Here is a 224,202-nt window from a genome sequence, read left to right on the forward strand (position 1 = left end):
CATCCAGCAATGCCGATGCCACCTGGGAGGCGCTGCTATTGGCGCATTTGGAGAAATACCGACGCTATCCGGCGGCAGCGAGAGCCCGCCGCGAGGAAGGCGTCTCTTTCGTCACTTTCCGCATGAACCGTGCCGGAAAGGTGTTGTCCGCATCGCTCGGGCGTTCGTCGGGGTCGATATTCCTGGACCGGGCCGCAATGGAAACGATCAGGCGCGCCCAACCGCTTCCCGCCATTCCAGCGGGCAAGCCCGACGAAATGGAACTGTCCGTCCCGGTCGAGTTCTTCCTGCAATGACGGCGATCGGCCTTGTCATATGTCGTCCCGGACTTGATCCGGGACCGCTGGCCTTGCCCCGCCTTGCTCGCGGCGTGGCGCCTCAAGAATTGCCAGCGGTCCCGGATCAAGTCCGGGACGACGGCATTCCTTCCGTCAGATCGGGAAATGACCCGGTTGCGTTTCGACGGTGATCCACCGGGTTTCGGTGAAGCTGTCGATGCCCTGCCTGCCGCCGAAGCGGCCATAACCCGACGCGCCCACGCCGCCGAACGGCATCTGCGCCTCGTCGTGCACGGTGGGGCCGTTCACATGGCAGATGCCCGACCGGATCTGCCGCGCCACGCCCAGCCCGCGCGCCGTATCGCGCGTGAAGACGGCGGCGGAGAGGCCGTATTCGCTGTCGTTGGCGATCTCCACGGCATGTGCCTCGTCGCGCGCGCGGATCAGGGCTACGACGGGGCCGAAGCTCTCGTCGCGATAGAGCTTCATGTCGGATGTCACGCCGGCCACGACGGTGGCGGGCATCAGCACGCTCTCGCCCTTGCCGCCGGCAAGCAGTTGCCCGCCCTTGGCCACGGCATCCTCGATCAACGCATTGACATGGTCCACGGTCTTGCGGTCGACGACCGCGCCCAGCGGGGTCTTGCCCTCGCGCGGGTCGCCGGTCGCCATGGAGCCGACCTTGGCGGCGAACTTGTCGGCAAAGGTATCGGCCACCGCTTCCACCACGATGACCCGCTCGGTGGACATGCAGATCTGACCCTGGTTCATGAACGCGCCGAAGGCAGCCGCTTTCACGGCCTCGTCCAGGTCGGCGTCCTCCAGCACCACGAAGGGCGCCTTGCCGCCCAGTTCGAGCAGGCAGGGCTTGAGCAGGCCCGCCGCGCGGGTGGCGATTATCCTGCCCACCGCCGTGGATCCGGTGAAGTTGATGCGCTTCACTTGCGGTGCGTCGATCAACGCGCCGACCACTTCGGCGGCATCGGCCGGTGCGTTGGTGACCACGTTGACGACGCCTTCGGGGAAGCCGGCCTCGGCGAAAGCCTCGATGATGAGAGCATGGGTGCGCGGGCACTGCTCGCTGGCCTTGAGGATCACGGCATTGCCGCAAGCCAGCGGCACGGCGATCGCACGCACGCCCAGGATGATCGGCGCATTCCACGGCGCAATGCCCAGGATCACGCCCACCGGCTCACGGATCGCCATCGAGAGGCAGCCCGGCTTGTCCGAGGGGATGACCTCACCGGCGATCTGGGTGGTCAGCGAAGCCGCCTCGCGCACGATGCCTGCCGCCAGTGTGAGGTTGAACATCGCCCAGCCGGCCGTGGCGCCGATCTCGCCCATCATGGCATCGACGAATTCATCCTTGCGCGCCTCCAGGGCATCCGCCGCCCGCAGCAGCACGGCGCGGCGGGCGTTCGGTCCCTGCGCGGCCCAGGCCGGTTGCGCGGCACCGGCCAGAGCGGCGATGGCGGGCATCTGCCCCGCCGTCATGGCATCGGCGCTGGAAGCGACATCGCCGGTCAGCGGATTGATGCGCTCGAACTTCATGACGTGGATCTCCCAAATGGTTTAGCTATTTTCTATAGCATTATTTTTGAAGTGGCAAGCGGCACTGGAAGCTGGACGCTCGTTTCGGGTCGCTACGGCCGACATAGTAGGCCGCCTGGGGATAGGGACATAGCGGCCGCTGCGCCACGATCGCCCCGTTCTCGCGCTTGACCGAAAGGATCGCGCCCGGAGCCTTTCCGCCGTCCAGCCAGCGCTCCAGCGCGGAGAGCATGTCATGCTCCGGCGCGCGGTCCAGCCCTTCGCCGCCGGTGGCACCGAACAGGTCGGGGCCGCTGCCACCGACGCAGTGGTCCATGCCGGGCACCATGTAGAGCCGCAGGAAGTCCGATGCGTGGCCGCCCATCCGCGCCTGGACCGCGTCGAAATAGGCCGTGGTCGATTGCGCCAGCACCAGTGGATCGGCCCAGCCCTGATACATCAGCAACTTACCGCCACGCGCGCGGAAGGCGGAAAGATCGGAATCGTCCGCATGGAGGTTCATGACCCGGTCGATCGCGGGAAGATCGTCCGCGATGCGGAAGTTCCGGGCATCCCAGTCGGGATCGCGGTGCACCCCGTCTCCGAACAAGGAGACGGCCAGATAGGGCGGCCCCGGCGTGAACGGTTCCGGCAGCGGCGTCGCGCTGACGGGCACGCCGGGGAGGATGCCGGAATCGATCCGCTTGCCGTTCTCGTCATGAAGGGGGCCGTAGACCCTCCGGGCCAGGGAAACCTGTTCCTGGCCGAGGCATCGTCCCGAACCGGCGCTCGCCACGCCCTGCCGGCAAAGCAGTTCGCCCACGTCGAAGCGGCAGGCGGCGGGGTTGGCGACGAGCCCGTCCCGCACGCCGTCATCGCCATCGCACCTGGAAACGCCGCTGCGGGCGACCAGCGTCCAGTCTGCGGCAGACATCAGCCCGGCATGGCGGCGATGCTGGATCATCTCCCACATGCGCCGGGCGCTCATCTCGGGCGTGTTGACGCCCGGGGCCCCCGCGAGGATGCCGTCATAATCCCCCGGATAGCGCTGGGCCTCCGTCATCGCCTGACGGCCGCCGCCGGAGCAACCGGAGAAGATCGCCCGGTGCACCGGCTTGCCGTAGAAACCGGCGATCACCGCCTTGGCCTTCATCGCCAGCAGGTGATTGGCCCGCTCGGCATAGTTTATGGCACGCTGCGGATCGCCCAGCAGCCAGTGCCGGTCGCTCGCCTTGTGGCCGGTATCGGTGCTGGCGGAAGCGTAGCCACGCGACACGCCGCGTGCGAGTTCGCGATAGTTGAGGCTGCCCGCCTGCCCGCCGACGCCGCCGGTCAGAAGATGCCCGTTCCATACGCCCCGGAGCGGCAGCCACAGCTCGAAGCCGATCTCCTTCTCGATCACGCCTTCGATGCGGCAGAAGCCTGCTTCGACTTTCGGCGCGCGGGCGTCCGGAGAGGCGAAGCCGCTGCCTGCCGCTACGGACGTGGCCGTGACGATCCGCACATCGGGCACGGCGATCCGCGCCACATGGTCGCAGGCACCGCCAGCCCCCAGCGTCGCGGCGGCGAGCAGTGCCAGCAGCGCCATGTCAGCGTCCCGGGATCACGGGCAACGCGACGGAAGAGAGACGCGCCTTGTCGAAATAGACCGTGATGCGCGGCGGCGCGGCGATGTCGCGCGCGCGCTCGCGGTGGTCGGATCCGGTGACGGTGATCTGCATCCGGTGGCCCTTCCGGAACACCCAGGAAGTAGGCATCATGTCGAAGTGCAGGCGCACCGCCTCTCCCGCTTTCAGCGGCTGTGCGTCTTCCTTGTAAGCGCGGTGCCACGGTACCCCGGCGGGCATTGCCCAGGGAGCCTGCGTCTCCTTGCGCAGCAAAGCTTTCAGCCGCCCTTCCGTCACCACCTGCACCGTCCCGTCAGGCGCCACGTCCTCCAGATAGGCGAAGACATTGGCGTCGGGCTGGTCGGCCGAAATCCACAGGTCGGCGATGGCGTTGCCGGTCACTTCGGTGTCGGCGGGCAGGACCGCGCCGGTCATGCTGGCGCCGTTGCCCGCGACATGGCAGGGCTGCACTTGCGATCCGGAACCGGCGTCGGCGCACTTCACCGCGTAATCGGCGGTAAACGTCACCGGCTTGCCGTGGCCTACGGCGGCGTTGAGCTTCGCCCCGTCGAGAAACAGGGTGCGCATCCGCGTCTGCTTGAGCGGCCAGTCCACGGTAGACCGCCACTCGGTGCCGGGAGCCGCGTTGACGGTGAAGTAATGGATCGGCGCATCCTTCTCCACCCCGGTGTCGATGCCCTTGAGATAACGGTCGTAAAACCGGTGCATTTCCTCAAGCAGCGCGAAGTCGTCGCTGTTGCAGTGCTTCCACGGCCCGATGATCACTCGCGATCCCGGTATGTTGGCATGGGCTATGAAGGCCTGGTCGCGCAATTCGTCGTTCCAGCCGCCCTGGATGTAGAGCGGAACCCCGCCGAGGCGGATCTGGTCGGCATAGCTGGACGCACTGCCCTCCGCCCAGAAGCGGCTGGCGACCAGCGACGACCAGCTGTCGCGATAGGGAAGCTGCTTCCACATCTCGAACAGCGGCGTGGAAAGCTGGTGTTCCTCGGCCGCCTCGCGCAGGACGGCCTTGTTCTCGTCCCCGTCCACCGGCGAGACTTTCATGTCATCCTCGATCGTGCGCGTCGGCCCGGTGCCCCATTGCGCGAAAATCCCGCCGCGCCGGAAGGCATCGAACTTGTTCCAGGAAAAGCAGCCCGCGAACACCGCTTTCAGCGCCGGAGGACGCATCGTCATCACATGCATCGCCGCATCGCCGGTGTTGGAGCAGCCATAGACGCCCACCTTGCCGTCCGACCACGGCTGGGACGCCAGCCACTGCGTCATGTCGAAGGCATCCTGCGCCTCGTTGCGATCGTGGTAGCCACGCCGGACGCCGGTGGACTGCCCGTTGCCGCGCCGCGCCACCTGCACCACGACATAGCCATGGCGCGTCAGTTCCTGAACCCGCCGAAAGTCGCTTATCCTCCCGCCCGCGCCATCGGCGGTCTGCTGCGAGATCGACAGGGTGTGGTGCCAGATCACCGGGAACCGGCCCTCCACCGGCTTGCCGCCCTGTGCGGGACGGTCGACGCGGATCGCCAGTTTCACCCCGTCGCGCATCTCGACGTAGCGGGAAGATGAGACCATCCCGTCGTAAACGGCGGCGGGCTGGTAATGGCCGAAGCTGCCTTGCGCGGTTTGCGCATGGGCCGTCCCGCAAAGCAGCGACGCGGCGAACAGAGCGGCGGAAAGCGACTTCATCATGTCAGGGAAACCCTCAAGCGTTGTGAGCGCGTGATCGAAACGAAAAGCCCTGCGATCACTTCGCCGCGAACTGAGCCTCGGCATCGCGCCGGGCCTTTGCTTTCAGCATCGCCGCGTCTTCCGACAGCAGCCAGCGCTGCGCGACCATGGCGTCGACTTGCGCATCGTAGCGTTTCGCAAAGGCGTGAACGGTGCCGTAGCGCCCCTTGAGCGTGGCGGCGTCCAGGTTGGTGCGCACGAAGATCGGGCGCCCTTTCGCTGGGGTGCAGGCAGGAAGATCGGTGCCCTTGTACGGGCCATAGGACGCCAGCGGCACCTTGAATTCGGCGACCGGCAGGCCGCCCACGGGGTTGCCCGTGGCATCGCGGCGGATGTTGCCTCCCTCCCATGCCAGAGGCTGTGCATGGGGCGGGGCCACGCCCTTTTCGGTCCACTGCCGCAGGTTCTCCACCGCCGCGCGGGCAAGCGCCCCATGCGGCACATCGCTGATCGGCAAGGAACAAGTGTTGAGCGCCTCTTCGCCCTTCGCTCCGCCCACGGGATAGCCTTTCGCCGCGAGCTGGACGAAGTTCGGCCGCTTTTCGCGCGGCGGATTCCCGTCGATCATGCTGGCGCCGTGAACCACCGCGCCAAGCTGGTAGAGGCGATGGGCGCCCACTTCGGCATCGCTGTCGGGCAGTTGCGGTCCGGGCCCGGTGCCGACTTCGAATTCGGTCATGAACTCGATCACCGGCACGTCGATCGGCTTCAGGCTGCGGCGCGGATCGTCGTTGCGGGTGACGGCTTCCTCGCTGTTGAGCGGAATGTAGCCGCCGCCGTTCCAGCGCGAGGAAATGCCGATCAGATAGCCGTCGAACACCGGCTTGCCATTGGGCAGGCGCGCGCGGTCATGGAAGCCCTCGTTGATGAAAGTGCGCTGCACGCTGCCGGTGAAGGACCAGCCGCCCACCAGCATGCGCCGCACGTCCAGGCCCCGCAGCGGGTTCTCCGCGCGATCGCTGCGCAGGAGAGCGCCGATGTCCGCCATGAGCTGATAGCGGATGCCGTCCTCCTTCGGCCACTGGATGGCGCCATAGCGTTGCGGCTCGAACCACTGGAGCACCTGGCTCTGCGCGGTGGGCACCGGCCCTTTCGCGGAAATCGCGCGCGAAGGCGCGTCGTCTCCAAGCCCCACGGCCACATAGACGTCGCCATGCGCCATCATGTAGCCGGACATCGCAACCCAGTGCGAGGTTCCCCCCTGCGAGGGATGGATCGGCTCGAAGTGCACGACACCGCTGAACTTCGCCGCGTCCTTCGGCCGCCGCACGACGATGCGGGTGCCATAGGATACGTCCTTGGCCAGCACCGCCAGCGCGCCCGAGGGGTCTCGTTTGAAGGCATCGGCGGTGCCGTGGAGGAAGTATTCCTGCTCCACGTAGCCTTGCGCGGCGAGGTCCACCACCGGCAGCGCTCCGGGCACCCAGGCGGTGTTGTAGACCTGGCTATCGGCCGTGACCGGGATCGGCCCGTCCACCTTGTCCACCCCCGCCAGCGCGGCGACCGGAGCGGTCAGCGCCCCCAGGGCGACGATGCAAGCGAGGGCTCGCATCAGAACGTCTTGCTCAGCGAAACGGAGATCATGCGGCCGACCGCATTGGTGGTCTGCGGATCGAAGCCGCCGCCGCCGCCGTTGGATGTCGGCGCCAGATCCACGAAGGGCGGGTCGCGATCGAACAGGTTCTGCACGTCCAGTCCGATCCGGACACCCTCGGTTCCCGGAATGCCGGTACCCTCCAGGTCGTAGGCCAGGCGCAGGTCCACGGTGGTGTAGGACTTGATGCGCTCGACGGGGGTGACATAAGTGTTGTTGTAGCCGTTCTGCCAGGCCACCACGATGCTGCCGTCGAACCCGCCCTTCGACCAGCCGGCGATGCCGCGCGCGCGCCACTTCAGCGGATAGTCGATGTTGTTGGCCTGGTCGATCACCGGGCTGTCGGGCGTGATGCCCACCTTGTAGGTGAAGAAGTGGGTACCCCGCAGCGAGAAGCGGAAATCGCCCGCATTGTCGGTCCGGATCGGCACGGCCAGGCCGAAGTCCAGACCGCGCGTGATGGTGGTGCCGAGGTTGCTGGGGCGGCCGTCCACGAATACGTTCGCGGCCAGGGCGTTCGCCGGCGTGCCGCCGTTCACCGTCAGGCCCGATGCGACCAGTTCGGCGATACGGGCCTGGGCAGCGGGGCCACGGGTGATGATCGAGCTATAGAGATCCTCCTGCCGCAGCACGTTCAGGTTGGACAGGTAGCCGTTGATCTGGCCCTTATAGACGATGTCGAAGTAGTTCAGGCTAAGCTGCGCGCCCGGCAGGAACGCGGGCGAATACTCGCCGCCGAACGACCAGGTGCGCGCGGTTTCCGGCTTGAGGTCAAGATTGCCGCCGGATAGCGCCACCCCCTGCACCGTCGTTCCCACGGTGGGATCGTAGTAGTTCTGGATATAGAGCTGCGATCCGCCCGCGCTGACGAGCTGCGTCAGCAGCGGCGCGCGGAACGATTCCCCGTAGCTGCCGTGTAGCTTCAGGTCTGCCACCGGTTCCCAGTTGATGCCGATCTTCGGGTTCTTGGTGGTGCCCACGTCGCTATACTTGTCGATACGACCGGCCACGTCGAGTTGCAGGCTGTGGAAGCCGGGAATGGCGTTGCCTGGACCGAAGATCGGCACCAGCACTTCGGCGTAGGCCGACTTGACGTTGCGCGACAGGCTGATGTCCGTGCCGGTCTGCGCTTCCCGGCGCCCGCGCAGCTGCCCGGTCCGCAGGTTCAGCTTGTAGTATTCCAGGCCGACCGCCAGCTTCACATCACCGCCGGGCAGCGTGAACAGGGTGCCGTCCAGCTTGGCTTCGGCCGCCTTCATGCGGCTTATGCCTTGCGTGGTGCTGACGTTGTTCATGATCGCCGCAACCACGCCGGGATCGTTTGCCGAAGTGCCGAAGGGGTTGAAGGCAGTCGCCGGGTTGCTGCTGGCCAGGGCTGCGGCGAGCGAGGCTGAATCGGTCTGGCTACCTTGTGAAAACACCCGGTCCTTGTTCCAGCCATAGCTGCCGTAGACGTCGAGCTGCCAGTCGCCGAACAGGTCGGCGGTGATGCCGGCCGTTCCCTGGATGGTCTTGGAGGTGATGTCCGACGTCGAGTAGGGGCCGTAGTCGTTGACGAAGGAATACTGCACCGTCTCGACGGCCGGATTGGTGCCCGCAGGTGCCACGAAAAAGGCATTGCTGCGCGGGACATTGAGGTTCTGGGCAGCCACCTGCCCCCGGCGCAAGGCATCGCGGCGGGAAGCATAGACATCCGCGTAGAAGCGGATGCCGTCGGTGATGTCCTGGTCGAGGTTGATCGTGCCCGCGTTGATCTCTTGCTGCGGCACGAGGTCGATCGCCTTGAGGTTGTCGCACTTGTTGACGGTGCCGGCCACCAGATTGCCCGGCGTCGCACCGCCCGCCGGGATCGCGTAGCTGCGCCCGCCGGTGACGATGTTGCCGGGCGCGCACTGCGTCACGCGATAGTCCGCGCCTCCCCGCGATGTCAGGTCGGCGCCATAGAAGTCGCGATCCTGGCCGCTCAGGTTGCTGCGGTAGGTGTGCTGGAACGAGGCGGTGACCTGGCCGGTCGACCACTTGTGCCCGGCGATCATCCCGATCTGGCTTTCGAGGTAGTTGTCGGCAACGCCATGCTGCACCTCGATCTGGGCGCCTTCGTAATTGCGCCGCAGGATCAGGTTGGCGACGCCGGCCACCGCGTCCGAGCCGTAGACCGCCGAGGCACCGTCCGCGATGACCTCCACGCGTTCCAGTGCCAGGGTGGGGATCGTCGAAGGATCGATGGTGGCGCCGGTCGTACCTTGCGGCACCGCGCGGCGACCGTTGATGAGCGTCAGCGTGGCGTAGGGGCCGATGCCGCGCAAGTTGATCGAGTTGCCGTAGACCACGTTGCCCGCACCGCCCGCGCCGCTGCGGCTGGTATCGGAAACGCCGTAGTTGGTGATCTGGGGAGTTTCCTGAAGCACCTTAATGGTGGTGGTCGCCGCCGACTGTTCGATTTCCGCGCGGCCCACGGCGACGAGCGGCGAGCCGACCGGCGCGGCACCGCGAATGCTGGTGCCGGTGACGATGATCTCCTGGACCGTCGGGGAGCTGCCGTCATCGACCTGCTCCTGCGGCGCGGCGGCCTGCCCCGCTTCGGAGGCGGCCTCCTGGGCCCAGGCAGGCGATGCTGCCAGCGCGAAAGCGGCCATGGCAAGACGGGAAACGGGGTGACGCAAGGCAAGGCGCGACATCTATTGACCTCCCAACCCGGTCGTACCGGGCATTTATCGTTTCGGCGATGGCGCCGGCGCGAAGGGAGCAACAGCAGGGAGTGCCCGACAAAGGGACACGACACGACCTCTCCAATCGTCGCAGCGGCGTTTCTCGCCGTCCGCAGGCGCTCTGGCGCCATCGACAACGCAATGATGCGACTCAATCGTGGAGATTGTCAACTATCTTTTGGGACGACGGTATTGTTTTTTATTATAGCGAAATTCCGGGCTCGTCGTAGGCCAGGTACATCCTGTCCAGCAACTCGCGGAGAAGCGCCAGTTCCGCCTTGGTCAGCTGATGCAGGACGGCATCTTCCGTTTCCGCCAGGATGCCGAACAGCTCGTCCAGATAGGCCTTGCCCGCTTCCGTCACGAACAGGGCGTGGCGGCGCCGGTCTGTGGGCGAACGCTCCCGCACCGCAAGCTCGCGCTTCTCCAGCTCGTCGACGATCTGGACGGTGATCGATTTGTCGAGACCCACGGCCTTGGACAGTTCGTTCTGGGAAATGCCGGGATTAGCCGCCACGATCGAAAGCGAGGAGAACAGGCCCGAGCGCATGTTTCGGTCCGCCGTGGCCGCCGCGAAGTCACGGGAGAGCTGGTTCTGGATGCGTCGCAGCCGGAACCCGATGAATTCGTCCAGCCTGCCGAGCTTGATGCCCGTTTCCGCCGTTTCCGCCTGTTCCCGCTTACTGCCGCCGCGCACCAACGTTCCGTCCCTGTTTCAATTTCGTTTAGTGTAGTTGACAGATAGTTGAATTTATCTACCATCACACCCATCACGTTATTAGACGGTTGAACCGCAAGGCTGTCAATAAGGCCGCCTTCAGGAGAGGAAGATGCAGAACGACCTGGATGCAGGCGACGAATCGCCCCCGCCTCCCGAGAAGCAAAGCGGCGCAACGCGCATTGCCTATCTCGTGGGCGGCACCGGCCTGTTCGTAGCCATGGCCACGGACGCCATCGCGGTACTCGGCCGCCACACTGGATTTACCCTGCTGGGCTCTATCGAAGTGGTTCAGACCTGCATCGTCCTCATCGCCTCATCGGCCATGATCTTCGCGACGCTGACGGGATCGCACGCCGCCGTCCACATCCTGACGGAACGGCTCAGCCCGCCTGCCGTCCAGCGCCTGGCCCGTATCGCCGCCGCGCTGTCGGCGGTCCTGTTCCTGATCCTGGCGACGGGATGCCTCTGGCTGGTGGCGGACATGTGGAACGGCCACGAAAGGACCGAATTGCTGCATATTCCCATCAAGCCGCTGCGCCTGCTCCAGATCCTCGCCCTGGCCTTCGTCGCGCTTCTTTTCCTGCGCAACGCACTTCGCAGGAGCGGACGATGACCCCTGAACTGATCGGACTTCTCGGAATCGCTGCACTGCTGGCGCTGCTGGCCGCCGGCGTTCCCATCGGCGTCGGTCTCGCGGGCGTCGGGCTGCTCGGGCTCGCCGTGCTGATCTCGCCCGAAGCGGCGGTGATCAAGGGCGGCGTCGTCGCCTTCGAGACGGTGATGAAATACGAACTGGGCGTGCTGCCGCTGTTCCTGCTGATGGCGCACTTGTGCTTCGCGGCAGGCGCCAGCCGGGACTTCTTCGACGTTGCCGCACGCTTCGTAGGCCATCGCAAGGGCGGCCTGGCGCTGGCCTCGATCGCCGGATGCGCAGGCTTCGGCGCGATCAGCGGCTCCAGCCTCGCCACCGTCGCCACCGTGGGCGCGGCAGCCCTGCCGGAGATGCGCCGCGCCAACTACCAGCCCGGCTTCGCGGCCGGCGCTCTGGCGGCCGGCGGGACGCTCGGCTCGCTCGTGCCGCCTTCCGGTGCATTGATCGTCTTCGGCATCATCGCCGAACAGTCGATCGGCAAGCTTTTCGCCGCCTCGATCATTCCGGGACTGACCCAGGCCCTGTTCTACATGATCGCCATCATTATCCTGTGCCATCTCAATCCCCTGCTCGGGCCCAAGTCCGAGCGCGTGGGTTGGCGCGACCGTCTGCTCGGCATCGGCCGCATCGTGGACGTGATCGCCCTCGTCGTGTTCGTCATCGGCGGGCTGATGATCGGCTGGTTCACGCCCACCGAGGCCGCATCCGTCGGCGTGGTTGCGGCGCTTGGCCTCTGCGCGCTGCGCGGCGCCTTCAACCGGGAGGCCATCGGCGGCGCCGTGGCGTCCACCCTGCGCACCTCGGGGATGATCTACGTCGTCATCATCGGCGCCATCCTCTTCGCCACGTTCATCAGCACGACCGGCATCGCCGACGTCATGTCCGCCTGGGTGCGCGACATGCACGCCAGCCCGGTCCTGGCGATCATCGCCATGGCCCTGCTACTGCTCCTGCTCGGCTCATTCCTGGACGGCCTGGCACTGATGCTGCTGACCACGCCGATCTTCCTGCCGATCGCGCAGGAGCTGGGCTACAGCGCCATCTGGTTCGGCATCTTCCTGACCCGCACGATGGAGATCGGCTTCGTCCATCCGCCGCTCGGGCTGAACGTCTACGTCATCCAGGGCATCGCCAAGGACATCCCGCTTTCCGCGATCTTCAGGGGCATCATCCCGTTCCTGCTCGCGGACTTCCTCCACCTCGCCCTGATCATCGCGGTGCCCGCGCTGACCCTGTGGCTGCCCAGCGTGACGGGAGGCTGATCCGATGCGCCTGAAGTTCCTGCTAGCAGCGGCTGTCCTTGCCCTCTCGGGCTGTGGCCCAGCGCCCACCGTGGCCGAACACACACTGACTTACGCCAGCCCCTATCCGCCGAGCCATCCCTTCAGCCGCGCCGACCAGGAGTGGATGGCCGGGGTGGAGAAAGCCAGCAAGGGCCGCCTCGCGTTCAGGCCCTATTGGTCCGGTGCGCTGCTTTCCAACGACATGAGCATGGAGGAGATCCGCCACGGCGTGGCCGATATCGGCCTTATTACGCCGATCTACGCCAAGGGCGGTGCGCACTTGCTACGGGTCCAGTCCGGGTTCTACGGCGGCGTGCGCGACATCGGCGAACAGATTGCCGTCTACGACTGTCTGGCCAGCCGGTTCCCCGGCTTCGGCAAGGAACTGGAGGGGCTCCACGTCCTGGCGGTGCAAGGCGGCAACTTCCCCGGCGTGCTGACCCGAACCCGCCCGATCCGCCACCTCGAAGACTTCCGCGGCCTGCGGCTGCGCGCCCAGAGCGATGCCGTGGACGTGCTGAAGGAACTCGGCGCCGATCCCGTCAACATGCCGATGAGCGAGGTCTACTCCGCCTTGGCCAAGGGCGTGATCGACGGCGTGGTCGCCCCCGCCGACACCATCAAGAGCCTGCACTTCTCGGAAGTAGCCAAGCACTTCACCGCGATCCGCTTCAGCCGCGGCGCCTATCCCGCGCGCGCCATATCGGAAAAGGCCTGGCGCCGCCTGACGCCCGACCTCCAGCGCCTGCTGATCGCATCGCGAAAGGACTGGGAAGTCGCGCTGAACCGCGAACTCCTCAAGGCCGAGGCGGACGGCATCGCGTTCGGCAAGACCGACGGCGTGGACTTCGCTCCGCTTCCCGCCGCCGAGCAGGCCCGCTTCGACCGCCTCTACAATGCCGATGCCTTCGGCCAGGCCCAGCGCCTCTCGCAGGTCGGCATCGACGGCGTGCCCGTGTTCCGGGCCGCCCAGCAACTCATCACCACCGGCACCGCCCACCAGTGCGCGCCGACGGAGGACCGCCCATGACCACTACCGAACGTCCGCTCGAGGGCCTGCGCGTCATCGACCTCACCCGCGCCCTGGCCGGCCCTTATGCCACGCTCCTGCTGGCGGGCCTGGGCGCCGAAGTCATCAAGATCGAGGACCCGCGCGGCGGCGACCTCGCCCGCGAGAACAGCCCTTACGTCGGGCGCGACGGCATCGGCGTGGAACGCCGTCACGAGGACGACGTCTCCGTGTCCCACCTCACCCGTGCACGCGGCAAGTACGGCGTGGCGCTCGATTTCAAGAAGCCCGGCGCGCAGGACGTGTTCCGCGACCTGGTGCGTTCCGCCGACATCGTCGTCGAGAACTTCACCGCAGGTACCGCCGATCGCCTGGGCATCGGCTACGAAGTCGCCCGCGCCGAGAACCCCGGCGTGATCTACTGCTCGCTCAGCGGATTCGGCGCCACGGCGGCGGACGGCAAGGCGATGGACATCATCATCCAGGCGCTTTCGGGTGCGATGTTTGCCAGCGGCGGACATAACGAGCCGCCCGTGCGCATCGGCATCCCCATCGCCGACATGCTGGCGCCGGTCTTTTCGGTGATCGGCATCCTCTCCGCGCTGGAGCAGCGCCACCGCACCGGCATCGGCCAGCATATCGACGTATCCATGCTGGGCGCGCTCACCAGCTTCGTGGCGATCGAGAACTGGTCCGCCATGGCGGCGGCAGGCATGCAGGCGCGCACCGGCCTCACCGTCCAGCGCCTTTCGCCGTTCGGCGTGTTCGAATGCGCAGACGGCTACGTGGCCGTCGTCGCGGTTCACGAGAAGCTGGCGCAGGGGCTGTTCCGCGCCATGGGCGAGTCTGAGCTTTCGCAGGACCCCCGCTTCACCAACCGGGATTCGCGCGTCGCCAACGCGGCCGTGCTGGAAGCGCGGATCAATGCCTGGTCGCGAACCTTGCCGACCGCCGAAGTCGTCGCCCTGCTCGAAGCGGAAGGCGTACCCGTCGCGCCGGTGCGCCATCCCGAAGACGCTCTCGTCGATCCCCGCGTGGTCGCGCGCGCCGAGACGATGGAAGTCCATCACCCCAACTACGACACCCATATCGACTTGCGCACCGCCGGCATTCCGATCGTCTTTTCCGGAGCCCGCACCGGCTTCGACGATGTGCTGCCGGTGCGCGTCGGCGAACATGCGGAAACGATCCTGGGCGGGCACCTGGGCTATTCGGCCGAGAAGATCGCCCAGCTTCGCTCCGCCGGAGTGATCTGAGATGTCGGCCCGCACCGCTCTCGACGCGATCGCCGCCGCCTATGCCGACCCCGAGGGCGTGGCGGACCGGCTGCGCGGCGAAGGCCACCGCGTGCTCCGCGTGATCGGCAGCGACGCGCCCTTCCCGCTGCTGCGCGCGGCCGGCTTCGCGCCGGTCCGCATGGCGCCGCGCGCGGCGGTGCAAACGCCCCGCGCCGATGCCTTGCTGGGACCCTCGACCGGCCGGCAGCGCGCGCATCTCCTCGTGGAATTGCTGCTCGATCCGGCGATGACGGACCCGGTGCTGTTCACCCGCGCCGACGCCGAGCAGGCGCAAGTCTTCTCGGCCTTGCGCGAACATGCGCGTCTCCAGCGGCTGGCGCCCGACGAAGCACGCTCGGGTGAACAGGCATGCGGCAAGGCAACGCTGCTGGACCTCCTGCACATCGACCGCCCTTCCAGTCGCCGCTACAACGACGCCCGGCTGGCTCAAGTGAAGGGATGGCTGGAGGACGCCGGCGGCCAGCGTTTCTCCGACGCGGACCTTGCCCGCGAGGCCGATGCGGCCGACGAAATCAACGCCCTGCTGCGCGAACTGGACGCGCTGCGACCACGCCTTTCAGGCACGCGGATGCTGCAGGCCCTGGGCGCCGCCGCGATCCTTCCGCCGGAGGAACTGGCGCCACTGCTGCGCGCCGTGATCGAAGATGCGGCTTCGCTGCCCGAAGCGACCGGCAGGCCGGTGCTCGTGGTTGGCTCCCCGCACGAGACCGACCGGCATTATGCCGCGATCGAAGCCGAGGGTTTGCGGATCGTAGGCGAGGTCCACGATTGGGGCATTGCTCGCGCCTTGTCTCCCACTCCCCGATCGATGGCGGAATGGGCCGATCCCGCACATGCCGTGCCCGCAGCGGCGGCAGACGGCTCCGCGCTGGCTCAGGAAGCATCGAAGGCCGTGGCGCAGCGTGGAGCGGAGCTAGTTGTGCACCTTACGCTCGATGAAGACGAGGCCGCGCCCTGGACGCTCGCCCCGCTCCATCGCGCGCTGGCGGACATAGACATAAACGCTTTCAAGAGCCCCCTGCACGATACCCAGACCCTGACGAGCGCCCTGCGCGGCGAAGATGCGCCCCGCCCGCCGCGTTCCGTCCCGGACGCAAGCAAGGCGGACGGCGCACCCCGCGCCCGCAGCCGCAAGGTCTTGCAGGCTTCGGCCTCGTCCGGCGACTACCAGCGCGAATGGTTCGCCTCCGTGCAGCGGCAGGTCAGCGACGGGGCGCCCTTCGCGATGGTCAATGCCAATGCCCCGCAGGAGATCCTGCGCGCGCTCGACGTGCCCTTCGTGGTCAACCAGTGGTGGGCGTCGATCGTCGCCGCCAAGCAGCAGAGCGGGCGCTATCGCGGGCTGCTGCGGGAGCGGCACTATCCCGTCGATGCCGAAGCCTATAGCGCGCAGGGCCTTGCCGCCGCGCTCGATCATGATCCGGAGCAGGCCCCCTGGGGCGGATTGCCGCGCCCGGATTTCGTGCATGCCATCGCGTCGAGCGACGCCACGCCGGGCATCTTCGAGGCCTGGGCTCATGAGAGCGGCGCCGCGCCCTATCTCTACGAGCGCACCGTGGATCCGCGCTGGGAGATCGAAACCCGCTGGTGGGACGCGCTTCCCGAGCGCTGGGACCAGGTGCTGGAACCCGAGCGGCTGGACCTGCTCGTCACCGAGCTGCGCGAAGTCATTGCCACAATCGAAGCGGCGACCGGCCGCACGTTCGATGAGAGCCGTTTCATCGAGGTCATGAACCTCGTCAACGAACAGGAAGACTATTACCGCAAGACCCGCGACCTGATTGCCCGCACCGTTCCGGCGCCGATCGGACTGGTGGACTCGATGCCGGCGACGATGGTTCCGCAGTGGCATCGCGGCACCGAATGGGCGCGCGATGCCGCCAGATCGCTCTATGAAGAAGTCGCCGCGCGCGCCGAGGCCGGGCTGGGTGTGGTCGAGAACGAAAGGGTCCGCCTCATGTGGGTCGGGCGCGGGCTCTGGAGCAACACCGCCTTCTACCAGAAGTGGGAGGACAGCCACGGAGCCGTCTTCGTCTGGTCGATGTATCTGGCGCTGGCGGCGGACGGCTATATCCGCAGGTTCGACGCCGAGGGCAAGGAGGGCCGCGAGCCCTTGCGCGCGCTCGCCGCCCGGTTCCTGACGATGGGCGACGAATTGCGCATGCCCAGCTGGGCGGCGCCCTGGCACGTCCATGAGGCGCAGACCCACCGCGTGGACGGTGCCGTGGCGCTGAGCGACGCCGACCCCTTTGTGCTGCGCGCGCTCAGCGCCGCCGGTATTCCGGTGCTGGAACTGGGCGTGGACAACTACGCACTCGATCGGGCCGATGGCGCGGAACTGGAAGCGCGTATCGCCGCCTTCATCGAAGGGCCTTGCGCGCGCATGGCCCAGGCCCGCCGGGAGTGTGCGGCATGACGGCCCTCGACGGTCTCACGGTGCTCGACTTCTCGCGCTTCCTGCCGGGCACCTATTTCGGCTGGCTGGCGGGCGACATGGGCGCCGACGTGATCCGCATCGAGCATCCCCGCGAACTGGCCAAGGCCCGGGCGATGTTCGGCTCCGCCTCCGACGAGAGCGCCGAAGTGCTGCGCCGCGCGCGGCCGACTTATACCCGCAACAAGCGCTCGCTGCTGCTCAATCCCGGCCACCCCCAGGCCGCGCCGGTCATGCACGCACTGGTGGCGCGCGCAGACGTGCTGCTGGAAGACTACCGCCCCGGCGTGATGGCGGCGATGGGCCTCGGCTACGAAGCCCTGGCGGCGATCAACCCGCGCCTGATCTATTGCTCGGTCTCCTTCGCCGGACAGACCGGGCCGCTGGCGGGCCGGGCCGGACACGATCCCGCCGCCCTCGCCGTGGCCGGAGCGCTCTCCCGCCTCAACGGCACGCCCGAGCCGACCCTGCCGGGCGCGCAAGTGGCGGACGTGCTGGCCGGTGCCCATGCATCGATCGCCGTGCTCGCCGCGCTCCAGGCGCGCCATGCCAGCGGCCGGGGGCAGCACGTGGACGTCGCCATGACCGATGCCGCCATGCCGCTGCTGATGGTCGCGCTGGGCCGGGCCGAAGAACCGGACCGGATTGGCTTTCCAGACGGCGCCTGGCATCCCAAAGGCGGAGTTTGGCGCTGCGCGGATGGCGAATGGCTTTGCACCACCGACATGGAACCGCGTTACTGGGCCCGCTTCTGCGAGGTTGTCGGACGGCCGGACTATGCCGCGCGCCAGTTCGACACCGCCGCACATCCCGCCATGCGCGACGATCTGGCCACTCTGTTCGCCGCGCAGCCGCGCGCCTATTGGCTCGGCCTGTTCGAAGCCGCCGATACCCAGGCCATGCCCGTCCTCACGCCCGGCGAGGCGCTGCGCCACCCCCATGCCGAAGCACGCGACATGCATGTGCGCCTGCCGACGAGTGCGGGTACGGTGGAGCAGATCGGGACGCCCTTCCGCCTTTCCGATAACCCGCCGGTGCCGCCGCGCCCCGCCCCCCTGCCCGGCGCCGACAATGCGGCAATTCTGACCGAACTCGGTTTCGACGTCGCCGTGCTGGACGCGGCGGGGGTGTTTTCCAGCCAGCAGGGAGGCGACCGATGAACGCACTCGACGGGATCCGGGTCGTCGATCTTACCCATGCCATTTCCGGCCCCACCTGCACCAATGCCCTCGTCCAGATGGGCGCGGACGTGGTGAAGGTGGAGCCGCCTCATGTGGGCGACGGCTTCCGCCACTATACCGAACATGCCGGGGAACCCCTGCTGAGCGTACCCTTCGCCTCGATCAACGCGGGCAAGCGCTCGATCGCACTGGACCTCAAGACCGAAGGCGCGCGCAATGCCTTCTGGAAGCTGATCGAGCAGGCCGACTTTCTGGTGGAGAACTACCGCCCCGGCGTCCTTTCCCGGCTGGGTTTCCCGATCGAGGACCTGCGCCGTCGCAATCCCCGCCTTATCGTCATCTCGATCACCGGCTTTGGCCAGAGCGGTCCGCTGGCGCAATGGGGCGCCTACGATCACATCGCCCAGGCCATCTCCGGTATCGCCGCCCTGGGCGCGGTGGAAGGGGAGCCCCGCAAGATCGGCCTGCCGATCATCGACAGCTTCACCGGCTATATCGCGGTGATCGCCGCCCTGGCGGCGCTGCGCCGCCGCGATGCATCCGGCGAGGGCGAGCACGTCGACGTCGCCATGCTCGACGCCGCACTAAAACTCGCCAACCAGACCGTCTCGGTCCACAGCTATACCGGCCGCACGCCGGGCGGCACCGGCAACAAGGGTTTCCGCATGGTGCCGACGTCCGAATTCTATCCGACCGGCGAAGGCTGGATCGCGCTCGGCGCCAACAACCAGGCGCAAGTGGAAGCTATGCTGCGGGTGCTGGGCGAGGAGGCCATGCTGGCCGACCCGCGCATGGCCGACCACGCCGCGCGGGTGGCGAACTACGACTTCGTGAGGGGCTGGCTGGAAGAGACGCTTTCCCGCTGGAGCGCGGAAGACTTGGAGACGCGCCTAACCGCCGCGAAAGTACCCGCCGCGATGATCCGGGAGGTAGGCCAGATCGTCGAGCACCCACATATGGCGCAGCGCGGCTCCATCCAGGCGGTCGACCTTCCCGGCCATGACCGCCCTCTCGCGACGATGGGCCCCGGCTTCCCGGTCGACACCGCCGAACGCCACCGCGTTCCTGTGCTCGGCATCGATGGTGAGGCGATCCTGTCCGAACTCGGTTATGACTCCCGGCAGATCGAGGATTTGCGCAACGAAGGCGCCTTTGCATGAGCGACCCGATCGACATCCTGTTCCTGGGCGACATCATCCTCGACGTGCCCGATCCCGATCACTGGCTCTCCGGCATTGCCGAGGTGACCCGCGCCGCCGATCTGGTCGTCGGTCACCTCGAAGTACCCCACACCCTGCGCGGCGAGGAACTGGAAGGCGACGTGCCCGCCCCCGGCGCCGAGCCCGCGCATCTTGCCGCCCTCGCGCGCGCCAACATCGGCATGGTGTCGATGGCCGGAAACCACATCGCGGATTGCGGCGCGATCGGCATCGCCGACACCAACGCCGAACTCGACCGGCTTGGCATCGCCCATGCCGGGGCCGACGCCGACCTTTCGCTCGCCCGCAGGCCCGCCGTGGTCGAGCGAGCAGGCAAACGGATCGCGCTGCTCAGCTACAATTGCGTGGGCCCGGAAATCAGCTGGGCCACCGACAGTTGCGCCGGCAGCGCCTATGTCCAGGTGGCAGCGGCCGATGGCGGACCTTCACGCCCCCAGGCCGATCTGATCGCCGCCGACCCCGCCTCGGTGGCGCGGATGCAGGCGGACATCGCGGCAGCAAGGCGCGATGCCGATGTGCTGGTGGTCGCGCTGCACAAGGGCATCACGCACCGCCCGGCCGAACTGGCGCCTTACGAACGCCCCCTTGCCCATGCCGCGATCGAGGCCGGCGCGGACGTCGTGGTCGGCCATCACGCCCATATCGCGCGCGGAATCGAGTTTCATAAGGGGCGCCCGATCTTCCACGGACTCGGCAACGGCTGCGTCGTCACCCATGCCCTGACGCCCGCGCAGGACCATCCCGCGCGCGCCGAATGGGCTGAGCGGCGCAAGACGATGTTCGGATTCGAGCCCGACCCCGCCTACCCCCTCGCGCCGTTCCATCCGGAGGCTGTGAACGGACTGATCGGGCGATACCGCGTTCATGCCGATGGAAGCGTGGAGAGCGGCTTCCTGCCCATCTGGTTCGCTCCGCCCGGCCGCCCGATCGTTCCGGAACCGGCGCAGGCTGCCGTTATCGGTGACTACATAGACCGCATCGGCGTGATCGCCGGCCTGCCCGTGCTCTCGCGTGAAAGATGCGGCCCCTGGTTCCGGATCGAGTCGAACTGACGTTTCTTTTCCGCGCTTGACAGATTGGATCCAATTCATGATTATTGGATCCAATAATTGAGCGCTGATGCGCCGTGACGGAAAGGATGCGACATGACACTCCCCGCAACACCTGCGCCCTGGCCGCGCGACGCCTGGTACGTCGCCTGCACGCCGGAAGAAATCGACGGCAAGCCGCTCGGCCGCAAGATCTGCGGTGAAGCGATGGTCTTCTTTCGCGGCCCTGACGGCAAGCCTGCCGCCCTGGAGGATTTCTGCCCCCATCGCGGTGCGCCGCTCTCCCTCGGCTTCGTGCGCGAAGGCAAGCTGGTCTGCGGCTATCACGGACTGGCGATGGGCTGTTCCGGCCGCGCCGAGGACATGCCCGGACAGCGCGTGAAGGGCTTTCCGCCCTCGCGCGCCTTCCCGGTGATCGAGCGCTATGGCTTCGTCTGGGTCTGGCCGGGCGACGCGGAACGCGCCACGCCCGATGCGCTGCACCACCTGGAATGGGCGGAGAGCGATAAATGGGCCTATGGCGGCGGGCGCTTCCACATCGCCTGCGACTATCGCCTGATGATCGACAACCTCATGGACCTCACCCACGAGACTTATGTCCATGCCAGCAGCATCGGCCAGAAGGAGATCGACGAAGCGCCGGTGAAGACCCGCGCGGACGATCACGAGGTGGTCACCAGCCGTTTCATGGAGAAGGTATCCGCCCCGCCCTTCTGGCAAATGGCCCTGCGCAGCGCGAAGCTTCCAGAAGAGGCGACGGTCGATCGCTGGCAGATCTGCCGCTTCTCCCTGCCCAGCCATGTCATGATCGAGGTTGGCGTCGCTCTCGAAGGCCAGGGCGGCTACGACGCGGCGGACGCGGTCAAGGCGTCGAGCATCGTCGTCGATTTCATCACGCCGGAGACGGAAACCTCGCACCATTACTTCTGGGGCATGGCGCGTCGCTTCGCGGTGGACGACGCGGGAGTGACGGACAGCATTCGTGAAGGGCAGCACCGGATCTTCTCGGAAGACCTTGAAATGCTGGAGCGGCAGCAGGAAAACCTCCTGCGCCATCCCGACCGCCGCCTGCTAAAGCTGAACATCGACGCCGGCGGCGTCCGCTCGCGAATGATGATCGATCGTGCCATCGCCGCCGAAACCGAAACCGTGATGGAAGCAGCGGAATAGTGGCCGGGCAAGCAAGATGAAGCCGGGCCAGCATGTCCTCGTCTCCCTGCGCCGGATGATCGCATCGGGCGAATTGGGAGACGGCGAAAGGATCGCCGAGATCGCCACGGCCGAGGCTCTCGGGGTATCACGCATGCCGGTGCGCACGGCGCTGCGCGTGCTCGAACACGAAGGCCTCGTGGTGCGGCTGGGCGCCAGGGGATATGCGGCGCGGGCGCCCTCCTCCACCCAGATCGACGGCGCGATCGACGTTCGCGGCGTGCTGGAAGGGCTGGCCGCGCGCACATTGGCCGCGCGGCCTCTCTCCGCTGCCGACGACATCGCCTTCGCGCATTGCCTGGAACGCGGCGATGCGATCTTCGCGAAAGGCCATCTGGTCAACGACGACCTGGAGGCCTTTCACGACTACAACATGCAGTTCCACGAACTGCTGATCTGCGGGAGCGGCAATCCGGCTATCGAGGTGGCCCTGGCGCGTAACAACCATCTGCCTTTCGCCTCTGCGGCGGCCCTCGCACTCGACTGGCAGGATGCCGAGGGCGAGTACCGCCACCTGCTGGCAGCGCATGAGCAGCATCGCGCGGTCGTGGCGGCGATACGATCCGGACAAGCGGAAGAAGCGGAGCGGATCATGCGGGTGCACGCCCGTGCTGCGGTGGGTTCGTCGTCCATCTTCAAGCGGGCCATGCTTTAACAGCCGCGCACAGCGGATTGACCCTGGCGGAACTCGCGCGCCGCCCTGCCGATACCTCTCCCCTGCGCGTTGACAAGGAATTGCCGGCGCCGAACCCTCTGCCCGAGCCGGAAAACCGGTTCGCGGCTTACACAAAACAGGGCTCACGCAGGGGCCGGGGGCGGAGGACACGATGAACAAGCAGCGTCTGGCGGCGGGAATTGCCGTGGCGGTACTCGGCCATATGATCGGCGTCGGCCCCGCGATCGCGCAATCGGCCCAGTCGGAGGGCGAACCGGAAGCCGGTGCCGCGAAGGCGGGATCCGGCGAGATCATCGTTACCGCCCGCAAACGCAGCGAGCGACTGCTCGACGTGCCGGTGGCCGTATCCGCCCTGTCGCAGGAACAGCTCCAGCGCTACGCCACGGTGACGCTGACCTCGATCAGCCAGCAGGTGCCGCAACTGGTCATCGCGGAATCGCAGAACCAGGTGGGCGGCTCGATCAACTTGCGCGGCATCGGCGCGGGCATCTCCAACCCCTCCACGGAAACCGCCGTAACCCTGAACATCGACGGCATTCCGATCAGCTACGGCAACGCCATCCGGCTGGGCCAGATCGATCTTGCCCGCGTCGAGGTGCTCAAGGGCCCGCAGGCACTGTTCTACGGCAAGAACAGCCCCGGCGGCATCGTGTCGCTGGTGTCCCAGGATCCGGGCAAGGCGTTCGAGGCCAAGCTGCGCACCGGCTACGAATTCGCCGCCGACCAGCGCTTCGTCGAGGGATCGGTTTCGGCGCCGCTCACCGAAACCGTGGGCGCGCGCGTGGTCGGCTACTATTCCAAGGAGGACGGCTGGTTCCGCAACGTCGCCGTGCCGATCCCGGGCGTGACAGCGGGCCCGGCGGCGGACAGCTACAATGCGGAAGACGTGTTCGTGCGCGGCACGCTCACCTTCGATTCGCCCGGCGGAGCGACGCGGGCCAAGGCCAAGGTCGCCTACGCACGCCGCACCCGCGACGGGGTGGGGCCTACCGGCGGCTCGCAGATCGTGTTCTGCCCGGGCGGCGTCAGCCGGCTCTCGGGGCCGATCGACTGCAAGCTGAACCGGGACTTCTATAGCGTGATCCTGTCTCCCCGCATGACGGCGCTGGACCCGACCCTGCGCGACGGCGTGCCCTTCGTGGAATCCACCCAGTTCGTCGCCTCGCTTTCGGTGGACCAGGATCTGACGGACGAACTGACGGTCTCCTCCGTCACCGGCTATTACCGGCTGGGCGAAAAATCGGTCGATCCCTTCACGTTTTCCAACGTCCCCTACTTCGGCGCATCGAACGATATCGTGGCGGACGGGGTGAGCCAGGAAGTGCGGGTGGCAACCGATTTCGACGGTCCGTTCAACCTTCTGTTCGGCGGGTTCTTCCAGGACGCACACTTCAAGATCCGGCAGGCCTTCGGCGTGGACTTCGGCGGTGCGACGACGCCGTTCCTGGTCGGCTCGACCTATTACGACGTCCACACCAGCGCCTATTCGCTGTTCGGCCAGGGGCGCTACCGCCTGACCGACGCGCTGGAATTCGCGGCTGGCGGGCGCTATTCCTGGGAGGACAAGTCGCTGACCGGCACCTCCTTCGCCAGCCCGATAGACGTGCTCAATCCCCGGCGCACTTACGAGGACTTCTCACCCGAGGTCACCCTGACATGGCGCCCGAGCACCGACCTCACGCTCTACGGCGCCTATCGCGAGGGCTTTACCTCGGGCGGCTTCAACACGGTGCCCACGGCACTGCGCTCGCAAGCGAACCAGGCCTTGCCGCGCGTGGACCTGTCCTACGGCCAGATGACCGCGAAAGGCGGAGAGGCCGGGATCAAGGGCTACCTCGCCGGGCGGCAGATCCTGTTCGACCTGGTAGGCTACATCTACAAGTATTCCGGGCTCCAGCTTTCCCGCTACGACAACGCCTCGTTCACCCAGTTGACGCAGAACGCCGGCGGCGCGCGCATCAAGGGCGTTGAGGCCAGCGTCACCGTGCAGCCGGACGCCCTGCCGGGCTTGTCGCTGAACGCGGCGGCGGCCTACAACCACTCACGCTATACCGACTTCATCGGGGGGTGCTATGCCGGGCAATCGGTTGCGGCCGGATGCAACCTCAACCCCCGCAACCCGGCGCTTCCCGCCTCCACATACGGCACTTCCGCCAACCCCTACCAGGATCAGGACCAGACCGGCCAACGACTGTTCCGCGCGCCCGAATTCTCCCTGACGGCAGGCGCGGCCTACGACCACCGCTTCTCCGACCGGCTGGGCGCCACCGCCTCCGTGGATACCAGCTATTCCAGCAGCTACATCACCCAGACAGAGGCCAATCCGCTGAACCGGCAGGGGGCCTACTGGCTCCTCAACGGCACCGTCACGCTGAACGGGGGCGAGGACAAGCCCTGGGAGCTTGCCCTTATCGGCCGCAACCTGACCAACAAGCTCTATGTCGTGGCCGGATCGGTGGTGGGCGCAACCGCCAGCGGCACCGGCACGGGCAACACCGTGCAAGGCGACGTTCTGGGCAACGCCAGCCCGCCGCGCTCGGTAACCCTGCAACTCACCCTCAAGAGCAGCCTGCTGCAAGGGCGATAAACGTCGCGCCGAGGCTAGCACTACTTTGGCAGAAGTTCGCTGGGGTGTCTGATGAGGCTACATCCGCAGTGAGGGCATTGCTGCGGCGGTGAACGAGACAGGCGGTCAAGGATGGCCTGGCGCACTGCCGGCAAGGTGGGTTGTGGAGGCGGACCAAGGGCTCTTTTTTTTCCGGCCCGCCTGAGCGAGCCTTCGGGACTGCAGGAAGGCGTAGGCCATCATCGACATCAAGGCATGGCGGTGAAGTCCGGTCCAGGATCGCCCTTCGAAGTGATCCAACCCCAGTTCCTCCTTGAGTTGCTGATGCGCTTGTTCGCAGATCCAGCGCGCCTTGATCGCGCCGGCGAGAGCCTTGATCGGAGTGTCGCCGGGTAGATTGGAGAGATAGTATTTTCGCTCGCCATTCGAGCGATGCTCACCCACCAGCCAGGCTTCTTCGCCTGGCATGTGCTGGGCCCCGGCAGAGCCGATCCGCTGAGGCGCACCATCAGCAATGCGCACGCGCATGGCCGCAAAGCGGGCCGTCAGCCGTCCTTTGGTTCCCTTGCGCCAACTGACCTGCCGCCACTTCGCGCTTTCGAGCATCGCGTGCGCGGCCATGGATTTGACGTCCGGCACATGCCGCACCCGAGGACGACCGCGGCCTGCGACCGGGAAGATCAGTTGCACGTTGGCCGGATAAACCTTCTGGTGCCTGGGGATGCCGACAGCCCAGCGGAGGCCGCGTGTACTCAGCGCCTGCCGGAACGGAGCTGACAGCCCGTAACCGGCATCAGCCAGCACACAGCCGAAGCGCACGCCGGCAGCGATGATGCGATCGATCTCCTCGATCGCGATCTCGGGCTTGGTGCGATATTGCTGCAAAGGAGTAGGCACACCCGACTTGTCCATGCGAGCGGTATCGCTTGTCCAGCTTTCCGGCAGGAACAGCCGCAAGCTCAGCATGAGCGGAACTTCGCTCGAAGCCAGCGTCACCGACACCAGCGTCTGACAGTTGGCATTCTTGCCGAGCGCCGTGGCATACTGCGGCGCGACGCCAACCGAGGCCTTGCCCTTCTTGGGCAAGGCAGTGTCGTCGATGATCACCCAGGATCTATCGCCACCAACCAATTCATCCGCCTGGCTCCATAAGGTCGCTTCCAGCGGGGCGCTGTCCCACAGACCGGCCCCGATGAAATGATGAAGCCGATCATAAGGGATCGCATCCGAGCGGGCTGCCATGGGTTGGATGCTTTTGCGATCACCAGGTCCGATCAGACCAGCAATATAGGCTGGGCACATGCGACGCCGCGTCTTGTTACCCAAGGCTTCCAGATAAGGCGCAAGCCAACGCTCAAGATCCGCCTGCCAGTCCTCGTCCATCGCCAGCCTCCGTCAAAGCTGGCTCCCCATGAATCACGCAGTCAGCGACATGGGAATCCCAAAAATCACACTTCTGCCAAAGTAGTGCTAGGCCGTAAACTCATAAATGGCACCATCGAGGTTTGAGGCAAAATGGCTCAGCGCCAGAAGGCAGGGCGCAGGAATATGTCAATATTTCAAGTCCTGCCGACGCAGCGATGGGCCATTTTGCCTCAAATCCGAAGGACGTCCAAATGGCTTCCATCTCGAACCGAAACGACCTTGGACGGGCAACCAGCCCGCCCGGCGGTCGCTTCGGCCCGAGTTGTTCGCCATTTGGACGCCTCGATGGTGCCATTTATGAGTTTTACGGCCTAGCGCACGCCCGCGTAACTGCGGCGCAGTTCGCGCGGGGACGTGTCGAACTGCGTCCGCACGAAGCGTGACATGGCGGACTGCTCCGAAAAGCCCAGTTTCTCGACGATGTGCGCGAAAGGCATGTCGGTGCAGCGCAAGTAGTAGAGCAGCAGGTCGCGGCGGACTTCGTCCTTGATCGCCTGGAAACTGCTCCGCTCCTCCCGCAAGCGCCGGTGTAGCGACCGGGGATGAAGCTCGAGGACCCGGGCCACGTCCTGGACCGCGCTTTTCCCCGTCCACAACAGCGGCATCATCACGCCGCGAACCTGCGTTTGGAAAGTGGGTCGTTTCGTGCCGTACTCCCTCTGCACGAATGCCATCATATCGCGCAGACCATTCGCATCGGAAGCGGCTTCGGGATCGACCAGCGGCACGGCCAGATCGGACGCGGCGAAGGCGAGCCCGTCCTCGTTGCAGCAAAATCGCACCTCGCATCCGAAATACCGCCGGTACGCGGCCCTGCCGGATACCGCCTCGTGCCGGAAATGGACACGCCGCGCGCCGACCCGTCCTCCGGTCAGCGCCCTGGCCACGAGATGCCCCGCCAGCAGCGCATGTTCGATCGATTGCCCTCGGCTGGACAGGCCTTCCGCCAGCACTTCGTGGCCGATGAACACGGCTTCACCGGACAGGCTCTGCCCCGTCCACAGGCGCACCGCCAGACTATGGGCGGCGGTATGCGTGGCGGCATGATCCAGGGACTCGCCGAAGGTGCGGCTGCTGCGCATGACCCTGCCGAGCGGCCCGAACAGATCGATGCCGGCCTGCCTTTCGGCCAGCCGCATTCCGAAGTCCGTCACGTTCAACACCGAGGCAGCCTGTTCCAGCACGCCGATCCACTGGCTGCACGTCACGGCCCCTTCCCTGTCGCAGCTCTCGCAGTCGAGGCCGTGGGCGGCAAGGATGTCCGCCGGTTCACCGCCGAGATCGCGCACGAACTCCGGGAAGCGCCGCAGTATCCGCGCCTGGATCACCTCGGATTCGGGCCGGGCCGTGTTCCGGGTAGGGGTGCCCGTTGCATCGGGCGCGCGGACGGGACTGGACATGAGGCGGCAACTCCGAACGGAAGCCACCTTCTCACGCCCTTGGCCGGGATTGAACCGCCACGGGACCGAAACGCCATGAAACGGCCGCAAAACGCTGGCGCGATGGCGGTAGCAGGGGCGCGGAGCGGTCAGGGCCCGTTCCACGTCGTAGCGCCCGCCGCCCAGAGCGGAGCGCCCCGGCTTTCGCGCAGGGAGGGGATCGTGCGGCCGTCCTTGTCGGTCAGCCCATATTCGGCGGCCAGTTCGGCGTTGATGAAAGTCCCGCCGGAGCGGGAGGCCACGTCCGGATCCATGGCCAGGGCAGCGATGACCCGGCCCGGGAACTCGGGTGAGGACCCCGCAGCGCTGGCCAGTTGACCGGCCATGCCCGGAACCGATTTGAGGTTCTCCGTCGCCCGTTCGGTATGGGTGAAACCCTGCCATAGCGACAGCGCGGAAACGCCGGTGCCGCGCAGTTCATGCCCCATGTCGCGCATCATCCGATCGGTCGCGGTCTTGGTCGTCCCGAACACAACGTCGTAGGTATATGTCACGCCCACATAGCCAGAGAGGGCCGCGATCAGTCCGGAGCCTTGCGGCACCATGATCCGCGCGGCATGCCAGGCTGCGATGAACGCGGCCCGCAGGCCCGTGTCCCAGATCTGCCATTGGTCCAGCGGCTTGTTCCAAAACCCGTCGCGCCGGGTCATGGCTTCGGGAATGGCCATGGCATTGTTGACCAGAAGATCGAGCCGCCCCTCGTCTCGGCGGACACGTTCGAACAAGGCCGCGATCTGCGCATCGTCGGCCAGGTCGAGCGGCACGGCCACTCCGCACCCACCCCGCGCCTCCACTTCGGCAACGGTGTCCGCCAGCGTGCCGGGCAGGCTGTGCTGCTCGGCGGCGACGGTCCTGCCGGTGACGTAGACGGTGGCGCCCCGTTCCGCCAGCGCGCAGGCGACCCCTTTGCCGATGCCGCGCGTGGCGCCGGTTACCACGGCGACCTTCCCGGCAAGGCCCTGCAAAGCCGACGCCATACGCTCAGACCTTGCCGGGATTGTGCGGTACGCGCCGATTGACGAGCGGGCGGCGATAGGCGGGGTCGTCCGGGCTGCGGCTGGAAACGCCATTGGCCGCGATGTCCGGCACTTCGGCAAACGGCACGGGCAAAGGCGGCGGCATGCAGGCCCACTCGATCACATTGGTGCGCAGCGCGATCCGCCAGTGTCCTTCGCGCCGTTCCAGGCGATCGATGTAGCGGCCGCCCGCCATCCAGACGCTCTCGTTACGGTTGCGCCCGATGAACTGGTAGTAGGTTTCCGCATGCGCCATGTCCCCATCGAGGTCGATGGTGGTCTGGAGCAGGGCATGATGCGTGAGTTTCTGTCCCGCCTCGTGCAGCGGCACGGCCCAGTCCCAGCAATCCGCCGCGCTGCCGACGAAGGGGCCTGCGGCCATCTCGGCATCGTCCCAGAACGCGGAAAGATAGGTGTCCCGGTCGAAGCGATCCATCCCGCGCGAGAAGCGCGCGAGCACTTCGTGGATGTCCTGCTTGTCGAGCATGGCGTCGAGCCGGCGTTGACGATCGCCCAATCCTTCACTTGCCACGGTAATCGACCTCCGAAATCGGCTTCCAGATGGGTGAGCCGCGCGTGGCGCGGGCGGACTGGATCACTTGCCCATCCACATCGGTCAGCCCGTATTCCTGCGCGAGTTCGGCGGTGACGAATTCGCCGCCGGATCGCTTCATCACCTGCGGATCGGCGGCAAGCGCGGCGATCACCCGCCCCGGATGCTCGACACTGCTACCGTGCATCTGCGTGATCGACGCCGTCATCCTGTCGCCCATTTTTGCAAGGTTGTCCTTGGCTTTCTCCGTCAGGGTCAGCCCCTGCCACAGGGTCAGCGAGGCGACGCCGTGAGGCTCCAGTTCGATCGCCATATCGCGCGCCATACGGTCAACCGCCGACTTGGATGTGCCGAACACCACGCTGTAGGTATACGTCACCGCCGCAAAGCCGGAGATCGCGACGATCAGGCCCGACCCCTGCGGAACCATGATCGCGGCGGCATGCCACGCGGCGACGTAGTTGGATTTGACGCCGACGTCCCACATCTCCAGATTCGACAGCGGTTTTTCCCAGAACCCCTTGGGTTCGAGGAGATCGTCCGACAGCGTGAAGGCATTGTTGACGAGGATATCGAGCCGTCCCGCCTCCTTCGCGATCCGCGCGAACAGCGCTGCAACGGCCGCGTCGTTGCCATGGTCGCAGGCGACCGCGATGCCCCGCCCGCCGCTATCCCGGCCACGCGCGTCGCACTCGGCGGCGGTGCCGCCCACGGTGCCGGGAAGGTAATAGTCGCCTTCCTGCACGGTACGGCCGGTCACGTAGACCGTGGCGCCCTGCTCCGCCAGCACCAGTGCGATCCCCTTGCCGATCCCCCGGCTTGCCCCGGTCACGAGCGCGACCTTGCCCGCCAGCGGCGCGGTCATGCGCCGCCTCCGGCGAACCAGGCCTCGCTGAAATCGCCCTTCGCTCTGCCCGAAAAGTGCTCGGCCGAGAAGGCATAGCCCATGACGCCCTTCGACCAATCGGCCGCCGCGCCCCAGTCCTGCTCCCAGTCGTAGAGCATCACCCTGTCCGCGATGCGCCATTCGTCGCCGCGACGCTCGAAGCGATCGAGGTACCGCCCGCCGATGCAGGTGTCGCGGTCCCCCGCGCCCATGTCGATGCGGTGGTAGGAGAACACATGCGTTTCGACGCGCGCCGAGGCGCCGTCTAGCACGATCGTCGACTGACCGAGGAGATGCTGCGTGTCCTTGATGGCATCGGCGCCGGGCACGACCCAGGCGAGATAGGTCGCGAAATCGCCCGAATGAACGCCATAGTCGAACCGTGCTTCCGGCCACCAGCAGGAGCGGATCAGATCGGCGCTACGCCTGTCCTCGCCGCGCGCCAGCCGCGCTATGCAATCGCGTATAGCCTCGCGATCGAGGAGTTGCTGGTTTTCGAAGCTCATTCCTCTTCCCCGTTCCGCCTTGCGGTATGCGGCCTATGTCTCCTGACTAGCTCGCGGCGCCGGCGGTTTCTTGACCGATCGCGACACGATGGCCGATCTCGCGAAAAAACGCCTTTGCTCGCCGTGGCGCTACTCTACCTGGGAGGCGCAGCCTTGAAAGCGGTCCCGGATCAAGTCCGGGACGACCCATGTCTTCTTCGCTTCGGTTATCGGAACTTGGCGCCCAGTTCGATGCCGTAGGTGACGGGCGCGTTCCAGACCGAGCCGGTGCCCAGCGTATTGAACAGAACCTGGGTGCGGTAGCGCTTGCCGGTCACATTGTCGCCGAACAACGCCACGGTGTAGCGGTCCGACGGATCGGTCCACTCCGCGCGCAGGGCAAGCACTTCGTAGCCGTTCTGCCGGAACTGCTGCTCCGGATCGAAGAAGAAGCTGGAGGTGTAGTAGAAATTGCCCGACAGCTTGAGACTTCCCCCGGCCAGATCGAGATCGTAGCTCGCGCCGATATTCCCGGTGAACTCGGGCGCACGCTGCATCTTGAAGCCCGAAGCGTCGGTAGTCGTCTGCGTCAGCGCGCCAGGTCCGCTGCCGCCGAGCGCGAGCGGGATGCAGGCCATCGGGTTGGACAGGTCAGCCACCGCCGGGTCGCAGTAGCTGTAATAGGGAGCGTTGGGGAAGGACTTGTAACGCGCATGGGTCCAGGCCGCCCCGCCTTGGATCGAGAAGGCGCTGCTGACCCGGTAGCGCAACTGCGCCTCGATCCCGTAGATTTCCGAGGAAGCGGCATTGCGGATCTGCGCCGCGCCGTTCTGGAAGCTGGAAACCTGGAGGTTCTTGTAGTCGTAGTAGAACCCGGCCAGATCCGCCGAGAACACGCGGTCGTCGTACTTGAAGCCCAGTTCGAAGGCGTTGATTTTCTCCGGCTTGACCGGCTGCTGCGAATAGCCGCCGACGTTGAGGATGCCGGCCTTGTAGCCCCGCGTGAACGATGCGTAGACGCTCGATTCCTCGCTGGGCTTGAAGCGAATGACGGCGCGCGGCGTGAAGCTGTCGTTCTTCAGCTTCTGCACCGGAATCTGCACGCCGGCAGGCCCCGAGTAGGGCACCGGCTCGCCATTCGGGCCGATGTAGGAAGTGGTCGTCTGGTTGGTGACGAAATAGGCATCGCCCACGGTATCATGGCTGTATCGGCCGCCCAGGGTCAGGAACAGCCTGTCATTCACCGCATAAGTGGCATCGAGGAAAGCGGCGTAGGATTCCGTGGTAGTGCTCGATCCGCCGAACTGTCCGTAAGGCGATCCGCCGAAGCTGGCGCCGATATCCCAGGTGTCGCGGATCTGGAAGTAGTTCAGGCCCGCCGTCCATTGCAGCGGCGATCCGGGCTTGGAACTGAGGAGGAACTCCTGGCTCCAGGTCTCGTCATTGACGCCGACGTAGATGTTGAACATCGGGATCGCCGTGGCGTCCAGATCGCCGTAATAGGGGGAAAGATCCTTGCGGTACTGGGTGTAGGACGTGAAATCCGCCACACCGAGATCCGCCTTGAGCGTCGCCTGGAGCGCGTCGGAGTTCGAGCGGAAGCTGACCGGCGTATTGAGCCGGATATCGCCCGGCTTCGTGGCGTAAGTCGACGAGGGCGCATAGAAGTAGACCAGCGGCAGGCCCTTGGAACTGGAGGTTCCGTAGATGGCCTGCCCGGCGGCCGAAACCTTGTCGAAGAAACCCGCTTCGCCGGTCTTGTCGACATAGGCATTCACCAGCTGCGGCGTGGGATCGTCCGTCTCGGCATGGATCCAGCGCAGCAGCAGCGAGACGTCGTCGGTCAGGTCCGCCTTCATTCCCACGCGGATCGACCAGTTCTCATACTGGCCGATTTCGTCATCGTCGTTCGAAAGGTCGGTGAAGTAGCCGTCGCCGCGACGGTACTGGCCTTCCACGTCGATGGCGACGCGCTCGCTGATGCCGAATGTGCCGTAGGCCTGTGCCCTCACGGCATTGAAGCGGCCGTAGCTGACCTTGGCCTCCCCGCTGGTATCGGTGCTGGGATCGGCGGTGGTGACGATGATGGCGCCGCCGGTGGTGTTCCGCCCGAACAGCGTACCCTGCGGCCCCTTCAGCACCTGGATGTTGCGCACGTTCAGCAGGTCGAAGTCGGACATGTAGGTGTTGGCCTGGAAGAAGCCGTCCACGTAGATGCCGACGTTGGGTCCGCCGCCCGAAGTCGTGATGGCGGTGCCCACCCCTCGGATCGTCGGCTGCACCGCCGGTCCCTGGCTGTCGAAGCGCAGGCCCGGCGTGACCCTGGCCGTGTCCGAAAGCTTCTGCACGTTCGCCGAGGCAAGCTGGTCCGCCCCGAGTGAGGTGACGCTGATCGGCACGTCGCGCGAGGCCTCTTCACGGCGCTGGGCCGTCACCACGATTTCGTCCGAGGCTCTTGCCGACTGTTGCGGCGCACTTTCCTGGGCCAGGGCGGCACCGGGCAGCGCGCAGCTTGCCGCGGTGATTGCCAGTAGCGATGTCGCCTGCGCGCGCGTCCAGCCGGTCATTCGATCTTCCCCCATCTCGTGCAGGGGTCACGATCGCATTCGCGCCCCGTCTTGGGCGCACAGGATGCCGCACGACGGCCGAAGAAACTTGACCGATCGCGACATTCGCCCGTCGATGGGGAGAGTTCGCCCGCGCGATGTTCGCGATCGCGGCGAAACGAAGCGGCGGCCCTCCTCCCGGAGAACCGCCGCCCGAAGATCAGAAGCGGAAGCCGACGCCCGCGCCGATCACGCGCGGATCGTTGACGAAGGCCGTCAGGTTGTTGAAGTCGATCGCGCCGATGACGTTCGACTCGTTGGTGATGTTGCGGCCGAACACGAAGACGTCCACCGCATCCGAGGGCGAACGCCAGCCGATGCGCGCGCCGCCTTCGAAGTTGGTGCCGACGTGGAATTCGGTGGCATCATAGAGGAACAGGTTGAAGTCCTTCTGCGCCACCCAGTCGGTCTGGGCGTAGAGCTTGCTGCCGCTCGCCAGCTCGTACGTGTACGAGGCGTTGAAGTTGAACAGCCAGCGCGGAGCCTGCGGGAAGGGGTTGCCGTTGATCGAGGCGCGGCGCGTGGTGCCCACGTTCACGATCGGATCGCGCACGGTGCAAGCCGCGCCGCAGAAGGCGACCAGCAGATCCGGATCGTCGATCTTGGTGAAGTTGTAGGAAACGCCGCCGTTGAACTGAAGACCGCGCACGGGGATGGCAGTGGCCTCGAACTCGACGCCGCGTCCCTTGCCGCGCTTGGCGTTGATCAGCTGGTTGAAGTTGCCCTGGCCGCCGATCGCGGTGAACTGCGGATCCTTGATGTCGTAGATGTAGCCGGTCAGGTCCACGCGGAAGCGGTTGTCCGGCGTTGCCGCCTTGATGCCCGCTTCATACGAGGTGATCGTTTCCGAATCCGCCGTCGTCAGGATGTTCGAGGTGGCGATGCGGCCCTGGATCGAGGGACCGCGATAGCCGTGGGCGATGCGGCCGAACAGGCTGACCTGCGGGCTGATTTTATAGAGCGCGCTGACGTCCCAGCTCGGCTGCTCGTCGCTGACCGAGCGCGAATCCGCGAAAGGCGCGCCCAGCGTGCGGGCGGCGTCGAGGTCGCGCTTGTCCTGGGTCCAGCGCGCGCCACCGGTGAGACGCAGGCTGTCGGTCACGTCGTAGTGGACCTGGCCGAAGACCGACCAGCTGTCGCTCTTCTGGCGCAGCTCGGAAATCACGGTGGGGGTGATGCCGCCAGTGCCGTTCCACGAGGCCGAGATCAGCTCGAACTTCTCGCGCCAGTAGAACGCGCCGACCTGCCAGCCGAAGCGGGTATCGCCGTTGCTGGCAAGGCGGACTTCGTAGGTCTGCTGGTCGAGATCGCTGGAGAGCGTGCCGGTTTCCGAATTGAACGGAATGAAGCCGCTGCCTGCCGTGGTGCCGAGCACGCCGCCGTCGATGTCGCCGCGGCCCGAGCTGCTGCCCTGATAGGCGGAGACGATCGCGGTCAGCGTCGCGCCGCCGAGGTCGTAGTCGACATGCAGCGCTTCGGACGTGGTGTCCTGCGCCTGCGGGTTGTTGCGGCCGCCGTCGTAGTAGACGGTGTCGCGGTCGTAGCGGTCGTTCAGCTTGTTGGAGCCGGTGGTCAGCACGTTGGCGCGGTTGAGCGTGCCGGTGCCGCGATAGGAACGCGCCTGGAGGGTGAGCAGCACCGAGAGGCGGTCGTCCGGCTTCCACAGGGCGTGGATACGTCCGGCGATGTCGTCGAAGCCCCCCAGATCCTTGCCGCGCTTGGTGAAGGAGGCGTCATAGGCGTTGTTCACCCAGTCCTCGCGGTGGTTGGCGAGGCCGGCGACGCGGAGCGACAGCGTGTTGGAAACCGGGATGGTCGCGCCCACTTCGGCGCGGATCGTGCCGAGTTCGCCCACGGTGAACTGGGCCTGGCCCTCTGCCTGGTCGCCGGGGCGGCGGGTGTCCATCTTGACGACACCGGCGGGCGTGTTGCGGCCGAACAGGGTGCCTTGCGGGCCCTTGAGCACTTCCACGCTTTCGAGATCGAAGATCGGGAAGCCCTTGAGGTAGACGTTCTCCAGCACCACGTCGTCGAGCACGACCGAAACCGGCTGCGAGGCGTTGAAGTCGAAGTCCACGTTGCCGAGGCCGCGAATGTAGAGGCGCGGGGCGTAGCGGCCGTTGGAGCTTTCGACATAGAGGCTGGGGGTGCGACCGGCCAGCGAGAGGATGTCGGCGCCGCCTTCGGCAATCGCGCTGATCTTGTCGCCGCTGAGCACCGAGACGGCGATCGGCACGTCGCGGATGTTCTCGGGACGACGCTGGGCGGTGACGACGATGTCGGCGGAAGCGCCAAAGGCGTCCGTACCGGCATCCTGGGCCAGGGCAGGCGTGGCGCCGGCCAGAAGCGCCGGCACGCTGGCCAGCCAATAGGTTTTCATCTTCATCGTTGCACCCCTTGCGCGCTGCCGGTGCATGAGAAACCGCCCTGCCCGTCGTGGAGCAGGACGGCGATCAGCGTCGCACCGGTGTCCTTCGAATGGGGCGCCCTTAGCGACGGTTTGTGACATTTCCGATAAATTTCTTTCGCCGTTCCACAAGAAATCGTAATCGCTACGCGTGCTTACTGAAATCATGACATTTTTGCGACATTTCGGCACCGTGACCGTGGCCACTACAGTCCTGGCCGTGTCTGCGGCAGCCGGGGCATCCCCCTCGACCGCCGATACCACCGCCTTCGACATCGTGCCGCTGGGCGTGGAGGGCGGCGTGGTCGAAGGCTCGACCTCGGCCTGGTTCATCGCGCGACATGGCCACGAGCAGGGCCTTGCCTGCGATGCCGGCACGCTGGTCCCCGGCATTCGCGCGGCGATCGCCAAGGGAGGCTTCCCGGCAGGCACGCGCCCCTCCGACGTCTTGCACCGCCGCATCGGCGCCTACCTCATCACCCATCCCCATCTCGACCACGTCGCGGGGCTGGTGATGGTGTCGCCGGACGACCGGGCCAAGCCGATATTCGCGCTGCCCGAGGTCAACGCGGCGCTGGCGGCCGACTACTTCAACTGGAGCGCATGGCCCAACATGGGCGATCGCGGCAAGCCGCCCTTGCTGGCGCGCTATCGATACCGCGATCTTGCTCCTAGTGCCGAGGGCGTTCCGGTCGAGGATACGGGCCTGGCTGTCACCGCCTTTCCGCTATCGCACGGCGGCACGCTGTCCACTGCATTTCTGGTGCGCGCCGGGGAGGACGCCATGCTTTGCATGGGGGATACCGGTCCGGACGCCGTCGAGCATTCGACGCGTCTGGATAGCCTCTGGCAGGCCGTGGCGCCGCTGGTGCGGGCAGGCCGCCTGCGAGCGATCATCGTCGAGACATCCTATCCCGACCCGCGCAGGGACGAGGATCTGTTCGGCCACCTGACGCCGCGCTGGCTGCACCGGGAACTGGGCCGGCTGGCCGAACTGGCAGGCGGGGCGGGCAAGCTGACGGACCTGCCGGTGGTGATCGGGCATATCAAGCCGTCGGTAGACGGCGGCCCGGAGACGGTCGCCACGATCGCGCGCCAACTGTCGGAAGGCGAAGGTCCGCCGGTCCGCTACGTCATCGCCGAACAGGGCCTGCGGCTGGAGTTCTGACGCGCAGCCACGGTCATTTCTGATCCCTCAGATACGCGATGATGTCCGCGCGGGTGAGCGGATCGGGAACGCCCTGGAACTGCATGGTCGTGCCCGGCACGAGCCGGGCGGGATCGGCGATCCAGGCATCCAGCGTGGCCGCGTCCCACTTGCCCGCGGCGGACGTCAATGCCGCGGTGTAGCCGAAGCGGGAACGGTTGGTGGCGAAGGGCTTGTCGAACACGCCGTGGAGATTGGGCCCGCCACGATCCGACGCGCCCTGGATCACGCTGTGACAGGCGGCACACTGCCTGAACTTGCGAGCCCCCACATCCGCGTCCGCCACCTTCATGAGCGCGGCAAGAGAGGGATCGGCCCCCGCTGCACGCAGGCGCTCTTCGCGGCGATCGTCACCGCAGCCCGCCAGCGCGGCCGCGAGAACGGGGAGAATTACCAGTCTTGCCCTGAAAGTCACAATGCCAACTCGTATTCCTGGCGCGTGTTCAGGTTGTGAACCCGATCCACGCGGCGTCCGTCCCAGTGCATCTTGTAATGATCGCCCTGGACCGGAATGGAAACGGCATCCGGCCAGAACATGGCCACGCACCGGCCGCCCGGCGATCGCACGGAGTTGTAGAAAATGCCGTCCGCTCCCTTGGCGCGTTCCTCGGCGCCGCGTTGCTGGGGATATGTCCAGCTATCAGGATCGTGCACGAGCGCGTCACCGGTCAGGTCCACCAGTTCGCGATCGAGCGCCCCCACCAGCATGCGGAACTGGGAGTGCCAGCCGGGATCGGTGGACGATGCCGCCATGGCCCTGCCGTGGTGGAATGCAACCTCGCGTATCGCCACTTCCTCTTCGTTGCCGGCGCTGTAGACGCCGTAAGTCCCGTTGCTGAAGCGGCCCGGACGATCGGTGCTGCAATGGACGAAAGGCGCCATGACCAGCGACGCGCCCGTACCCGAAACGCGGCGTTCCACCGGCACCAGGTCCAGCCGCCCGATATGTTCGCGAACACGGGGGTTGGTCTTGGATTCAAGCGAAACAAGCGCCTCCCAGTCGCGCGGATCGGCGATATCCTCGAACAGGTCTATGGGGGGGAAAATGGAACGGATCAGCCGAAAGGCGCGCCGCCAACGGACTCTCACCACCCGCCGCGCTCGGCGTCGAGATAGCGGCGAATGCGTTCGAGCGCGAAGATGCTTCCGCCCTTCATCACGTCCAGCGGGGAAGATCCGCCGAAGACCATGTTCGGCTGCTTGATCCACGCATAGCCAAGCTCGCGGTCGGAAAAGAGATAGCGCAAGCCCTTGTGAATGCCCAGGAGAAGCGAAATCCTGGTCGCCAGATCCCGATCCACCTTGGCGATGCTGCCGCTCTTCCAACGCGTCCAGGTGCTGCGGCTGATACCGCCCAGCAGGTCGCAAGCCGCCTCGTCGCCCAGTTGCCAGTGTTCGAACAGGTTGACGATCGCGCGGGCACCGGCGGCGGCCTCTTCAGCAGTGATCGACGGGACGGCGGGTTCGGCCGGGGTCTGAGGAACCTGTACGAGCATGCAATTCTCCAATTGACGCAATATGTGATCTTATGCGCCGTTTGGCAAGTCGCCCTCGCCTGCATAAGCGCATTGATCGACGCCAAGCCACATCATATCTGCGGCGGATTCCGTGACTTTTTGAGGTTCGCAGGCCGCAAGCTTCTGCACCGGTTAGAAAAACTTTATTGTCAACTAAATTGGTGGAGATTAGCCCTACGGCCCTTCGATTAGTCCGACAAAAAGGGTCACTTCGCCATGTATCGGCTCACCGGCGCCTTGGCGCTTCTCCTCACCAGCACTTCGGTAATCGCGCAGGAGGCAGTGCAGCAGCCCCGTACCGGACCGACGGAATCGCAGGAGCCCGCCAGCGAACGCTCCGACATAATCGTCACCGGCATCCGCAGGAGCCTGGCTGACTCGCTCGCCGCCAAGCGGGATTCCGCTCAGGTCGTGGATGCCATCTCGGCCGAGGACGTAGGCAAGTTCCCGGATAAGAACATCGGCGAAGCGCTCCAGCGCGTGACCGGCGTGCAGATCACCCGCAGCGGCGGCGAGGGGCAGGCGATCACCATTCGCGGCGCCGATGCCTCGCTCAATCGCGTGGAGATCAACGGCCAGTCGGCGCTCTCCACCTCGATCGCGGCGGCAGCCGGCAATGGCAGCAATCGCGCCGTGGATTTCCGCGATCTTCCCGCCGAATTCGTCTCGCGCCTCGAAGTGCTGAAGTCCGCCACGCCGGACATGACCGAGGGCGGCCTTGGCGGCACGGTGCGCATCATCACCCGCCGCCCCTTCGATGCCAAGGACGGCTATCTCGCCGGCTCGGCGCAAGGCATCTACAACGAACTGGCCGACAAGGTGGACCCGAAGTTCGCGGTAATCGGCTCCAAACTCTTCGCGCATGACACGATCGGCGTGCTGGTATCGGGCACTTACGAGAACCGCACGATCCGCTACGATCAGGCCCGCACCACCGGCTGGCGGCAGGTCGAAACCCGGCAGCCCGCCACCCCCGCCGCCCAGAACTGCCTGTCCGGCCGCAATCAGGCGCGCTGCGTAGACCTGGACAACAGCGGCTTCGGCGACTTCTATCCCGACATTCCACGCTACATAACGGCCACCGAGCCGACCAAGCGCTATGCCGTGAACGGCATTCTGGAATGGCGCCCCAACGACGATTTCCGTGCCTATGTCGAAGGTACCTATACCCGCAGCGACACCATCTCCGACGATCAGTACCTTCAGCTCAGCACCACGCAATCGGTGGCGAACGGCGGCATCGATCCCACCGGCGTCGTCATCCGCGACGAGACGGCGCAGACGGTAACCTTCGTCAACGGGTCCAATGCGGGCACCGGGCCGAGCGTCAATTACCGCAGCGTGATCGGCAGCCTCAACCGCCGCACCTTCAACGGTATCCTCGGCGGCGAATGGACGACCGGCCAGTTCAAGTTCTCCGCACGCGGCACTTATGCCGCCTCGCGCGTGCTGAACGACGAAGTGGACGTGACCGCCTCGGTATCCGGCAAGGATGCCCTGCCGTGGATCACGATCGACTACAACAATCCGCAGAACGCCCCAAACATCATCCTGCCGATCGACACCACGACCACGCAGGGCATCAACACGCTGTCGGTTGAGGCCCGCCCGCGCCTCAACAAGCAGCGCGAGACCGGCGCCAAGTTCGACGCCGAATTCCGTCCGGACGAGCGCGGTTTCCTGACATCGCTGAAGAGCGGCATCGAACTGAACCAGCTCGTCTCCAGCAGTCGCTTCCAGAACGCGGTCTACACGCTCAACGGCATCACCGGCCAGACGACGCTGACCCGCTCCGGCGTGACCGGCACCCAGGTGCTGGGCACCACCACCCCGGCCGCGCAACTGGCGAACATCCGGGATCTGCTGAACACTTACGGCGGCATGGGAGACGGCAGCTTCTTCAAGACCGGCGACCTGGGCTTTTCCGGCATCGACCGCTGGTGGAACCTAGGCGACGATCTGGCCAATGCGATCGGCGTGCCCGACCCCTATACCAGCATCTCGCCGCTCGACACCTACAAGGTCACCGAAAAGACGATCGCCGGTTACTTCCAGGGCGCGTTCAACGTGGACCTCGGCTTCGATCTTTCCGGCGTGGTCGGTGCGCGTCTGGTACACACGCGCACCGTCTCCAGCGGCAGCCAGAGCACCGACGGCGTGATCACCCCGGCGCGCTACACCGGTGAATACACGGTGCTGCTGCCCTCGCTGAACCTGCGCGCCGAAGTGATCCCGCGCAAGCTGGTGGTTCGCGCCACCGCCTCTGACGTGCTGGCGCGCCCGGCACCCTCGCAGATGGCCCCGAACGTGCGGCTGGACTCGGTGGCGCTCACCGGATCGCGCGGCAACCCCGGCCTCAAGCCCTATCGCGCCTGGCAGTACGATCTCGGGTTCGAATACTATCTCTCGCGCACCGACTACGTTTCGGTCACGGCGTTCCGCAAGGACATCAAGTCGTTCATCGACACGCAGAGCCAGGAAGAGGAGATCGACGGGCAGGTCTATACGATCAGGCTGCCTGTCAACGGCACCCAGCACGTGACCATCCAGGGCGTGGAGGCCGGTGTGCAACTGGGGCTGGACTTCCTGCCCGGCCCGCTGAGCAACCTGGGCGTTACCGCCAACTACACCTTCAACAGCGACAGCGGCTACGAAGGCAAGGACTACTTCACCAGCGCCTCGCTGCCCTTCCCCGGCGTATCGCGCAACAGCTACAACGCCTCGGTGTTCTACGACGACGGCCGTTTCGCCATTCGCGGATCGTACAACTGGCGCAGCCGCTACCTGATCAACGCGGTGGATCGCGGCAACAACCCCTCGTTCGGCGAGTCCTTCGGCCAGTTCGACGCTTCCGCCAGCTACGTGATCAATCCCCATGTCTCGGTATTTTTGGAAGGCGTGAATCTCACGGATTCCACCCGCATCGAAAACGCCAACAGCGTCTATCGCCGCAACGTGATCGAGACTTACGGGCGCCGCCTCTACTTCGGCGTCCGGGCAAAACTGTGAGCACGCCGAGGTTCTCTCGCCGGGCAGCGGTCGCGGGGCTGGCGGGAGCATGTCTCCTGCCGGCCCCGGCCTTCGCTCGCGGCGGGGCGCGGCTGTTCGCGGACGACTTTCGCCACGGCCTGAACCGATGGCGGATCGAGGCGGAGGCGCCGGCACGGGTCACGGCCCTCGGCGGCGTGCTCGACCTGGAGGCGCCGGCCGGGCTCACGCTATGGTTCCTGCCGCTGCTCGAAGGCCGGATCGCCATCGAATACGAGGCCCAGGCCGTCTCCGCCGGTGGAGCGCATGACCGCGTAAGCGACCTCAACTGCTTCTGGATGGCACAGGATCCGGCCCTCACTTCCGGAGATGCGCTCGCTCGCACCCGGTCGGGCAAGTTCGAAGACTACGATGATCTCGAGACGTATTATGTCGGCCTGGGCGGCAACGGCAACGCAACCACCCGGTTCCGCCGCTATGTCGGCAAGCCCGGCGTAAGGCCCTTGTTGCCGGAGAACGACCGGCGAGGAGCAGAGGACATGCTAGCGCCCAATCGCTGGCAACGCATCCGCCTCACCGCCGATGGCGGCCGGATCGGCTTCTTCCGCGACGGCAGGCAGCTTTTCGCCTTCGACGATCCCCGGCCGCTGACGAAGGGTCATTTCGCCTTGCGTACCACCGCCAGCCACTTGCGGCTGCGCCGTTTCACCGTGTCCCGCCTCGCCTGAATTCCGGAGTTTCCATGCCCTGCTCACGTCGCACCCTGCTGCGCGCCGGTCTTCTTGGCGGCGCGGCGCTTTCTCTGCCGGGCCGCGCCCTGGCCGCGCGACCGCGCGCCATCGCGGCGGACCTGCATTGGCTGGACGGCGCAGCGCCCGGCTGGGACGGTGGGCAGAGCTTCGGCGTACCCTGGCCGCGCGGCACAGTGCGCCACGTCGAGCGGCTCTGCGCGCAAGCCGGCCAAGGCGCGGCGCTGCCGGTGCAGAGCTGGCCCCTGGCCTACTGGCCGGACGGCTCGATCAAATGGAGCGGCCATGCGCTTCCCGGTGAAACGGGGACCAGCAGCGTGACGATCGCCGCCGGGCGCCCCGCCGTGCCGGTGGAGAAAGTCACCGTCCAAACCCGCGCCGACGCCATCGAGGTGACCGTCGGCCCGACGCGCTGGCGCGTGCCGCGTCACGGCAGTGCCGTCATCGCCTCCGCCGAGCGCGACGGCCGCCTGCTGCTGCGCGACGTCCAGCTTCTGGCCCGCGCGCAGGACGCCGCCTCCGGCGAGGAAGCGGACACGCTCTCGCAGCATCATTACACCAGCCGCGTGGACAGGGTGACGGTAGAGCAGTCCGGCCCGGTCCGCGCCGTGCTCAAGGTGGAGGGTGTCCATGCCGGGGAGGCGCGCGCCTGGCTGCCTTTCAGCCTGCGGCTCTATTTCACCAGCGGCAGCGCGGCGGTGCGGATCGTGCACAGCTTCGTCTGGGACGGCAACGCCGAGCGCGACTTCCTTTCGGGACTCGGCGTGCAGGCGCGCGTGCCAATGCGCGGGGCGCTGCACGACCGCCATGTCCGTCTCGCCACCGAAACGGGACTCTTCGCCGAAGCGGTGCGCCCGCTGACCGGCCTGCGCCGCGATCCGGGCGAAGACTTCCGCCGGGCCCAGATAGAGGGTCGCGCTACCCCGGATACGGCCACGCTCCCCGAGAAATTCGCAGGGCTGCTCGACAGCATCCCCGCCTGGGGCGACTTCCGGCTGTTCCAGGGCACGTCCGAAGGTTTCGTGCTGACCAAGCGCACCCACAAGGGCCGTGCACCGATCCAGTCGCTCGAAGGGCATCGAGCGCGGGGCCTGGCCTATGTCGGCTCGCCCCAGGGCGGCGCGGCGATCGGCATGGCCGACTTCTGGAAGCGCCACCCGGTCCAGCTCGACATTGCCGAAGCGACCGGCGACGAAGCGGCGTTGACGGCCTGGCTCTGGGCGCCCGATGCCCCCGCGATGGACATGCGCTCCTACCGCGACTCGCTGGGCATGACCGACTATGTCGCGCAAAATCGCGGACTGGACGTGACTTACGAGGACTACGAACCGGGCTGGGATTCCGCGCAGGGGATTGCCCGCACCAACGAGCTGTGGCTTTGGGCCCTGCCCGCCACGCCCGACCGCGCGACGCTGGATGCCTATGCCGCCCATGTCGCCCGTCCGCCCCGGCTCCAGGCGACCCCCGCCACGATCCGCGCCGCCGGGGTGTTCGGAGACTGGGCACTTCCCGCCGCCACCGGGCCTGCCGCGCTGGCCGTGGAACGCCGGAACGACCTGCTGCTCGGCCATTATCGCGACGAGATCGAGCGGCGACACTGGTACGGGTTCTGGAATCATGGCGACGTCATGCACAGCTACGATGCCGACCGGCACCAGTGGCGCTACGACATCGGCGGCTATGCCTGGGACAACAGCGAACTCTCGACCGACCTCTGGCTCTGGTACAGCTACTTGCGCACGGGCCGCGCCGATCTGTTCCGCATGGCGGAGGCGATGACGCGTCATACCGGCGAGGTCGACGTCTACCATGCCGGACCCTGGGCCGGGCTCGGCACGCGGCACGGTGTCCAGCACTGGAGCGACAGCTCGAAGCAGCCGCGCGTCTCCAATGCCGCCTATCGCCGGATCTACTACTACCTCACCGGCGACGAGCGCGTGGGCGACCTGATGCGGGCTCTCGTCCATTCCGACCGCGCGCTCCAGACCGTGGACATCGGCCGCAAGGTGGCCGATCGCGCGCCGGAATCGCTCCCACCCGGCGGGATCGCCGCCGTAACGAAGCCGCAGGGTCTGCCGGAAGGCGTAATCCAGCTTCAGTTCGGCACGAGCTGGGGCAGCCTGGTCGCCGCCTGGTTCACCGAATGGGAGCGCACCGGCGAGCGCCGCTGGCGCGACCGCATCGTCGCCGGCATGGACAGCATCGCCGCCCTGCCGCGCCAGTGGTGGGCGGGCGGCGCCAACTTCGATCTCGCAAGCGGCCGCTTCGTCTCGGGCGGCGACCAGATCAGCGTCAGCCATCTCAACGCGGTGTTCGGCGTGGTGGAGATCATGGCCGAACTGCTCCCTCTGCTGGACGTTCCGCATTATCGCGCGGCATGGCTCGATTACTGCGCCTGGTACAATGCGCCCGCGAAGGATTGGGAGGAGCGCTTCGGTGAGCCTCCCCGAGGGCACAACCTGCGCCAGGCCCACTCACGCCTGACGGCCTATGCCGCTCACGCAAGCCGCGATCCGGCTCTTGCCCGGCGGGCCTGGGCCGAATTCCACGACGGCGATCTGCCGGACGATCTCGTCGCGGAGGAACTGCCCGGAGGCATCGTCGAGATACCCGGCCTATCCACCAACAGCGCCGCGCAATGGGGCCTTGCGGCCATCCAGAACCTGGCCCTGCTCCCCCCGCCATGAGGCGGAGGGGGCAGTCCGCCGTTCAGGGAAGGAGCCCTGACACCTCCCGGCGTTTGCCGTCATAGGCAGCATAGCCGGCACTCAGCGGCTTGCCTTCGGCGTCGGGCGTGAAGACGATGGCGGAGGGACGCTCCCCCGATAGCGGCCCGAAGGTCACTTTCAGCTTCATCTCGCCCGGCTTCGGCCCCGCAAGCCGGACATCGGCTTCGTACGTGGAATGGCCGCCCATCTCGATCCGGGTGCTCTCCCGCCCATCGTAGCGGTTGATCCCGTCGTCGCTGAAGGCAACGTAGGTCTTCGTGATGAGCGGACCGGCGCGGCTGTAGTCGATGTGACCCGAAGCGCGGCCGTAGACCTTGACCTCGATCGCCTTCGACTGTTCCGCAAGGCGGGGCACGATCGCCATGTTCGACGCGTCGCCGGCCTTGTTCACTGGCGTCGGGCGGGCCTTCACCACGGGTCCGGGCCGATAGTCAGGCATGTGCACGATGCGGATGCGCTTTTCGGCACTGCCCCTGCGGTTCTCGATCCACATCGCCTTCTGGCTGCCGGGATGCCAGGAGATCGGAGAATTGAAGACCCAGCCGTCTTCGGTCCCGAGGTTGGTGCCCAGATAGCCATCCTGCTGCTGCGAAGCGGCGATGTCGATCAGCACCGGGCCGACATTGCCTTCGCGTACGGTGCGCACGCCGGTCACCGCGTAAGTGTAGGCGAACATGCTCAACCCCATGTTGAGGCTGGCCGGATAAGGCCGTGGCAGCAGTCCGAGCACGGCGGGATCGGTCCGCGGTGAGAACCGCGTGGTCATCGTGACGCCAAGGCGTTCGTCCGGCGAGAAGATCGTGGTTTCGGTATATCCTGGCGTGTCGGTAACCGCCCGGACCGCGCCGGTGGCGAGATCCTGCGTGACTGAGTCCGGCAAGTCGCGGCCGACGGCTCCCACCAGCGACAGGGCCGTTCCGCCATGCACGAACTGCTTCACCTCGCCGCCGCGCACCGGCAGCGGGATTACGCCGTCCGCGTGCCGGGGATCCTTGGCGAAGGGCTCCAGGTTGCTGACGATGCGCGGGGCGACGATCCGATACCCATCCGCCTCGCGGCGCAATTCGCCCGTGAAAAGGGCGGCGGAGAAGTTCGAGAACAGCGTCGTCCAGGCCACATGCCGGTTGTCCGGTGCGATGACCATCTCGGACCAGCGATGCGCGATGTGCTCGCCGCCCGCGACTTCCGGCGGATAGGCGACCGGGACCAGCTTTGCGCGTCCGCATGTTTCCAGCACAGCCTCGCACTCGAGCACGAAGTCGCCCAGGAACACCCGGCGATCGTCCGCGAATACCATGTAGCGGATGCCGTTGTCCTTGGGGCGATCGGGGATGCGGCCCGCGAACAGCGGCCGAAGATCGCTGCCGTCATCCTTCATCGTGACCAGGACGAGATCGCGGGGGTCGCCATTGCTGCTGGACTGGTAGGCGACCAGCACCCTGCCCGAAGGCGTATAGGTGGCGGATGCAAGCTGCTCTCCCTTCGCGAAGGGCAGCGTGGCAACTTCCACCCGGCCGACCAAAGGCGTCGGAGCGGCCAAGGCGCCACCGCCCAGAAGCGATGCGGCGCCGACAAGAAGCGCCTTTGCGGCAAGCATGTTCATGTTCCTCTCCACGGCAAGGTTCTCTTCGATCATTCCGGGGCGACGGTGGCCGCCAATCCCGGCTGGACCTTGCGGCCACCGGATGCCCGGTCCTTGATGGCCTCGAAGTCGGCTTCGTACTTCTTGCGCATCGTGCCGCAGAGACGATCCCAGATCGTGGTGTATCCGCCGTAGTTCCCGTTGAAATAGCGATGGTGCTGGTCGTGGAAGGTCGCGGTGATGAACCACTTGGTCGCCCAGGTCCGGTTCCACCAGCGCGGCAGGAACTCGTAGCCGGTGTGGACGTAGAGGCCCATGATGATGCTCGTCGGCGCCAGCAGCACCATCGTGGCGTCGTGGATCGTGAAGATCGTCACGAACAGGGGGACGAAGCCGCCGTTGATCAGCGATTCCAGCGGGCTGACCGAAAGCGTGGTCAGCATGTTTGGCGAGGTGGAACGATGATGGATCTTGTGAACCCAGGTATAGAACGGCTCCTTGTGCATCCAGCGATGGAGCCAATAGAAGTAGGTGTCGAAGAGGAAGAAATAGAGCGCATATTCAAGCGCAATCACCCACCATGCCACCGGCCCGATGTGAAAGGCGATGTAACCGTGCGATTGAAGCCAGCCGTTCAGCGGCCCCAGCAGGAAGGCGGTGACCGTCAGGTTGAAGACCGCGAAGAGGATCTCGTTCCTGAAAATCGTCCACTTGAAGCCGCGCGGCTGGATCTTGCGGGCCTTGAAGAAGCCGGTGGCGATGCCCGCCCCGATACTGGCCGCCACAAAGCCCATCAACCACAGGTCCAGGAGGCGCTCGCCGCTCATGATGCTTTCGAACATGTCCGCCCCTCAGTTCAGCACGAGCGCGAAGGCGATTGCGTAGACGAACACAACGAGCGTGCCCGAATAGAGAACAGGTCGATTGACGGCCATCTTATGCTCCTCGAACGCCGACAGCCGGCGCGGGAACGAGCAATGTCAAGCCGCCGTTCGCCGGCAACCGCCATTGCGTTACTTGGCCTTGCCTCTTGCCAACGCCTCGGTTTTGCGTCCTTTTGCCGGTTCACGGTTCGTGAACGGGAAGGGAAGACAGCGTGAACTGGGCGCGGAGAGGCTTGCTCGAACTGTGGGCGATGGTGATGCTGGCGGCCGTCGTGGGTTTTCTCGGGCCTTTCGGCACCTATCTCGAAGCCGATTTCCCGACGCGGGTGTGGAACTGGTTTGCTCACCTGATGGGCGCTTACGTTCTGGTGAGGCCCACCATATGGTTCCTGGCAGTGCTGGCCGACGCGACGGCCATACCCCGCGGCGCCCTGATCTGCTGGGGCGTGCTGCTAGCCAGCTTCCCGCTTGCGCTGGTGTGGGAATGGGGAGCGAGCATGTTCTTCCAGGCGCTTGGCGGATTTGCGGGGCTTCTTCCCTTTGCCATACTCAGCGCGGCGGCCATTCTGGCTGTGGTCGTCGCTGCCAAGCGGATCGATGGAGAGCTGGCCAACCGGAAACACGCGCCGGTTCGGCCGACGGTATCGGAAGATCGCGCTCCTTCTCCCGCGCCGGAAATCGCCGGCGTGCCGCCGGTCGAGGATCGCGAAGAGGTACGCCCCAGACTGCTCGCGCGCCTGGGGCCAGCCTTCGAAGGCCCGATCCTCGCGCTGCAAAGCGAGGACCACTACGTTCGCGTCCACGGGGTGCGCGGCAGCGAACTGCTGCTGATGCGACTGCGCGATGCCATCCCGGAAATGGCCGACTGCCCCGGATACCAGGTTCACCGGGGGTGGTGGGTCGCAGAAAGCGCGGTTTCCGGGATGGAAACCAATGGCCGCAACCGCACCATCGTCCTGATCAACGGAGAGAAAGCACCCGTTGCCCGCGATTCCGTCGCCGCGCTGGAGCGGGCAGGCTTTCTCCCGCCCGCCCGCTAGTTGTTACAGCGAGTTGCGGCGCGCGATCGCGCCGAGGACGTTCGCGCTTGGCTTGGGCGTCCGCGCGAAGGTCTTTCGGTCCACGCTGCACAGGCCGAAGCGGGGCTTGTATCCGAAGATCCACTCGTAGTTGTCCAGCAGCGACCAGTGCATATAGCCGAGCACCGGCACGCCTTCGTCCATCGCCTGCTTCAGACCTTCCAGCGCAGCCGGGATGAAGCGCGCGCGCAAGCTGTCGTCGTCGGTGCCGACGCCGTGTTCGGAGACGAGCACCGGAACCTTCGTCGCCCCGTGGACATAGCGTACCGCACCCGCGAGCGAAGGCGCCCAGACTTCGGTGCCGGACCAGTTGCGATCGCTGCCTTCGGGCGCGGGCAGACGGCCCTTGTCGTTCCAGACGGCGCGTTCGTAGTTCTGCACGCCGATGAAGTCGTCTCCCTTGGCGATCTCCAGCCAATCACCGTAGAGTTCGGCACGCACTTTGTCGCGCATCGAGGCTTTTCCCGAAGCCTGGTCATCCAGCACCGAGAGGGTGAAGCCCACCGGCAGGTCGGAGCGTACCGCCTTGATCGCGGCGCGACCCGCCTTGTGCCCCGCCATCTGCCCTTTGACGATGACGTCCACGTCCTCCTTTCCGGCGACATTGGCGCAGAGGAAGCGCTCCACGCCCAGCCGCTTGGTGGCGGCGGCAAGGGTCTGGCGTTGCATGTCCCAGACCGGCGGGGGCAGGATGTTCTTGAGGATGAGCAGGATGTTCGGCTCGTTCAGCGTCATGGCCATGGCGATGTCCGCGCCGATGGCACGGGCCACCTTGTCGCAATAGCGGCCGAAGAGTTGAGCGGATTCCGGGTTGCTCCAGCCGCCCTGCGCGCTGAACCAGCGCGGTGCGGTGAAGTGGTTGAACGTGACGAGCGGCGCAAGACCGCGCGCGTGGCAGCCTTCGACGATGCGCTTGTAGTGATCGAGCATGGCCTGCGAAAACAGGCCCTTCTCCGGCTCGATCCGCGCCCACTCCACGCCGAAGCGATAGGATGTGAGCCCCAGCGACTTCACGATGTCGAGGTCCGTCGCCCAGAGTTCCAGGCTGTTGACCGCATCGCCCGAAGGCTCCGCAAAGATCGTCGGCTGCTGGTTTTCCACGAACCAGAGGTCGGAGGCGATGTTGTTGCCTTCGATCTGGTGCGGCGCGGTGGCCGCGCCCCAAAGGAAGCCTTTGGGGAAGTTCGGCGCGGGCCGCTTGGTCGCGGCGCGGGCCATGACGGGGGCCGCGGCGGCCACGACACCGGCGGCAAGCAGGCTTCGGCGGTCGAGATTGGCAATTCTGGTCATCGGTAGAGCCCCTCAGGAATGATCGGCGAAGAAGGAAAGAAGTTCGTCGGACAGGCGCCGGTCCGACGTGCCCAGGTGCATGGCCATGGAATAGTGATTGTGCCCCGAGGCGTAGTGCGCGCGCGGCAGGTGGCCATGGCGGCCGAGCCGGGCTTGCAGCAGGCTGGCCCACTCCGCCTGGAAGCGCGGCGGATCGAATTCGGCGCAAGCGACCAGCAGCGGCAGTCCCGTCGCCATGACCGCGCCCAGCGGCATGCGCAGGTCGTAGCAGTCCTGCGGGCCGTAATAGAGCATGTCCCGCTCATCCAGCGGCGTGAAGCCATAGAGCCCGGAAAGCAGCGCAGCGCCGCGAACCAGCCCGGCGTGATCCTCGCGTGCCTTGAGAAAAGCCGATACGTGGACCGCGCCCGCCGAAGTGCCCAGCAGGAAGATCCGCTCCGGATCGCCGCCATGCTGCGCCACGTTCGCGCGCAGCCATTCGATGGCAAGGCCCACGTCCTCCGCGCCCGAGGGCCACATATGCGTGGGCGCTAGGCGGTAGTTCATCACGGCGCCGACCATGTCGTTCGCGGCCGCCCAGCGCCCGACATGAGCATTGGCCCAACCGCTCTCGCCGCCCCCTGTATGTCCACCTTTGTCGCCCACCAGGAAACCGCCGCCGTGGACGAACAGGACCACCGGTCGCTGCTCTCCGCCCTCGCCGTAGAGATCCAGGCGGTTGCGCGGATCGGGGCCATAGGCGCAGTCGACGGCGATCGGCGCGACCCGGTCGGCCAACTCCCGCTGCTCGGCATCGAACAGGGACCGGCAGGCGGCGACGATATCGGGGCCGAGCCTCGTGCCCATCGCGGCGATGGCACCTACCGTTTCAGGTGCGGTCATGCCATTTCCTTCCCTTGGTGCGCGAACAGGCGAGTAAGCGCGAACGTGGTGCCGCCCACGCCCAAACCCGTTCCATAAACCAGCTTCGCGATCAGCGCGACGAGCCAGTCGATCTCACGCCACGGCCCCAGCAGGCAGAATGCGGCCAAGGCGGCGGCGCTCGCCAGCCCTGCCAGCACCACGGCAAGAACCGTGCGCACGACGAAGATAGGGCCTGTTCGCCCCCCTGCCTTGCGCAGGCTTGCCGAAACCACCAGCAGCGGCACCAGCGAGGACATCAGGGCGATCGCCGCGGCCTGCGGGAAGAAGTCGATCGCAAAATTGTCAGGCGCGGCGAAGTGCAGCGGGCGGCTGGCCAACCCGAAGACGGCGAAGAAGAACCCTGCGCTCAGGACCAGATTGATGACGCCGCTGGTGATCTGTTCACGTCGCAGCCGGGCGGCAATGTTCATGGCTTGCACCCCACGTCGAAGCTCTGGAGATCGCGCGCAAGATCGACCGGGCCGCCATAGCGCGTGGCGATCCCCGCACGAATGGAAGGCTCGTAATGCGGCAAGGGGCCGGGCGGGACGGCGAAGTGCGTCAACACCACACGCCCCACACCGGCCTGTGCCGCGATCTCGCCGACGGCTTCGGGCTTCAGGTGATGGGTCGAGAGGTGCCGCTCCATGCCGGAGAGCATCTCGGGCGAAGCGTCCTTGCGGCGCGTGCGGATTTCTCCGAGCAGGGCGTCGAGGGCGATGATCTCGGTGACGAACATGTCGCTGCCCCTGGCCAGCGCGGTCACGGCGGTGCTGGGGCCGGTATCGCCGGTATAAGTCACGCTTCGGCTACCGAGTGCGAAGCGATAGCTAAAGGACGTGTTGTTCGGATCGGATTTGCCGTCATGGTCGAAGTGGCTGTTGGCGGCAACCTTGACGCTCGCCCCCTGCCCGAGGTCGAGCACCTGCCCGTCCGCAAGTTCGATGACGCGCACCGAATCCTCAGGACGCGGCGGCGGGGTGCCGAGGCCGAAGCCGATGCTTCCCGGCGTCGCCAGCGAGGCGACGATACCTTCCACCACCGCCCGCGTGCCCACCGGGCCGTAGACGGTCAGGGCGCCGGGGAACTGGTTCATCCAGCGCAATCCGATCACGGCGGCGAGCCCGCCGGTATGATCGAGATGGTTGTGGCTGATGAACACCGTGTCGATCGCGCCCAGGTCCAGTCCGATCCGCGCGAGTTGGACGACGGTGCCGTCACCCGTATCGACGAGTATCCGGCGCTCCCCGATCGTCAGGAGATTGGCCGGTTCCGACCGTTCTGCCGTGGGCACCGGGCCACCCGCAGTGCCCAGCGTCGTCCAGCGCAGCGCCGGGCAGTTCGGAGCGGCGATGGCGGAATGGGAGGATATTGCCATGGCCGAAAGCGCCAGCGCCGCGATTGCGCGTGTAACTTGCATCATCACCCCTGCTTCAGTGCCTCTGACGGGCGGTTGAAGAATGCGGCCGGAACCTTGTTTACGGCTCCGGCCGGATCCGATCAGAACTTCGTTTCGGCCTGGATGCCGAAGGTGCGGCGGCCTTCGCGCGTCAGCCAGTTCACATAGGCGCCGGAGTCCGCGAAAGGCAGGTGAATGACGGAGGCGTGGAAGCGCTGGTCGAGCAGGTTGCGCACGAAGCCGCCGATCCGCCAGTTGCCGTCGGGATGGCCGATCCCCATGCTGAGGCCGATCGTGCCGTAGCCGTCCTGATAGGCATAGGCATTGGCGACGGCATACTGCACCCGGCTGCGGTAGTAGATATTGGCCGAGGTATCGAACTGGAGATTGTCATTGATCGGCAGCTTCACGTCCGCGCCCAGCGTGGCGCTGTACTTTGGCGCGCCGGAGAGCGGCTCACCCTTGGCCTGGACCAGGCTGGTGACGCCGTCCGCCGCCAGGAAGCAGGAATATCCGGCCTTCACGTCCTCCGGGCAGGCGGTGACATAGTCGGTGAACTTGGTGTCGGAATAAGTGAACCCGCCGCTGAACGAGAGCACCGGCGAAACGCGCCAGGAGGCGTCGATCTCGAAGCCCTTGGCGGTGAAGCCACCGGCGTTCTCGGTGACGAATTCCACGCCGTTGAACACCGAAGTCTGGAGGTTCTTGTACTTGTCGTAGAAGAGGTTGGCGTTGAAGGTCACGGCCTTGTCGAACAGCTGCGACTTGATGCCCACGGTGATGTCGCGGACGGTCTGCGGCTTCACGTTGGTGCGGGTGCCGGTGAGGCCGGTGAAGGTCACCGTCGGGCCCAGGTAACCGCGCGCGATGGTGCCGAACAGCATGACGTCAGGCGTGATCTTGAACTCGGCGCCGCCACGGCCGGACCACGAACCCTTCTTGGTGCTGCCGGTCTGGAGCGCCGTGGGCGTATATGGCGTGACGAAGCCGGAACCATCGGCGGCAGGCGTGGCGGGCGCGAAGTTGGGATCGATGATCGAGAAATACGATGCCTTCACCCAGTCGTACTGATAGCGCAGGCCGCCGATCAGGCTGAACTGGTCGGAGACGTGGAACTTGCCGTCGAAGAAGCCGGCCAGCGAGTCCGAACGGGTCTGCGTGTTGCCCTGCCCGCCCGAGATGTTGACGATGAAGCTCTGGAACGGATTGGCCGGGCGAAGCTGCGCGCGGTTGAAGTCATTGTCGTCACCCACCTTGCGGCGTGAGGCATAGACGCCCGAGGTGAATTCGAGCTGGCTGCCGCTGGGCGAGCTGATGCGCAGTTCCTGCGAGAGGAACGACTGGTCCGTGCCGGTCTGCTGGGCAGTGAATACCGGAACGCTGGAGCCGTCGATGGCGAAGACCTGCGGCCCTTCGTCGAGACGGCGGTATGCCGTGATCGAGGTCAGGTTATAGTCGCCCAGCGCGTAGTTGATCTCAAGCGAGGCGCCGTAGTTCTGCTCCGACGAGTAACCGGCGTAGTCTTCCACCGACTTGGTGTTGTCGAAGCCCGCCGTAACGCCGAGCGCGGTCAGGTTGTCGAACCGCGCGGCCATGAGCGGGTTGGCGAAGCTGGGCAGGCGATTGAGCGTCCAGAGCTGGCCGGGGCCCTTGCGGCTGATCTTCGAATAGTCGCCGATCAGGTAGATCGAAAGGTCGTCGCTGGGCTCGAAGAAGAACTTGGCACGGCCGCCGTAGCTTTCCTCGCCGCCCCAGGTCTCGTCGCGGTAGACGTTCTTGAGGAAGCCGTCGTTGCGGCGATAGAAGCCGAACACCGCCAGCGCCGAATTCTGCGAAACCGGCACGTTGACGCTGGCATTGGCGTTGACTTCGTTCAACTGCGCATAGCTCAGGAAGGCCTTGCCGAAGAAGCGAGAGGCGTCCGGCTTCTTCGTGGTGATGTTGATCACGCCGGAAGAGGCGTTCTTGCCGAACTGCGTACCCTGCGGGCCTTTGAGAACTTCGACCCGCTCCAGATCGCCCAGGCTGTTGATCGGGTTGCCGAAGGGAATGACCACGTTATCGACCACGGTGCCGACGTTCTGCTCCGAAGAACTGGAGAAGCCGCCCGCCGAACCGACACCGCGCAGACGGAAGCCGGAATCGTTGGGCGAAGAACCGAACTGCACGCCCGAGAACTGGTACTGGATATCGGTCAGCTTCTGGAAGCCGCTTTCCGTAAGCTGGTCTCCGGTGATGGCGGAAACCGCGATCGGCACGTCCTGGAGACGCTCGGCCCGGCGCGAGGCGGTGACGATGATATCGGTTCCCGAAACCGACTGCGTTTCAGGCGCTGGCGACGGCGCGGCCTCCTGGGCCATGGCAGGCGCGCTGAAAGCGCCGAGGGCTATGCCGGAAAGCAGAGTGAACTTGCTGATGGTGTTCATGTTGATCTCTCCCCTAGTTGATTGTCGTTGCCGTTTGTTATGGCTGGTTATTGCGACCCGTCAGGCTTCGTCGATGACGGGGTTGGAAAGGGTGCCGATCACGCCGACCGAGACTTCCACCGTATCCCCGGCCTTCAGGTAGAGCGGCGGCTTGCGCTTGTCGCCGACGCCGCCGGGGGTGCCGCTGGCGATCACGTCGCCGGGCTTTAGGTCGGTGAAGGTGGAGCAGTAGGCGATCACCGTGGGAATATCCCAGATCATGTCCGACACCGGCTGGTCCTGCACCAGTTCGCCGTTCACGCGGGTCTGCACGCGCTGCGAGGCGAGGTCTTCGACGTCCGAAACGGGGACCATCGACGGCCCGAAGCCGCCGGTGCCGGGCCAGGTCTTGCCGGGGGTGAACTGGATGTTGTGGCGCTGCCAGTCGCGGATCGACCCATCGTTGAACGGCGCGAAACCGGCGACGTGCTCCCATGCGTTCTCAGGCGCGATGCGGCGACCGGGCTTGCCGATCACGACGGCGAGTTCGCCCTCGTAGTCGAAACGCTCGCTTTCGGGCGGGCGGACCATGGGCGCGCCGTCGGCGATCAGGCTGTCGGCCCAGCGGGTGAAGATCGCCGGGTGCTCCTTCTGCTCGCGGCCGGTCTCGGCAACGTGGGTGGCATAGTTGAGGCCGACGCAGAGGATCTTTTCCGGATTCGGCACCACCGGCAGCAGCGTGACGGCATCGCGCGCGAACTCGCCCGTCGAGGGCAGCGCGGCGAGGTCGCCCGCCAGCATGTCCTTCAGCCATGCGTCCGCGCCGGTTGCGCCGAGATCGATCACCTTGTCCTCTTCCAGGCGGCCGAAGCTCCTGGTGCCATCGGGACGTTCGAAGCTGATGTAACGGTTCATGCGTAGTCTCCCCTGCCCCCGCGTCTCGCGCGGCGGCGGTCAAATGGTCAGAGCGGCGCGGCTTCCCAGTCGCGGCGGAAGCGGAAGCGTTCCTCGGCGCGGCGCAAGCCTTCGAAATCCTTGTCGGACATGCCCCACTGGTCGATGCGGCCCGCGGGCCAGGTCCAATCGTCCGGCGCGCCGACCTTGTAGTCGTCCGGCACTTTCTCCACGGCGGTCGAGAACTCGATCACCGGGCCGAACGGGGCGATGAAATAGGCGTAGACGTTGGCGCCGGGGCCGTGGCGACCGGGGCCCCAGGCAGGCACCAGCGCATGGTCGCGCAACCGGCCGATGCCGCGCATCACCGCGTCCATGTCCTCCATCTCGAAGGCGACGTGGTTGAGCGAGGCGAAACCGGCGCGGGCGAAGGCGGTGGAGTGGTGGCTGTCGTTGCAGCGCACGAAGACCATGCCCTTTGTCCGGTCGGACACGCGGAAGCCCAGCACATCTTCCACGGCATTACCGCAGGCTTCGGCATCGGCCGCATTGAAGACGACATGGGTGAGCTTCACCGGCAAGTCGCGCCCGACGATCGGTTCGACTTCGGCGGCATCCACCAGGAAGCGCAGGATCGTGCCCTCGGGTAGTTCGACCAGCACGCCGTGCCCGCCGCCCAGGTCGTCGCTCCGGGTCGGGCTGGCGGTCCAGCCTGCGGTAGCGACGCGGGCTTTCAGCGTTTCCAGTTCTCCGGCCGTGCAGACGAAGGTGGTCGAGCGGACGAATTCGTCGTCCGACTTCTCGAAGGCGACGAGGTAGGGGAACGTGCCGGAGCCGCGCAGGTAGTGCGTTTCCCCTTCGACGCCAGCGTCGGCCATGCCCCAGATTTCGGTCATGAACGCGGCGGCGGCGGCCGGATCGGGCAGCGCCAGTTCGATGCTGCGCAGTTTCATGGCTCTTGCTCCTGAAGAAGTCCCGCCGCGCGGATACCCGCTCGGGCGCAGTCGGCGTCGCACTCGCCGGTGTCACCGCTGACGCCGACGGCGCCGATCAGAGTGCCCGCGGCATCGCGGATCACCACCCCACCCGGTGAGAACGCGATGCGTCCGCCGACGGCAGCGGCGACGCTTTGAAAGAACACGGGGTTGCCCTTGGCCCGCTCGGCCAGGACGGCGCTATCCGCGTCCATACCCACGGCGCCCTCGGCCTTGGCCCTGGCGATGTCGAAGCGATAGAGGCTGGCGCCGTCCTCGCGCGCGAAGGCGACCGGATGCGCGCCCGCGTCAAGCACGATCACTGCCAGCCTCTTGGCATCGCGGGCGCGCGCTTCGGCGAGAGTGCCGATGATTATGGTCTGGGCCTGAGCCAGAGTGAGAGTCATGCGGCAAGCTCCTGATGGCTGAAAAGCTGGGCCGCGCGGGCCGCAAGCAAATCCTCGGCGCTGTGACTGGCGGTGCCGAAAACGTAGTGGTCGGGGCGAACCAGCACGGCATCGACGCCATGGTCGTCCAGCCATGCGGTGATCGCGCCATCGTCCGGCAGGGTGTCTGCGCCGATCCGGGGCACGCCTTCGGTGCTGCCCGGAACGGCGTCGTCGCGAACGAACAGGCGCCAGCCGCCGCCGGTCAGGTCGTCCAGCTTGCGGCCATCGGCCAGCACCGGCTGCACGAAGCGAACGCCCGCGCCGGAAGTGCCGGACAAGACCACGCCCTCGACGATTGCCGGGATCAGATCATGCGCGGTTTCGCCGGACTTCTGGCGCGCTTCCTCACGGATGCGGGCATCGCGTGCAGCGGCTTCGGCAGGATCCAGTTCGCAGATATAGCGACCTGCGGCCACGGCGGCGCCGATCACCGCGCGGACATGCGGGTCGCGCTCGGATTGGTAGGTGTCGAGCACCGCAGCATCGGCGCCGTGGTTGGCCACCGCGTCCATCTTCCACGCCAGATTGGCGACATCGCGCAACCCATGGCACATGCCCTGCCCGAAGAACGGCGGCGTCTGGTGCGCGGCGTCTCCCGCCAAAAACACGTTGCCGACCTGCCACTGGTGGGCGACGAGACCGTGAAAGCGATAAGTCGCGGCGCGCACGATCCTGTGCGGTACCTCCGCCATCCACGCGCCGACCAGTTCGGCCACCTTCTCGGGCGCCGACATCGCGACATCGTCCTCTCCGGGAAGCAGCATGAACTCCCACCGGCGATGATCGCGGCGGCCGGGGACCACGGTGGCGGGCCGCGAGGGATCGCACATCATGACCGACAGGCGCTGGAGATCGGCGCCTTCGGGCACGCCGGAGAGCGGCGGGAACGCGACCGGTCCCTCGACTTCGGCATCGACTACCAGCCAGGGCTCCTCGAAATCGAGATCGTCCAGTTCGACGCCGAGCGCCTTGCGGACGCCGCTGCGCGCGCCGTCGCAGGCGATGACCCAGCGGGCCCGCGCGGTGCGGGGTTCGTCCCGATCGAGATAATCGACCGTCACGCCGTCCGCGTCCTGCGTCAGCCCGGTGAAGCTGGCGCCCCGTTTCAGCGCGACGTTCGGCATCGCGGCAAAACCCTCACGCAAGTGCGCTTCCAGTTCGGGCTGGTAGAAGAAGTAGTCGTTCGCCCAGCCGAACGGACGCGGCTTGCCCACGGTGCCCATGTAGCGGATCACGCCATGGTCGGCGCCGACATGCAGGTGGCCGTCGGTGGCGATCATGTCGCCCTCCACCCGATCGATCACCCCGGCGGACTGGAACAGGCGCATCATCTCATGATCGAGATGGACCGCGCGCGGCAGCGGATAGTGTTCCAGTTCCCGTTCGAGAACCAGCACCTTGAGCCCTTTCAGGCCGAGAAGGTTCGCGGCCAGCGCGCCCACCGGGCCGCAGCCTACGACAACCACGTCGCACGACATCGTTTTAGCCCCTAAAAAACCTGATCATTAACTCGGTTCGATTTCGGCCGGCGCCTTGTAGAGCGCGCCGCCCTTCATGATCATCTTCAGCCGATCCTTGTCCTGAAGGATCGCAACGTCCGCCGTGGGATCGCCGTCGACCAGCAGGAGGTCGGCCAACCAGCCTTCCTTCACCAGCCCGACTTCCAGCCCCATCAGCTCACCACCGTATTGGGTGGCCGAGCGCAGTGCCTCTGCGGGGGTGAAGCCGTAGTGCTGAACGAAATGCTCCAGATCGCGGGCGTTGCGCCCGTGCGGATTGAACGGAAAGCCGTAGTCCCCGCCGGTCAGGATGCGCACGCCGCGCGCCTTCAGTTCGGGCACCAGCTTGCCTTCCAGCCCCATGCGGACATTGGCGCTGGCCTTCATGTGCGTCATGTCGATATGCGGCGGCGGACTGGCCTCGATCGCGGCGATCGATACCCCGGGGCCGGGCGCGTAGAAGAACTTGTCCCTGTCTGCCGCCATGCGCTCCACCGTCGCGTCGTCGGCGAAGGAACAGTGGTAGAGGATGCGCGCTCCGGCATCGAGGGCAAGGCCGATAGCTTCCGGCGAATAGGTATGCGCGGCGATCCACATCCCCGCCTCGCGCGTGGCTTCGCCGGCCGCGAGCATTTCCTCGCGGGTATAAAGCACGTCCATCGCGGAATTCGGCTTCAGCGCATCCTCGCCGGAAACCACCAGCTTGATCGACTGGACGCCCTCGTCCCTGCAATAGGACACGAACTGGCGCATCGCATCCGGCCCGCGACCGTTGAACACATCGCCGGTATCGACGCCTTCGTCGCCTTCCGGGCTGCGTTCCAGCGTGGAGGGCACCATGCGCGGCCCCGGCGTCTCGTCCGACGCAATGGCCTGGGCGAGTTCCGGCTCGATCATGTCGCCCAGCGCGCCGGCCGAGTAGATCGAGGTGAAACCATGGTCCAGCAGCACCCGCGCATTGCGCCAGGCGGCAATTTTCAGTTCTTCGGGAGGGAGGATGAACTGGTGGTAGATCTTCTCTACCGACGAGCCCCAGGTCAGGTGGGTATGCGCGTCCACGAGGCCGGGCATCAATGTCATGCCACGCCCTTCGATCACCACATCCGCATTCTCGCCGTCCAGCGCGTCTCCGCCGAAGGCGACGCGCACGATGCGCTCTCCCTCCACCAGGACCGCTCCGGCTTGCCGGGGGGAACCGCTACCATCGAAAATGGAAACCTGACGGATCAGGGTCCGCATCGCTCTCTCTCCCGCGCTCTATTGTTCGGCTTGAGTGCGATTTAACGCAGAACGGCATCATTCGTAAAATAATGATTATTGGATTTGCCATAGCCTCAACCTATGGACGTTCGACTATGAAGCCTTGCGATGGAAGGGGTTCCTGCGTCACATTGTCGCGATGACCGATGCCGCCTTGCCCACCACACCCCCGCCAGCCTCGGCCGGATCGAAACATGCGCGCGCGCTCCGCTCCGCGCAGGCGCTTCAGGAAGCGATGTTGACGCTTCTGCAGAACAAGCCGTTCGATCAGATCACCGTTCGCGACATCTGTGCGGAGGCGAAAGTGCATTACGCCACTTTCTTCCGGCATCATCAGACCAAGGAAGCCTTGCTGAACGCGATCGCCAAGGATGAAATCGCGCACCTCAACCGCTTGACCTTGTCCATTCGCCATGCCGAGGACTACGAGAGCGGCTTCCGGGCCCTCTGCCAATACGTCGAAGACCACCGGCGGCTCTGGTCGATCCTTCTCAACGGTGGCGCCGGCGGAGCCATGCGCGAGGAATGGTTGCGCATTTCCATGATCGTGGCGCAGTCCGAAACGCCGCTCAACGAATGGCTTCCGCGAGACCTCGGCACGATCTGCGCGGCAACGCTCATTGCGGAAACGCTGGCCTGGTGGGTTGGGCAGCCGGAAGGTGCCTATAGCGTATCGGAGGTCGCCAGGATCCTGTTCCGCCTGATTTCGACGTCGATCATGGCGCCTGATTGAGATTGCTCATTCCAAAAAAAGGGGTTGCAGGCGCCAGGCACCTGCAACCCTCCAGGTTCGGAGTTCTTCGGAGAACGCCCTAGCGCGAACCGATCGCCACGCGGAACGTCACGCCGAATTCGCGCGGAGCGGTGGCCGTCACACCGGCGTAGCGGCTGTTGTAGACGGTAGACCCGATACCCGCGACGCTGAAGGTCGGCGGCGCCAGGAACACATCGGTAACCGACGTGAACTGGGCTACATCGTCCTGGCTGAGCAGCTTGGTCGTCTCGAAGAGGTTCTTGGCGTAAAGCGTGACTTCCCACGCGCCCGATGCCGAGCGCAGGCCACCGTAGAGATTGAAGAGGCCATAGGCGCCCACGTCGTCGAACCGATTGTTGGGATCGGTCTTGGACTTGCCCCGCCAGCTGAACAGCCCGCGCAAGTAGGCATCCATGTCGTTTCCGACCGGCTGGTTGTATTCGGCCCGCAGGACGCCGGTCCACTTGGGCTGGAATGTCGCGCTCTGGCCGCCGCCGGGACACACGGCCAGACGTTCGTCGCCATAGGCCTGCTCCATCTGCCCAAGCGTGGGGGTGACGGTATCTGGGATGCCGTCCGAACCGACCGCTCCGGTCTGGTTGTTCAAGGCATCGGTACAGGCCAGCGACGCATTGCCGATAGTGCTCTTCGCGTAGTTCACGGTCGCGCCGAAGCTCAGGCGGGGGGTCGGATTGAAGGCAAGCTCGGCCTCCACACCGTTTACCTTGACCGGCACGGCGCTCACGAAATTGAAGCTGCCAACGGTGGGCGCACCGGCCGAGTTGATGTTGATATAGGTAATGCCGGCACCGCCCGCACGGTAGGGATAGTTCTTGAATTTCTGGTGATAGGCGGTGAGATTGAAGGTCAGCTTGTGATCGAACCAGTCCGACTTCACGCCGATTTCGTATGACTTCGAACTTTCGGAAGGCAGCGCGATATGGGCGACTTCGTTCGGCGTATAGGGGGCATTCGTGAAGTTGCCGACCGCGACGACGGGCGGACGCCAGGAACTACCGGTGGCCGCATAGACCATGAGCCCCGGCGTGAAGCGATGCTTGATGCTGGCGCTGTAGATTGTGGTATTTTCCTTGACGTCCGACTGCGTGCCGTTCTGCCGCCGGCACGACCCGGCCTGGTACATGTCCGGCGTGCAGCCGATGAACAGGCCGTCGCGGAAGTCCGTGAAGTGGATGCGCCGCAAACCTCCCGACAGTTCCGTCGCCTCGCCAAGATGCAGCGTCAGGTTTCCGAAGAACGATTCCTCCTTGGGCGTGCCCTTGGGAAGATAGATCGGCGTGTCGGTCACGCTGGGGGTGGCGATCGGGATCCCCAGCCCCGCCAACCGCAACTGGGTGATGCTGCTGTCGTTCAGGATCGTGCGGGACGGAACCGCATACTGGAAATAGCCGACGACATAGTCGAACAGACCGGCAATGCGGTCCTGGTTCTGCAGTCGAACCTCATGGCTGGACGTGGTTCCGCGCGTATCGGCTTCCTGTCCGATCGCCAGGTCGGGGAAGAAGTTGGCGAGATCGCGTACGCCGAAGCTGTGATACTTCTGCGAGGTGCGCGACCCGACATAGACGAGGCGCTGCCCCAGGACATCCGCTTCGACATTCCAGTTGTAGAACTGAAACTTCTGCGAGACGGTGCTCGGCCTTGACTGCACCGACAGGTAGTCGTCCAGCCCGATCTCCCCGTAATCCGGCGCATTCGCCGAAGGCGTATAGGCGGGATTGTAGTCGCTTACGGAACGAACCTGGTCATACCGCAGGGCCTTGCTCTGCATGCCTTCGTAAAGGAAGCCGAAGCGCAGCCATTGCGCCGGTTCGAAGCGAACCGTCGCGCGGATCGCATTGGTCTCGCTGCGCGGTTTCACATCGCTGTTGATGCTCGTCACGCGGTTGAGCCGGTCGAACTTGTGCAGTCCGGCCACCCGGATGCCCAGCACATCCTCCACGATCGGAATGTTCAGCACGCCGTTGAGGTTCGAGGCAGAACCCGATCCTAACGTACCCGTTATGTAGCCTCCGGGCTGGACGAGGTCGGGGAGCCTTGTGGTCGCGGTGATCGAGCCGGACGGCGTCGAGCGGCCGCGCAGCGTCCCTTGCGGCCCGCGCAGCACTTCGATCTGACCGACATCGTACATGGTCTGGAATACGAAGTTGGAAGGTACCGGGGCGTCGTTGCGATAATACTGGATCGTGCCGTTCTCGGCGCTGACGTTGACATCGTGGTTGACGCCGCGGATCGACGATGACGTTCCGATCCCATTCGCGTTGGGCGTCAGTTGCAGGCCCGGTACGACTGAACCGATCTCGGTAAAGTTGCGAATGTTGAGCTTGTCGATCGTATCCGCCGTCACCGCATTGACGACCAGCGGCACGTCCTGAAGGCTTTCGTCACGACGACGCGCCTGGACGATGATCTCATTGGCGATCGATGCCTCTGTGCCGGCGGCGACCACCGGCGCCGCTTGCTCGGCCTGTTGAGCGTAAGCCGGTACCGACATGGCCGTCATACTGACCCCGGCAAGCACAAGACCCCTCTTCATGCGCATCGATTCCCCTTCCCATGACTATTTTTTACACGCTTTTAATGCGACACTGTATCGCATTGGTCAAGCCGATCCAGCATCGATCGGCCTGACCCTTCGCCCCGGCGAATTCTTTATCTGGTTGGAGATCCGGCACCGCCTCGCCCTGCGAACAGTGCCGGTCGTCGGGCTTAACTACACGCCTTTACTGGGCAGGCAGGCCCGCCAGATCGCTGTCGACAGCGTCGAGCGCCTCGTTGGTGAACTGCCCGGGGGCAAACTTCTGGATCGCCCGCAAGGTCATCGATTTCGCCATGCCGATGCGCTTGTCCGTGGTGATGCCGGGGAAGTGCCTGTCGAGCACTTCCTTCGCCGCCGCGTCCTTCAGGAGCACGGCCAGCTTCGTTACTGCGGTCGAATAGCCAGCTGAGGGCGCAGCGGCCGGCGACGAAGGCGGCACGGGCGCTTCGCTCTTCTGGATGACGGAAGGCCCGATGGAGGCAAGATCCACGCCTTCCGCCGGAGTCAGCTTGAGGTGGAGTTCGGCAAGCCCCCGGATGATGAAGCTCGGCTCGAAGACGAGCTTGCGGGCGCCGCGCGGTCCGTGGACGGCGGGATCGAGGTCGATGTCAGAGGTATACTTGAGCAGCTTTTCCAGGATCACCCGCACTTCCACGCGGGCCAGCGGTGCCCCCGCGCAGGTGTGGGCGCTGCGACCGAAAGCGACATGTTCCCGGATCTTCGGACGATCGAGCTTGAAGGCCTTGGGATCTTCCCAGCGCCGGGGGTCGCGATTGGCCGCCGCGATCGCCAGCATGATCTTCGTCCCGGCCTTGATCTCCAGATCGCCGATCCGGGTATCCTTGCGCGCCAGGCGTGCGGTCTGCTTGGTCGAGCCTTCGAGACGCAGGACTTCCTCGATCAAGGCCGGGATCAGCGACGGATCGGCGCGGAGGCGATCCTGCAACCCAGGCTGGTCGACGATGTAGCGCATCGCATTGCCCAGCAGTTTCGCGCTGGTATCCTGGCCCGCGCCGAACATGAACATGCCGAGTTTGACGATCGCCATCTCGTCGGGAAGCGTGCCGTCCGGGTAGCGCGCATTGGCCAGTTCCGAGAGGATGTCCTGCGTCGGGTTGGCGCGCCGATCCGCGACATATTGCGCGAAGTAGCCGCCCATGATCATGAAGGGGTGGTCTTCGGCGTCGAGGTCGAGTTCGCCATCGAGGTTGCCGGGCGGCGGAGCGTCCTGGATGATGTCCATGAACTTCTGGCGATCCTCCGCCGGAATGCCCAGGAGATCGGCGATGACCAGGGTCACGAACGGCGTCGCGATCTTGCCGACAAGTTCGACCTTGCCGTTGGCGACGGCTTCGCGCGCGAGTTCGTCCGAATAGGCCTGGATGAACTCCTCGTTCGCCTTGAGCCGTGACGGCGTGAAGAGGCGGTTGACCAGCGAACGAAGCTGGAGGTGGGTGTTGTCGTCCAGATTGACGAGCAGATCGCCGCCGTGGAATTCATCGCGATGGGCTTCGATCTCGGCCGTGATATCGCCGCCCTGCGCTGCGAACGGCAGCGGGGCGGAGGCACCCTGAAGACCGATGATGGCCGAGAAATCGTCTGAGTTACGCATGATTTCAAGGGTTTCCTCGAAACCCATGACCATCAGATAGTCCTTGCCCTTGGGCTGATAGATCGCGCCCTTTTCGCGCACGGCCTCGAAGTAGGCATAAGGATCCACCAGGATCTCGTGGTCGGTGAAGTAATCCCGATCCGCCAGTTCAGTCATTGTTCCTGCTCCTGTTCCTTGCTGCCCCGGCTTCCCGCAGGGGCTTGGTATCTCTCAATCTTCGGGCGCGATCCTGACGCGCAGCCCGTCGAGCGCATCGGTGACCTGCAACTGGCAGGAGAGGCGCGACCGGCCGTCCCGATGGTTGGACGAATCCAGCAGATCGTTCTCGTCGTCGCTCATCGCACCGAGATCGAGCGCGCCCTGTCCCTCCTCGACATGGACATGACAGGTGGCGCAGGAGCAGCAGCCTCCGCACAGCGCCAGCAGTTCATCGAAACCCGCGTCCCTTATGACTTCCATGACGGTCTGACCGGGCCTGGCCTCAACGGCCGTTTCCTCTCCGGACGCGCCCACAACGATAATCGATGCCATCTTCCAGGCCCTCTCCTGCACATGGTTCAGCTCTTGCCGCGGCTCGGCATCGGCGTGTCGGCCGGCATTGCCGGTCGCGAGAAGCCGACTCCAACTTTACGCGATACACTGTCGCATACTTGCTGACGGAGCGGTGCGTCAAGGCTCAAGCATGAACCTGATCGTGGAGACGCTATCTTCGCCGGCTAGCGGTTCCGCGCCCCCTGGGAGCTCAAATCCGTTGGACAGAGCCTGCTTTGCCGCCCCAAGCTGCTAGAGCGCGGCAGATCGCCGGGAGAAAGTGGACGACCAAAATCGAGCATTGGATTGACAGGTCTGAAAGCAATATTTAAGCGCCAGTGCGTCGCACAAAGATGCGATCTGGGAGAAAGCGCATGAGTGCCTGCGCAAGCGGCAGCCATGTCGCCCGAGGCATGCGAGGCAGGCATCACGATGAAGGAAGCGACGTTCCGGCTCGATGGCAGTTCCGTGAAACGGGCGTTGCTGCTGTCGGCTGCCCTATGCGCCGTGCCTGCACTGGGTGAGGATGCCGCCCCGGCCAGGCGGGAGGCTCCCAAGCCGGAAATCTCGGACAATCTGGAAGAGGCTTTCAGCGATCCGTCCATGGATGCCAGGCCGCGCGTCTGGTGGCATTGGATCGACGGCAATATAACCGAAGACGGCCTGCTCAAGGATCTCGCCTGGATGAAGCAGGTCGGGATCGGCGGGGCGCAGACTTTCGACGTCAACCTGCAAAGCCCCCAGATCGTCGACCAGCGGCTGGTCTACATGACCCCGGCATGGAAATCGGCCTTCAGGTCTGCGGCCAGGGAAGCGGACCGGCTGGGAATAGAGCTGGCCATCGCTTCATCGCCGGGATGGTCGGAAACCGGCGGCCCCTGGGTCCCCCCCGCAGACGGCATGAAGAAACTGGTCTGGAGCGAAGCCACGATCGAGGGCGGCAGTGCCTCCCTGCACAGGCTCCCATCGCCGCCGTCCGTAACCGGCCCGTTTCAATCGATCGCCGCGAAGTCCGGCACCAATTCCACGATCAACGAGAAGGCGCCGCCGGTTCCATCGCCGTTCTACCGGGACGTCGCGGTGCTGGCCTTTCCCGCTGCCGAAAGCGGCAAGCCCGCGCCGGCATCCTACGTCGACGGCACCGGCCAGACCATCGCGGGCGAGCCGCTCACGGATGGAAACCTGGAATCCGCCGTGGAGCTTCCCAAGGCCGCAAAGGGCATGACCGTCCTGCAAATGGACTATGCCCGCCCGCGCACCATGCGTTCGCTGAGCCTGTTCGTGCCCGATGGCGCGGGCAAGTTCATCGGCGCCAATCTCAAGGCAAGGCTGGAAGCGGAAACCCGCCATGGCGAGTGGACATCCATATCCGAAATCCCGCTGGCACGGGTACCCACGACAGTGGCCTTCCAGCCGGTTACGGCCAGCAGGTTCCGTATCGCATTTCAGGAAGCGAGCAGCCTTCCGAACATCGCGCCCCCGCCGCCCGGCGTCGATCTCTCCGCGCTCGCAGCAGGGTTTTCCGGAGGAAAGCCCGCAAAGACCATCCGCATCGGCGAACTGGCCCTTTCCGAGGTCGATCGCGTCAACCGCGCCGAGGCCAAGGCGGGCTTCGACATCGTTCCCGATTACTACGCCCTCGACAAGGGGCTCGCGGATGTAACGGGTACGCCTCCCAGCAGGATCCTGGACCTGACCGGGCGCCTTCGCGCCGACGGGACGCTCGACTGGTCCGCGCCGAAAGGGCGATGGCACGTCATCCGCTTCGGCTATTCGCTTGTCGGCACGATGAACCACCCCGCCCCGCTGGAAGCGACCGGGCTCGAAGTGGACAAGTACGACGGTGCCGCGGTGCGGCGCTACATGGATCACTATCTCGCCACCTATCGGGAGGCGGTCGGCCAGGAACTGACGGGGGCGAGAGGTATCCGCGCCATCCTGACCGACAGCATAGAGGTGGGCGCCGCGAACTGGACGCCGGGCATGATCGAACGGTTCACCCGCCTGCGCGGATACGACCCACTTCCCTGGTTGCCCGCCCTCACCGGCAGGATCGTAGGATCGCGCAGCCAGAGCGAACGCTTCCTCTACGACTTTCGCCGGACCCTGGCAGACCTGCTCGCCAGCGACCATTACGGCACGATCGCAAAGGCGGCCCATGACAACGGCCTCATCGTCTATGGCGAGGCGCTGGAAGATCATCGCCCGCAACTCGGCGACGACATGGCCATGCGCAAATCGGCCGATGTTCCGATGGCCGCCATGTGGTCGTTTCCGCGCGCCAGCGGACCCAAGCGGACTTATCTCGCCGACATGAAGGGGGCTGCCTCGGTCGCGCACATCTATGGCCGAAAGTTCGTTGCGGCAGAGTCGCTGACGTCGATGCTCTCGCCCTGGTCCTACGGTCCGGCAGAACTCAAGCGCATGATCGACCTGGAGTTCGCGAGCGGCATCAATCGCCCGGTGATCCATACCTCGGTCCACGTCCCGGTAGACGATCGCAAGCCGGGGCTGCGAATGTCGATCTTCGGGCAGGACTTCAATCGCAACGAAGCCTGGGGCGCGCTCGCGCGTCCGTGGATGGACTATATCGCCCGCAACGCGTTGCTCTTGCAGCAGGGCCGGAACCTTGCCGACATCGCCTATTTCCATGGCGAGGAAGCACCGCTGACGGCGCTGTTCGGAGACGAGGTGGTATCCGGCATTCCCGCCGGCCATGCCTTCGACTTCGTGAACGCCGATGCGCTTCTGGAAGCAATGGACACGGACGGCGCGGATATCGTCAGCTCCGGCGGCGCGCGCTACCGGGTGCTCTTCCTGGGCGGCTCATCCAACCGCATGAGCCTTGCCGTGCTGGAGAAGATCGCCAGCCTGGTGGAGCGGGGCGCCACGGTCATCGGTCGACGTCCAGGCGACGAGCCCGGCATTGCGGCGAACCCCGGACGCTACACTAAGCTGCTGGACCTGCTCTGGCCGGGATCGTCCGGCACGGGCGTGGGGCCTGCTCGCGTCGGAAAGGGGCGCGTCATCGCCACGGACGATCTGGCATCGGCATTGATGCAGATCGACCTGTCCCCCGACCTCAGCTTCACCGGCGCGCAGGCAGACAGCGACCTGCCCTTCGTCCATCGCAAATTGCCCGATGGAGACCTCTACTTCATCTCGAACCAGAAGGACCGCGCCGAGACGATCGAGGCAAGCTTCCGGGTCTCCGGCAAGGTACCGGAACTCTGGCACGCGGAGACAGGCCGGTCCGAACCGGTCGGTTATGAAATGCGCGGCGGCAGGACTCATGTCGCACTTACGCTGGCGCCGGACGAATCCGTCCACGTTGTCTTCCGGAAAGACACCACCGAGACGCATGGCAATATCGCCCCCGTCCAGCTTGTCGAGCAAGCCGTTCTGGCAGGTCCGTGGGACGTCGCGTTCGAGCCGGGTCGCGGGGCGCCGGCCACGACGCGCCTGCCCCGGCTTGCCCCCCTCAATGACAATCCCGACCCGGCAATTCGCTATTTCTCGGGGCTGGCAACCTACACCAGGCATATCGACGTCCCGCGCGGCTGGAAGAAGGGTTCGCCGCTCTACCTGGACCTTGGCGAGGCCCGCGAGATAGCGGAAGTCAGCATCAACGGGCAGCTTGCCGGCTATGCCTGGCACCGCCCCTATCTCGTCGATATCGGCGCGGTGGCGAAGCCGGGCAGGAACCGGCTGCAAATCCGCGTCGCCAATCTCTGGGTGAACCGCCTGATCGGTGACGCGCAAGCCGGCGATACTGCCGGGACGCCGAAAGTGTCTTGGACGGCCACACCCACCTATCGAAAGGACGCGCCCTTGCGTCCGTCCGGGCTGATCGGCCCTGTCCGTCTGCTGCGTCCGTCTGCTGCTTACACGGCGGACCGGTGAATGGCCAGAACAGTCCGCAGACGGATGCAAGGTATTCGGGAGAGCAAGAGATGAGCGATTTCAAACGGGCCGCTGCGGCAATCCTCTGCGCGGCGATGGCGGGAAGCATACTCGGAGCCGCGCCGGTGGCGGCCGCGCCTGCCGAAACCAACGCCAGGCCTGACTCCGCGCGCGCGACGATGGACCTTTCGCAAGGCTGGCGGTTCCGCTTCGGCAACGAAGGCCAGACAGTAACCGAAGCCGCTTTCGACGACAGCGCCTGGGACAAAGTCTCCGTCCCCCACAGCTGGAACCATATCGGCGCCTACGCGCTGAGCCGCGGCGATGAGACCGACAACCGGCAGGGCGTGGGCTGGTATCGCCTCTGGGTCCAGGCCCCGAAGTCGCGCACCGGGGACAGGCAGTATCTGGACTTCGCGGCGGTCGGAAAGATTGCGGAAGTGTGGGTCAATGGCCGTCATGTCGGCACGCACAAGGGCGCGTTCTCCCGCTTCCGGCTCGACGTGACCGATGCCTGGAGGCCGGGCGAGCGCAATCTCGTGGTGGTCAGCGCGGACAATTCCAAGCCCGAGCCGGGCAGCAGCACGTCCGAGGTCATTCCGCTTTCGGGCGACTTCTTCGTGCATGGCGGCATCTACCGCGAGGTATCGCTGCTCCAACTGCCCGCGACATCGATCGACCCGCTCGATTTCGGCGGCCCCGGCGTCTACGCGCGGGCTACCGAAATCACCGACCGACAGGCGAGCGTCGAAGTGCTGACCCGGCTGCGCAATTCCGGAGCCGCGCGGGACCGCCTGTCGCTGTCCACCGAGATCCGAGACGCCAAAGGCAAAGTCGTTGCCCGTGCCACCCAGCCGGTATCCCTGGCATCCGGCACCGGCGAAGCCAGAGTCCGTCTCGATATCGCACGCCCGCACCGCTGGGACGGACGAACCGATCCCTACCTCTATTCGGTGACGGCCACCCTTGCAGACGGAAAGACGATCCTCGACCGCGTCTCGCAGCCGCTAGGACTGCGCACCTTCCGCTTCGATGCCGATGCCGGCTTCTCGCTCAACGGTCGCCACGTCAAACTGCGCGGGGTATCGCGCCATCAGGATGCGCTTGGTTCGGGCTGGGCGCTCACGGCGGCGCAACATGCGCAGGACATGGCCCTGATCGAGGAACTCGGCGCGAACACGATCCGGCAGGCGCACTACCAGCACGCCGACCTATGGTCCGATCTGGCCGATAGGGCCGGGATGGTGGTCTGGGCGGAGCTGCCTTACGTCACCGCGCCCAGTCTTTCCGGGGGACAGGGCTCGCCCAGCCTCTGGGCCAATGCCGAACAGCAGCTTCGCGAGCAGATCCGCCAGAGCTACAACCACCCCGCCATCCTGATGTGGTCGGTGGGCAATGAAGTGGATTCCGCCAAGGGGTTCGGCGTCAAAGGCAATCCGCCCAAGCCGCTCGCCCTGCTCCAGCATCTCAATGCCATCGCCAAGCAGGAAGACCCCGATAGGCCGACCACCTTTGCCGACTGCTGCGAAGGCCTCAGCCTGGTGCAGACCGCCGGAGAGAAGCTGGCCGGAACCACCGACCTGATCGGCTACAATCGCTATTACGGCTGGTACTATCCCAATCCGCTGGAGGCGCGGAAGGATCTGGGCGATACGCTCGACACGTTCCACAAGGCACATCCCGCCCTGCCGTTGTCCCTGACCGAATATGGCGCGGGCGGGGCGATCAGCCAGCATAGCGACGACGTGCTGAACGGTTTCGTCAACTTTGTCGGCCGCCCGCATCCGGAGGAATATCAGGCCTGGGTGCACGAGCAGGTCTGGCCCTCGATCAATAGCCGCAACTTCATCTTCGCAAGCTGGGTCTGGGCCATGTTCGACTTCTCCAGCGACCTGCGGGACGAAGGCGATGCCGTGGACCTCAATGACAAGGGCCTGGTCACGGCAGACCGCAAGGAGCGCAAGGACGCCTTCTGGTTCTACAAGATCGCCTGGGCCGACAAGCCCGCCATACGTTTCGCCGGCACCCGTTATGTCGATCGCGCCTATCCGGTGATGGACGTGAAGGCCTACACTACCGCGCCTTCCGCCACGCTCACGATGAACGGCAAGGTCATCGGCGAGGCGCCTTGCCCGCAGTTCGTCTGCGAGTGGAAGAACGTGGCGCTGCGCCCCGGTGCCAATGCCGCGACGGTTTCGGCCGATGTGGCCGGGCAGACCATTCGCGACGGAACCTCGTGGAACGGGCCGGATCCGGATCGCACGGGCCTGCGCATCAATGCCGGCAGCCTTGCCGGGCTGGAACTCGGCGCGCGGCATTTCGGATCGGATACTTTCGTGAAGGGCGGCAAGCCGGTGGTGCTCAACCTCGTCGGCTTCGGCGGGCGCTCTATGGCCCCGATCCGCAAGGTGGAGGCTGCCGATCCGGCGCTGTTCGACTATTGGCGCGACGGCACGGCCTATGCCTACGACATCCCGCTGCCGAACGGCCGCTGGACCGTGACGCTGCGCCTGTTCGAGCCGCGAAAGACGCCTTCGCCCGACCAGGCCCTGACCGTCACTGCCAACGGCCAGGTCGCGATCTCCGGCATCAACCTGCTGAAGGCAGCGGGCGCACCGCTCAAGGAAGTGGTCCGCAGCTTCCCGATCACCGTGACGGACGGACGGCTCAAGCTCGATTTCACCAGCGTTTCCGGCAACGCCGCGCTGGCGGCCATCGAAATCGCACACTGACAGACCCGCGCATCGGGCAATTCCCGGGAGAAAACCATGTTCGATCGACGCACGTTCCTTGCATCGGGCGCTGCCGCAGCGGCCCTTTCCTCCGGTAGCCTGCGCGCTGCTGCCGTTACGGCGGAAACGGTTCGGGTCGACACCCGCGCCGTCATGGGCGCCCTTCCCCATGTCTGGGAGGAATCCGTCGGCTCGGACCGTGCCGCGATCACCATGCGCGAGGAATGGCGACAGGACATGCGGATCGGCCTGGCCGAGGCGGGCTTCAAGCGGGCGCGCTTCCACGGCATCTTCAACGACGAACTTGGCGTGTTCGGCAAGAGCATCCTGGAAATGCGCCGCAATGGCGGACCGAACTGGCTCAACGTCCACCGCGTCTATGACGGCCTGATCGACATCGGCGTCGATCCCTATGTCGAGCTGAGCTTCATGCCGGGCAGGCTGGCTTCCGGCAAGACGCAGTTCGGGTTCTACGGCGGCAACATCACCCCGCCCACCTCCGATGCCGAATTCGCGTCCTTTATCAAGTCGTTCACCGCCGCCATGGTCGATCGCTACGGTATCGACCGCGTCCGCACGTGGCCTTTCGAAGTCTGGAACGAGCCCAATCTCTCGTTCTTCTGGACGGCGGACAAGCAGCGCTACTTCGACATGTACAAGGCCGCCGCCGTCGCCATCAAGTCGGTCGACCCGCGCATCCAGGTCGGCGGCCCGGCGACTTCGAAGACGGCGTGGATCGGCGATTTCGCGCAATGGTGCGCGGCGAACAACGCCCCGGTCGATTTCTTCGCCACCCACGTCTACGCCGGCGACGACCAGAACGACGTCTTCGGCAAGGATGCGCCCCGTCGCAACGTCAACGACGTGATTCCCGACGCCCTGGCTAATGCGCGGCGGACCATCGATTCAGGTCCGCATGCCGGCAAGCCGATGTGGCTGTCCGAATGGTCGTCGGACAGTCCGGCGATGATCGCGCATGTCATTGCGCAGGGCATGGCGCATTGCGCGGGCATGTCGCAATGGACGCTCAGCGGCATGTACGAGGAGCTGGGCGTGGACGACTACATGCTCAAGGAGGGCTCGATGGGCTGGAGCATGATGATCGACGGTATCGCGAAGCCTTCGTTCAACGCCTATCGGCTGCTGCACCGCCTCGGCACCGAGCGGCTGGCCGCGCAAGGCTCCGCGCTGGCGTCGCGCGACAAGGCAGGGCGTATCTCCGTGCTCGTGTGGAACCTTGCGGAAGTGGATCAGCCCGGCGGCATTCCGGGCATGACCGCCGAGCGCAAGATACGCGGCGCATCCAAGCGCATCACGCTGGCGCTGGACGGGATCAAGGGCCGCAGGACTGCGGAGGTGCGCTATGTCGACTGGGAGCGCGGCTCACCGATGCCGGCCTGGCGCGCAATAGGATCGCCGCAATATCCGTCTCGCGCACAGGTGGCGCAATTGCGCAAGGCTTCGCTTCCCGTGGTCGAGCGGCGGCGCCTCGAAAGCGACGGCACGCTGACGCTTGACCTCCCACCCGAAGGTCTGGCGCTGGTCGAACTGATCTGACCTCGGTCAGGGAAAAGGGCAAAGGCGTGGACATCATCGGCGCGAAAGCCTCCAGCCCGCATGGCTTCGCGGCCGATGAAACGCGGCTCTACAGGCGCGTGGCCCGCGCCATGATCGACGACCTGCAATCCGGCACCTACACCGTCGGGGATCGCATGCCTGCAGAGCGCGATATCGCGGCCCGGCTGGGCGTCAGCCGCCCGGTCGTGCGCGAAGCGATGCTCGCAATGGAAGTGCTCGGCCTGGTGGAAGCCCGCCTGGGATCGGGAACGTTCGTGAACCGGCTGCCCGGCGACCGGGAGGAACCTCCGTTCACGGTCAGTCCGTTCGAACTGGTGGAGGCGCGGCTACTGTTCGAAGGGGAGGCCGTAGCCCTCGCGGCCCAGCACATCAGCGATGACGAGGTTCTGCGGCTGGAAAGTCTGGTATCCGCCATGCAGCATGAGAATGCGAAGGAAGACGGCGAAGAGAACGCCGACATGGCGTTCCACATGACGATCGCGCGGGCAAGCCGGAACGCCGCCGTGGAGCGGACCATCGAGCAACTCTGGCTGCTGCGCTCGACCTCGCCGGAGTGCCGCCTGCTTCTGGAAAAGGCGCGGACCGCGAACGTGCGCCCGGTGGTCGAGGAACATGCGGCCATAGTCGCCGCGCTGAAAATGCGCGATCCGGCCGCTGCAAGGGTCGCCATGCACGCGCACCTGGGCGCCGTGCTTCAACACCTGCTGTTCGCATTGGAGGAAGAGGCCGTGGCTGCGGCGCGCCAGTCGGTCGAGGCCACCCGGCAACGCTTCCAGCGTCCTTAGGCAGGCAACGCGCCGAGGGCGTAGACCTAACGGTCCACGCCCCCTCATGGATCGGGCGTCGATCAGGCGGCGATGCCGCCATCGAGAAGCAGGGTGCTGCCCGTCATGAACATCGACAGGTCCGAGGCGCAGAACAGGATCGCGCGGGCGATGTCATCGGCCACGCCGACCCGGCCCAACCGGCTCGCGCCGATGCCGGGAATCGGGCAATTCCTGATCGTCTCCTCGTCCCATTCCGCGATGAACATCGTCTTTTCCGTGAGCGAGAATCCCGGCGCCACGCCCAGGACGCGAATGCCGTGGCCGCCCAGTTCGATGGCAAGCTGCTTCGTCAGCCCGACGACGCCATGCTTGGACGAGCAATAGGCCGCCTGCCCTTCGGAAATGCCCATGACGCCGGCGAGCGACGCGACGTTGACGATAACCCCGCCCTGATTCGCGGCGATCATGCGACGTGCCGCCTCCCGCGCCCCGACGAACGCTCCCCGAAGATTGATCGCCAGGACGTTGTCGAACTCTTCCTCGTCCAGATCGAGCAGCGGGGTGAACGAGGGGATGCCCGCGTTGTTCACCCAGATGTCCAGCTTGCCGAACCTGCTCTCGGCAAGGTCCGCCACCGCGATGATCGAACCGGCGTCCCCGGCATCGAGCCGTGTGGCAGAGACATCGGCGGAATAGAGTTCGGCAAGCTCCCGGGCGGTCGTGGCTGCGGCCTCTTCGTCGATATCGGCCACGATCACGGCGGCGCCTGCTTCGGCCAGGCGCCTGGCGGTGGCCTTGCCAAGGCCCCAGGCCGCCCCGGTGACGACCGCGCTCCTGCCCGCAAGGGAAATAAGCTCGCTTATGGAGCGGCTGGAGACGTCCGGAACTGGCATTTTCACTCTCCCATATCGGTCGCGCGATCCGAATCACGCAGCTGCCCCCTTGCCTATCCGGACGCTGGACACGGCGCAAGTTATGCGCCACGTTATCGCACAAATGGCAGGCCCGGGCAAAGCGACGGGCCGAGACAAATGGGAGAGTGCAAATGGTTGCCAATCGCGTGGTCGTGGTCACGGGCGGCGCTTCGGGCATCGGCCTGGGCGTGTGCCAATTGTTCGCCCGCAAGGGACATCCGGTTGCGATGCTGGACATTCAGGACGAGGCGCTGGAACGGGAAAGCACCGCGCTGCGATCGGAGGGCGCGCGAATACTGGCGCGCCGGGTCGACGTTTCCGACCGGGACGACGTGGAGGCCGCCTACGCGGCGATCCGGGCCGAACTGGGGCCTATCGCCATCGTCGTCGCCAATGCGGGTATTTCCGAGGGAATCCGCTTCCTCGACGTCACCCTGCCGGTCTGGCAGCGCATGATCGACATCAACCTGAGCGGCGTCTTCCATACCGTCCAGGCCGCCTTGCCGGACATGGTCGCGGCGAAATGGGGGCGCGTGATCACGATCTCCTCTCAAGCGGCGCAATCGGGCGCCGCCGATCGCGCGCACTATGCGGCGGCCAAAGGCGGCGTGATCGGCCTGACCCGCTCGCTTGCCCGCGAGTTCGCGGCGGAGGGGATCACCGTAAACACGATCCCGCCCTCGGTCGTGGCCACGCCCATGGCCGATCAGGGGATAGCGGCCGGCACGTTCCCGCCACTCGAAGTGATCGCCCAGCACATCCCGATCCCGCGTGCCGGCACGCCCGAAGATATCGCCGCCGCCTGCGCGTACCTCGCATCGGATGGCGCCAGCTACGTCACCGGCCAGGTGCTGGGCGTAAACGGCGGCATGTTCATAGGCTGATCGCCGCATATGGGAGCAGGAACAATGACGAAGCCATCAGGCGCGGAGAAACTGCGCATCGTGCAATGGGCGACCGGAACCGTGGGAGCGACGGCCATGCGTGCCGTGATTTCGCATCCCGACCTGGAACTGGTGGGGGTCAAGGTCTATTCCCCCGCGAAAGTCGGCAAGGACGCGGGCGAACTCTGCGGATCGTCGCCGACCGGCATCCGGGCCGTGACGGACCTCCAGGAAATCCTGGCCCTGAAGCCGGACTGCGTGCTCTATATGCCGGAACAGACCGACTACGACGATGTCTGCGCGTTGCTGGAAAACGGCATCAATGTCTCCTCTACCCGCGCCGAGTTCTTCCACCCCGGAAGCATGGACCCGCAGATCCGCGCCAGGATCGAGGCTGCCTGCGCCACGGGCGGCAGTTCGCTCCACAGTTCGGGCAGCAGCCCCGGCTTCATCACCGAAGCGCTGCCGCTGGTGCTGCTTTCGCTGACGAGGCGGCTCGATCTTCTGACGATCGACGAGTTCGCCAACTGCATCGATGGCTGTTCGGAAGAGATGCTGCTGGGCATCATGGGCTTTGGCGACAGCCCCGAGCGTTTCGCCGAACGCCCCTTCTACGAGCGGGACGAGGTCTTCAATCATTCGCTTCGCGCGCTTGCGCAGGCGGTCGGCATCGAGATCGAACGGTTCGAAGTGTCCAGCGAAGTCGCGCTGGCGGCCGAGCCGGTGAAGCTTCACGAAACGGTGATCCCGGCCGGAACGGTGGCGGGGCAGAGAATGGTAACGACCGGCTACCGCAACGGCGAGCCGGTCATGCGCTTTCGCTGCAACTGGTTCGTCAGCGAGAGTCTGGAGCCGGCCTGGGATCTTCGTGCCGATGGCTGGCGCGTGACCGTGGAAGGCGACACGCCGCTGGACATCAGCATCGGCTTTCCGATCCCCGCTGCCGAGCGACAGGCCACGCTCCCGAACCTCACCGCGCATCGACCGGTCAACGTGGTTCAAGCGCTATGCGCGGCTGCTCCGGGGATATGCACCACGGCGGATCTGCCCCTGAGCATTTCACGCCTGGGATGACCGGCACAGGCCGTCGCCGCTCCACCTCCTCGAGCCTCGCAACGAACAAAAAAAGCCGGCCACGAGGGCCGGCTGGGATAGGTTTTGGGAGAGGATGCCTGAAAGGCAAGGGCGATATGGTTCGACCGCGCCGCTTATGCAATTGTGGATTTTGCAACCACAATTGCCTTTTCGGTGCCGATTCCCATGCGCCCGGCGCAATCAGGACTGGAGAGCAACGATTTCCAGCCGCAGCGAAGGTGCGCCCCCAGCGATGGCCAGCAGACGATCGATGTTCGGGTGTGCTCCCGGACGCTGCCGCGCATCCGCCGTATGCTCTGCGAACACCAGAAGACCATGCTCTGCCGCGTCCCGGTCGAGTACGCCGAAGCTCTGTCTAAGGTACTGGTAGACGGCCAGCGAGCCCTGCTTGCCGGGCTGGTTCTCGATGCTGTCGATCACCGAGCCGTCCGCGTCGATCAGGTGAAGGCGTTCGATGCCGTCGATGGAGGGCAGTTGCTGGAGGTTGTCCCTGAACGTCGGCTGCGGCAGAATCTTGGCGAGCATGTCTCGAAATCCCGTGTGAATGACGGGGCGCCGCGTACCATCTGCAACCGTGCAGGCAAGGCCAAACGGGCTTTGAACGCTCAGTGGCGCAGTTTCCCCGCCCATTCCCGCATGTCCGCCGCAAAGCGCGCCAGTTCGCCTTCGTCCTCGAAAACGGAATGCCCGGCCGCATAAGCCTTCGACGTTCGCCGGTCCGGCCCGATCCCGGCATGGTCCAGCGCGAACTGTCCCGCCGCGACCGGCGTGGTGATGTCGTAATAGCCGCCCACCGTCATCAGCTTCATGCCGGGCTTGTCGGCCATGGCCTTGGCCAGGAACGGCGCGAAGCGGACGGTGCGGTAGACTTCGCCGCGCCCCCAGTCCCACTTGAAGTTGATGCCGAGATTAAGCGTGCGGTAGGGGCTGGGCAAGGCATAGCCCAGGTCCTTGCCGATGTAGTCCGCGATGAGATGGCCGGTCTCGGCGCCCAGCGTCATCGAGGGATCGTCGAACGGCGGATGCATGTTCGATTCCTTGATCGCTCGGGTCGCGCGGCCATCGAGTTGCCCGGTCCGCAGGCCCTTGCCCGACAGCAGGCCGAGCATGAAGGCCTGCCGGTCGAGTTGCAGCCCGTCCTTCTCCAGTTCCGCCGCCGGAAGGCCGATCAATTCGCTCATGCGCGCCGCGACAGTGGCCCGCTCGGCCGGGGACAGCGAAGCGCCGGCAATCAGCGCGCGGGCGTAGTCGTTCTCGGCAAAGGCGCGCGCTTCGGCAAAGTGCTGCTCGACGGATTTGCCCTTGCGGTCGATGGCCTGGTGATACCAGGCGACGGCGGCCAGCGTCGGCAGCAGCGAGACATCCGAGATAACCGGCCCGTCGCTGTCGCCCAGCGAAAGCGAAAACAGCGCCACCCCGTCCGGCAAGGGCAGCTTCGCCTTGCTTTCAGCATCGAGCATGGCGGCGGCCCGCGCCGTGCCATAGCTTTCGCCCACCAGCGCGAAAGGCGCATCGGCGCGATCGTTCGCCAGGCGCCAGCGCTGGACGACCTGCGCCACCGCCGCCGCGTCTCCGGAAACGGAGAACAGGCCGGATGCGTCGGCGCCCTTGACCGGCATCGACGCCCCCGTTCCCGGAGGATCGATGAACACCAGATCCGCAATGTCGAGCAGGCTGTGGGGGTTGTTCTCCAGCCTTGCGGCATCGCCCTTGCCGACGATGCGGCGCGGGCCGAAGGCGTTCATGTGCAGCGGCGAGGAAGAGGCGCCCGGCCCGCCGTTGAAGAAGAACAGCACGGGGCGCTTAGCCCCTTTCGCACCGCCTGCCCCAAGGCGCGCGACATAGGCGTAAGTGACGACCACCGCCGCCGTCTGCCCCTTGGCATTGGCCACCGGGGTCTCGGTGACGATTGCATCGTAGGCCAGCTTCGTGCCGCCGAAAGTGCCCGCGTGGCGCGTCAGCACGACCTTTTCGCTGGCCGCCGCGCGCTCCACCATCGGCTCCATGGCCTTGAGGAACACGGGCGGCATCGGCAGGCTCTCGTCCTGCGCCAGGAGCGGCGGCGAGGACAGGAGCGCGGCAAGAGCGAGCAGGCTGGAACGCGCGAAAACGGTCTTCTTGGCGGACATTGCGTCTGGTTCCGATCAGGAGGAAGTTGGGCTCAGGATAAAGTCGGGAGGGCGCCGATCAGGCGCTCGATATCGTCCATCGCGTTGAACCACGAAGGGCAGATGCGGAAGCGGTTACGGCTGAGCGTGATCGCCACGCCGGCCCGGTTCAGCGGTTCGGACAGTCTTTTGTGCGCATCCGGAAGAACGCAAGTCAGCAACGGACTGCGAGAATCCGGCGGCGTCACCACGTCGTAGCCCTTCGTGCGCAAGCCCTCGTGCAGGCGGCGCAGCATCGGCTGACGATGCGCCATGATATTGTCGACGCCGAGTTCGAGCAACTTCGCCAGCGACCAGTCGAGTTGCGCCATCACCGCATGGGAATGGGTGCCCATGGCGAACATCCCCTCCGCATCGGCACGCGGCGTCATGTCCGCGATCGTTGATCCGGGTTCGTCGTAGGGATAGACGTGGGGCTTGAAGCCTTCGACCTGATAATAGCCGAAACGCTTGCGCTTGAGGCGCGCCAGCCGATCCGGACGGACATAGAGGAAGCCCAGTCCGAAATCCCCCATGAGCCACTTGTAGCTGGCCGTTGCGGCGAAATCGACGCCGCTGGCCCGGACGTCGATCGGCACGGTGCCCGCCGCATGGATGATGTCGGCATAGACCAGCGCCCCGCGCGCATGGGCGATCTCGCAGATACGCTTCAGGTCATGCTCGAAACCGTTGTAGGTGGAGACCAGCGAGAGGCTGACCAGGCGCGTGTCCGGGCCGATCGCCTTTTCGTAGGCGTCGGGATCGATGCGCCCGTCCGTCGGGCGGATCCAGCGCACGTCCACGCCCTGCTTGCCGAGTTGGTCGTAGAGCCAGAAAGAGCCGAAGAAATGCAGCGTATCGGTGACGACGCTGCCCTTCGCGGCAGGCAGGTCGAGCGCGTCGACGATCGACTGTTCGCCGGCCGTGGTGCTTTGGACGAAGGCAAGGTCTTCCGGCGCCGCATTGATGAGCCGGGCGAAAGCGGCCTTGATGCGCACTTCGGTATCGTGGCTGGACCAGTCGCGCATTTCCGCCCGCGACTGGTAATAGGCATCGACTGCCGCCTTGGCGGGCAGCGGCACCGGATGCATCGTACCGGAATCGAGGTAGACCTTGGCCATCGGCGCGAAATCACCCGCCCGCGCCAGCGATGCGCTCGCAGCCGGGGAAGCGGCGAGCGCCTCTCCCGCGATGGCCGGAGCCAGCGGCAGAAGGGCCGATCCGCGCAGCAGGGTGCGACGGGAGAGGGCAGGCTTCAGGGGCGAATCATGTCGCTGGTTCATTTACGCATCCTAGGCAAAGGCTTGCGCATAAGAATTGCGCATTTTCAGCTTGAGCGGCTCTACGATGAAGTCCAGCAACGAACCCCTCATGCGCTTACGGCTGCTTCGCGCATAAACTTGCCTCCACAACTCGGCTAGGGTCGTGGAACCGCAGACCCAGGAAAGACCGTCCATGCCCTCGAAGTTTACGCGCCTGCTTGGAGCCGCGCTGACTCTCGCCGCGCTCGCTGCTTGCCCGCAGGCTCAGGCAGAAGCCCCGCAAGGGCTCTGCACTCCGGGCGAAGCCGCCGCCTCTGCCCGGCTGGGCGAACTGGACTACGCCGCCTGCGCCGGTACGCTGCCGATCAGCGACGACAAGGGCGCCAGGCAGGCCGATCTTTTCTACACGGCCTACCTCACCCATGCGGGGCATTCCGGAACGCGGCCCATCGCCTTCGTCTGGAACGGCGGTCCGGGCGCGGACTCCCGCCTGCTCCAGTTCCGCGCTCTCGGTCCGAGGACACTGCACGGCGGCCAACTGGCGGACAACGCCAACTCTGTGCTGCCCGCCGCCGATCTGGTGTTTCTAGACCCCGCCGGAACCGGCTTCAGCCGCGCGGCGACAGATGCGGCGGCAAAGAAGCTCTATTCCACGACCGGCGATCTTGCCGCGACGGCGAGCTTCATCCGAAACTTCCTGAAGAGCCGTGGGCGGGAAGCTTCTCCCGTCTATCTGGTCGGCGAGAGCTTCGGAACCTGGCGCGCGGCGGGCGTGGCGGAAGCCTTGATCGATGCCGGGCAACCGGTGGCGGGCATCGTGCTCGTCTCGGGCGGAATCCCGATGGGCGAGGAGCGCGACCGCGCCCTTGCCCGTGCGCTGACCCTGCCCAATCGCACGGCGACGGCGCTTGCGCTCGGCAAGCTAGACCCCACCCTCTCAGCTAACCCAGAAAAGGCCCTCACCGAAGCCGAGGCATGGGCCCGCAAGGTGTGGTATCCCGCCCTCTCCCACCCGGAGGCTCTCGACGACAGGGCCCGCTCCCATGCGGTGACCGGGCTTGCTCGTTACACCGGCCTTGCACCTGCCGCGATCGATGCGAAAACGCTCTGGGTCTCCCCCCGCGACTTCCGCACCAAACTGCTGGCTTCCGAGGGCAAGACGCTCGGCATCTTCGACATGCGCCGCACCGCTCCTCCGGCAGACGAGAAGGCCGGTGACGCCGCGATCCTGGACTTCTACCGCTCCACGCTGCGCTATCGCGAGGGCCAGTACGCGGGGATCGAGATCCCGGAACTGCCCGTGGGCAACGACTGGCAATACGACCAGTCACCGATCACCCCGGAATCGCTGGCCCGTGCCATGGCCGGCGAAGGGCCGCCCAGCGCCTCGCAGCCCTGGGTCATGCGCGCCATGGACAAGGCGCCGACGATGCGGGTGATGGTGGCCACCGGGCTCTACGATTCCCTCAACGGCTGCGCCGCGATGCGTCAGGCTGCGGCCGACTTTTCGAAGGCACTCTCGCAGCGGATCACCACGCACTGCTACCGAGGCGGACACATGATGTATGAGGAACCCGCCGAAGCCGTGCAATTCGCCAGAGACCTTTCCATCTTCTTCGGCAATTCGCCAACCCGGAAGCGATGAGGCTAAAAATTCCACCATTTGCCGGAACCGTGAAATTTCAATTCAAACGCGTCCGATGACGCCCGTCACAACGCAACCCTCTTCCAGCCCGTCTGCGCTACCTTCTCCGCAGGGATTGAAAACGTAGACAGAACATGAGGGGTAGTTCGATGATCCAGTCACGCATCGAGAGGGCCGGCCTGGCGGCTCTCATGGTTTCCACGGCTGCCGCCGCGCTGCTGGCCACGCCGGCCCTGGCGCAGGACAGCGCACCCGCCGCCGATGACAGCGCCGCCGCAGCGGACATCGTGGTAACCGGATCGCGCATTCGCCGCGACGCTTCGGACGAAACCGCGCCGCTCAATGTCGTGGACAGCCAGACGATCGCGGATCGCGGCTATATCAGCGCCTCGGAAGCGCTGAACCAGCTCACTTCGAACAGCCCCATGCTCAACCAGGCGGACGGCAGCGGCGAAGGCAGCGGCTCCGGCCAGCAGTTCCCCAACCTCTTCGGTCTCGGCGCCGGGCGCACGCTGACCCTGCTCAACGGCCGCCGCATGGTGACCAGCTCCTCGGGCCTGGGCGATGCGCAAGTCGATGCCAACATCATCCCGCTCGGACTGCTGGACCGGGTGGAAGTGGTTCAGGGCGGCGGCGCGGCGGTCTACGGCTCGGACGCGATCGCCGGCGTCGTCAACTATGTGCTCAAGGAAAGCTTCGAAGGCCTCGAACTCGACGGCCAGAACGGCATTTCTTCGCGCGGCGACTATCACACCTACAGCCTGCGCGGCACGGCGGGCAAGAACTTCGCGGACGGCCGGGGCAATGTCGCCATCGACCTGAACTATGCCAAGTCGCCCACGCTGATGTTCGCCGCGCGCCCGCTGTCGGCGCTCGGCCGCCTGACCGTCAGCAATCCCGACGACACCGGGCCGAACGACGGCATCCCCTCGGTGAAGGAACTTTTCGACGCGCACTTTTGGGAGTTCAACTCCAACGGCGTCCTGTTCAACTCGCCCGCGCCTTTCACGCGCTTCCTCACCCAATCGAACGGCACGCCGCTCCAGTTCGATCCCAGCGGCAACGTCGTGTCCTACGATCCCGGCACCCAGGTCGGCATTCCCTTCTCCAGCGGCGGCCAGGGCTTCGCCTATCGCGACCTTGCCGGCCTGCGCACCGGGCTTGAGCGCTTCACCGGCAACCTGATCGCGCATTACGACCTGACCGACGCGATTACCCTGCGGACCGAGCTGCTCTATGCCCATACCGAAGGCACCGAGATTCCGCAGGGCCAGAGCCGCACGATCCTGAACTACGGCACTTATGCGGGGCCGGTGATCTTCACGATCGACAACCCCTACCTCACCGACCAGGCCAAGGCCGCGCTTTCCGCCGCGCGCCCCGCCTTTGCCGCCGGTGCGCCGCTGTTCCTGTCGAAGTACTTCAACGACCTGACGCCGGACAATCTTCAGCGCTACAAGACGGACACCTACCGCGCGCTCCTCGGCGTCGACGGCGATTTCTCGGCGGGCAGCCGCAACTTCTACTGGTCGGTTTCGGGCAGCTATGCCCGCGTCGAAGGCTCGCAGCGCCGCTGGGAAGTGGACAACGCCAAGTACGCGAACGCCATCGATGCCGTGCTTTCCGGCAACCAGATCGTCTGCGGCATCAATGCCGACGCCGATGCCGCTAATAACGACCCTTCCTGCGCGCCGATCAATCCCTTCGGCAACGGCAATGTCTCCAGCGCCGCGCAAAAGTATGTCAGCGTCCGCGCGGGCCTCGACTATCGCAACGAGCAGACCGACTTCCTGGCCACGATCGGCGGCGACGTGGTTCGCCTGCCCGGCGGCACCGTCAAGTTCAGCCTCGCCTACGAACACCGCGACGAGCAGGTGTCCTACTCCCCGCTGGCCGCCAACCGCGAAGGTCTGTTCGGCGGCGGCACGCTGGAAGTGGCGCAATCCGCCGGTTACAACACCGACGAACTCTCCGGCGAACTCCTGATCCCGCTGATCGACAGCGCCATGAACGTGCCGATCGTGCGGATGCTGGAAGCCAGCGCGGCAGGCCGCCTGGTCGACAACTCGATCGCCGGAAAGGAGCAGGTCTGGGATCTCGGCCTGCGCTGGCAGCCGGTGGACGGCGTGACCTTGCGCGCCAGCCGCAGCCGCAACTTCCGTGCGCCGACACTGGCGATGCTGTTCGCCCCGACGACGACCTCGCTCGGTTCGGTGGGCTACGACCCATGCGATGCCGACCGCATCAACAGCGGCGCCAACCCCTCGGTCCGCTACGCCAACTGCCTGGCAGCCTTCACCGCGAACGCGAACTACGGCGTCGAAGCGGACGGCACCAATGCCGGGCTCAGCCCCGCCGAACGCCTCGCCCGCTTCCAGGACCCGGCCGAAAACTTCGAGCGCGCCACCATCACCACGGGCGGCAACCCGAACCTGCGCAACGAGATCTCGGATACCTTCACTTACGGCATCGTGCTCCAGCCGAAGTTCATTCCCGGCCTGACGATCAGCGCAGACCGCATCGAGATCGACCTCAAGGACGGCCTCTCGGCCTTCACCACCGAGGACTTCACCGCCACCTGCTACGACAATACCAACCCCGATCCGGCGGTCTGCAATGCCTTCTCGCGCATCGCCTCCTCGGACGGCGTGAGCCCGGGCGGCACGATCCTGGCGGGCACGACGACCACCTTCAACGCCGGTGTCGTCAAGTATCGCGGCGAAGTCTACGCCATCGACTACAGCTTCGAGCCGGGCCGCATCGGCGCGTTCCACCTGGGCGTGAACGCCACGCACAACACGCTGCTGACCACCTCGGTCACCGGCGAGAACTACATCCGCACCGACAACACTTACGAGAAGCCCACCTGGGAAGGCCGCTTCAACCTGGACTGGACCAAGGGCCCGGTGCGGGTGAGCTACCAGGCCTACTACCTCGACAAGACCCGTGCCGCCTATGACGCCACGATCGAAACCAACCCCAACCCGATGCTGGACAGCAACCTGACGCACTCGATCTCGGCCCAGGTCGAAGCGGGCGCGATCACCTTCCGCGCCGGCATCGACAACTTCACCGACGAAGCACCTTCCTACCCGCAGATCGCCTATGGCGACATCCTCGGCCGCCGATTCTGGATCGGCGCCAAGCTGAAGATGTGACGGGGTACGGCGGCGCCGGGGAACATTCCCTTCCCGGCGCCGCCGCCACCCACCGCACTCGGCACAATCCGGCAGATACGAGACAATGGCTTCCCGCCCAGACGACCAGACTTCGAAGTCCTATGCCCAATGGGTAAGGCGCTCGATCCTCCGGAACAGCAATTCCCGCAGCCTCCTCGTCAGCCTGTTCGAAAGCTCGGTGCCCGAGCCGCAGGACCTGCTTCGCGAGGTGCTCATGGAAGGCTTCGCGGACGGGGTGACGTCCCGCTACGCCAGCACTTTCGTTAAGGGCAACCCGTACCTCGTCGCCGCGCTGGCCCGTAACTACGGCGTGCGCGAGGAGCAGGTGCTCACCACCACCGGCGCCACCGGCGCACTTTCGCTGATCTACCGCGCGCTGCTATCGCCGGGAGACCGCGTGCTGGTGGAGAATCCCAGCTTCGAACTGTTCGCCAGCCTGGCGCAGGCCAGCGGTGTCGGCGTGGACACTTTCGAACGCCCTGCCCCGCGCTTCACCATCGATCCCGTGGAGGTGGAAGCGAGCCTCCGCCCCGAGACGCGGATGATCGTGATCTCCAACCTCCACAACCCGTCCGGCATGGCGGTGGACGATGCCACGATCGTCGCCCTGGGCGAGATCGCCGACCGGCACGACCTGATCGTCGTCGTCGACGAGGTCTATGCGCCCTACGCCGGGAACCGCCTTCGCCCGGCGGCGTCGCTGGGCGCCTCCAGACGCCTCGTTTCGGTCAACAGCCTGACCAAGATCTTCGGCCTGAGCACCTTGCGCTGCGGCTGGATCGTCGGAGATGAAAGCGTGGTCACGCCGGTCCGCGAACTGGCACAGGAGGTGGATTTCGCGATCTCCAACCTTGCCCATGCGGTGTCCGCGCTGATCGTCGAGAACCCCGCGCGTTTTCAGGACAACACCTTCTCCGTGCTCACCAAGGCGCGGCCGATCATCGAATCCTATCATGCCTACTGGCTTGCCGAAGGACTGGTCGAAGGCGATCTGCCGGACAGCGGCTGCATCGCCTTTCCCCGTCTGGTCGGAATCGGGGATAGCGAGCGTTTCTCCGGCTGGCTTTCCGATCGCTGCGGCGTACTGGTGGCGCCGGGGGAATATTTCGGCGCACCCGGTCATGTCCGCCTCGGCTTCGCGATGGAGCCGTCGCGCCTCGATTACGGCCTCCAGGCCCTGACCGACGGCCTCCTTACCTATCGGGAAACCTCATGAATTTCACGCCGCTGCAGCCCTTCGGTCGCAAACAGAAGTCCTCGCTGCGCCTACGGGTGCTGACGGGGATCGCGCTTGTCGCGGCGTCAACCGGGCCCCTTCAGACACGTGCGGGCGAACCGCCGGCAGGACGGGTGCTCATCGATGTGCGGGTATCGAAACCCGATCCCGCACATCCTGTCCGCGCCGAGCTGGGACTTGTCCCTGTCTCGGCCGGCGCGGACAGTTCCCCGGCCAGTGCCGGCTATCTTTCCTATACCCGCAAGAACGCCGCACCGGACCGGCCGGTGATCTTCGCCTTCAACGGCGGCCCCGGCGCCTCGGCCGCCTACCTGCACATGGGCCTGCTCGGCCCCGTGCTTGCCCATGTGCCGCAGGATCCTGCCGATAACAGCGGCACCAGCACCGCCATGTCCGGCCCGCGCCGGATCTACGATCTTGCCGACGTGGTCTTCATCGACCCGCCAGGCACCGGCTTTTCCCAGCGCCCGACAGGCCCCGCCGCCGCGCCCTACAGCACCGTCGAAGGCGATGCGAACGCGGCCGCCAATCTCGTCCACCAATGGCTCGCCGCCCACAAGCGACTTGCCGCGCCCGTCTACATCCTGGGCGAGAGCTACGGCACGATCCGCGCCGTCGCCATGCTCGATGCGCTGGAGAAGCAGGGCCTGGCCGCGAACGTGCGTGGAGTCGTCCTGCTCGGGCAGGCGCTCAACATGATCGAGACCTCGCAGCGGCCGGACAACGTGGTGACTTACGCGGTCTCGCTGCCGACGCTGGCGGCCATCGCCTGCTATCACGGCATGGTGAAGGCGCCCTGCACCGCCGAAAGCGTGACCGAGGAAGCCGCACGCTTCGCCCGCGAAGACTATCTTCCCGCCCTCTATCGCGGCCGCGACCTGTCCCAGCCGGAACGCGCGCGTCTCGCCGCGCGCCTTGCGGAACTCACCGGCATTCCCGCCGCATTCTACCTCGCCAACGACCTGCGCATCTCCAAGGAGCGGTTCCGCGTCGAACTGCTCCGAGAAAAGGGCAAGGTCATGGGCCGCTACGACGCCCGCTACCTGGCCGACCGCCCCGCGAACGTCATCACCATGATGCCCGGCGATCCCTCCTCCTCGATCTCCGACGCGTTCGGCAAGGCGATGACCGACTATCTGGCGACCACACTCAAGGCTCCGGGTGCCGACGCCTACAAGGTGATCGCGCGCTTCGAAGGCGGCTGGAGTTACGGCAGCGAAGACTCGCCCTTTGCCGACTGGCCGTTCATGGCAACCGTAGAGCGTCACGCAGCCGCCAACGCCTGCCTGCGCCTCTTCGTCGGCACGGGAATCTACGATACGACCACGACCATCGGCGCTGCCGACTACCTGTTCGCGCAGTCCAGCCTCCCGCGTGACCGCTACCGCAACGCGCGCTATGTGGGCGGCCATGTCTTCTATTCCGACGACGGCAGCCGCACGCGGTTCCAGTCGGATCTCGTCGACTTCATCAAGGCGGATAGCTGCCGGGGGGCACGCAAGTGAGCGATACGGAACAGGCCCTGCGCAAGGGCATCGGCCTCTGGGGCGTCGTTTCGCTCGGCTTGGGCACGGCCGTGGGCGTTTCGATATTCTCGGCGGTATCGCCCGCCACCGCATTGGCCGGGCCGGGAATGCTGCTCTCGGTCGTGATCGCGGCGCTGCCGATGTATCTCATTGCCGTGAGCTACGCCTACCTCGGCTCGGCGGATCCGGTGTCGGGCGCCAGCTTCGTGTGGCCGTCGCGCTATCTGCACCCGACATTGGGCTTCTTCATCGCCTGGATGCGCATCATCGCCAACATGGGCGCGATGGTGGTGCTGGCGCTAGTGCTGGTCCGCTACGTCTCGATGCTCGTGCCGCTGCCGGTCAAGCCGACGATGTTCGCAGTGCTGCTGCTGGCGCTGCTCGCCAATCTGGTGGGCGTGGGCGTGGCCGCCCGCGCGCAGACGGCGATGGTCGCCGCGCTGATCCTGCTGTTCGGCCTTTTCGTGATCTGGGGCGGCGCCACCGTATCGGAACCGGCGCGTCTCGAACCCTTCCTGCCCAAGGGTCTCCACGGCGCCCTTGCCGCGGCCCCGCTGCTGATGGGCCTGTTCTTCGGCATCGAGGCGGCGACGGAGGCGGGCGGCGAAGTGGCGAACAGCCGTCGGAACATTCCGATCGGCATAGCGGTTGCCATCGGCTCGGCCACCGTTCTTTACGTCGCCGTGGCCTTCGTGGCGCTCACCGTGCTCGGTCCGGAGGCTTTGGCGGGTAGCGAGGCGCCCATCCTCGATACCGCGAGGCGTTTCATGGGGCCGCTTGCCGTGCCGGTGATCGTGCTGGCCGCCATCGCCGCCATCGGCACCAGCCTCAACTCGATCTTCACGATGTTCAGCCGCAGCCTCTTCGCCATGGCCGAAGCGGGCGTGCTGCCCCGGTTCATTGCGCGCGTCCACCCGCGCTCGCATGTGCCGCACATGGCGCTGTTCATGGTCTTCGGCATCGGCTGCGTTGGCCTGCTGATGCCGATGGAACTGACGTTCCTGTTTCTGGCCGTGAACATCCCCAACCTCGTGAAGTACGGCAGCATCTGTCTGTCGGCCGCGCGGGTTGCCCATGGCCATCCGCAGCTCCACGAAGGCGCGGGCTTCCGCCCGGCCCGTGCGACCATGATCACGCTGGGCATTGCCGGAGCGATCTGCGCGATCGGCCTGATCGCACTGGGGCTGGAGGCGGACTGGCGCCCTTATGTCCTGCTGCTGGTCTGGGGCGGCCTGGGCGCGGTCTGGTATTTCGTCCGCCGTCGTCCCTAAAGCATTTTCTAATCAGGTGGAATCACCTAATGACTCGGAAAATGCGGCAAACCAGAAACTTAGAGCGATTAATCCGGCGCAGCCTGATCGACCGCTCTAAACGAACGGGGCAGGAGCCAGGCGCCCCTGCCCCCTTTTCATTCAGAAGGCGAAGTCCTCGTGCGCCTCGGCGCCCGACCCTCCCGTCAGCGCCACCGGCTTCGGTGCGGTTTTCGGCACGACAACCTCAGGCGCCTTCGCGAAGGGCTTCACGCCCACTTCACTCCAGATCTCCGAGGGGAAGTAGACCGTCCCGCCCTTCACCACCATCGCCATGCGGTGGAGTGCGGCCATGTCCTCCAGCGGGTTGCCGTCGAGCAGCACGAAGTCGGCATACTTGCCCTTTTCCACTGAACCGTAGGACTGGTCGCGGTGCATGTAGCGCTCCGGCCCGAGCGTGCCGATCTTCAGCACGTCCGCCTTGGGCAGGCCGGCCTCGGCATAGATCTGCAACTCGCGGTGGACCGACAGGCCGGTGGCGTCGTCGGTTCCGGGCAGCAGCGTGATGCCGCGCCTGTGCATGTCCAGCAGCAGCGCCTTGATCGTGGCGAAAGCGCCGTCATAGCCCGCTGCATCCTCGGGCGTCTTGATCGGCGCGATGCCCTGGCGGCGGTTGCGCTGCACGCCGACCGGCAGATGGTCGAAATATCCCGCCACCGCCGGGCTGACTTTGCCGTCGCGGCTCATCATCAGCAGTTCGAGCGTTACCGCCGTGGGATCGAGCGCGATGTGCCTGGCCTGCATCGTATCGAGCGTGGCCGCGACCCGCGGCGCGGCAAGGTCCAGCCCGGCCGTGCGGCGCATGGCGGTGAGGCGCAGCGGCGTGCGGGTATCTTCCTTGGGATCGAGCACCCAGCCCAGCATCAGCTGGTTGATATGCGTCACTTCGTCGTAACCCGCAGCGATCATGGCATCGGCATTGGTGAAGGCCGGAATATGCCCGGTCACGCCCATGCCCAGCCGCTTGGCCTCCCGGACCACCCCCGGCACCCATGCGGGGTTGAAGCTGTTGTAGATCTTCACCTGCCAATAGCCGCGCGCACCATACCAGCGCACCGCGTCGAGCGCGTCCGCCTCGCTGTCGGCGATGAAGCCGTTGCGCGAACTGTAAGGACTGCGCCCTTCGAGGAACCCGTTGCGCACGATGCGCGGCCCGGCCACTTCGCCCGCGTCGATGCGGCGGGTGAGGTCGATCAGGAAGGCGTTCTCGTTGCCCATGTCGCGCACGCTGGTCACGCCCGAGGCGATGTAGAGCAGCGCGGACTGGAGCGAGACGTGCGCGTGCATGTCATGCAGGCCGGGAATGACCACCCGGCCCGCGCCGTCCACAGTCACTTCGCCGGGTGAAGCCGGGCTATCCAGCGGTTCGACCGAGGCGATCCTGTCCGCGAAGACGACGAGGGACACCGGATCGCCCAACTTGCCGCTCGCGGGGTCGAATACCCGCACGTTGCGGATGCGGATCGGCGCGTCGTAGTTGTGCGCGACCTTCTTCTGGATCGCGGCGAAACGCTCGGCCGAGCGGGTCGCGGCGATCCCGGCCAGTTCGCCCGCGTGGGAGGCCAGATCCTCGCGGACCGTGGCATTGGTCGGCGAATAGGCCGCGACCAGCGCCCCCTTGTCGTCGAGCAGGATCGCGCTCGGCGTCAGGCCGATGCCCTTGACGAGGAAGGCGCGGTAGGCGGTGCCGCCCAGCGTGACCGGGGCTTCCTCTTCGAGCGACAGCGTGCCGCCGGGCGCCGCCGCCAGCACATGGTCCGCATCGGCCAGCAAAGCGCGCGCATAGATGCCGAGCGAGAACGGGCTGCCTTCCTGCGCCACGTAGAGCGTCGGCACCTTGGCCTGCATCGCGCCCTGGCCGGTCGTATCGACCCAGGATAGCCGCTTGCCCTTGGCGGTGAACTGTTCGTCCACCTTGTTGCCGAAAGTCGAGGTGCCTTGCAGGGTCCAGCTCGTCGGCAGGCCCTGGCCACCGAGCACGATCGTCTCGCGCATGGTCGGGCCGCGGCCGTTGCTCTTCACGTCGTGATCGATCGAAACGGTATCGCCCTGAATATCGGCATAGACGTGGCCGACGTTCTCGCCATTGTCGATCACCGCGAAGCGTTGGCTTTCAGCGTGGAGTGTAGCGGCGGACAGGGCCAGCGCCGAACAGGCGATCCAGCGCAGGGCTGCGGTTCTCTTCATCGTCATCCGTTCCGGGCCTTGTGCGTTTCGTAGATATGGGCAGCCGATGCGAGATCCTGCACCGCATGGCCGAGCGACTTGTAGGCAGTGATTTCCTCGGCGCTGCGGCGGCCGGGAACGAGGCCCAGCAGGACCTCCCCGATCTCCGCCACGATATGATCGTCGCCCACGACGCCCGCCGCCTTGGCAACGAGGAATTCGGCTGCCGCATCGAGAGCGGAAGCCTTGCTGTCGGCCACGAAGCGGGAAGCGAGCACCAGCGCATTGTCCACTTCCACCGGCCCCGGACCGCTGGAGCCGACGATATTGACGTGGGTTCCCGGCTGCACCCACGCGCCGAACAGGATCGGCTGGCGCGCGCCGGTAAGCGTGCAGATCACGTCCGCCTCGCTCACCGCAACCTGGGCATCGGGCGCGGCTTCCACCGGGAGACGATCCTGCCACGCCTCGACTACCTCGCGCGCCTTGGCGGGATCGCGGCCCCAGATCAGGATACGATCGAAGGGGCGAACCAGCGGCAGGGCTTCAAGGTGAGAATGCACCTGCCCGCCGGTTCCCATCAGCAGCAATACACGCGCGTCCTTGCGGGCCAGCACGTCGGTGGCGACGGCCGTGGCGGCGGCGGTGCGGATATGCGTGATCTCCTCCGCATCGGCCACGCAGACCGGGCGCCCTTCCACCGGCTCGAACAGGGTGACGATGCCGCGATGGCGGCGCACGCCGGGATTGTCGGGCTCCGCGAAGACACTGATCATCTTGGCACCGAACATGCCCCGGTCGGAGAGCGCACCGGGCATCTGCGCGAAAGTCCGGCCTTCGCCCATGTGGATCATCGTGCGCAGCAACTGCCGCGTCTCGCCCAGCGAAAGCGCCTTCATCGCCTCTCGCACGACCGCGATGCAGGAAGGATAGTCGAGCAGCGCGCGCACCTCCTCCGCGTCGAACACCGCCAGTTCGCTCCGTTTCATATGCCGACCCGTCCCTGTTGCCGTTCATGGGTTTTCTTCGAGCATCGGTGATAGCGCGCCACGGCAAAATATCTCCGCCTTTGTTGCGCGCTGTCGCTTCGTTGTGGCATGTTCAAACCAACAAACCACAACAGGGAGCATAATCTTGCCCGCCGAATTGGACCGGCTCGACATGAAGATCCTCGATCGCCTCCAGATCGACGCCTCGGAATCCTCCAGCGAAATCGCCGACCGCGTCGGCCTGTCGCAGTCGCCCTGCTGGCGGCGGATGCAGCGCCTGAAGGAGGAGGGATACGTGCGCCACACGGTGGCCGTTCTCGACCGCGAGAAGTTCGGGGAGAGCATGTTCATCTTCGCGCAGCTCAAGATGTCGCGCCTTTCCGACCAGGAGCGTGACCGCTTCGTTCATGCCGTCGAAGCCACGCCGGAAATCCTGGAGGCCTATACGCTGTTCGGTGAAATGGATGTGATGCTCAAGGTGCTCGCGCCGAACATCGCCTGGTACCAGAACTTCACCTTTCGCACGCTGCTGCGCCTGCCAGGGGTAGAGGACGTTCGATCCACCGCGACCCTGTCCGAACTGAAGTGCACGCATCGGCTACCGCTGCCGTCGCTCCCGGCCTGATCGGCTCACGAGCATATTTCATGCGCGCCGCGCGCTTCCTGCGCGGTTCTTTGCACAATCTCCTTCGAAACGGACTGTTAGCCTTCCGATCATGACATCGCATCGCACCGTCTTCGTCGCCGCGCTTCTTGCCACGGTTCCGGCAACCGCCGCCCATGCGGCCGAGACGCCGGACATTTCCGTCGCCCTCGCGCCGGTGGCGGACGCAGGCGGAGCGCTCACCCGACTGAACGTCGCGGTCCGCTTCGAGGCGCCGCCGCAAGGGGATGTCCTTGCCGCAATGGCGGTGACCTCGAACACGGTCGAGACTTCGGCCAGGAGCATGGACGCGCTGGTGTTTTCCGACGCCAAGGGCGTGCTGCCGGTGAAGGCCGAGGACAAGGCCAGGGATGACGACAATCTGGAGCGTACCTGGAAGCCGCTGCGCGCGGTGGAAGGCCCCGTGACTATCGCCTATCGCGTATCGATCGACCCGGCGCAGCCCGAAATGGCCAAGCCGCAGTACGAACTGCGCGCGAGCGACGGCGGCCTCTCCGGCGCGGGCAACGCCTTCCTCGTCCTGCCGGCCGACGAACTGCCACGCGACCTCTCGGTCCATTGGGATCTCTCGCGGGCCGGCGACAAGGCCCAGGGCGTTTCCAGCATCGGCGCGGGAGATCGCCGCAGCAGCCGCCCCCTGCGCGCCGACCAGATCGGCGGCAGCTATTTCATGGCGGGGCAGGTCGGAACCTACACCAAGGGCAGTTTCTTCGGCACCTGGCAGGGCCGCTTCGGCTTCGACGGGCCGGAACTGATGGACTGGGCCGCCCGCCTCCAGAGCTTCTACGGCACCTTCTTCGACCAGCGCCCGGCCAGCTTCGGGGTCTTCGCCCGCACCAACCGCCTCAATCCGGGCAGCGGCATCGGCCTCACCGACAGCTTCGCCTTCACCTTCAGCGAAAAGACCCCCATCGCCGACCTGCAAAGCCTGCTGGCGCACGAGATGGCCCATGCCTGGATCAACTCGCTGAGCGATTCCATGGACGCGCCCGGCGGGCTGGGGCTGTCGTGGTTCGGAGAGGGGCTGGCGGTCCACTACCAGCGCATGCTGCCCTGGCGCGCGGGACTGATCTCGCAGCAGGCCTTCCTCGACGATCTCAACGCCACGGCCGGTCGCTATTACACCAATGCCCTGATCGCCACGCCGAACGATCGGATCGCGGAAGGGTTCTGGAAGGACACCCGCATCCGCGTGCTGCCCTATGACCGGGGGTCGCTCTACTTCGCCTCGGTGGATGCCCGGATTCGAGCGGCTTCGCAGGGCAAGCGCTCGCTCGACGATCTGGTCCGGCAGATGCTGGCGGAGCGCCGCGCGGGTCACCCGATGGACCTGCCGCTCTGGAAGACGCTGCTGGGCAAGGAACTCGGCGCGCAGGGCCTGGCGGATTTCGACACGATGTTGGCCGGAGGCACGGTCCTGCCGCCTTCCGATGCTTTCAGCCCCTGCTTCCAGCGGGTCGTCACACCGCTGAAGCGCTTCGAACTTGGCTTCGATCCGCTGATCCTCGTGACGCCTGATCGCGTGGTAAAAGGCCTGAAGCCCGGTTCCGCTGCCGAAGCGGCGGGCCTGCGCGACGGGGACCGCGTGCTCAACCGCTTCCCGCAAGACGCCTTGCAGGAAGACCAGAACGCGCTCGTGAAACTCGAAGTGGACCGGGGCGGAGAGAAGCTGAACCTCACCTACAAGCCGCGCGGTGAGACGGTCGACGCCTATCAATGGCAGGCCGTCGCGCAAGACAAAGCCTGCGCAAAAAGCCGATAGCGGCCCTCACGGCATCCCTGCCGACCTCTGCAAGGGTTCGTCAAGAATTCAGTGGGATAAGCACTCGGATAGGCCGAAATCGCCGCGCCGCGCGGGGATCACGCCATCGTGAAAGGTTTGAGCGATGCCTACATTGCAGGACAAGCGGCAGGATTTTCTCTGGCTCGTCCAGCTCTGGATGCAGCGGGAGCGCGACATTGCCGGCTGGACGGCAACGTGCGGCGATGCCATCGCCGCCAGCTACCGCATCCCCGAAGACATGACGGCGCGCGACGCCGCATGGGACTTCCTGTCGTTCAACAGCGAAGCCTTTCGCGGCGAGAGCACAAGTGCCCTGAATGGATGAGCAACCTTCAGGAACCCTGCTACGAATAGGCCCCTTACACGGGAAGACGGCGGGGCTTTTCCATCTCCAGCCGATTGCGGCCCTTGGCCTTGGCGCAGAACAGCGCCAGTTCGGCCCGCTCTATCGTTTCGTCCATGCTCTGCGCGATGCGGGCGACGCTGCCGCTGGTGGTAACCGCCACGCGGCTGTCGCCCACCTTCTGGCGCAAGTCCGCCATGGTCGTGACCACGCGGGTGCAGATCGCCTGAGCCTGCTCGGGCGTGGTGCGCGGCAGCAGAACTGCGAAACGCTCCGAACCGATGCGCGAGATGATGTCGTCAGACCTCAGCATTTCGCGCAGAAGATCCGCAAAGACGCGTAGCACGTCATCCCCGGCGGTCTGCCCGTACTTCATGTTGATCGTACGGAAGAAATCGATGCTGAACATCGCCAGGCAGCCTTCCATCCCTTGCGCGATCATGTGTTCCAGCATGGAAATGAACGCGGCACGGTTGGTGAGCTGGGTCAGGGGATCGGTATAGGTGGCGGCGAACAGCTGCTCGCGCAGGCTGCGCCGATCGTCGATCGTGCGCATCAACGCCAGCGCGCCGTAGACCGCGCCGCCCTCATCCGTCAGCGGCCGGATGCGGATTTCGAACCAGCTCTCGCGCGCGTCGGTGGTGATCGCGGGAAATTCGACCCATTGCGCACCGGACTGCCCACCCAGCGCGGCATCCAGCGCTGCCGCAACGGCCGCACGACCCGGCGCCGCAACGAGATCGAGCAGATGCGGTCCGGCTTTCGTCTGTGTCTGCACGCCCAGCCTGCGAATACCGGGCGAGGCATGGACGATACGACCTTCCAGGTCAGTCTTGACGATGACGTCTGAGGAAGTCTCCGCCAGCAGCCCGTACAGCGCGGAGCTTTCCTGAACGGTGAAATTCATGCCCATCTTGGTAATGCCCCGAATCAGAGTGACCGCCATGCGATCCGACGAGAAACCGGTGCTCGATTCGAAATGCGTTAGCAGACACATGATCGCTCAAAGGACGACAGCCAAGCATTGCAACTTCCGATTTCCGGCAACCCTAGCAACAACCCGATCAAGATTAATTAGCCCTGTTATCTAACAGTCTTGATTGCAAGTTATTGTTATTAATGTGTTTACCATCGCCAATTTGAGTCGTGAAGAGGATTTGCCGGAAACACGCAGATAGATGCGCATGCCGTGCCTTTTACAGCTCGATCATGATCCTGATCTTGTCCGGGCTCGTTTCCACGGCAGCGGCGATCTGGTCGCGGCAGCGGGCGATGAGTTCCGGCAGTCCGGCCACAGTCCGCCCGGGGCGAAGTTCCGCCGCCGTGACGCCCAGTTCCTCCGCGATCGCATCGAGCCGCTCCTCGATCGGCCTGGCGCGGCCCTGCTCCCAGGCCCAGACCGTCGGCTTGCTGACACCGAGGCGCGAGGCCAGTTCGCCCTGGGTCAATCCTCGCAGCTTGCGAAGGCGATGGAGGCGCTCCCCGAAACTTTCACCGCCGATCGCGGCCGGCGCGGCAACCGCAGGAGCAGGCGCCAGGTCCACCTCCTGAACGACGCTACGCAACTGCGCGGCGCTGAGAACGGCGGGATGAAGCGGGGTTTCAAAGGCGCAGCCGTAAAGCAGACCGCTGGCCCATACCACGCGGGCACGGGTGGGACCGGCCTCGGGAAGCTCTACATCGAGCGTTTCCCCGATCTCCATGTCCACCCGCGTCTCCAGCAGGATGCCGGTTTCGGAGAAATTGTGGATCGTCACCGCCGCCTCGACGCCGGAAGGCAGCGAGCCTTGCGTCTGGATCATCAGCCGCCTGCGCGCAGCGCGGGGCTTATCGGCCGACAAGTCGGCGGCAGGCCCGTTCTGACCGGGCTTTTCTTCAAAGTGTGCCGCAATCGGCATGGCGCAACCTCCAGGAGAATCGCACCCTGTCCCACAGGGATTAAGAATCGGTTAGCATGTCGGCTAATTTTGCCCGCCGCACTATTCGCAAAAACCCGCATGGGGAGCGTAACATCTTCCCATCCCGAAATCACAATGAAATCGCCGTTAATCACTTCCTAACCCATTTATCCGTAGCTTTCCGGAGCATTAAACGGGGCCGCAGTGTTCGACATCTATCTTTGCATTCGCGACGGGCATGACCTGAAGTTCGTCCTGCTCGCCGGATTGATCTGTCTACTTTCTTCGCTGACGGCACTGGCACTGCTGAGGCAGGCGAGCGCCTCCCGTGGCGCCGCGCGGCGGCGCTGGTGGTTCACGGCCGGTGCCGGCGCTGGTTTCGGCATATGGGCCACCCATTTCGTGGCCATGCTCGGCTATGCGCCCGGCGTCGTGATAGGCTTCGAACCCGGCCTGACGCTCGCTTCTCTCATCATTCCGATCGCGGCGCTGACCCTGGCCTTCGGCGTAGCCGTGGAAGGTCGTGGACGCGCCGCGCTGGCGCTTGCCGCCGTTCTGGCGGCCGGCGGCATCTCGGCCATGCATTACACCGGCATGAGGGCGCTGGAAGTGCCCGCCGACCTCCACTGGCGGACCGGCTTCATAGTCGCCTCGGTCATCCTGGCGTTCCTGCCGCTCTATCCCGCTTTCGCGCTGGCGCTGCAATCGCGGCGCCTGCGGACCCTCCTGAACGCAAGCGGCCTGCTGACCGCATCGGTCGTCGCGCTGCACTTCACCGGCATGACCGGCCTCACGCTCACTCCCGACCGGCTGGATGCGCCCGAACAGCTGATCTCTCCGCGCGAGATGGCCGTTGCCGTCAGCGCCGTCACGTTCCTGCTGATCGCCCTCTCGACCATTTCGCTGGTCATCACCCGCCGCACGGCCGCCACGGTGGCCATGAGCGAGCGCAACTTCTCGTTCCTCGTGCGCGGCATTTCCGATTGCGCGATCTACATGCTCGATCTCGAAGGCCGGGTGGTGAACTGGAACGCCGGGGCCCAGCGCCTCAAGGGCTATGCCGAAAGCGAAGCGCTGGGGCTTCACGTATCGAGTTTCTACACCCCGGAGGACCGCGAGGCCGAGCGTGACCGCATCGCCCTGGAAACCGCACGGACCGAGGGCCGCTACTACGGCGAGGGCTGGCGCGTACGGCGGGACGGAACGCGGTTCTGGGCCCACGTCACGATGGAGCCCATGCTGGACGAGCAGGAGCAACCCATCGGGTTCGCCAAGATCACCCGCGACATGTCGCGCTTCAAGGAGGCGCAGGATCGCATCGCCGAGGCAAGCCGCCAGCGCGACGCTGCCCTTGGCCACATGCACCAGGGCCTCTGCCTGTTCGACGCCGACGAGCGGCTGGTGCTTTCCAATCCGCGCTTCCTGGAAATGTACGGGCTTGCGGCCGATGCGCTGGTGCCGGGCATGTCATTGGCCGAAGTCATCCACCGCAGCAACGCCCGGCACTATGCGCCGGACGCCATCGACGAGCGCGTCCGGGCTTCGCAGCAGGCGATCCGCGACAATCTGGCGACCGCCTCCCACCCGCCGATCCTGGCCGAGTACCCGGACGGAAAGGTCGTTTCCATCGCCAGCCGGCCGATGGCCGAAGGCGGCTGGGTCTCGACCTTCGACGACATCACCCGCCAGCGTGAATCCGACGCCCGCATCGCACACATGGCGATGCATGACGGGCTGACCGGCCTGCCCAACCGCACGCGCTTCAACCTCTGGATCGACGAGATGCTCGACCAGGCCTGCCGCAAGGGCAAGCGGCTGGGCGTGAGCGCCATCGATCTCGACCGGTTCAAGGAGATCAACGACACCTACGGCCACTCCTGGGGGGACGTGGTGCTGGCGGAACTCGGTGACCGGCTCCAGGGCATTATCGGAGAGGACGAAATCGCCGCCCGGCTCGGCGGGGATGAGTTCGGCATCGCCAAGCTGTTCGAAACGGAAGACCAGCTCACCGACTTCCTGGCGCGGGTCGAGGCCTGCTTCCATATGCCGGTGGTTCACCAGCGACAGGAACTCAGCTTCGGCGCCAGCCTGGGCGTGGCCGCGTTCCCGAGCGACGGCAGCGACCGCGAGACCCTGCTCAACAATGCCGATCTCGCCATGTACCGCGCCAAGACCCAGATCGGCGAGCGCATCTGCTACTACGAGCCCGGCATGGACGAAACTGCCCGCGCCCGCCGCCAGCTTGCCAACGATTTGCGCCTGGCGGTCGAGCGGAACGAACTTGTCCTGCTCTATCAGCCCCAATGCCACCTGCGCAGCGGCGAGCTTTCGGGCTACGAGGCGCTGGTGCGCTGGCATCATCCGGTGCACGGCCTGGTCCCGCCGGACCAGTTCATTCCCATCGCCGAGGAATCCGGTGCGATTCTCCCCATCGGCGAATGGGTGCTGGAACAGGCCTGCCGCGAAGCGGTGAACTGGCACACCGACCAGCGCGTGGCGGTGAACGTGTCCCCGATCCAGCTCGTGCAGCAGGATCTCGCGCCGATGGTGGCGCGTATCCTGCAAGACACCGGCCTCGCCGCCGGCCGCCTGGAGCTGGAGATCACCGAAAGCGCCATCATCAGCGACAAGGGCCGCGCCTTGCAGAACCTGCGCCAGCTCAAGGCGCTGGGCGTGGCGATCGCCATGGACGACTTCGGCACCGGCTATTCCTCGCTCGACACCCTGCATTCCTTCCCGTTCGACAAGATCAAGATCGACAAGTCGTTCCTGCTCGAATCGGACGGCAACGAGCAGGCCCGCGCGATCATCCGCGCCGTGCTGGCCCTGGGACAGTCGCTGCGGATTCCCGTCCTTGCGGAAGGCGTGGAAACGGAGAGCCAGTTCGATCTGCTGATCCGCGAAGGCTGCGAGGAAGCGCAAGGGTACTTCCTGGGACGTCCCGACCAGGCGCCCAGCACGAAAGCAAGCAGTACGACGGCAGGCAGCGACGAAAGACTTCAGGCGGAACTCGCCTGATCGGGGGAGCGCGCCGGCGCCGCCAAACTCTCCCGAATGCGACTTCCAGAACCGACCGCTAAAGCCTCCCTTGCCCCGGACAAAGCCATTATCGCTGGCAATCCGGGGCCCGGAGGATCATCTGCGCCATCATGCAAGCGAATCCCGCCTCTCCTGGCCGAGTCTATCTGGTCGGCGCCGGTCCCGGCGATCCCGATCTTTTGACCCTGCGCGCCGCGCGACTGCTGATGAATGCCGCGCTGATCGTGCATGACGGGCTGGTCGATCCGGCGATCCTGGCCATGGCGAAGCCTTCCGCACGCCTGGTTTCGGTGGCCAAGAGCCGCGCCCGCCACACCCTGAAGCAGGAAGAGATCAACGCCCTGCTCGTGCGCGAGGCTCTGGCGGGCCATGACGTGGTGCGCCTGAAGGGCGGCGATCCCTTCGTATTCGGCCGGGGCGGCGAGGAAGCCGAAGCCTGCCATGCCGCCGGCGTTCCCGTGGAAGTGGTGCCGGGCATTTCCTCCGCGCTGGGCGCCTCGGCCGCCGCGCAGATTCCCCTCACCCACCGCGACCACGCCTCGATCGTCACCTTCGTGGCGGGCCAGTGCAAAGGTCTGACCGATCAGGACTGGTCCGGCCTTGCGGGCAAGGGCCGCACCTTGGTGATCTTCATGGGCATCGCCACTGCCGCCCAGATCGCGGAAAAGCTGATGGCCGACGGCCTCGCCCCCGATGTGCCGGTGGCAGTGATCGAGAACGCCACGCGTTCGGCCATGCGCGTGCTGCGCGGGCCGCTCGCCGGACTTGCAGACCTTATCGCGGATGCGAAGGTGCAAAGTCCCGCGCTTATCGTTATCGGGCACGTCACCGCAGAACCCGACAACACCATTCGCGCCCTGGCGCTGGAGGCAACAAAGTGAAGATCCTGACGGGCAACGACCTGAAGACCGGAGCGGTCATCTGGTGGACCGGCGTGGGCTGGTCGCTCGACGTCAACGAATCCGCCGACGTGGGCGAACATGGCGCCGCCCTGGTGGCGCGCGAGGAAGGCGCCCAGCACGCCGTCGCGGCCTATGTCGTCGATGGCGAGAAGACCGCAGAAGGCATCCGGCCCGCCCACATCAAGGAGCGCATCCGCGCCCTCGGGCCGACCGTGCGCCTCGACCTGACGCTAAAGGCCTCCGACCCCGCAGCCGCAGACTGGGTAATCTGAGCATGTACAAGTACGACGAATACGACCAGCAGATGGTCGACACGCGCGTCGCGGAATTCCGTGACCAGGTCCGTCGCCGCCTCGCGGGCGACCTGACCGAGGACCAGTTCAAGCCGCTGCGCCTGCAGAACGGCCTCTACCTCCAGCTTCACGCCTACATGCTGCGCGTCGCGGTGCCTTACGGCACGCTGAATTCCGCGCAGATGACGCTGCTGGGCGACATCGCGGACAAGTACGACCGCGGCTACGGCCACTTCACCACGCGCCAGAACATCCAGTACAACTGGATCAAGCTGGAAGACACGCCCGACATCCTGGCCGAACTCGCCAAGGTGGAGATGCATGCCATCCAGACCAGCGGCAACTGCATCCGCAACATCAGCTCCGACCAGTTCGCCGGTGCCGCTGCCGACGAGATCGTCGATCCGCGTCCTTATGCGGAACTGCTGCGCCAGTGGTCGAGCTTCCACCCGGAATTCCTGGTGCTGCCGCGCAAGTTCAAGATCGCCGTCATCGCGTCCGAAACCGACCGCGCGGCGATGCGCCTGCACGACATCGGCATCAAGATGGTGAAGAATGACGCCGGCGAGATCGGCGCCCAGTTCTACGCCGGTGGCGGCATGGGCCGCACCCCGATGATCGCCCCGCTGATCCGCGAATTCGTGCCGCTGGACCAGCTGATCACGTTCTCGGAAGCGTGCCTGCGCGTCTACAACCGCTACGGCCGCCGCGACAACAAGTACAAGGCGCGCATCAAGATCCTCGTCCACGAACTGGGCCGCGACGAATATGTCCGCCAGGTCGAGGAAGAGTTCGCGCACCTGCTCACCCAGCCGATCGAGCCGCCGCTCGCCGAGCTGGAGCGTATCAAGGCGCACTTCACCGACCCGGCCTACGAAACCGGCCTGTCGGACGATCTCGACCTGACCGATCCCGACTTCCGTCTTTGGGTGGAGCGCAACACGCACGCCCACAAGCAGGCGGGCTATGTGATCGCCACCGTCAGCCTCAAGCCCGTCGGCGGCATTCCCGGCGACGCCACCGCCGACCAGATCCGCCTGATGGCCCAGCTCGGCAAGGATTACTCCTTCGACGAACTGCGCGTCACCCACGCCCAGAACATCGTCTTCCCGCACATCCGCAAGGCCGACCTCTACACCGTGTGGCAGGCGCTGGACGATGCCGGCCTCGCCACCGCCAATCTCGACACCGTGGGCGACATCATCGCCTGCCCCGGCCTCGACTATTGCTCGCTGGCCAATGCCCGCTCGATCCCGGTCGCGCAGAAAATCTCCGAGCGCTTCGGCAGCGCCCAGCGCCAGGCCGAGATCGGTGAGCTGAAGCTGAAGATCTCCGGCTGTATCAATGCCTGCGGCCACCACCACGCGGGCCACATCGGCATCCTCGGCGTCGACAAGAAGGGCCTGGAAAACTACCAGCTCCTGTTCGGCGGCAGCGAGGGCGCGGATACCTCGCTCGCGAAGATCATCGGCCCCGGTTTCACCGAGGACGGCGTCGTCGACGCGATCGAAAAGGCCACCGAAGTCTATCTCGCCAACAAGCAGGGCGAGGAACGCTTCCTCGACACCTATCGCCGCATCGGCATGGACCCGTTCAAGGAGGCCATCTATGGTTGACGTCCAGTTCCGCTTCCGTGACGACGAAACGGTCAACGACCCGGCCGTCACGGTGGATTCGTTCTCCGAACAGTCCAACGCCACCGCCGTCCGCATCGAGCCGGGCGACGACGCGCGCGACCTGCTGCCTTACCTCGACCGCCTCTCGCTGGTGGAAGTGAGCTTCCCGGCCTGGACCGACGGGCGCGGCTATTCCTCGGCCCGCATCCTTCGCGAAGCAGGCTATCAGGGGGAGATGCGCGCGGTGGGCGATCTGGTGATCGACATGCTCCATCACCTGCGGCGCAGCGGCTTCGATGCCTTCGCGCCCGAAAAGACCCTCAACGAAGAGGACGCTCGCGTCGCGTTCGATCGCTGGGAAAACGTCTACCAGGCCACTGTCGTCGACGGTCGCCCGGCGATCTGGGCGAAGCGCCACCCGGCGTAACCGTCCAGCTATAGGGAACTACCGATGCCCCACACCGAAGCTGCACGTATCCGCGACCTGATCGACACCGGCCCTCGTTTCGACGAGGCCGATGCCGTGCGCCTGAACCGCCTGTTCCGCGGCACCGAAACGAGCGAGATGCTCGAAACGGTGCTAAAGGAAGGGATGGTGGGCGATATCGCGATCGTATCCAGCTTCGGTGCGGAATCGGCGGTGCTGCTGCACCTCGTCAGCCGCGTGGATGCGAACGTGCCGGTGTTGTTCCTCGATACCGGCAAGCATTTTCCCGAGACGCTCGACTATCGCGACCTGCTGGTAAAACAGCTCGGCCTCACCAACCTCATCAATCTCGTGCCCGATACCGAGGAACTGGCGAAGAAGGACGAGAATGGCCTGCGCTGGTCCTACGACCCGGACGGCTGTTGCGAAATCCGCAAGGTGAAGCCGTTGGAAAAGGCGCTGCTGGGCTACGACGCCTCCTTCAGCGGCCGCAAGGCGTTCCAGGCCTCCACCCGCGCCACCCTGCCCCGTTTCGAGGTGGACACCACCGACGCGCAAGGCCGCCTCAAGGTGAACCCGCTGATCGACTGGTCGCCGGAACGCATCGCGGCCTATATCGCCGAGCACGACCTGCCGGCGCATCCGCTGGTTTCGCAGGGCTATCCCTCGATCGGCTGCATGCCCTGCACCAGCAAGGTCGCGGAAGGCGAAGACCCGCGCTCGGGCCGCTGGCGCGGTTGGAACAAGACAGAGTGCGGCATCCACGTCGCCACCCACTCTGACTACACCACCAAGAATGCGCCGGAGTTCGATCCGGGGCTTTAAGCAGACGTCATTCGAAACGTCGTCCCGGACTTGATCCGGGACCGCTGGCGATCTTTAGGCGCTCGTCTGCGAGCAAGGCGCGGCTCTGCCAGCGGTCCCGGATCAAGTCCGGGACGACGGGGCTTAATCAGCCACACATTGCAACAAACAAGACCATGCATGCAATTATTGCACCTCCTAACGGGTTGGCATGGCGCAGCGGTCCACTAGATCGCAAATGCCCCCAATATTGCAGTGCAACATGACCGATCAGCAAAAAGCCCATACCCACCCCGCGCTCGTCATCCTCGCCCTGGCGATGGGTGCCTTCGCCATCGGCACCACCGAATTCGCCGCGATGAGCCTTGTGCCCTACTTCGCGCGCGACCTCGGCCTGACCGAGCCCGAGGCGGGCCATGCCATCAGCACGTATGCGCTGGGCGTGGTTGTCGGCGCGCCGATCATCGCCGTTCTGGCGGCCAAGCTGCCCCGTCGCGCGTTGCTAATCGGCCTCATGGCGCTGTTCGCAGTCGGCAATGCCCTCTCGGCCATGGCACCCACGTACCCGCTGCTCCTGCTGTTCCGCTTCATCAGCGGATTGCCGCATGGTGCCTACTTCGGCATCGCCGCGCTGGTAGCCGCCTCGATGGTGCCCGCGAACAAGAGGGCGCAGTCGGTGGCGCTGGTCATGTCGGGGCTGACGGTGGCGACGATCATCGGCGTGCCGCTGGCCAACTGGCTGGGACAGGCCTTCGGCTGGCGCACCGGCTTCGCGATCGTCTCGGTGCTCGCGGTGATCACCATGGCGCTCGTCGCGCTCTATGCCCCGCACCAGAAGGCCGCTGAAGGGGCCAGCCCGATGCGCGAACTCGGCGCGCTGCGCCGTCCGCAAGTGCTGCTCACCCTGCTCACCGGCGCCATCGGCTTCGGCGGTCTCTTTGCAGTCTACACCTATATCGCCTCGACCATGATCGAGGTGACCAAGGTTTCCGAGCACCTCGTGCCGGTGGTCCTCGCGGTCTTCGGCGTGGGGATGACGGTGGGCAACCTGTTCTGGGCCTGGGCCGCCGACCGCTCGCTGAACAAGGCCGCTATCGCCGCGCTGCTGTTCAGTGCCTTCGCCCTTGCCCTGTTCCCGATGGCCGCGAGCAACGTCTGGACCCTGAGCGTGGTGGTGGTGATGATCGGCTTTGCCGGCGGCCTCGGCACGATCCTCCAGACCCGCCTGATGGACGTGGCGGGCGACGCGCAGGCCCTGGCGGCGGCGGCGCACCACAGCGCCTTCAACATGGCCAATGCGCTCGGCCCCTGGCTCGGCGGTCTCGCCATCTCGGCAGGCTACGGTCTGACCTCGACGGGCTGGATCGGCATGGGCCTCTCGCTCGGCGGTCTCGTGATCTTCCTGATAACGCTGAACTTGCACAAGCGTGAAGACGAAATGAGCGGACAGCCGGTTCCGGCCTGCGGCTGACATTTCGAACACCGAAAGCAAAAAGGCCCGCGAGTTCGTCACTCGCGGGCCTTTTCGTATCAGCCGATCATCATCAGGCTGGCATTGCCGCCCGCCGCCGTAGTGTTGATCGAGGTCGATACCTCTTCCAGCAGCCAGACCAAGTTCGGCCCCGCCGTGACGTGGACGGGCACGATCGGCCCCGGCAGGTCCGCCACCGCCTTGCAGGCCGCGCGCACCGCCTCGGCATCGCCTTCGACGAGGCAGGCCGCGAAATGCTCGCCCGCGTCAGGCGCGAAGCGTGCCGCCACGGCGTCCGGCAGGCCGGCCGGAAGCGCCATGCCCTCGACCGTCGCGGTATTGCCGCTGGCCAGCACCGCCGCCATCTGCCCGTAAAGCCCTTCGCGGGTCGCCGGACGCAGCAGCACGCGGCCGCGCGGGTGGAGGGCATAGAGGTTGGTTTCGCCCACCGGCCCCGGCAGGGACAGTTCGAGGCCGAGGCCTGAACTCGCCGCCATGGCCCGCGCCGCCGCCGCCGAGGCGGCATCGCCCTGCCCGCTCAGCCAGTTCGCGAAAGCCTCAACCAGCGGCGCGACCTTGGCGGGCGCATCCAGCACTTGCGGTGACTTTCGCGCCAGACGGCCGAGATAGAGCGGTCCGCCCGCCTTCGGCCCCGTCCCCGAAAGCCCGCGCCCGCCGAAGGGCTGGACGCCGACGATCGCGCCGATCGTGTTGCGGTTAACATAGAGGTTGCCCGCGCGGATCGCCGAAGTCACCTGCTCCACCGTGGCGTCGAGCCGGGTGTGGAGGCCGAACGTCAGGCCGTAGCCAGTGGCGTTGATAGCCTCGATCAGATCGGGCAGTTCATCGCGCTTGAAGCGCACGACATGCAGAACCGGGCCGAACACCTCGCGTTCGAGCTGGGCGATCGTCGCGATCTCGACGATCGTGGGCGCCACGAAGGTGCCCGCCTCGCAGGCCGCCGGGATCGCCACTTGCTCGACCTTGCAGTCGCGCGACTTCATGCGGGCGACGTGGCCGTCGATCATGCCCTTGGCCTCGGCGGTGATGACCGGGCCGATGTCCACCGCGAGTTCCTGGGTATTGCCCACGCGCAGCTGCGCCAGCGCGCCCTTGAGCATCGTCAGCGTCCGATCGGCCACGTCTTCCTGAAGGCAAAGCACGCGCAGCGCCGAACAGCGCTGTCCCGCCGAATCGAAGGCGGAGGCGATCACGTCCGCCACCACCTGCTCCGCCAGCGCGGAGGAATCGACGATCATGGCATTCTGGCCGCCGGTTTCGGCGATGAACGGGATCGCTTGACCATCGGCCGAGACGCGGCCTGCAAGCTGCTTCTGGATCAGCCGCGCCACTTCGGTGGAGCCGGTGAACATCACGGCAGCCACTTGCGGCGCCGCGACCAGCGCGGCGCCGAGCCTGCCCTCGCCCGGCAGCAGCTGGAGCGCATCCTTGGGCACGCCCGCCTCGTGCAGCAGGCGCACGGCCTCGGCGGCGATCAGCGGGGTTTCCTCGGCGGGCTTGGCCAGCACCGGATTGCCCGCCACCAGCGCGGCGGCGACCTGCCCGGCGAAGATCGCGAGCGGGAAGTTCCAGGGGCTGATGCAGACCACCGGCCCCAGCGGCACCTGATCGGCACCGAAGGTTTCGCGCGCCTGCTTCGCATAATAGCGCAGGAAGTCGATCGCCTCGCGCACTTCGGCAATGGCATTGGCGGCGGACTTGCCCGCCTCGCGGATGACGAGGCCCATGAGCAGGCCGATCCGCGCCTGCATGGCATCGGCGGCGGCATCGAGCATGGCCGCGCGCTCGGCCACCGGCACCTGGCTCCAGCGGCTGATCGCGGCCCGGGCGACCGCGACGGAAGCCGCTTCGGGCGCGACTTCGATCACCCGGCCCACGATGTCCTCATGGTCCGCCGGGTTCAGCACGGCGCGCTCCTCGCCCTGCGCATTGGCCGGCATGGCGAACCATTCGCGCGCAGCCGAGCGGCGCAAGTCCTCGGAGAGCACGGCCAGCGCCGTCTCATCGGCCATGTCGATGCCGTCGGAATTGCGGCGACCGGGATAGAGGTCCGCGGCCAGCGGGATCAGGTCATGGCGCGCGCCGGGATTGGGCATGGCGCGCACGACGTCGACCGGATCGGCCACCATCTCCTCCACCGGCACGGCGGGATCGGCAATGCGGTTCACGAACGAGGAGTTCGCGCCATTTTCCAGCAGGCGGCGCACCAGATAGGCCAGCAGCGTCTCATGCGTGCCGACCGGCGCGTAGATGCGGCAGGGGCGGTCGAGCTTGTCCTTCCCTACGACCTGCGAATAGAGCGGCTCGCCCATGCCGTGGAGGCACTGGAACTCGTAGCGGCCCACGGCGAAGTCCGGCCCGGCCAGATGATAGATCGTCGCCAGGCTCTGCGCGTTGTGCGTGGCGAACTGCGGGAACACCGCGTCGGGCGCATCCAGCAGCTTCCTGGCGCAGGCGATGTAGGACACGTCGGTATGGACCTTGCGGGTATAGACCGGGAAGTCCGCAAGGCCGTCCACCTGCGCGCGCTTGATCTCGGCATCCCAGTAGGCGCCCTTGACCAGACGCACCATCATGCGGCGACCGGCGCGGCGGCCGAGGTCGATGATCCAGTCCAGCACGAAGGGACAGCGCTTGCCATAGGCCTGCACCACGAAGCCGAGGCCGTCCCAGCCCTTGAGGTTCGGATCGAGCGCCAGCGCTTCGAGCAGATCGAGCGAGAGTTCGAGGCGGTCAGCTTCCTCGGCATCGATGTTGAGGCCGATGTCGTAGCCCTTGGCGAGCACCGCCAGCGCCTTCACGCGCGGCAGCAGTTCGCCCATCACCCGTCCCGCCTGCGCGCGGCTGTAGCGCGGGTGAAGGGCGGAGAGCTTGATCGAGATGCCCGGCCCTTCGTAGATGCCGCGCCCGGCGCTCGCCTTGCCGATCGCGTGGATGGCGTTGATGTAGTCGGTATTGTAGCGATCCGCATCAGCGGCGGTGGTCGCCGCTTCGCCCAGCATGTCGTAGCTGTAGCGGAAGCCCTTTTCCTCAAGCTCGCGCGCGCGCTTCACCGCTTCGTCGATCGTCTCGCCGGTGACGAATTGCTCGCCCATCAGGCGCATGGCAAGGTCCACGCCGCGCCGGATCACCGGCTCGCCCGCACGGGCCACGAGACGCGTGAGCGCCGCCCCCAGACCCTTGTCGTCCACCGAGCCGACCAGCTTGCCGGTCACCACCAGACCCCAGGTCGCAGCATTGACGAACATCGACTTGCCGCCGCCGAGATGCGCGCTCCAGTCGCCGTCCGAGATCTTGTCGCGGATCAGGGCATCGCGAGTGGCATTGTCGGGGATGCGCAGCAGCGCTTCGGCCAGGCACATCAGCGCCACGCCTTCCTGACTGGACAGCGAGTATTCCTGCACCAGCCCCTCGACCCCGGTGCCCTTGTGATCGGCGCGCAGCTTGGTGACGAGCGCGCTCGCCGTCTCGCGCACCGCCAGACGCTGCGCCTCCGGCAGCGTCGCGGAGTCCAGCATGGGCGCCATGCATGCGGCCTCGTCGCGCCGGAAGGCGTCGGTGATGGCACGGCGGAGCGGCGTGGCCGTGCTGACGGCGGGGGCGAAGGCGGAGAACGGAGCGGTGTGGGTCATGAATCGCCAATATCCCAAGGCGCCTTGGCAATCTGTCTTTTCACGGGCACAAGACGAGCCATTATAACTTATCTTGGCGTCATCGGCAGTTCAATCGCATGGTAAAACGCACCGATCCGGTCATTTTGGACGACTACGACCGCAAGATCGTCGCCGCACTGCGCGAGGACGGCCGGATGAGCGTCACCGATCTCGCCAAAGTGGTCGGGCTGTCCAAGACACCCTGCCAGGTGCGACTGCGCCGCCTGACGCAATCCGGCGTGATCCGGGGCTTCCGCGCCGTCATCGATCCGGTGGCGCTGGGCCTCGATCACGTCGCCTTCACCGAAGTGAAACTGTCCGACACCCGCGAACAGGCGCTGCGGGAATTCAACGCCGCCATCCAGCGTATCCCCGAGGTGGAGGAGTGCCACATGCTCGCCAGCCACTTCGACTATCTCCTCAAGGTCCGCACCCGCGACATCCATCGCTACCGGGCGGTGCTGGGGGAGAAACTCTCCAGCCTGCCGCATGTATCCAGCACCTCGACATATGTGGCGATGGAGACGGTGAAGGACGCCAGCAGCTGAGCGGATTCGAGGTGTTCGGTCGCTCGCCCGTCTGACGTCGCACCGCCGCTCTGCCCCCATCGTTGCCCTGAACTCACACCGTCACCCTGAACTTTTTTCAGGGTCCATTCCTCCACCCAGCACCTCGGCTTGATCGGCACCATGGATGCCGAACCAAGTTCAGCATGACGAGTTGTGGCTATCGAAGCCCCGCTACTCCGCCCGTTCGCCGGTAACCTTGGCGGAACCGAACATGCCCATCTTGCACTTACCCAGAATGGCGTCTCCGCTGACTTCCAGATCGTACTTCAGCGTGATCTTCATCGGCTTTTCGACCTTCAACTCGAAACGCAGTCGATTGCCCTCGACCGTACCGCCGCCGAATTCCTGCTTTCCCTCGGGCGACGAGAGATAACCGCTGAGCGCACCTCCCGCGACGTCGAAGTGGGCGAGCATGGCCTGCGGCCCCATCGGCGTCTTCAACACCATGTTCCAGTCACCTTCGGGCCCGGCGGACGGGACGGCCTGCGGCACCGTTTCCACCGGAGCGGAAACGGACGCCGGAGCCGGTGGCTGCATCGGCACGGGCGCCGGCGCGCGAAACCCCGAAACGTCGCGCTGCTCGATGACGTCGAGGATGCGGGCCGGGGTAAGCGGCAGGACGAGATCCTCGATTTCCCCGAACGGTGAGAGGGCATCGGCGATCGCGTTCACCAGCGTGGGCGGGCCGATGATCGCGCCGCCCTCGCCCACGCCGCGCATTCCGCCGATGGTCTGGGACGGCGTATTGGCATGGACGAATTCGAACACCGGCACGTCGCCGATTGCGGGCAGCAGGTAGTCCTTGAACGTAGCCGCCTGAGGATTGCCGCGCGCGTCGTAAGGCATGTCCTCCAGCAGGACCATGCCGATGGCCTGCGCCAGACCGCCCGAAATCTGCCCTTCCACCACGGCAGGGTTGATCACCGTCCCGCAGTCCTCGCTGGAGATCCAGCGCAGGATCTTCACGAAGCCGGTCTCGGCATCCACCTCGACCACCGCGAGATGGGTAGCGCTGGTGAAGGTCATCGGCGGCGGCTGATAGCGGAACTGCATCTCGAGTCCGGTTTCCAGCCCTGGTGGCAGGCGATCGGGCTCTCCATAGGCGATCGCCGCGATCTCCGCGAGCGGCCGCGTCATTTCGGGGGCCCCCTCCACCCGCACCATGCCTTGGTCCAGTACGACGCTTTCGGCGCTGGCGTTGAGCAGATGCGCCGCCACCTTGCGTACCTTGTCCGCCAGCAGTTCCGAACAGCGGATCGCCGCGCCACCTCCGATCACCCCCTGCCGACTGCCCGCCGCCCCCGGCCCGAAGCCACCGCGCGAACTGTCGCCTTCGAACACGGTCACGTCCTCGTAGCGCACACCCAGCCGATCGGCGATGCACTGGGCCATGGTGGTGGCGGTGCCGTGCCCCTGCGAGTGGGTGGACATCGTCGCAGTGACCTTGCCGGTGGGCTCGATCCGCACTTGCGCCAGTTCGCCGGTCATCGGCGCCATCGAGCCTGCCGATCCGGTAGGCTCTATATAGGACGCCAGCCCCACGCCGATATGGCGCCCCTCCGCCCGCGCTTTCGCCTGTTCTCGGCGGAACTGCGCCATGTCGAAATATTGGAGCAGTTTCTCCAGACACTCGCCCGGCGTGATGTCGTGAAGCGGAATGCCCATGCTGGATACGGCGGGCTGATCGGTCAGGTAGACGAGGTTGCGCCTGCGGATCTCCACCGGATCGATCCCCAACTTGCGCGCGGCCTTGTCGAGCAGGGTTTCGCGCACCAGGGATTCCATCGCCCAGGGCCCGCGATAGGCGGCAAGGCCATTGGTATTGGTGTACCACCCGCGCGAGACGAAAGCGTAGGCGGGCTGCCGGTATGCGGCCCAAACGAACATGTGCACGGCGATGTTGCTGTCCGCCCCTTGCGGGAAAGCGCCGTTGTTGCAGTCGTAAACGCCATGCGATCCGGTGAGCCGCCCTTCGGCGTCGAACCCGGCCTGCAAGGTCATTTCCGCCTCGCGCGCCTGGTTGGACGCGGTGAGCGCCTCGTAACGGTCCTCGATCCACTTGAGCGGCCGCCCGAGCAGCAAGGCCGCGACGATGACCGCGCATTCCTCCTTCCACGGATGGTTCTTCAGCCCGAAGGCGCCGCCCACGTCCTTGGCGATCACCCGGATCGCACTGTCCGGCAGATCCAGCGCCAGGCTGACCCAGCGCGCGACGAGATGCGGGCTCTGACAGGTGATCCAGAGCGTCAGCTCCTCCGGCCCATCGCGCGAGGCGACCACGCCGCGTGTTTCCATGGGCGACTGGGAAATGCGCTGATGGACGACCTTCTGGCTGATCCGCAGCGCCGATGCGGCCAGCTTCTCCTCCAGTTCGTCGTCGACTTCCTCGTCCCCGATCTCGGCGGCGACATTGCTGTCCATGCCAGCGTGGATCGGATCGCCGGCCCTGGCCTGCGCGATGGTGACGATCGGCGCGCGCTCCTCGTAGGCGATCTCCACAAGCGCGGCGGCATCCTCCGCCATGGCGCGCGTCTCGGCCACGACCATGACGACCGGCTCACCGACATAGCAGACTTGGCCATCGGCCAAGGGGGTGATCGCAATCTCCGCGTCGGTGAAGAAGAACGAAATCATGCGGATCGGCCGAGCGGCCAGATCCTCGGCCGTCAGCACCGCGTGGACGCCGAACATGTCGCGCGCGACATCCAGATCGATCGAGGCGATCCGCCCCCGCGCCACGCTGCTGCGCGCGAAGGCGACATGGAGCATCCCCGGCAGCACCACGTCGTCCACGAATTGGCCGCGCCCGGTCAGTAGCCGGGGGTCTTCCTTGCGGGGTACGCGCTTCCCGATCCAGCGGGTAGCGCCAAGCCCGGACCCTGGTGTTTCGGCATTCATGCCGCGTCCTCCCGTGCCGCCGATCCTTCCGCCGAACCTGCCCCCAAGCCCGCCAACGCCCTGGCCGCGCGGCGAATGCCCTGATAGCCGGTACAGCGGCAGATATGGCCGGACATCGCGGCGATCATCGCCTCTTCCCCGGCGTTCTCCTCACCTGCGGTCAGGGCCGCGAACGTCATCAGCACGCCCGGCGTGCAGAACCCGCACTGAAGCCCATGCGCATCGCGCATGGCCTGCTGGACCGGGTGGGACGTACCGTCCGGTGCGGCAAGGCCTTCCACGGTCGTCACGTCAGCCCCGTCGGCCTGAACCGCCAGCATGAGGCAGGACCGCACGGCCCGGCCATCGACGATCACGGTGCAGGCCCCGCAGACGCCATGCTCGCAGCCCAGATGCACACCGGTGCAGCCAACCCCCAACCGCAAGTGGTCGGCCAGACTGGTGCGCGCCTCCACCCGGTCCTGTCGGCGCTGCCCGTTGACGGTCCATTCGATGGCGTGTTCGCTCATGCCGCCTCTCTCAGGTCGAACGCCTCACGCAGGGTGCGGGCGAAAATGCGGCGGCCCACGGTGCGGCGATATTCGGCACTGGCGTGGTGATCGTCGAACGGCGCGGTATCGGCCACGGCCAGCACCGCCAGCGCATCGGCATCAATATCCGTCGGCGCCCGCCCCGAAAGCGCGGCCTCGGCCTGGCTCATCCGGATCGGCGTCGGCCCCATGCCGAACCAGGCCAGACCCGCCCGCGCCACGACGCCGCCTTCCAGAACCGCCGTGCCGACCATGCCGACCAGCGCGAAATCCCCGGCCCGCTGGGCAAGTTCGCGGAACAGGACCAGGTGTCCCTCGGGCAGATCCGGGTAAGTCACGCCGATCAGCAGTTCATCGGGTTCCAGGACCGTCATATAGGGGCCGATATAGAAGTCCGCAGCCGCGACCTGCCGGGTGCCGCGCACCGAAGCGATCTCCATCGTCGCGCCCATCGCTACGGCCGTGGCCGGCATTTCCGCCGCCGGCTCTCCCAGCGCGATCGAGCCGCCCAGGGTGCCGCGATTGCGCGTCTGGTAATGCCCGACATGGCCGAGCGCCCTCACCAGCGCCGGAAGCCGCGCCGCAAGCAAGGCGTCTTCCAGAGCATCGGCCTGCCGCGTCATGGGCCCGATCCGGACACCGCCGCTCACTGCCGAAATGCCCTGAAGTTCGCCAATGCCGCCGATATCCACCAGAACGAAGGGCTGGCTCATCCGCAAGTTCAGCAAGGGCATCAGCGTCTGGCCGCCCGCGATCACCGTGGCGCCGCCTCCGGCCTCGGCCAGGATGCGACACGCCTCCTCGACACTGCCGGGCCGCACATAGTCGAACGGAGCCGGCTTCATCGCCCTGTTCCTTGGCCTGCTCCTTGCCCGCTGCGCGAACTTCGGCCCATTTCGAAGGCCGCGATCGCCGTCACCACCAGCAGGACGGCGGCGGCCAGCATCTCCGTCTGCATTCCCCGCGCGCCAAGCAGGAAACCCGCCACCAGCGCCATGACGAGCGCGGCAGCCCACCCCCAGATCGCGCGTCTCTGCGAAACCGGCGCGAAAGCGGCCGAAGCATTCGAGGCGACAGCCGATGCGGCATGGCCGGCGCCGGCTGTCTGCTCCCCCGCGACAGCCGACGCCGGTCCACCCCCCCGCTCTTGGCCCAAATCTGCCCCCGTGACCACTTCCCCGAACCGGGTGAAGAACTTTCCCGCCAGGTTTCGCGCGGTAGCGTCGATGATGGGACCGCCAAGCTGCGCCATGCGGCCGCCCACTTCGGCTTCCACTTCGTAGGCGACCAGTGTGCCGCCGCCATCGCCGTCACTGAGCCGCACTTTCGCGCCGCCCTTGGCAGTGCCCGCGATGCCGCCGTTGCCGGTGCCGGTGATCGTGTAACCGTTCGGCGCATCCAGATCGGACAGTTGCACCTGCCCCTTGAAGCGAGCGCCGATGGGGCCGATCCGCACTTCCGCGACGGCGGAGAAACGATCGTCCCCCTCCTTGTCCAGGCTCTGGCAACCGGGGATGCACCGGGCAAGAACGGCCGGATCGTTGAGCGCTTCCCACACCTTCCGGCGCGGCGCCGCAACCTGCTGCTCACCCGTCATCAGCATTGCCGTCCTCCCGCCATAGCCGCCGGCCTGCCTGAAGGCCGTGTCGCGGCCGATGAAACGACGGGACGGGTTGCATTGCAAGAGCTATGAGCGACAGTGGCTCTTATTCCCCCCGGCGATGAGTCCGACCGCGGCTGGCGGCAGGGCGGCGCCCCGGTTACCGTTCCGCACGAAAGCCCGATCAGGGGACTTGAAGGAGAGGACATGAGCGGAACCGTCATCGTCACGGGAGCAGCCGGAGGCATGGGCCGCCCCGTTGCCGCCCGTTTCGCCGCACAGGGCCGACCCTTGTTGCTCTGCGACGTGAATGCCGAGAGGCTGGAGGCCGTGGCCGCCGAACTGCGCGAGGGCGGCGTCCAGATCTCCACGCTGGCGGGGGATATCGCGGCACCGGAGTTTCCGCAGCGGCTGCTCGACGTTCTCGGCGATGCCGCGCTGTTCGCGCTGGTCCACACCGCCGGCCTCTCGCCGACGATGGCGGAGGCGCCGCGCATTCTCGAAGTCAATTACTTCGCCACGGAAAGGCTGGTGGCGGCGCTGCTTCCCCGCTTCGAGGAAGGCGGCTGCGCGGTGCTGGTCTCGTCGATGTCGGCCTATCTCATCGCCGATGCCGCGATGGTCGCTGCCGTGCAGGATCTCGTCGGGGGGAACGGGCGCGAGGGCGTGGATCGGTTCGCCACCAATCCGGGCCTCGGCTATACCCTGTCGAAGCGCGCGGTGATCGGCCTGGTCGGGCGCGAAGCCGCCGCCTTCGGCGCGCGCGGCCTGCGTATCACCTCCATCGCGCCGGGCTTCATCGATACCGAAATGAGCCGTGCCGAAGCCCGCGCAAGCGAGCAGATGGTGCAGATGATGGGCATCACGCCCCTTGGCCGTCAGGGCCTTGGCGACGAAATCGCCTCGGTCGCGGAATTCCTCTGCTCGCCGGGCGCATCCTATGTCAGCGGATGCGACATTAAGGTCGATGGCGGAATACTGGGTCGGCTGGGGCTCTGAGGATCGCGGGCCGGTACTGAAACGGAGCCAGCCTCAACCCGGCAGCCGGGCGCCGCTTTCGCACTCCACCACGGTGGCGATCCGGAACGACGCGCGATCGAACAGGTTGCGCTCGTCCGCCACGATGTCGTCCGGCATCAGGCTTGTGGTGATATAGTTCAGGGTGGCGCGATAGATCGCCTCATCCTCGAACCACAACTCGGTGATGACGTCCGGTGCATCGAGGAATTCACCGGTTTCCGGATGCGGTTGCGGGTCTATGTAGCGGCGGAGGTAACGGCTGACGCCGCGCGAATAGCGCTCGGCAAGCGGCGCATGGCGTGTCTCGTAATACTCGCGGAACTGTTCGACGGTAAGGTCCGGCCGCCGCTTTATGAACAGCAGGATCTTGTAAAATCGCAAGTCCATCGCGCGCATCTCCTCGCCCCACTAAGTGGCGAGACTAGCAGCCGATCGCGCCGGCCGCACCGTTGCAGCCGACCGCCGAGGCGATGAGAATACCGGCGGTCAGCCCGACGGTTCAGGCGTCGTCGCGCGCGTCGATATATTTGGTTTCCAGGAACCGTCCACGCGTCGCAAGCGCGTCGAGATCGTTGCGCGACAGGTCGAGGCTCATCGCTTCGATCTGCCCGGCAATGACGTTGAGCCCCTCCACCAGTTGCTGCGAGGGAGTGGAGCCGCCCGCGTGGGGCTTGTTGCGCAGTTCGGCGGGGATCCGGGCATAGCTGTCCACCAGCGAGGGCAGATGTTCGGACAGCAGCTTGCGCACCTCGCGCGCGGCGGGGCCGGTGTCTTCCAGCGTGGCGAGCTGCGGGGCAAGCTGCTCGAGCCTTACGCCGATCATGTCCACGGCATCCACGGCGGCGTTGGGCAAGGCGCGGCGGCGGTTTTCCAGCCAGATCTCGGTGGAGCCCGCCAGTTCCGGCAGGCTCGCACTGCCGAGATGCTCTGCGCGCAGCTTGGGCGTGGACGGATAGATCGAGAGGACGATGAACACCGCAAAGGCCAGAAGCGTGGTCAGCACGGTGGTGACGAACGACAGGCCTCCGAGGATCAGCCCCGCCGTCAGAGCGACGATGAATATCCCGAACAGCGCCAGGAACGCCCGGCGCAGGCGCCGCCAGCGGAAGCTCCAGCGCTCCTTGCGGGCATTGTAGAGCCGCGCGGCGCGCTGGCGGCGCGCGGCGCGGATGATCTCCTGGTTCAGGGCGCTGCGGTTTCCGGTCGTGGGAAGCTGGGCCATGGCGGTCAGTCGAGCGCCTCCAGCATCGCCTTCGCCGTCTTGTCGCTACCCAGCGCGGTGCCCTCGGCCTGGCCCTGGGCGCGGGCGATATAGGCCTTGGACTTGGTGACCTCGCCTTCCAGCGACTGGACGGTCTGCTTCATGGAATCGAGCGCCTGCATCTTGAAGGTGTCGATCGAATCCATCGTATCGTAGATGTTCTGGAAGGCGCGGCTGAGCGTTTCCAAGGGGATCGTGGAATTCGCCGCCTGTTCGTGGATGCGGGCGGTGTTGTCCTTGAGCATCTGGCCGGTGCCGTCGATGATCCGCGCGGTGGTGGTGTTGAGCGCGGTGATCTGGTCCAGCACCAGCTTCTGGTTGGCCATCGCCTGCGCCACCGTGACGGCCGTGCGCAGCGCGCCGACCGTGGTGGTGGAGGCGCGATCCACGCCCTTGATCAGTTCGACGTTGTTCTTCTTCACCAGATCGAGCGCGAGGTAGCCCTGCACCGAAACCGCCATCTGCGTCAGCAGGTCCTGGGTGCGCTGGCGCACGTAGAACAGCGCGCTCTCGCGCACGGCCTTGGCCTTCGCGGGATCGACATGATCGAGATCGGCGGCCTTCTGCTCCAGCGTCTCGTCCAGCGCCTTCGACATGAAGATCATCTGTTCAAGCTTGCCCATCGCCGCCCAGAGGTTCTGGCGCTCCACGTCGATGGAGGCATTGTCCATCAGCAGTTCGTCCTTGCCGCCCTGGAGCCGGGCGAGGATCGCGCTGATATGGCCCTGCGCGCTCTGGTAGCCGTCGAAGTAATTGCGCAGCTTGTTGCCCATCGGGATGATCCCGAAGATCTTGCGGCGCGACAGCAGATCGCCCTTGGTGGAGGGGTCAAGGTCTTCCACGGTGCGGCGCAGCTCGGCAAGGTCGGCGCCGACGCCGGCGTCCTTGTCCATGGCGCGCACCGGCCGATCGAGGAAGCGGTTGGACTGGCCCGACGCCTCGGAGATTTCCTTGCGCCCCATGCTGGTGATCTGGTCCACGCGGCGGCCGAATTCGGGCGAGTTCACGTCCTGCGAGACAAGATCCTCGACAAATTCATCGACCCGGACCTGCAGCTTGGACTTCTGCTCATCCCCGATCGGAACCAGCCCGGCTGCCTTTTCCGGCTGCACGACGGGCACGGGATCGGGTGGCGTCAGCTTGAGTTCGCCAGCGGTCGCCTGATCGGTCGTGGTGGCCATCGAAGAAAATCCCGTCCTTCAAAAATGATGTCGTTGTTCGTGAATCTAGGTTTGCAGGAGAATACTGCAAGCAAAACAGGAAAGCCCGCGTTACGGTTCGACGAGGCCGGTGGCACTTTCGTCGGCCTCTTCCCCGTCCGGTATCGTCAGCATCGTATCGTCCCGCGCCACGAAGCACAGCTTCAGGCCCGCCGCCCGCGCGCGATGGACCGCCAGGTTGGTCGGCGCGGAAATCGCCACCAGCATCGGGCATCCGGCGCGCGCGGTCTTCTCGACCAGTTCGTAGGAACAGCGCGAGGTGACGATCATGAAGCCCTGCCCCGCGTCGATACCTTGCTGGGCCAGCGCGCCGACCAGCTTGTCCAGCGCATTGTGGCGTCCCACGTCCTCACGCACAGCCACAAGGCTGCCGTCCTCGTTGCAGAAGGCGGCAGCATGGGTCGCCCTCGTTTCCCGCCCCAGCGCCTGCGCCGTTCGCAGGGCATCGAGCCCGCGCCGGATGGCTTCCGGCGAAGTCTCGCTCATCCGGGGAAGCGGCGGCAGCGGCCTCAGCGCGGCTTCCACCCCTTCGATCCCGCAGATACCGCAGGAACTGTCCCCCACCCGCCGCCTCGCGCGCTCGACGATAGCACCGAGGCGTTCAGGCGGCAGGTTCACCCGCGCGACATAGCCGGTGCCCCACGCGCCGTTCTCTACCGCATGAACCGCAACCTCGCCCACTTCCTCTGCCTGCGCGAGCCCTTCGGCCATGAGAAAGCCGGTGACGAAATCCTCGATATCCTCGGGCGTTGCCATCATGACGGCATAGGCGATGCCGTTGGTCTCGATGGCAATGGGGGCCTCCATCGGTACGGCGAATGGCTCGGCCGCGTCGAAGTCTGGGCCGTAGGCATTGCGTCGGACGATGATCGTCTCGGAACCGTTCATTGTGCCCTACTACCGTGCCTCCGGGGCAAGGTCATCCCGCATCGATCTCCGCCTTGATTTGACCGAAGGCCAGCAGCGCGAAAAGGCATGTGCCGCCGATCACATTGCCTACCAGCGTCGGAGCGAGATGCACCGCGAAAGCATCGAAGACCGGCAGTTCGCCGTGGAGGACGAGCAGGAACATCTCCGTCGATCCCGCAACCACATGGGCAAAGCCGCCTGCCGAGATCAGCCATGCGAACAACGCGACGACGAAGATCTCGAAGCCCTTCGAACTGGGCAGCATCCAGACGAAGGCGGCGATGAAGAAGCCCGCCGGAACGCCGTCCAGCAATGCGGTGAAGCCCTTTGCCTCGGCTGCCTTGCGCGATACCTCCAGCATGCCCGCAACGGTGGGATGGGTCGGATCGGCAAAGAGATCGACCAGCAGCGCCGTCAGGAACGTGCCGACGAGATTTGCCGCCAGCACGATCGTCCACAGCCGCGCCGTTCGCCAGAGCCGGTCGAGGTTGGGCCCGGCGAGCAGCGGCAGGACCGCCGTCAGCGTGTTCTCGGTGAATAGTTGCAGGCGCGAAAGCACCACGAGCACGAAACCCATGGCATAGCCGAAGGCCGCGATCAGTTCACGCTGGGGGTGGGACTGGAAGGCGTTGTGCAGCAGCCCCTGCGCGAAGACCGAGGTGGAAATGCCGATCCCGGCTGCGATCCCAGAGAACCACAGCGACATCGCCGGGCGATGCAGTTCCTCTTCCCCCTCTCGCCGGATCACCGAGAAGACGGTGATCGCGGAAAGTCGCAAGTTGTCCTTGATCTGCCCGCGTTCGTGGCCGGTCAGCCCGGATTCGTCCCGCTCGATATCGCGATCGGTTTCCTGCCTCTCGGGATCCTCGTGCGAGAGATCGCGCTCATCGTCCACTTCGGCGTCGTCTGAGTCGGGCGCTTCGGGGTCGGTTGGGGCGGCATTGTCCATGCCGTCAGAACCGCCCCGGAGGCCCTATGTTCCGTCAGCGAGGAACGCGTTTCAAACGTAGTCCTCGGTATCGATGCTGGGCTTGATCATGTCCGGGTAGCGATGACCGGCAATGGTCTGCTGGTTCATCAGCGCGCCCGCCTGCTCCAGCACGGCGGCGTCGATCGTGAGATCGGCGGCGGCATGGTTCTGGTCGAAATGCGGGATCGATCGGGTGCCCGGGATCGCATGGACGTGCTCGCCCTGCGCCAGCACCCAGGCGAGCGCGAGCTGCGCCGGGGTTGCCTGGACCGAAGCGGCCAGAGCGTTGAACTCCGCGATCAGCGCCAGGTTGTGCGCCCAGTTCTCGCCCATGAAGCGCGGGAAATTGCGGCGCAGATCCTTCTCGGTGAGCGTGTTCACATCGGTCAGCTCACCGCCCAGCGCTCCGCGCGCGACCGGCGAGAAGGCGACGAGCGCAATCCCGAGCGCGCGCGTGGCGGCCATCACGCCCAGTTCGACGTTGCGGGTCCAGAGCGAATATTCGGTCTGCACCGCCGCCACCGGATGCACGGCATGCGCCTCGCGGATATGCGCGGCGGACCATTCGGACACGCCATAGGCGCCGATCTTGCCCGCCTCGATCGCGCGCGCCATGGCGCCCACCGAGTCGGCAATCGGCACCTTCGGGTCGAAGCGGTGCATGTAGAACAGGTCGATATGATCGGTGCCCAGCCGCTTCAGGCTGGCGTCGAGCGAGGCGGTGATGCTCTCCGGCGCGCAGTCGATCCCGCGGCGGGCGCCGTCGATCAGGATGCCGGTCTTGGAGGCCAGGAGGAACTCGCCCCGGCGGTCCATGATGGCTTCGCCGAGGATCTCCTCGCTCAGCCCCATGCCGTAGATGTTGGCGGTGTCGAAGTGATCGCAGCCTGCGTCCAGCGCATGGCGGAACAGACGGACCGCCTCCTCGCGAGACGGCGGATTGCCGTAGGCCCAGGCCACATTCATGCAGCCGAGACCGACGGAGTGGACCGGACGGCCCGCGAGGAGGCGCTTTTCCATGATCAGGACCAGCCGTCCTGCGCTTCAAGGCTCTCAGCCAGTTCGCCGATCACGCGGTAGCAATCGAGCACCTTCCCGACCGACGAGTTGGGCTCACGCCCTTCGCGGATGGCGGCGACGAATTCGCGGTCCTGCAGCTCGATGCCGTTGTTCGACACCGTGACGCCGGTGAGGTCGATCGGCTCTTCACGGCCGTTCACCAGATCGTCGTAACGCGCGATGTAGGTTTCGCTGTCGCCGATGTAGCGGAAGAACGTGCCGAGCGGGCCGTTGTGGTTGAACGAGAGCGAGAGCGTGCAGATCGCGCCGGTTTCCGCCTTCAGCTGGATCGACATGTCCATGGCGATGCCCAGTTCGGGATGCTTCGGGCCCTGCAGCACGTTGGCGGCGACGATCTTGCCCGACTGGTAGGCGAACAGGTCGATCGTGTGCGCGGCGTGGTGCCACAGCAGGTGGTCCGTCCACGAGCGCGGCTGGCCCTTGGCGTTCATGTTCTTGCGGCGGAAGAAGTAGGTCTGCACGTCCATCTGCTGGACGTTGAACTCACCCGCGGTGATCTTGTTGTGCACGTACTGATGCGAAGGATTGAAGCGGCGGGTGTGGCCGACCATGCAGACCAGCCCGGTTTCCTTCTGCTTGGCGACGACCGCCTCGGCATCGGCCCAGCTGTCCGACAGCGGAATCTCGACCTGGACGTGCTTGCCGGCGTTCATGCAGGCGATGGCCTGCTCGGCGTGCATCTGCGTGGGGGTGCAGAGGATCACGGCATCGACGTCCGGCAGCGCGAGCGCTTCGGCCAGATCGGTGCCGGAGTGCGGCGCGCCATACTTGGCGGCCACTTCCGCAGCCTGCTCGGCCGAGCGGCTGATGACCGAGGCGATCTCTACGCCGTCGATGTTCTTGAGGCCGTCGAGGTGCTTTTCACCGAAAGCGCCGGCGCCTACGAGGGCAATACGCATGGGAATCTCCTTGGGGTGTCTGTCAAAGACAAAGGGCGTGCCGGCGTCAACCACCGGCACGCGGGATCGATCAGTCTACGAGATGTTGCGAGGCTGCGCCTTCGACGGTGGTCGAGGGTGGCACGTCGCCGTTCACCGGCTCCAGCACGATGTGGCCAACCGCCGTGTTGCTGGCGGGCACATGATAGAAACGACGCAGTTCGCGCGTTTCCTTGCCCAGCGCACCGCGCATGATCAGCCACATGACCATCTCGATGCCTTCGCTGCCGGTTTCGCGCAGGTATTCGATATGCGGAATGCACCGCAGTTCCTGCGTGTCGCCCGACAGCTTGTCGAGGAACATCTGGTCCCACTCGCGGTTGATGAGGCCGGCGCGCGGGCCCTGAAGCTGGTGGCTCATGCCGCCGGTGCCCCAGACCTGCACGTTGAGATCCTCGTCGAAGCTCCCGACAGCGCGCGCGATCGCCTCACCCAGCGCCCAGCAGCGGTTGCCCGAGGGCGGCGGATAAGTGACGACGTTGACGGCCAGCGGGATCACCTTCACCGGCCACTTGGCAGGCTTGCCGAACATCATCGACAGCGGAACGGTAAGGCCGTGATCGACATCCATCTCGTTGATGATGGTCATGTCGAACTCGTCCAGGATCAGGCTCTGCGCGATGTGCCAGGCAAGGTCCGGATGGCCTTCCACCACGGGCACTTCGCGCGGGCCCCAGCCCTCGTCCGCCGGCTTGTAGCTTTCGCCGCAGCCGATCGCGAACGTCGGGATGATCTTCATGTCGAAGGCCGAGGCGTGGTCGTTGTAGACCAGGATCACGACGTCCGGCAGGTTCTCCGCTTCCCACTTCTGCGTGGGCGCGAAGCCTTCCTGGATCGGCTTCCAGTAGGGATCTTCCCACTTGTCGAAGTCGCTGGCGACGCCGAGCGCCGGGATGTGGCTACAGGCGATGCCGTGCGTAATGCGGGCCATCTTAGCGAGACTCCTTAGTGGCCGCTCCGCCTTCGGCGTCACGGTTGGCCTTGATCGACCGCACGCCCTCGGGCGAACGGCCGCCGGCGATCATCATCGCCTGATAATCCTCAACCGACATGCCGGTCATCGTCGACACGGCCTGAAGGAAGCTCAGGCCGTCGGTCGAAAAGACCTTGGCGAGGAAGTAGATGTTGCCGCCAAGGTCCAGCAGGCGGTTGTAGTCGCGCGCGAGCACGGCCAGCTTCTGGTCCTCCGTCATCGGCCATTCGTCGAGGTAGGCGCGCTCGTCCGCCTTCCAGCGCTCGCGGTTTTCCGCCTTCATCAGGCTCATCGCGAACTGGTTCAGGTGATAGCCCTGCCGCGCGCGCTTCGCCGTGTAGACGCGCGTGCCCGGAATATCGTCGAACTCACCGAGATAGGCGTGGATGTCGATGGGACCACCAGCGTTCTCGCAAGGGTTTTTATCCGTCACAGGCCTCGGTCCTTCAGCTTGGCGTCAAGGCGCGGGAAGACCTTGCGCACATTGCCTTCGAAGATCGCGTGGCGCTCCTCGTCCGAGATGTCGAGCGCGTCGACATAGCGCTTGGTGTCGTCGAAGTAGAAGCCGGTCTGCGGGTCGATCCCGCGCACCGCGCCGACCATTTCGGATCCGAACAGGATGTTCTTGTTGTCGATCACGTCGGCCAGCAGGTTCACGCCCGGCTGGTGGTAGACGCAGGTATCGAAGAACACGTTGTTCATGATGTATTCGTCGAGCGAAGGCTTCTTCAGCATGTCGGCCAACCCGCGATAACGGCCCCAGTGATACGGCACCGCGCCGCCGCCGTGCGGGATGATGAAGCGCAGCTTGGGGAACTTCGCGAAGAGGTCACCCTGCATCAGTTGCATGAAGGCCACGGTGTCCGCCGCGATGTAGAAGCCGCCGGTGGCGTGCATCGCCGGGTTGCACGAACCCGAGACGTGGATCATCGCCGGAACGTCCAGCTCGCTCATCGCCTCGTAGATCGGGAACCAGTATTCGTCGGTCAGCGGCGGATGCTCGAAGTGGCCGCCGCCCGGATCGGGGTTGAGGTTGCAGCCGATGAAGCCGAGTTCCTCGATGCAGCGGCGCAGTTCCTTCACCGAGGCGGAAAGGTCCGCCTTGGGGCTCTGCGGCAGCATGCACACGCCCACGAACGTCTCGGGGAACATGTTCACCACACGGGCGATAAGATTGTTGCAGTGGACCGCCCAGGCCTCGGAAACCGCCTGGTCGCCGACATGGTGCGCCATCGCGCTGGCGCGCGGGCTGAACACGGTAAGATCGGCGCCGCGCTCCTTGATGAGGCGAAGCTGGTTGTCCTCGATGGTCTGGCGGATCTCCGCATCGGAAATCTCGGGGTACGGCGGCGCTTCCTCGCCGGCCTTGAAAGCGGCGATCTGCGCCTCGCGCCAGGCGTCATGCGCCTTGGGCAGGACGGTATAATGTCCGTGACAGTCGATGATGAGCGACATGCTCAATTCTCTCCCTTGAGTACGCCCGCCGCGACCGCGGCCGCAAGCTTGGCTTCGAATCCTTCGGGCGGCGGCACCAAGCCCAGCTCGCCCAGCGCCTGCTGCCAGGCGACGGTATTTTCGGTCATCAGCGGCGGAATGCCCAGCGAACGCAGCATTTCCGCAGCCTCGTCCATCTCGGCGGCGCGGCGGCGGCCGTGAACCAGCATGCGGTCGAGATTGTAGTCCGCTCGGCTTGTCCAGGGAATGGTCTTCTCGCTGGCGTCGAGCGAGGCGAGCACTTCGTCCGCCACGCCTTCGGCATGGGCGGCCATCATCATCTCGGCGGTCAGCGCCTCAAGCCCCTTGACCATGACCGAGCGCACCAGCTTGATCGCCGAAGACCGGCCGACATCGGCGCCCACGGTGCGGACATTGGTAAAGCCCACCGCCTCCAGCGCAGCCTGCGCCTCAGCGGCATCGGGGCCGGAAACCAGCAGCGGCACCTTCATCCGCGCGGGGTTGACCGGGGCAAGCACCGCGACGTCGACATAGCGACCTTTGCCGGTAGCAATAGCCTTGGCAGCCGCCCGCTTGGTGCCCGGCGCGACCGAGTTCATGTCGCAGAACAGCACACCCTCGCCCAGCAAGGGCGCGACGGCTTCCGCCACCTTCGGCGCGGCGTCTGCGGTGACGAGCGATAGCACCAGCGAGGCGCCCGAAAGGGCCTGCTCCACGCTGTCGCAGGCGGTGATGCCGAGTTCGACCATGACCTCACGGCGTTCGGGAAGCACATCGAAGGCACGAGCCTGTCCGGCCCAGTCCCCAGCTCCCGCAAACGTCGATCCGGCCTCTCCGAACCCGATAAGGGCAATGGACCTGTTCATGATCGCAGTCTGCCCCGATTGGCCGAAAGCCGCCAATTGGAACCACCCGGAAGCTATAAGCTTCGCGTAATAAGAGGGTTGAGCTTTTGCCTACCCCGCTCCGTCATCCTGAACTTGTTTCAGGATCCATCTCGCCGCCGAAGCCTTCTTGCAATCGGCAGAATGGATCCTGAAACAAGTTCAGGATGACGAGTGCCTGAGGCAGGTGGGGGACTTCAGCCCCCTACCGAGAGACCTCTCGCGCCGCCCATTCGAGATCGGCGAAGAACTCGCTCTGCATCTCGGTAGGCCGCAGCGAAGCGCGGGTGGTCATGCCGATGTGGCGCGTGAATTCGGCGGGAAGCCGCGACAGTTCGCAGAGCCATCCGGCCTCCACCTCGACCGTCACCTGATCGGGCGAAAGCACGGTGAGGAAATCCCCGCCCATCATCACCTGCCGGATCATCATCACCGACCCCGACTCCACCGGCACCTCGGGCAAGGGCACCTCGTGCTCCTCGAAATAGCGCTCGAAACTGTCGCGCAAGGGCGTTCCGCGCGGCGGCAAGGTGAAAGGATAACGTGCCACGTCGGCCGCGCCGGGATTGGCGCCTTCCAGCGGATGGCCCTTGCGCCCGTAGACCGCCGGGCGATCTTCGAAAAGCGGATGCTGGACCAGATCGCCTTCCACCAGCGGATCGCGCAAGGCGCCCACCATGAGGTCGAGCGTGCCGTTGCGCAGCGGTTCCACCAGTTCGGCGCGGGAACCTTCGACGATCGTCAGCTTCACTTTGGGCCGCCGCGACAGGAACCGCGCTACGGCGGCGGGGAGGATGCGCGCGCGGGACAGCGGCATGGCGCCGATGGCAATGCGCCGCGTCTCCAGTCCGCGCAGCGCCTCCACTTCGGACAGGCCCGCCTCCAGTTCCACTTTCGCCAGCCGAAACTCGCGCGCGAGTTGGGTGCCCGCCTCTGTGGTGATGACGAACTTCCCCTGCCGCGCCACCAGCGGTCGGCGCAGCGCCAGGGCGAGATCGTTGACCGCGCGGTGAATCGAGGGCAGCGACAGTCCGGTCTCCTGCCCGGCCCCGGCGTAGCTCCCCGTCTCCGCCAGCGCGAGCAATGCGCGCAGGCGCGACATGGTGACGTGCGGGCTCTGGATATGGGCAAGCGCCGCGCCGATGCGCGGCGCCAGGATCTCTCCGGCGCGGGTGGGGATCATGCCATCGTGACGGCGCTCGAACAGAGGCAGGCCGATCATCGCCTCAAGCCTGCCAAGCGCCTGTGTTATCGCGGGCTGACTGAGGTTTACAGCCAGCGCGGCGGCGTTCACCGTCCCCAATTCGGCAATCTTGGCGACTGCGCGCAAGTGCCGGAGGTTGAAGTTCCAGATGTCCATGGAACCACTCTTAGCCAAATCCTATCGCAGTTCCAAAGTTTCTCTTTCCCCCTGTCCTCTCGCTTGGGCAGGACGCAGTTTGCGGGAAAAGGAGAACTGCCATGAGTGCCACCGAAGCGAACCATGAAGGCGTGCGCTGCATGTGGATGCGCGGCGGCACGTCCAAGGGCGGCTATTTCCTGAAGAGCGATCTCCCCGCAGATACCGCCGCGCGCGATGCCTTTCTCCTCTCCATCATGGGCTCTCCCGATCCGCGCCAGATCGACGGCATGGGCGGCGCCGATCCGCTGACCAGCAAGGTCGCGGTCGTCAGCAAGTCCGAACGCGAGGGCATCGACGTCGATTACCTGTTCCTTCAGGTCTTCGTCGACAAGGCGCTCGTCAGCGACCAGCAGAACTGCGGCAATATCCTCGCCGGGATCGGCCCCTTTGCCATCGAACGCGGACTGGTCGAGGCCCAGGGCGATGAAACCCCGGTGGCCATCTTCATGGAAAACACCGAGCAGGTCGCCGTCGCCACCGTGCAGACGCCGGGTGGAACCGTCTCTTACCAAGGCGAGGCCGCGATCGACGGCGTTCCCGGCACCCATGCCCCAATCCCGCTGGAATTCCGCGACACCGCCGGTTCCTCCTGCGGCGCGCTGCTGCCCACCGGCAATGCGGCCGACGAAGTGAACGGCGTGCGCGTGACCCTGATCGACAACGGCATGCCCTGCGTGGTCATGAAGGCCGAGGACGTCGGCATCACCGGTTACGAAGACCGCGAGGGCCTGGACGCCAACACCGAACTCAAGGCGAAGATCGAGGCCATCCGCTTGGCCGTGGGCGAGCGGATGAACCTCGGCGACGTCAAGGACAAGTCGGTCCCCAAGATGATGCTGGTCGCCCCGCCCAAGCATGGCGGCGCAGTGACCGTGCGCAGCTTCATTCCCCACCGCGCCCACGCCACGATCGGCGTGCTCGGCGCGGTCTCGGTGGCGACGGCCTGCCTGATCGAAGGCTCGCCCGCCGCCGAAGTCGCTGAGATCCCCGAGGGTCGCCGCAAGACACTGTCGGTCGAACATCCGACCGGCGAGATGTCCTGTGTCCTCGACACGGACGAGGGCGGCGCCGTAACCAGCGCCGCCCTCCTTCGCACCGCGCGCAAGCTGATGGATGGGGTGGTTTTCGGCTGACATTTCAAAAACCATTCGCTGCATGGCAACGACAGCGGTTATCAAGCGCTTGGGACCAAGGCCGACGGGCAAAATGGACGGCCTCCCGCTCAAAGATAACTGCCAGGAGCAGCGACATGGCATCGAAGACTCTCGTCACGACCACCCTAGCCGCGTTTGCCTTTGCGGCCGCCCTGACCGGCTGCAAAGGCTCTGAACCATCCGCGACCACGACCGATGCCTCGGGCGCCCCGGTCAAGGTTGCCGACACGATCGAAGCACGCGAGGCCAATTTCAAGGCCATCGCCAAGGCCAACAAGGCCGCCAAGGAGGCGCTGGAAGATTCCGCGCCGGACTTTGCGGCCGTCTCTGCTTCCGCCACCTCGATCCAGACGGACGCGGGCAAGATCCTCGGCCTCTTCCCCAAGGGTAGCGGCAAGGAATCGGGCGAGAAGACCGAGGCCCTCCCCGCGATCTGGGAAAAGCCCGCCGAATTCACGGCCGCAGCCGACAAGCTGGCCACCGCAGCCGGCAAGCTCAAGGCCGCAGCCGACGCCAAGGATGCGGCCGCCGCGAAGCTGGCGATGGGTGAGATCGGCGGCGCCTGCAAGGGCTGCCACGAAAACTTCCGCGAGAAGAAGCAGTGAGCAGGAGCGAGGGTGCGGAAATCGTCCGCACCCGCCTCTGGGACTGGCCCGTTCGCGTGATCCATTGGAGCTTCGCCGTGCTGATTCCGGCACTCTGGTGGACGGCCGAGAATGGCGAGATGGGCTGGCACACCAGCATCGGCACGGTGCTGATGCAGCTGCTGGTGATCCGCGTGCTCTGGGGTTTCGTCGGCAGCTCGACCGCGCGGTTTTCAGGCTTCGTGCGAGGGCCGGGCGCGGTGCTGGCCCATCTGCGATCGAGCACTCACGAGCCGACGCTCGGCCACAACCCGGCGGGTGGCTGGAGCGTGCTGGCAATGCTGGGCCTCATGGCCGCGCAGGTTTCGCTAGGTCTTTTCTCAGGTGACCCCGACGACGGCACTACCGGGCCGCTCAATCACCTGGTGTCCTCCTCCACCGCCAGCCGGATGACGGAGCTGCACGGGATCGTGTTCTATCTGATCCTCGCGATGATCGTGCTGCACCTTGCCGCGATCCTCTATTACCGCGTCATCAAGCGCGACAACCTGATCGCCCCGATGCTCACCGGCTCACGCGCCATGCCTGCCGGTACGACCGGCATGGTCAAGGCTCCGGTCTGGCGGCTAGTCGCCTGCGTGGTCGCGGCGTGGCTTGTGGGCTGGATAGTCTGGGTCGGAGCAGCCTGATACGGGAACGGGGGCAGGCGCCCGGCGCCCACCCCCGTTTTCGCGCATCTGAAGCAGGGCCTCAGAACATGTCCACGTCCAGCGCCATCATCGAGGCCTTGCCCGACTTGATGGCCAGGAATGCGGCAGTCGCCTGCGGCAGCAGACGGTCGAAGAAGAACCGCGCGGTGCCGATCTTGGCGGTGTAGAACGCGGCGTCCTCCGTGCCCTCGTCCAGCCTGGCCTTGGCGATCAGCGCCGCCTTGGCGAATGTGTAGCCCATGGCGACGAGGCCGAGCAGGCGCAGGTAGTCGGTCGCGGCGGCACCGGCTTCCTCGGGGTCCTTCATGCCCTTCTGGGCGATCGTGCCGGTGGAAAGCTGGAGCGCGCCGAAGGCCTTTTCCAGCCCTTCGATCATCTTGCCGAACGTCTCGTCCGCCTTGTTCGCCTCGATGAAGTCCGAGACGGGATGGAAGAACGAGCGCAGATAGCGGCCGGCATGCGCGGGCATCTTGCGGCCGACCAGGTCGAGCGCCTGAATGCCGTTGGTGCCTTCGTAGATCATGGCGATGCGGGCATCGCGCACGAACTGTTCCACGCCGCTTTCGGCGATATAGCCGTGGCCGCCATAGACCTGCACGGCCAGATTGGCGCTTTCATAGCCGCAATCGGTGAAGAGCGCCTTCACCACCGGGGTCATCAGCGCGATGAAGTCTTCCGCGCGGGCCTTCACGGCCGGATCGGTCGCGTGCTTTTCGGCATCGAGCGCACGGCTGACCCAGGCGCCGACGGCGCGGCTGCCTTCGTTGTAGGCGCGCGCGGTCATCAGCATGCGGCGCACGTCGGGGTGGACGATGATCGGATCGGCCGGGCCCTTGGGGTTCTTCACGCCCGACAGCGAGCGGCCCTGCACGCGGTCCTTGGCGTACCACACGGCCGACTGATAGGCCGCCTCACCCACGCCAAGGCCCTGGATGCCCACCGAGACGCGCTCGGTGTTCATCATCTTGAACATGGCTTCCATGCCCTTGTTCGCCGTGCCGACCAGCCAGCCGATCGAATCGTCGAAGTTCAGTTGGCAGGTGGCCGAGGCCTTGAGGCCCATCTTGTGCTCGATCGCCGCCACCGAAACGCCGTTGGACGGGCCGGGCGTGCCGTCTTCCTTGGGCAGGTACTTCGGCACCAGGAACAGGCTGATCCCCTTCACGCCTTCCGGCGCATCGGGAAGCCGCGCGAGGACGAGGTGGATGATGTTTTCGGTCAGGTCGTGCTCGCCCGCCGAAATGAAGATCTTGGCGCCGGAGATCTTGTAGCTGTCGTCACCCCCATTTGACTCTTGGGCGGGCACGGCCTTGGTGCGCAGCATGCCAAGGTCGGTGCCACAGTGCGGTTCGGTAAGGCACATCGTGCCCGACCAGGTGCCCTCGACCATCTTGGGCAGGTAGGCTTGCTTCAGCGCGTCGCTGGCATAGCCTTCGATCGCGGTGGTCGCGCCGTGGGTCAGGCCGGGATATAGGCTGAACGACAGGTTGGAGGAGCAGATCATCTCCTCGGTCAGCTTGTTCAGCGCCTCGGGCAGGCCCTGACCGCCCCATTCGGGATCGGACGCCAGCGCGCACCAGCCGCCTTCGCGGAACATGTCGTAGGCTTCCTTGAAGCCCTTGGGGGTGCGGACCACGCCGTTTTCCAGCGTGCAGCCCTCGATGTCGCCACTGCGGTTCAGCGGCAGCAGCACTTCCTGCGCCACTTTGGCGGCCTCTTCCAGCACCGCGTCCACCAGATCCGGCGTGAATTCGGCCAGGGCTTCGAGATTTCCGAAGCCGTCATCGGTGTGGAGTTCGTGGAGCACGAACTTCATGTCGCGCAGGGGCGCTTCGTAGACTTGCATGTCACTCTCCTCGCGCGCGCCGCCGGATCACCGACGGGCGCGCATTCATACCTTATCAGTTGCGAAGCGGCTTGCCGGTTTCGAGCATGTGCTCGACACGGGCGACCGAGCGGTCGTCGCGTAGACGGCCCATGAAGGCATCGCGCTCCAGCTTGAGCAGTTCGCCCTCGCTCACCGTGTCGACGAGATCGAACTCGCCGCCGCCGGTCAGCACATCGGCCAGCACGCCGGAAACGACCACGTCGTAGTCGGTCGCCATGCCGCGCTTGTGGAAGCCCTCGACAGCGAGGCCGAGCGCGGTGCGGCCACCGGCGCCGGGCAGCTTGAACTCGGGTGCTTCGGGCGGAGTGTAGCCTTCCACCAGCGACAGCGCCTTCTGCTTGGCGTCGTAGAGCAGGCGATCGCGGTTCATCGAGATGCCGTCATCCCCCCGCAGGATCATCATCTCGCGCGCCTGCTGGGCCGACTTGGAGACTTGCGCGGTGGAGACCATCTCGAACACCTTAGCCACGGCAGGCATCGGGCCCTTGGGCATACCGGGAGCGTTGCGCCAGCGCTCGATCATCTCGCCATTGCCGCCCCAGCCGGGAACGAGGCCAACGCCGCATTCCACAAGGCCGCAGTAGAGTTCGGCATGGGCCTGGATCGCGTCACAGTGGAGCAGGATCTCGCAGCCACCGCCCAGCGCCATGCCGGCAGGCGCGCCGACGACGGGGAACGGAGCGTACTTCAGGCCCTTGTAGGCGAGCTGGCCACCGGCAACGAGCTTCTCGATCTCGCCCCACGCCGCGATGTTCACCGCGAAGAGCGCAAGGCCGAGGTTGGCGCCTGCCGAGAAGGTGTCGGCGTCGTTGTAGACGACCAGCGCCTTGTACTGCGCCGCCACCAGCGGAATGACCTGCCCGATCAGCTTCATGACTTCGCCGTCGAGCGCGTTCATCTTGCCGGTGAATTCAAGGCAGACGACGCCATCGCCAATATCCCAGAGCGCCGCCGAGGCGTTCTTGAGGATCGGCTTGGACGAAAGCTTCACGTCGGCCAGGCGCATCACGCCTTCGGGACGAACGATGTCGCGGTATTCGCCGTCGAGGCCGAGGAACTGGCGCTTGCCGTTCTCGATCCGGTAGAACGTGCGGTCGCCCGCCAAGGTCAGGATCTCCGGCACGGCCTTGCCTTCGGCGGCGAGGCGTTCGGCGAAATACTTTGCGCCGAGCTTGTCGATCATCTCGAACGGACCGGACTTCCAGTTGTAGCCCAGCTTCATCGCGTCATCGACGGCAACCACGTCCGACGCGGCATCGGGCACAAGGCTGGCCGCATAGGCCAGCGTATCGCCCAGCACCGCCCAGGCATAGGCGCCGATGTCGCCCTTGCTTTCGACCAGCGCCTTGAGGTCGCCCTTGGCAGCCGCGCCGCGCGGGCCCTGTGGGGTGATGGTCGGGCGGTATTCGCCGGTCTGGAGGTCGATAGTTTCCTTGCGGCGACCGGCTTCCTTGTTGAGGCGATAGAACCCGCCCTTGCCCTTGCGGCCGGTGTAACCCTCACCGATCATCTTGTTGATCAGCGGGATGTCGCGGGCGATGCCGTGATAGAGGTCGCCTGCGGGTAGCGTCGAGGTGAGGCTGGCCTGCAAGTGCGGCATCAGGTCGATGCCGACCAGATCGACAAGGCCGAAGATGCCGGTCTTGGGCACGCCCATCGGCTTTCCGGCAATGGCGTCGGCCAGTTCGACAGTGATGCCCATGTCGAACGCGGCGTTGAGGCCAAGCTGGATCCAGTAGGTGCCGATACGGTTGGCAATGAAGCCCGGCGTGTCCTTGGCCTTGACCACCGTCTTGCCCATGGAAACGTCGGCGAACTGCTCGACCTTCGCGGCGACGGCAGCGTCGGTCGCAGGGCCGGTGACGATTTCCAGCAGGCGCATGTAGCGCGGCGGATTGAAGAAGTGGGTGATCAGGAAGTCGCGCTTGAACGCGTCCGAACGCCCTTCCACCAGATGGGCGAGCGGGATCGTCGAGGTGTTGGACGAAACGGCGGTGCCGTCGCGCTTCACCGCTTCCAGCTTGGCGTAGAGGCCCTGCTTGATGTCCAGACGCTCGATCACCGCCTCGATCACCCAGTCGCACTCGGCAACCTTGTCGAGGTGGTCTTCGATATTGCCGGTCTCAACCAGCTTGGCGGCCGACTTGCTCATGAACGGCGCGGGCTCGGTCTTGAGCATCTTCGCCACGGCGCCCTCGGCAACCGCGTTGCGATTTGCACCTTCCTTGGGAACGATGTCGAGCAGCAGCACCGGCACGCCGGCATTGGCCACCTGAGCGGCGATCCCGGCCCCCATGGTGCCGGCGCCGATCACGCAGACTTTTTTGATCGTATCGCTCATTCCACCGACTCCAGGATCGTGGCGATACCCTGACCACCGCCGATGCACTGGCTGGCGAGCGCGTACTTGCCGCCTTCGCGCTTCAGCAGCGAGGCTGCCTTGCCGACGATGCGCGCGCCGGTGGCGCCCAGCGGGTGGCCGATGGCGATCGCGCCGCCGTCGATGTTCACCTTGGCCACGTCGAGGCCGAGGTCCTTGATGCAGGCCAGCGCCTGCGAAGCGAAGGCTTCGTTCAACTCGACCACGTCGAGGTCACCGGCCGAGATACCGGCGCGCTCAAGCGCCTTCTGGCTGGAGAGGATGGGCCCAAGACCCATGGTTTCCGGCGCGCAGCCCGATACCGCGACCGACTTGATACGGGCGAGGATCGGCAGGCCATGGGCGCGGGCATAGTCCTCGGTGGTGACGAGCACGGCGCTGGCGCCGTCGGTCAGCGGCGAGGAGGTGCCGGCAGTCACTGACCCTGCCGCATCGAACGCGGGCTTCAGGCCGGCAAGGCCCTCTGCGGTGGTTTCGCCGCGAATGGTGCCGTCTTCGCTGACCACGCCGCCCTTGGTCTGGATCGGCACGATCTCGTCGGTCAGCTTGCCGGCGTCACGCGCGGCGGCGGCCTTCTGCTGGCTGGAGACGGCCAGCGCTTCCTGATCGGCGCGGGCAATCTGGTACTTGGTGGCGACGTTCTCGGCGGTTTCGCCCATCGACATGTAGGCGGCGCTCTTCTTCGCCAGCTCCGGGTTCGGCAGCGGGTTGAAGCCCATCATCGGCACCCGGCTCATCGATTCGACGCCCGCGCAGACGAACACTTCGCCCGCGCCGATGGCGATCTGGCCCATGGCATAGTGGATCGAGCTCATCGACGAGCCGCAGAACCGGTTCACGGTCATGCCGCCAACCGAGATCGGCAGGTCCGCCAGCAGGCCGATCAGGCGCGCGACGTTGAAGCCCTGCTCGCCCTCGGGGAACGCGCAACCGACGATAACGTCTTCGATATCAGCGGCTTCCACGCCGGTCTTGGTGATGAGTCCGCGAATCACCTGCGCGGCCAGATCGTCGGGACGGACGCGGGCCAGCGCGCCCTTGTTGGCCAAGTGGAAGGGCGAGCGGGCGTAACCCGCGATCACGACACTTTGCATGCACTCTCTCCGTGGGCGGACGCGCCTTGGGCTTTTCCCGAGGCTGCGTCGTCGTCTTCCCTAAGGGTGCAATTCTTTCCCTATACGTCAAGCAATTTTTGGGTTACGAGAAATCAGCATCCGACCTAAGGGGTCCGCCCCGCTGGTGAGAAGATGTCCGATTGGAGAGACGATGGAGAGGTCGCTCATGAGAAATTGGAAACCCGCGAAACTGGCATTGGTTGCCGGTGCCGCCCCGCTGCTGCTTGGCCTGAATCCGGCATTCGCGGCCGGAAACGATTCCGTTCTGGGCAAGTGGCGCACGCCTTCCAAGCACGGCGTTGTCGAACTCAGCCGCTGCGGCGAATCGGTCTGCGGCCGGCTCGTCGATTCGGACGGCATCAAGGCCAATCCCGACCTGCGCGACGTGAACAACAAGGACACCGCGCAGCGTGGCCGCAAGATCAAGGGTCTGCAAATTGTCGGCGGATTCAAGGCCAAAGGGAACGAATGGGTCGAAGGACAGATCTACAATCCTGAGGACGGCGGCACCTACAAGGCGACGATAACGCCTGCCGGAGCCAACAGCCTCAAGCTCAAGGGCTGCATCGTCTGGCCCTTGTGCAAGACCCAGACCTGGACGCGCATCCCCTGAGGCGCACCGGGTACTCGAAGGTTCAGGGTATAAGAGAATTAAGGGAGTTCAAGGATATGAAACGCAATTCGGGCCGCATTCTTCTCGCGGGCACCGCTTCCGCCATCGTGTTCGGCTTTGCCGGATCGGCTCATGCCCAGGCCTTCTACCTCCAGGAACAGTCGGTACGCGGGCAAGGCCGCGCCTTCTCGGGTGAAGCCGCCGATACCGGCGTCGATTCGCTCTGGTGGAACCCGGCCGCGATCGGCGGGCTCGAAGGCGGCCAGGCCTCGGTCCACGCCAGCGTCATCCTGCCGCGCGGCAAAGTGGTGGACGACGGCACCGTTATCGTTCGTCCCGGCCAGGCTCCCGCGCCCGTAGGCGGCAACGGCGTTGCCAAGAACCCGATCAACAACGGCGTGCTGCCCTCCGGCGCGATCGCCTACGGCACCGGCAAGTTCGCCTTCGGCCTGACCGTCACCTCGCCCTACTCCTTCACCACCGACTACGATTCCGACAGCTGGGCGCGCTATTCCGCCGACAAGACCAAGCTGCGCACCATCGACATCCAGCCGAGCGTGGCCTTCCAGCCGGTCGAAGGGCTCTATATCGGCGCCGCCGCCAATATCGAATATGTCGACGCGGCGCTGGGCAACTACCTGCCCAACCTCTCCCCGCTGCTGGCGGACGGCCACCAGAACCTCAAGGGTAATGGCTGGGATGTGGGCTGGTCGGTCGGCGCACAGTATCACAACGGCCCGGCCTCGATCGGCGTCGCCTACAAGTCCGCCGTGAAGCACAAGCTCAAGGGCACGCTGACCATCGACGGCCTGCTCGGCCCGCTCGCCGCGCAGAACCGCACGCTCGACGCCACCGCCGAGTTCTCCACCCCGTGGCAGGCGATCATGTCCGGCCGCGTCAAGGCGACCAACCAGCTGACCCTCAACGCCCAGGTCGTGGCCTATGGCTGGAGCAAGTTCGATTCGATCGATCTCGGCGCGCCGATCAACCAGTCTCTGCCCGAAAACTACAAGGACGGCTTCTCCTACGCCTTCGGCGTGGACTATGACGTCAATCCGAAGTGGACCGTGCGCAGCGGCATCCAGTACGGCGAGACGCCGACCTCGAACGGCAATCGCGATGCCCGCGTTCCCGACAGCAACCGCTGGAACTTCTCGGCAGGCACGACCTACAACATGAGCGAGAAGATCGCGATCGACGCGGCTGCCTCGTACATCACCTTCAAGGATGCCCCGGTCGACCGCATCACCGCCGCCTATGCCGGCACCGCCGCGCAGACCCCGATCCTTACCGACGGCCGTCTGACCGACGCTTCGGCGCTGGTGTTCTCGCTCGGCGCACGGGTGGCCTTCTGATGGGCGCCGCGGCGACGATCGGCGGCCACTCCGCCCAGGAAACCTCCTCCCACGTTCCGGAAGAGATGCCGCCGATCGCGCCGCGGTTGCTCACCGACCTGCTCGACCATGCCGTGGATGCCCACGGCGCCTGGCCGGCGATCGACTTCATGGGCCGCAAGTGGACCTATGCCGAAGTCGGCGAGCTTTCCCGTCGGGCCGCGCGGGGGCTCCAGGATCTCGGCGTCAAGCGTGGGACGCGGGTGGGTCTGTGCCTGCCCAATACGCCCTACTATGTCGTCTGCTACTTCGCGATCCTGCGCATCGGCGGCATCGTGGTGAACTTCAACCCGCTCTACACCGAGCGTGAGATGGAACATCTGGTCGACGATTCCGGGGCGGAATTCATCGTCGCCTCGGACCTTGCGCTCTCGCTTCCCAAGATCGAGCCGCTGGTCGGAAAGGGAGCCCTGCGCCGGGTGATCGTCTGCCCGATCGCCGATGCCCTGCCCAAGCTCAAGGGCCGCGCCTACCGCCTGCTCAAGCGCAAGGATATCGCGCATGAGCCGCACGATTTACGCTTCCTGCGCTTTGCCGACCTCATCGCCCGCGATGCCGATCCCGATCCGGTCGAGCGCTCGCCTTCGGACCTTGCCGTGCTGCAATATACCGGCGGCACGACCGGCGTGCCCAAGGGCGCGATGCTCAGCCACGCGAACCTTGCGGCCAACTCGGCGCAGATGATCGCCCATGTCGGCCACATGCCGGAGACGCAGGAGCGCACCCTCGGCGTGCTGCCGCTGTTCCACGTCTTCGCGCTGACCACGGTGCTCAACTATTCGGTGGACACGGCGGCCGAGATGATCCTGCTGCCGCGCTTCGAGATGAAATCGTTCCTGGCCACCGCCAAGCGGACGAAGCCCACGCAGTTCTTCGGCGTGCCCACGCTCTACACCGCGCTCAACAACCAGCAGCTTCATGGCGAGTTCGACCAGGTGCGCGTCTGCATCTCGGGCGGAGCGCCGCTGCCGCTGGAAGTACGCCAGAAGTTCGAGCAGCGCACCGGCGTCCGCGTCGTCGAGGGCTACGGCCTGTCCGAAGCTTCGCCGATCATCGCCTGCAATCCGCTGGAAGGCGATGTGAAGGACAATTCCTGCGGCCCGGCCTTCCCCGGCACCGCGCTGGAAATCCGCGATCCCGACAATCCGCACCGGATCATGCCCCAGGGCGAACGCGGCGAAGTCTGCGCGCGCGGGCCGCAGGTTATGTCGGGCTACTGGAACCGGCCCGAGGAATCGGAGAAGACCTTCATCTACGGCGCCCTGCGCACGGGGGACGTCGGTTATCTGGACGAGGACGGCTACCTGTTCCTGGTGGACCGTATCAAGGACATGATCCTGTGCGGGGGGTACAACGTCTATCCGCGTACCATCGAGGATGCGCTCTACGAGCATCCCCAGGTCCACGAGGCGATCGTGATCGGCGTTCCCGACGCCTATCGTGGCCAGGCGCCCAAGGCATTCGTAGCGCTTCATCCCGGTGATGTCCTCGACGAGGAAGCGCTGATGGCTTTCCTCAAGGAGCGCCTCAACAAGATCGAGATGCCCAGCAGCATCGAGTTCCGTGAAAGCTTGCCGAAAACACTGGTCGGCAAGCTCTCCAAGAGGGAACTGGTCGAGGAAGAAAACGCGCGCCGCGCCGCCGGCCCCGCCGAAGGAACCCCTGCGTGAGCGGCACGGGCGCAGCCCTGACACCCAATGAGGCGCCCCTCGCAATCGATGCGCGGGGCGACATGCTCGGCATCCAGGAAGCCGCCACCGAACTGGGCGTGACCATGCGGACCCTGCGCTTCTATGAAGACAAGGATCTGATCGCGCCGCAGCGCATCGGCACCATGCGCATCTATTCGAAGCGTGAAATGGGGCGCATGCAACTGATCCTGCGCGGCAAGCGGCTGGGGTTCTCGATCCGGGAGATCAAGGAATTCCTCGACCTCTACGATGTCGATCCGGAACATCACGAACAGGTTCGCGCGCTCCTGACCAGGGTCACCGACCGCATCGACGAACTGCGCCAGCAGAAGACCGCGATCGAGCAGACGCTGGAAGAACTGCTGTCGATAGAGCGCCAGTCGCTTGCCTGGCTGGGCCGGACGCCCGCCGAGCCGACTACCTCCAACGAAAGCCATGCCGATGACTGAGACCGCCCACGTCGCCGTCGAGGAACTGCACGCCTTGCTCACCGTGGAAGAGATCGACACCGGGATCTTCCGCGGCATCGCATCGGCAGAACAGCCGGGACGCGTCTATGGCGGCCAGGTCGTGGCCCAGGCGCTTGCAGCCGCCGCACGGGGCATCGATCCTGAGCGGCAGGCCCATTCGCTCCACGCCTACTTCCTGCGCGCCGGCGATGCCACGCGCCCGATCATCTACCGCGTCCTGCCCGACTTCGACGGCGGCAGCTTCTCCAACCGCCGCGTCGTCGCCATGCAGGGCGGCAAGCCGATCCTCAATCTTGCCGCGTCCTTCCACCGGCATGAGGAAGGCCTATCCCACGCCGTGCCGATGCCTGAAGTGCCCGCGCCGGAGCAATGCCCGGGCTTCCAGGAGGCACTCGCCGCCGCCGGGCAGAAACTGCCGCCCTTTCTGCTCGAGCGCCTGGCGGCCTTCGAGATTCGCCCCTGCCCACCCGTGCGCGACGGCGACCTTCCCCAGCGCCATCAATGGTTCCGGCTGGCCGCTCCACTGTCAGCCGAACTGGCCGCAGATGCCGTCATGCAGCGCGTTATCCTGGCCTATGCCAGCGATTTCGCGCTCGTTTCCACGGCGCTGATGCCGCAGGGCCTGGGCTTCTTCTCGCCGGGCGTCACCGGCGCCAGCCTCGACCATGCGATGTGGTTCCACCAGACCCCGCCGCTCGGCGACTGGCTGCTCTACAGCATGGACAGCCCCTGGTCGGGTCATGCACGCGGCTTTGCGCGGGGCGCGATCTATTCCCGCAACGGCGACCTGGTGGCAAGCGTCGCCCAGGAAGGCCTGCTGCGGGTCAAACCGCAACAGGCCTGATCGTGAAAGGCTATTTCCCGGTAGCAGCAGGCGGATTGGGATAGGCGATGATCAGCGAGAGCGGCTCCTCCCCATGTTGGCGGATGCCCACGACCGCGCCGTTGTAGAGGTAGGCCGTCATGCCTTGGCGAAGCATGGCGCGCTTCCCATCGGAGACGACTTCGCCTTCGCCCGAGAGAACGTAATAGACCTCGTCGTGAGCGATGGGATGCTCGCCGATCGCCGCGCCCTTGTGCAGGACACGGCGGCGGAATTCCATCGTGCGGGGGGCGGGCGCGGCATCGGAAATGCGATAGGCCGTGCTCATGCCGATGGCACCGTGCGGAGGGGCTTCCTCGCGCAGAGTGTCCCTTTCGTCGATCACGGCCATTGGCGGCGCGGCGGCGGCCATCAGCAACAGACCTGCAATCATTTTCTCATCTCCTGATCCCGCCGGGAGAGCTTTTCCTGGGCCCCGGCCTTCTGCCCCGGATAGAGGCCCGACTTCGGCGTCATGGTGCCCAGATTCCAGTCCTTCTCCACGAAGGCAGCGCGGGTCGGCGCCGGATGGGGATAGCCGCCGACCACCTTTTCGTCGTCGATGATCTCGCCCCGCCCTTCGGCGATGAAGAACAGCACGCGGATGTCATCGGGCGCGCGATCCCAGGGGCGCGCCCCGACCGAAGCCAGCAGATCGGTCTCCAGCTCGGCGGCGGGCATGACCTTGTAACCGGCGAGGCTGGCGAGCGGGGTCTGCGATTCGATGAGCTTGGCCCCGGTCACGCCATAGCGCCCGAACATCGGCGCCGGGTTGCCCCAGCGATCGACATTGACGTTGTCCTTGCCGAACCACGCCAGGTCGCCGTCGCCGCCAAGCGTCAGGAACGGCAGTCCCGATGCGGTCGAATTGCCGGCGCGCATGACGTTGCCGACCGCCGTGATCTCGCCGGTGACGTAGGGCTGGCCTTCCCATTCCAGGGCCATGAGGTTGTAGTGCACCGCGCGGTTGCCGGGGTCGTAGATCATGTTGTTGAGCATCAGCACTTGCGCGCCGCCTTTCACCAGCGGCGAGCGCTCCATGTTATGCGCCCAGACGTTGCGGTAGAATACGATACCCGTGGCATTGTCATGCACGAGCGAGCCCTTCGAATGTTCGCCCTTGGGATGGCTGGCGTCGGCCAGGCCCTCGGCCGCCAGGTTGTCGCGGAACACGATGTCGTGGCTGGTCGCCGCGCGCCACTCCTTAACGGTCTTGCCGTTGAAGCGCGGGCCGGAGGTCGACATGTTCTCGTCGATCGCCCACAGGAAGCTGCAATGCTCGACCACCACGTTGTGCGCTGCGACGGTAGAGAAGGCGTCGGCCTCCCAGCCGGACAGCTTGGGCTGGCCGTCCACGCCGGTCATCACGCGGATATGGCTGATCTTGACGTCGTGCCCCTTGAGATCGATCCCGCCGCGAACGATCGTCACGCCGGGGGAGGGAGCGGTCTGCCCCGCGATGGTCAGGTACGGTTCGTCGATCTCCAGCACCGATCGCTGGAAATCGATCACGCCGCCCACTTCGAACACGACCGTGCGCTTGCCCTTGGCCTCGACCGCCGCCTTCAGCGATCCCGGACCGTCCTTGGCAAGCGTCGTCACGCGGATGATTCGGCCGCCATCGCCACCTTTGGTAGGGTCGGCCGTCTGCGCTTCCGCCGCGAGCGGGACTGTCAGCTGTGCGAGGATAACGGCCGAAACCGCAAGATTGAACCGGCTGAACTGCCTCTTTACTTGCACTGTGCTCTCCCGATGGCCCTGCTTGTCTCAGGGGTTCTTGACAGGGTGCCCTCCCTGCGGCAATAACTAATGACACCGGTTACCAAAACCGGCAAGAACGAACTGACGATCGCACGAGAAGACGACACGCAGTAAGAACAAGCGCCCACCCGGGCGCTGGAGGAGGCGCCGAAAGGTGCCGGGAGCAGGTGCCGGACGAAGGAAGCGTTTCAATCGCGACCACTTCTGACACCGGTATCAATGGGCCGCAAAGGCCCAAGTCTAAAAAGGCTAGGTCTATAAAGGCCAAAAGGGGGAGTGATCATGCGCCTGAACAAATCCAAGGTCCGGGATTCGAGGATTTCGCTGCTGCGGACAGCGCTTGTCGCGGGAAGCGCACTGGCATTGCCGCAGACCGGCTTCGCGCAGGAGACCGTCGGCGCCACCGATCCGAGCGACGCCGCGGCACAGGAAATCATCGTCACCGGCTTTCGCCAGTCGCTGGAAGCCGCGCTCAATGTGAAGCGCGAATCCATCAGCGCCGTGGACGCGGTCGTGGCCGAGGACATGGCCAAGTTCCCGGACCAGAACCTTGCAGAATCGCTCCAGCGCATCCCCGGCATCTCGATCCAGCGCGACGGCGGCGAAGGCCGCGCGATCACCGTGCGCGGCCTGGGTGCCCAGTTCACCCGCGTCCGCGTGAACGGCCTCGAAACGATCGCCACCAGCTCCGACGGCGCCAGCGCCAACCGCGATCGCGCGTTCGATTTCAACGTCTTCGCGTCCGAACTGTTCAGCAGCCTGGTCGTCCATAAGACCGCCGAGGCCAGCCTCGACGAAGGCTCGCTGGGCGCCGTGGTCGATCTCAACACCGGCAACCCGCTTACGGGCAAGGCGGGGCTTTCGGCCGTGCTCAACGTGCAGGGCTCGTACAACGACCTGTCCGACAACGTCGGACCGCGCGTGGCCGGGCTGCTTTCCTGGCGGAACGATGCCGGCACGTTCGGCGTCAATCTCTCGGCTGCCTATTCGCACACCGATACGCTGGAAACCGGCAACAACACCGTCCGCTGGGCGCAGGCCTACTTCAATTCGGTGAACGGAACCCCCTGCTTCTATTCGAACGTCGGCCCGACCGGCGGCAATCCGGTCAATTCGGGCGGCGGCTATCGCCCCTCTGCGGCCTGCGACGCGGCCGCCCTCTCCTTCCACGCGCGCATCCCGCGCTACGGCGTGGTCGAGCATGACCGCCGCCGCCTGGGCCTGACCGGCTCGATCCAGTTCGAACCGACCGACCGCACCAAGCTCTCGATCGACGGCCTCTATTCCTCGTTCAAGGAAGACCGCGCCGAACAGTGGCTGGAAGTGCTGGCCCGCTCCAACGAGCGCCGCTTCAACCTCGTGAACCCGGTCTACGACGACAAGGGCACGATGATTGCGGGTACTTACGACAACACCTGGGTCCGCACCGAAAGCTACTTGCGCAAGTCCGAGACCGAGTTCTACCAGTTCGGCGCCACCTGGGACCAGGACGTCACCGACACCTTCCGCTTCACCGCGCTCGGCGGCTTCTCGCAGTCCAATGCCGACATCCCGGTCGAGACGACCTTCGCCTACGACAACCGCAACGCCAACGGATTCAACTTCGACTATTCGGACATGAAGTCGCCCGTGCTCGGTTACGACCTCGACGTGACCAACCCGGCGAACTTCCAGCTCGCCGAAATCCGCGACCGTCCCTCCTACGTCAAGAACCAGTTCAAGACCGCGCAGCTGCGCACCGAATGGGACATGACGGAAGGCTTCACCGTCAAGGCGGGCGCGGTGTGGCGTCGCTACGACTTCCGCACCCAGCTGTTCCAGCGCGACACCGCCGCCTGCGGCGCCAACGGCACCCGCGACCTGATCCTGGGGCAGGTGACCTGCTCGGCGAACGTCTACGGCCTGCCGGTATCCTCGGACTTCTCGCGCCTGGTCGAGCTTGGCGATGCCGGGCAGCCGGGCGGCACCACCAGCTCGTGGCTGGTGGCCGACATCGACAAGGCAGCCGACTACACCAACCTCTATGGTCGCACCGCGATCGAGGATCTGGGCAACAACCGCCGCGTGCGTGAGGAAACCTCGGGCGGTTACCTCCAGTTCGACGTCAAGGGCGAGATCTTCGGCCTGGAATTCGCAGGCAACGCGGGCATGCGCTACGCCCATACCAAGCAGACCTCGACCGGCTACACCGCAGGCGTCGCCGCGACGGTGGAGCGCAGCTACGACGACTGGCTCCCGGCCATGAACATCGCGTTCTATCCCCGTCACGACGTGATCGTGCGCGGCGCCGTCGCCAAGGTGATCACCCGTCCTTCGCTGGGTAACCTCAACCCCGGCGGCTCGGTGGACGGGTTCAACTACCGCGTCACCTTCGGCAACCCGTTCCTCGATCCCTATCGGGCGACCAATTTCGACGCCTCGGTCGAATGGTACTTCGCCCCGCAGGCCCTGCTTTCGGTGGCGGGTTTCATCAAGAAGATCGAGAGCTTCCCGGTCGCGGGCACTTACGTGGCCACCCTGCCGCAACTCGGCCTCGGCCGCGACGTGCTGGGCCAGAGCACGCCCGCCTACATCAACTACGATCCCAACCAGGAATATGTCGTCTCCTCGCAGGTCAACGGCCAGGGCGCGACGCTGAAGGGCGTGGAAGTGGCGCTGCAACTGCCCTTCACGTTCCTGCCGGGCCTGCTCAGCCACACCGGCTTCCAAGGCAACGCCACCTTCATCGACAGCAGCGCGGACTATCAGATCACCGGCCCGGCAGTCTCCGCCTGTACCCGCAACGCCACGACCAACGCCTGCGGCCTCACCGGCGTCTCGGCGATCTACAACAACACCCTCCTCGGCGTGTCGGAAAAGGCCTGGAACGCCACGCTCTACTATGACGATGGCAAGTTCAGCATTCGCGGCTCGGTCAGCTATCGCGGCCCGTTCAGCGACGCCACCAGCGCCACCGGCAACATCTTCGAGGGCTATGGCTCCTACACCAGCGTCGATGCGGCGATCCGCTACAAGGCGACCGAATGGCTGGAACTCTCGATCGACGGCAACAACCTGACCGACGAATACCGCTATCGCACCAACGACATCTATGCGCAGCGCAATTACGAGAATAACCACTTCGGTCGCACCATCCTGTTCGGCGCGCGGGCCAAGTATTGACCCGGGCAGGAAAAACCTGCCGAATAGCATGAACTGAGATAACGAAGAGGAAGCCGCCATGACCATCGACCGCCGATCGTTCATGGCGGCTTCCCTGTTGTCCGGGCTTATCTCCAGCGAAGCCCTGGCCCAGACCGCGGCGCCTGCCGATCCTGCCAAGGCGGCCCCGCCCGGCCTGCCGGAGCCGATCGAAACCATCGATCTGTGGCCGAAGGGCGCACCGGGAATGCCCGCCGCATCGCCGGTGGAAACCGTGACCGAGCGCTCCACCACCACGCAGGTCAACGACCGTTCGGTCACCGGCATCGCCCGTCCGCGCCTGGTGGTGTTCCGACCGGACCGCCCCAATGGCGCCGCCGTGTTGATCGCGCCGGGTGGAGGCTATCGCCTCGTGGTGATCGACAAGGAGGGCTACGAGATGGCCCGCTGGCTTGCCGCGCGCGGCTTCACCGCGTTCGTCCTGTTCTATCGCCTGCCCGGAGAAGGCTGGAAGGACCGGCAGGACGTGCCCCTGGCCGATGCCCAGCGCGCCATGCGTCTGATCCGCCACCGCGCGAAGGACTACGGCGTGCAGCCCGAGCGGGTCGCCGCCATGGGCTTTTCGGCCGGCGGACACGTCTGCGCCAGCCTCTCCACGCGGTTCGACGCGAAAGTCTACGCGGCCGGCGATGCGGCGGACAGACTATCCGCCCGCCCGTTCTGCGCGGCGCCGATCTATCCGGTGATCTCGATGGACCCCGCCATCGCCCATGCCGGTTCGCGCGACCTGCTGCTCGGGCCCGCACCTTCGCCGGAGATGGAAGCCACCCATTCTCCCGACCGCACCGTACCCAGGGACGCCCCGCCGCACTTCCTGCTCCACGCGGAGGACGATCCCGTCGTTCCGGTGGACAACAGCCTGCGCCTGCGTGCCGCGCTGAAGGCGCAGGGCGTGCCGGTAGAGACACATCTTTTCGCACAAGGCGGCCACGGGTTCGGCCTGCGCGGCACGATCGGCAAGCCGGTCGAGGCATGGCCCGATCTCTGGCGTGCCTGGGCGCGCTCGGTGGGCCTCGGCTAGGCCTAAAACTCTCGGGACGGAACGACAGGATGACGATGGACAGACGCGACGCACTCAAGACCGCCCTGCTCGGCGGCATCGGCCTTGCGGCGCCGACCTTCACGGGAGGAGAGGCTGTCGCAAGAGAGCCCGGCGCGGGAAAAGCGCCACCTGCCCCCACTCCCGCACGCAACTGGAAGCGCGGGTTCGACGCGCAGCGCATCGCCGATCTCGGGAACGGCACGATACTCAACCCGGTGCTGTCCGGCGACCGGCCCGACCCGGCAATACTAAAGGACGGCGAGGACTATTACCTCACCTTCTCCAGCTTCGACTCCTATCCCGGCCTCACGATCTGGCACAGCCGCGATCTGGTGAACTGGCAGCCGCGAGGGCCCGCACTCACGCGCAACATCGGATCGGTCTGGGCGGTCAGCCTGGAGAAGCACAAGGACCGCTACTTCCTCTACATCCCGGTCAAGGCAGAGCCCAACGAGATCTACGTGATCTGGGCCGATCACATCGACGGCCCCTGGAGCGACCCGAAGCCGCTGGGCCTTCACGACCACATCGACCCCTGCCATGCCGTGGGCGAGGACGGATCGCGCTGGCTGTTCCTTTCGGGCGGGGACCGGGTGCGCCTGTCGGAGGACGGCCTCTCGCTGGCCGGCAAGGTCGAGCACGTTTACGATCCCTGGCACTATCCGGATGACTGGGACGTCGAAGGCTTTTCCCCCGAAGGGCCCAAGATCCACCGCCATGGCGACTGGTTCTACATGCTAACCGCCGTGGGCGGCACGGCAGGTCCGCCCACCGGCCATATGGTGATCGCCGCCCGCGCCCGCTCGATCCACGGTCCCTGGGAACAGCATCCCGGTAATCCGCTGGTCCGCACCGAAGACCAGTCCGAAGCCTGGTGGTCGCGCGGCCATGCCTCGCTGGTCGAGGGGCCGGACAGGAAGTGGTACACGCTCTACCACGGGTTCGAGAACGGCTTCTGGACGCTCGGCCGCCAGTGCCTGCTCGATACCGTTGAGTGGACCGACGATGGTTGGTTCCACATGACCGGCGGCGATCTCTCGCAACCGCTGCCGATACCCCGGGTGGCGAAACAGTTACCCCACGGCATGCCGCTTTCGGACGATTTCTCGAAGCCCCTCGCCATGGGTTCCAAGTGGTCGTTCTTCCGCCCGGCCCCGAACGAGGCCGACCGCATCCGAGTAGCGGACGGCGCGCTGCACTTCGCGGGCAAGGGCATGGCTCCATCGAGCGGATCGCCGCTGCTGCTGATCGCGGGAGACACCAGCTACCAGTTCGAATGCGACATCGAACTGGCACCGGGCGGCACGGCAGGCCTCGTGCTGTTCTACGACGACAAGCTCTATGCCGGGCTTGGCTTCGACGAGACGCGCTTCGTCACGCACCAGTATGGGATCGAACGCGGCCGCCCCGCCAATCCGCATGGCCATCGCATGAAGATGCGCCTGACCAATCGCCGGCACATCGTCGCCTTTCACATCTCTGGCGATGGCGGGAAGACGTGGAAGCGGTTCGATCGCGGCATGGAAGTCTCCGGCTATCACCACAATGTGCGCGGCGGCTTCCTGATGCTGCGGCCGGGCCTCTATGCCGCGGGTCCGGGCGAGGCGAAGTTCCGCGACTTCCGGTTCACGGCGCTCGAAGACTGAGGGGGTTCAGCCCCCCGAGGTGTCGAGCTTCGTCTCCATCCGGTAGTCCGGCAGGGAATCGAAAGCCTGCCGCAGGGCCTCTCCCCAGCCGTCCGAGATCGACTGGAAATAGGCGTCCCCGGCCTCGATGCGGCGATCGTGGAGGGGCGTGAAGCGGTCCTGCTCCAGCACCAGGAGATCGAGCGGCAACCCCACGGAAAGGTTCGCCTTCACCGTGGAATCGAAGGATACGCAGAGCAGCTTCACGGCCTGCTCGAACGTCATCTTGCGATCGTAGCCACGAATCAGGATCGGCCGGCCGTACTTCGTCTCGCCGATCTGGAAGAATGGGGTATCGAAGCTGGCCTCGATGAAATTGCCTTCCGGGTAGATCATGAACAGGCGCGGCTCCTGGCCCTTGATCTGTCCCGCCACGATCATGGAGGCGCTGAACGTGCCCGATCCCGCCTTCTGCCCGTTATCCGATGCGCGCGCGTGGATGATGTCCTGGAGAAGATTGCCGACGATCGTGGCCGCCTGGAACATCGTCGGCGCTTCCAGCAGGGTGTTGTGCCGCTCGGCCGGAGCCTTGTTGCGCTCTTCCAACTGGCTGATCACCGCCTGGGTCGTGGCGAGATTTCCCGCCGTCATCAGAGTGATGATCCGCTCTCCGGGAATTTCCCAGTGATACATCTTCCGGAAAGTGGAGATGTTGTCGACGCCCGAATTGGTGCGGGTGTCGCTCATCAACACCAGCCCGCGATCCAGCATCATGCCTACGCAATAGGTCATGGAACGAAAACCCCTGCATTCCTTCGCCCCGCGCGACCATGTGCGGGGAGGCGGCTGCTTCGGCCGCCGTCGCTATTGTTGCTGCCCGCCGCTTGCGGACTGCGTTTGCCGCTGACCTAGCAGATTCTCGCTCACCGACAAATGCACGTCGAGTCGGGTTTCCCCCGCCCCCGTGGCAATACCCGTAATCGGCGCCGCCTCTGCATAATCGGAACCGCTGGCTACGCGAATATACCGTTCATCCGGGGAGATGGCATTGGAAACGTCGAAGCCCACCCAACCGAGCCCCGGAACATGCGCCTCCGCCCAGCCATGGCCCGCCTCCTGATCCACCCGGTCGTTCATCCGCAAGTAGCCGCCGACATAGCGCATCGGGATGTCCAGGAGGCGGCCAGCGGAAATGAACGCGTGAGCGTGGTCCTGACAGACGCCCTTGCCTGCCGCGAGCGCCTGCTCGGCAGTGGTCTTGGCGTCGGTAGCACCCGGAACGTACTCCACTTGCGCCGCCACCGCGCTGGACAGGGCGTGGAGGAAACCCAGCGTATCCGACCGGTCCGCATCAACGGACGCGATCAGCGCGCGCACGCGATTGCCCGCCTGGGTCAACGCGGTAGGTCGCAGGAAGCACCACAGCGGCACATGCCCGCCGTGGGCGCCAGTAATGCCGTTGTTGTCGCTGGTCCGCACGGTGCCCCGGCAGGTCACCACGACCTCGCGCGCGCCAGGCTCGATCGAAACCAGCGCGGTGTGGTTCTGGTGATGATCGTCATAACCGGCCTCGCCGCGCGCGCCGGTCAGCTCCATGTGCCAGTCGAGCACCTCCTGCCCATGGGTGGTCTTGGGCTTCAGCCGCAGCCGCTGCAATCCATGGGCGACCGGATCGGCGAAAACGTAGCGGGTGGTGTGGCTGACGGTAAGCAGCATGGGAAAGCCGTCCCTCTTCGATGAAGCGCTATTCGATGAAACGATAATCGGCGGCGATGGCATTGCCGAGGTGCAGCGTCTCGCCGAGAAAATCCTGGAGGAATTCGTGCAGGCCCATCTCGAAGATGTCTTCGATGGTGGTGCGGTGCAGGCGCTCGCCCGTTTGCCGCAGCAGGGCATGCGCGCCGGTTTCCTCGCCATATTGCTTGGCAAGGCCCGCCATGTTGCTGGCGATCTTTTCGTAGCAGAACACCAGCGAGCGCGGGAACTGGCCGTCCAGGATCAGGAACCGCGCGATGCCGCGCGCATCCATGGCACCGGCATTGAGCCAGGAATAGGCACGATTGCCGGCCACGGAGCGCAGCAGGGTGTCCCACTGCGCATTGTCCAGGCTGGACCCGACCCACGCCGCCGAGGGCAGCAGCACATAGTACTTCACGTCCAGAATGCGCGCCGTGCTGTCCGCCCGCTCTATGAAGGTGCCGATGCGCGCGAAGTTGAACACTTCGTTGCGCAACATGGTCCCCTCCAGCGCGCCGCGCACCAGGGTGCCGGTGCGGCGCACCTGGCCGAGCACCTCTCCCAGGTTGGTTTCCCGCGCCGGGCGCGAAAGCAGATCGCGCAAGTGCATCCAGCCTTCGTTGGTGGTTTCCCAGACGGCATTGGTCAGGCTGTTGCGCACCATCCGTGCGTTGGTGCGCGCGTTCTCCAGCATGGCCAGCACGGAGCCGGGATTGTCCCTGTCGCGCAGCATGTAGTTGAACACTTGCGGCCCGGTGATCTCGGCATGTTTGGCGCGATAGCTTTCGAGCTGGCCGGTGGTCGTCAGCACCGACTTCCATTCCTCGTCCTGCGAATGCCTGTTGCCCCGCGTCAGCGCGAGATGAAAGCCGACGTCGATCAACCGCGCGCTGTTTTCCGCGCGTTCGAGATAGCGGCTCATCCAGTAGACGCCGTTGGCGGCCCGTCCCAGCATCAGTGCGCCCTCACCCGTCCAGAACCCGTCATTCGTCCAGCACCCAAGAGTCCTTGGTCCCCCCACCCTGCGAGGAATTGACCACCAGCGACCCCTTCTTCAGCGCCACCCGCGTGAGCCCGCCCGGCGTGATGTCGATCCCTTGCGGCGAAACCAGCACGAAGGGCCTCAGGTCCACATGGCGCGGCGCCAGCCCTTCCCTCCCGAATATCGGCACGGTGGAGAGCGAAAGCGTGGGCTGGGCGATGTAATTGTCGGGCCTTGCCTTCAGCTTCGCCTCGAAATCGGCCAGCTCCCTTTTCGAGGAGGCCGGCCCGATCAGCATGCCATAGCCGCCCGATCCGTGGACTTCCTTGACCACCAGCTCCGCCAGATTGTCCAGCACATAGGCCAGCGCATCCGGTTCGGAGCATCGCCAGGTCGGCACGTTGGAGAGGATCGGCTTCTCTCCGGTGTAGAACTCGACGATCTCGGGCATGTAGCTGTAGATCGCCTTGTCGTCGGCGATGCCAGTGCCCGGCGCATTGGCGATCGTGATGCCGCCTGCCCGATAGACGTCCATGATCCCGGCCACGCCCAATACCGAGCCGGGATTGAAGCTGAGCGGATCGAGGAAATCGTCGTCCACGCGGCGATAGATCACGTCGATGGCCTTGTACCCCGTGGTCGTGCGCATCGCCACGCGCCCGTCGACCACCCGCAAGTCCCTGCCCTCGACCAGTTCCGCGCCCATCTGGTCGGCCAGGAAGGCATGTTCGAAGTAGGCCGAGTTGTAGATGCCCGGCGTCAGCACCGCCACGGTGGGGCGGCCGGAACCCTTGAAAGCCGGCGGTGCACAGGCGCGCAGAGAGCGGGCAAGCCGGCGCGGATAGTCGGAAACCGGACGCACCGGAATGCGCGTGAACAGTTCCGGAAACATCGCCATCATCGTTTCACGGTTTTCGAGCATGTACGAGACGCCGGAAGGCGTACGGGCATTGTCTTCCAGCACCATGAATTCGTCAGGCCCGGTGCACACCAGATCGATGCCGACGATATGGGTATAGACGCCGCCCGGCGGCGTCATGCCGATCATCTGCGCCAGGAATGCCTCGTTATTGCGCAGCGCCTCGATCGGCAGGCGGCCCGAGCGGATGATCTCCTGGCGATGGTAGAGATCCTGGAGGAAGGCGTTGATCGCCCTCACCCTTTGCTCGATCCCCAGAGTCAACTTGCGCCATTCGCGCGCGGTGATGATGCGGGGGATCATGTCGAAGGGGATCAGCCGTTCCTCGGCCGCGTCATCGCCATAGACATTGAACGTGATGCCGATGCGCCGAAAGAAGCGCTCTGCCTCGGCATCCTGGCGCTTGAGCCAGGCCTTGTCCTGAGAGTCGTACCACTTCCTGAAGTCGGCATAGGCAGGCCTGACCGACCCATCCTCGTTGAGCATTTCGTCGTAACTGGTTCTGCCCGTAGCCGTCATTGTGACTCCCGTTTGTCCATGTGATGCAACACGGAAACGGACTTGCCAAGCGGCTATGCTGCAAGCGCGAAGAAAAATTCTGGCGCGAGAGCGGCGCTAAGCAACCAATTCGGTCGTGAGAGCTAGCCCCTGAGCAATTGCAGTGCGCACGCTGGCTTGCTGCGGAGGCGAAACAAACGTCGTCGTCCCGGACTTGATCCGGGACCGCTGGCCGAGACCAACCCATCTCTCGGCGGAGCTTTGAGCTGCAAGATCGCGCCTGAAGAATTGCCAGCGGTCCCGGATCAAGTCCGGGACGACGGCCTCCTCATCGAAGCGGCGCCAGTATTACGCTTTCACCAGCCCCCGAGCAGTCAGGTCGGCGCGCAAACCCTCGGAGCCAAGGAAATGATGCACCTGCCAACCGAGTTCGCGGGCCGAGGCGATATTGGCGGCATTGTCATCGATGAACAGCATCGCGCCGGGCTCATGCCCGAAGCGGCGCGCTGCCAGGTCGAAGATGCGGCGATCGGGCTTGACCAGTTTCTCGTCGCCGGAAACGACGATGTCGCCGAACAGGTCGAACAACGGCTCCGTGGCGCGATATTCCCGCCAGAAAGGGCTCGCGAAATTGGTGATCGCAAAGAGCGGAACGTCGCGCGCGGCAAGCTCGCGCACGATCTCGTGACTGCCCGCCACGTTGCCCGGGATCGTTTCCAGGAACCGCGTCGCATAGGCATCGATCAGGGCATCGTTGCCCGGATAGGCAGCTTTGCGCTCGGCAACCAGTTCCGTAAGATCGCGGCCCGCGTCGTGCTCGAAATGCCATTCCTCGGTGACGACGGTGGCGCAGAACCAGTCGAGTCGCTCAGGCTCGGGAATCAGCTTGGCGAACAGCAGCCGCATGTCCCATTCGACGAGGACGCGGCCGACATCGAAGACGACGGCGTGGACCGGAGCTTCGACGGAAGGATTTTCGTGAGCAGCAGACATGACAAGACCCCCGCGCATGGCGGGGGCCTCATGTCGTCAGACGCAATCGCCCGTCCGCCCAGATCATCCCCGCCCGGTGGCGGGGACAGGCAGACGAATCAGCCTTGGCGGGCCTTGAAGCGACGGTTGGTCTTGTTGATGACGTAAGTGCGGCCGCGACGACGGATCACGCGGTTGTCCCGGTGGCGACCCTTGAGCGACTTCAGGCTGTTCGTAATCTTCATGTCTATTCTCGTCTTGCGTGGTCCGGCGGTTGCACCAAGCAAACTGGGGCCGCCGCAAAATAGGAAGTGGCGCCGTTAGTGGGAGCGGCTTGCAAAGTCAAGCCCGAGGGGCCATTCCCTCCCGTGCAAGCGCTTCGTTTTGCCGTTCATGCCCCTGTTAATGCTCAGGCAATCGCGGCAGCCCATAAGTCAGATTCGGGTGCGACCCAACCGATTCTTCGCCAATCGTCTTACCGGACCCATACCGACCATGCAGACGTACAAATCCGTTATCCTCGTCACGGGAATCGCCGTCGCCCTTCTTTCAGCGTCTTCTGCCCAGGCTCAGCGCGGATGGGGGCCTGGTTCGGGCATGGGCTGGGGTTCGGGTTGGGGTGGCGGATACCGTTCCGGATGGAACGATCCGCTGATGGGTGGCCCGGTCGGCGCGCCGACCTCCAGCCGCACGAAGGATTCGCGCGAAGGCCGCGTGGAAGTGAGCCGATTCGTGGCGCAGGGCCCGGAAGCAGCCGACCTCGGTCACGGCGTGGTTTCCGTCCAGTCCGATTCGGGCGAAGGCCAGTGGGTGCCAGGCGCACAGCGCGCCGCTTATGAAGCCGCCATCGTCGACGCTTTGGTCGGCGCCGGCTACGACACCCAGCGCAAGGAAGAGAACGGCGGACAAGTGGCCGAGCTGAAGATCAGCCGCCAGGTGCTCACCCCGGCCGAGGAAAAGCGCAACCCGGTCAGCGGCACCGCCGCCATGGGCGTGAGCAATCGCGGATCGGCTTACGGGCTGGCGCTGAACGTCGATCTCTCGAAGCCGCGCAGCGCCCTGATCGGCACCCGCCTGGACACGCGGATCGTCGACAAGGTCAGCGGCAAAGTGCTGTGGGAAGGCTACGCGACGATCGCGACTCGCGAGGGCGATGACGACTGGCCGGACTACCGCATCGCTGGCAAGCTGGCGGCCGCGCTGTTCGACGGTTTCCCGAAAGCCGATTCGGTCGGCCTTGCCGCTTCCGGGGGCTGACCGGGCCTCGACAGGGGCGCCCGTCAGCGCCCTGTCCGATTCGTACGGTCTTGGATCCGTTTGACCGGACCGCACGTTCCTCATGGCAGGTGGGCGAACAAACTATTAGCCTATAGGCACTTGCCCTCGGAGAGCCCGACATGATCCGCCCGACCATCCGCAACCCCAAGTCCGCCCGTTCGCTGCGATCGATCGCGCTCGCCTGCGGCCTCACCGCAGCCCTGGCTCTGGGCGGCTGTGCCGCGCAGGTCGGTCCGGTAGAAGTGACGCGGTTCAGCGCGCCTGACGCATCCATGCTGGGCCAGGGGTTGATCCGGGTCGATCCGGCCAACCCGCAGGATGCATCCAGCCTGGAATTCCGCACATATGCCGCAGCCGTCGCCCAGGAACTCGCGAAACTCGGCTATCGGCAGGCCCTTCCCGGCGAGACAGTGGGTAACACGCAGGTGGCCGTGCTGTCCGTGGAGCGGCAGGTCTACCAGCCCGGGCGGCAGGGCAGCCCCGTCTCGGTGGGCGTGGGCGGCAGTACCGGCAGCTACGGATCGGGCCTGGGACTGGGCCTAGGCATCAATCTCGCCGGCAAGCCGCAGGACCAAGTGGAAACCCGCATGCAGGTCATGATCAAGGATCGCCCTGACGGCCGGACGCTGTGGGAAGGACGCGCCTCCTTCACCGTCGGCTCCAAGGCCCCTACGGCGCAGACCTCGCTCGGCGCCGCAAAAATGGCGGAAGCGTTGTTCAGGGGCTTTCCGGGCCGGTCCGGCGAAACTATCCTGGTGAAATGACCAGCATCCAGATCTCCTCCGCATTCGATTCCGGCAATATCGAAGTCCTCTCCATAGACGGCACCACGGCCCGCTTGGCGATCCGGCGCGATCACGAGTCCGACTTCTTCCAATGGTTCCATTTCCGCGTCAGCGCCGCTCCGGGCCAGAGCATCGCCGGGCGGGAACTGGTGCTGAAGATCACCGGGCTCAATAGCTCGGCCTACCCGATGGGCTGGCCCGGCTACCGCGCCTGCGCCTCGGAAGACCGCCAGTTCTGGGGCCGCACCGACACCACCTGGGATGGCGGCAAGGACGGCGGCACGCTTACCATCCGTCATACGCCGGAAGGCGAGCTTGCCTGGTTCGCCTATTTCACGCCCTACTCGATGGAGCGTCACCACGACCTCGTCTCGTCGCTGGCCGGCGTGGAGGACGTGGAATACCGCCTGCTCGGCAACACGCTCGATGGCCGTCCGCTCGATTGCCTGTCGATCGGCGACGGAGAAGCCCAGGTCTGGCTCTATGCCCGCCAGCATCCCGGCGAATCGATGGCCGAATGGTGGATGGAAGGCGCGCTGGAAGTCCTGGCCGATCCCGCCGACTCGGTGGGCCGCGAGCTGCGCAAGCGCTGCCGCTTCCATGTCGTGCCGAACATGAACCCCGACGGCTCGGCGCGCGGCCATTTGCGCACCAATGCGGCGGGCGTGAACCTAAACCGCGAATGGGCGGAACCCACCGCCGAGAAGTCACCCGAAGTGCTGGCGATCCTGGCCGCGATGGACGAAACCGGCGTGGACTTCGCGATGGACATCCATGGTGACGAAGCGATCCCGGCCGTGTTCTTGGCCGGGTTCGAAGGCATTCCCTCGCTCAAGCCGGAGCAGAAGGCGGGCTACGATCGCTATGCCGCGATCCTCGATCGCCGCACGCCCGACTTCCAGCAGAAGCTCGGCTATTCGCTGACCCAGCCGGGCAAGGGCAACCTGACGATGTCCACCAACCAGCTGGCGGAGCGCTTCGGCGCGGTGTCGATGACGCTGGAAATGCCGTTCAAGGACCACGACGATGCAGCCGACCCGCGCCAGGGCTGGAGTGCGGAGCGTTCCTCGCAGCTCGGCAAGGACTGCATGGGAGCCCTGCTGGAGTGGCTCGTCGAGCAGGAAAAGAAGTAACCTCGTATCGCCCCCTCGGCGCCAGAACGGCGATGAGGGGGCGATACAGCGGCAGGATCAGATTCCCGCCCACTGGCGCAGGGCCTGCTTGACGGCGAGGTTCTCGTCATAGCTCCATGTGGGCGCAACTGCGGCTGCGGGCACTTCGCCCAGCAGATCCTGAAGCATCATCCAGCCGGAGGCCCAGTCTCCGCGCGTCTGATCGCAGACCGGCGACGCGCCCCAATCCTTGGCAAGCCGGATCATCGAGCGTTGCTGCGCGGCCGGCGCATCGAGGCTTCCCACCATGAACGCGGTGAACGGCAGGGGCTGGCGGGGACAGGCCCCGAAGCGCGCCAGGCGACGGTCGGCTCCCGGCAGGTCCATGTTCGGCGGATTGACCACGATCGCGCCCAGCACAGGGTTTTCCCGGCCCACCGCTTCGAATTCCACCCACCAGGCCAGGGCCAGCGCCGCGATATCGTCGGTGACGATCACCACGGGCCGGTCCGCCCGACGGATCGCCAGGTTCAGCTTGTTGACCCAGGTATTGCGATGCGGCTCGTCCCACAGGCCGAGTTCCAGCACGCGGCAATGCTCGCTCCAGCCGGCCCATCGCTTCATCCAGTGGCCTTCGGTCAAAGGCGCGCCGGGTACCAGGAGGATCAGCGGGACATGGTCCTGTGCACGGGGATAACGGTAGTGTGTCATGGGGTGCTCCAACCTTGTTGGGGAAACCGCCGGTCGACTCTGTCTACGTCCCGACTATGCGTACCATAACTCAACTGATCCGGTTGACAATACAATTCCGACGAAACGAACGCCAGCCGCGTCGCCCCGAAATGGAGGCGCGCGGCCCGCGTCGCGACTATCGAGGGATCAGAGGAGGTTGGCAGGTCCGAAAGCGTGAGGCAGCAGGTCCGACAGGCGCGTCTCCAGCACGCCCTCGGCGCCATCGCACCAGACGAGTGGATCGGTACCGCCGATCTGCGCGATCTCGTTGAGGATCTGGCGGCATCGGCCGCACGGCGTCACCGTATCGCCCTGCCCCGCCGCGCCCGGCGCACCGCCGGTTACGGCCACGGCTTCCAGCTTGCCGCCGTTTTCCCGGAACGTGCCCGAGGACAGGATGCCGGAAACCGCCACCGTCTCGGCGCAGAGCGAAAGACCGTAGCTGGCGTTCTCGACATTGGCGCCGGTGACCACCGAGCCGTCCGCCAGCAGCAGCGCGGCGCCGACATGGAACTGCGAATAGGGCGCGTAGGCGCGGGTGGCGGCATCGCGCGCGGCGGCGATCAGCGCATCGCGCTGTTGGGTGCTGAAGGTCATGGCTGCACCACTACCCAGCGCAGCCCCCCTTGCGCAATCTCGTTGGCGAGCGAGCCGTTGGCCGTCCACAACGACCACGGACGGCCGCCATAGTCGGGCAGCAGGCGATCGCGCACCAGCCAGAGATTGCGATCGAGCTTGGCGGCGATGCGATAGCGGCTTTCGAAAGCCCTGCTGACCTTGAGGATCACCGGCTTGCCCGCGTGAGTCTCGATCTGGTTGATGAAGGTCATCAGTTCGCTTTCCACCTTGGCATCGGATACCGGGGTGGAACAATGGTCGGCCAGAATGTCGAGATCGATGGCCGGGGGCAGCAGCGCCGCATCGCGCGGCACCGTGGTGACGAAATTGGCCGACTGCATTTCCGCCGGTTGGCAGGGATCGTAGCGATGGACCGCGCCCACCTGCATGCGGGCTGCCTTGGCCGCCTCGAAATTTGCCACGAAGCGCGGATCGCGGGCGAAGGCACTGACGCTTGCGCTGGCGTCGATATAGGCGAAGTCCACGCCCACGGCCTTGAGCGATTTCCAGTTCACCTCGCCGTCCGCCGCGCCCACTTCCACGCCCTGCACGGGATAAATCGCACGCTCGGGCATCCAGTGCCGCAGATGCCACCAGCCCCATGCCCCGGCGATCAGCGCCGCCAGCAGCAAGGCAGCGGCGATCCGCCACAGAATGCGCGCGCGGGCCCTGGCGGCCGAGCCCTTCCTCGTCATCGTGAAGCCCCCTTCAGCCGCGAATATGCAGGACGCAGATCAGCGTGAAAAGCCTGCGTGCGGTGGGGTGGTCGGTCTCGATCTTGCCGTCGAGCCTTTCGAGCAGCAGTTCGGCCGCCGAATTGTGGATTCCGCGCCGCGCCATGTCGATCGTCTCGATCTCCTGGGCGGAAGCCTTGCGAATCGCCTGGTAATAGCTTTCGCACACGGCGAAGTATTCGCGCACTGGGCGCCGGAACCGGGCAAGGCCCAGCACCATCGTCTCCAGCGGGTTGCCCGCTTCGTCAGCCAACTCAAGCGAAAGGCGGCCATCCCGCACGGAAAGGCGCAGGCGATAAGGCCCCTCGTGCCCCGCCTCGAAGGCGCGGACCGGCTTGAAGACGTTGTCCTCGATAAGGTCGAAGATGGCGATGCGCCGTTCCTGCTCGATATCGGCGTTGCGCCACAGGATGGTCGCGTCGTCCAGCTCGATATGGGAGATGCGCGGATCGGACATGTTCTCTCGCCCTTTACCCGCTCGCGTCCCCGGCTCGCAAGCCCCACGCATGCCGATGACATCCCGTCATTAACAGCCTGTGGATTAATATCGCCCTCCTGCTCGCTTGATGGCAGGGGCAGAGATGGGGCATGTTATGTCCCCTCATGTCACAACAAGCCGCCATTGCCCTCGCACCCGAGGCCGAAGCCCGCAGTCTGCCCGCCAACGTCGAGGCAGAAGCCGCATTCCTGGGCGCCGTCCTGATCGACAACCGGGTGATCGAGGAACTGCAAACGCAGCTTACGCCCACGCATTTCTACGAGCCGGTCCACGCCCGCATCTACGAGCGCATCCTCCAGCTGCTCGATCGCAAGGCCGTGGTCACCCCGGTCACCCTGCGACCCTATTTCGAATCGGACGAGGCGCTGAAGGCGCTGGGCGGCGTGTCCTACCTCGCCCGCCTTACCGCAGACGGCCAGGGCCTGCTCGCCCCGCGCGAACTGGCAGACCAGATCTACGACCTCGCCCTGCTGCGCGAACTGATATCGGTGGGGCGCAATCTGGTGTCCGAGGCCATGGACACTTCCGAATCGGTCGAACCGATGGAGCAGGTGGAACGCGCCGAGGCCGCGCTCTACAAAGTGGCCGAAGGCGCCTCCAGCGCGAACGAGGCCAAGAGCTTCGCCAGCGCAACCCGCACCGCCATCAGCGCCATCGAGAAGGCGTTCAATTCGGGCGGCCACATCTCCGGCAAGACCACCGGCCTGAACTCGGTGAACGGCAAGATCGGCGGCTTGCACGATTCCGACCTCATCATCCTGGCGGGCCGCCCCGGCATGGGCAAGACCTCGCTCGTCACCAACATCGCCTTCAACGCCGCCGACCGGCTCCAGCGCGATCTGGCGGACGGGATTCCGGTGGAGAAATCGGTCGGCGCGGCCACGGCCTTCTTCAGCCTCGAAATGAGCGCCGACCAGCTGGCCACGCGTATCCTGGCCGAACAGTCCGGCATCAGTTCCGAAGCCTTGCGCATGGGCAAGATCAGCCGCGAGGATTTCCAGCAGCTTTCCTTCGCCAGCCAGCGCCTGGCCGAACTGCCGCTCTTCATCGACGACACCCCCGGCCTCACCATCGCCGGCCTGCGCACCCGCGCCCGTCGCCTCAAGCGCCGCCACAACATCGGCCTCGTCATCATCGACTACCTGCAGCTTCTGCAAGGCTCGGGCCGCGCCAACGACAACCGCGTGAACGAAATCTCGGAGATTTCGCGCGGATTGAAGACCCTCGCCAAGGAACTGCACGTTCCGGTGATCGCGCTTTCCCAGCTTTCGCGTGCGGTGGAATCGCGCGAGGACAAGCGGCCGATGCTGTCCGACCTTCGCGAATCGGGCTCGATCGAGCAGGACGCGGACATGGTCTGGTTCGTGTTCCGCGAAGACTATTACGCCAAAGGCGCCGAACCGCGCGAACCGGGCGACAACGATCCGCCAGACGTCCACGCCAAGTGGAACGAGTGGCGCGAGCACATGGAGCGCGTCACCGGCCTGTCCGAACTGATCATCGCCAAGCAGCGCCACGGCGCCACCGGCAAAGTGCGCCTGCGCTTCGAGGCGCGGATCACCAAGTTCTCCGACCTTGCCGACGACGACATGCGCGCGGCCTTCGAAAGCGACTGATCTTCCACGAAAAGAGCAAAAAGGACGGGGATGAGCGACCAGAAAGTGCTGCTTCTCGCCGGTGGCAGCGGCTCGATCGGCAGCGCGGTCGCCCGGCAGGCCCTGGCCCACGGCTGGAAGGTCGCTCTTCATGGCAGGACGCCGGACAAGGTCGCCAGCCTGGTAACCGGGCTTTCCTACCTCGGCACGGTGGACGGGTTCATCGCCGATATCTGGGAAGAAGATGCGGCCGAGACCCTGATCGCCGAAGTGGGCGAGCAATATGGGCGGATCGACGCGGTGATCGACTGCGTGTCCACCGGGCCGCTGGGCATAACCGGCCTGCTTCCGGAAACGGCGCCCGAGACCTTCGGGGATTTCCTCAATGTCTCGGTGGGCTGGGTCGAGCGGCTGGCGCTGGCGAGCTATGGGTTCCTCGGCATGCAGGGCGGCACTTTCATCGCCCTCGTCTCCGATGCCGGGATCTACGCCGCCCCGCGCCAGAGCCTGATCGGCGCGGCGCGCGCGGGAACCATCGGCTTCATCCGCAACTTCGCCCTCGAAGCCGCCCGTGACGGTATCCGCGCCCATGCCCTGTCCACCAGCTTCGTCGAAGGCAGCGAGAGCGCCATCCGCATGGGTTCCGAACGCATGGCCCGCGCCGCGCGCAAGGCCGGGCTTGGGCTGCCGACCGCCGATGATATCGCCCCGCTGGCTCTGTTCCTGTGCTCGGACGGGGCCGCGAAGATCACCGGGCAGGTGATCAGCGTGAACGGCGGCCTGAACGCCTGAAAGCCCTTCTCAGCCCGTCAACTCCTGCCTGAACCGCGCCAGTCGCTCGACCGCCTCGTCCAGTACCACCTCGGGCTTGGTGAAACAGAAACGCACGAGATGCTCGGGCACGTCCTCGCCCTCGTAGAGCGCGGAAACCGGCACGCTCGCCACCCCCGCTTCGACGACGGCGCGCTCGCTGAACGCGCGGTCCTTCAGCGCAATCCCCGAAGCGGCAAGATCGACCGTCAGGAACCATGTCGCCGCGTTCGGCAGAACCTCGTAGCCTGCCCGGGCCAGCCCCGCCTTCAGCCTTTCGCGCGCCGCCGCCCATTCCGCCCGCTGGCCGGCCAGCACGGCGTCAGGCAGCACAAGCCCCTCGGCGACGGCCCATTGCAGCGGAACCGCGCTCGCGAACGTCAGGAACTGGTGCGCGCGGGACAGCGCGGTCGCCAGGTGGCCGTCGGCTATCATCCAGCCGATCTTCCAGCCGGTAAGCCCGAATATCTTGCCTGCCGAACCAATCTTCACCGTCCGTTCGGCCATGCCGGGGAAGTCCATCAACGAGCGGTGCGGCATCCCGTCGAAGCGCACATCCTCCCAGACTTCATCGCAGATCGCGATCAGATCGTGCTCCACGCAGGCCCGCCCTATCAAGGCAAGTTCCTCGTGACTGGCGACCGTTCCAGCAGGATTGAGCGGATCGTTGAGCATCAGCGCGCGCGTTCGCGGGGTGATGGCACCCGCCAGTGCCTCGGCCCGATAGCGGAAATGCGGCGGGACAAGCGGCATCGAGACGGGAATGCCGCCCGCCCGGCGCACCAGCGGCGCGTAGGCATCGTAGGCAGGCTGGAACAGGATGACCTCATCCCCCGGCTTCACGAAGGCGAAGACGGCGGCGGCCAGCGCTTCCGTGGCGCCGGACGTCACCGTCACCTGTTCCGGCACAAGCGTCAGTCCCTGTCTCCGGGCGTAGTAGCCGCAGATCGCTTCGCGCAGTTCCATCAGGCCCGGCCCAGGCGGATACTGGTTCGATTTCTCGCCCAGCGCCCGGCCTGCCGCCTCGATCAGGGCCGGCGGGGGTGGCCCGTCCGGAAAGCCCTGCCCCAGGTTGATGGCGCCGTGCTCGCGCGCAAGGGCCGACACGCGGTCGAACACCGTGCGCTCCATTTCGGCATAGACCGGGTGGATGCGGCCTGCTGTCTTCATCCCGAATGCTGCTCCCTGGGCGCCTGCGAAAGAGGCATGGCGCGGTGTTTCGTGATCTGCATGGGCCGATGCGCTCGCTGTCGAGAAGCCGGCCGCCCCGCCTCCTAACTCGGACAAACCACGAGGGAGAGCAAGACGTGTCCTACGAGCTGAACCGCAGGCTCGCCGCGCGGCGGGATCCGTTGCCCACCACGACGCGGATCGATGCCGTTACCGCCGACATCATTCGCGGCGCCTTCGAGACGGTCTGCTTCGAGGCCGCCACTTACCTCGGCCGCGCCGCCTCCAGCCCGATCATCAACCAGTCGAACGAGCGGAACGCCGCCATCGTCGATGCCCACGGCCGCCTTGCGATGGGCGCGGTGGGCACGCCGCACCTCACTTTCGTCAACCAGATGGAGACGCGCTGGGGCCTGATGAACCAGGACCGTTACGACTGGGGGCCCGGCGATGTCTTCCTGGGCAACGATCCCGATCACGGCGGCGGTCACCTGCCCGACTACTGCATCTACGGTCCGGTCTACGCGCCGGGCGGCGAACTGGTCTGCATCCAGACCCTCCAGGCGCACCAGGGCGATACCGGCGGCAAGGATCCCGGCGGCTTCTCGCTGGACGCCACCGACATCTTCACCGAAGGCGTCATCTATCCCTGCCTGAAGCTGGTTCACCGGGGCGAACTGCGCCGCGACGTTTTCGACATGGTGGCCCGCAACAACCGTTTCCCGAGCTTCGCGGGAGATATCGCCGCAATGATCGGCGGCGTTCGGCACGCCGTGGGAATGCTGGACGCCCTGCTGGCGAAATGGGGCGGCGAAACCATCAAGGCGGCGATCAACCACTCCATCGCACACACCGAGCGCCGTGTGCGGGAGGAAGTGTCGAAATGGCCGGACGGACGGCACGAGGCCACCGTCTGGATCGACCACGACACCGCCGGAACCCGGGATATCAAGGTGCAGGTCGCCTGCACCATCGCCGGTGACCAGCTCACCGTCGATCTGGAGGGCACCGACGATCGGCAGGATCTTGTCGGCGTGTGGAACACCTTCGCCAATTCGCGCAGCTACGTCATGTGCCAGGTGGTGGCGGCGATGGACCCGACGATCGTGAAGAACGAAGGCTTCTTCGATGCGGTCGAGATCCGGATTCCCGAAGGCTGCATCGCCCAACCGCCGCCGAACCGGCCTGCCGCGCTCGGCTCGTTCCATCCGGCTTGCGAGATCACCGAGGCGGTCTGCATCGCCCTCTCGAATGTCGCGCCCGAAAGGTCGCAACCGCAGCTCTACAAGATCGGCATGCCCAACATGGTCGTCGGCTTCGACGAGGACGGCGTGATGTGGATGGATCAGGGCGTGGACTGCCGCTCGATGGACGTTTCGGCCATCGAGGGTCTGGACGGATGGGGATCGTGCCCGTCCGCACTCGGCAGCCTGATCCTGTCCGAAGCGGAGGACGCGGAAAGCCGCTTCCCGATCCTCAACATCAGCCGCGAGATGTCCACCGACGGCGGCGGTGCCGGCCAGTGGCGCGGCTGTCCCGGCTCGCTCAACGTCAAGCAGGTACTGCGGCCCACTTCGGCAACCGCCTGGATGGTTTCCGCCGAACACCCCTTGCGCGGCCTTCGCGGCGGCGACGATGCGATCGCCTATACCAACCGCTTCGAAGTGGGCTCTCCCAACGAGCGGGCCATTCTCCACACCGCGCAAGACCTGCTGCCGCGAGGCGCGGTGATCGCCTACCAGCACGGCGGCGGCGCCGGTTTCGGTCCGGCCCTGAAGCGCGACCCGGAGGCGGTGCGGAAGGACGTGCTGGACGAGTACGTCAGCCCGCAAGCCGCCCGCGCCAAGTACGGCGTGGTGCTGACCGGCAGCCTCGACGACTACTCGCTGGCGGTGGATCACATCGCGACCAAGGCGCTCAGGGCCGAAATGGCGCGCATGGCCGAGGCAGCGGAATAGCGAAACTACGGGACTTCCTCCCCCCGTCAGGGGAGAGAGTCGGGGGAGACGTTTCATGAACTACCGGGTCGGCATCGACATCGGCGGCACTTTCACCGACTTCGCGCTTCTGAAAGGCGGCGAAGTGGTGCTCCACAAGAACCTCTCCACGCCGGAGGATCGCTCGCTGGGGGTGATGGCGGGCCTCGGCGCGCTGGCCGGGAAGGAGGGATTGTCGCTCGCCGCGTTTCTGGCCCGCTGCGAGGCGATCGTCCATGGCACCACCGTCGCGGACAACACCCTGATCGAGATGAACGGGGCGCTTACCGGCCTCATCACAACGGAAGGCTTTCGCGACGAGATCGAATATCGTCGCGGCTACAAGGAGGATATCTGGGACGTCCGCCTGGAAGCCCCCCCGCAGATAACCCCGCGCCGCCGCCGCCTGACCGTGCCCGAGCGCGTGCTGCATGACGGCTCCGTCCACAAGCCCCTCGACGAGGACGCCCTGCGCGAGGCTTGCCGCAGGCTCCGCCTTCAGAACGTGGAGGCCGTGGCGATCTCGTTCCTGTTCTCCTTCGTCAATCCCGCGCATGAGCGCCGCGCCGGGGAGATCGTGCGGCAGGAAATCCCGGATGCCTACGTCTCCGCCAGCCACGAGGTGCTGCCCCGCGCGCCGGAGTACGACCGCACTTCGACCACCGTGGTCAACGCCTATGTCGGCCCGCGCGTGACCGGCTATCTCGAACGCCTGGTGCAGCGGCTGGAGGAAGGCGGATACCGGAACCAGCTGATGGTCATGCAGGCTTCGGGCGGCGTGATGACCAAGGACTATATCGAAGGCGCCCCGATCCGCGTGCTGGCATCCGGTCCGGCGGGCGGCGTGGTCGGGTCGGCTCACGCGGGCCGTGCCAAGGGCTGCCCGGACCTGCTCTGCGTCGACATGGGCGGCACCAGCTACGACATGGCGCTGGTGCTGGACGGAGAGGCTCCCGCCGAGGCGGGCTGGAACATGCACCACCGCTACCTCGTCGGCGTGCCGATGGTGAAAGTGGAGACGCTGGGCGCCGGAGGAGGATCGATCTGCCAGGTCAACAAGGGCGTGCTGGAAGTCGGCCCCCGCTCCGCAGGGTCGGAACCGGGACCGATCTGCTATGGACGCGGCGGGGCCGAGCCGACCGTCACCGATGCGCTGGTCATGCTGGGCATTCTCTCCACCGAGGAAGGCTTCGCCGGCGGCAGCTTCCGCCTGACCCGCGAAGGCGTGGCGGAAGCGTTCCGCAGGATCGCCGACGAACTCGGCCACGAAGCCGGCGACTCCGGAGCGGAACGCGCCGCTTTCGACTGCTGGCGCGTGATCAATGCCCACATGAGCCAGGGCGTGCGCCGCACCACCGCGGGCAAGGGCGTGGATCCGAAAGACCTCGTCATGCTGGCCTACGGCGGCAACGGCCCTGCCTTCGCGGCGATACAGGCCGAAGACCTGGGCATAACGCGCGTGCTGGTCCCCAAGGCCTCGCCGACGTTCTCGGCACTGGGAACGCTGGTGGCGGACCCGACCATCGACGAGGAGCGGTCCTGCCTCTCGCCCGCCTCGGCCCCCGACCTCGACCGCATCCGCCGCCTATGGACCGATCTGTCCGGGCGGGCCGCACGCTTCTTCGCCGGAGCACGGCTTGAAAAGGAGGATATCCGGGCCGACTACCGCTTGAACATGCGCTATCCGGGCCAGAACTTCTCGCTGTCGTTCGATTTCGCGGCCGATGTCCCGCTGGCCCAGCTGGACTTCATCGATGACGGTTTCGCGGCACGCGCGATCGACTTGTTCAACGCCGGCCACATGAGCGAATACGGCCATATCCGCGAGCATGAAGTGCCCGAGATTACCGGCGTCCGCCTCGTCGCGCGGGTTCGAACGCCCTCGCCCCCGGCGGGCGGCAGCTTCCGGCCCAGCGGGCTCGTAGCTCGGCCCCATCGCCATCGGCGCGCGAACCTGGGGCAAGGTTTCGCCTCCGTGCCGATATATCGCGAAACCGACCTCGCCCCCGGAATGGAAATCCCCGCGCCCGCCATCATCGAGGAGACCTTCACCACGATCGTCGTCTATCCCGGCTGGGTCGCGCAAATCGACAGCGTGGGAGACTATCAGCTCGTGAAGCGCGACTGACAGGGAACCTGCGCGGGTCATCGCGCGTCTCTTGCAGGATGGTCCAGCTTTCGCTTGCGCGGGGCAGACCCAGCAGCCAGACATGGGGCCCGCACAATCTGGACGGCAATGGCCGGACGGACAATGGCCGCTCGTTGCGAAGCGAGAGAATTGCCCGACGTGAATCGATCCCTGTCCTTGCCCCATGCCTTCATCGAACGGCTGCCGCTGATCCCGGAGCGCCCGCTTGCACGATACGGCATCACCGTCGTCCTGTGCGTGGTGGCCGCCTGGATTCGCTGGGAACTGGATGCCGCCTTCCCGCCCGGCTATCCCTACCTGACCTTCTTCCCGGCGGTGATCCTCTCGTCGTTCCTGTTCGGACCGCGCCCCGGCATCGTCGCAGCACTGATCTGCGGCCTTTTCGCCTGGTACCTGTTCATCCCCCCGCGCTATGGTTTGGCATTCGACTACAGGACATTGGTTTCCCTGGGATTTTACGCGGGTGTGGTGGTGGTGGACATCGCCCTCGTACACCTTATGCAAAGGGCGAATTCCCGGCTCCACCTCGCTCGCGAGGAAGTTCGCGAACTGGCGGAAGAGCGCGGCGTCCTGGCGGAACGTACCCAATTGCTGTTTCAGGAGCTTCAGCACCGGGTCGGAAACAACCTCCAGATGATCGGCGCCGTGCTCTCGCTGCAAATGCGCGGGCTGGAGGAACCGATCGCGCGCCGCGCCATCGCGAATGCCGCGAGCCGTCTTCAGGTGATCGGCCGCATCCAGCGCCAGCTCTATCTTGCCGACGGCGAACTCGTCCCGCTGGACCGCTTCGTTCACGAGCTATCGGGCCAGGTCATGGAATCGAGCGGGAGGGACGGCATCGCCTGTCTGGTCGCCGTCCAGCCCGGCATCGTCCTTCGACCCGACGCGGCCGTGCCGGTGGCGCTGATCCTGTCCGAAGCGATCGCCAATGCACTGGAACACGGATTGGCGACGCGGGACAGCGGCACGATCCGCGTGGAGGTGCGCCGCGAGGCGGAAGGCGTAACGCTCGGGGTGGAAGACGATGGCATCGGCCTCCCTCCCGATTTCGAGCCCGAACAAGCCGAATCGATCGGGCTGCGCATCTCGCGGGTCCTGAGTCGGCAGCTCGAAGCCGATCTTTCGCTGAAGAATCTGGCGCCCGACTCGGGATCACGCGGTGCCATAATGACGCTGCGCCTGCCGCCGAACCGTGCGATCCCACAGGAATGACAGGCAAACTGGCGTCCGGCTGTCGAAACGGTTGACCGGAGTGGCTTTGCCAGCTTGCGATTCAGCCACCCGCCCCTACATTGACGGTCGAAAGGACGGTTTCTCCCAAGATGAACGACGATCAGCCTAGCGGCAATCCCTGGGTCAAGAGCCTGCTGGTGTGGGGCGGTATTTTTCTCGCGCTCCTCATGGTGGTATCCATGTTCAACACCCGCAGCGAAAGCGGGCCGATGATCGCCTATTCCGATTTCCGCGCGAAAGTTGCCGAAGGCAGCGTGCAGAGCGTGGAAGTGGGAGAGGACAGCATCGACGGCAAGATGAAGAACGGCGATTCGTTCCGCACCGTCCCCGTCCCCAACGACGCCACACTTACCCCTCTGCTCCAGCAGAGCGGCGTGCAATATGCCGGCAAGACGCCTGAGGAAGGCAGTCTGCTGGTCTACATCCTCGCCCAGACCCTGCCTTTCCTGCTGATCGTCGGCATCGCCTTCTTCGCGCTGCGCCAGGTCCAGAAGGGCGGCGGCTCGGGTGCGATGGGCTTCGGCAAGTCCAAGGCCAAGATGCTGACCGAGCGTTCGGGCCGCGTCACCTTCGACGACGTTGCCGGCATCGACGAAGCGCGCGAGGAGCTGGAGGAAATCGTCGAATTCCTCCGCGATCCCACCCGCTTCTCCAAGCTGGGCGGCCAGATCCCCAAGGGCGCTCTGCTGGTCGGCTCGCCCGGCACCGGCAAGACCCTGCTCGCCCGCGCCATCGCGGGTGAAGCAGGCGTGCCGTTCTTCACCATTTCCGGCTCGGACTTCGTCGAGATGTTCGTGGGCGTCGGCGCCAGCCGCGTGCGCGACATGTTCGAACAGGCCAAGAAGAACGCCCCCTGCATCGTCTTCATCGACGAAATCGACGCGGTCGGTCGCCATCGCGGCCACGGCCTCGGCAATTCGAACGACGAGCGCGAGCAGACGCTGAACCAGCTGCTGGTCGAGATGGACGGCTTCGAGGCCAACGAAGGCATCATCATCATCGCGGCGACCAACCGCCCAGATGTGCTCGACCCCGCGCTTCTGCGTCCGGGCCGCTTCGACCGTCAGGTCGTGGTGCCGGTGCCCGATATCGAGGGTCGCGAAAAGATCCTCGCCGTGCACATGAAGAAGGTGCCGCTGGCGCCTGACGTCAATGCCCGTGTGATCGCGCGCGGCACCCCCGGTTTCTCCGGCGCGGATCTCGCCAATCTCGTGAACGAGGCAGCCCTGCTCGCCGCGCGCCGCAACAAGCGTCTCGTCGCCATGCAGGAATTCGAGGACGCCAAGGACAAGGTGATGATGGGCGCGGAACGCCGCTCCATGGTCATGACCGACGACGAGAAGAAGATGACCGCCTATCACGAGGCCGGCCATGCCATCGTCTCGCTGCACGAGTCGGCTTCGGACCCGATCCACAAGGCCACGATCATCCCGCGCGGCCGCGCGCTGGGCATGGTCATGCGCCTGCCGGAGCGTGACAGCTACTCGTACCACCGCGACAAGATGCTGGCGAACCTCTCGGTCGCCATGGGCGGGCGCGTGGCGGAGGAGATCATCTTCGGCTACGACAAGGTTTCCTCGGGTGCTTCGTCGGACATCCAGTACGCCACCAGCCTGGCCCGCAACATGGTCACCAAGTGGGGCATGTCGGATAAGCTCGGCCCGCTCCAGTACGAGGAAAGCCAGGAAGGCTACCTCGGCATGGGTGGCACGCATCGCACGATGGCCTCTGACGAGACCAACAAGGTGATCGACAGCGAAATCCGCCTGCTGGTGGACACCGCGCACAGCCGCGCAACGCAGTTGCTCAACGAGTACAGCGGGCAGTTGGAAGCGCTGGCGCAGGCCCTGCTGGAATACGAGACGCTTTCGGGCGATGAGATCAACCAGCTTCTTGAAAGCGGGAAGATCGATCGTACCAGCGAACCGCGCGGCCCCGGCGCCCCGCGTCCGCTGACCGGATCTTCGATCCCCAAGGCCGGTCGCCGCCTTCCCGGTAGCGCCACGCCGCAGGGTGCCTAAGGCATTTTGAAAGAATAGCGTGCCTTTGCTCAATGCGAAGGCAGCTCATTCGATGACGAGTTCTCCTCAAGGAGAATGCAGGAGGGGCGCGAGACCAATGGTCTTGCGCCCCTTTCTGTTTACGGCCTAGACAACCACCAGCACTGGATGGTCGACATAAATGCTGGTCGAGCCCAGGGTATAGTGGTTGTACGCTTCGCCGTTTATCACCGTCTGGCCTTGCAGGATCGCGCCCGTCATCGTGACACGGTCGGCGCCATCGCCGGTGACGGTCAGTTGCCGGCCTTCGTCCGTAGCGCGGAGAACGCCGGCCTCGGTAAGGGTGATCTGCCGTCCGCCATCGCCCAGGCCCAGGTCGATCCGTTCGATGTTCTGGATATTGGCCACCGCGTCGAGATTGAGCACGGCCCCCGTCCCGCTGTCGATCAACAGCGTGTCGGTACCCGCGCCGCCGTCGATCAGAGTATCCGCCGCATCATAGACCAGGGTGTCGTTGCCTGTCCCGCCGCTGAGCGCGTCTGCGCCGGTGCCGCCGCGCAGCAGATCGTTGCCGGCGTTGCCGTTGAGGGTGTCGTTGCCGCCATAGCCGTAGAGCCGGTCGCTACCTGCCCCGCCCGTCAGAGTGTTGGCTCCGGACGTTCCCTCGAAGATGTTGGACGAACCGCTGGCGTTCAACAGGCTGACGTCGAGCAACGATCCGGTCGAGGCAGAGGCCTGAAGCCCGGCCATGTCGGTAGCGGTGATCGAGGTGGAATTGAGCACGTCGAGACCCAGCAGCGACAGGTTCTGCTGGAAATGGACGGTGTTCAGCAGCTCGTTGACGGCCAGGTTGTCCATCGCGCCGCCGTTCAGCGCAGTGATGGTGAGCGTCGACGAAGGGCCGAGAATACCGAAGATGCCCGACGAATTCGTCACCTGGATGTGCAATCCCAGCTCAGCCGCGAGGGCAGTGGAAGCGGTCAGGGTATAGGCCCCCAGCGACAGCGCCAGGACAGGCGCATAGCGGACTTGCACGGTCTTCAGATTGTTGTTCGGGTCCACCGCCGTAAGCGACTGTGTGCTGAGATCGAGGAGGTTGAGCGCTTCCAACCCGACCAGACCGAGCAGCGCCGTGCCGGAGGCCTGAACCATCGGTGCCTGCTCCGGCACGGCGGTGATGTTCAGGGCGTGCGCGGCGCTGCTGCCGATGTTGCCCGCCGCATCCACGATCCGGACCGCCACGGCATGTGATCCCACCGACATGTTGCCAAGGCCGTAGAGCCAGGTCTGGCCTGAAACCGCCGCACCGATCCACGCCCCCCCGTCGATTTGAACCTGCACGATTTCGCCCGACCCGAGAGACGCGCTGAGCGTGCCGCCCACGGTGGGACTGCGATCGTATGTGCTCCAGTCCCCCGCGGTTCCCGTGTCCGTGACGAGCGTGGTGATCGCCACGGTCGCAGCGGGCGGGGTCCGGTCCAGGGCCATCGCATAAGCGTTGGAAGCCGAACTGGCATTGCCCGCGGCATCGACCGCCACGGCAGTGAAGCTGTGCAGACCGTCGCTCAGTGCCGTAGCCGGAGTGAACGTCCAGGTGCTCGCGCCGTTAGCCGTGGTCGTCCCCAGCGGCACGCCGTTATCGTAGACGATGACCGTGGTATTGGCAGGCCCCGTTCCGATCAATTGCGGCGCCGAATCGTTGGAACTCGCACCATTGGCGACCGTGCCGGTGACCGGCGCCACGTCGTCGACGATCGAAGTGATCACCGGCGCCGATTGAGCGGAAGTATCGACGGTCACCATGAAGCTGTTGGAAACGCTCCCGGCATTGCCCGCGGCATCCGTGGCCGTTGCGGTGAAAGTGTAGGAACCTTCGCTGAGAGGACTGGCGGGCGTGAAGGTCCAGTTGCCGCCGGAGTCGACCTGGGTCGTGCCCAGCGCCGTGCCGTTCGCCGCAATGCTTACGGTCGAGCCCGCTTCGGCGGTGCCGCGCAGCAATGGCAGCGTGTCGTTCGTCACGCCGCCATTGGCGACCTGCCCCTGGATCGAGCCGATATCGTCGATGAGGCTGCCGATCACCGGCGCTGCCGGTGGGCTGGTATCGACCCAGATCAGGAACGTCGCGGAAGCCGGGCCCTGGTTGCCCACCGCGTCGGTCGCTCTTGCGGTGAAACTGTGTTCGCCGGGGGACAGGGGCGTGGATGGCGTGAAGCTCCACGCGCCGGATGCATTGGCAGCGGTAGTGCCCAGCAATGTCCCGCCTTCGTAGATCGATACCAGGCTATTGGCCTCGGCCGAGCCTGCCAAAGTCGGCAAAGTATCGTCGGTCGGCGCGCCATTGGCGATGTTACCGGTTCGCGGGCCCGTGTCGTCGGTGATGGTGGAGATCGTCGGCGCCGCCGGTGGCGTGCTGTCCACGGTGACGATATAGGCGGTCGAGACGGCGCTAACGTTGCCCGCCGGATCGCCCGCGGTGGCGGTGAAGCTGTGCGGGCCGTCCGGGAGGCCCGATGGCGGCGTGAAGCTCCATGCGCCCGTGCCGCTGGCCAGGGTCGTGCCCAGCAGCGCGCCGTTGTTGTAGATCGAAACGATCGCATTGGCTTCCGCCGTTCCGGAAAGCGACGGCGCGCCGTCGTCGGTAGCGCCGCCGTTGGCGACCGTACCCTGGATGGCGCCCACGTCGTCGCCGGCACTGACGATCACCGGTGCGGATGGCGCTGCGATATCGACGACTATCGGGAAGACGGGCGTCGCCACGCTGACATTGCCGACGGCATCGGTGGCCGTGACGGTGAGCGAATGCGGCCCACTGGCGAGAGGCGCGAGTGGCGTGACGCTCCAGTTCCCGGTGCCGCTGGCCGTCGTCGAGCCGATCAGCGTTGCACCGTCATAGAGACTTATCACCGCATTCGCCTCGGCCGTACCGCTCAAGCTCGGGCGCGTATCGTCGGTCGTCGCCCCTAATGCGAGGTTCCCCTGGATCACGCCGACATCGTCGGTCACCGATACCACCACGGGCACGGCAGGCGCGGCATTGTCGACGGTGATCGCATAAGTGTTGGATACAAGGCTCTGATTGCCCGCCGCGTCGGTGGCGATGGCGGTGAGGACATGCCCCCCTCCCGCTAGATCGGTGGGCAGTGTGAAGTTCCAGACGCCTGCCCCGTCACTGCCGGTCGTGCCGAGCAGGTTTGCGCCTTCGTAGATCGAAATGGTGACGTTGGCCGCTGCCGTGCCGGTCAGCGTGGGCCGGGTATCGTCGGTGCTGCCGCCGGAAGCTATGGAACCCTGGATCGTTCCCAGATCATCTAGGGCATTGGAAATCACGGGGGCAGCGGGAGCGCCTGTGATGACCGTCAGCGCAAACGGGGCCGACGCCGCGCTCAGATTGCCCAAGGGGTCCGTCGCCGTGATCGTGAAGGAATGGACGCCGTCGGTCAGGGGCGCGGCTGGCGTGAACGACCATTGACCAAACAAATCGGCAGTCGCGGTCCCGAGCAGGATACCCCAGTCGTAAACGGTGACGGTCGCGCCACCTTCCGTGGTGCCAAAAAGGGTCGGCGTGGCATCGTCAGTGGCGCCACCGCTTCCCACTGGCCCGACGGTTGGACCTGCATTGTCAAAGGCCGTCGCGATTGCGGGCGTGGCTGGCGGTGTGCGGTCGATCGTGGTGGAGGCGGGCGGCGACGCGTTGCCCGCTGCATCGATTGCCGTGGCACTGACCACCGTTCCTCCCGCAAGAGGCGATGACGGCGCATAGGACCATCTACCGGTGCCATCGGCGGCCACTGAAACGTCGATAACAGTGTCACCGTCCAGATCGAGCCCTACCGTCGCATTGGCTTCGGCCGTCCCGGTCAGGACCGAACCATTGCTGGCGTCGATCGATGGCGGCGCCGGAGGGGCGGTATCGACGCCGAAGCTCAGCGGCGCGCTGTTGAGGCTCTGGCGGCCGCCTTCGCTGGCGGTAGCCGTTATGCTGTGCGGGCCGTCAGCAAGCGGTGAGGACGGGGTGAACGTCCACACGCCACCCGGGTCCGCCAGGGTCGTGCCGATCGCAAGGCCGTTGTCGTAGATCGTCACCAGCGCGTTGGCCTGTGCGGTGCCGGAAATCTCCGGCGTCGGGTCGTCGGTCGATCCGTTGGCTCCGATCGGTCCCTGCGAAGTGCCCACGTTATCTGCCACCGTGGGCGTAGGCGGAATGGGTGGCGGCGTGGTGTTTATCGCGGCGTTCACCATTTCGACATTAGCGAGCGAGCGATTTCCCGCCGGGTCCACGGCTATCGCGGAAACGATCTGACCATCGAACAGCGGCGGCACGAAGGTCACGCTCCATTGGCCGAAGCTGTCCACCGTGGCTGTGGCCTCAGGCACAATGTCTCCGTCCAGGTGCAGTTCGATCGTCGCTCCCGGATCGCCGGTGCCCGATACGGTCACCCCATCTGTAGGGTTGAGCAACGGCGTGTTCGGCTGGGTAATGTCTATCTCTATCTCGTAAGCCGGGGATTCAGGGCTGACATTGCCCGCGTCGTCGGTGGCGGTAACGGTGAAGACATAGTTTCCCGGCGCCAGTGTGGGCGTGAAAGACCAGGCCCCGTTACCGGCAGCAACTGTTGTCGTGAACAAGGTGCCGTTGACGTAGAGGCTGACGGTCGTCCCGGATTCCGCGGTACCTTCGATCAGGGGCTGCGTGTCGTTCGTGGAGCCGCCATCGGCCACCACGCCCGGTTGCGGCGCGGTGTCGTCCACCACCTGCTGGATAAGCGGTGCAGGCGGGGCATTGGTGTCCAGCGTGAACAGGAACGGCGCGGAGGCGGGGCCAGTGTTGCCGGACGGGTCGGTGGCTGTCACCGTGATGCTGTGCGCGGTACCGGGCAGCGGCGCACTCGGCGTGAACGTCCAGACGCCGAGATTGTCCGCCAGCGTCGTTCCGATCGGCACGCCGTTGTCCAGGATCGTCACCAGGCTGCCGACGTCCGCCGTTCCAGTAAACTCCGGCTGGCTGTCGTTGGTGGCTCCGCCATCAGCGACAGGCCCCTGATCGGGAGCTACGTTGTCGGTCACCGTCCCCAGACTGGGCATGCCGGGAGGTGCCGCATCGATGACGGTGATGGTCTTCGAGGAAACATTGCCCACCGCGTCCCCGGCGGTAATCGCCACGGTCGTTCCGTGAGGCAGGGGACCGGGCAGGACATAGCTCCATTGGCCTGCTCCGTTGGCCTGGACCTGTGCTTCGACGATGTCGTCATTGCCGATATCGATGCTGATCAAGGCATCGGGCTCGGCCGTTCCCGAAAGGACGGTCTGCCCATTGCCGGGATCGACCACCGGCGGCGCGGGCGGCAATGCGTCTATGGTGAAGGTGAAGGGCGCGGAAACAGGCCCGGTATTGCCGGCCAGATCCGTAGCGCGGACCGTGATGACCTGCAATCCGTCCGCCAACGGAGGGGCGAAACGCCAGTTGCCGAAACCATCCGCGAGCGTCGTGGCAACCTCGATCCCATTGGCGAAGATCGTGATCGTGGCGTCGGCCTCCGCCGTGCCGATAATCTCGGGAGTGGGATCGTTGGTCACGTCGCCCGGATTGACGGTGCCGGTGATGCCTGGCGCATTGTCCGTAACCGTAACGATGTTCGGCGCGATCGGCGCCGAGGTATCCACGGTGACGCTATAGCTGTTGGAAACGCCGCTGACATAGCCGGTTGCGCTGGTGGCGATGGCCGTCAATAGATGGGTCGCGTTCCCGAGCGGTACTGCCGGTATCAGGCTCCAGTTCCCGGCACCGTCCGCAGTGGTCGATCCGATCGGATTGCCATCTGCATAGACGACGATCGTGGCATTCGCGGCCGAGGTTCCGACAATGGCAGGCTGGGGATCGTCCGTTCGTCCTCCGGTGGCTACCGTGCCCTGCGTTGCGCCGATATCGTCGGTCAGGCCGGTGATGACCGGCGGCGCCGGCGTGCCGATATCGACCGTAAGAGTATAGCTGGGCGATGCCGGGCCCAGGTTACCCGTGGCGTCCGTCGCCCGCGCCGTGAAGACATGAGCGCCCGGTAACAGCGGCGTGGTGATGGCCAGGCTCCAGATGCCGGTAGCGCTTGCAAGGGCCTGTCCTATGGGCAAGCCATTGTCGAAAACCGTGACCGTGGTGCCCGGCTCCGCCGTGCCCGTCAGCAGGGGCAAGACGTCGTCCGTCGCACCGCCGCTCGCGACGGTTCCCATTTGCGGCCCCTGGTCGTCCACTGCGCCAACGATGGTCGGAGCGACCGGCGGCGTCCTGTCGATCACCAGACTGCGGGTTGCCGAGGTATTGCCGGCCTCGTCGACGGCCGTGGCGATGACCGTCGCACCGTCCGGCAGAAGGCCCGCTGGTGTGTAGGTCCAGACGCCGGAACCATTGGCCGTCACTTGCGTGTCCACGGTGCCGTTGCCGTCCAGATCGAGATTGATCGTCGCGTCCGGTTCTGCGGTTCCGCTCAAACTGGCACCCGTACTGGGCGCGATGACCGGCGCGGCGGGCGCGGCCGTGTCTATCGTCAGGGTGAAGCTTGCGGACGCGCCGCTTGCGTTTCCGGCTGCATCCGTGGCGATGGCGGTGAAGACATGCGTTCCCTGCGTCAGCGCCGGACTGGGGAAGAAGCTCCAGTTGCCCGTCTCTCCGGCGGCCGCCGTGCCCACGATGACGCCATTATCGAAGATCGTGATTTTCGAGCGTGGCTCGGCCGTGCCGGAGAAAATGGGAACCGCGTCGTCGGTAACGGCGTCGCCCAGCAGGACTCCCTGCCGCGATCCCACGTTGTCGAACGCCGATACGAATGCCGGAGGCGGCGGCGGCGTCGTGTCTACGGTGATGAGGTAGGGAGACGAAAGCACGCTTTCCGTGCCTGCCGTATTGGAGCTGCGCGCGGTGTAAGAGTAAGTGCCCTGCGAGAGCGGCGCGGATGGGGTATAACGCCAGATGCCGAGTTGGTCGGCCGCTATCGTTGCCATTTCCACTCCGCCGCGCAGGATCGTTACGCTGGCATTGGGATCGGCCGTGCCGATGAGGCTGGGCTGGGTATCGTTCGTAGTGCCACCGCTGGCGACGAATCCCTGTTCCGTGCCGATATTGTCCGATGCGCCCTGGATAGCCGGGGCATCCGGTGCCCCGCTGACGATGGTCACGGCGTAGGCGGCGGACTGCGCGCTGACATTGCCGGCGCCATCGGTGGCGGTGACGACGAAATTGTGATTGCCCTCATCCAGCGGCGCGGATGGCGTGAAGCTCCATGCGCCACTGTCGTTCGCTGCCGTGGTGCCCAGAAGTACGCCGTTGTCGTAGATCGATACGAGCGCCCCGTTCTCCGCCGTGCCGGTAAGCGAAGGGCGCGTGTCGTCCGTCGAACCGGCGGGCGCCACCGTGCCCTGCGTGTCTCCGAAATCGTCTGCAACAGAAGTGATGGATGGAGCGGCGGGCGCGATGCTGTCGATGGTCAGGACGAAGGGGGCGGATGCGGAACTGGCATTGCCGACCGCATCGGTTGCCGTGATCGTGAACGAATGCGGCCCTTGCGCCAGTTGGAGGCTGGGCGTGAACGTCCAGATCCCCCCCACGTCCGCGACGGCCATGCCCAGCAGAGAACCGCCGTCGAACACCGACACGACCGAGCCCGGATCGGCCGTCCCGGAGAGGGCCGGTTGCCTGTCATCGGTGGATGCGCCGCTGGCCAGGGTGCCCTGGTTCTGGCCAACGTCGTCCGTTGCCGATGCGAACGTGGGGGTTGCGGGTGGTTGACGATCGATGGTGACGGAGCTTGCGGTAGAGGCATTGCCCGCCGCGTCGATCGCCGTTGCGGTAACGATGGTGCCGTTCGCAAGAGGCGTGGCGGGCACGTAAGTCCATATGCCGCTGCCATCGGCCTGCACGGTCTGGTCTACCGTGCCGTTGCCGTCCAGATCAAGGGCGACGGTAACCCCCGCCTCTGCAAGACCGCGAAGAAGCGCGCCGTTGGACGCTGCGATATCGGGCGCGGCGGGGGGTGTGGTGTCGATGGTAACGACGAACGGAGACGAGGGCATGCTTTCGTTGCCCAGGCCGTCCGTGGCCGTGGCGGCAAGGTTGTGGACGCCTTCCGAAAGGACCGGCGCGAAGCTCCACGCGCCCGTACCATCCGCCACCGTGGAGCCGATCAGGACGCCATTGTCATAGATCGAAACGATTGCTCCAGCCTCGGCGCTGCCTGCCAGGAGTGGTGTCGTATCGTCGCTGCTGTCTCCGCTGGACAGCGTCCCCTGCCCTGCGCCGCGATCATCGGTGAGCGATCCGATCTGCGGAATGGGCGGCGGAGTGCTGTCGATGGCACTGTCCACCGTTCCCGTGGCCGGGCCGGAAGAATTGCCCGCCGTGTCGCGAGCGACCACGCTGACGAGCGTTCCGTTGGCAAGGCCCGGTGTGAACGTCACGCTCCAGCGTCCGTCGATAGCGGCGGTGGTGGTGGCATCGGGGGTGCCATCGCCATTCGTATCCACCGCAATTTCCGCACCCGCTTCGGCGAGGCCTGAAACGGTAACGCCATCCGTGGGGTTCAGCGTCGGGGCAGAGGGCGGCGTGAGATCCAGAGTCACGGCATAACCGGACGACGGGCCGCCGGCCTGCCCCGCAGGGTCGAGCGAAGTGACTGAAAACAGATGGCTGCCTTCGGCCAGAGTGGGCGTGGCGAAGCTCCAGTTGCCCGCGCTGTCGGCAAGGGCAGTGCCCAGCACGAGGGCGCCATCGCGGATGGTGACGGTGGAATCGGCGGGAGCCGTTCCCGTCAGGACGAGCGTGGGATCGTTGCTCGTCCCACCGCTGGCTACGAATCCGGTCGAGCCTGCCAGATCGTCGATCGCGGCATCGATGATGGGCGCAAGCGGCGCTTGCGCATTGATCACCAGAGTTGCGACGGGCGAGCGGTTGCCCGCCGCATCGATCGCCGTCACGCTGACGGTCGTTCCGTCCGGAATCAGGCTGCCGGGAACATAGCTCCAGTTCCCGTCTGGATCGGCCTGGACAACGGCATCCACCGTGCCGTCATTATCCAGGTCGATGGCGAGTTCGGCACCGGGTTCGGCGGTGCCGCCCAGCCCGGCACCCGTGCTCGGGGCGATGGTGGGCGTTGCGGGAGGAATGGTATCGACCGTGAACAGGAAGGGCTGCGACGGCGCGCTCTCGTTACCATCGGCATCGGTGGCCGTGAATGTCAGGCTGTGGGCCCCTTCCGCCAGCGCGGTTGGCGGCGTGAAAGTCCAGTCTCCGCCAAGGCCTACGCTGGCGGAACCGATGGGCTCGCCATTGTCGTAGACGGTTATCGTCGCCCCAGGTTCTGCGCCCGATCCGGAGATGAGAGGCGTGGCATCGTCCGTAACACCGCCAGCGCCGAAGTTGCCCAGGATCGCGCCAGCGTCGTCGGAAGCCGTGATCCCGGCCGGGACGCCGGGAGGTGTGGTGTCTATGCTGACGTCCACGGTTACGGCCGCCGCCGGCGAGGCGTTGCCCGCGACGTCCCGGGCGACCACGCCCACGACGGTGCCGTCGGCCGGAGGCTCTGCCAATGTGACGGCCCAGCCGCCTTGGGCATCGGCTTTCGTGGCAAGGTCGGCCTCGCCGTCGCCATCGATATCGAGTTCCACCGTGGAGCCCGGCTCGGCCGTACCGGAGAGGGTGACGCCGTCGGTCGGATTGACCTGCGGCGTGGCCGGCGCGATGGAATCGACGGTGAAGGTGAACGCGGGTGAGGACCCGCTGGCATTTCCAGCGGCATCGGTGGCCGTGACTGTCAGCGCGTGATTGCCTTCCGAGAGCGGCGCGGGCGGCGTGAAGCTCCAGGCCCCGGCAGCGTCGGCCGTCGCGGTGCCGATCAGGAGGCCGTTGTCGTAAACGGCTATTACGGCTCCGGCTTCGGCCGTGCCCTGGATCCTGGGCTGGCGATCGTCGGTCACGCCGCCGTTTGCGACGGTGCCGAGGATCACCCCAGCGTCGTCCACAAGCCCACCGATCGCCGGTACCGCCGGCGCCGTGAGGTCGATCGTCAGCGATGCCGGTGGACTGACGTTGCCGACGGCATCCGTTGCCGTGACGGTGACCGTGGTGCCGTCCGCCAGCGGGGAGGTCGGCGTATAGCGCCAACGGCCTTGCGCATCCGCTGTAACGGTCGCATCGGCCTTGCCGTCGCCATTGAGATCGATCGAGACGACAGCACCGGCTTCCGCCGTGCCGGTGAGCACGGTGCCGTCGCCAGGATCGATGGAAGGCCTTGCAGGAGGCGCCGCATCCACCACGATCCGTGTCGCAAGCGAAGCGTTGCCCGCCGCGTCAACGGCCGTCACGCTGACCGCAACGCCGTTGGCAAGAGCCGCGGGGGGCGTATAGCTCCACTTGCCGTCGGTGCCTGCGGTGACGGTGGCGTCCACCGTGCCGTCGCCATTGATGTCGATCCGGACGGACGATCCCGGCTCGGCCGTGCCTGCCAGCGTCTTGCCGTTGCTGGCGGCTACCGTGGGCGCGGCGGGCGGCGTGGTGTCGGCGGGAGGTGTGGGGCTGCCGCCATGATGGCGCCCGCTCGATATCGCCGCGACGGCGCCACCGGCGGCGAGCGCTCCGAGCCCGATCAGCGCAGCATTGCTCAGACCCAGGACGCCGCCGCCCGCACCTGCTGCGCCACCCGCTGCGGCAGTGCTTTCCGCTGCGACGGGCGTAACCTGATAGGACAGTGTCTCGATGGAGGTGTCGCCCGCCGCGAAGCAGGCGCCCTCGCCCAGGTTCACCAGCCACTGCGCGGCACTTTCAGGATCGGAAAGGACCAACTGGTCCGGATCGCCAGCCGCACAGGCGAAATAGTCCTGGAGCCGAATGGCCGAGCCGTCCGCGAAACGAATGACCAGATCGTCGCCTTCCCGCACCATTGCCGAGACGGAAGACGGCACCGCCCCCACCTGCACCTGCGAGCCGGGCTCCACGGGAACCAGCGTGGTGCCATCGCCGGCCACGGCGGTCTTCACGGCCTTGGTCGCACGGTTGGTGATTTCGACACGCTTGTCCATCAGACGTCTCCCAACGATATGAATGGCAACCTTTCTCGGGGCGCTTCACGTCACGTCTGGAATTCGGCCTTCCGACCTGGAAACTGCCCCGGGAAACTGGAAACACGGCTATTCGGCAAGCGGCACGGCGAAGCGCTGGGCCGCTCTGGAGATTTGGGAATGAAGATCATGCAAGGCGTTGATTGCGATCGGGACTTCAACCGGTTCTCGATAAGTTCGGCGCCGCGCCGCGAACAGATGTTTCCATTCCGGAACGGACCAAAGCGCCGCAGATAGGCGCCTGCCGATCAGGCCTTGTCGCTCAACGAATCGTGATGAACAGCGCCGCGCGACTGCTGCGAGGGCTGGGAATTATTGCGCCGATAAAGATGTTTCAGCCTTGCGAGGACGCGGGATTTCGACACCCGTCGCGACACTTGCACGAATCCGCCGCTCCTTCAGCAAGGCCAGACCGGCCAGCCCCGCCACGACCGAGGGCATGGCATAGGCCAGGCGAATGGCGAGACCTGCGGCCGAAGTCGATGGCGCCCCTGCCTGAAAGCCGGAGGCACCGATCAGCCACAGTCCCAGGCCAGGACCAAGCCCCATGGCCAGCTTCAGGGTCACGCTGGACAAGGCGTAGTAGCTTGCCGACATGCGCGCAGCCCCGTTTTCGGAGCCGTTCCTTTCAGCCACGTCGGCGACCATGGCGCGCAACAGCATGTAGTCGATTCCGCAGGTAAGGCCCCGAAGCATGAGGAACAGGCCGAAGAGGGCCGCGTTCCCGTTGGGAACCCAGAGGACGATCGGCATCGTCAGCGCCTGCCAGCCGAACCCGATCGCCAGCACGCGCTTGCGTCCGACACGGTCGGCAACGGCGGCCCAGAGCGGCACGGCAAACAGTGCCATGACGGGCTGGATCAGCATGAACGTCGCGCCCTGCCCCTTGACGCCCAGCACCGGTTCAGCAAGAAAGAGGAAGGTGCTGGCCGTCGACGCATCGGCCATGCCGCACAGCAGATAGAGCGCCAGGATCTTCCGCATCGCCGGATCGCGGACCATCGCGGCGATCAGGATCGCAAGCGCGGGGCGCGCGGACCTTGGCAACCGGGCCGGCAGTGTCGGCTCCCGGAACGATAGAAGCACCGCCAGGACGGTGATCGGCGCGAAGACCGCAATGATCCAGCCGAAAGTCGTGGCGAGTGCGCTTATGTCGAACCCGAAGCGGCGTTCCAGCAGGCCGATCATCGCCAGCATCCCGATCGAGCCGAACACGCCGAACCAGACTTTCGCGCCCATGATGCGGGTCCGCTCCCGCTCATCGTCCGAAAGCTCCAGACCCCACCCTCCGTGCGGCGTGACGATGAGCGAATAGCCCATGTGGAGCAGCAGGCTTGCTCCGACCACGCGCAGGATCCCCGCCCCGGGCGGCGCCAGGAACAGCAGCAGCGCACCGATCGGCACCAGCACCGCGCCGGCCAGCATCCATGGCGCGCGTCGTCCGAAACGCGTGCGCATGTTGTCGCTCGCCCAGCCGAGCACGACATCCGCCACCGCGTCGAGCACGCGAACGCCCAGCATCAGCGATCCCACCAGCGCGAGGGTCAAGCCCACGCTTTGGGCGAGAAAAGCGGGCAGATAGGCGCGCCAGGCCAGTTCCACTGCCTGAAACAACAGCACCGGCAGCGAGAACACGGCGAGCCCGGCAAACCCGAGGCTGCCGGACGTGCGCCGCGCGCGCGATGAAATGCCAGGATACACGCGCGAGCGCCTATCGCGCGACGATGACACATGGATGACCGTGCCATGCGTGATCCCACACGGCCCGCTTACGCTTCCAATAAATCCCACTTATCGGAATAGCGTTTCACTTACCGCACATTCGCATTAGTGTAGGCGTCCTTGGCCGATTTCAGCCGACCGACCACGAAAGGAACCAGCCGGTTTGCCTTATCCGTTGCGCCCTTGTCTCTTCCGGCCGATGCGGACCGGCCTCGCCATGATGCTGGCTGTCGCGTCCGCTTCGCTCATCGCGGCGGCTCCGCCACCCGCGATCGAGCCGACCGACCGGCCCGCCGAAGCGCCTTTGCGCCTGCCCGAGATGCCCTTGCACGATCCGTTCATCGTCGCCGATCCCGCGACGCGGACGTACTATCTCTTCACCAGCGACGATGCCGCCATGACCGGCAACCGCCGCCCCGGAACCATGGTCTACACCAGTTCCGACCTGAAGAACTGGACGAGGCCACGCACGGTATTCTCGCTGCCCGATGGAATCTGGGCGCAAGCCGGCGCCTGGGCCCCGGAAGTGCATCGCTGGAAGGGTCGCTGGTATCTTTTCACCACGGTTCACAATGAAGCGCGCCCTCTGCCCGGAAGCGCAACGAACGCCGGGCCACGCCCTACCTATCGCCGGGGAACCGTGCTGGCCGTAGCCGAGCGGCCTGAAGGCCCCTACCGGCTGCTGAACGAGGGCGAGCCCATCGCACCAGCCTCCGCCATGACGTTGGACGGAACTCTGCACGTCGATCCGGAAGGACGGCCCTGGCTGGTCTACGCCCACGAGTGGCTGCAAACCACCGACGGCACGATGGAAGCCATGCCGCTCACCGATGCTCTCTCCGCCGCCGGTCCCGCGCGCACGCTGTTCCATGCCAGCGAGGCTCCGTGGGTCGAGGGCCAGAAGCAGCCCGAGGGCGACACCGTCTTCGTCACCGACGGCCCGCAATTCTACCGCACGCGGACGGGGCGGCTGCTCATGCTATGGTCCAGCTACGGCAAGGGCGGCTATCTCGAAGGACTGGCCCGGTCCCGGTCCGACGGTGTCGAAGGCCCCTGGGAACAGTTGGGAACGCTGGTCGAGCGCGACAGCGGCCATGGCATGCTGTTCCGCGCCTTCGACGGCCGGCTGATGATGATCGTCCACCGCCCGTTCCGAAACGCGCGCGGCAAGCTCTACGAAATGCGCGACGATGGCGATCGCCTGACGGTCCTGCATGAAGCCGTGGAACTGGACGGGGAGACACGGCCTACCCATCCCTGAGAGTGCGACCGGCCGGGGCCAGGGCGCCTCAACCGTCCAGCTTGTCCAGCAGATCGTTGAGCATGGGCCGCAGGCGGCGGATTTCCTCGCGGTGGGTCGCGCTCAGCCTGTCCAGCTTGCCGTGGGCGAGATCGGTCAGCGCCAGCAGCGCCTGACGCTTGTCGCTGGATGAAGGCCGGCGCTCGACCAGATCGAGCGCGACCAGGCGATCGATCAGGCCCGTTGCGCTGTGCGGCTTCAGGATCAGGCGCTCTGCGACATGGCCGACGGTCGCCAGTCCGGGTGCCGCGGCACGGATCACCAGAAGCGCCTGGTGCTGCTGCGGTGTAAGCCCGCATTCGGCGGCACGGCTTTCGCTGAAGGCCTGAAACTGCCGCAGGGAAAAGCGGAAGTCCGCAAGCGCCGCATAGTCGGCGTCGGTAATCGTCGCGTGTTGGGGCATCGCTTCCAGTCCGCGCAGAGGGGTATCGCTGTCAATCTTGATATATGTCGTATTACGATATATGTGCCCGCGCCATGCCCCCGATTCAGACGACGCCCCATCGCCCCCTTGCCGATCACAGCGCGGATCGCCGTATGCTTCTGCTTGCGGCGGCGGCTTTCGTGGTAGGTAGCGGCGGCGCCCTGGGAGCCTGGGTTCTGCTCAAGTCGATCGCTTTGGCGACCAACCTGTTCTGGTTCGGTCGCCTGTCCGTCGATCCCGCCGTCATCACCGACAATACGCTGGGCATCTGGCTGGTGGCCATTCCGGTGGTCGGCAGCCTGATCGTCGGCCTGATGGCGCGGTTCGGATCCGACAAGATCCGCGGGCACGGCATCCCCGAAGCCATCGAGGCGATCCTTTTCGGGGAAAGCCGCCTTTCGCTGAAGGTCGCGCTGCTCAAGCCGCTGTCGTCCGCGATCTCGATCGGCAGCGGCGGCCCTTTCGGCGCCGAAGGCCCGATCATCATGACCGGCGGGGCGATCGGCTCGCTTTTCGCCCAATCGTTCCACCTGAGCGCCGCCGAGCGCAAGACCCTGCTGGTGGCGGGCGCGGCGGCGGGCATGACCGCCATCTTCGGCACGCCCATGGCCGCGATCCTGCTGGCTATCGAAGTCCTGCTGTTCGAGTGGAAGCCGCGCAGCTTCGTGCCGGTGGTGGTGGCAGTGCTGGTCTCCTCGCTGTGGCGCCCCCTGCTCATCGACGCCGGCCCCCTGTTCCCGGTTCATCATGCCATCGCCCTCGGCGCCGTCCCGCTCGGCATCGCGCTGGCCATGGGCGCTCTGGCAGGAGCACAGGCGGCGCTGCTTTCCTCGCTGCTCTACCGGATCGAGGATCTGTTCGGCCGCCTGCCGCTGCACTGGATGTGGTGGCCGGCCCTGGGCGGGCTCGTGGTCGGGCTTGGCGGACTGATGGACGCCCACGTCCTGGGCGCGGGGTACGAGAGCATTCGCGGGCTGCTCGACGGATCGCTGGCGATCCGCGTGGCGCTAGCGCTGCTGCTGGTCAAGGCCACCGTCTGGCTGGTCGCGCTCGGCTCCGGCACGTCGGGCGGCGTGCTCGCGCCGCTGCTGCTGCTCGGCGGCGCCATGGGCTTTCTGGTGGGGCAGTTTCTGCCCGGCGGCAGCGGGCTCTGGGCGCTCGCGGGGATGGCCGGGATTCTCAGTGGTGCCATGCGCGCGCCGCTCACCGCAGCTCTCTTCGCGGTCGAACTGACCGGAGACTTCGCCATGCTGCCGCTCACGCTGGCCGCCTCGGCAGGCGCTTACGCGGTGAGCGTGTTGGTCATGCGTCGCTCCATCCTGACGGAGAAGATCGCCCGGCGCGGCCGTCACGTGCTTCAGGAATACACGGTCGATCCGCTGGACTTCCTCCAGGCCGAACAGGTCATGACCCGCGCGCCCGAAACGCTTGCCGAGACCTTGACCATTGCCCAGGCGCTGGCGTTCTTCGACGATGCGGCGCGGCATCGCAGCTATCCGGTGGTCGATGGCGAGGGGCGCCTTTCCGGCCTGCTCTCCCGATCGGACATCCTGCGCTGGCGGCTCGAAGGCGCGCCCTCGGCCGCCTCGCTGGCGGAAGCCCTTTCCGACGCCTCCCAGCCGAGCGGCACCCCGGCCGATCCACTTGCGCGGATTGCCGACCTGATGGTCGAATCCGGATCGGGCCGGGTGCCGATCGTCGATGCCGAGAGCCGCAAGGTCGTTGGCATCGTGACCCGGCATGACATGCTCAAGGTGCGGCACCATCACCGCGCACTGGAACGGGAACGCAGCCAGCGCGCGCGCCGTTGAAAAGGCGGACTGCGAACGTCTGTCATCCCGGGCCATCGCTTGCCAAACTTGAAGGCAGCGTCATAAGGCGGCCATGGATCAGGCCACCGTCACGCGCGAAACCTTGCTGGAGTCCGTTACCGAGGGGCGCGACGACGGCCCCCGGACACTCACCGGCTGCACCCTGGACGGCGGCGACTTCTCCGGGCTGGACCTGACCGGCACCACTTTCGACCAGTGCTCGATGCGGCAGGCGCGGTTCGATGGCGCCGATCTTTCGGGAACGCGCTTCCTGCGTTGCCGAGGCGCGGAAGCCTCTTTCGTCCAGGCCGACTTCGCCGACGCGACCATGAGCGGATGCGATTTCAGCAACGCCCTGTTCCGCCGTGCCCGCTTCACCTCGACGCGGCTGGAGAGCACCAAGCTGACCGGCGCGGACCTTACCGACGCCGGCCTGCTGGGCGCGACGTTCGTGGAAGTGCTGCTCTCCTTCGCGCGCCTGCCCGGCCTGTCGTTCCGCAAGGCACGGCTGCAGCGGATCGACCTGTCGGATGCGGATTTGCGCAAGTGCGACTTCCGCGCTGCCGTGTTCGAGGACTGCTCCTTGCGCAACGCCAGTCTCGAAGGGAGCCGGTTCGAGCAGGCGGACTTGCGCGGCGCCGACCTTGGCGGGATCGAACTGCGGGACGCGCGCCTGTTTCGCGGCGCCGTGATCTCTCGTGTGCAGGCGGCGGAGTTGCTGTCCCAGCTTGGACTTGAGGTACGCTGATCAGCCAGGGTTTTGGCCGGAGTTTGGGCCGACGACGACGCGCCGGCGACATGCGTCTTTCGTCGTAGTAGGCCCTAAATCGTTTACCTGCCGGACACTTGCGCTAAAGGCATATACAGATGTCCAGAAACGACGCCAGCAGGCCCAAGCCGCCCACACTCCACGATGTCGCCGTCCGCGCGGGCGTTTCGGCGATGACCGCCTCGCGCGCGTTGAACGGCAAGCCACGGGTCAGCGCGGAAACGCGCGAGGCCGTTGCGCGGGCCGTTGCGGAACTGGGCTATGTTCCCAACACTTCGGCCCGGATGCTGGCGGGCCGGTCGGTGCGGCGCATCGCGCTGCTTCACGGCGGTGCCACGACCTCCGCCTATCTCGGCGAACTCCTGCTCGGCGCTCTCAACGAAGCGCCCGCCCGCAACATCCACCTGACCGTGGAACAGTGCCCCGATCGCGCCTCCACGGAAGAACTGGTCGCGCAGATCGTCGAGGCTCACGTCGCCGGCGTCATCCTGCCCCCGCCGCTCTGCGACCGGCCGGAGCTTCTCGCCGGCCTGGCAGGCGCCGGCATCGCCATCGTCGCGGTGGCACCGGATCAGGAAACCGCGAACGTCGCATCGGTCTCCACCGACGACCGGGGAGCCGCCTATGAGATGACGCACCATCTCATCGAACTGGGCCATCGCCGCATTGCGCTGATCGAAGGCACCAGCCGCCACCGCAGCAGCACGCGCCGCCGTCACGGCTATATCGACGCCCTGCGGGACAACGGCATCGCCGTGGACGAGGACCTGATCGTCGCGGGAGACTTCTCCTATCGGTCGGGCCTGGTCGCGGCGGAAAAGCTGCTGGCGCAAGCGGAGCGCCCCACCGCGATCTTCGCCTGCAACGACGACATGGCCGCCGCCGCCGTCACCATCGCGCACCAGCAGAAGATCAGCGTGCCGGGCGAGCTTTCGATCTGCGGCTTCGACGATACGCCGCTGGCCGACGCGATCTGGCCGCGCCTGACGACCATCCGCCAGCCGATCAAGGAAATGAGCGAGAAGGCCATGGAGATGCTCTGCGCCCATCTCTGGCCGGACGGCGACGAGGGGCCGGAAGCGGCAGCCGAGTTCGCCTGTCACTTCCACCTCCCGTTCGAGCTGCGCCGCCGTCAGTCGGACGCGGTTCCGGCCATCGGACATTGACGGAAACGGGATGCGAACTGCCAGACCGCTTTTTCCTGTCGGGCGATGGAAAGCTGCCTTTCCGCTGATAGACAGCCAAGGCAGCGCCGGGAGAGGTGGATAGCGGAACGGCTGCGTTCGTGGCAGTGTGTCGCTATGCGTTGTCTAAGTTGCATCCTTGTGGCGTTGATCGTGTCGCCAACTACGGCTATGGCTGCGGATTGGCAGCTGATATCAACAACAAACGGGAGCACTCGTTTCGTTGATAGAGCAAGTGTCCAACGCAAAGGGCATTTTGCATCTCTAGTCACTAAAAATCGCGAGGATACAACGGTACGCTCTACTGAGCACTTCGATTGTGCATCTCGCAAAATGAAGGTCTCTATTCAGCTACCGCTCGTCATTTACACTGACGGAGGTATGGGCCCATCAAAGCCGTCTGTTTCCGAATGGGTGGCGGTCTCTGAAATTGTTGATGGTAACGCGATGTACCGGATCGCCTGTTCACTCGCTGCACCCAAAAGGGCCAAGGCGGACGTCCGCTAAGGGGCGGAAGCTGACATTGACGGCTTGAGGGCACCGGCTCAGGCCAGCCCCTCATGGTCGAGGTGGAGGTAGTTCGGGTTGAACAGCGCCACCGACATCAGCCGGTCCAGGTCGAAGACCTGCAACCGCTTGTTGCGCAGTTCGATCAGCTGATCTCGCCGCATCTCCTGTATCGTGCGGTTGACGTGGACCTGGGTGAGGCCGGTGGCCTCTGCGATCTCTGATTGGGTCAGGGGGAACTCGCAGGCATCGCCCTCGGTGCGGCCAGTGGTGCGCAGGCGCACGAACATCTCGCAGAACAGATGCGCGATGCGTTCATAGGCGGTTCTCTGGCCGATGTTCGTGGTCCATTCGCGCTGGATCGCCACCGTCACCAGCTCGTTCCACCAAAGCGCCTGTGCGATCCGCGGCGATCGCTCCATGATCTCCTGGAACTCGCTCTGCGATATTTCCGCCAGCTTCACCCGTGTCACCGTGGAAAGGGAATGGTCCATCTGCTTGAGGATGAAGACATTGGCATCGCAGAGATCACCGGCGATGAAAAACGAGAGAATCTGCCGCCGGCCATCGGCCAGTTGCTTGTAGCGCTGGGCCCACCCTTCGAGGATGACGTTCACGAACCGGGGGCGCTCACCCTCTCGGATAATGTCCTGCCGGGGTTCCAGAATGCGGACGCGACGATGCAGCGCCTGGGCCAATATTTCGCGGTCGGCATGGGCCAGCCTGACAAAGGCGGAGAGATGCAACGTCAAGGAATTTCCGGTCCCCAAGAAAAGGTTATCCGTTCTTCCTTGGGCGGTCCATTCCCCCGCTACATTCACATGCGTTAATCCTGACCCCGGCGTCGCGTGCTGGGCGGAACTAAATACGACTTCGTCAGAGGCGATCCTTTCGTCCCCGACCAAAACCTTGAGCGTCAATAACCTAGATCAACGAACTTGGGGTTTGTCGGGAGTAGGATATCGCCACAACGAGATGCCGCAATGCGCATCGACATGTCGCGCAAACCTTTGCCGCACACGACTGGAGGGCCTATGTCCGCCGAACTTGCCGCCGATCTCATCGACGTTCGCGTCCTCGTCGTGGAAGACGAATACCTGATCGCCATCGAACTGGCCTCCGCGCTCGAAGACGAAGGGGTGGAAGTGATCGGACCGGCGTCCACGCTGGCGCAAGGCCAGGAACTGTGCCGCGCCGGCAAACGCATCGACGGCGCGATCCTCGACATCAACCTGCGGGGCGAGAACGTCTATCCGCTGGCCGATGCCCTGCGGGACGAGGCCGTGCCCTTCCTGTTCTCCACCGGTTGCAGCACCCACGAGATCCCGGACCGCTTCATCGACATACCGCTTTGCGCGAAGCCCATGGGCAGCTCCGAGATCCTGCGCGCATTCGCCCGCAAGCTTCGCAGCACCGTCAAGTCGTGAGCGCGGCGATGCTCACCGCCGAAAGCTTGCCGTTGCGGGCCACCTGAACGTCGAAAGTCACGCGCTGGCCCTTCTCCAGGCCGGGCATCCGCGCCGCCTCCACGCTGGTGACATGCACGAAGTAATCGCGCCCGCCCCCGTCCGGCGCGATGAAGCCGTATCCCTTGGCCGCGCTGAAGAAAACCACTGTTCCGCTTGCCATAAACGTCCCCGCTGCCTTGCAACGGGTAACCGCCGGAGATGGGCGGTCTATAATCCAGGATATAGGGATTTGCCGAATTCGCGCCGAGTCCCTTTTCGGGACGGCGATCAGGCGGCCTTGACATCGAGCCTGATGGTGATCGCGAATTCCACCGAGTTGTCCTCATCCTGCACCGATACCAGCAATTGCCCATGGTCGAGCAAAGCCGGGTCGTCCTTGAGCAGTTCTCCCGCGAACCGCACCGCCTCGCGGCGCGCGGCGTCTTCATCCCGCAATTCCGTGCCCGCCAGGTCCACTTCGCGGACGCCGTTGGTCAATTTAAAGAAGTAACGCATCGCATCGCCCTTTTCCCGCTTATCGGGTGAACGACGCGGCAGGCCAAATCGTGCCCGGAAAGGTCAAGCCTGGTGCACGATATGCAGATAGTTGGGATCGAATCCCGCGATCTCCCGCAGTTTTTCAGCGTCATGGATCGTCAGCGTCTTGTCCGTCAGCGAGATCAGCCCTTCGCTTCGCATCCGCTGGATCACGCGGTTGACGTGGACTTTCGTCAGCCCGATCGTGTCGCCCAGTTGCTCCTGCGTCAGCGGCAGGAAAATCTCCCGTCCTGTAACCAGGCCGACCTGCTCCATCCGCAGCCACATCTCGCAGAAGAGATGGGCGATCCGGGCGTAGGCATCCCGTTGGCCCATGTTGACCAGCCATTCGCGCAGCACCGCCTCGTCCACCAGGGTCGCCCAGAACAGCGCCTGCGCGATGGCCGGATGATCGTCCAGTATCCGCTGCATCTCCGCCTTCGAGATGGCCGCCACCCGCGCATCGCTGAGCAGACCGATCGCGTGGTCCATCTCCTTGAGGATGAAGATGTGGATGTCGCAAAGATCGCCGGGGATGAGATAGGCGATGATCTGGCGGCTGCCGTCGGGCAGGATCTTGTAGCGATGGGCCCAGCCTTCCACGAGCAGGAAGACGTCGTTGGGCTGCTCGCCCTCGCGGATAAGGTCCGTGCCGGCCTTGTAGCTGCGTGTCTGCGCGCAGATCCGGTTGAGGAGATCGACGTCCCCGTCGTGAAGTTGCCTGAAGCTGGCCAGCTTGCGAACGAGGGGATTGGTCAAGATCGTTCCTAGAGACTGCAGGCGAGTCGCTGCCGTTGCCTGGCGAACCTATTCCTGATTCCTCCCGGTGTCTGCCGGAAGCATCGATCCCTGTTTCTTGCCGGAAAAGAGGAGGTCGAAAAAAGGACCGCCCAGGGGGGCTGTGACGGTCCTTTCCTCGAGGGCGGCACGCTGCGCGACAAGCGCGATCGGGCCGCAGGGCGCCCCTAAACGAAGTGAGCAAATCTGCACAATCCCGCATTACGACGACACGTGATCACAACGCGGCGAGCCGTCAAAGGCCGGTCGGGCGGGCTGTCATCGCAATTGGGAAGAGTGCGAGAGGTCGCAATCCACCGGCCAGCGATAGGCTTTTCGCGCCTGCGGCCAGCCCCGCACGAAGGCGCCGATTCGGCTGGCACCCAATGCCCCGCCGAACAGGAACCCCTGGGCGATATCGCAGCCCAGTTCGCAGAGACGCTCCAACTGCGCCTCGTTCTCCACGCCTTCGGCCACGGTCTGGATATCCATCCGCTGGGCGATGTCGATCACCCCGTGAACGATCGCGAAGTCGGCGCTGTTCGTGCTGTCCAGCCGCGAGACGAAGGAGCGGTCGATCTTCAGCACGTCCACCGGGAACTGCTGGAGGTGGGTGAGAGAGGCGTAGCCGGTACCGAAATCGTCCAGCGCGATCGTCACGCCTTCCTTTGCCAGAGTGCGCAGCGCGCGCTCCACGGTTTCGGAATCGCGACCCAGGAAGACGCTCTCGGTCACTTCCAGCTCCAGCAACCAGCCCGGCAGGCCAAGGGCATGGAGCCGGGAAAGGATGCGCTCGGCAAAGTCGTCGCGCCGGAAATCGACAGGCGAGCCGTTAATGGCGATGCGCCCGGTCTGGTAGCCCCGCTCCTGCCATTCCGCCATATCCCGCAACACGCGCTCCAGCATGCGGTCGGTAAGCTGGGTGGACAGGGCGCTGTCCTCGAAAGCCGCAAGAATGGTACCCGGCGGTTGCAGTCCGCGTTCGCGGTGCTGCCAGCGCAGAAGGGCCTCGAACCCGACGATCTCGCCGGAGGCCAGCGATATCTTGGGCTGGTAGAACGGGAATATCCGTTCGTCGCCCAGCGCATCGCGGGCATCGCGCAGCATGGAGTTGCGCGATTCCACCGCGTCGCGAAGTTCCGGATGGAAGCTTTCGACATTTCCGGCGCTGCGGGCCTTGGCCGTGTAAAGCGCCAGGTCCGCACTCTTGAGGATCGCCTCGGCGGTCTCGCCATCCGCAGGCCAGACCGCCGCGCCCGCGCTGACGCCAACTTCCACCACGCTCTCGTCGATGGTCATCGGGCGCGCGGCCGCTTCGAGGATGCGCTTGATCAGGGTGGAGGCGCCCTCGTCCAGATCCGGCAGGATGATCGCGAATTCGTCCCCGCCCAGCCGCGCGGCGAAGGCACCTTCGGAAAGCCCCGTCGAAAGCCGGTCCGCCACGGCGCGCAGCACCGCGTCGCCCGCGCCGTGGCCCAGACTGTCGTTGATCGACTTGAAGTTGTCGACATCGAAGACGACGACGCCGACCCGCGATCCGTCCCGGCGCGCCTGCGCCAGCGCCCCTTCGAGCCGCACGGCGAAATGCGCGCGGTTCGGCAGGTCGGTCAGGACATCGTGATAGGCGGCGCGGCGAAGCTCCGCTTCGGCGCGGCGGGCCTGGGTCACGTCCTGCAATGCCCCGATGGAACGGCGCGCATTGCCGTGCTCATCCCGCAGCACATAGCCGCGCGAAAGAAGCTGCACATAGGAACCGTCGCCCGACCGGAAGCGGAATTCGTGGCTCCAGCTGTCGCATTTGCCGTCGCGAATCCGTACCCATGCCGCATCGATGCTGGGCACGTCTTCGGGGTGGATATGCGCCCGCCACCAGTGGATGGGGATGCCTTGCGCGGCTTCGGCATGACCGTAGATGCTGTCCGTGCTGTCGGCCCAATCGATGCGGTTGGTGACATGGGACCAGTCCCAGATCAGGTCGTTGGTTGCACGCGAGGCCAGCCGGTATCGTTCCTCGCTGTCCCGCAGCGCGGCTTCGGCCGCCACCTGGTCATCGATGTCCTCCAGGTTGCCATACCACTTGACGATCCGCCCTTCGGCATCGCGCCGCGGATAGGAACGCGCCCGCACCCAGCAATAGCGTCCATCGGCGCGCATGATCCGATAGCGGACGTCCGCCACTGCATTGTCGACCGAGTTTAGGGCCGTCGCCCACTGCTCCAGCACATGGGGCAGGTCGTCCGGGTGCACCACGCGGGTCCAGCCGGAGCCGAGCCCCTCCTCCACCGACATGCCGGTCAGAACCGTCCAGCGGGGGCTGATCTCGCAGATCGAGCCGTCCGGATCGCTGATCCAGGGAATCTGCGGGTTGAGGTCCACCGAATAGCGGTAATGCTCCTGGCTCTGCTCCAGTGCGCGGAGCAGCACGCTCATCTCCGAACGCGAACGCAGCACTTCGGAAAAGGCCGAGCGGTTGGTGGCCAGCGTGCGCAGGATAACGGCGGCGGCCAAAAGGAAGGTCAGCCCTGTGCCGACAAGGTACCAGTCGCCGGACAGCAGCAATTGCAGCGTCACCGGCGCCGCACCGAACAGCATGACGAGCCGCGCCGCAGAGGGGAGCGCCTGCAGGCAGTAGCAGCAACCGATCGCACCCACGAAGACATAGAGCGCGATGGCGCTTCCCCGCAGCGGATCGGCCTGTGCGAACAGCACGAGCCCCCAGGCGCCGAACAGCAGGCTGAGAACGACCGCCGCTGCCTTGGTTCCGCGCAACTGCCGCCGGATCGTTTCCATCGACGGTTCGCGGCGGCGCCGGGCCAGCCAGACTACCGCACGCACCGATGTCACCAGGATCAGCACGGCGGGCACGCCCATGCTCAGAAGCGGGGCGACTTCGCGGCTGGCAACCGCCGCCAGGAAGGCGGCATTGATCGTCATGAGCAAATACATGAGCGGAATCTGCTGTCGCAGGCTCAGGTATTGCTCTCTTATCAGGGCTTCTGACTGCCCTTCCGGCTCCCGAAGGCTTTTTAGGATTTTCACCATCGACTATATAGCACGTCCACCCATAGAAATGCTCTCATAGATTAATTAATATTCTGTGGGTGCACATGTACACACAAACACTTGTTTTGCGTACGCAAAACAACAACCGCATTTGTATGTTTACGTATTAGCCCTAGACGGTGCAGCGATGAAATTTCCGGCTCCATAGCCGTGGACGTTTGTTCGGCCCGCTGCCACTATAAGAAGCCGTCCTATTATTTTTCAACTAAATCAAGCCATTGCGGCCTGCTTCCCGGCATCCTCGAAATAACCGGTGACGGCATCGGCTTCGATCGGTCGGCTGTAGAAATAGCCCTGGAGATGGGTGCAGCCGGCGCTCTTGGTGGCGCCGATCAGATGCGCCTCGCTGATGCCCTCGGCCACCACTTCCGCTCCGACGTGGCGCGCCATGGTTACCGCCGCTTCGAGGACCGCCACGGACGCCGGATCCTGCCCCAGGTCCATGACCAGGCTGCGGTCCAGCTTCATGCGGTCGAACTTGAAGCTCTTGACCATCGAGAGCGACGAATAGCCCGTCCCGAAATCGTCCAGCGCTATGCGAAAGCCCAGGTTGCGGAGCAGGTTGAGCGTCAGCAGCGCCCGCGTGTTGCGCTCGATCGACAGCGACTCCGTTACTTCCAGATATAGCCGTCGGGGTTCGATGTCGTACTGCTTGCAGCATTCGAGCAGGAACGCGCTGAAGCCGTCGTGCTGCAATTGCAGGGGGGACAGGTTGATGCTCATGTCCATGCCCGGCCAGGATGAAAAGTCGCGCAGCGCCCGCTGGATGATCCATTCGCCCAGCCGCACCATCAACCCGCTGCGCTCGGCAGCGGGAATGAAGGTCGAGGGCGGCACGTCGCCCAGTTCCGGATGTCTCCAGCGCACCAGCGCCTCCACTTCGCGCGTGCCTTCGTCCACCGCGTGGATCGGCTGGTAGACCATGCGCAACTGGTTCTTCTCGAACGCCTGCTCCAGATCCTTTTCCAGCGCGCGGTCGATCGCGCGCTCTTCCGCCATCAGCGGCGAGAAGGCCGTCGCGCAATTGCGCCCGTTCTTCTTGGAGGCATAGAGCGCCATGTCCGCATTGCGCAGCGTCTCGTCGATGTCGATCGAGGTGGAGCCGGCGATCTCGACGATCCCCAGCGATACCGTGATGACCACCGAATACTCACCGAGACTGAACGGCTGGCGCGCCGCGTCAACGAGGCCGCCGGCGACGTCGAGGCCCGATACACCCGGCGCAAGCGGCATGCACAACGCAAATTCATCACCGCCGACACGGGCAATGATCCCCTCGTCACCGAGGAAGGTCTTCATTCGCTCGCCGATCAGCCGCACCAGATCGTCTCCGGCAGCGTGGCCATAGTCGTCGTTGACATGCTTGAAGCGATCGATGTCAATCAGCATGCAGGCAAACGTGCGCTCGCCTTCGGTCGCCAGCAGCTTGGCGACGTCTTCCTGGAAGGCGCGGCGGTTCGGCAGGCCAGTGGCGGCATCGCTGAAGGCCAGGTTCTTCACCGCCTTGGCATTTTTCCGGAAAGTCTCGAGCGGCCCGGAGAGCGCCTTGAGTTCCTTCAGCCGGAATGTGCCGATCTCCAGATCGAGATCGCCCTCGGCAAGGCCCTGGAGGTAGCCGTGCATCCGGCGGATGGCGGGCAGGATGTTGCGCAGGATGTCGAACAGCACCAGCAATACGACCAGGATCGTCACCAGGCCCGTGCCGAACACCAGCAATTGCCAGCGCTCGATCGAGGCGATCAGGCGCTTCTGCGCCGCCTCCCGGTTCGCGCGGGCGCGCTCGACGAGTTCGTCGGCCAGCCGCCCCATGGCACTGTTCCGCTGTTCTATGCGCGCAATGAGCCGCTTGCCCACTTCACCGCCGGTCTGAACTTCGAGGATGGCGGCAACGTGCCGGTCGAGATCGGCGAAAGGATTTTCCGCTTCGGGAAGATCGTAGAGCGCCGTGCCGCTGCTGCGCAGCTTGGCGAGCCGGTCGCCGATCTCAATGGCGGAATCGGTAAGCTCGTCGCTGGTGCCGCTGGTGCTGCTGGCCACGAGGCCGCGATTGGTCGCCATGCGCAGCTTGCCGACTGCCTCGGCGAACTGATCGGCGTTTTCCGCCACCGCCGACATCTTGATCAGCGCTTCGCTCTCCTTGCGCAGGGCGAACGCCTCTCGCTGCGTAACCACTTGCAGAAGAACGCTGAGCGCCGCGATCAGGCACAATGCCCCGACCAGCCTCGTCTCCAGCGATCCGAAGAAACGCGTCAATTCCGATTTCGTATTGGACATCTTGCACCCGCACCTTGTCCGCGACGTTTATGAATCGCGAAACACCCGGTAGGTGCGGCTAGGGCCCAATGCCTAACAATTCCTAATACATTCAAATATTTAACTTAGAACACCGTCATCATACTGTAATAAACCGCGACTGAGCCCGGAAAACGATTCTATTTCCTCGCAAAGGCGGCGGCGATCTTCAGGCGAACTTCGTCGGAAACCATCGGCACTCCGAAGCCCAGCCCGAAATCGCTGCGCTTGATTTGGGCTGTCGCCTCGAAGCCGACGTTCTCGCCTCCGCCCATCTGGGCAGGCGCCGTGCCCGCACCGTAGAAACGCGCCGCCAGGGTGACCGGCTTCGTCACCCCGTTGAGCGTGAGATTGCCGGCGACATCCGCCTCACGGTCGCCCTTGCGGGTGACGGACGTGGAGACGAAAGTCGCCGCCGCAGGGGCTGCGCCGAAGAAATCCGCCTTTCCGCCCGCCTCTTTCGGCCCGCGCAGAAGATGTTCGGTAAGGCCGGGGCTGGCGGTGGTGATCTTGGCCACCGGTATCGTCACGGAGACCTGCGCCTTTTCGACTGCCTTGGGATCGAGGCGCAGCGTTCCGGTGATGTCTCCGATAAGGCCGAAATAGGGCGAGAAGCCAAGATGGTCTACCTGCCACTCGACAAGCGTATGATGCGGATCCGCTTCGTAGGTACCGCCCGTCACAAGGCTGACATCGGGCTTGCCGAAAGGCGCGGCAGGCTGGCCCTGAGCCCAGATCGGATTGGTTGCAACCAATCCCGCGGCCAGAGTGACGGCCATCGCGGCGGAAAGTCCAAGGAAACGTCGCATATCGGTTTCTCGCATGGTTGCAATCGCACCTTCAAGGTGCCGCGCCCCCGTCGGGATGTCAAAACCGATTTAGGTCAAAATGATTTGGATTCCTGCCGCGACAACTCGGTTTTTATGACAAGAAAACTAAATCGTCTGGCGTCCCAAAATGTTTCAGCTGTCGATAATATCTCGATTATAATTACCGAAACACTTGCACTATCGCCCTTGCAGTGCTCAAGAACAGGCCGGGGGAAGCGTCAATGCAAAACGGGTATGCACGATACTATGGTCAATGAAGCTCTTCTGGAACTCGCCGCTGATATCATCACGGCGCATGTCAGCAACAACACGGTCGAGGCGGATCGCCTTCCGGCCCTGATCCAGTCCGTCTACGGCTCGCTCGCGAAGTTGGGGCACACGCCTGAGCCGGTGGAAGAACAGCGCAAGCCCGCCGTTTCGGTGCGCTCGTCGGTCAAGCCGGATACCGTAACTTGCCTGGAATGCGGCGAAAAGCTGAAGATGCTCAAGCGCCACCTCACCACCGATCACGGCCTCACGCCCGAGGACTATCGCGCCCGCTGGAACCTGCCGGCCGACTATCCGCTGGTCGCTCCGGAATATGCCCAGCGCCGCAAGGAACTGGCCCACAAGATCGGCCTTGGCCGCAAGCCGAAGGCAGCTGCCCCGGAAACGACGAAAGAACAGGCCCCCGCGAAGCCGAAAAGAGCTAGCCGGAAGAAAGTGGCAGAGGCAGCCGAAAGCGAGTGATCGATCCGACCGGAGGCTGGGTCATCCCTCATCCCAGTCCCGGCAAAGCCCGATCGGCACACAAAAAAGCCGCTTCGTTTCAGCGAAGCGGCTTTTTTGCTTTTACGCGCTCTTCGGAAAGCTCAGCTTCCCGCCACCGTGGCGTCCAGGAAAGGCTGCACCCGCAGGCGCGGGAACACCTCTTCGAGCGGCTTGATATCGGGCATCACGTAGACATAGCCGCCCTTCTTCTGAAACAGCGGCGACACGCCCTTGTTGTAGAACACCTTGGGCACATTGATGCAGCCGAACGTGATCCGGTTGTCCTCGATGGTCTTCGACAGCATCCTTTCCCGCCGCTTCTCCTTGGGATTTCCCGTGGGAATCGTATGGAGTGCAACCGAAGTGGCGTAATCCACCCAGAGAACCTTGTGGTTTCCGGCGGCCACCCCGAACTTCGCCAGGAACCGACCGGCTGGCGTAGTGCGCTCCGCCGGACCGATCTCGGAAAGAGACTTGGAACCGATGCCGGGCGTGGCCTCGTCACCGGGGGCAATACCGATCAGCACCGGTGCATCGCTCAGGGCCTTGCCTTTGGCGCTGAACAGGTAAGCCCGCGCGGCTTTCTTGTCGATCACCACGTAAGGCAGCGACCGATTGTCGCCCGAAGAGGCGATCCAGTCGATGACCCGTTTCGCCTCGTCCGACCCTTCGAACGGCTTCTCTTCGGAGCCGCCTGCCTCGGGCCCAGTCTCGAGCGAAGACGAGGACGCCGATGCGGCAACCCTTTCCACTGCAAGGGCAGGCACGGAAAGTAGCATCGCGAAGCCGGCTCCGCATAGAGCGCCGAGGCCGGCCATCGCCGGGCGAACGTTGGTCATGATCTGAATGCACTCACGGCAGCGACCGGCGCCGGAAAATGACCGACGCCGGGACACGGTAATTCATATCCAGCCGGGCCGCCTGGCGACCCGGCCAAACAGTTCAGTTGCGGGCGCGCTTGCGCTGGGCCTGCTGCAACTGCTGCTCCACGCCATCGACGCGGGCATTGAGCTGATCGAGGCGCTGGCCGTTCTGCTGAGCCTGACCGGAAGCGGCCTGCGCTTCGGAAAGGGCCTGCTGCGCCGTGGTGTCCGTGGCCTGGAGCTTCGTTTCAAGCCCGTCGACCCGTTGGTTAACAACCGCGACCTGCTCGCGCACGAAACCCTTGGTGGCACAGCCACCCAGACCCAGAGCGCCTACCAGCATTACGACCGCGGGGGCAAGTTTCGTCATAGACGGCGACATGGATTTCCTCCAGTTGGTTAGTATCAGTGGATTTTCCCAAGCTCACTATCACGATTTCGACAATGCGATTCTGTCCGGCTGTGCATCCTGTCAGTCGAGTTGACGAGAGAGGATACTTCAAGGCCAAGAACGTTTCCAGAGAAATTGTTCCGTTGAAAGAATAAATACTTTTAGTTCAGGGTTTTGTTGATGCGCATGACTGCATTCCGTGGCGCAGATGCGCTCGGTCCTCGTCCGGCTCTTCCTCCCGCAGATCACGTTTCATCGCGCCGCTGTTAGGCTGGGTATGAAACTCTGCGGATGGACTCTATATGAACAAAACGCTTCACAACCGTCTTTGGTGCCAAAGCCGCCAAAAGCACCGGTTCGTGATCGCGGTCCCTCGAAGGCTTGACGAAACCGTTACGATGTCGGCAGTCGCTCCGCCCCCTCTTGCGCGCACTCACCCTGCACGTAATCGGCCAGTGTCCTGGCGACCGCAGGATGAAGCGCAAGGAACTCCCGCCGCCGGTCCGAGGCATCGGGATAGCGGACGAGAACCTCCTGCTCGACCAGCCGCCTGACCAGCCGCAGCGCCGTCGTCATCGGCGCGCCCGATGCGATGCAGGCGCTTGTGACCGAGACCTTTCGTTTCTCGAGCTGAGCCAGCAGCAGATCGAGCAGCATCTCCCAGGCCGGGTCACCGAACAGTTCGCCGCCGCCGATGGTGCGGCGGAGTGCCGCGTCGCGAAGAAGCCTGCGGACGTAGCCCTGCACATCCGCCGCCGCGCTCGCGGGCAAGACAGTGCTGGCCACGGGCGAGGGAGCAGGCCGTCGGCGGAGCGAAGCTTGCCCGCCGATCAGGTTGGCGACGCTGCTCAGTTCACGCGAGAGGTCCAGCAATCGGCCCGAAAGCGCGGCAGCTTCGGCCTCTGAGCCGACTGTCGTCGCGCGACGTAGGGCTCGGTCCAGGGCCGCCGGGACGAGCGGCTTTTCCAGCAGGTCCACCACCGATGCCCGCAATGCCGTAAGCGCCAGTTCCTTGCTGGGCCGGGCGGCCGTCAGGATGACCTTCGCACTACGCCACAGACTGTCGCGGGCAAGCGTTTCCACGAAAGGGCCATTGCCGGTGCCGGGGAAATCGCTGTCGACAACGGCGATACCGACATCGCCGCCCCTGAGCATCGCCTGCGCTTCCTCCATGTTTTCAATCGAGACACCGCGAAGTCCCTGTCGGCGCGTTTGCTCAAGACATTGCGATCGTGCGCATTCATCAAGGTCCAAGATGAGGACCGCTGGCCTTCTGTCTAAAAACGTACTCGAATTCATGTAACCGATTACTCTGGCGACCCATGGGCTGGCTGCCCCAAGGCGGCACATAGGAAAAATCGGATGGCGAGCGATAATCTAGGTTACTGCGCCGTGAAAAAGATATCGAAGCGGCCCGATTTTCATTCTTTATACTACATTCTTGCCGCAAATGGGCGCTCGCTGTTCACCTGTTCACAAAATATGCCGTCGCGCCAAGGCGGGAAGCGAACTGCTCCGTCATCGGCAAGGCACCCGCTTCATCGCCCCGCGTGCCGCTCAAGGAGATCACACCAGATGACGAAACTCGGAACACGGCATGGATCTGCAATGGTCGCGGGCCTTCTGCTCGCATCCTGCGCAGCCGTTCCGCCCCATACCGCCCAAAACCCCGCCGAGCAGCCCGCCGCCATGCCCGCCGAGACCATCGCGATCGCGGTCGGCCCCTGTTTCGGATTCTGTCCGGTCTACGACTTGCGCATCGCCCCGGACGGTTCGGTAACTTTCGAAGGACAGCGGCACACCACCGTCCTCGGCGAGCGCCGCCGTGCGGCAGGCCCGAAAAGCTACAAGTCCCTGGCCGCCGATCTCGCGCCCTATCGCCCGCGAACCGGAAGCACGGCCACCATCGATTGCCAAACGGCCATCAGCGATACGTCCACCTACACCATTACCTGGACCGACCCGCATGGCGTCAAAACGATCGCCCAGCACCGGCGCGGTTGCTCCGGCGGGCCGGGCCAGGCGCTGGACAGCCTGCTCGACGGCGTGCCGGGGCGGCTCGGCGTGGCGGAGTGGGCCAAGCAGATCACCCGGCCGGGCTCATCGCGAGGTTGATCAGGCAGGCTTGCGCGCGATGGCGATAGCCTTGCCCAGCATTTCGGCCGTCGCCGCGCCGGGAAGCAGATAGGAGCCCACGACCATGGCCGGCGTGCCCGCTATGCCCAGGGCTTCGGCATAGTGGGCCGTCCTGGCCAAAGCTCCGTCAATCTCCGCCTTGTGCGTCGCGAGGTCGGCTTTCAGGCGTCGCATGTCGAGGCCGGCCCGTTGCGCTGCCGACTGGATCGCCGGTGAATCGAGCCGCCCGCTCGTCGCCATCAGCGCATCGTTGAAGGCGGCATGCTTTCCCTGATAGCGTGCCGCCATCGCGGAGCGCGCCGCCTCCACCGAAGCCGTCCCGAAGATCGGCCAATCGCGGTAGACCACGCGAACTTTCCGATCCTGACGCAGCACTTCCTTCAGGGCGCCGTGAAGCTTGCGACAATAGGGGCACTGATAATCGGAGAAGACGACCACGGTGACATCGTAGCCCGGCGGGGTCACGCTCGGCAGTGCGGCATCGTTCTGCAAGGCCTTGAGCATGCCGGGGCCCTCGGGCGTGCCGGCGGCAGCGGCCAGCGCGGGAGAGGCCATTGCGCCCGTCCCCAAGGCCAGGGCCAGGGCCGCCACGAAGCTGGCGCGGCCAAGACGCCGCCGGTACCTGATCATTCGCATTCCTTCCTCGCCAGCCCCAGGGGCGGATCGACATCCGGCCTAGAAGCAAATGCACGCCCGAAAGGCCACCCCGAATTTCCTGCAATGTGAGAGTCCATTCCCGCGAAGGCACTCGAATGATGCCATTTATGAATTTGCAGCCTAGAGCAGTTGATCCGGTTGCACCGGCTCAACCGCTCTAAGTTTCTGGTTTGCCGCATTTTCCGAGTCATCAGGCGATACCGCCTGATTAGAAAATGCTTTAGAATGCCGCCGTCGAAGTTTCGAAAGACAAACCGCGCGTGAGCAGAACCGACAGACCTTCCCCAGAAGCCTTCCTGCGAGCAGCCGCGCAGGAAGGCCGTGGCCGCCTGAAAGTCTTCCTGGGCGCCGCTCCGGGCGTGGGAAAGACCTGGGAAATGCTCACCGAAGGGCGCCAGCGCCGCGAAGCGGGGGTGGACGTCGTGGTAGGCGTGGTCGAAACGCATGGCCGGCGCGAAACGGAAGCACTGGTCGAAGGGCATGAGATCGTTCCACGCCGCCAAATCCATCATCAGGGTCACAGCTTGAGCGAGATGGACGTGGACGCCATCCTTGCCCGTCGGCCGCAGCTGGTGCTGGTGGACGAACTGGCGCATACCAATGCGGGCCATGAGGGCGAAAGCGGCAATCGCCACCCCAAGCGTTATCAGGACGTGGAGGAACTGCTCGACGCCGGCATCGACGTATACTCCACGCTTAATATCCAGCATGTGGAAAGCCTGAACGACGTCGTCGCCTCGTTCACGCGGGTCCGGGTGCGGGAAACGGTTCCCGACAGCATTCTCGAACAGGCCGAGATCGAAGTGGTGGACATCCCGCCCGACGAACTAATCGAGCGCCTCAAGGACGGCAAGGTCTACATCCCCCACGAGGCGACGCGCGCCCTCGCCCATTTCTTCTCGAAATCCAACCTTACCGCCCTGCGCGAACTGGCGCTGCGCCGCGCTGCCCAGGCCGTCGATGCGCAGATGCTGGAACACCTCGGCGCCCAGGCCCTGGCAGGCAACTTCGCGGTGGGGGAACGCATCGTCGTCGCCGTCAACGAGCTGCCTCACGCCGCCGGGCTGGTGCGGGCGGGCAAGCGACTTGCGGATGCCTTGAAAGCGCCGTGGACCGCCGTCCACGTCGAAACCCGGCGCGATGCGGCCTTTTCCGACGCCGAGCGGCAGCGCCTGGCAGACACCCTGGCGCTCGCCTCGCGCCTTGGCGCATCGACCGCAAGTATTCCCGCTGCCGGCGTGGTGGAAGGCCTCAGCGACTTCGCGCTGGAAGCGCGCGCGACCCAGATCGTGATCGGCAAGTCGAGCCGTTCCTGGTGGTTCGAGATGCGTCACGGCTCGGTGGTCGATCGCCTGGTCCGCACGATCGGCGATGTCGCGGTTCATGTGCTGCCCGGCGACGCGCACGCAAACCACACCGGATCGAAGCACGCCGATCAAGCGAGCCTGCCTGCCCAGCTCGCCGTGGGCACCGGCCGATGGGGGAAGCTTTCCGACTATTTCTGGTCGCTCGGTGCGGTACTGGCGATGACGGCGATCGGCCGCCTGCTGCTGGAGGCGATCGATCTCGGCAATATTGCCCTGCTCTTCCTGGTGCCGGTAATGTTCGCCGCCGCCACCTTCAGCCTGCGCGCCGGGCTGTTCGCCGGTATCTCCGCCAGTCTTGCCTACAACTACGTGTTCCTGCCCCCCACCGGCAGTCTGACCGTGAGCAATCCGGAGAACGTGATCAGCATCCTCGTGCTGCTCGGGGTCGCGGTTGTCACCAGTCAATTCGCCGCCCGAGTCCGGGCCCAGGCCGACATCGCATCCTCCAGCGCGCGCCAGAATGCCGCCCTCGCCGGATTTTCCCGACAGTTGACGCTTGCCGCCACGCGCGAGGAGCTGATGCCCGCGATCTGTGCGGAAATCGGGCGCCTGCTCGATGTCAGGACGGTGCTTCTCCTGCCCTCGACCGACGGCCCGACGCTGGCCGCCGCAGTGCCGCCCGAGGACCGGCTGGAACAGATCGAGCGCGCCGCCGCGCAGTGGGCCATGGAGAACGCCCAGCCGGCCGGGCGGGGATCGACCACGCTGACCGCATCGGACTGGCTGTTCCACCCGCTGCGCACCACGCGCGGCGTGCTCGGCGTACTCGGCCTCGCGCGCATGGACGCCCGAGATCCGCTGCGATCGGACCAGACGCCGTTGCTGATGAGCCTGCTGGACCAGGCCTCGATCGCCTTCGACCGCATGGCGCTGGAAGAGGAGAACATCGCCACCCGCCAGATAGCCGAACGCGATCGCCTGCGCGCGGCGTTGCTTTCCTCGGTCAGCCACGACTTGCGCACGCCGCTCACCACCATCATCTCGGCCGCGCAACAATTGCGGAACGATCCTTCCGCCGCCATCGCGCCGGAGCTGGCCAAGACGGTGGAGACCGAGGCCCGGCGCCTGAACCGGTTCGTCGCCAACCTGCTCGACATGGCGCGCGTGGAGGCGGGCGCCCTGCCGATGAAGGTGGAGCCCACCGACCTGTTCGATGCCGTCGCGGGCGCCGCTCACGATACCCGCACCGCGCTCCAGGGCCACGAAGTCCAGCTCGACATCCCAGCTGACGTTCCACTGGTGCGGGTTGACCCGGTCCTGCTCCACCATTGCCTGATCAACCTGCTCGAAAATGCCGGCCGCTATGCGGATCCCGGTTCGCCCATCGTGATCCGCTGCCAGCGCGAGGCGCAATCCCTCTCACTGTCGGTGATAGATCACGGCCCAGGCATTCCGGCCGGCCAGGAAGATCGCGTCTTCGAAACCTTCACGCGCCTCGAAGGCTCGGATCGCGTCCGCCACGGTACCGGGCTTGGCCTCGCGATCGTCAAGGGCTTCGCGCAGGCCATGGGCCTTTCCGTTCAAGCCACCACCAACGAAGAACCACGCGGCGCCTGCTTTACGATCAACATCCCACAGGGGTTGATCCTCGCCGAGACGAAAGTGGCCTGAATCACAGGCATTTATGCTGTCGTTATTCCGCTGGAATCCGAAGGGTTCCTCGCGGGAGAGAAGTCTAGAGCGTTTCAATCCTCTCTGGTGCAAGCCGCCCAAGTAGAAGGTCGCGAGCGGCCAACCAGTTTCCTCTTAGTCGTCCGACTCGATCGACCCACGGTTCGGGCTTGAGGGTCCGGACATGATTGGCGACGACATTGCGGGCGATCAGTCGCGCTGCAAATCCGAAAGACATCGTGCCCTTCCGCACGAGGTAGATCGGGTTTATCACCTGCGAATAACCCAATTTTACTCCGGAAGTACGTCCATATTTCACCCCCAGATGGACTCCGGAAAATGCGAAGGTCTTCACGATGCGTCCTCGCGAAGAGAGCGACGACGCAAAATCCACGTCCTCCTGCCATCCGTAAAGGCGAAGGCGTTCGTCAAACCGCGACGTACCGATAGCGGAAGCCCGATAGACCATGTTGCAGCCGTAGAGCCCTTGAAGACTGGTTACGATGCAGTTCGGACTGAACCTCTTGAGCTCGTGCCCCGCGATCAGATCCCTGGCCTGGTCGAACGACAGCCCCGGACCGTTGATGCCATCCCGGATAACATTACCGGTAGCCCCCACCACGTCCGGATGAGAGCCGAAGAATTTCTTGATGCGATCTATGCTGTCGGGCGAGGGAACGAAATCATCGTCGTAGAATACGACAAGGTCATAATCGCCACCGACCGAGTCCAGCGCACGGTTACGCTGCGCACACAGGCCCTTCGGGCCGCGTAAGACTCGAACATCCGGCCGGTCTGCATAACCGGGCGGCAAATCGGCGTCGCTGACGACCGAAAATATCAGTAGATCAGGCGGACATGTTTGTTCCGACATCAGTCGATGCATCTGTTCGACCAGTTGCGGCCTGCCAAGTGTAGCCACCACAACGGCAATGCTGAGCTGCGTTCCATAACCGTCCGCACTCATAATCCTATCCCCGAAATCGAAAAGACGGACGCAAAGCGGCTGTTTGCGAAGATCAAATTTCTGCCATTCGCCGGGCAAGAAAGTTGCCCACATCCGCGCTCTCCCGGCATCCTGGTCAAGTGGCTCCTGCATGTGCCGTCATCGGCCCACGCGCCCGCTTCGTCGTTGCCCGATCGCGCATGTTTCATAATGGCAGCTCGTGAACTTCGCGGAGCACCCGTGCCGGAACGCCGCCCACCAAAGTCTTCGGCGGGACGTTTCGCGTGACCACGGCACCCGCTGCCACCACGGCCCCTCGCCCGATCGTCACGCCTGGAAGGATGATCGCGCCGGTGCCGATCCAGACGTGATCGTGCACCACCACGGGGGCCGTAATCGGACCCCGGCTGCGGCCTTCCTCGAAGGCCAGTTCGTGCGAGCTCGTCTCGAAAGAGACGTTCGGTGCAATCTGCGCGAAGCGCCCGATCGTCACGCCCCCTTTTCCTCCGAAGCGGATGTTCGAATTGAGAAAAGAGCGTGAACCGATGGTGATCCGTCCACCGGTACCGGGCGGCGTGATCGTGACCGGCCCCATGACGATCACTTTCGGCGAGAGCTTGAGGCCTGCACAGCGCAGCGCCTCGTGACGGGCTCGCGTGCCGATCCGGCCTTTCGGCAAATGGTTTGCAAGCCACAGGAATAGCGCCTCTCTCAACATCCAGTGCACTCCTGCAAATCGCCCTTTGCCCATCCATGCGGCAGGGAAAGCCTGTCCTCCGCGCCCTGTAACGGCAAGACTCGTTCGATCCGAAACCGTATCGTCTGCCAAAGGACCAATCCAAAATGGCTCAAAGACCTGGGCTCGCCATCATGGCCAACCCCATCATTGCACTGGCTCGGATACCGGCTGGAGAGGCGAAGCATCCTGCTTCATGGCGTCGAAATTGAAAGAGTATTCCAGTTGAACCGGAGCCCTCGGCACGGCCTCGTTCTTCGCTGCGCGATCCAGCACATCCACCAATGGCCTCAAAGGCATACCCGCCAATCCGCCAAGCGGATGCGTGCGGCCGTTCGCAAAGGTGGCGACGTCACGCGAGAACATTTCGACCCCCAAGATGCCCGCATCGCGCAGGACGTTGACGTGAAGAACATATGCATCCGCGCGCGCCTGCACCGCCGCCGTCCGCGCGGAAAGCAAGTCGTTCGTCACGTCCAGAACATCGCGCAAGGTGCGAATCCCTGCCGTTTCCTGGCGCTTGACACCGTCTACCGCCCGCTCGGCGGCTTCCACGGCGGCAGTGAAACGAGGCAACGAAGCTTGAGCGGCATCCAACTGCGACCAATCCGAAGCCAACCGTTCCCGCATATCTCGCCTGGCCTGCTCGACGAACTGCTGGTCGGCCAGATTGCGGTTCTTCGCAGCGCGGAGGTTCGCGGACATTTGCCCGCCCGAATAAAGCGGCATCGTCATTCTCACCCCGGCCGTTACAGATTCCTGCCGATAGCTGTTCTGGTAAGGCGTGACCGGCGTGCGCAGCGCGGAGGCATAGGCGCCGATCTGCGGCATCATCTCCGCCCTGGCCGACGCAACCCCGGCACGAGATCCCGCCTCTGCAAACCTGAAAGCCGCCAGGGAGGGGTTGCGGGTCTCGGCCTGCTGATAGAGTGCTTCCAACGCCGGCAGATCAGGCAAGACGGGTAGAGGCGCAAGTTCAGCGGGATAATGCCCGACAAGATTGCGATAACGCGCCGCACTTGTCTCCACATTGGCGCGGGACGAAATGACGCGCCCCGCCGCGAGTTCCAGGCGGTTCAGGGTCTGGTCCACGTCGGGGGCCGTCGAGTCCCTCAATCTATAGCGCGAAATGGTTTGATCTCGCTGCTTGAGCAACAGATCGTAAATCTCGATGGCGACGCCGTATATCTCGATATCGCGCTTCAGGAATACATAGGCGGTCACGACATCGGAAATGGTCAGTTGGCTGCTTTCCTCCAGCCGCGCCTGCACTGCCAGCGCGTTGGTTCTTGCCGCATCGACACCGGACGATAGTCTTCCAGAGGTAAACAGCGGCTGCGAAAGAGTGAGTTCAGCCGTCGTGCCAAAGCCATCGTCGCGCGCAGGTAGAACGCCGCCTCTTATGCGCGCATCCCTGTATTCGTGCTGAGCCGAAAGCGTGAGGCTTGGCCCATAGGCGCCTTGAGCTTGCACTACCCCTTCATCAGCGGCACGGCTTATCTCTCGTGCACCGGCCAGAGCAGGATTATTCCGATAGGCATTGCCGATCGCGTCCGCGAGCGTCTCGGCACGTCCAGCCGGGATCACAACGAGACAGACAAACTGCGCCACCCAGCAACTTCGCCATCCTACCAAGTATTCCCCCCTATATCCGACGTGACGCCCCGTTCTTTCGACGATCAAACGCGCCGAAACTGATCAATTCCCGCTAGAGGTCTATCGCCTCTCCTGTTTTAATGCAGCGAGAGATTGTTCCAGACAGGACGCAATTGCCGCGCAACTGGGCAAGTTCCTAACGGAATGGAAGGTCAGGGCCGCAGATGCATGTCGATCTGAAAGCACAACGTTCCTGCGGCGCTGCCCGAAAGCCATGACCATGTTCGCCATACGCCTTACCGCCGAACTGAAGACGGCGATTTCGCCATTGAAGGGGGCTCTGGTGCCCGTTCTGGTCATCAGCAGTATCTACAACGTACTGCTTCTGTCCGGCTCATTCTTCATGCTGCTGGTCTATGACGACGTGCTGCCCAGCCGAAGCGTGCCTTCGCTGGTCAGCCTGCTGGTGCTCGTGGTTGTCGCTTATGGTTTCCAGGCCCTCCTTGACGTGACGCGGGGCCGCATCATGGTCCATCTTGGATCTTTCTTCATGAAATCGATCAGCGGGCGCGTACTCGACGTGATTTCTCGCTACGAACTCTCGCGCGGCCAAATGCCCCAAGGCACGCAGATCGTGCGCGATGCCGAAACGGTGCGCGCCTATCTGTCCGGCCCGGGTCCGCTGGCAATCCTCGATCTACCGTGGATCCTGGTCTATCTCCTGGTCCTCAGCGTGTTTCACTGGAGCATAGGCCTTCTGTCGCTGATCGGCGTGGCCGTTCTGGTGGTGCTGATGCTCGTCAACAACCGCATCACCGCGCCTCTCGCACAAGCTACCATGCGCACTTCCGCCAGCCGATTTGCCCTGGCCGAAACAACGCGTCGTAACGCGGAAACGCTGAAGGCCTTGGGGATGGCGAATGCGCGCAAGCGCCAATGGGCAGCGCTCGATGCCGAGTATCTCCAGGCCAACGACCGCTTCTCCTACATCTCCAGTACTCTCAGCGGCGTCACGAAATCGTTCCGGATGTTTCTGCAGTCCGCCACCCTCGCGCTGGGTGCCTTCCTGGTGATCGAGGGAAGCGCCTCCGGCGGCGTCATCATTGCCGGATCGATCCTCTCCGCGCGGGCCTTGGCACCGGTGGAGCAGGTTATCTCCAACTGGAAGGGCATGATCGCGGCCCGCCTCGCTATCGCCCGGATGCGAGAGCTGCTGGAAGCTGTTCCCAACCGGATAGAGCCGATGGGGCTGGAGCAGCCCCATCGCGATCTAGAGGTCCGGGGCATTACCGCTGCTCCTCCCGGCCGGCAGAAGATCACTATCGCGGATGTGACGTTCAAACTCTCGGCCGGGGATGCACTGGCCGTGGTGGGTCGCAGCGGTTCGGGAAAAACATCGCTCGCGCGCGTGCTCTGCGGCGTTTGGCCCAGCCTGCGCGGATCGGTGCGACTGGACGGCGCCACGCTTGATCAATGGCCCGCAGACCAGATCGCCGATATCGTCGGATATGTGCCGCAGGCCATCGAGCTTTTCGAAGGCACCATTGCGCAGAACATTTCGCGATTTCGTGATTCCCCGGATCGTGATGCCATTATCCAGGCCGCGCAGGCCGCCGACTGCCACGATCTGATCGTAAGGCTCGAGGACGGTTACGACTACCTGATCGGCCCCCAAGGCAGTGGCTTGTCGGCAGGACAGCAGCAGCGCATCGCTTTGGCGAGGGCGCTCTACGGCCAGCCGTTCTTGGTCATTCTGGACGAACCGAACAGCAATCTCGACTACGAAGGTGAGGCCGCGCTGGCAGTGGCGATAAAGGGTGTTCGTGAGAGAGGCGGGATCGTGGTCGTCGTCGCGCACCGGCCCGGCATCGTCGCCAACGTCAGTCATATCATGGTGATGAACGCAGGACGGGTCGAACGGCTGGAAACGCGCGCCGAGTTCGAAAAGCGCCGCCAACCGTCCCATGCCGTTGATCAGCAAAAGGAGCCGGGTGTCGAGGCGATCCATGGCGAGGGCGAAGGTCGTCCAGCACAAGACATGCCCGACCGAAGCGGCGCAAAAGCGCAAGACATCGCGCCTGCACTGGAGGCCAAGGGATGATGCAGGCGATACCTGTTCCAATACCGGTGGAGAGACTGCCCGCGCCTGCAATGACCGCGCGAGACGATCGCGACGTCGGTCTGTCCAGACTTGTCAGGTTCGGCTTGATCTCCGTGGCCGTCCTTGTTCTGGGGGCCGGCGCGCTGATCGGCATCCTGCCAATGGCCGGCGCTGTGATTTCGCCTGGCGAAGTAACCGTTGAAACCCATGTGAAGGATATATCGCATCCATTCGGTGGCGTGGCGGCCGAAATTCTGGTCAGCGACGGCGACCGGGTGCGCAAGGGACAGCCGCTGATCCGGCTCGATAGCCGGGTCTCCGGTGCAGTCGCCCAGTATACCGGGCTGAGCCTTAACCAACTTCTCGCAAAAGCTTCGCGCCTGCGGGCGGTCCAGACCGGCGCCGCGCAAGTCGATTTCCCGAGAGAACTCGCAACGAGCAGCCTGAACGATCCGGACGTGCGGACAGCCTTGGAGGACGAACGCCGCAGCTTCAGATTGGCTAACGATGCCCGAGCGGATCAGGTGCGCCAGTTACGCGCCCGCATCGGTCAGGCCGAAGCGGAGATCGCGTCCTTCAACAGTCAGGCCGACGCCTACCGGCGGCAATCGGGCCTGGTCCGACAGGAACTCCAACAGACGCGCCAACTCTACGAAAGCAGGCTGACCACACTGGACCGGCTTAACGCTTTGGAACGTTCCGCCGTCGGCGTGGAGGCGCAGCGCTCCACCGCCCGTTCGGGGGTAGCGGAAGCATGGGCGAGAATCGCTGAATTGCGATCGCAGATCGTCTCGGTGGAAAGCGGTGCCAGAAGTGCCGCCGCTCTCGAACTCGCACAGGTCCAGGCGACCATTTCGGAACTGCGCAAGGAAAGCGTGGCAGCCGTCGATCAAAACGACCGAACGGTGATCCGCGCACCGCAGGAAGGGATCGTCGACAAGCTTCAAACCAGAACCCTTGGTAGCGTGGTTCGCGCAGGCGAGACACTGATGGAGATCGTACCGTTACGCGATCGCCTGGTAGTGCGTGCCCATGTGAAATTGACCGACATCGACAAGGTTTCCCAAGGGCAATCGGCAAGGCTTCGGTTTACGGCGCTCAACGCCCGTACGACGCCGGAGTTGGAAGGGACCGTTGTTCAGGTCGCAGCCGATCGCACTGTCGATACGGTAACGAACAACGCGTTCTATCCGGTGACTATCGCCATTTCGGATGAAGAACTGCGGAAGCTGGACAAAGCTCGAATTTCCGTTGGCATGCCTGTAGAAACCTTCATTCAAACGGAACAACGCACCATCCTTCAATACATAATCCGCCCCCTTTCGGATCAATTGAAGCGCGCTCTTCGTGAATAATTGGGTAATAGGTCTTAGACAGGTTCCCTAGGACAAATTTCAAAACGCGAATTTCTGAAAACTCGATTGCGAGCTGCGGATCGTCTCTTCGGACATCCCTTGCTCCGTCACAATCAAACAGAACCATTGCAACGCGATACCTCCAGAGCGAGCGGCTGTTCTCGCGTGAACGCGGCTGCCCGAAAACGAGACCCCATTGATGCGCTATATGATCGGAGGCCTGGTAACATGCAGCTTAGCGATGGGCCCGGGCATCGCGATGGGCCAGGCGGTAGGGTCGGGCACCTCGATAACCATCTCGCCTCAACTTGACCGGCTCGACGTGGCAGGGTCGCGTATCGAACCGGAGTTCCATTCGACGCCGCTCCATATCGGTCCACTCAGCATCCAACCTGCAATGTCAGTTGTTAGCGGATACACAAGCAACGTGTTCAATCGTCCTGACAGTCGGTCCGACGCCATGTTACACCTCATGCCCGCGCTTCGTGTGAGCACGGATTTTGCGCCCCATCGGCTGGATCTGGGTGCCAGAGGCACCGTTCGCCGTTTTGCCAGGTTCACTTCCGAGAACAGCGAAGAGTTCGATATCATCGGAAATGGCATCATGAAATTGTCGAACAATGGGCAATTGAATGCATCCGCAGACTTTGCGCATCTCATCGAAGCTCGCAGCAGCTTCGGTACCGTGCTCGAAGCAGCCGAGCCGATCAGCTACCAACAGTGGGGAGGCAATCTCGGCCTCGACCTGGAACTGGGCAGTTTCCGCCTGGCTCCATCGGTGAGTTACCAACAACTGGATTACAATCGCCTCTCTTTGGCGAATGGCCAGAACATCGATGTATCCTTCCGCGACACACAAACGATCCGCGGAGGTCTCCGAATAAGCTACGACTTCACCGGAATGATTTCGGGTTTCGCGTCGGGCTCGTTCTCGGACATTCGATCCACGTCGGCGGCTCGGGATATTCGGCGGGATGCCCGGAACGTCACCGCCGCGATCGGTATGAAAGGCGAACTCACGCCCCTGCTTTCTGGCGAAGTAAGCCTGGGCTACCAATCACGAGAATATGAACTTCCGATCTATCGCGACTTCTCCGGCGTAACTTTCGCGGCTGACTTGCAGTGGTATGTAACGCCTTTGGCCACGCTGCACCTCCAAGCTGGCCGCGCGTTTCAAAACAGCGGCTACCGCGAAGTCGCCGGCATTCTCACCGATACCATCGCTTTCACCGGCTATTATGATCCACTTCGCAATCTGCGCGTAAGCCTTTCGGCAAGCCATGAAAGAGGGCGATATCGCGAAGTGGACACGAGGACGAACCGGCAATCGATTCGCCTCAACGTCGAGTATCGATTGAGCCCGCTTCTTTCCATCGGCGGGTATGTCTCCGTCGTCGATCAGGATGTCCAGGGAACACCGCTCGCCGGTGCTTTCACCTCCGCTTCTGGAGGTCTCGGCATTTCCATTACGCCATGACCGATCTTTGCAAGGAGCCCAGCGCTTGAACCTTCCCGCGATTTATGAGCCGTCAGGCGCTGTTCCGCAGGTTCTGGCAGAGAATGCCGGTTCCGTCCGCTATTCCGAAGATCAGATAACCGTGCGTTATCTCTTCGCCATGATGCGACGCCGGCGGGAAGCATTCTTCCTCACCGTTGCCATATGCGTACTCGTTGCCCTTCTGTGGACCACGGCACTACCACGCATCTATTCGTCTACGGCCGACGTCGTGATGATCACAACGCCCACCCAGGTCGTGCCGCAAGAACGGGACGGAGGCGCTCCGGCCCCGATACGGTCCGAAGATGTCGAGACGCAGATCCAGTTGATCGCCTCGCGACAGATAGCCGGCCAAGCGCTCGACGCCACGGGCTTGACCAAAGACCCCCATTTCGTTTCGGACGTCGCGACGCCGCGCTCGTCGATCGGCAACCTTCTCGCATCGATGGGTATCGATCCTGCCCCAGGCGCGGGAGGCCCGACGATCGGTGCTGCTGCCTTGCGGGAGAAATCGATCACCTACCTGCTCAAGAGGCTCAGCGTCGCACGCATCGGCGACTCCTTCAACTTGCGCATCTCCTTTACAGATTCAGATGCACAGCGAACCGCGACTGTCGCAAACGCCTTTGCGCGCCTCTATACGACTGACGACGCCCGCGAACTTGCGCGCACCAACGCCACTGCCGCGCAAGTCCTCAAAGGCCGGGTCGATGAGCTTCGCAAGGCAGCCAACAGCGCTTTTGCAGCGGTGCAAAACTACCGCATCAGCACCGGCCTGCTCAGTTCCGCCGCAACCAGCCTGACAGAACAGGAAATCTCAACTTACAATCAACAGATCGCACAAGCGCGCGCCGAAGCCGCACGAGACTCCGCTGCCCTGTCCAGCGCCCAACGACAGTTGCACGCCGGCGGGGCAAATGGCGTTGGGCAAGGCGTGACCTCGTCCGTCGTGACCTCTCTGCGCAGCGAGCGCGCCTTGCTGGTCATCAAGGAGAGAGATCTTTCGCAACGCTATTTCGACAACAACCCTGATCTTGTCACCGTTCGGCAGCAGATTGCCGACATCGACCGGCAGATTGCCGCGGAAGTAACGCGCTCGATCAAGGCGTTGGAAAGCACGGCCGATACCTCCACGCAGCGCCTCTCCTCACTCCTTGCCAGCCGACGCGGCACACGGTCGCAACTCAGCACGGACAATACGGCGCTAGTTTCGCTCGCCGATCTCGAAAAGCGGGCGGAGGCGACCCAGGCGCTGTATCAATCCTACCTCGAACGCTACAACGCCGTTGTAGCGGGAGCGGGATCGGAGCAGCCAACGGCGCGGTTGATTTCCGGGGCGAATACACCGCTCTTGCCGATTTCGCCCAACCTCCCCATCAACCTGGCGCTGGGACTGGTCGTCGGCGTGCTTCTGGGGGCCATGCTGGCGGTCCTTTCGGAACTGTCCTACCGCGGCTTCACAACGCTTGACGATATCGAAAATCGTCTGGGATTTCACGCGTTGGGCTTCATACCGTTGCAGCGCTCCGTGGAACCGCACGTGAACACGCCGCTCGATTCCATGAGGGACCATCCGAACGGTGCATTTGCCGAAGCGTTCCGCAACGTCATCGTCTCGGTGCGTCAGTTCAGTCCGCGATCAGGGAAGGTCATCGCGATCACCTCGGCGCTTCCCGGAGAAGGGAAGTCCACGATCGCTGCCTGCATGGCCCGTTCGCTGGCCATGGCGAACGAGCGGGTCGTCGTCGTGGATTGCGATGTCGTACGCGCGCACCTGAGCAAACAATTCAACCTCGTCCAGGGGGAGCCGGGCCTTTATGAGGCGCTGCATTCCGAAAGCAGGGACATCGCCCATTACCCCGATCCGGACTCGCCCTTGCGCATCATTCCGATCACCCGCCCGTTACCAAAGGGAGAACGCCTGACCGAACAGGGGCGCCTTCATCGTGTGATCGCCAGGTTGCGTGAAGAGTTCGACGTAGTTGTTCTTGATTGCCCGCCCATCCTGCCCATCGCGGAATCGCGCGAGATCGTGTCCCGCACCGATAGCGTCGTTCTTGTGGTGCATTGGCGGAAAACGATGGACAAAGTGGTCAAGGCCGCCATCCGCCAACTACCCGCTCGCGCCTTGAAGGGGCTGGGTGTGGTCCTGAACAAGGTGGACATGGAAAAGCAGGCCCGCTTCGGAGGCAGCGATATCTCCAGCTTCTACAAAAGCTACCGTGGGTATTATTCATGAGCCACGTATTTGAACGCTTCGGTCGCGTTGCGCTGATCCACTATTGGCTCGTATCGATGCGGGGCGGAGAGCGTGTTCTGGAGCGACTGCTCGATCTTTTCCCGCATGCCGACATTTTTACGCACGTCTATGCTCCAGATCGTGTCTCACAAAAGATCCGAGCCGCGAACGTGCGCCAGACTTTCATTGGTGCGCTTCCCGGTGCACGCCGCCACTATCAGAAATACCTTCCATTCATGCCCATGGCACTGGAAGAACTGGACCTTCGTGGATACGATCTTGTAATCAGCAGCGAGTCAGGGCCTGCAAAGGGTGTCATCACCAGCCCCGATGCGCTGCACTTGTGTTACTGTCATTCTCCGATGCGGTATTTGTGGGATCACTACCACGACTACAAATCTTCAGCCAATTTCCTGAACAGAGCGATAATGCCTTCCGCCTTCCACCGGCTTCGCCAATGGGACGTGAGTTCGGCCAATCGCGTGGACGGCATCGTGGCGAACAGTTCCTTCGTCGCCCGTCGCATCCGCAAGGCCTGGGGCCGGACAGCCACAGTGGTGCATCCGCCCGTCGCGATAGACGCCTTCCAACAGGCAGCGGACGTCACCGATCGCTATCTCTGGATCAGCCAGATGACCCCCTACAAGCGGGCCGATATCGCCCTTGAAGTATTCAATCGGCTGGGGGTGCCGGCACTGATGGTTGGCGACGGCGAAATGTTCAAGACCATTGCTGCGCGCGCCGGCCCGAACGTGGAGGTCCGCAAGCATCTCTCCTTCGAAGAACTCAAGCGGGCCTATGCCACAGCCAAGGCGCTGGTCTTCACGCCCGAAGAAGACTTCGGAATCGTTCCCGTGGAAGCCAATGCATCCGGCCGTCCCGTCATCGCATTCGGGCGCGGCGGCGTCACCGATTCAATCGTCGATGGTGAAACCGGCCTGTTCTTTCGCGAACAGACCGTCGATTCACTTTGTGACGCCATCCTCAGGCTGGAAGCCTGGCTCCCATCCTTCAAGCCGCAAGTCGCGATGGAAAATGCTCGGCGGTTCGCCCCCGAAGTGTTCGATCGCGGCATTCTCGCCGCGCTCGAAGCACTAAGTCCCTCGCTCGCTCATGGCGCCGGAATTGCTGCGCCCCTTCTTCAGGAGTCTTGATGGTGAAGCCTTTCCTTGCGCTCTTCTTGAGCTTGTTCATGGCTGGCTGCGCCGCGTCGCCAACCGGGGAACTGCCCCGCATCGATGTCGTTCAGCAAACTCTCGCGCCCGGTGACCGGCTTAAGCTGGACGTCTTTCGCGAAAAGGACATGTCAGGCGAATACGTCATCAATGACGAGGGCAACCTTGGCCTTCCACTTGTCGGCACGGTAAAGGCGGCCGGCAAGACGCTTCCGGATTTGCGAAGGGAGCTTACCGACCTTCTGCGCGAAGGCTATGTGCGCGACGCCCGGATTACCCTGGACGTAATCGGATACCGACCCATCTATATTCTGGGTGAAGTGCAGAAACCGGGCGAATATACCTTTTCCGAGGGAATGTCCGTCCATGCCCTCGTCGCCAAGGCCGGCGGCTTCACCTACCGGGCCAACCAGAACGTCGCCCATGTCCGTCATGCCAACGAGGCCGCCGAACGCGCCTATCGGCTGACCAGCGGCGCGGCCATTCAGCCGGGCGACACCGTGCGCATCGGGCCACGTTTCTTTTGATGGAGCCACGACGCATCATGGCAAACGGCATAGATCGCGTCGTGCTGCTGCATGACTTCAGCGAACCCTTGGGCGGCGCATCTCACCTGGTTCAGGTTCTGCTGAACGGCCTTCGTGAACGCGACATTCCCGTCACATTCCTGACCGGGGACGCGGGTCGGAACTTTCGTCGTGACGACGTCGATCTTGTTGCTTTGGGCGGCAAGCCGCTTCTGGAGCGGTCTCGAATTGGCGCCTTCACGACAGGTCTGTTCAACCCGGCATCGCTCTTGCGGCTGAGTGCATGGATCCAGCAGCATGACACGCCCGGAACAATCTATCATCTCCATGGCTGGTCCAAGATTCTGACGCCGGCCATCTTCGGCGCGCTTCGCAAGGTAGCGCATCGCGTGATCCTGCATGGGCACGATTACTTCAACGGTTGCCCTAACGGCGCCTTTTTCGACTATGCGCGTGGAGAAGATTGCACTTTGCAACCGCTTTCACGCGCCTGCCTTCAGCGCCAATGCGACAAAGCGTCACGCGCGCAGAAGCTGTGGCGGACAAGCCGGGAGATTGCGCGACGGGGCGCCCTGTCCGGCGGTACGAACGTCAATCGCATGTTGCTGATCCATCCCGAGCAGACGCGGCAATTCCTGCTGGCGGGCTGGCCTCGGCATAAACTCGCAGCGGTTCGCAATCCCGTGACGCCGGTCACCCGGGAACGGGTTCCTGCCGAAGCGCATCGCGGCGTAATCTTCATCGGCAGGATATCGCGGGAGAAGGGAGCGGACCTGGCGGCAGCGGCGGCAGCTAAAGCCCAGGTTCCGATCACTTTCGTGGGGGATGGGAGCGAAATGGATATCCTCCGCCAGATCAACCCCGCAGCCGTTCTGCTGGGCCGGCAGGACCGTCAGGGCATGGCACAGGCGATATCGAAGGCACGAGTAGCGGTCATGCCAAGTCGCTGGTCCGAGCCGTTCGGCCTGGTCGCGCTGGAAGCGATCGGCTCCGGCGTACCCGCCATCATCAACCATCGCGCCCTCATCGCAAACGAAGTGCACAGCCGTGGGCTTGGCCTGTCCCTCGACACCGGAAACATAGACGAGTTCGCGCAGGCGTTGTTAAACCTTCATGCCGACGACGAGCGTGTATCCGCAATGTCTCATGCGGGGCACGGCCGTTATTTGGAACTCTGCAACACGCCCGATGACTGGATCACCCGGATCATCGAACATTACCGGGACGTCCTAAATTCTTCCGACGATCGGAGCGATGCCGATCCGGTCTCGTCGACGTTCCCGGCCATGGGGCATCACCAATCGGAGGGCTTGCGAGGAATCCAGGGGTAACGCTTAGAGAAGCGAATGGCGGCGTAAGAGCAACCGGCATAGCGTTCAACTGGGAAGCTCAAACCGCGCCATCGAGCCGCCCGAATGGCGAACAGCTCAGGCATAGTGGCCGGTTGCCCAACCAGGCAATTTGCTTTGAGATGGAAGATATGTGGCGTCGCTCAGGAATTTTCGTCCTTGAACTGCATTTGACCTGAGAGCTCCCTTGGAGAATTCCCGCAGGAGCATTTCAGATGTGGGGTCGGCAAACTTTCAAGCGACCGCCATGCAGCCGATCACCACGGGCGAAGACCGCGTTGAGCCATTTTGCCCCAAACGTCGATGGCGCGGTTCGCGGCCCTCCGCATGGGCTGCCCCGCGCACCAGGACGGATCGACATTCAGTTCAGGTGGAGCCGAGAAGCGTGATTTTCCGAGCATCGAAGCGGAGCGGACTTTCGGTCCGTGAGCACCGAAGCCCAAGAGCCCCGCTTCAAATCGCGCTTCGCAGGCCCGCATGGGCTGAATGTCGATCCGTCCTAGGCCGCCATCAGCTCCGGTCGCGCGCCTGCTGCCAGCGTCGAAAGCCGAGCACGGCCAGCCCGATCATCGCGGCATAGAGGCCTGCCGTGAGCCAGAGTTCCTTGAAGACGAACATGCCGACGTAGATCACGTCCACCACGATCCACAACAGCCAGCTTGCCGCATGGCGCCGCGCGGTCCAGTATTGGGCGACGAGACTGAAACTGCTCAGCCCCGCATCCATCCATGGCAGCGCCGCGTCGGTATAGCGGCTGGTGATCCAGCCGATCGCCAGCCCGCCCATGGCGCCGAGCGCCAGCCCCGCCACTGCCCGCCTTGCGGGCAGTGGGCTGACGATGACCTCTCCCGCCTCTTCCCTGCCCCTGATCCACGATATCCAGCCATAAACGATCGCCAGCCCGAACAGCGCCTGCAAGACCATGTCGGAGTAGAGCCGCACGTCGAGGAACAGCTTGAAATAGAGCCCGCACGCCAGGAGGTTGACCGGCCAGCACAAGAGGCGACGCCGCGCGGTCAGCCAGATGCCGAGGAAACTGACGGCTACGGCAATGATTTCCAGCAGCGACATCACGACAGCACTCCAGCATCTGGCGCTTCATTCGCTCCCGCTGCCACGGCGCGCAGGAAATCCCCCCCAGACCGGGAAAGAAACCAGTCCGCATGGTCGATGAGATAGTCCTGCCAGGCAAGCTTCGCCTGGCCGCGATCGTCGAGAATGCCGACGAAATAATCGACTTCGGACAGCGCAAATTCGATATGCACCAGCGGCAGGATCGCGAGGACCGTTTCCACTTCCGCTGCGGAAATCGGCAGCACCGATCGGTAGCCCGCAAGGATCGCGCAGGCCGCATCGGCGTCTCCGGTCCGGTCCGGCACATCCAGCCACGGGATGGCGCTGCGCTCGATCGCCGTCGCCAGATCGTGAAGCGCGCAGGTTCTGGTCGCCAGCCCGAAGTCGATCACGCTGCCCACCGTGCCGTCATCGGACCAAAGCAGGTTGGAAGGATGCCAGTCGTTGTGGGTCCACATGCCCGGTTGGCCTGCCAGTGCTGCGGTGAGGTCCGCCCTCCCCAACGCCGTCAGGAGCCGGTCCAATTGCTGCCGCCACGGCTTGTCCGCCAGATAGCCAGCAAGGGCAGGGCGAGCCGCGATATAGCTCTCTGCGGCTGCCAGCGGATCGCGCGATGGCAGGATGGTGAAGCTGGCGACCAGCGGATGGTTTGCACGCGGCCCTTCCGCAAAATCGCGGGCGGCCAGATGCAGACGCGCCAGCGCTGCTCCCGCTGCGAAGGCATGGCCCTGCTCGATGAAAGGGGTCCAGGATTGACGGTCCCGATAGAGATCGCGCCCCGGCGCCCTCCGCAGAAGTTCGTAGGTCCATTGCCCCTGCGCCACCGTCCCCCGCCCGTCCGTGGGCATGACTTCCGGAACCGAGAGGCCCTTCGCACGCAAGTGCGCCATGAAGCGATGCTCTTCCGCCAGTGCGGCGGGGCTGCGAAGCGAGCGGTGGTGCCGTTTCAGGAAGAACGTGCCGTGCTCCGTCCGAAGCAGTGCCGCCGCCGAAAACGGCCGCGGCGAATGCCATTGCAGGTCAAGCACCTGCCCGACTTGCGAAAAGCGGGCCAGGATCGCTTCGGCTTCCGCAAGAGTGATCGCCGGCCAGGCGGGCGCTTCCAGCTCGGTGCCCATGCCGTGCACCAGGTGGCCATGCACTGGATGGGACTCCTCCGCTGTTCCGCCCCCGCCGCTCACGATCAGAAAGCGCGGCTCAAAGTCACCACGAAGGCGCGGCCGCTGCCCACGTAGTAGCTAGGCGCCGAACCGGCGATCACCGTGCCGTTTCGTCCGGGCGTGTCCTGCGCATTGCTGCTGATGGAATAGACGCCCGACAGCACATGCGGATTGGTCACGTTGATGGCGTTGAGCCTCAAGTCCATGCGCTGGGCATCGATCAGCCCGGCCAGATGCACACCGACCGACAAGTCCAGCGTGGCATAGCCCTTGATGCTTTCATCGTTCATGAAGGTTGCATACTGGCGGCCCACGTATTTCAGCGCGGTGCTGCCGAACAGGCGACCGTCATCGTAAGTCGTACCCATGGCGAACTGGAAGCGGGGGCTGGAAACCGCGCGCTTGCCTTTCGTGGGCAGGAAATCGCCGCCGACCGGCAGGTCGTCGTCCAGCCGCGTGTGCAGGTATTCGCCGGAAAGATAGACGCTCATGCCCTTGGCCGGGCGATAGTCGATCTCGCCGTCCAGCCCGTACGAGGTCTGGCTGCCGCCGTTGATCGTCGAATTGACCAGCGCGCCGCCGCTGTTCACCACCGTCGCCACCTGGCGGTTGCGGAAATGGTAATGGAACGCGGTCAGCGAGAACGAGAGGCTGGGGCCGATGTAGCGGTATCCCAGTTCCTCGGAGATCGAATATTCGTTCTTGAGATCGGCGCTGCCGGCGGTGATGATCTGCCCGCCGTAGTAGCGGTTGTAGAGCGCGAACTCGTTCGGCGTGCGGAAGTTGGTGGTCACATTGGCGAAGAGCTGCTGGCGATCGTCGAGCTTGTAGTGCACCGCCGCGCGGGGCAAGGCGGCGAAGCTGCTGGACCTGAGGTCAGACGACGGGCCGGGCAGATAGTCGCGGCCGTTGCGCAGCACGTTCACCCCCTTGAAGCCGACGTCGACAGTAAGGCGCGGGGTCACCGCTATGCTGTCGGCCAGGAAGAAGCCCTTGGTCACCGTTTCGGTGCGCGCGTTCTCATAGGCGAGCAGCCGGCCGTCTGCGGTGCGGATGGCCTTGTCCTGATAGCCCCACTGGTCGAACGGCCGCCCCTGGTCGTCTATCGAGGTGTAGGACTGGGTGACGCGGTCGGTGCCGTAATCGAACCAGAGCCCGGCCGTGATCGTGTGCGCACCGGCCTGGAACGTGAGCTTGCTGACATCGCCGATGCGGAACTGCTTGCCGGTCCAGTTGCCCATGACGGTCGCCACGCCGTCCACCGCTCCGGGCAGCGCGATCGGCTCGGCCAGTTCCTCGGTGCCCAGATAGTTGCCGGTTTCGCTTAGCTGCGTGCCGTAAGGCGCGTTGCCGTGGCCGAGCTGGAGATAGGCCGAGCTGTCGAAGGTCAGCCGGTCGTTCAGCTTCAGATGGATGGGCGCGGCCACGTAGAAGTTGCGGAACGGGCCGCGGTAGAGCCGCCAATAGTTCGTGTTGCCCGCAGTGTAGCGGCTGTCGCGGTTGAAGCCGCGGCCCAGCGCCTTCCAGTCGGCCAGCGTGGGGCTGGGATAGCTCGATGTATTGGCGTCGTTGTAGGAGAAGGCGATGCTGGCGCGATTGCCGTCTCCCCATTCGCGCAGGATCTTGGCGTCGATGTGCTGGCGCCTGTCGAATCCTGGACCGCGCCAGTTGTCCGCCCGGTTGTTTGAATAGGACACGAAAGCCTTGAGCCCGCTCGCGCCGATGGTTCCGGTGTCGAAGCGCAGGAAGGCGCGGCGTTCGTCGTAGGAGCCGACCGAAAGGTTGACGAGCCCGCCCATGTCGTTCTTCGGGTCGTCCAGCGTCAGCGAGAGCAGCCCTCCCGCCGCCGCCACGACCGGCGCGTCGATACTGGCCGAGCCTTGCGCCAGGGCGATCTGGCGCACGTTCTCGGCATCGGCGAATTGCGAGGGATAGGCTACGAAGTAGCCGATGTCGTTCTGCGGCGCGCCTTCCATGACCACCCCGATCTGGTCCTGCCCCAGGCCGCGCAGGGTCAGGCTAGAACTGGTCGAAAGGCCGAAGGGATCGCTGGTAGAGACATTCGCGCCCGGCAGGAGGTTGACCAGCTGGAAAGCGTTGAGCGTCGGCGCCTGCTTGACGATGAAATCGGCGGAGATCGCACTGATCGCCTTGGGCGCGGTCTGGTCGGGCAGCAGGCCTTCCGGATCGGGATGGCCGATCACCTCGATGCTGTCGGGCGCGGCTTCCTCCTCGGAGGCGGCCATGGCGACCGGGGCGAGGAACAGGGCCGGGATCGCCAGCACGGCGCCGCAGGAATAACGGAAATCGATCGTCACAGTCACGCGTCCACTCCACTCGGAGGGACAACGGATCTGCCGCCAGCCCTCCCTACGCCGGTGTCAACCGGATCAGGTTCAGCGGGTCGTGGTCTGCTGACCACCTCTCAGCCGCGCATGAGCGGCCCCCCGGGGATCAGCGGCCTCTAGGCGTTCGTATGGCTGGTGGGAAGGGGCAATCGTCACGGGACCGTCTTGGGCGCCATCGGTCTATAAAGATACAGAGGCGAGCCCATCCCCCCCTGCTCGCGCTGAAATGGCCTACCCGCCAGGATATGGATTTGTGCATGCTGGAATTTCTCAACGACTGGAAGCTTCCCCGGAAGCTCCTTGCCGCCTTCGGCGTTCTTTCGGTGTTGTTCGCGATCGTCGGCCTCAACGGCCTGATTTCTAGCCGCAAGCTGGATGCGATCGCGCAGAACCATGTGGAACACGGCATCGCCAGCATGTCGGCGCTGGCTGACGTCATCGGCAGCGTCAAGGAGATGCGGATCATCGTCTATACCTATTACGCCGCGGTGAACACGCCGGCGGAAGAGGCGGACGTGCGGCAGCGGTTGGAGAAGACCAAGGCCTCGCTGGCGGCTGCAGTCGGAGAGTACCGACAGGTCGCGGACGAGAATTTCGCGGCGGAAGCCACGGCGCTGGCGGCCAAGGTCGATGCGCTCAACAAGGCCAACGACCACATGTTCGCGGCGCGCGCTGCCGGCGACATGGCGGGCGCGATGGCCGTGCTCAAGGGCGAGGCGCGCAATGCCTCCCACGACATCATCGACCAGACCGAAAAGCTGCTCGATGAATCCCGTGAGCGCTCGAAGGAAAAGGCTGCCGAAGGCGCCGAGACCGCCACTTTCGCGATCTGGCTTTCCGGTGGCCTCGCCGCGCTCGGGATCGCGGGCATCGTGATCATCTGGCGCGTGCTGAACCGCACCGTCGCTGCACCGATGAGCCGCATCACGCAAGTCACCACTGCGCTGGCCGAAGGCGGCAAGGTCGAAGTTCCATTCCGTGAACGCGGTGACGAGATCGGCGAGATCGCGGAAGCGGTCGAGCAGTTCCGCAGCGCTGCCGAAGCCCGCGCCGAGATCGACGCCCGCGCCGCGCGCGAGCAGGAACTCGTCACCTCAACCCTGCGCTCCAGCCTCCAGGCCATCAGCGAGGGCGACCTTACGCAGAGCATCAATGCCGATTTCCCGCCTGCCTACGGCGAGCTCAAGAGCAACTTCAACACCGCCGTCGGCGCCCTGCGCGAACTGATCGGCGCCGTCGCTGAAAGCGCGGTCGCCATCCGCACCGGCTCCAGCGAGATCGCCCAGGCCTCGGAAGACCTCGCCCGCCGCACCGAAAGCAATGCCGCCAGCCTCGAAGAGACGTCGGCCGCGATCACCCAGATGGACGATCGCCTGCGCGCCACCGCCGCCGCCGCCGGACGCACCGTGCAGCGCGCCGATGGAGCGATGACCGTGGTCGGCTCCGGCCGCGAGATCGCCGACGAGGCGG

The 224,202-nt window shown here is 65.2% G+C and carries 170 protein-coding genes and 1 riboswitch; of the genes, 77 read left to right on the top strand and 93 right to left on the bottom strand.

The window, feature by feature from the left end:
* Positions 1 to 296, top strand: a 296-nt coding sequence (locus ACI3K3_RS02550) for an energy transducer TonB (RefSeq protein WP_404911801.1), incomplete at its 5' end; no start/stop codon positions are given.
* 135 nt (positions 297 to 431) lie between these two features.
* On the opposite strand, the gene ACI3K3_RS02555 is transcribed toward ACI3K3_RS02550, so the two are convergent.
* From ACI3K3_RS02555 to ACI3K3_RS02580, 6 genes are all read right to left on the bottom strand, one after another.
* Positions 432 to 1,829: an aldehyde dehydrogenase gene (locus ACI3K3_RS02555; protein WP_404911803.1), complete on the bottom strand. Its 1,398-nt coding sequence runs from the start codon at positions 1,827 to 1,829 to the stop codon at positions 432 to 434.
* A gap of 40 nt (positions 1,830 to 1,869) precedes the next feature.
* Positions 1,870 to 3,396, bottom strand: a complete 1,527-nt coding sequence (locus ACI3K3_RS02560) for a tannase/feruloyl esterase family alpha/beta hydrolase (protein WP_404911805.1) — start codon at positions 3,394 to 3,396, stop codon at positions 1,870 to 1,872.
* Position 3,397: 1 nt separating this feature from the next.
* Positions 3,398 to 5,125 (bottom strand): CocE/NonD family hydrolase, encoded by a 1,728-nt coding sequence (locus ACI3K3_RS02565; protein ID WP_404911807.1) that lies wholly within the window; start codon positions 5,123 to 5,125, stop codon positions 3,398 to 3,400.
* Positions 5,126 to 5,180: 55 nt separating this feature from the next.
* Positions 5,181 to 6,716 (bottom strand): alpha/beta hydrolase domain-containing protein, encoded by a 1,536-nt coding sequence (locus ACI3K3_RS02570; protein WP_404911809.1) that lies wholly within the window; start codon positions 6,714 to 6,716, stop codon positions 5,181 to 5,183.
* On the bottom strand, positions 6,716 to 9,436 hold the full coding sequence (locus tag ACI3K3_RS02575; RefSeq protein ID WP_404911811.1) for a TonB-dependent receptor domain-containing protein: 2,721 nt from the start codon (positions 9,434 to 9,436) through the stop codon (positions 6,716 to 6,718). Before ACI3K3_RS02575 ends, ACI3K3_RS02570 begins: the two co-directional genes overlap by 1 nt.
* Before the next feature lie 232 nt (positions 9,437 to 9,668).
* Positions 9,669 to 10,163, bottom strand: a complete 495-nt coding sequence (locus ACI3K3_RS02580; protein WP_313442598.1) for a MarR family transcriptional regulator — start codon at positions 10,161 to 10,163, stop codon at positions 9,669 to 9,671.
* A gap of 133 nt (positions 10,164 to 10,296) precedes the next feature.
* Between ACI3K3_RS02580 and ACI3K3_RS02585 the strand changes: the two genes are divergently transcribed.
* The 11 genes from ACI3K3_RS02585 (at position 10,297) to ACI3K3_RS02635 (ending at position 24,785) form a co-directional block, all read left to right on the top strand.
* Positions 10,297 to 10,800, top strand: coding sequence for a TRAP transporter small permease (locus tag ACI3K3_RS02585; protein WP_404911813.1), 504 nt, complete (start codon positions 10,297 to 10,299; stop codon positions 10,798 to 10,800).
* A complete protein-coding gene (locus ACI3K3_RS02590) occupies positions 10,797 to 12,101 on the top strand; it encodes a TRAP transporter large permease (protein WP_404911815.1) in 1,305 nt (434 codons plus the stop codon). The genes ACI3K3_RS02585 and ACI3K3_RS02590 overlap by 4 nt, the downstream gene beginning before the upstream one ends.
* 4 nt (positions 12,102 to 12,105) lie before the next feature.
* A complete protein-coding gene (gene dctP / locus ACI3K3_RS02595) occupies positions 12,106 to 13,152 on the top strand; it encodes a TRAP transporter substrate-binding protein DctP (RefSeq protein ID WP_404911817.1) in 1,047 nt (348 codons plus the stop codon).
* A complete protein-coding gene (locus ACI3K3_RS02600) occupies positions 13,149 to 14,387 on the top strand; it encodes a CaiB/BaiF CoA transferase family protein (RefSeq protein WP_404911818.1) in 1,239 nt (412 codons plus the stop codon). The genes dctP and ACI3K3_RS02600 overlap by 4 nt, the downstream gene beginning before the upstream one ends.
* A 1-nt stretch (position 14,388) precedes the next feature.
* On the top strand, positions 14,389 to 16,845 hold the full coding sequence (locus tag ACI3K3_RS02605; RefSeq protein ID WP_404911820.1) for a 2-hydroxyacyl-CoA dehydratase: 2,457 nt from the start codon (positions 14,389 to 14,391) through the stop codon (positions 16,843 to 16,845).
* Positions 16,842 to 18,023: a CaiB/BaiF CoA transferase family protein gene (locus tag ACI3K3_RS02610; protein ID WP_404911822.1), complete on the top strand. Its 1,182-nt coding sequence runs from the start codon at positions 16,842 to 16,844 to the stop codon at positions 18,021 to 18,023. Before ACI3K3_RS02605 ends, ACI3K3_RS02610 begins: the two co-directional genes overlap by 4 nt.
* Positions 18,020 to 19,204, top strand: coding sequence for a CaiB/BaiF CoA transferase family protein (locus ACI3K3_RS02615; RefSeq protein WP_404911824.1), 1,185 nt, complete (start codon positions 18,020 to 18,022; stop codon positions 19,202 to 19,204). Before ACI3K3_RS02610 ends, ACI3K3_RS02615 begins: the two co-directional genes overlap by 4 nt.
* Positions 19,201 to 20,316 carry a CapA family protein gene (locus tag ACI3K3_RS02620; RefSeq protein ID WP_404911826.1) on the top strand — a complete coding sequence of 372 codons (1,116 nt, stop codon included), beginning with the start codon at positions 19,201 to 19,203 and terminating at the stop codon, positions 20,314 to 20,316. Before ACI3K3_RS02615 ends, ACI3K3_RS02620 begins: the two co-directional genes overlap by 4 nt.
* Before the next feature lie 93 nt (positions 20,317 to 20,409).
* The gene (locus ACI3K3_RS02625; protein ID WP_404911828.1) at positions 20,410 to 21,483 is read left to right on the top strand and encodes a Rieske 2Fe-2S domain-containing protein; all 1,074 of its coding nucleotides are present in this window, start codon (positions 20,410 to 20,412) and stop codon (positions 21,481 to 21,483) included.
* Positions 21,484 to 21,499: 16 nt separating this feature from the next.
* Complete coding sequence (locus ACI3K3_RS02630; protein ID WP_404911829.1) at positions 21,500 to 22,177, top strand: GntR family transcriptional regulator; 678 nt, start codon at positions 21,500 to 21,502, stop codon at positions 22,175 to 22,177.
* Positions 22,178 to 22,349: 172 nt separating this feature from the next.
* On the top strand, positions 22,350 to 24,785 hold the full coding sequence (locus ACI3K3_RS02635) for a TonB-dependent receptor (RefSeq protein ID WP_404911830.1): 2,436 nt from the start codon (positions 22,350 to 22,352) through the stop codon (positions 24,783 to 24,785).
* 105 nt (positions 24,786 to 24,890) lie between these two features.
* On the opposite strand, the gene ACI3K3_RS02640 is transcribed toward ACI3K3_RS02635, so the two are convergent.
* The 8 genes from ACI3K3_RS02640 to ACI3K3_RS02675 all read right to left on the bottom strand — a co-directional run bounded on the left by ACI3K3_RS02640 (position 24,891) and on the right by ACI3K3_RS02675 (position 35,560).
* Positions 24,891 to 26,147 carry an IS701 family transposase gene (locus ACI3K3_RS02640; RefSeq protein WP_404911832.1) on the bottom strand — a complete coding sequence of 419 codons (1,257 nt, stop codon included), beginning with the start codon at positions 26,145 to 26,147 and terminating at the stop codon, positions 24,891 to 24,893.
* A 353-nt stretch (positions 26,148 to 26,500) separates the two neighbouring features.
* On the bottom strand, positions 26,501 to 27,589 hold the full coding sequence (locus ACI3K3_RS02645) for an AraC family transcriptional regulator ligand-binding domain-containing protein (protein ID WP_404911834.1): 1,089 nt from the start codon (positions 27,587 to 27,589) through the stop codon (positions 26,501 to 26,503).
* A 128-nt stretch (positions 27,590 to 27,717) separates the two neighbouring features.
* Positions 27,718 to 28,605, bottom strand: coding sequence for an SDR family NAD(P)-dependent oxidoreductase (locus ACI3K3_RS02650; protein WP_404911835.1), 888 nt, complete (start codon positions 28,603 to 28,605; stop codon positions 27,718 to 27,720).
* Between the two features lie 4 nt (positions 28,606 to 28,609).
* Entirely contained in the window at positions 28,610 to 29,176 is a 567-nt protein-coding gene (locus ACI3K3_RS02655; RefSeq protein ID WP_404911837.1) for a nuclear transport factor 2 family protein, read from the bottom strand.
* On the bottom strand, positions 29,166 to 30,062 hold the full coding sequence (locus ACI3K3_RS02660; RefSeq protein ID WP_404911838.1) for an SDR family NAD(P)-dependent oxidoreductase: 897 nt from the start codon (positions 30,060 to 30,062) through the stop codon (positions 29,166 to 29,168). The genes ACI3K3_RS02655 and ACI3K3_RS02660 overlap by 11 nt, the downstream gene beginning before the upstream one ends.
* A complete protein-coding gene (locus ACI3K3_RS02665; RefSeq protein WP_404911839.1) occupies positions 30,059 to 30,589 on the bottom strand; it encodes a nuclear transport factor 2 family protein in 531 nt (176 codons plus the stop codon). The genes ACI3K3_RS02660 and ACI3K3_RS02665 overlap by 4 nt, the downstream gene beginning before the upstream one ends.
* A 206-nt stretch (positions 30,590 to 30,795) precedes the next feature.
* Positions 30,796 to 33,135, bottom strand: a complete 2,340-nt coding sequence (locus tag ACI3K3_RS02670; protein ID WP_404911841.1) for a TonB-dependent receptor — start codon at positions 33,133 to 33,135, stop codon at positions 30,796 to 30,798.
* Between the two features lie 199 nt (positions 33,136 to 33,334).
* A complete protein-coding gene (locus ACI3K3_RS02675; RefSeq protein ID WP_404911843.1) occupies positions 33,335 to 35,560 on the bottom strand; it encodes a TonB-dependent receptor in 2,226 nt (741 codons plus the stop codon).
* A gap of 214 nt (positions 35,561 to 35,774) precedes the next feature.
* On the opposite strand from ACI3K3_RS02675, the gene ACI3K3_RS02680 reads away from it, so the two are divergent.
* Positions 35,775 to 36,749: an MBL fold metallo-hydrolase gene (locus tag ACI3K3_RS02680; protein ID WP_404911844.1), complete on the top strand. Its 975-nt coding sequence runs from the start codon at positions 35,775 to 35,777 to the stop codon at positions 36,747 to 36,749.
* Between the two features lie 13 nt (positions 36,750 to 36,762).
* Here ACI3K3_RS02680 and ACI3K3_RS02685 read toward each other — a convergent pair whose 3' ends face one another.
* Genes ACI3K3_RS02685 through ACI3K3_RS02695 form a run of 3 tightly spaced genes read right to left on the bottom strand, consistent with a single transcriptional unit; the run spans position 36,763 to position 38,284 of the window.
* Positions 36,763 to 37,203, bottom strand: coding sequence for a c-type cytochrome (locus ACI3K3_RS02685; RefSeq protein WP_404911846.1), 441 nt, complete (start codon positions 37,201 to 37,203; stop codon positions 36,763 to 36,765).
* Positions 37,200 to 37,880 (bottom strand): RES family NAD+ phosphorylase, encoded by a 681-nt coding sequence (locus ACI3K3_RS02690; protein WP_404911848.1) that lies wholly within the window; start codon positions 37,878 to 37,880, stop codon positions 37,200 to 37,202. The genes ACI3K3_RS02685 and ACI3K3_RS02690 overlap by 4 nt, the downstream gene beginning before the upstream one ends.
* Positions 37,874 to 38,284: an antitoxin Xre-like helix-turn-helix domain-containing protein gene (locus ACI3K3_RS02695; protein WP_404911850.1), complete on the bottom strand. Its 411-nt coding sequence runs from the start codon at positions 38,282 to 38,284 to the stop codon at positions 37,874 to 37,876. Before ACI3K3_RS02695 ends, ACI3K3_RS02690 begins: the two co-directional genes overlap by 7 nt.
* Positions 38,285 to 38,521: 237 nt before the next feature.
* Between ACI3K3_RS02695 and ACI3K3_RS02700 the strand changes: the two genes are divergently transcribed.
* Genes ACI3K3_RS02700 through ACI3K3_RS02710 form a run of 3 tightly spaced genes read left to right on the top strand, consistent with a single transcriptional unit; the run spans position 38,522 to position 44,729 of the window.
* The gene (locus tag ACI3K3_RS02700; RefSeq protein ID WP_404911852.1) at positions 38,522 to 41,314 is read left to right on the top strand and encodes a TonB-dependent receptor; all 2,793 of its coding nucleotides are present in this window, start codon (positions 38,522 to 38,524) and stop codon (positions 41,312 to 41,314) included.
* Entirely contained in the window at positions 41,311 to 42,021 is a 711-nt protein-coding gene (locus tag ACI3K3_RS02705) for a DUF6250 domain-containing protein (RefSeq protein WP_404911853.1), read from the top strand. The genes ACI3K3_RS02700 and ACI3K3_RS02705 overlap by 4 nt, the downstream gene beginning before the upstream one ends.
* A gap of 14 nt (positions 42,022 to 42,035) precedes the next feature.
* Positions 42,036 to 44,729 carry a Tat pathway signal sequence domain protein gene (locus ACI3K3_RS02710; protein ID WP_404911855.1) on the top strand — a complete coding sequence of 898 codons (2,694 nt, stop codon included), beginning with the start codon at positions 42,036 to 42,038 and terminating at the stop codon, positions 44,727 to 44,729.
* 22 nt (positions 44,730 to 44,751) lie between these two features.
* Here the strand turns inward: ACI3K3_RS02710 and ACI3K3_RS02715 are convergent, their stop codons facing one another.
* Both ACI3K3_RS02715 and ACI3K3_RS02720 read right to left on the bottom strand, forming a co-directional pair.
* Positions 44,752 to 46,407, bottom strand: a complete 1,656-nt coding sequence (locus tag ACI3K3_RS02715; RefSeq protein WP_404911857.1) for a hypothetical protein — start codon at positions 46,405 to 46,407, stop codon at positions 44,752 to 44,754.
* Complete coding sequence (locus tag ACI3K3_RS02720) at positions 46,404 to 47,195, bottom strand: sterol desaturase family protein (protein ID WP_404911859.1); 792 nt, start codon at positions 47,193 to 47,195, stop codon at positions 46,404 to 46,406. The genes ACI3K3_RS02715 and ACI3K3_RS02720 overlap by 4 nt, the downstream gene beginning before the upstream one ends.
* 254 nt (positions 47,196 to 47,449) lie before the next feature.
* Here ACI3K3_RS02720 and ACI3K3_RS02725 point away from each other — a divergent pair, with 254 nt between their 5' ends.
* Entirely contained in the window at positions 47,450 to 48,277 is an 828-nt protein-coding gene (locus ACI3K3_RS02725; protein WP_404911861.1) for a LytTR family DNA-binding domain-containing protein, read from the top strand.
* Between the two features lie 3 nt (positions 48,278 to 48,280).
* On the opposite strand, the gene ACI3K3_RS02730 is transcribed toward ACI3K3_RS02725, so the two are convergent.
* From ACI3K3_RS02730 to ACI3K3_RS02775, 10 genes are all read right to left on the bottom strand, one after another.
* Entirely contained in the window at positions 48,281 to 49,606 is a 1,326-nt protein-coding gene (locus tag ACI3K3_RS02730; RefSeq protein ID WP_404911863.1) for a family 1 glycosylhydrolase, read from the bottom strand.
* A 12-nt stretch (positions 49,607 to 49,618) separates the two neighbouring features.
* Positions 49,619 to 50,488, bottom strand: coding sequence for an alpha/beta hydrolase (locus ACI3K3_RS02735; RefSeq protein WP_404911865.1), 870 nt, complete (start codon positions 50,486 to 50,488; stop codon positions 49,619 to 49,621).
* Positions 50,485 to 50,940, bottom strand: a complete 456-nt coding sequence (locus tag ACI3K3_RS02740) for a hypothetical protein (protein ID WP_404911867.1) — start codon at positions 50,938 to 50,940, stop codon at positions 50,485 to 50,487. Before ACI3K3_RS02740 ends, ACI3K3_RS02735 begins: the two co-directional genes overlap by 4 nt.
* Positions 50,937 to 51,929, bottom strand: coding sequence for an MBL fold metallo-hydrolase (locus ACI3K3_RS02745; RefSeq protein WP_404911869.1), 993 nt, complete (start codon positions 51,927 to 51,929; stop codon positions 50,937 to 50,939). The genes ACI3K3_RS02740 and ACI3K3_RS02745 overlap by 4 nt, the downstream gene beginning before the upstream one ends.
* A gap of 80 nt (positions 51,930 to 52,009) precedes the next feature.
* Complete coding sequence (locus tag ACI3K3_RS02750) at positions 52,010 to 54,334, bottom strand: TonB-dependent receptor (RefSeq protein ID WP_404911870.1); 2,325 nt, start codon at positions 54,332 to 54,334, stop codon at positions 52,010 to 52,012.
* Positions 54,335 to 54,394: 60 nt separating this feature from the next.
* Positions 54,395 to 55,228 carry a fumarylacetoacetate hydrolase family protein gene (locus tag ACI3K3_RS02755; protein ID WP_404911872.1) on the bottom strand — a complete coding sequence of 278 codons (834 nt, stop codon included), beginning with the start codon at positions 55,226 to 55,228 and terminating at the stop codon, positions 54,395 to 54,397.
* 47 nt (positions 55,229 to 55,275) lie between these two features.
* Positions 55,276 to 56,160: a VOC family protein gene (locus ACI3K3_RS02760; RefSeq protein WP_404911874.1), complete on the bottom strand. Its 885-nt coding sequence runs from the start codon at positions 56,158 to 56,160 to the stop codon at positions 55,276 to 55,278.
* On the bottom strand, positions 56,157 to 56,588 hold the full coding sequence (locus ACI3K3_RS02765; RefSeq protein ID WP_313435278.1) for a heme-binding protein: 432 nt from the start codon (positions 56,586 to 56,588) through the stop codon (positions 56,157 to 56,159). Before ACI3K3_RS02765 ends, ACI3K3_RS02760 begins: the two co-directional genes overlap by 4 nt.
* Positions 56,585 to 58,108 carry a bifunctional 3-(3-hydroxy-phenyl)propionate/3-hydroxycinnamic acid hydroxylase gene (locus tag ACI3K3_RS02770; RefSeq protein WP_404911877.1) on the bottom strand — a complete coding sequence of 508 codons (1,524 nt, stop codon included), beginning with the start codon at positions 58,106 to 58,108 and terminating at the stop codon, positions 56,585 to 56,587. The genes ACI3K3_RS02765 and ACI3K3_RS02770 overlap by 4 nt, the downstream gene beginning before the upstream one ends.
* Before the next feature lie 27 nt (positions 58,109 to 58,135).
* Complete coding sequence (locus ACI3K3_RS02775; RefSeq protein ID WP_404911879.1) at positions 58,136 to 59,368, bottom strand: amidohydrolase family protein; 1,233 nt, start codon at positions 59,366 to 59,368, stop codon at positions 58,136 to 58,138.
* A gap of 160 nt (positions 59,369 to 59,528) precedes the next feature.
* Between ACI3K3_RS02775 and ACI3K3_RS02780 the strand changes: the two genes are divergently transcribed.
* Positions 59,529 to 60,122: a TetR/AcrR family transcriptional regulator gene (locus ACI3K3_RS02780; protein ID WP_404911881.1), complete on the top strand. Its 594-nt coding sequence runs from the start codon at positions 59,529 to 59,531 to the stop codon at positions 60,120 to 60,122.
* Between the two features lie 79 nt (positions 60,123 to 60,201).
* Here ACI3K3_RS02780 and ACI3K3_RS02785 read toward each other — a convergent pair whose 3' ends face one another.
* From ACI3K3_RS02785 to ACI3K3_RS02795, 3 genes are all read right to left on the bottom strand, one after another.
* Positions 60,202 to 62,700, bottom strand: a complete 2,499-nt coding sequence (locus tag ACI3K3_RS02785) for a TonB-dependent receptor (protein WP_404911883.1) — start codon at positions 62,698 to 62,700, stop codon at positions 60,202 to 60,204.
* Between the two features lie 187 nt (positions 62,701 to 62,887).
* Positions 62,888 to 64,471 carry a cytochrome P450 gene (locus ACI3K3_RS02790; protein WP_404911885.1) on the bottom strand — a complete coding sequence of 528 codons (1,584 nt, stop codon included), beginning with the start codon at positions 64,469 to 64,471 and terminating at the stop codon, positions 62,888 to 62,890.
* Positions 64,472 to 64,525: 54 nt separating this feature from the next.
* Positions 64,526 to 64,846 carry a 2Fe-2S iron-sulfur cluster-binding protein gene (locus ACI3K3_RS02795; protein ID WP_404911886.1) on the bottom strand — a complete coding sequence of 107 codons (321 nt, stop codon included), beginning with the start codon at positions 64,844 to 64,846 and terminating at the stop codon, positions 64,526 to 64,528.
* A gap of 378 nt (positions 64,847 to 65,224) precedes the next feature.
* On the opposite strand from ACI3K3_RS02795, the gene ACI3K3_RS02800 reads away from it, so the two are divergent.
* Genes ACI3K3_RS02800 through ACI3K3_RS02815 form a run of 4 tightly spaced genes read left to right on the top strand, consistent with a single transcriptional unit; the run spans position 65,225 to position 73,844 of the window.
* Positions 65,225 to 68,749 carry a glycosyl hydrolase gene (locus tag ACI3K3_RS02800; RefSeq protein WP_404911887.1) on the top strand — a complete coding sequence of 1,175 codons (3,525 nt, stop codon included), beginning with the start codon at positions 65,225 to 65,227 and terminating at the stop codon, positions 68,747 to 68,749.
* A gap of 50 nt (positions 68,750 to 68,799) precedes the next feature.
* Positions 68,800 to 71,481, top strand: a complete 2,682-nt coding sequence (locus tag ACI3K3_RS02805) for a glycoside hydrolase family 2 TIM barrel-domain containing protein (RefSeq protein WP_404911889.1) — start codon at positions 68,800 to 68,802, stop codon at positions 71,479 to 71,481.
* A gap of 36 nt (positions 71,482 to 71,517) precedes the next feature.
* Positions 71,518 to 73,038: a GH39 family glycosyl hydrolase gene (locus tag ACI3K3_RS02810; RefSeq protein WP_404911891.1), complete on the top strand. Its 1,521-nt coding sequence runs from the start codon at positions 71,518 to 71,520 to the stop codon at positions 73,036 to 73,038.
* Positions 73,039 to 73,064: 26 nt separating this feature from the next.
* The gene (locus ACI3K3_RS02815) at positions 73,065 to 73,844 is read left to right on the top strand and encodes a FadR/GntR family transcriptional regulator (protein ID WP_404911892.1); all 780 of its coding nucleotides are present in this window, start codon (positions 73,065 to 73,067) and stop codon (positions 73,842 to 73,844) included.
* A 62-nt stretch (positions 73,845 to 73,906) separates the two neighbouring features.
* Here the strand turns inward: ACI3K3_RS02815 and ACI3K3_RS02820 are convergent, their stop codons facing one another.
* Complete coding sequence (locus ACI3K3_RS02820) at positions 73,907 to 74,719, bottom strand: SDR family NAD(P)-dependent oxidoreductase (RefSeq protein WP_404911893.1); 813 nt, start codon at positions 74,717 to 74,719, stop codon at positions 73,907 to 73,909.
* Positions 74,720 to 74,871: 152 nt separating this feature from the next.
* On the opposite strand from ACI3K3_RS02820, the gene ACI3K3_RS02825 reads away from it, so the two are divergent.
* Together ACI3K3_RS02825 and ACI3K3_RS02830 are read left to right on the top strand one after the other, a co-directional pair.
* Entirely contained in the window at positions 74,872 to 75,624 is a 753-nt protein-coding gene (locus tag ACI3K3_RS02825; RefSeq protein ID WP_404911895.1) for an SDR family NAD(P)-dependent oxidoreductase, read from the top strand.
* 24 nt (positions 75,625 to 75,648) lie between these two features.
* On the top strand, positions 75,649 to 76,698 hold the full coding sequence (locus tag ACI3K3_RS02830; protein ID WP_404911897.1) for a dihydrodipicolinate reductase: 1,050 nt from the start codon (positions 75,649 to 75,651) through the stop codon (positions 76,696 to 76,698).
* 201 nt (positions 76,699 to 76,899) lie between these two features.
* Here the strand turns inward: ACI3K3_RS02830 and ACI3K3_RS02835 are convergent, their stop codons facing one another.
* The 3 genes from ACI3K3_RS02835 to ACI3K3_RS02845 all read right to left on the bottom strand — a co-directional run bounded on the left by ACI3K3_RS02835 (position 76,900) and on the right by ACI3K3_RS02845 (position 80,149).
* Positions 76,900 to 77,244 carry a DUF2322 family protein gene (locus tag ACI3K3_RS02835; RefSeq protein ID WP_404911899.1) on the bottom strand — a complete coding sequence of 115 codons (345 nt, stop codon included), beginning with the start codon at positions 77,242 to 77,244 and terminating at the stop codon, positions 76,900 to 76,902.
* An 80-nt stretch (positions 77,245 to 77,324) separates the two neighbouring features.
* Positions 77,325 to 78,848: a S10 family serine carboxypeptidase-like protein gene (locus ACI3K3_RS02840; RefSeq protein WP_404911901.1), complete on the bottom strand. Its 1,524-nt coding sequence runs from the start codon at positions 78,846 to 78,848 to the stop codon at positions 77,325 to 77,327.
* Between the two features lie 32 nt (positions 78,849 to 78,880).
* On the bottom strand, positions 78,881 to 80,149 hold the full coding sequence (locus ACI3K3_RS02845; protein WP_404911903.1) for an aminotransferase class V-fold PLP-dependent enzyme: 1,269 nt from the start codon (positions 80,147 to 80,149) through the stop codon (positions 78,881 to 78,883).
* Between the two features lie 172 nt (positions 80,150 to 80,321).
* Between ACI3K3_RS02845 and ACI3K3_RS02850 the strand changes: the two genes are divergently transcribed.
* From ACI3K3_RS02850 to ACI3K3_RS02870, 5 genes are all read left to right on the top strand, one after another.
* On the top strand, positions 80,322 to 81,773 hold the full coding sequence (locus tag ACI3K3_RS02850; RefSeq protein WP_404911905.1) for a S10 family serine carboxypeptidase-like protein: 1,452 nt from the start codon (positions 80,322 to 80,324) through the stop codon (positions 81,771 to 81,773).
* A 149-nt stretch (positions 81,774 to 81,922) separates the two neighbouring features.
* Entirely contained in the window at positions 81,923 to 84,931 is a 3,009-nt protein-coding gene (locus ACI3K3_RS02855) for a TonB-dependent receptor domain-containing protein (protein ID WP_404911907.1), read from the top strand.
* Positions 84,932 to 85,016: 85 nt separating this feature from the next.
* A complete protein-coding gene (locus ACI3K3_RS02860; RefSeq protein ID WP_404911909.1) occupies positions 85,017 to 86,168 on the top strand; it encodes a pyridoxal phosphate-dependent aminotransferase in 1,152 nt (383 codons plus the stop codon).
* Positions 86,165 to 87,694 carry a S10 family serine carboxypeptidase-like protein gene (locus tag ACI3K3_RS02865; RefSeq protein ID WP_404911910.1) on the top strand — a complete coding sequence of 510 codons (1,530 nt, stop codon included), beginning with the start codon at positions 86,165 to 86,167 and terminating at the stop codon, positions 87,692 to 87,694. The genes ACI3K3_RS02860 and ACI3K3_RS02865 overlap by 4 nt, the downstream gene beginning before the upstream one ends.
* Positions 87,691 to 88,986: an APC family permease gene (locus ACI3K3_RS02870; RefSeq protein WP_404911912.1), complete on the top strand. Its 1,296-nt coding sequence runs from the start codon at positions 87,691 to 87,693 to the stop codon at positions 88,984 to 88,986. The genes ACI3K3_RS02865 and ACI3K3_RS02870 overlap by 4 nt, the downstream gene beginning before the upstream one ends.
* 141 nt (positions 88,987 to 89,127) lie before the next feature.
* Here the strand turns inward: ACI3K3_RS02870 and ACI3K3_RS02875 are convergent, their stop codons facing one another.
* Positions 89,128 to 91,212 carry an amidohydrolase family protein gene (locus tag ACI3K3_RS02875; protein WP_404911914.1) on the bottom strand — a complete coding sequence of 695 codons (2,085 nt, stop codon included), beginning with the start codon at positions 91,210 to 91,212 and terminating at the stop codon, positions 89,128 to 89,130.
* Between the two features lie 2 nt (positions 91,213 to 91,214).
* Entirely contained in the window at positions 91,215 to 92,180 is a 966-nt protein-coding gene (locus ACI3K3_RS02880; RefSeq protein WP_404911915.1) for an ornithine cyclodeaminase family protein, read from the bottom strand.
* Positions 92,181 to 92,325: 145 nt separating this feature from the next.
* On the opposite strand from ACI3K3_RS02880, the gene ACI3K3_RS02885 reads away from it, so the two are divergent.
* The 3 genes from ACI3K3_RS02885 (at position 92,326) to ACI3K3_RS02895 (ending at position 94,952) form a co-directional block, all read left to right on the top strand.
* Positions 92,326 to 92,805 (top strand): Lrp/AsnC family transcriptional regulator, encoded by a 480-nt coding sequence (locus ACI3K3_RS02885; RefSeq protein ID WP_313435230.1) that lies wholly within the window; start codon positions 92,326 to 92,328, stop codon positions 92,803 to 92,805.
* A gap of 91 nt (positions 92,806 to 92,896) precedes the next feature.
* Entirely contained in the window at positions 92,897 to 94,606 is a 1,710-nt protein-coding gene (locus ACI3K3_RS02890) for a peptidase M61 (RefSeq protein WP_404911916.1), read from the top strand.
* A 124-nt stretch (positions 94,607 to 94,730) separates the two neighbouring features.
* Positions 94,731 to 94,952, top strand: a complete 222-nt coding sequence (locus tag ACI3K3_RS02895; RefSeq protein WP_404911918.1) for a hypothetical protein — start codon at positions 94,731 to 94,733, stop codon at positions 94,950 to 94,952.
* Between the two features lie 34 nt (positions 94,953 to 94,986).
* On the opposite strand, the gene ACI3K3_RS02900 is transcribed toward ACI3K3_RS02895, so the two are convergent.
* Both ACI3K3_RS02900 and ACI3K3_RS02905 read right to left on the bottom strand, forming a co-directional pair.
* Positions 94,987 to 95,916: a GGDEF domain-containing protein gene (locus ACI3K3_RS02900; RefSeq protein ID WP_404911920.1), complete on the bottom strand. Its 930-nt coding sequence runs from the start codon at positions 95,914 to 95,916 to the stop codon at positions 94,987 to 94,989.
* Between the two features lie 250 nt (positions 95,917 to 96,166).
* Positions 96,167 to 96,772, bottom strand: a complete 606-nt coding sequence (locus ACI3K3_RS02905) for a helix-turn-helix domain-containing protein (protein ID WP_404911921.1) — start codon at positions 96,770 to 96,772, stop codon at positions 96,167 to 96,169.
* A 300-nt stretch (positions 96,773 to 97,072) separates the two neighbouring features.
* Between ACI3K3_RS02905 and ACI3K3_RS02910 the strand changes: the two genes are divergently transcribed.
* The 7 genes from ACI3K3_RS02910 to ACI3K3_RS02940 all read left to right on the top strand — a co-directional run bounded on the left by ACI3K3_RS02910 (position 97,073) and on the right by ACI3K3_RS02940 (position 105,420).
* Positions 97,073 to 99,886 (top strand): EAL domain-containing protein, encoded by a 2,814-nt coding sequence (locus ACI3K3_RS02910; RefSeq protein ID WP_404911923.1) that lies wholly within the window; start codon positions 97,073 to 97,075, stop codon positions 99,884 to 99,886.
* Between the two features lie 131 nt (positions 99,887 to 100,017).
* Positions 100,018 to 100,788 (top strand): uroporphyrinogen-III C-methyltransferase, encoded by a 771-nt coding sequence (cobA, locus tag ACI3K3_RS02915; protein WP_404911924.1) that lies wholly within the window; start codon positions 100,018 to 100,020, stop codon positions 100,786 to 100,788.
* Positions 100,785 to 101,081: a DUF2849 domain-containing protein gene (locus ACI3K3_RS02920; RefSeq protein ID WP_404911925.1), complete on the top strand. Its 297-nt coding sequence runs from the start codon at positions 100,785 to 100,787 to the stop codon at positions 101,079 to 101,081. Before cobA ends, ACI3K3_RS02920 begins: the two co-directional genes overlap by 4 nt.
* Before the next feature lie 2 nt (positions 101,082 to 101,083).
* On the top strand, positions 101,084 to 102,718 hold the full coding sequence (locus ACI3K3_RS02925) for a nitrite/sulfite reductase (RefSeq protein ID WP_404911927.1): 1,635 nt from the start codon (positions 101,084 to 101,086) through the stop codon (positions 102,716 to 102,718).
* Positions 102,711 to 103,145: a DUF934 domain-containing protein gene (locus ACI3K3_RS02930; protein ID WP_404911929.1), complete on the top strand. Its 435-nt coding sequence runs from the start codon at positions 102,711 to 102,713 to the stop codon at positions 103,143 to 103,145. Before ACI3K3_RS02925 ends, ACI3K3_RS02930 begins: the two co-directional genes overlap by 8 nt.
* 24 nt (positions 103,146 to 103,169) lie before the next feature.
* Positions 103,170 to 103,970 (top strand): phosphoadenylyl-sulfate reductase, encoded by an 801-nt coding sequence (locus tag ACI3K3_RS02935; RefSeq protein ID WP_404911931.1) that lies wholly within the window; start codon positions 103,170 to 103,172, stop codon positions 103,968 to 103,970.
* Between the two features lie 241 nt (positions 103,971 to 104,211).
* On the top strand, positions 104,212 to 105,420 hold the full coding sequence (locus ACI3K3_RS02940) for an MFS transporter (RefSeq protein ID WP_404911933.1): 1,209 nt from the start codon (positions 104,212 to 104,214) through the stop codon (positions 105,418 to 105,420).
* Positions 105,421 to 105,479: 59 nt separating this feature from the next.
* Here ACI3K3_RS02940 and putA read toward each other — a convergent pair whose 3' ends face one another.
* Entirely contained in the window at positions 105,480 to 109,073 is a 3,594-nt protein-coding gene (gene putA / locus ACI3K3_RS02945) for a trifunctional transcriptional regulator/proline dehydrogenase/L-glutamate gamma-semialdehyde dehydrogenase (RefSeq protein WP_404911935.1), read from the bottom strand.
* A 98-nt stretch (positions 109,074 to 109,171) separates the two neighbouring features.
* Between putA and ACI3K3_RS02950 the strand changes: the two genes are divergently transcribed.
* Positions 109,172 to 109,642 (top strand): Lrp/AsnC family transcriptional regulator, encoded by a 471-nt coding sequence (locus ACI3K3_RS02950; protein WP_404911937.1) that lies wholly within the window; start codon positions 109,172 to 109,174, stop codon positions 109,640 to 109,642.
* Between the two features lie 192 nt (positions 109,643 to 109,834).
* Here the strand turns inward: ACI3K3_RS02950 and ACI3K3_RS02955 are convergent, their stop codons facing one another.
* From ACI3K3_RS02955 to ACI3K3_RS02970, 4 genes are read right to left on the bottom strand one after another with little or no spacing between them, the layout of a single operon-like run.
* Entirely contained in the window at positions 109,835 to 112,561 is a 2,727-nt protein-coding gene (locus tag ACI3K3_RS02955) for a xanthine dehydrogenase family protein molybdopterin-binding subunit (protein WP_404911939.1), read from the bottom strand.
* Positions 112,558 to 113,070, bottom strand: a complete 513-nt coding sequence (locus ACI3K3_RS02960) for a (2Fe-2S)-binding protein (RefSeq protein ID WP_404911940.1) — start codon at positions 113,068 to 113,070, stop codon at positions 112,558 to 112,560. Before ACI3K3_RS02960 ends, ACI3K3_RS02955 begins: the two co-directional genes overlap by 4 nt.
* Entirely contained in the window at positions 113,067 to 113,936 is an 870-nt protein-coding gene (locus ACI3K3_RS02965) for an FAD binding domain-containing protein (protein ID WP_404911942.1), read from the bottom strand. The genes ACI3K3_RS02960 and ACI3K3_RS02965 overlap by 4 nt, the downstream gene beginning before the upstream one ends.
* The gene (locus ACI3K3_RS02970) at positions 113,933 to 114,694 is read right to left on the bottom strand and encodes a CoxG family protein (protein ID WP_404911943.1); all 762 of its coding nucleotides are present in this window, start codon (positions 114,692 to 114,694) and stop codon (positions 113,933 to 113,935) included. Before ACI3K3_RS02970 ends, ACI3K3_RS02965 begins: the two co-directional genes overlap by 4 nt.
* Before the next feature lie 204 nt (positions 114,695 to 114,898).
* Here ACI3K3_RS02970 and ACI3K3_RS02975 point away from each other — a divergent pair, with 204 nt between their 5' ends.
* The gene (locus tag ACI3K3_RS02975) at positions 114,899 to 115,690 is read left to right on the top strand and encodes an SDR family NAD(P)-dependent oxidoreductase (RefSeq protein WP_404911945.1); all 792 of its coding nucleotides are present in this window, start codon (positions 114,899 to 114,901) and stop codon (positions 115,688 to 115,690) included.
* Between the two features lie 33 nt (positions 115,691 to 115,723).
* On the opposite strand, the gene ACI3K3_RS02980 is transcribed toward ACI3K3_RS02975, so the two are convergent.
* The 12 genes from ACI3K3_RS02980 to ACI3K3_RS03035 all read right to left on the bottom strand — a co-directional run bounded on the left by ACI3K3_RS02980 (position 115,724) and on the right by ACI3K3_RS03035 (position 126,761).
* Positions 115,724 to 116,098 (bottom strand): EthD domain-containing protein, encoded by a 375-nt coding sequence (locus tag ACI3K3_RS02980; RefSeq protein WP_404911947.1) that lies wholly within the window; start codon positions 116,096 to 116,098, stop codon positions 115,724 to 115,726.
* A 112-nt stretch (positions 116,099 to 116,210) separates the two neighbouring features.
* On the bottom strand, positions 116,211 to 116,933 hold the full coding sequence (locus ACI3K3_RS02985; RefSeq protein ID WP_404911948.1) for a hypothetical protein: 723 nt from the start codon (positions 116,931 to 116,933) through the stop codon (positions 116,211 to 116,213).
* A gap of 5 nt (positions 116,934 to 116,938) precedes the next feature.
* Positions 116,939 to 118,153 (bottom strand): toxic anion resistance protein, encoded by a 1,215-nt coding sequence (locus ACI3K3_RS02990; protein ID WP_404911949.1) that lies wholly within the window; start codon positions 118,151 to 118,153, stop codon positions 116,939 to 116,941.
* Between the two features lie 90 nt (positions 118,154 to 118,243).
* Positions 118,244 to 119,080, bottom strand: a complete 837-nt coding sequence (gene fdhD, locus ACI3K3_RS02995; protein WP_404911951.1) for a formate dehydrogenase accessory sulfurtransferase FdhD — start codon at positions 119,078 to 119,080, stop codon at positions 118,244 to 118,246.
* A 31-nt stretch (positions 119,081 to 119,111) separates the two neighbouring features.
* Entirely contained in the window at positions 119,112 to 120,050 is a 939-nt protein-coding gene (locus tag ACI3K3_RS03000; protein ID WP_404911953.1) for a formate/nitrite transporter family protein, read from the bottom strand.
* A gap of 51 nt (positions 120,051 to 120,101) precedes the next feature.
* Entirely contained in the window at positions 120,102 to 121,091 is a 990-nt protein-coding gene (locus ACI3K3_RS03005; RefSeq protein ID WP_404911954.1) for an aldo/keto reductase, read from the bottom strand.
* A 2-nt stretch (positions 121,092 to 121,093) separates the two neighbouring features.
* Positions 121,094 to 122,050, bottom strand: a complete 957-nt coding sequence (locus tag ACI3K3_RS03010) for a Gfo/Idh/MocA family oxidoreductase (protein WP_404911956.1) — start codon at positions 122,048 to 122,050, stop codon at positions 121,094 to 121,096.
* 70 nt (positions 122,051 to 122,120) lie between these two features.
* Complete coding sequence (locus tag ACI3K3_RS03015) at positions 122,121 to 123,020, bottom strand: class III extradiol dioxygenase subunit beta (protein ID WP_404911957.1); 900 nt, start codon at positions 123,018 to 123,020, stop codon at positions 122,121 to 122,123.
* Between the two features lies 1 nt (position 123,021).
* Positions 123,022 to 123,495: a protocatechuate 4,5-dioxygenase subunit alpha gene (gene ligA, locus ACI3K3_RS03020; RefSeq protein WP_404911959.1), complete on the bottom strand. Its 474-nt coding sequence runs from the start codon at positions 123,493 to 123,495 to the stop codon at positions 123,022 to 123,024.
* On the bottom strand, positions 123,492 to 124,517 hold the full coding sequence (locus ACI3K3_RS03025) for an amidohydrolase family protein (protein ID WP_404911960.1): 1,026 nt from the start codon (positions 124,515 to 124,517) through the stop codon (positions 123,492 to 123,494). The genes ligA and ACI3K3_RS03025 overlap by 4 nt, the downstream gene beginning before the upstream one ends.
* 2 nt (positions 124,518 to 124,519) lie before the next feature.
* On the bottom strand, positions 124,520 to 125,383 hold the full coding sequence (locus ACI3K3_RS03030; protein ID WP_404911962.1) for a DUF1932 domain-containing protein: 864 nt from the start codon (positions 125,381 to 125,383) through the stop codon (positions 124,520 to 124,522).
* Positions 125,384 to 125,606: 223 nt separating this feature from the next.
* On the bottom strand, positions 125,607 to 126,761 hold the full coding sequence (locus ACI3K3_RS03035; protein ID WP_404911963.1) for a LysR substrate-binding domain-containing protein: 1,155 nt from the start codon (positions 126,759 to 126,761) through the stop codon (positions 125,607 to 125,609).
* Between the two features lie 101 nt (positions 126,762 to 126,862).
* On the opposite strand from ACI3K3_RS03035, the gene ACI3K3_RS03040 reads away from it, so the two are divergent.
* The 3 genes from ACI3K3_RS03040 (at position 126,863) to ACI3K3_RS03050 (ending at position 129,230) form a co-directional block, all read left to right on the top strand.
* A complete protein-coding gene (locus ACI3K3_RS03040; RefSeq protein ID WP_404911965.1) occupies positions 126,863 to 127,936 on the top strand; it encodes a 4-oxalomesaconate tautomerase in 1,074 nt (357 codons plus the stop codon).
* A 116-nt stretch (positions 127,937 to 128,052) separates the two neighbouring features.
* Positions 128,053 to 128,562 (top strand): cytochrome c, encoded by a 510-nt coding sequence (locus ACI3K3_RS03045; RefSeq protein WP_404911966.1) that lies wholly within the window; start codon positions 128,053 to 128,055, stop codon positions 128,560 to 128,562.
* Positions 128,559 to 129,230 (top strand): cytochrome b/b6 domain-containing protein, encoded by a 672-nt coding sequence (locus ACI3K3_RS03050; protein ID WP_404911968.1) that lies wholly within the window; start codon positions 128,559 to 128,561, stop codon positions 129,228 to 129,230. Before ACI3K3_RS03045 ends, ACI3K3_RS03050 begins: the two co-directional genes overlap by 4 nt.
* A 61-nt stretch (positions 129,231 to 129,291) precedes the next feature.
* Here ACI3K3_RS03050 and ACI3K3_RS03055 read toward each other — a convergent pair whose 3' ends face one another.
* From ACI3K3_RS03055 to ACI3K3_RS03065, 3 genes are read right to left on the bottom strand one after another with little or no spacing between them, the layout of a single operon-like run.
* Entirely contained in the window at positions 129,292 to 131,097 is a 1,806-nt protein-coding gene (locus tag ACI3K3_RS03055) for an acyl-CoA dehydrogenase C-terminal domain-containing protein (protein ID WP_404911970.1), read from the bottom strand.
* A 55-nt stretch (positions 131,098 to 131,152) separates the two neighbouring features.
* A complete protein-coding gene (locus ACI3K3_RS03060; RefSeq protein ID WP_404911971.1) occupies positions 131,153 to 133,480 on the bottom strand; it encodes a 3-hydroxyacyl-CoA dehydrogenase/enoyl-CoA hydratase family protein in 2,328 nt (775 codons plus the stop codon).
* Positions 133,477 to 134,613: a thiolase family protein gene (locus tag ACI3K3_RS03065; protein WP_404911972.1), complete on the bottom strand. Its 1,137-nt coding sequence runs from the start codon at positions 134,611 to 134,613 to the stop codon at positions 133,477 to 133,479. The genes ACI3K3_RS03060 and ACI3K3_RS03065 overlap by 4 nt, the downstream gene beginning before the upstream one ends.
* Before the next feature lie 187 nt (positions 134,614 to 134,800).
* Here ACI3K3_RS03065 and ACI3K3_RS03070 point away from each other — a divergent pair, with 187 nt between their 5' ends.
* The 5 genes from ACI3K3_RS03070 to ACI3K3_RS03090 all read left to right on the top strand — a co-directional run bounded on the left by ACI3K3_RS03070 (position 134,801) and on the right by ACI3K3_RS03090 (position 139,646).
* On the top strand, positions 134,801 to 135,247 hold the full coding sequence (locus ACI3K3_RS03070) for a DUF2147 domain-containing protein (RefSeq protein WP_404911974.1): 447 nt from the start codon (positions 134,801 to 134,803) through the stop codon (positions 135,245 to 135,247).
* A gap of 56 nt (positions 135,248 to 135,303) precedes the next feature.
* A complete protein-coding gene (locus tag ACI3K3_RS03075; RefSeq protein WP_404911975.1) occupies positions 135,304 to 136,602 on the top strand; it encodes an OmpP1/FadL family transporter in 1,299 nt (432 codons plus the stop codon).
* A complete protein-coding gene (locus tag ACI3K3_RS03080; RefSeq protein WP_404911976.1) occupies positions 136,602 to 138,311 on the top strand; it encodes a long-chain-fatty-acid--CoA ligase in 1,710 nt (569 codons plus the stop codon). Before ACI3K3_RS03075 ends, ACI3K3_RS03080 begins: the two co-directional genes overlap by 1 nt.
* 62 nt (positions 138,312 to 138,373) lie before the next feature.
* Positions 138,374 to 138,781 carry a MerR family DNA-binding transcriptional regulator gene (locus tag ACI3K3_RS03085; RefSeq protein ID WP_313435288.1) on the top strand — a complete coding sequence of 136 codons (408 nt, stop codon included), beginning with the start codon at positions 138,374 to 138,376 and terminating at the stop codon, positions 138,779 to 138,781.
* Entirely contained in the window at positions 138,774 to 139,646 is an 873-nt protein-coding gene (locus ACI3K3_RS03090) for an acyl-CoA thioesterase (RefSeq protein ID WP_404911977.1), read from the top strand. Before ACI3K3_RS03085 ends, ACI3K3_RS03090 begins: the two co-directional genes overlap by 8 nt.
* 10 nt (positions 139,647 to 139,656) lie before the next feature.
* Here the strand turns inward: ACI3K3_RS03090 and ACI3K3_RS03095 are convergent, their stop codons facing one another.
* Both ACI3K3_RS03095 and ACI3K3_RS03100 read right to left on the bottom strand, forming a co-directional pair.
* Positions 139,657 to 140,058, bottom strand: a complete 402-nt coding sequence (locus ACI3K3_RS03095) for a cupin domain-containing protein (RefSeq protein ID WP_404911979.1) — start codon at positions 140,056 to 140,058, stop codon at positions 139,657 to 139,659.
* The gene (locus ACI3K3_RS03100) at positions 140,055 to 141,353 is read right to left on the bottom strand and encodes a polysaccharide lyase family 1 protein (protein ID WP_404912068.1); all 1,299 of its coding nucleotides are present in this window, start codon (positions 141,351 to 141,353) and stop codon (positions 140,055 to 140,057) included. Before ACI3K3_RS03100 ends, ACI3K3_RS03095 begins: the two co-directional genes overlap by 4 nt.
* Positions 141,354 to 141,707: 354 nt before the next feature.
* On the opposite strand from ACI3K3_RS03100, the gene ACI3K3_RS03105 reads away from it, so the two are divergent.
* The 3 genes from ACI3K3_RS03105 to ACI3K3_RS03115 are packed head-to-tail and all read left to right on the top strand — an operon-like array spanning position 141,708 to position 147,314.
* Positions 141,708 to 144,587 (top strand): TonB-dependent receptor, encoded by a 2,880-nt coding sequence (locus ACI3K3_RS03105; RefSeq protein WP_404911980.1) that lies wholly within the window; start codon positions 141,708 to 141,710, stop codon positions 144,585 to 144,587.
* 58 nt (positions 144,588 to 144,645) lie between these two features.
* Positions 144,646 to 145,647 (top strand): alpha/beta hydrolase, encoded by a 1,002-nt coding sequence (locus ACI3K3_RS03110; RefSeq protein WP_404911982.1) that lies wholly within the window; start codon positions 144,646 to 144,648, stop codon positions 145,645 to 145,647.
* A gap of 29 nt (positions 145,648 to 145,676) precedes the next feature.
* Positions 145,677 to 147,314, top strand: coding sequence for a family 43 glycosylhydrolase (locus tag ACI3K3_RS03115; RefSeq protein ID WP_404911983.1), 1,638 nt, complete (start codon positions 145,677 to 145,679; stop codon positions 147,312 to 147,314).
* Between the two features lie 6 nt (positions 147,315 to 147,320).
* On the opposite strand, the gene ACI3K3_RS03120 is transcribed toward ACI3K3_RS03115, so the two are convergent.
* The 6 genes from ACI3K3_RS03120 to ykgO all read right to left on the bottom strand — a co-directional run bounded on the left by ACI3K3_RS03120 (position 147,321) and on the right by ykgO (position 152,646).
* On the bottom strand, positions 147,321 to 148,085 hold the full coding sequence (locus tag ACI3K3_RS03120; protein ID WP_404911984.1) for a peptidase: 765 nt from the start codon (positions 148,083 to 148,085) through the stop codon (positions 147,321 to 147,323).
* Positions 148,086 to 148,157: 72 nt separating this feature from the next.
* Positions 148,158 to 149,009: a transglutaminase domain-containing protein gene (locus ACI3K3_RS03125; protein ID WP_404911986.1), complete on the bottom strand. Its 852-nt coding sequence runs from the start codon at positions 149,007 to 149,009 to the stop codon at positions 148,158 to 148,160.
* A 28-nt stretch (positions 149,010 to 149,037) separates the two neighbouring features.
* A complete protein-coding gene (locus ACI3K3_RS03130; protein ID WP_404911988.1) occupies positions 149,038 to 149,985 on the bottom strand; it encodes an alpha-E domain-containing protein in 948 nt (315 codons plus the stop codon).
* A gap of 28 nt (positions 149,986 to 150,013) precedes the next feature.
* Complete coding sequence (locus ACI3K3_RS03135) at positions 150,014 to 151,450, bottom strand: circularly permuted type 2 ATP-grasp protein (protein WP_404911990.1); 1,437 nt, start codon at positions 151,448 to 151,450, stop codon at positions 150,014 to 150,016.
* A 327-nt stretch (positions 151,451 to 151,777) separates the two neighbouring features.
* Entirely contained in the window at positions 151,778 to 152,422 is a 645-nt protein-coding gene (locus ACI3K3_RS03140; protein WP_404911992.1) for an HAD-IA family hydrolase, read from the bottom strand.
* A gap of 98 nt (positions 152,423 to 152,520) precedes the next feature.
* Positions 152,521 to 152,646 (bottom strand): type B 50S ribosomal protein L36, encoded by a 126-nt coding sequence (gene ykgO / locus ACI3K3_RS03145; protein ID WP_021235112.1) that lies wholly within the window; start codon positions 152,644 to 152,646, stop codon positions 152,521 to 152,523.
* Positions 152,647 to 152,896: 250 nt separating this feature from the next.
* Between ykgO and ACI3K3_RS03150 the strand changes: the two genes are divergently transcribed.
* The 3 genes from ACI3K3_RS03150 (at position 152,897) to ACI3K3_RS03160 (ending at position 155,597) form a co-directional block, all read left to right on the top strand.
* Positions 152,897 to 153,658 (top strand): hypothetical protein, encoded by a 762-nt coding sequence (locus ACI3K3_RS03150; protein WP_404911994.1) that lies wholly within the window; start codon positions 152,897 to 152,899, stop codon positions 153,656 to 153,658.
* A 140-nt stretch (positions 153,659 to 153,798) separates the two neighbouring features.
* The gene (locus ACI3K3_RS03155) at positions 153,799 to 154,443 is read left to right on the top strand and encodes a DUF4136 domain-containing protein (protein WP_404911995.1); all 645 of its coding nucleotides are present in this window, start codon (positions 153,799 to 153,801) and stop codon (positions 154,441 to 154,443) included.
* Positions 154,440 to 155,597: a M14-type cytosolic carboxypeptidase gene (locus ACI3K3_RS03160; protein WP_404911997.1), complete on the top strand. Its 1,158-nt coding sequence runs from the start codon at positions 154,440 to 154,442 to the stop codon at positions 155,595 to 155,597. The genes ACI3K3_RS03155 and ACI3K3_RS03160 overlap by 4 nt, the downstream gene beginning before the upstream one ends.
* A 57-nt stretch (positions 155,598 to 155,654) precedes the next feature.
* On the opposite strand, the gene ACI3K3_RS03165 is transcribed toward ACI3K3_RS03160, so the two are convergent.
* The 4 genes from ACI3K3_RS03165 to ACI3K3_RS03180 all read right to left on the bottom strand — a co-directional run bounded on the left by ACI3K3_RS03165 (position 155,655) and on the right by ACI3K3_RS03180 (position 158,117).
* Positions 155,655 to 156,287, bottom strand: a complete 633-nt coding sequence (locus ACI3K3_RS03165) for an RBBP9/YdeN family alpha/beta hydrolase (protein ID WP_404911999.1) — start codon at positions 156,285 to 156,287, stop codon at positions 155,655 to 155,657.
* Positions 156,288 to 156,455: 168 nt separating this feature from the next.
* Positions 156,456 to 156,905 (bottom strand): cytidine deaminase, encoded by a 450-nt coding sequence (locus ACI3K3_RS03170; RefSeq protein WP_404912000.1) that lies wholly within the window; start codon positions 156,903 to 156,905, stop codon positions 156,456 to 156,458.
* Complete coding sequence (locus tag ACI3K3_RS03175; RefSeq protein WP_404912002.1) at positions 156,902 to 157,621, bottom strand: glycoside hydrolase family 25 protein; 720 nt, start codon at positions 157,619 to 157,621, stop codon at positions 156,902 to 156,904. Before ACI3K3_RS03175 ends, ACI3K3_RS03170 begins: the two co-directional genes overlap by 4 nt.
* 13 nt (positions 157,622 to 157,634) lie before the next feature.
* On the bottom strand, positions 157,635 to 158,117 hold the full coding sequence (locus ACI3K3_RS03180) for a UPF0262 family protein (protein ID WP_313441528.1): 483 nt from the start codon (positions 158,115 to 158,117) through the stop codon (positions 157,635 to 157,637).
* Between the two features lie 146 nt (positions 158,118 to 158,263).
* On the opposite strand from ACI3K3_RS03180, the gene ACI3K3_RS03185 reads away from it, so the two are divergent.
* Both ACI3K3_RS03185 and ACI3K3_RS03190 read left to right on the top strand, forming a co-directional pair.
* Complete coding sequence (locus ACI3K3_RS03185; protein WP_313441525.1) at positions 158,264 to 159,775, top strand: replicative DNA helicase; 1,512 nt, start codon at positions 158,264 to 158,266, stop codon at positions 159,773 to 159,775.
* A 30-nt stretch (positions 159,776 to 159,805) separates the two neighbouring features.
* Complete coding sequence (locus ACI3K3_RS03190; RefSeq protein WP_404912005.1) at positions 159,806 to 160,546, top strand: SDR family NAD(P)-dependent oxidoreductase; 741 nt, start codon at positions 159,806 to 159,808, stop codon at positions 160,544 to 160,546.
* 9 nt (positions 160,547 to 160,555) lie between these two features.
* On the opposite strand, the gene ACI3K3_RS03195 is transcribed toward ACI3K3_RS03190, so the two are convergent.
* Positions 160,556 to 161,734, bottom strand: coding sequence for an aminotransferase (locus ACI3K3_RS03195; protein ID WP_404912007.1), 1,179 nt, complete (start codon positions 161,732 to 161,734; stop codon positions 160,556 to 160,558).
* A 137-nt stretch (positions 161,735 to 161,871) separates the two neighbouring features.
* Between ACI3K3_RS03195 and ACI3K3_RS03200 the strand changes: the two genes are divergently transcribed.
* The 4 genes from ACI3K3_RS03200 to ftsH all read left to right on the top strand — a co-directional run bounded on the left by ACI3K3_RS03200 (position 161,872) and on the right by ftsH (position 169,113).
* On the top strand, positions 161,872 to 163,692 hold the full coding sequence (locus tag ACI3K3_RS03200) for a hydantoinase B/oxoprolinase family protein (protein ID WP_404912009.1): 1,821 nt from the start codon (positions 161,872 to 161,874) through the stop codon (positions 163,690 to 163,692).
* A 55-nt stretch (positions 163,693 to 163,747) separates the two neighbouring features.
* Positions 163,748 to 165,838, top strand: a complete 2,091-nt coding sequence (locus tag ACI3K3_RS03205) for a hydantoinase/oxoprolinase family protein (RefSeq protein ID WP_404912010.1) — start codon at positions 163,748 to 163,750, stop codon at positions 165,836 to 165,838.
* Positions 165,839 to 165,997: 159 nt separating this feature from the next.
* The gene (locus ACI3K3_RS03210; protein WP_404912011.1) at positions 165,998 to 167,071 is read left to right on the top strand and encodes a sensor histidine kinase; all 1,074 of its coding nucleotides are present in this window, start codon (positions 165,998 to 166,000) and stop codon (positions 167,069 to 167,071) included.
* A 110-nt stretch (positions 167,072 to 167,181) separates the two neighbouring features.
* Entirely contained in the window at positions 167,182 to 169,113 is a 1,932-nt protein-coding gene (gene ftsH / locus ACI3K3_RS03215) for an ATP-dependent zinc metalloprotease FtsH (protein ID WP_404912012.1), read from the top strand.
* Positions 169,114 to 169,239: 126 nt separating this feature from the next.
* Here ftsH and ACI3K3_RS03220 read toward each other — a convergent pair whose 3' ends face one another.
* Positions 169,240 to 180,150, bottom strand: a complete 10,911-nt coding sequence (locus ACI3K3_RS03220) for an Ig-like domain-containing protein (RefSeq protein WP_404912013.1) — start codon at positions 180,148 to 180,150, stop codon at positions 169,240 to 169,242.
* Between the two features lie 351 nt (positions 180,151 to 180,501).
* A complete protein-coding gene (locus ACI3K3_RS03225) occupies positions 180,502 to 181,890 on the bottom strand; it encodes an MFS transporter (RefSeq protein WP_404912015.1) in 1,389 nt (462 codons plus the stop codon).
* Between the two features lie 220 nt (positions 181,891 to 182,110).
* Here ACI3K3_RS03225 and ACI3K3_RS03230 point away from each other — a divergent pair, with 220 nt between their 5' ends.
* Complete coding sequence (locus tag ACI3K3_RS03230; protein ID WP_404912016.1) at positions 182,111 to 183,172, top strand: glycoside hydrolase family 43 protein; 1,062 nt, start codon at positions 182,111 to 182,113, stop codon at positions 183,170 to 183,172.
* Between the two features lie 28 nt (positions 183,173 to 183,200).
* Here the strand turns inward: ACI3K3_RS03230 and ACI3K3_RS03235 are convergent, their stop codons facing one another.
* Entirely contained in the window at positions 183,201 to 183,614 is a 414-nt protein-coding gene (locus ACI3K3_RS03235) for a MarR family winged helix-turn-helix transcriptional regulator (RefSeq protein WP_404912018.1), read from the bottom strand.
* Between the two features lie 74 nt (positions 183,615 to 183,688).
* Here ACI3K3_RS03235 and ACI3K3_RS03240 point away from each other — a divergent pair, with 74 nt between their 5' ends.
* From ACI3K3_RS03240 to ACI3K3_RS03250, 3 genes are all read left to right on the top strand, one after another.
* Positions 183,689 to 185,446, top strand: coding sequence for a chloride channel protein (locus ACI3K3_RS03240; RefSeq protein WP_404912020.1), 1,758 nt, complete (start codon positions 183,689 to 183,691; stop codon positions 185,444 to 185,446).
* A 73-nt stretch (positions 185,447 to 185,519) separates the two neighbouring features.
* Positions 185,520 to 186,194 carry a pentapeptide repeat-containing protein gene (locus ACI3K3_RS03245; RefSeq protein WP_404912022.1) on the top strand — a complete coding sequence of 225 codons (675 nt, stop codon included), beginning with the start codon at positions 185,520 to 185,522 and terminating at the stop codon, positions 186,192 to 186,194.
* 119 nt (positions 186,195 to 186,313) lie between these two features.
* Positions 186,314 to 187,381, top strand: a complete 1,068-nt coding sequence (locus tag ACI3K3_RS03250) for a LacI family DNA-binding transcriptional regulator (protein ID WP_404912023.1) — start codon at positions 186,314 to 186,316, stop codon at positions 187,379 to 187,381.
* A gap of 563 nt (positions 187,382 to 187,944) precedes the next feature.
* Here ACI3K3_RS03250 and ACI3K3_RS03255 read toward each other — a convergent pair.
* Positions 187,945 to 188,658, bottom strand: coding sequence for a Crp/Fnr family transcriptional regulator (locus tag ACI3K3_RS03255; RefSeq protein WP_404912024.1), 714 nt, complete (start codon positions 188,656 to 188,658; stop codon positions 187,945 to 187,947).
* A gap of 282 nt (positions 188,659 to 188,940) precedes the next feature.
* Between ACI3K3_RS03255 and ACI3K3_RS03260 the strand changes: the two genes are divergently transcribed.
* The gene (locus ACI3K3_RS03260) at positions 188,941 to 189,333 is read left to right on the top strand and encodes a response regulator (protein WP_404912026.1); all 393 of its coding nucleotides are present in this window, start codon (positions 188,941 to 188,943) and stop codon (positions 189,331 to 189,333) included.
* On the opposite strand, the gene ACI3K3_RS03265 is transcribed toward ACI3K3_RS03260, so the two are convergent.
* From ACI3K3_RS03265 to ACI3K3_RS03290, 6 genes are all read right to left on the bottom strand, one after another.
* Positions 189,323 to 189,535 (bottom strand): cold-shock protein, encoded by a 213-nt coding sequence (locus ACI3K3_RS03265; protein ID WP_404912028.1) that lies wholly within the window; start codon positions 189,533 to 189,535, stop codon positions 189,323 to 189,325. The two genes, ACI3K3_RS03260 and ACI3K3_RS03265, sit on opposite strands and share 11 nt — an antisense overlap.
* A 107-nt stretch (positions 189,536 to 189,642) precedes the next feature.
* Positions 189,643 to 189,870 carry a DUF6894 family protein gene (locus ACI3K3_RS03270; RefSeq protein ID WP_404912029.1) on the bottom strand — a complete coding sequence of 76 codons (228 nt, stop codon included), beginning with the start codon at positions 189,868 to 189,870 and terminating at the stop codon, positions 189,643 to 189,645.
* A gap of 63 nt (positions 189,871 to 189,933) precedes the next feature.
* A complete protein-coding gene (locus ACI3K3_RS03275; protein ID WP_404912030.1) occupies positions 189,934 to 190,650 on the bottom strand; it encodes a Crp/Fnr family transcriptional regulator in 717 nt (238 codons plus the stop codon).
* Between the two features lie 297 nt (positions 190,651 to 190,947).
* Complete coding sequence (locus ACI3K3_RS03280) at positions 190,948 to 193,602, bottom strand: putative bifunctional diguanylate cyclase/phosphodiesterase (RefSeq protein ID WP_404912032.1); 2,655 nt, start codon at positions 193,600 to 193,602, stop codon at positions 190,948 to 190,950.
* A 339-nt stretch (positions 193,603 to 193,941) separates the two neighbouring features.
* Complete coding sequence (locus tag ACI3K3_RS03285; protein ID WP_404912034.1) at positions 193,942 to 196,005, bottom strand: putative bifunctional diguanylate cyclase/phosphodiesterase; 2,064 nt, start codon at positions 196,003 to 196,005, stop codon at positions 193,942 to 193,944.
* 158 nt (positions 196,006 to 196,163) lie between these two features.
* Positions 196,164 to 196,832, bottom strand: a complete 669-nt coding sequence (locus tag ACI3K3_RS03290) for a YceI family protein (RefSeq protein ID WP_404912036.1) — start codon at positions 196,830 to 196,832, stop codon at positions 196,164 to 196,166.
* A gap of 267 nt (positions 196,833 to 197,099) precedes the next feature.
* Between ACI3K3_RS03290 and ACI3K3_RS03295 the strand changes: the two genes are divergently transcribed.
* Complete coding sequence (locus tag ACI3K3_RS03295; RefSeq protein ID WP_404912038.1) at positions 197,100 to 197,582, top strand: MucR family transcriptional regulator; 483 nt, start codon at positions 197,100 to 197,102, stop codon at positions 197,580 to 197,582.
* Positions 197,583 to 197,704: 122 nt separating this feature from the next.
* On the opposite strand, the gene ACI3K3_RS03300 is transcribed toward ACI3K3_RS03295, so the two are convergent.
* The 3 genes from ACI3K3_RS03300 to ACI3K3_RS03310 form a co-directional block, all read right to left on the bottom strand.
* Positions 197,705 to 198,382 carry a hypothetical protein gene (locus ACI3K3_RS03300; protein WP_404912069.1) on the bottom strand — a complete coding sequence of 226 codons (678 nt, stop codon included), beginning with the start codon at positions 198,380 to 198,382 and terminating at the stop codon, positions 197,705 to 197,707.
* A gap of 163 nt (positions 198,383 to 198,545) precedes the next feature.
* The gene (locus tag ACI3K3_RS03305; RefSeq protein ID WP_132267896.1) at positions 198,546 to 198,848 is read right to left on the bottom strand and encodes a hypothetical protein; all 303 of its coding nucleotides are present in this window, start codon (positions 198,846 to 198,848) and stop codon (positions 198,546 to 198,548) included.
* A gap of 402 nt (positions 198,849 to 199,250) precedes the next feature.
* Positions 199,251 to 200,030, bottom strand: coding sequence for a response regulator (locus tag ACI3K3_RS03310; RefSeq protein WP_404912041.1), 780 nt, complete (start codon positions 200,028 to 200,030; stop codon positions 199,251 to 199,253).
* A gap of 402 nt (positions 200,031 to 200,432) precedes the next feature.
* Between ACI3K3_RS03310 and ACI3K3_RS03315 the strand changes: the two genes are divergently transcribed.
* Positions 200,433 to 200,972 carry a DUF6438 domain-containing protein gene (locus ACI3K3_RS03315; RefSeq protein WP_404912042.1) on the top strand — a complete coding sequence of 180 codons (540 nt, stop codon included), beginning with the start codon at positions 200,433 to 200,435 and terminating at the stop codon, positions 200,970 to 200,972.
* Here the strand turns inward: ACI3K3_RS03315 and ACI3K3_RS03320 are convergent, their stop codons facing one another.
* Positions 200,973 to 201,623, bottom strand: coding sequence for a DsbA family protein (locus tag ACI3K3_RS03320; RefSeq protein ID WP_404912043.1), 651 nt, complete (start codon positions 201,621 to 201,623; stop codon positions 200,973 to 200,975).
* Positions 201,624 to 201,910: 287 nt separating this feature from the next.
* On the opposite strand from ACI3K3_RS03320, the gene ACI3K3_RS03325 reads away from it, so the two are divergent.
* The gene (locus tag ACI3K3_RS03325) at positions 201,911 to 204,628 is read left to right on the top strand and encodes a DUF4118 domain-containing protein (protein ID WP_404912045.1); all 2,718 of its coding nucleotides are present in this window, start codon (positions 201,911 to 201,913) and stop codon (positions 204,626 to 204,628) included.
* A gap of 64 nt (positions 204,629 to 204,692) precedes the next feature.
* On the opposite strand, the gene ACI3K3_RS03330 is transcribed toward ACI3K3_RS03325, so the two are convergent.
* From ACI3K3_RS03330 to ACI3K3_RS03340, 3 genes are all read right to left on the bottom strand, one after another.
* Positions 204,693 to 205,688: a glycosyltransferase family 2 protein gene (locus ACI3K3_RS03330; RefSeq protein WP_404912047.1), complete on the bottom strand. Its 996-nt coding sequence runs from the start codon at positions 205,686 to 205,688 to the stop codon at positions 204,693 to 204,695.
* 91 nt (positions 205,689 to 205,779) lie between these two features.
* Positions 205,780 to 206,253, bottom strand: a complete 474-nt coding sequence (locus ACI3K3_RS03335) for an acyltransferase (RefSeq protein WP_404912048.1) — start codon at positions 206,251 to 206,253, stop codon at positions 205,780 to 205,782.
* Positions 206,254 to 206,457: 204 nt separating this feature from the next.
* Complete coding sequence (locus ACI3K3_RS03340; RefSeq protein ID WP_404912050.1) at positions 206,458 to 207,921, bottom strand: TolC family outer membrane protein; 1,464 nt, start codon at positions 207,919 to 207,921, stop codon at positions 206,458 to 206,460.
* 259 nt (positions 207,922 to 208,180) lie between these two features.
* Here ACI3K3_RS03340 and ACI3K3_RS03345 point away from each other — a divergent pair, with 259 nt between their 5' ends.
* The 7 genes from ACI3K3_RS03345 (at position 208,181) to ACI3K3_RS03375 (ending at position 218,132) form a co-directional block, all read left to right on the top strand.
* Entirely contained in the window at positions 208,181 to 210,007 is a 1,827-nt protein-coding gene (locus ACI3K3_RS03345; RefSeq protein ID WP_404912052.1) for a type I secretion system permease/ATPase, read from the top strand.
* Between the two features lie 50 nt (positions 210,008 to 210,057).
* On the top strand, positions 210,058 to 211,362 hold the full coding sequence (locus ACI3K3_RS03350; RefSeq protein ID WP_404912054.1) for an HlyD family type I secretion periplasmic adaptor subunit: 1,305 nt from the start codon (positions 210,058 to 210,060) through the stop codon (positions 211,360 to 211,362).
* 199 nt (positions 211,363 to 211,561) lie between these two features.
* A complete protein-coding gene (locus ACI3K3_RS03355) occupies positions 211,562 to 212,839 on the top strand; it encodes an outer membrane beta-barrel protein (protein ID WP_404912056.1) in 1,278 nt (425 codons plus the stop codon).
* 25 nt (positions 212,840 to 212,864) lie between these two features.
* Positions 212,865 to 215,099: a GumC family protein gene (locus tag ACI3K3_RS03360; protein WP_404912057.1), complete on the top strand. Its 2,235-nt coding sequence runs from the start codon at positions 212,865 to 212,867 to the stop codon at positions 215,097 to 215,099.
* Positions 215,096 to 216,253, top strand: coding sequence for a glycosyltransferase (locus ACI3K3_RS03365; RefSeq protein WP_404912059.1), 1,158 nt, complete (start codon positions 215,096 to 215,098; stop codon positions 216,251 to 216,253). Before ACI3K3_RS03360 ends, ACI3K3_RS03365 begins: the two co-directional genes overlap by 4 nt.
* 38 nt (positions 216,254 to 216,291) lie before the next feature.
* The gene (locus ACI3K3_RS03370) at positions 216,292 to 216,801 is read left to right on the top strand and encodes a polysaccharide biosynthesis/export family protein (RefSeq protein WP_404912061.1); all 510 of its coding nucleotides are present in this window, start codon (positions 216,292 to 216,294) and stop codon (positions 216,799 to 216,801) included.
* 41 nt (positions 216,802 to 216,842) lie between these two features.
* Positions 216,843 to 218,132, top strand: coding sequence for a glycosyltransferase family 4 protein (locus tag ACI3K3_RS03375; RefSeq protein ID WP_404912063.1), 1,290 nt, complete (start codon positions 216,843 to 216,845; stop codon positions 218,130 to 218,132).
* A 528-nt stretch (positions 218,133 to 218,660) separates the two neighbouring features.
* Here the strand turns inward: ACI3K3_RS03375 and pnuC are convergent.
* From pnuC to ACI3K3_RS03390, 3 genes are all read right to left on the bottom strand, one after another.
* On the bottom strand, positions 218,661 to 219,221 hold the full coding sequence (gene pnuC, locus ACI3K3_RS03380; RefSeq protein ID WP_404912065.1) for a nicotinamide riboside transporter PnuC: 561 nt from the start codon (positions 219,219 to 219,221) through the stop codon (positions 218,661 to 218,663).
* Positions 219,221 to 220,342: a phosphotransferase enzyme family protein gene (locus tag ACI3K3_RS03385; RefSeq protein ID WP_404912070.1), complete on the bottom strand. Its 1,122-nt coding sequence runs from the start codon at positions 220,340 to 220,342 to the stop codon at positions 219,221 to 219,223. The genes pnuC and ACI3K3_RS03385 overlap by 1 nt, the downstream gene beginning before the upstream one ends.
* 65 nt (positions 220,343 to 220,407) lie before the next feature.
* On the bottom strand, positions 220,408 to 222,702 hold the full coding sequence (locus tag ACI3K3_RS03390) for a TonB-dependent receptor (RefSeq protein WP_404912072.1): 2,295 nt from the start codon (positions 222,700 to 222,702) through the stop codon (positions 220,408 to 220,410).
* A 32-nt stretch (positions 222,703 to 222,734) separates the two neighbouring features.
* A riboswitch (TPP riboswitch) is annotated at positions 222,735 to 222,844 on the bottom strand.
* A 145-nt stretch (positions 222,845 to 222,989) separates the two neighbouring features.
* Here ACI3K3_RS03390 and ACI3K3_RS03395 point away from each other — a divergent pair.
* Positions 222,990 to 224,202 (top strand): MCP four helix bundle domain-containing protein (locus ACI3K3_RS03395; protein ID WP_404912066.1); only part of this gene is annotated, 1,213 nt, incomplete at its 3' end.

This window comes from Novosphingobium sp. ZW T3_23, from assembly GCF_044987305.1.
Lineage (GTDB): Bacteria > Pseudomonadota > Alphaproteobacteria > Sphingomonadales > Sphingomonadaceae > Novosphingobium.

Excerpts from the sequence above, each read along its gene's own strand:
- ACI3K3_RS02555 (WP_404911803.1), bottom strand. The coding sequence starts at position 1,829 with ATGAAGTTCGAGCGCATCAATCCGCTGACCGGCGATGTCGCTTCCAGC.
- ACI3K3_RS02560 (WP_404911805.1), bottom strand. The coding sequence starts at position 3,396 with ATGGCGCTGCTGGCACTGCTCGCCGCCGCGACGCTGGGGGCTGGCGGT.
- ACI3K3_RS02565 (WP_404911807.1), bottom strand. The coding sequence starts at position 5,125 with ATGATGAAGTCGCTTTCCGCCGCTCTGTTCGCCGCGTCGCTGCTTTGC.
- ACI3K3_RS02570 (WP_404911809.1), bottom strand. The coding sequence starts at position 6,716 with ATGCGAGCCCTCGCTTGCATCGTCGCCCTGGGGGCGCTGACCGCTCCG.
- ACI3K3_RS02575 (WP_404911811.1), bottom strand. The coding sequence starts at position 9,436 with ATGTCGCGCCTTGCCTTGCGTCACCCCGTTTCCCGTCTTGCCATGGCC.
- ACI3K3_RS02585 (WP_404911813.1), top strand. The coding sequence starts at position 10,297 with ATGCAGAACGACCTGGATGCAGGCGACGAATCGCCCCCGCCTCCCGAG.
- ACI3K3_RS02590 (WP_404911815.1), top strand. The coding sequence starts at position 10,797 with ATGACCCCTGAACTGATCGGACTTCTCGGAATCGCTGCACTGCTGGCG.
- dctP (WP_404911817.1), top strand. The coding sequence starts at position 12,106 with ATGCGCCTGAAGTTCCTGCTAGCAGCGGCTGTCCTTGCCCTCTCGGGC.
- ACI3K3_RS02600 (WP_404911818.1), top strand. The coding sequence starts at position 13,149 with ATGACCACTACCGAACGTCCGCTCGAGGGCCTGCGCGTCATCGACCTC.
- ACI3K3_RS02605 (WP_404911820.1), top strand. The coding sequence starts at position 14,389 with ATGTCGGCCCGCACCGCTCTCGACGCGATCGCCGCCGCCTATGCCGAC.
- ACI3K3_RS02610 (WP_404911822.1), top strand. The coding sequence starts at position 16,842 with ATGACGGCCCTCGACGGTCTCACGGTGCTCGACTTCTCGCGCTTCCTG.
- ACI3K3_RS02615 (WP_404911824.1), top strand. The coding sequence starts at position 18,020 with ATGAACGCACTCGACGGGATCCGGGTCGTCGATCTTACCCATGCCATT.
- ACI3K3_RS02620 (WP_404911826.1), top strand. The coding sequence starts at position 19,201 with ATGAGCGACCCGATCGACATCCTGTTCCTGGGCGACATCATCCTCGAC.
- ACI3K3_RS02625 (WP_404911828.1), top strand. The coding sequence starts at position 20,410 with ATGACACTCCCCGCAACACCTGCGCCCTGGCCGCGCGACGCCTGGTAC.
- ACI3K3_RS02630 (WP_404911829.1), top strand. The coding sequence starts at position 21,500 with ATGAAGCCGGGCCAGCATGTCCTCGTCTCCCTGCGCCGGATGATCGCA.
- ACI3K3_RS02635 (WP_404911830.1), top strand. The coding sequence starts at position 22,350 with ATGAACAAGCAGCGTCTGGCGGCGGGAATTGCCGTGGCGGTACTCGGC.
- ACI3K3_RS02640 (WP_404911832.1), bottom strand. The coding sequence starts at position 26,147 with ATGGACGAGGACTGGCAGGCGGATCTTGAGCGTTGGCTTGCGCCTTAT.
- ACI3K3_RS02645 (WP_404911834.1), bottom strand. The coding sequence starts at position 27,589 with ATGTCCAGTCCCGTCCGCGCGCCCGATGCAACGGGCACCCCTACCCGG.
- ACI3K3_RS02650 (WP_404911835.1), bottom strand. The coding sequence starts at position 28,605 with ATGGCGTCGGCTTTGCAGGGCCTTGCCGGGAAGGTCGCCGTGGTAACC.
- ACI3K3_RS02660 (WP_404911838.1), bottom strand. The coding sequence starts at position 30,062 with ATGACCGCGCCGCTGGCGGGCAAGGTCGCGCTCGTGACCGGGGCAAGC.
- ACI3K3_RS02665 (WP_404911839.1), bottom strand. The coding sequence starts at position 30,589 with ATGAGCTTCGAAAACCAGCAACTCCTCGATCGCGAGGCTATACGCGAT.
- ACI3K3_RS02670 (WP_404911841.1), bottom strand. The coding sequence starts at position 33,135 with ATGACCGGCTGGACGCGCGCGCAGGCGACATCGCTACTGGCAATCACC.
- ACI3K3_RS02675 (WP_404911843.1), bottom strand. The coding sequence starts at position 35,560 with ATGAAGATGAAAACCTATTGGCTGGCCAGCGTGCCGGCGCTTCTGGCC.
- ACI3K3_RS02695 (WP_404911850.1), bottom strand. The coding sequence starts at position 38,284 with ATGCTCGTACAGGTTCCTCAGACCCCGGCCGAACCCGCCGTCCCGTCG.
- ACI3K3_RS02700 (WP_404911852.1), top strand. The coding sequence starts at position 38,522 with ATGTATCGGCTCACCGGCGCCTTGGCGCTTCTCCTCACCAGCACTTCG.
- ACI3K3_RS02710 (WP_404911855.1), top strand. The coding sequence starts at position 42,036 with ATGCCCTGCTCACGTCGCACCCTGCTGCGCGCCGGTCTTCTTGGCGGC.
- ACI3K3_RS02715 (WP_404911857.1), bottom strand. The coding sequence starts at position 46,407 with ATGATCGAAGAGAACCTTGCCGTGGAGAGGAACATGAACATGCTTGCC.
- ACI3K3_RS02720 (WP_404911859.1), bottom strand. The coding sequence starts at position 47,195 with ATGTTCGAAAGCATCATGAGCGGCGAGCGCCTCCTGGACCTGTGGTTG.
- ACI3K3_RS02730 (WP_404911863.1), bottom strand. The coding sequence starts at position 49,606 with ATGACCAGAATTGCCAATCTCGACCGCCGAAGCCTGCTTGCCGCCGGT.
- ACI3K3_RS02735 (WP_404911865.1), bottom strand. The coding sequence starts at position 50,488 with ATGACCGCACCTGAAACGGTAGGTGCCATCGCCGCGATGGGCACGAGG.
- ACI3K3_RS02740 (WP_404911867.1), bottom strand. The coding sequence starts at position 50,940 with ATGAACATTGCCGCCCGGCTGCGACGTGAACAGATCACCAGCGGCGTC.
- ACI3K3_RS02745 (WP_404911869.1), bottom strand. The coding sequence starts at position 51,929 with ATGCAAGTTACACGCGCAATCGCGGCGCTGGCGCTTTCGGCCATGGCA.
- ACI3K3_RS02750 (WP_404911870.1), bottom strand. The coding sequence starts at position 54,334 with ATGAACACCATCAGCAAGTTCACTCTGCTTTCCGGCATAGCCCTCGGC.
- ACI3K3_RS02755 (WP_404911872.1), bottom strand. The coding sequence starts at position 55,228 with ATGAACCGTTACATCAGCTTCGAACGTCCCGATGGCACCAGGAGCTTC.
- ACI3K3_RS02760 (WP_404911874.1), bottom strand. The coding sequence starts at position 56,160 with ATGAAACTGCGCAGCATCGAACTGGCGCTGCCCGATCCGGCCGCCGCC.
- ACI3K3_RS02765 (WP_313435278.1), bottom strand. The coding sequence starts at position 56,588 with ATGACTCTCACTCTGGCTCAGGCCCAGACCATAATCATCGGCACTCTC.
- ACI3K3_RS02770 (WP_404911877.1), bottom strand. The coding sequence starts at position 58,108 with ATGTCGTGCGACGTGGTTGTCGTAGGCTGCGGCCCGGTGGGCGCGCTG.
- ACI3K3_RS02775 (WP_404911879.1), bottom strand. The coding sequence starts at position 59,368 with ATGCGGACCCTGATCCGTCAGGTTTCCATTTTCGATGGTAGCGGTTCC.
- ACI3K3_RS02780 (WP_404911881.1), top strand. The coding sequence starts at position 59,529 with ATGACCGATGCCGCCTTGCCCACCACACCCCCGCCAGCCTCGGCCGGA.
- ACI3K3_RS02785 (WP_404911883.1), bottom strand. The coding sequence starts at position 62,700 with ATGAAGAGGGGTCTTGTGCTTGCCGGGGTCAGTATGACGGCCATGTCG.
- ACI3K3_RS02790 (WP_404911885.1), bottom strand. The coding sequence starts at position 64,471 with ATGACTGAACTGGCGGATCGGGATTACTTCACCGACCACGAGATCCTG.
- ACI3K3_RS02795 (WP_404911886.1), bottom strand. The coding sequence starts at position 64,846 with ATGGCATCGATTATCGTTGTGGGCGCGTCCGGAGAGGAAACGGCCGTT.
- ACI3K3_RS02805 (WP_404911889.1), top strand. The coding sequence starts at position 68,800 with ATGAGCGATTTCAAACGGGCCGCTGCGGCAATCCTCTGCGCGGCGATG.
- ACI3K3_RS02810 (WP_404911891.1), top strand. The coding sequence starts at position 71,518 with ATGTTCGATCGACGCACGTTCCTTGCATCGGGCGCTGCCGCAGCGGCC.
- ACI3K3_RS02820 (WP_404911893.1), bottom strand. The coding sequence starts at position 74,719 with ATGCCAGTTCCGGACGTCTCCAGCCGCTCCATAAGCGAGCTTATTTCC.
- ACI3K3_RS02825 (WP_404911895.1), top strand. The coding sequence starts at position 74,872 with ATGGTTGCCAATCGCGTGGTCGTGGTCACGGGCGGCGCTTCGGGCATC.
- ACI3K3_RS02830 (WP_404911897.1), top strand. The coding sequence starts at position 75,649 with ATGACGAAGCCATCAGGCGCGGAGAAACTGCGCATCGTGCAATGGGCG.
- ACI3K3_RS02835 (WP_404911899.1), bottom strand. The coding sequence starts at position 77,244 with ATGCTCGCCAAGATTCTGCCGCAGCCGACGTTCAGGGACAACCTCCAG.
- ACI3K3_RS02840 (WP_404911901.1), bottom strand. The coding sequence starts at position 78,848 with ATGTCCGCCAAGAAGACCGTTTTCGCGCGTTCCAGCCTGCTCGCTCTT.
- ACI3K3_RS02845 (WP_404911903.1), bottom strand. The coding sequence starts at position 80,149 with ATGAACCAGCGACATGATTCGCCCCTGAAGCCTGCCCTCTCCCGTCGC.
- ACI3K3_RS02850 (WP_404911905.1), top strand. The coding sequence starts at position 80,322 with ATGCCCTCGAAGTTTACGCGCCTGCTTGGAGCCGCGCTGACTCTCGCC.
- ACI3K3_RS02855 (WP_404911907.1), top strand. The coding sequence starts at position 81,923 with ATGATCCAGTCACGCATCGAGAGGGCCGGCCTGGCGGCTCTCATGGTT.
- ACI3K3_RS02860 (WP_404911909.1), top strand. The coding sequence starts at position 85,017 with ATGGCTTCCCGCCCAGACGACCAGACTTCGAAGTCCTATGCCCAATGG.
- ACI3K3_RS02865 (WP_404911910.1), top strand. The coding sequence starts at position 86,165 with ATGAATTTCACGCCGCTGCAGCCCTTCGGTCGCAAACAGAAGTCCTCG.
- ACI3K3_RS02875 (WP_404911914.1), bottom strand. The coding sequence starts at position 91,212 with ATGAAGAGAACCGCAGCCCTGCGCTGGATCGCCTGTTCGGCGCTGGCC.
- ACI3K3_RS02880 (WP_404911915.1), bottom strand. The coding sequence starts at position 92,180 with ATGAAACGGAGCGAACTGGCGGTGTTCGACGCGGAGGAGGTGCGCGCG.
- ACI3K3_RS02890 (WP_404911916.1), top strand. The coding sequence starts at position 92,897 with ATGACATCGCATCGCACCGTCTTCGTCGCCGCGCTTCTTGCCACGGTT.
- ACI3K3_RS02895 (WP_404911918.1), top strand. The coding sequence starts at position 94,731 with ATGCCTACATTGCAGGACAAGCGGCAGGATTTTCTCTGGCTCGTCCAG.
- ACI3K3_RS02900 (WP_404911920.1), bottom strand. The coding sequence starts at position 95,916 with ATGGCGGTCACTCTGATTCGGGGCATTACCAAGATGGGCATGAATTTC.
- ACI3K3_RS02905 (WP_404911921.1), bottom strand. The coding sequence starts at position 96,772 with ATGATCCAGACGCAAGGCTCGCTGCCTTCCGGCGTCGAGGCGGCGGTG.
- cobA (WP_404911924.1), top strand. The coding sequence starts at position 100,018 with ATGCAAGCGAATCCCGCCTCTCCTGGCCGAGTCTATCTGGTCGGCGCC.
- ACI3K3_RS02925 (WP_404911927.1), top strand. The coding sequence starts at position 101,084 with ATGTACAAGTACGACGAATACGACCAGCAGATGGTCGACACGCGCGTC.
- ACI3K3_RS02930 (WP_404911929.1), top strand. The coding sequence starts at position 102,711 with ATGGTTGACGTCCAGTTCCGCTTCCGTGACGACGAAACGGTCAACGAC.
- ACI3K3_RS02935 (WP_404911931.1), top strand. The coding sequence starts at position 103,170 with ATGCCCCACACCGAAGCTGCACGTATCCGCGACCTGATCGACACCGGC.
- ACI3K3_RS02940 (WP_404911933.1), top strand. The coding sequence starts at position 104,212 with ATGACCGATCAGCAAAAAGCCCATACCCACCCCGCGCTCGTCATCCTC.
- putA (WP_404911935.1), bottom strand. The coding sequence starts at position 109,073 with ATGACCCACACCGCTCCGTTCTCCGCCTTCGCCCCCGCCGTCAGCACG.
- ACI3K3_RS02950 (WP_404911937.1), top strand. The coding sequence starts at position 109,172 with ATGGTAAAACGCACCGATCCGGTCATTTTGGACGACTACGACCGCAAG.
- ACI3K3_RS02955 (WP_404911939.1), bottom strand. The coding sequence starts at position 112,561 with ATGAATGCCGAAACACCAGGGTCCGGGCTTGGCGCTACCCGCTGGATC.
- ACI3K3_RS02960 (WP_404911940.1), bottom strand. The coding sequence starts at position 113,070 with ATGAGCGAACACGCCATCGAATGGACCGTCAACGGGCAGCGCCGACAG.
- ACI3K3_RS02965 (WP_404911942.1), bottom strand. The coding sequence starts at position 113,936 with ATGAAGCCGGCTCCGTTCGACTATGTGCGGCCCGGCAGTGTCGAGGAG.
- ACI3K3_RS02970 (WP_404911943.1), bottom strand. The coding sequence starts at position 114,694 with ATGCTGATGACGGGTGAGCAGCAGGTTGCGGCGCCGCGCCGGAAGGTG.
- ACI3K3_RS02975 (WP_404911945.1), top strand. The coding sequence starts at position 114,899 with ATGAGCGGAACCGTCATCGTCACGGGAGCAGCCGGAGGCATGGGCCGC.
- ACI3K3_RS02980 (WP_404911947.1), bottom strand. The coding sequence starts at position 116,098 with ATGGACTTGCGATTTTACAAGATCCTGCTGTTCATAAAGCGGCGGCCG.
- ACI3K3_RS02985 (WP_404911948.1), bottom strand. The coding sequence starts at position 116,933 with ATGGCCCAGCTTCCCACGACCGGAAACCGCAGCGCCCTGAACCAGGAG.
- ACI3K3_RS02990 (WP_404911949.1), bottom strand. The coding sequence starts at position 118,153 with ATGGCCACCACGACCGATCAGGCGACCGCTGGCGAACTCAAGCTGACG.
- fdhD (WP_404911951.1), bottom strand. The coding sequence starts at position 119,080 with ATGAACGGTTCCGAGACGATCATCGTCCGACGCAATGCCTACGGCCCA.
- ACI3K3_RS03000 (WP_404911953.1), bottom strand. The coding sequence starts at position 120,050 with ATGGACAATGCCGCCCCAACCGACCCCGAAGCGCCCGACTCAGACGAC.
- ACI3K3_RS03005 (WP_404911954.1), bottom strand. The coding sequence starts at position 121,091 with ATGGAAAAGCGCCTCCTCGCGGGCCGTCCGGTCCACTCCGTCGGTCTC.
- ACI3K3_RS03010 (WP_404911956.1), bottom strand. The coding sequence starts at position 122,050 with ATGCGTATTGCCCTCGTAGGCGCCGGCGCTTTCGGTGAAAAGCACCTC.
- ACI3K3_RS03015 (WP_404911957.1), bottom strand. The coding sequence starts at position 123,020 with ATGGCCCGCATTACGCACGGCATCGCCTGTAGCCACATCCCGGCGCTC.
- ACI3K3_RS03025 (WP_404911960.1), bottom strand. The coding sequence starts at position 124,517 with ATGTCGCTCATCATCGACTGTCACGGACATTATACCGTCCTGCCCAAG.
- ACI3K3_RS03030 (WP_404911962.1), bottom strand. The coding sequence starts at position 125,383 with ATGAACAGGTCCATTGCCCTTATCGGGTTCGGAGAGGCCGGATCGACG.
- ACI3K3_RS03035 (WP_404911963.1), bottom strand. The coding sequence starts at position 126,761 with ATGGACATCTGGAACTTCAACCTCCGGCACTTGCGCGCAGTCGCCAAG.
- ACI3K3_RS03040 (WP_404911965.1), top strand. The coding sequence starts at position 126,863 with ATGAGTGCCACCGAAGCGAACCATGAAGGCGTGCGCTGCATGTGGATG.
- ACI3K3_RS03045 (WP_404911966.1), top strand. The coding sequence starts at position 128,053 with ATGGCATCGAAGACTCTCGTCACGACCACCCTAGCCGCGTTTGCCTTT.
- ACI3K3_RS03055 (WP_404911970.1), bottom strand. The coding sequence starts at position 131,097 with ATGCAAGTCTACGAAGCGCCCCTGCGCGACATGAAGTTCGTGCTCCAC.
- ACI3K3_RS03060 (WP_404911971.1), bottom strand. The coding sequence starts at position 133,480 with ATGAGCGATACGATCAAAAAAGTCTGCGTGATCGGCGCCGGCACCATG.
- ACI3K3_RS03065 (WP_404911972.1), bottom strand. The coding sequence starts at position 134,613 with ATGCAAAGTGTCGTGATCGCGGGTTACGCCCGCTCGCCCTTCCACTTG.
- ACI3K3_RS03070 (WP_404911974.1), top strand. The coding sequence starts at position 134,801 with ATGAGAAATTGGAAACCCGCGAAACTGGCATTGGTTGCCGGTGCCGCC.
- ACI3K3_RS03075 (WP_404911975.1), top strand. The coding sequence starts at position 135,304 with ATGAAACGCAATTCGGGCCGCATTCTTCTCGCGGGCACCGCTTCCGCC.
- ACI3K3_RS03080 (WP_404911976.1), top strand. The coding sequence starts at position 136,602 with ATGGGCGCCGCGGCGACGATCGGCGGCCACTCCGCCCAGGAAACCTCC.
- ACI3K3_RS03085 (WP_313435288.1), top strand. The coding sequence starts at position 138,374 with ATGCTCGGCATCCAGGAAGCCGCCACCGAACTGGGCGTGACCATGCGG.
- ACI3K3_RS03090 (WP_404911977.1), top strand. The coding sequence starts at position 138,774 with ATGACTGAGACCGCCCACGTCGCCGTCGAGGAACTGCACGCCTTGCTC.
- ACI3K3_RS03095 (WP_404911979.1), bottom strand. The coding sequence starts at position 140,058 with ATGATTGCAGGTCTGTTGCTGATGGCCGCCGCCGCGCCGCCAATGGCC.
- ACI3K3_RS03105 (WP_404911980.1), top strand. The coding sequence starts at position 141,708 with ATGCGCCTGAACAAATCCAAGGTCCGGGATTCGAGGATTTCGCTGCTG.
- ACI3K3_RS03110 (WP_404911982.1), top strand. The coding sequence starts at position 144,646 with ATGACCATCGACCGCCGATCGTTCATGGCGGCTTCCCTGTTGTCCGGG.
- ACI3K3_RS03115 (WP_404911983.1), top strand. The coding sequence starts at position 145,677 with ATGACGATGGACAGACGCGACGCACTCAAGACCGCCCTGCTCGGCGGC.
- ACI3K3_RS03120 (WP_404911984.1), bottom strand. The coding sequence starts at position 148,085 with ATGACCTATTGCGTAGGCATGATGCTGGATCGCGGGCTGGTGTTGATG.
- ACI3K3_RS03125 (WP_404911986.1), bottom strand. The coding sequence starts at position 149,009 with ATGCTGCTTACCGTCAGCCACACCACCCGCTACGTTTTCGCCGATCCG.
- ACI3K3_RS03130 (WP_404911988.1), bottom strand. The coding sequence starts at position 149,985 with ATGCTGGGACGGGCCGCCAACGGCGTCTACTGGATGAGCCGCTATCTC.
- ACI3K3_RS03135 (WP_404911990.1), bottom strand. The coding sequence starts at position 151,450 with ATGACGGCTACGGGCAGAACCAGTTACGACGAAATGCTCAACGAGGAT.
- ACI3K3_RS03140 (WP_404911992.1), bottom strand. The coding sequence starts at position 152,422 with ATGTCTGCTGCTCACGAAAATCCTTCCGTCGAAGCTCCGGTCCACGCC.
- ykgO (WP_021235112.1), bottom strand. The coding sequence starts at position 152,646 with ATGAAGATTACGAACAGCCTGAAGTCGCTCAAGGGTCGCCACCGGGAC.
- ACI3K3_RS03150 (WP_404911994.1), top strand. The coding sequence starts at position 152,897 with ATGCAGACGTACAAATCCGTTATCCTCGTCACGGGAATCGCCGTCGCC.
- ACI3K3_RS03155 (WP_404911995.1), top strand. The coding sequence starts at position 153,799 with ATGATCCGCCCGACCATCCGCAACCCCAAGTCCGCCCGTTCGCTGCGA.
- ACI3K3_RS03160 (WP_404911997.1), top strand. The coding sequence starts at position 154,440 with ATGACCAGCATCCAGATCTCCTCCGCATTCGATTCCGGCAATATCGAA.
- ACI3K3_RS03165 (WP_404911999.1), bottom strand. The coding sequence starts at position 156,287 with ATGACACACTACCGTTATCCCCGTGCACAGGACCATGTCCCGCTGATC.
- ACI3K3_RS03170 (WP_404912000.1), bottom strand. The coding sequence starts at position 156,905 with ATGACCTTCAGCACCCAACAGCGCGATGCGCTGATCGCCGCCGCGCGC.
- ACI3K3_RS03175 (WP_404912002.1), bottom strand. The coding sequence starts at position 157,621 with ATGACGAGGAAGGGCTCGGCCGCCAGGGCCCGCGCGCGCATTCTGTGG.
- ACI3K3_RS03180 (WP_313441528.1), bottom strand. The coding sequence starts at position 158,117 with ATGTCCGATCCGCGCATCTCCCATATCGAGCTGGACGACGCGACCATC.
- ACI3K3_RS03185 (WP_313441525.1), top strand. The coding sequence starts at position 158,264 with ATGTCACAACAAGCCGCCATTGCCCTCGCACCCGAGGCCGAAGCCCGC.
- ACI3K3_RS03190 (WP_404912005.1), top strand. The coding sequence starts at position 159,806 with ATGAGCGACCAGAAAGTGCTGCTTCTCGCCGGTGGCAGCGGCTCGATC.
- ACI3K3_RS03195 (WP_404912007.1), bottom strand. The coding sequence starts at position 161,734 with ATGAAGACAGCAGGCCGCATCCACCCGGTCTATGCCGAAATGGAGCGC.
- ACI3K3_RS03205 (WP_404912010.1), top strand. The coding sequence starts at position 163,748 with ATGAACTACCGGGTCGGCATCGACATCGGCGGCACTTTCACCGACTTC.
- ftsH (WP_404912012.1), top strand. The coding sequence starts at position 167,182 with ATGAACGACGATCAGCCTAGCGGCAATCCCTGGGTCAAGAGCCTGCTG.
- ACI3K3_RS03220 (WP_404912013.1), bottom strand. The coding sequence starts at position 180,150 with ATGGACAAGCGTGTCGAAATCACCAACCGTGCGACCAAGGCCGTGAAG.
- ACI3K3_RS03230 (WP_404912016.1), top strand. The coding sequence starts at position 182,111 with ATGCGGACCGGCCTCGCCATGATGCTGGCTGTCGCGTCCGCTTCGCTC.
- ACI3K3_RS03235 (WP_404912018.1), bottom strand. The coding sequence starts at position 183,614 with ATGCCCCAACACGCGACGATTACCGACGCCGACTATGCGGCGCTTGCG.
- ACI3K3_RS03240 (WP_404912020.1), top strand. The coding sequence starts at position 183,689 with ATGCCCCCGATTCAGACGACGCCCCATCGCCCCCTTGCCGATCACAGC.
- ACI3K3_RS03245 (WP_404912022.1), top strand. The coding sequence starts at position 185,520 with ATGGATCAGGCCACCGTCACGCGCGAAACCTTGCTGGAGTCCGTTACC.
- ACI3K3_RS03250 (WP_404912023.1), top strand. The coding sequence starts at position 186,314 with ATGTCCAGAAACGACGCCAGCAGGCCCAAGCCGCCCACACTCCACGAT.
- ACI3K3_RS03260 (WP_404912026.1), top strand. The coding sequence starts at position 188,941 with ATGTCCGCCGAACTTGCCGCCGATCTCATCGACGTTCGCGTCCTCGTC.
- ACI3K3_RS03265 (WP_404912028.1), bottom strand. The coding sequence starts at position 189,535 with ATGGCAAGCGGAACAGTGGTTTTCTTCAGCGCGGCCAAGGGATACGGC.
- ACI3K3_RS03270 (WP_404912029.1), bottom strand. The coding sequence starts at position 189,870 with ATGCGTTACTTCTTTAAATTGACCAACGGCGTCCGCGAAGTGGACCTG.
- ACI3K3_RS03280 (WP_404912032.1), bottom strand. The coding sequence starts at position 193,602 with ATGACGATCAATGCCGCCTTCCTGGCGGCGGTTGCCAGCCGCGAAGTC.
- ACI3K3_RS03285 (WP_404912034.1), bottom strand. The coding sequence starts at position 196,005 with ATGTCCAATACGAAATCGGAATTGACGCGTTTCTTCGGATCGCTGGAG.
- ACI3K3_RS03290 (WP_404912036.1), bottom strand. The coding sequence starts at position 196,832 with ATGCGACGTTTCCTTGGACTTTCCGCCGCGATGGCCGTCACTCTGGCC.
- ACI3K3_RS03295 (WP_404912038.1), top strand. The coding sequence starts at position 197,100 with ATGGTCAATGAAGCTCTTCTGGAACTCGCCGCTGATATCATCACGGCG.
- ACI3K3_RS03300 (WP_404912069.1), bottom strand. The coding sequence starts at position 198,382 with ATGCTACTTTCCGTGCCTGCCCTTGCAGTGGAAAGGGTTGCCGCATCG.
- ACI3K3_RS03305 (WP_132267896.1), bottom strand. The coding sequence starts at position 198,848 with ATGTCGCCGTCTATGACGAAACTTGCCCCCGCGGTCGTAATGCTGGTA.
- ACI3K3_RS03310 (WP_404912041.1), bottom strand. The coding sequence starts at position 200,030 with ATGGAGGAAGCGCAGGCGATGCTCAGGGGCGGCGATGTCGGTATCGCC.
- ACI3K3_RS03315 (WP_404912042.1), top strand. The coding sequence starts at position 200,433 with ATGACGAAACTCGGAACACGGCATGGATCTGCAATGGTCGCGGGCCTT.
- ACI3K3_RS03320 (WP_404912043.1), bottom strand. The coding sequence starts at position 201,623 with ATGATCAGGTACCGGCGGCGTCTTGGCCGCGCCAGCTTCGTGGCGGCC.
- ACI3K3_RS03330 (WP_404912047.1), bottom strand. The coding sequence starts at position 205,688 with ATGTGGGCAACTTTCTTGCCCGGCGAATGGCAGAAATTTGATCTTCGC.
- ACI3K3_RS03345 (WP_404912052.1), top strand. The coding sequence starts at position 208,181 with ATGACCATGTTCGCCATACGCCTTACCGCCGAACTGAAGACGGCGATT.
- ACI3K3_RS03350 (WP_404912054.1), top strand. The coding sequence starts at position 210,058 with ATGACCGCGCGAGACGATCGCGACGTCGGTCTGTCCAGACTTGTCAGG.
- ACI3K3_RS03355 (WP_404912056.1), top strand. The coding sequence starts at position 211,562 with ATGCGCTATATGATCGGAGGCCTGGTAACATGCAGCTTAGCGATGGGC.
- ACI3K3_RS03365 (WP_404912059.1), top strand. The coding sequence starts at position 215,096 with ATGAGCCACGTATTTGAACGCTTCGGTCGCGTTGCGCTGATCCACTAT.
- ACI3K3_RS03370 (WP_404912061.1), top strand. The coding sequence starts at position 216,292 with ATGGCTGGCTGCGCCGCGTCGCCAACCGGGGAACTGCCCCGCATCGAT.
- pnuC (WP_404912065.1), bottom strand. The coding sequence starts at position 219,221 with ATGTCGCTGCTGGAAATCATTGCCGTAGCCGTCAGTTTCCTCGGCATC.
- ACI3K3_RS03385 (WP_404912070.1), bottom strand. The coding sequence starts at position 220,342 with ATGGGCACCGAGCTGGAAGCGCCCGCCTGGCCGGCGATCACTCTTGCG.